Source organism: Eikenella glucosivorans (assembly GCF_016025525.2).
GTDB classification, from domain to species: domain Bacteria; phylum Pseudomonadota; class Gammaproteobacteria; order Burkholderiales; family Neisseriaceae; genus Eikenella; species Eikenella glucosivorans.
Genome location: NZ_JACSGR010000003.1, coordinates 1 through 221,807 on the forward strand (window position 1 = coordinate 1; position 221,807 = coordinate 221,807).

At 58.7% G+C, this 221,807-nt stretch carries 234 protein-coding genes, 2 tRNA genes, 1 pseudogene and 2 riboswitches (1 of these 239 running past the window's edge); of the genes and pseudogenes, 130 read left to right on the forward strand and 107 right to left on the reverse strand.

Annotation, left to right across the window (positions count from 1 at the left end; translation table 11 throughout):
• Together H9Q10_RS04000 and H9Q10_RS12225 are read right to left on the reverse strand one after the other, a co-directional pair.
• A partial coding sequence (locus tag H9Q10_RS04000) for a bactofilin family protein (RefSeq protein ID WP_197902752.1) occupies positions 1–411 on the reverse strand: 411 nt, incomplete at its 3' end.
• 44 nt (positions 412–455) lie between these two features.
• Entirely contained in the window at positions 456–1,334 is an 879-nt protein-coding gene (locus H9Q10_RS12225; RefSeq protein WP_197902753.1) for a M23 family metallopeptidase, read from the reverse strand.
• Between the two features lie 250 nt (positions 1,335–1,584).
• Here H9Q10_RS12225 and H9Q10_RS04010 point away from each other — a divergent pair, with 250 nt between their 5' ends.
• The 5 genes from H9Q10_RS04010 (at position 1,585) to H9Q10_RS04030 (ending at position 7,944) form a co-directional block, all read left to right on the forward strand.
• A complete protein-coding gene (locus H9Q10_RS04010) occupies positions 1,585–2,211 on the forward strand; it encodes a hypothetical protein (protein WP_197902754.1) in 627 nt (208 codons plus the stop codon).
• Positions 2,212–2,343: 132 nt separating this feature from the next.
• Positions 2,344–5,826: a chromosome segregation protein SMC gene (gene smc, locus H9Q10_RS04015; protein WP_197902755.1), complete on the forward strand. Its 3,483-nt coding sequence runs from the start codon at positions 2,344–2,346 to the stop codon at positions 5,824–5,826.
• Between the two features lie 138 nt (positions 5,827–5,964).
• Positions 5,965–6,888, forward strand: coding sequence for a LysR family transcriptional regulator (locus tag H9Q10_RS04020; RefSeq protein ID WP_197902756.1), 924 nt, complete (start codon positions 5,965–5,967; stop codon positions 6,886–6,888).
• A gap of 210 nt (positions 6,889–7,098) precedes the next feature.
• Positions 7,099–7,431, forward strand: coding sequence for a hypothetical protein (locus tag H9Q10_RS04025; RefSeq protein WP_197902757.1), 333 nt, complete (start codon positions 7,099–7,101; stop codon positions 7,429–7,431).
• A 183-nt stretch (positions 7,432–7,614) separates the two neighbouring features.
• Positions 7,615–7,944, forward strand: coding sequence for a hypothetical protein (locus H9Q10_RS04030; RefSeq protein ID WP_197902758.1), 330 nt, complete (start codon positions 7,615–7,617; stop codon positions 7,942–7,944).
• Positions 7,945–8,037: 93 nt separating this feature from the next.
• Here the strand turns inward: H9Q10_RS04030 and H9Q10_RS04035 are convergent, their stop codons facing one another.
• Positions 8,038–8,445, reverse strand: a complete 408-nt coding sequence (locus tag H9Q10_RS04035; protein ID WP_238480130.1) for a DoxX family protein — start codon at positions 8,443–8,445, stop codon at positions 8,038–8,040.
• Between the two features lie 105 nt (positions 8,446–8,550).
• On the opposite strand from H9Q10_RS04035, the gene H9Q10_RS04040 reads away from it, so the two are divergent.
• A complete protein-coding gene (locus tag H9Q10_RS04040; protein WP_197902759.1) occupies positions 8,551–9,441 on the forward strand; it encodes a LysR family transcriptional regulator in 891 nt (296 codons plus the stop codon).
• A 136-nt stretch (positions 9,442–9,577) separates the two neighbouring features.
• Here H9Q10_RS04040 and H9Q10_RS04045 read toward each other — a convergent pair whose 3' ends face one another.
• The 3 genes from H9Q10_RS04045 to H9Q10_RS04055 all read right to left on the reverse strand — a co-directional run bounded on the left by H9Q10_RS04045 (position 9,578) and on the right by H9Q10_RS04055 (position 11,791).
• A complete protein-coding gene (locus tag H9Q10_RS04045; RefSeq protein ID WP_197902760.1) occupies positions 9,578–10,024 on the reverse strand; it encodes an SMI1/KNR4 family protein in 447 nt (148 codons plus the stop codon).
• 231 nt (positions 10,025–10,255) lie between these two features.
• Positions 10,256–11,476 carry a multidrug effflux MFS transporter gene (locus H9Q10_RS04050; RefSeq protein WP_238480131.1) on the reverse strand — a complete coding sequence of 407 codons (1,221 nt, stop codon included), beginning with the start codon at positions 11,474–11,476 and terminating at the stop codon, positions 10,256–10,258.
• A 42-nt stretch (positions 11,477–11,518) separates the two neighbouring features.
• Positions 11,519–11,791, reverse strand: coding sequence for a hypothetical protein (locus tag H9Q10_RS04055; RefSeq protein WP_197902761.1), 273 nt, complete (start codon positions 11,789–11,791; stop codon positions 11,519–11,521).
• Positions 11,792–11,846: 55 nt separating this feature from the next.
• On the opposite strand from H9Q10_RS04055, the gene H9Q10_RS04060 reads away from it, so the two are divergent.
• The 5 genes from H9Q10_RS04060 to H9Q10_RS04080 all read left to right on the forward strand — a co-directional run bounded on the left by H9Q10_RS04060 (position 11,847) and on the right by H9Q10_RS04080 (position 14,336).
• Entirely contained in the window at positions 11,847–12,113 is a 267-nt protein-coding gene (locus H9Q10_RS04060; RefSeq protein ID WP_197902762.1) for a hypothetical protein, read from the forward strand.
• Positions 12,110–12,604 (forward strand): GNAT family N-acetyltransferase, encoded by a 495-nt coding sequence (locus H9Q10_RS04065; RefSeq protein ID WP_197902763.1) that lies wholly within the window; start codon positions 12,110–12,112, stop codon positions 12,602–12,604. The genes H9Q10_RS04060 and H9Q10_RS04065 overlap by 4 nt, the downstream gene beginning before the upstream one ends.
• A gap of 29 nt (positions 12,605–12,633) precedes the next feature.
• Positions 12,634–13,095, forward strand: a complete 462-nt coding sequence (locus H9Q10_RS04070) for a hypothetical protein (RefSeq protein WP_197902764.1) — start codon at positions 12,634–12,636, stop codon at positions 13,093–13,095.
• Between the two features lie 24 nt (positions 13,096–13,119).
• Positions 13,120–13,614 carry a hypothetical protein gene (locus tag H9Q10_RS04075; RefSeq protein WP_218042249.1) on the forward strand — a complete coding sequence of 165 codons (495 nt, stop codon included), beginning with the start codon at positions 13,120–13,122 and terminating at the stop codon, positions 13,612–13,614.
• Positions 13,615–13,775: 161 nt separating this feature from the next.
• Complete coding sequence (locus tag H9Q10_RS04080; protein WP_197902765.1) at positions 13,776–14,336, forward strand: RICIN domain-containing protein; 561 nt, start codon at positions 13,776–13,778, stop codon at positions 14,334–14,336.
• 82 nt (positions 14,337–14,418) lie between these two features.
• Here H9Q10_RS04080 and H9Q10_RS04085 read toward each other — a convergent pair whose 3' ends face one another.
• Positions 14,419–15,267: a hypothetical protein gene (locus H9Q10_RS04085; protein WP_197902766.1), complete on the reverse strand. Its 849-nt coding sequence runs from the start codon at positions 15,265–15,267 to the stop codon at positions 14,419–14,421.
• 53 nt (positions 15,268–15,320) lie between these two features.
• Entirely contained in the window at positions 15,321–15,665 is a 345-nt protein-coding gene (locus H9Q10_RS04090; RefSeq protein WP_197902767.1) for a hypothetical protein, read from the reverse strand.
• A 255-nt stretch (positions 15,666–15,920) separates the two neighbouring features.
• Here H9Q10_RS04090 and ppk1 point away from each other — a divergent pair, with 255 nt between their 5' ends.
• Positions 15,921–17,981, forward strand: a complete 2,061-nt coding sequence (ppk1, locus tag H9Q10_RS04095; protein ID WP_197902768.1) for a polyphosphate kinase 1 — start codon at positions 15,921–15,923, stop codon at positions 17,979–17,981.
• 216 nt (positions 17,982–18,197) lie between these two features.
• On the forward strand, positions 18,198–18,482 hold the full coding sequence (locus H9Q10_RS04100) for a hypothetical protein (RefSeq protein WP_238480132.1): 285 nt from the start codon (positions 18,198–18,200) through the stop codon (positions 18,480–18,482).
• 75 nt (positions 18,483–18,557) lie between these two features.
• On the opposite strand, the gene H9Q10_RS04105 is transcribed toward H9Q10_RS04100, so the two are convergent.
• Positions 18,558–19,079 (reverse strand): RDD family protein, encoded by a 522-nt coding sequence (locus H9Q10_RS04105; protein WP_197902769.1) that lies wholly within the window; start codon positions 19,077–19,079, stop codon positions 18,558–18,560.
• Between the two features lie 87 nt (positions 19,080–19,166).
• A complete protein-coding gene (gene miaA, locus H9Q10_RS04110) occupies positions 19,167–20,114 on the reverse strand; it encodes a tRNA (adenosine(37)-N6)-dimethylallyltransferase MiaA (RefSeq protein ID WP_197902770.1) in 948 nt (315 codons plus the stop codon).
• Positions 20,115–20,491: 377 nt separating this feature from the next.
• On the opposite strand from miaA, the gene H9Q10_RS04115 reads away from it, so the two are divergent.
• On the forward strand, positions 20,492–21,382 hold the full coding sequence (locus tag H9Q10_RS04115) for an NAD(+)/NADH kinase (RefSeq protein ID WP_197902771.1): 891 nt from the start codon (positions 20,492–20,494) through the stop codon (positions 21,380–21,382).
• A gap of 230 nt (positions 21,383–21,612) precedes the next feature.
• Here H9Q10_RS04115 and tsaA read toward each other — a convergent pair whose 3' ends face one another.
• Positions 21,613–22,284, reverse strand: coding sequence for a tRNA (N6-threonylcarbamoyladenosine(37)-N6)-methyltransferase TrmO (gene tsaA / locus H9Q10_RS04120; protein WP_420841834.1), 672 nt, complete (start codon positions 22,282–22,284; stop codon positions 21,613–21,615).
• A 783-nt stretch (positions 22,285–23,067) separates the two neighbouring features.
• Between tsaA and H9Q10_RS04125 the strand changes: the two genes are divergently transcribed.
• Both H9Q10_RS04125 and H9Q10_RS12110 read left to right on the forward strand, forming a co-directional pair.
• Entirely contained in the window at positions 23,068–23,556 is a 489-nt protein-coding gene (locus H9Q10_RS04125; RefSeq protein WP_238480133.1) for a pilin, read from the forward strand.
• A 72-nt stretch (positions 23,557–23,628) separates the two neighbouring features.
• Positions 23,629–24,108: a pilin gene (locus H9Q10_RS12110; RefSeq protein ID WP_274381491.1), complete on the forward strand. Its 480-nt coding sequence runs from the start codon at positions 23,629–23,631 to the stop codon at positions 24,106–24,108.
• Positions 24,109–24,205: 97 nt separating this feature from the next.
• On the opposite strand, the gene mnmG is transcribed toward H9Q10_RS12110, so the two are convergent.
• Positions 24,206–26,101, reverse strand: a complete 1,896-nt coding sequence (gene mnmG / locus H9Q10_RS04135; RefSeq protein ID WP_197902773.1) for a tRNA uridine-5-carboxymethylaminomethyl(34) synthesis enzyme MnmG — start codon at positions 26,099–26,101, stop codon at positions 24,206–24,208.
• Between the two features lie 426 nt (positions 26,102–26,527).
• Here mnmG and uvrA point away from each other — a divergent pair, with 426 nt between their 5' ends.
• Genes uvrA through H9Q10_RS04150 form a run of 3 tightly spaced genes read left to right on the forward strand, consistent with a single transcriptional unit; the run spans position 26,528 to position 30,433 of the window.
• A complete protein-coding gene (gene uvrA / locus H9Q10_RS04140) occupies positions 26,528–29,395 on the forward strand; it encodes an excinuclease ABC subunit UvrA (RefSeq protein WP_197902774.1) in 2,868 nt (955 codons plus the stop codon).
• Between the two features lie 38 nt (positions 29,396–29,433).
• Positions 29,434–29,982: a hypothetical protein gene (locus tag H9Q10_RS04145; RefSeq protein ID WP_197902775.1), complete on the forward strand. Its 549-nt coding sequence runs from the start codon at positions 29,434–29,436 to the stop codon at positions 29,980–29,982.
• Between the two features lie 22 nt (positions 29,983–30,004).
• Positions 30,005–30,433 (forward strand): hypothetical protein, encoded by a 429-nt coding sequence (locus H9Q10_RS04150; protein WP_197902776.1) that lies wholly within the window; start codon positions 30,005–30,007, stop codon positions 30,431–30,433.
• A gap of 184 nt (positions 30,434–30,617) precedes the next feature.
• Here the strand turns inward: H9Q10_RS04150 and H9Q10_RS04155 are convergent, their stop codons facing one another.
• The gene (locus H9Q10_RS04155) at positions 30,618–30,821 is read right to left on the reverse strand and encodes a hypothetical protein (RefSeq protein ID WP_197902777.1); all 204 of its coding nucleotides are present in this window, start codon (positions 30,819–30,821) and stop codon (positions 30,618–30,620) included.
• 22 nt (positions 30,822–30,843) lie between these two features.
• On the opposite strand from H9Q10_RS04155, the gene H9Q10_RS04160 reads away from it, so the two are divergent.
• A complete protein-coding gene (locus H9Q10_RS04160; RefSeq protein ID WP_197902778.1) occupies positions 30,844–31,257 on the forward strand; it encodes an REP-associated tyrosine transposase in 414 nt (137 codons plus the stop codon).
• 348 nt (positions 31,258–31,605) lie between these two features.
• Here H9Q10_RS04160 and H9Q10_RS04165 read toward each other — a convergent pair whose 3' ends face one another.
• The 9 genes from H9Q10_RS04165 to recJ all read right to left on the reverse strand — a co-directional run bounded on the left by H9Q10_RS04165 (position 31,606) and on the right by recJ (position 42,096).
• Positions 31,606–32,643, reverse strand: coding sequence for an ACP S-malonyltransferase (locus tag H9Q10_RS04165; RefSeq protein ID WP_197902779.1), 1,038 nt, complete (start codon positions 32,641–32,643; stop codon positions 31,606–31,608).
• A 663-nt stretch (positions 32,644–33,306) separates the two neighbouring features.
• Positions 33,307–34,599, reverse strand: coding sequence for a 23S rRNA (uracil(1939)-C(5))-methyltransferase RlmD (gene rlmD, locus H9Q10_RS04170; RefSeq protein WP_197902780.1), 1,293 nt, complete (start codon positions 34,597–34,599; stop codon positions 33,307–33,309).
• Between the two features lie 182 nt (positions 34,600–34,781).
• Complete coding sequence (yacG, locus tag H9Q10_RS04175; RefSeq protein ID WP_197902781.1) at positions 34,782–34,964, reverse strand: DNA gyrase inhibitor YacG; 183 nt, start codon at positions 34,962–34,964, stop codon at positions 34,782–34,784.
• Entirely contained in the window at positions 34,961–35,737 is a 777-nt protein-coding gene (gene zapD, locus H9Q10_RS04180) for a cell division protein ZapD (protein ID WP_197902782.1), read from the reverse strand. Before zapD ends, yacG begins: the two co-directional genes overlap by 4 nt.
• Positions 35,738–35,740: 3 nt before the next feature.
• Positions 35,741–36,346: a dephospho-CoA kinase gene (gene coaE / locus H9Q10_RS04185; RefSeq protein ID WP_197902989.1), complete on the reverse strand. Its 606-nt coding sequence runs from the start codon at positions 36,344–36,346 to the stop codon at positions 35,741–35,743.
• A 1-nt stretch (position 36,347) separates the two neighbouring features.
• Positions 36,348–37,205, reverse strand: coding sequence for a prepilin peptidase (locus tag H9Q10_RS04190; protein ID WP_197902783.1), 858 nt, complete (start codon positions 37,203–37,205; stop codon positions 36,348–36,350).
• A gap of 83 nt (positions 37,206–37,288) precedes the next feature.
• Positions 37,289–38,521: a type II secretion system F family protein gene (locus H9Q10_RS04195; protein ID WP_197902784.1), complete on the reverse strand. Its 1,233-nt coding sequence runs from the start codon at positions 38,519–38,521 to the stop codon at positions 37,289–37,291.
• Positions 38,522–38,549: 28 nt separating this feature from the next.
• Complete coding sequence (pilB, locus tag H9Q10_RS04200; protein ID WP_197902785.1) at positions 38,550–40,226, reverse strand: type IV-A pilus assembly ATPase PilB; 1,677 nt, start codon at positions 40,224–40,226, stop codon at positions 38,550–38,552.
• A 172-nt stretch (positions 40,227–40,398) separates the two neighbouring features.
• The gene (recJ, locus tag H9Q10_RS04205; protein WP_197902786.1) at positions 40,399–42,096 is read right to left on the reverse strand and encodes a single-stranded-DNA-specific exonuclease RecJ; all 1,698 of its coding nucleotides are present in this window, start codon (positions 42,094–42,096) and stop codon (positions 40,399–40,401) included.
• Positions 42,097–42,312: 216 nt separating this feature from the next.
• Between recJ and H9Q10_RS04210 the strand changes: the two genes are divergently transcribed.
• From H9Q10_RS04210 to fumC, 3 genes are all read left to right on the forward strand, one after another.
• Positions 42,313–42,388, forward strand: a tRNA-Val gene (locus tag H9Q10_RS04210).
• A gap of 13 nt (positions 42,389–42,401) precedes the next feature.
• Positions 42,402–42,478: transfer RNA gene (locus H9Q10_RS04215), tRNA-Asp, on the forward strand.
• A gap of 169 nt (positions 42,479–42,647) precedes the next feature.
• The gene (gene fumC, locus H9Q10_RS04220) at positions 42,648–44,042 is read left to right on the forward strand and encodes a class II fumarate hydratase (protein WP_197902787.1); all 1,395 of its coding nucleotides are present in this window, start codon (positions 42,648–42,650) and stop codon (positions 44,040–44,042) included.
• A gap of 251 nt (positions 44,043–44,293) precedes the next feature.
• Here fumC and lpxA read toward each other — a convergent pair whose 3' ends face one another.
• The 9 genes from lpxA to H9Q10_RS04265 all read right to left on the reverse strand — a co-directional run bounded on the left by lpxA (position 44,294) and on the right by H9Q10_RS04265 (position 54,871).
• The gene (gene lpxA / locus H9Q10_RS04225; RefSeq protein WP_197902788.1) at positions 44,294–45,070 is read right to left on the reverse strand and encodes an acyl-ACP--UDP-N-acetylglucosamine O-acyltransferase; all 777 of its coding nucleotides are present in this window, start codon (positions 45,068–45,070) and stop codon (positions 44,294–44,296) included.
• A gap of 163 nt (positions 45,071–45,233) precedes the next feature.
• Positions 45,234–45,698, reverse strand: coding sequence for a 3-hydroxyacyl-ACP dehydratase FabZ (gene fabZ, locus H9Q10_RS04230; protein ID WP_197902789.1), 465 nt, complete (start codon positions 45,696–45,698; stop codon positions 45,234–45,236).
• 1 nt (position 45,699) lies between these two features.
• Positions 45,700–46,728 carry a UDP-3-O-(3-hydroxymyristoyl)glucosamine N-acyltransferase gene (gene lpxD / locus H9Q10_RS04235; protein ID WP_197902790.1) on the reverse strand — a complete coding sequence of 343 codons (1,029 nt, stop codon included), beginning with the start codon at positions 46,726–46,728 and terminating at the stop codon, positions 45,700–45,702.
• A gap of 185 nt (positions 46,729–46,913) precedes the next feature.
• Positions 46,914–47,378, reverse strand: a complete 465-nt coding sequence (locus tag H9Q10_RS04240) for an OmpH/Skp family outer membrane protein (RefSeq protein WP_420841836.1) — start codon at positions 47,376–47,378, stop codon at positions 46,914–46,916.
• 49 nt (positions 47,379–47,427) lie between these two features.
• Positions 47,428–49,827 (reverse strand): outer membrane protein assembly factor BamA, encoded by a 2,400-nt coding sequence (gene bamA / locus H9Q10_RS04245; RefSeq protein ID WP_197902792.1) that lies wholly within the window; start codon positions 49,825–49,827, stop codon positions 47,428–47,430.
• A 3-nt stretch (positions 49,828–49,830) separates the two neighbouring features.
• Positions 49,831–51,183 carry an RIP metalloprotease RseP gene (rseP, locus tag H9Q10_RS04250; RefSeq protein WP_197902793.1) on the reverse strand — a complete coding sequence of 451 codons (1,353 nt, stop codon included), beginning with the start codon at positions 51,181–51,183 and terminating at the stop codon, positions 49,831–49,833.
• Positions 51,184–51,331: 148 nt separating this feature from the next.
• Positions 51,332–52,510 carry a 1-deoxy-D-xylulose-5-phosphate reductoisomerase gene (ispC, locus tag H9Q10_RS04255; protein ID WP_197902794.1) on the reverse strand — a complete coding sequence of 393 codons (1,179 nt, stop codon included), beginning with the start codon at positions 52,508–52,510 and terminating at the stop codon, positions 51,332–51,334.
• Positions 52,511–52,852: 342 nt separating this feature from the next.
• On the reverse strand, positions 52,853–54,274 hold the full coding sequence (gene cysS / locus H9Q10_RS04260) for a cysteine--tRNA ligase (RefSeq protein ID WP_197902795.1): 1,422 nt from the start codon (positions 54,272–54,274) through the stop codon (positions 52,853–52,855).
• Positions 54,275–54,364: 90 nt separating this feature from the next.
• A complete protein-coding gene (locus H9Q10_RS04265; RefSeq protein ID WP_197902796.1) occupies positions 54,365–54,871 on the reverse strand; it encodes a hypothetical protein in 507 nt (168 codons plus the stop codon).
• Between the two features lie 228 nt (positions 54,872–55,099).
• Between H9Q10_RS04265 and H9Q10_RS04270 the strand changes: the two genes are divergently transcribed.
• From H9Q10_RS04270 to H9Q10_RS12115, 5 genes are all read left to right on the forward strand, one after another.
• Positions 55,100–55,759: a YiaD family glycine zipper/OmpA-like lipoprotein gene (locus tag H9Q10_RS04270; protein ID WP_197902797.1), complete on the forward strand. Its 660-nt coding sequence runs from the start codon at positions 55,100–55,102 to the stop codon at positions 55,757–55,759.
• Positions 55,760–56,280: 521 nt separating this feature from the next.
• Positions 56,281–57,669: an MATE family efflux transporter gene (locus H9Q10_RS04275; RefSeq protein ID WP_197902798.1), complete on the forward strand. Its 1,389-nt coding sequence runs from the start codon at positions 56,281–56,283 to the stop codon at positions 57,667–57,669.
• A complete protein-coding gene (gene murB, locus H9Q10_RS04280; RefSeq protein ID WP_197902799.1) occupies positions 57,662–58,690 on the forward strand; it encodes a UDP-N-acetylmuramate dehydrogenase in 1,029 nt (342 codons plus the stop codon). The genes H9Q10_RS04275 and murB overlap by 8 nt, the downstream gene beginning before the upstream one ends.
• Positions 58,691–59,021: 331 nt before the next feature.
• The gene (locus tag H9Q10_RS04285; protein WP_197902800.1) at positions 59,022–59,666 is read left to right on the forward strand and encodes a TetR/AcrR family transcriptional regulator; all 645 of its coding nucleotides are present in this window, start codon (positions 59,022–59,024) and stop codon (positions 59,664–59,666) included.
• A gap of 380 nt (positions 59,667–60,046) precedes the next feature.
• Positions 60,047–60,742 carry an OmpA family protein gene (locus H9Q10_RS12115; RefSeq protein WP_238480134.1) on the forward strand — a complete coding sequence of 232 codons (696 nt, stop codon included), beginning with the start codon at positions 60,047–60,049 and terminating at the stop codon, positions 60,740–60,742.
• A gap of 135 nt (positions 60,743–60,877) precedes the next feature.
• Here H9Q10_RS12115 and H9Q10_RS04295 read toward each other — a convergent pair whose 3' ends face one another.
• The 6 genes from H9Q10_RS04295 to ppsA form a co-directional block, all read right to left on the reverse strand.
• Positions 60,878–61,390, reverse strand: coding sequence for a hypothetical protein (locus H9Q10_RS04295; protein WP_197902801.1), 513 nt, complete (start codon positions 61,388–61,390; stop codon positions 60,878–60,880).
• Positions 61,391–61,532: 142 nt separating this feature from the next.
• Positions 61,533–63,596 carry a methionine--tRNA ligase gene (gene metG, locus H9Q10_RS04300; protein ID WP_197902991.1) on the reverse strand — a complete coding sequence of 688 codons (2,064 nt, stop codon included), beginning with the start codon at positions 63,594–63,596 and terminating at the stop codon, positions 61,533–61,535.
• Between the two features lie 284 nt (positions 63,597–63,880).
• Positions 63,881–64,306, reverse strand: coding sequence for a GNAT family N-acetyltransferase (locus H9Q10_RS04305; RefSeq protein WP_197902802.1), 426 nt, complete (start codon positions 64,304–64,306; stop codon positions 63,881–63,883).
• Positions 64,307–64,545: 239 nt separating this feature from the next.
• A complete protein-coding gene (locus H9Q10_RS04310; protein WP_197902803.1) occupies positions 64,546–65,628 on the reverse strand; it encodes a TerC/Alx family metal homeostasis membrane protein in 1,083 nt (360 codons plus the stop codon).
• 192 nt (positions 65,629–65,820) lie between these two features.
• Entirely contained in the window at positions 65,821–66,264 is a 444-nt protein-coding gene (locus tag H9Q10_RS04315; protein ID WP_197902804.1) for a hypothetical protein, read from the reverse strand.
• 319 nt (positions 66,265–66,583) lie between these two features.
• Positions 66,584–68,977, reverse strand: a complete 2,394-nt coding sequence (gene ppsA / locus H9Q10_RS04320; protein WP_197902805.1) for a phosphoenolpyruvate synthase — start codon at positions 68,975–68,977, stop codon at positions 66,584–66,586.
• 162 nt (positions 68,978–69,139) lie between these two features.
• Between ppsA and ppsR the strand changes: the two genes are divergently transcribed.
• The 12 genes from ppsR (at position 69,140) to pncC (ending at position 83,918) form a co-directional block, all read left to right on the forward strand.
• Positions 69,140–69,964, forward strand: a complete 825-nt coding sequence (ppsR, locus tag H9Q10_RS04325; RefSeq protein ID WP_197902806.1) for a posphoenolpyruvate synthetase regulatory kinase/phosphorylase PpsR — start codon at positions 69,140–69,142, stop codon at positions 69,962–69,964.
• A 302-nt stretch (positions 69,965–70,266) separates the two neighbouring features.
• Complete coding sequence (locus H9Q10_RS04330; RefSeq protein WP_197902807.1) at positions 70,267–71,862, forward strand: ArnT family glycosyltransferase; 1,596 nt, start codon at positions 70,267–70,269, stop codon at positions 71,860–71,862.
• Positions 71,863–71,938: 76 nt separating this feature from the next.
• Positions 71,939–72,352 carry a hypothetical protein gene (locus H9Q10_RS04335; protein WP_197902808.1) on the forward strand — a complete coding sequence of 138 codons (414 nt, stop codon included), beginning with the start codon at positions 71,939–71,941 and terminating at the stop codon, positions 72,350–72,352.
• A 68-nt stretch (positions 72,353–72,420) separates the two neighbouring features.
• A complete protein-coding gene (locus H9Q10_RS04340; protein ID WP_197902809.1) occupies positions 72,421–72,777 on the forward strand; it encodes a hypothetical protein in 357 nt (118 codons plus the stop codon).
• Between the two features lie 139 nt (positions 72,778–72,916).
• Positions 72,917–73,630 (forward strand): bifunctional 2-polyprenyl-6-hydroxyphenol methylase/3-demethylubiquinol 3-O-methyltransferase UbiG, encoded by a 714-nt coding sequence (gene ubiG, locus H9Q10_RS04345; RefSeq protein WP_197902810.1) that lies wholly within the window; start codon positions 72,917–72,919, stop codon positions 73,628–73,630.
• A gap of 34 nt (positions 73,631–73,664) precedes the next feature.
• Positions 73,665–74,324 (forward strand): hypothetical protein, encoded by a 660-nt coding sequence (locus tag H9Q10_RS04350; RefSeq protein WP_197902811.1) that lies wholly within the window; start codon positions 73,665–73,667, stop codon positions 74,322–74,324.
• A gap of 111 nt (positions 74,325–74,435) precedes the next feature.
• Positions 74,436–75,242 (forward strand): MBL fold metallo-hydrolase, encoded by an 807-nt coding sequence (locus H9Q10_RS04355; RefSeq protein ID WP_197902812.1) that lies wholly within the window; start codon positions 74,436–74,438, stop codon positions 75,240–75,242.
• 304 nt (positions 75,243–75,546) lie between these two features.
• On the forward strand, positions 75,547–76,812 hold the full coding sequence (locus H9Q10_RS04360) for a F390 synthetase-related protein (RefSeq protein WP_197902813.1): 1,266 nt from the start codon (positions 75,547–75,549) through the stop codon (positions 76,810–76,812).
• 293 nt (positions 76,813–77,105) lie between these two features.
• Positions 77,106–81,200 carry a pilus assembly protein gene (locus H9Q10_RS04365; RefSeq protein WP_197902814.1) on the forward strand — a complete coding sequence of 1,365 codons (4,095 nt, stop codon included), beginning with the start codon at positions 77,106–77,108 and terminating at the stop codon, positions 81,198–81,200.
• Between the two features lie 279 nt (positions 81,201–81,479).
• Positions 81,480–82,928 (forward strand): mechanosensitive ion channel family protein, encoded by a 1,449-nt coding sequence (locus tag H9Q10_RS04370; RefSeq protein WP_197902815.1) that lies wholly within the window; start codon positions 81,480–81,482, stop codon positions 82,926–82,928.
• Positions 82,925–83,431 carry a dihydroneopterin triphosphate diphosphatase gene (gene nudB, locus H9Q10_RS04375; protein WP_197902816.1) on the forward strand — a complete coding sequence of 169 codons (507 nt, stop codon included), beginning with the start codon at positions 82,925–82,927 and terminating at the stop codon, positions 83,429–83,431. Before H9Q10_RS04370 ends, nudB begins: the two co-directional genes overlap by 4 nt.
• Positions 83,432–83,444: 13 nt before the next feature.
• Positions 83,445–83,918 (forward strand): nicotinamide-nucleotide amidase, encoded by a 474-nt coding sequence (pncC, locus tag H9Q10_RS04380; RefSeq protein WP_197902817.1) that lies wholly within the window; start codon positions 83,445–83,447, stop codon positions 83,916–83,918.
• 330 nt (positions 83,919–84,248) lie between these two features.
• Here pncC and H9Q10_RS04385 read toward each other — a convergent pair whose 3' ends face one another.
• A complete protein-coding gene (locus H9Q10_RS04385; RefSeq protein WP_420841837.1) occupies positions 84,249–84,917 on the reverse strand; it encodes a TIGR02117 family protein in 669 nt (222 codons plus the stop codon).
• Here H9Q10_RS04385 and H9Q10_RS12330 point away from each other — a divergent pair.
• The gene (locus H9Q10_RS12330) at positions 84,898–84,966 is read left to right on the forward strand and encodes a hypothetical protein (RefSeq protein WP_420841838.1); all 69 of its coding nucleotides are present in this window, start codon (positions 84,898–84,900) and stop codon (positions 84,964–84,966) included. The two genes, H9Q10_RS04385 and H9Q10_RS12330, sit on opposite strands and share 20 nt — an antisense overlap.
• A gap of 81 nt (positions 84,967–85,047) precedes the next feature.
• Here the strand turns inward: H9Q10_RS12330 and H9Q10_RS04390 are convergent, their stop codons facing one another.
• The 4 genes from H9Q10_RS04390 to H9Q10_RS04405 all read right to left on the reverse strand — a co-directional run bounded on the left by H9Q10_RS04390 (position 85,048) and on the right by H9Q10_RS04405 (position 88,784).
• A complete protein-coding gene (locus H9Q10_RS04390; RefSeq protein WP_197902819.1) occupies positions 85,048–86,004 on the reverse strand; it encodes a tRNA dihydrouridine synthase in 957 nt (318 codons plus the stop codon).
• A 277-nt stretch (positions 86,005–86,281) separates the two neighbouring features.
• Entirely contained in the window at positions 86,282–86,839 is a 558-nt protein-coding gene (locus tag H9Q10_RS04395; RefSeq protein ID WP_238480135.1) for a hypothetical protein, read from the reverse strand.
• Positions 86,840–86,941: 102 nt separating this feature from the next.
• Positions 86,942–87,607: a hypothetical protein gene (locus H9Q10_RS04400; RefSeq protein ID WP_197902820.1), complete on the reverse strand. Its 666-nt coding sequence runs from the start codon at positions 87,605–87,607 to the stop codon at positions 86,942–86,944.
• The gene (locus H9Q10_RS04405) at positions 87,594–88,784 is read right to left on the reverse strand and encodes a hypothetical protein (protein WP_197902821.1); all 1,191 of its coding nucleotides are present in this window, start codon (positions 88,782–88,784) and stop codon (positions 87,594–87,596) included. Before H9Q10_RS04405 ends, H9Q10_RS04400 begins: the two co-directional genes overlap by 14 nt.
• Positions 88,785–89,249: 465 nt before the next feature.
• Between H9Q10_RS04405 and nrdG the strand changes: the two genes are divergently transcribed.
• The 6 genes from nrdG (at position 89,250) to rpsO (ending at position 95,063) form a co-directional block, all read left to right on the forward strand.
• The gene (gene nrdG, locus H9Q10_RS04410) at positions 89,250–89,804 is read left to right on the forward strand and encodes an anaerobic ribonucleoside-triphosphate reductase activating protein (RefSeq protein WP_197902822.1); all 555 of its coding nucleotides are present in this window, start codon (positions 89,250–89,252) and stop codon (positions 89,802–89,804) included.
• A gap of 46 nt (positions 89,805–89,850) precedes the next feature.
• A complete protein-coding gene (gene nrdD, locus H9Q10_RS04415; RefSeq protein ID WP_197902823.1) occupies positions 89,851–91,659 on the forward strand; it encodes an anaerobic ribonucleoside-triphosphate reductase in 1,809 nt (602 codons plus the stop codon).
• A 301-nt stretch (positions 91,660–91,960) separates the two neighbouring features.
• The gene (locus tag H9Q10_RS04420; RefSeq protein ID WP_238480136.1) at positions 91,961–93,001 is read left to right on the forward strand and encodes a PTS sugar transporter subunit IIC; all 1,041 of its coding nucleotides are present in this window, start codon (positions 91,961–91,963) and stop codon (positions 92,999–93,001) included.
• An 80-nt stretch (positions 93,002–93,081) separates the two neighbouring features.
• Complete coding sequence (locus H9Q10_RS04425; RefSeq protein ID WP_197902824.1) at positions 93,082–93,570, forward strand: hypothetical protein; 489 nt, start codon at positions 93,082–93,084, stop codon at positions 93,568–93,570.
• Between the two features lie 107 nt (positions 93,571–93,677).
• On the forward strand, positions 93,678–94,454 hold the full coding sequence (locus H9Q10_RS04430) for a TrmH family RNA methyltransferase (protein ID WP_197902825.1): 777 nt from the start codon (positions 93,678–93,680) through the stop codon (positions 94,452–94,454).
• Positions 94,455–94,793: 339 nt separating this feature from the next.
• Complete coding sequence (gene rpsO, locus H9Q10_RS04435) at positions 94,794–95,063, forward strand: 30S ribosomal protein S15 (protein ID WP_003823508.1); 270 nt, start codon at positions 94,794–94,796, stop codon at positions 95,061–95,063.
• A 209-nt stretch (positions 95,064–95,272) separates the two neighbouring features.
• On the opposite strand, the gene H9Q10_RS04440 is transcribed toward rpsO, so the two are convergent.
• From H9Q10_RS04440 to gmk, 4 genes are all read right to left on the reverse strand, one after another.
• On the reverse strand, positions 95,273–95,551 hold the full coding sequence (locus H9Q10_RS04440; RefSeq protein ID WP_197902826.1) for a DUF3079 domain-containing protein: 279 nt from the start codon (positions 95,549–95,551) through the stop codon (positions 95,273–95,275).
• A 123-nt stretch (positions 95,552–95,674) separates the two neighbouring features.
• On the reverse strand, positions 95,675–98,203 hold the full coding sequence (locus H9Q10_RS04445; RefSeq protein WP_238480137.1) for a RelA/SpoT family protein: 2,529 nt from the start codon (positions 98,201–98,203) through the stop codon (positions 95,675–95,677).
• Positions 98,204–98,215: 12 nt separating this feature from the next.
• Complete coding sequence (gene rpoZ / locus H9Q10_RS04450; protein ID WP_197902827.1) at positions 98,216–98,422, reverse strand: DNA-directed RNA polymerase subunit omega; 207 nt, start codon at positions 98,420–98,422, stop codon at positions 98,216–98,218.
• 84 nt (positions 98,423–98,506) lie between these two features.
• Positions 98,507–99,124, reverse strand: a complete 618-nt coding sequence (gene gmk / locus H9Q10_RS04455; protein ID WP_197902828.1) for a guanylate kinase — start codon at positions 99,122–99,124, stop codon at positions 98,507–98,509.
• A 222-nt stretch (positions 99,125–99,346) separates the two neighbouring features.
• Between gmk and H9Q10_RS04460 the strand changes: the two genes are divergently transcribed.
• Positions 99,347–100,978, forward strand: coding sequence for a CTP synthase (locus tag H9Q10_RS04460; RefSeq protein ID WP_197902829.1), 1,632 nt, complete (start codon positions 99,347–99,349; stop codon positions 100,976–100,978).
• A gap of 101 nt (positions 100,979–101,079) precedes the next feature.
• Here the strand turns inward: H9Q10_RS04460 and H9Q10_RS04465 are convergent, their stop codons facing one another.
• From H9Q10_RS04465 to H9Q10_RS04505, 9 genes are all read right to left on the reverse strand, one after another.
• On the reverse strand, positions 101,080–101,505 hold the full coding sequence (locus H9Q10_RS04465) for a hypothetical protein (RefSeq protein WP_197902830.1): 426 nt from the start codon (positions 101,503–101,505) through the stop codon (positions 101,080–101,082).
• A 145-nt stretch (positions 101,506–101,650) separates the two neighbouring features.
• Positions 101,651–102,919: an NRAMP family divalent metal transporter gene (locus tag H9Q10_RS04470; protein WP_197902831.1), complete on the reverse strand. Its 1,269-nt coding sequence runs from the start codon at positions 102,917–102,919 to the stop codon at positions 101,651–101,653.
• Positions 102,920–103,120: 201 nt separating this feature from the next.
• A complete protein-coding gene (locus H9Q10_RS04475) occupies positions 103,121–104,110 on the reverse strand; it encodes a phosphatidate cytidylyltransferase (protein WP_197902832.1) in 990 nt (329 codons plus the stop codon).
• Positions 104,107–104,805, reverse strand: coding sequence for a lysophospholipid acyltransferase family protein (locus H9Q10_RS04480; RefSeq protein WP_197902833.1), 699 nt, complete (start codon positions 104,803–104,805; stop codon positions 104,107–104,109). The genes H9Q10_RS04475 and H9Q10_RS04480 overlap by 4 nt, the downstream gene beginning before the upstream one ends.
• A 194-nt stretch (positions 104,806–104,999) precedes the next feature.
• On the reverse strand, positions 105,000–105,380 hold the full coding sequence (locus H9Q10_RS04485) for a hypothetical protein (protein ID WP_197902834.1): 381 nt from the start codon (positions 105,378–105,380) through the stop codon (positions 105,000–105,002).
• 182 nt (positions 105,381–105,562) lie between these two features.
• Complete coding sequence (locus tag H9Q10_RS04490) at positions 105,563–106,987, reverse strand: phosphatase PAP2/dual specificity phosphatase family protein (protein WP_197902835.1); 1,425 nt, start codon at positions 106,985–106,987, stop codon at positions 105,563–105,565.
• Positions 106,988–107,292: 305 nt separating this feature from the next.
• On the reverse strand, positions 107,293–109,035 hold the full coding sequence (locus tag H9Q10_RS04495) for a bifunctional alpha/beta hydrolase/class I SAM-dependent methyltransferase (RefSeq protein WP_197902836.1): 1,743 nt from the start codon (positions 109,033–109,035) through the stop codon (positions 107,293–107,295).
• 80 nt (positions 109,036–109,115) lie between these two features.
• Positions 109,116–109,739, reverse strand: a complete 624-nt coding sequence (locus tag H9Q10_RS04500; RefSeq protein ID WP_197902837.1) for a DUF2238 domain-containing protein — start codon at positions 109,737–109,739, stop codon at positions 109,116–109,118.
• A 58-nt stretch (positions 109,740–109,797) separates the two neighbouring features.
• Positions 109,798–110,397, reverse strand: coding sequence for a CDP-alcohol phosphatidyltransferase family protein (locus tag H9Q10_RS04505; protein WP_197902838.1), 600 nt, complete (start codon positions 110,395–110,397; stop codon positions 109,798–109,800).
• Positions 110,398–110,664: 267 nt separating this feature from the next.
• Here H9Q10_RS04505 and H9Q10_RS04510 point away from each other — a divergent pair, with 267 nt between their 5' ends.
• Positions 110,665–111,030 (forward strand): diacylglyceryl transferase, encoded by a 366-nt coding sequence (locus H9Q10_RS04510; RefSeq protein ID WP_197902839.1) that lies wholly within the window; start codon positions 110,665–110,667, stop codon positions 111,028–111,030.
• Positions 111,031–111,331: 301 nt separating this feature from the next.
• Here the strand turns inward: H9Q10_RS04510 and secF are convergent, their stop codons facing one another.
• The 5 genes from secF to H9Q10_RS04535 form a co-directional block, all read right to left on the reverse strand.
• Positions 111,332–112,273: a protein translocase subunit SecF gene (gene secF, locus H9Q10_RS04515; protein ID WP_197902840.1), complete on the reverse strand. Its 942-nt coding sequence runs from the start codon at positions 112,271–112,273 to the stop codon at positions 111,332–111,334.
• Position 112,274: 1 nt separating this feature from the next.
• Positions 112,275–114,104, reverse strand: a complete 1,830-nt coding sequence (gene secD, locus H9Q10_RS04520; protein WP_197902841.1) for a protein translocase subunit SecD — start codon at positions 114,102–114,104, stop codon at positions 112,275–112,277.
• 67 nt (positions 114,105–114,171) lie between these two features.
• Positions 114,172–114,471, reverse strand: a complete 300-nt coding sequence (gene yajC, locus H9Q10_RS04525) for a preprotein translocase subunit YajC (RefSeq protein WP_197902842.1) — start codon at positions 114,469–114,471, stop codon at positions 114,172–114,174.
• 270 nt (positions 114,472–114,741) lie between these two features.
• A complete protein-coding gene (locus H9Q10_RS04530) occupies positions 114,742–115,476 on the reverse strand; it encodes a UDP-2,3-diacylglucosamine diphosphatase (protein WP_197902843.1) in 735 nt (244 codons plus the stop codon).
• A 3-nt stretch (positions 115,477–115,479) separates the two neighbouring features.
• The gene (locus H9Q10_RS04535; protein ID WP_197902844.1) at positions 115,480–115,830 is read right to left on the reverse strand and encodes an arsenate reductase; all 351 of its coding nucleotides are present in this window, start codon (positions 115,828–115,830) and stop codon (positions 115,480–115,482) included.
• A 118-nt stretch (positions 115,831–115,948) separates the two neighbouring features.
• Here H9Q10_RS04535 and H9Q10_RS04540 point away from each other — a divergent pair, with 118 nt between their 5' ends.
• Complete coding sequence (locus tag H9Q10_RS04540; RefSeq protein ID WP_197902845.1) at positions 115,949–116,566, forward strand: hypothetical protein; 618 nt, start codon at positions 115,949–115,951, stop codon at positions 116,564–116,566.
• 140 nt (positions 116,567–116,706) lie between these two features.
• Here H9Q10_RS04540 and H9Q10_RS04545 read toward each other — a convergent pair whose 3' ends face one another.
• From H9Q10_RS04545 to H9Q10_RS04605, 13 genes are all read right to left on the reverse strand, one after another.
• A complete protein-coding gene (locus H9Q10_RS04545; RefSeq protein WP_197902846.1) occupies positions 116,707–117,903 on the reverse strand; it encodes a multidrug effflux MFS transporter in 1,197 nt (398 codons plus the stop codon).
• Between the two features lie 239 nt (positions 117,904–118,142).
• Positions 118,143–118,535, reverse strand: coding sequence for a nuclear transport factor 2 family protein (locus H9Q10_RS04550; protein ID WP_197902847.1), 393 nt, complete (start codon positions 118,533–118,535; stop codon positions 118,143–118,145).
• 149 nt (positions 118,536–118,684) lie between these two features.
• On the reverse strand, positions 118,685–119,002 hold the full coding sequence (locus H9Q10_RS04555; RefSeq protein WP_197902848.1) for a DMT family transporter: 318 nt from the start codon (positions 119,000–119,002) through the stop codon (positions 118,685–118,687).
• 5 nt (positions 119,003–119,007) lie between these two features.
• The gene (locus H9Q10_RS04560) at positions 119,008–119,433 is read right to left on the reverse strand and encodes a MarR family winged helix-turn-helix transcriptional regulator (RefSeq protein ID WP_197902849.1); all 426 of its coding nucleotides are present in this window, start codon (positions 119,431–119,433) and stop codon (positions 119,008–119,010) included.
• A gap of 168 nt (positions 119,434–119,601) precedes the next feature.
• Positions 119,602–119,931: an EF-hand domain-containing protein gene (locus H9Q10_RS04565; protein ID WP_197902850.1), complete on the reverse strand. Its 330-nt coding sequence runs from the start codon at positions 119,929–119,931 to the stop codon at positions 119,602–119,604.
• Between the two features lie 148 nt (positions 119,932–120,079).
• Positions 120,080–121,183: an alpha/beta hydrolase gene (locus H9Q10_RS04570; protein WP_197902851.1), complete on the reverse strand. Its 1,104-nt coding sequence runs from the start codon at positions 121,181–121,183 to the stop codon at positions 120,080–120,082.
• A 193-nt stretch (positions 121,184–121,376) separates the two neighbouring features.
• Entirely contained in the window at positions 121,377–121,817 is a 441-nt protein-coding gene (locus H9Q10_RS04575; protein ID WP_197902852.1) for a nuclear transport factor 2 family protein, read from the reverse strand.
• Between the two features lie 206 nt (positions 121,818–122,023).
• Positions 122,024–122,491, reverse strand: a complete 468-nt coding sequence (locus tag H9Q10_RS12125) for a GNAT family N-acetyltransferase (protein ID WP_197902853.1) — start codon at positions 122,489–122,491, stop codon at positions 122,024–122,026.
• A 156-nt stretch (positions 122,492–122,647) separates the two neighbouring features.
• Entirely contained in the window at positions 122,648–124,507 is a 1,860-nt protein-coding gene (locus H9Q10_RS04585; RefSeq protein ID WP_197902854.1) for a CocE/NonD family hydrolase, read from the reverse strand.
• Positions 124,508–124,653: 146 nt separating this feature from the next.
• Positions 124,654–125,130 (reverse strand): nuclear transport factor 2 family protein, encoded by a 477-nt coding sequence (locus tag H9Q10_RS04590; RefSeq protein ID WP_197902855.1) that lies wholly within the window; start codon positions 125,128–125,130, stop codon positions 124,654–124,656.
• A gap of 108 nt (positions 125,131–125,238) precedes the next feature.
• Positions 125,239–126,036 (reverse strand): NADPH-dependent F420 reductase, encoded by a 798-nt coding sequence (locus H9Q10_RS04595; RefSeq protein WP_197902994.1) that lies wholly within the window; start codon positions 126,034–126,036, stop codon positions 125,239–125,241.
• Between the two features lie 292 nt (positions 126,037–126,328).
• Positions 126,329–126,700, reverse strand: coding sequence for a YybH family protein (locus H9Q10_RS04600; protein WP_197902856.1), 372 nt, complete (start codon positions 126,698–126,700; stop codon positions 126,329–126,331).
• Between the two features lie 330 nt (positions 126,701–127,030).
• Complete coding sequence (locus H9Q10_RS04605) at positions 127,031–127,939, reverse strand: LysR family transcriptional regulator (RefSeq protein WP_197902857.1); 909 nt, start codon at positions 127,937–127,939, stop codon at positions 127,031–127,033.
• 105 nt (positions 127,940–128,044) lie between these two features.
• Between H9Q10_RS04605 and H9Q10_RS04610 the strand changes: the two genes are divergently transcribed.
• Positions 128,045–128,485 carry a carboxymuconolactone decarboxylase family protein gene (locus tag H9Q10_RS04610; RefSeq protein ID WP_197902858.1) on the forward strand — a complete coding sequence of 147 codons (441 nt, stop codon included), beginning with the start codon at positions 128,045–128,047 and terminating at the stop codon, positions 128,483–128,485.
• 71 nt (positions 128,486–128,556) lie between these two features.
• Positions 128,557–129,201 (forward strand): FMN-dependent NADH-azoreductase, encoded by a 645-nt coding sequence (locus H9Q10_RS04615; RefSeq protein WP_197902859.1) that lies wholly within the window; start codon positions 128,557–128,559, stop codon positions 129,199–129,201.
• A gap of 271 nt (positions 129,202–129,472) precedes the next feature.
• Here the strand turns inward: H9Q10_RS04615 and H9Q10_RS04620 are convergent, their stop codons facing one another.
• From H9Q10_RS04620 to H9Q10_RS04640, 5 genes are all read right to left on the reverse strand, one after another.
• Positions 129,473–130,756: an NTP/NDP exchange transporter gene (locus H9Q10_RS04620; RefSeq protein ID WP_197902860.1), complete on the reverse strand. Its 1,284-nt coding sequence runs from the start codon at positions 130,754–130,756 to the stop codon at positions 129,473–129,475.
• 423 nt (positions 130,757–131,179) lie between these two features.
• Positions 131,180–133,090 carry a CocE/NonD family hydrolase gene (locus H9Q10_RS04625; protein WP_197902861.1) on the reverse strand — a complete coding sequence of 637 codons (1,911 nt, stop codon included), beginning with the start codon at positions 133,088–133,090 and terminating at the stop codon, positions 131,180–131,182.
• Between the two features lie 190 nt (positions 133,091–133,280).
• Positions 133,281–134,258: an aldo/keto reductase gene (locus tag H9Q10_RS04630; RefSeq protein ID WP_197902862.1), complete on the reverse strand. Its 978-nt coding sequence runs from the start codon at positions 134,256–134,258 to the stop codon at positions 133,281–133,283.
• Positions 134,259–134,461: 203 nt separating this feature from the next.
• Positions 134,462–135,055: a flavodoxin gene (locus tag H9Q10_RS04635; protein ID WP_197902863.1), complete on the reverse strand. Its 594-nt coding sequence runs from the start codon at positions 135,053–135,055 to the stop codon at positions 134,462–134,464.
• Positions 135,056–135,106: 51 nt separating this feature from the next.
• Positions 135,107–136,087 carry an aldo/keto reductase gene (locus H9Q10_RS04640; protein ID WP_197902864.1) on the reverse strand — a complete coding sequence of 327 codons (981 nt, stop codon included), beginning with the start codon at positions 136,085–136,087 and terminating at the stop codon, positions 135,107–135,109.
• 130 nt (positions 136,088–136,217) lie between these two features.
• Here H9Q10_RS04640 and H9Q10_RS04645 point away from each other — a divergent pair, with 130 nt between their 5' ends.
• The 3 genes from H9Q10_RS04645 to H9Q10_RS04655 all read left to right on the forward strand — a co-directional run bounded on the left by H9Q10_RS04645 (position 136,218) and on the right by H9Q10_RS04655 (position 138,372).
• On the forward strand, positions 136,218–136,463 hold the full coding sequence (locus H9Q10_RS04645) for a hypothetical protein (RefSeq protein ID WP_197902865.1): 246 nt from the start codon (positions 136,218–136,220) through the stop codon (positions 136,461–136,463).
• A gap of 50 nt (positions 136,464–136,513) precedes the next feature.
• The gene (locus H9Q10_RS04650; protein ID WP_197902866.1) at positions 136,514–137,851 is read left to right on the forward strand and encodes a sodium-dependent transporter; all 1,338 of its coding nucleotides are present in this window, start codon (positions 136,514–136,516) and stop codon (positions 137,849–137,851) included.
• Positions 137,852–137,937: 86 nt separating this feature from the next.
• Positions 137,938–138,372: a hypothetical protein gene (locus H9Q10_RS04655; RefSeq protein WP_197902867.1), complete on the forward strand. Its 435-nt coding sequence runs from the start codon at positions 137,938–137,940 to the stop codon at positions 138,370–138,372.
• A 103-nt stretch (positions 138,373–138,475) separates the two neighbouring features.
• On the opposite strand, the gene H9Q10_RS04660 is transcribed toward H9Q10_RS04655, so the two are convergent.
• Genes H9Q10_RS04660 through H9Q10_RS04675 form a run of 4 tightly spaced genes read right to left on the reverse strand, consistent with a single transcriptional unit; the run spans position 138,476 to position 140,358 of the window.
• A complete protein-coding gene (locus H9Q10_RS04660) occupies positions 138,476–138,691 on the reverse strand; it encodes a hypothetical protein (RefSeq protein WP_197902868.1) in 216 nt (71 codons plus the stop codon).
• A 38-nt stretch (positions 138,692–138,729) separates the two neighbouring features.
• A complete protein-coding gene (locus H9Q10_RS04665) occupies positions 138,730–139,632 on the reverse strand; it encodes a LysR family transcriptional regulator (protein WP_197902869.1) in 903 nt (300 codons plus the stop codon).
• A gap of 6 nt (positions 139,633–139,638) precedes the next feature.
• Positions 139,639–139,941 (reverse strand): hypothetical protein, encoded by a 303-nt coding sequence (locus H9Q10_RS04670; protein ID WP_197902870.1) that lies wholly within the window; start codon positions 139,939–139,941, stop codon positions 139,639–139,641.
• 3 nt (positions 139,942–139,944) lie between these two features.
• Complete coding sequence (locus H9Q10_RS04675; protein ID WP_197902871.1) at positions 139,945–140,358, reverse strand: DUF2251 domain-containing protein; 414 nt, start codon at positions 140,356–140,358, stop codon at positions 139,945–139,947.
• A 132-nt stretch (positions 140,359–140,490) separates the two neighbouring features.
• Between H9Q10_RS04675 and H9Q10_RS04680 the strand changes: the two genes are divergently transcribed.
• Positions 140,491–141,150, forward strand: coding sequence for an NAD(P)-dependent oxidoreductase (locus H9Q10_RS04680; protein ID WP_197902872.1), 660 nt, complete (start codon positions 140,491–140,493; stop codon positions 141,148–141,150).
• A gap of 71 nt (positions 141,151–141,221) precedes the next feature.
• Here the strand turns inward: H9Q10_RS04680 and H9Q10_RS04685 are convergent, their stop codons facing one another.
• The 6 genes from H9Q10_RS04685 to H9Q10_RS04710 all read right to left on the reverse strand — a co-directional run bounded on the left by H9Q10_RS04685 (position 141,222) and on the right by H9Q10_RS04710 (position 146,821).
• Positions 141,222–141,752, reverse strand: a complete 531-nt coding sequence (locus H9Q10_RS04685) for a hypothetical protein (protein ID WP_197902873.1) — start codon at positions 141,750–141,752, stop codon at positions 141,222–141,224.
• Between the two features lie 67 nt (positions 141,753–141,819).
• Complete coding sequence (locus tag H9Q10_RS04690) at positions 141,820–142,488, reverse strand: hypothetical protein (protein WP_197902874.1); 669 nt, start codon at positions 142,486–142,488, stop codon at positions 141,820–141,822.
• Positions 142,489–142,506: 18 nt separating this feature from the next.
• Positions 142,507–142,866, reverse strand: coding sequence for a hypothetical protein (locus H9Q10_RS04695; RefSeq protein ID WP_197902875.1), 360 nt, complete (start codon positions 142,864–142,866; stop codon positions 142,507–142,509).
• Between the two features lie 179 nt (positions 142,867–143,045).
• On the reverse strand, positions 143,046–144,143 hold the full coding sequence (locus H9Q10_RS04700; protein WP_197902876.1) for a 5-methyltetrahydropteroyltriglutamate--homocysteine S-methyltransferase: 1,098 nt from the start codon (positions 144,141–144,143) through the stop codon (positions 143,046–143,048).
• A 204-nt stretch (positions 144,144–144,347) separates the two neighbouring features.
• Positions 144,348–146,513 (reverse strand): heavy metal translocating P-type ATPase, encoded by a 2,166-nt coding sequence (locus tag H9Q10_RS04705; protein WP_197902877.1) that lies wholly within the window; start codon positions 146,511–146,513, stop codon positions 144,348–144,350.
• A gap of 98 nt (positions 146,514–146,611) precedes the next feature.
• Positions 146,612–146,821, reverse strand: a complete 210-nt coding sequence (locus H9Q10_RS04710; protein WP_197902878.1) for a heavy-metal-associated domain-containing protein — start codon at positions 146,819–146,821, stop codon at positions 146,612–146,614.
• A gap of 108 nt (positions 146,822–146,929) precedes the next feature.
• On the opposite strand from H9Q10_RS04710, the gene H9Q10_RS04715 reads away from it, so the two are divergent.
• Entirely contained in the window at positions 146,930–147,322 is a 393-nt protein-coding gene (locus H9Q10_RS04715; protein WP_197902879.1) for a Cu(I)-responsive transcriptional regulator, read from the forward strand.
• A gap of 54 nt (positions 147,323–147,376) precedes the next feature.
• Here the strand turns inward: H9Q10_RS04715 and H9Q10_RS04720 are convergent, their stop codons facing one another.
• Both H9Q10_RS04720 and H9Q10_RS04725 read right to left on the reverse strand, forming a co-directional pair.
• A complete protein-coding gene (locus tag H9Q10_RS04720; protein ID WP_197902880.1) occupies positions 147,377–147,796 on the reverse strand; it encodes an SRPBCC family protein in 420 nt (139 codons plus the stop codon).
• Positions 147,797–147,967: 171 nt separating this feature from the next.
• Positions 147,968–148,459 carry a GNAT family N-acetyltransferase gene (locus tag H9Q10_RS04725; protein ID WP_197902881.1) on the reverse strand — a complete coding sequence of 164 codons (492 nt, stop codon included), beginning with the start codon at positions 148,457–148,459 and terminating at the stop codon, positions 147,968–147,970.
• 169 nt (positions 148,460–148,628) lie between these two features.
• Here H9Q10_RS04725 and H9Q10_RS04730 point away from each other — a divergent pair, with 169 nt between their 5' ends.
• On the forward strand, positions 148,629–149,081 hold the full coding sequence (locus H9Q10_RS04730) for an Lrp/AsnC family transcriptional regulator (protein WP_197902882.1): 453 nt from the start codon (positions 148,629–148,631) through the stop codon (positions 149,079–149,081).
• 80 nt (positions 149,082–149,161) lie between these two features.
• On the opposite strand, the gene H9Q10_RS04735 is transcribed toward H9Q10_RS04730, so the two are convergent.
• From H9Q10_RS04735 to H9Q10_RS04755, 5 genes are all read right to left on the reverse strand, one after another.
• Positions 149,162–149,707 carry an ankyrin repeat domain-containing protein gene (locus tag H9Q10_RS04735; protein ID WP_197902883.1) on the reverse strand — a complete coding sequence of 182 codons (546 nt, stop codon included), beginning with the start codon at positions 149,705–149,707 and terminating at the stop codon, positions 149,162–149,164.
• A gap of 59 nt (positions 149,708–149,766) precedes the next feature.
• Positions 149,767–151,302, reverse strand: coding sequence for an efflux transporter outer membrane subunit (locus H9Q10_RS04740; RefSeq protein ID WP_197902884.1), 1,536 nt, complete (start codon positions 151,300–151,302; stop codon positions 149,767–149,769).
• Positions 151,303–151,398: 96 nt separating this feature from the next.
• On the reverse strand, positions 151,399–152,526 hold the full coding sequence (locus tag H9Q10_RS04745) for an ABC transporter permease (protein ID WP_197902885.1): 1,128 nt from the start codon (positions 152,524–152,526) through the stop codon (positions 151,399–151,401).
• Position 152,527: 1 nt separating this feature from the next.
• Positions 152,528–155,476, reverse strand: a complete 2,949-nt coding sequence (gene rbbA / locus H9Q10_RS04750) for a ribosome-associated ATPase/putative transporter RbbA (RefSeq protein WP_197902886.1) — start codon at positions 155,474–155,476, stop codon at positions 152,528–152,530.
• A gap of 9 nt (positions 155,477–155,485) precedes the next feature.
• Complete coding sequence (locus H9Q10_RS04755) at positions 155,486–156,466, reverse strand: HlyD family secretion protein (RefSeq protein ID WP_238480138.1); 981 nt, start codon at positions 156,464–156,466, stop codon at positions 155,486–155,488.
• A 178-nt stretch (positions 156,467–156,644) separates the two neighbouring features.
• Here H9Q10_RS04755 and H9Q10_RS04760 point away from each other — a divergent pair, with 178 nt between their 5' ends.
• Positions 156,645–157,220, forward strand: coding sequence for a TetR/AcrR family transcriptional regulator (locus H9Q10_RS04760; protein ID WP_197902887.1), 576 nt, complete (start codon positions 156,645–156,647; stop codon positions 157,218–157,220).
• Between the two features lie 210 nt (positions 157,221–157,430).
• On the opposite strand, the gene gloB is transcribed toward H9Q10_RS04760, so the two are convergent.
• Positions 157,431–158,180, reverse strand: coding sequence for a hydroxyacylglutathione hydrolase (gene gloB / locus H9Q10_RS04765; protein ID WP_197902888.1), 750 nt, complete (start codon positions 158,178–158,180; stop codon positions 157,431–157,433).
• A gap of 402 nt (positions 158,181–158,582) precedes the next feature.
• On the opposite strand from gloB, the gene H9Q10_RS04770 reads away from it, so the two are divergent.
• Positions 158,583–158,807: a hypothetical protein gene (locus H9Q10_RS04770; RefSeq protein WP_197902889.1), complete on the forward strand. Its 225-nt coding sequence runs from the start codon at positions 158,583–158,585 to the stop codon at positions 158,805–158,807.
• Here H9Q10_RS04770 and H9Q10_RS04775 read toward each other — a convergent pair.
• A complete protein-coding gene (locus H9Q10_RS04775) occupies positions 158,804–159,655 on the reverse strand; it encodes a LexA family transcriptional regulator (RefSeq protein WP_197902890.1) in 852 nt (283 codons plus the stop codon). The genes H9Q10_RS04770 and H9Q10_RS04775 overlap by 4 nt on opposite strands.
• A 193-nt stretch (positions 159,656–159,848) precedes the next feature.
• On the opposite strand from H9Q10_RS04775, the gene H9Q10_RS04780 reads away from it, so the two are divergent.
• The 54 genes from H9Q10_RS04780 (at position 159,849) to H9Q10_RS05045 (ending at position 198,709) form a co-directional block, all read left to right on the forward strand.
• Positions 159,849–160,127: a helix-turn-helix domain-containing protein gene (locus H9Q10_RS04780; protein ID WP_049258891.1), complete on the forward strand. Its 279-nt coding sequence runs from the start codon at positions 159,849–159,851 to the stop codon at positions 160,125–160,127.
• Positions 160,128–160,350: 223 nt separating this feature from the next.
• Positions 160,351–160,827: a hypothetical protein gene (locus tag H9Q10_RS04785; protein ID WP_197902891.1), complete on the forward strand. Its 477-nt coding sequence runs from the start codon at positions 160,351–160,353 to the stop codon at positions 160,825–160,827.
• Positions 160,820–162,880 (forward strand): Mu transposase C-terminal domain-containing protein, encoded by a 2,061-nt coding sequence (locus tag H9Q10_RS04790; protein ID WP_238480139.1) that lies wholly within the window; start codon positions 160,820–160,822, stop codon positions 162,878–162,880. Before H9Q10_RS04785 ends, H9Q10_RS04790 begins: the two co-directional genes overlap by 8 nt.
• Positions 162,881–162,954: 74 nt before the next feature.
• A complete protein-coding gene (locus H9Q10_RS04795; protein ID WP_197902892.1) occupies positions 162,955–163,842 on the forward strand; it encodes an AAA family ATPase in 888 nt (295 codons plus the stop codon).
• Between the two features lies 1 nt (position 163,843).
• Positions 163,844–164,020 (forward strand): hypothetical protein, encoded by a 177-nt coding sequence (locus H9Q10_RS04800; protein ID WP_153715181.1) that lies wholly within the window; start codon positions 163,844–163,846, stop codon positions 164,018–164,020.
• Positions 164,021–164,071: 51 nt separating this feature from the next.
• A complete protein-coding gene (locus H9Q10_RS04805) occupies positions 164,072–164,371 on the forward strand; it encodes a hypothetical protein (RefSeq protein WP_197902893.1) in 300 nt (99 codons plus the stop codon).
• Positions 164,372–164,525: 154 nt separating this feature from the next.
• Positions 164,526–165,245, forward strand: coding sequence for a hypothetical protein (locus H9Q10_RS04810; protein ID WP_197902894.1), 720 nt, complete (start codon positions 164,526–164,528; stop codon positions 165,243–165,245).
• Between the two features lies 1 nt (position 165,246).
• Entirely contained in the window at positions 165,247–165,777 is a 531-nt protein-coding gene (locus H9Q10_RS04815) for a hypothetical protein (RefSeq protein WP_197902895.1), read from the forward strand.
• A 1-nt stretch (position 165,778) separates the two neighbouring features.
• The gene (locus H9Q10_RS04820) at positions 165,779–166,462 is read left to right on the forward strand and encodes a DUF2786 domain-containing protein (RefSeq protein WP_197902896.1); all 684 of its coding nucleotides are present in this window, start codon (positions 165,779–165,781) and stop codon (positions 166,460–166,462) included.
• A 29-nt stretch (positions 166,463–166,491) separates the two neighbouring features.
• Positions 166,492–166,800 (forward strand): hypothetical protein, encoded by a 309-nt coding sequence (locus H9Q10_RS04825; RefSeq protein ID WP_197902897.1) that lies wholly within the window; start codon positions 166,492–166,494, stop codon positions 166,798–166,800.
• Positions 166,797–167,282 carry a hypothetical protein gene (locus H9Q10_RS04830; protein WP_197902898.1) on the forward strand — a complete coding sequence of 162 codons (486 nt, stop codon included), beginning with the start codon at positions 166,797–166,799 and terminating at the stop codon, positions 167,280–167,282. The genes H9Q10_RS04825 and H9Q10_RS04830 overlap by 4 nt, the downstream gene beginning before the upstream one ends.
• A gap of 5 nt (positions 167,283–167,287) precedes the next feature.
• Positions 167,288–167,689 carry a hypothetical protein gene (locus H9Q10_RS04835; RefSeq protein WP_064104673.1) on the forward strand — a complete coding sequence of 134 codons (402 nt, stop codon included), beginning with the start codon at positions 167,288–167,290 and terminating at the stop codon, positions 167,687–167,689.
• Between the two features lie 2 nt (positions 167,690–167,691).
• The gene (locus H9Q10_RS04840; protein WP_064104672.1) at positions 167,692–168,231 is read left to right on the forward strand and encodes a host-nuclease inhibitor Gam family protein; all 540 of its coding nucleotides are present in this window, start codon (positions 167,692–167,694) and stop codon (positions 168,229–168,231) included.
• A gap of 1 nt (position 168,232) precedes the next feature.
• Positions 168,233–168,454, forward strand: coding sequence for a hypothetical protein (locus H9Q10_RS04845; protein WP_197902899.1), 222 nt, complete (start codon positions 168,233–168,235; stop codon positions 168,452–168,454).
• Between the two features lie 12 nt (positions 168,455–168,466).
• Positions 168,467–168,781 carry a hypothetical protein gene (locus tag H9Q10_RS04850; protein WP_197902900.1) on the forward strand — a complete coding sequence of 105 codons (315 nt, stop codon included), beginning with the start codon at positions 168,467–168,469 and terminating at the stop codon, positions 168,779–168,781.
• Entirely contained in the window at positions 168,771–169,655 is an 885-nt protein-coding gene (locus H9Q10_RS04855; RefSeq protein WP_197902901.1) for a recombination-associated protein RdgC, read from the forward strand. Before H9Q10_RS04850 ends, H9Q10_RS04855 begins: the two co-directional genes overlap by 11 nt.
• A 61-nt stretch (positions 169,656–169,716) precedes the next feature.
• Positions 169,717–169,857 carry a hypothetical protein gene (locus H9Q10_RS04860; protein WP_153715171.1) on the forward strand — a complete coding sequence of 47 codons (141 nt, stop codon included), beginning with the start codon at positions 169,717–169,719 and terminating at the stop codon, positions 169,855–169,857.
• 3 nt (positions 169,858–169,860) lie between these two features.
• On the forward strand, positions 169,861–170,133 hold the full coding sequence (locus H9Q10_RS04865) for an HU family DNA-binding protein (RefSeq protein ID WP_153715170.1): 273 nt from the start codon (positions 169,861–169,863) through the stop codon (positions 170,131–170,133).
• A gap of 125 nt (positions 170,134–170,258) precedes the next feature.
• The gene (locus tag H9Q10_RS04870; RefSeq protein ID WP_205229549.1) at positions 170,259–170,459 is read left to right on the forward strand and encodes a hypothetical protein; all 201 of its coding nucleotides are present in this window, start codon (positions 170,259–170,261) and stop codon (positions 170,457–170,459) included.
• Between the two features lie 336 nt (positions 170,460–170,795).
• Positions 170,796–171,002: a hypothetical protein gene (locus H9Q10_RS04875; RefSeq protein ID WP_197902902.1), complete on the forward strand. Its 207-nt coding sequence runs from the start codon at positions 170,796–170,798 to the stop codon at positions 171,000–171,002.
• A 114-nt stretch (positions 171,003–171,116) separates the two neighbouring features.
• The gene (locus tag H9Q10_RS04880; RefSeq protein WP_197902903.1) at positions 171,117–171,533 is read left to right on the forward strand and encodes a gp16 family protein; all 417 of its coding nucleotides are present in this window, start codon (positions 171,117–171,119) and stop codon (positions 171,531–171,533) included.
• Positions 171,530–172,015, forward strand: a complete 486-nt coding sequence (locus tag H9Q10_RS04885) for a Mor transcription activator family protein (protein ID WP_049258871.1) — start codon at positions 171,530–171,532, stop codon at positions 172,013–172,015. Before H9Q10_RS04880 ends, H9Q10_RS04885 begins: the two co-directional genes overlap by 4 nt.
• A 146-nt stretch (positions 172,016–172,161) precedes the next feature.
• Positions 172,162–172,692: an N-acetylmuramoyl-L-alanine amidase gene (locus H9Q10_RS04890; protein ID WP_153715166.1), complete on the forward strand. Its 531-nt coding sequence runs from the start codon at positions 172,162–172,164 to the stop codon at positions 172,690–172,692.
• Positions 172,689–172,910 (forward strand): hypothetical protein, encoded by a 222-nt coding sequence (locus tag H9Q10_RS04895; protein WP_153717420.1) that lies wholly within the window; start codon positions 172,689–172,691, stop codon positions 172,908–172,910. Before H9Q10_RS04890 ends, H9Q10_RS04895 begins: the two co-directional genes overlap by 4 nt.
• On the forward strand, positions 172,907–173,296 hold the full coding sequence (locus H9Q10_RS04900) for a hypothetical protein (RefSeq protein WP_197902904.1): 390 nt from the start codon (positions 172,907–172,909) through the stop codon (positions 173,294–173,296). The genes H9Q10_RS04895 and H9Q10_RS04900 overlap by 4 nt, the downstream gene beginning before the upstream one ends.
• On the forward strand, positions 173,289–173,555 hold the full coding sequence (locus H9Q10_RS04905) for a hypothetical protein (RefSeq protein WP_197902905.1): 267 nt from the start codon (positions 173,289–173,291) through the stop codon (positions 173,553–173,555). Before H9Q10_RS04900 ends, H9Q10_RS04905 begins: the two co-directional genes overlap by 8 nt.
• Positions 173,530–173,973, forward strand: coding sequence for a hypothetical protein (locus tag H9Q10_RS04910; RefSeq protein ID WP_197902906.1), 444 nt, complete (start codon positions 173,530–173,532; stop codon positions 173,971–173,973). The genes H9Q10_RS04905 and H9Q10_RS04910 overlap by 26 nt, the downstream gene beginning before the upstream one ends.
• A gap of 1 nt (position 173,974) precedes the next feature.
• Complete coding sequence (locus tag H9Q10_RS04915) at positions 173,975–174,175, forward strand: hypothetical protein (protein WP_153717436.1); 201 nt, start codon at positions 173,975–173,977, stop codon at positions 174,173–174,175.
• On the forward strand, positions 174,168–174,527 hold the full coding sequence (locus H9Q10_RS04920; protein WP_155733261.1) for a hypothetical protein: 360 nt from the start codon (positions 174,168–174,170) through the stop codon (positions 174,525–174,527). The genes H9Q10_RS04915 and H9Q10_RS04920 overlap by 8 nt, the downstream gene beginning before the upstream one ends.
• On the forward strand, positions 174,514–174,795 hold the full coding sequence (locus tag H9Q10_RS04925) for a hypothetical protein (protein ID WP_064087996.1): 282 nt from the start codon (positions 174,514–174,516) through the stop codon (positions 174,793–174,795). The genes H9Q10_RS04920 and H9Q10_RS04925 overlap by 14 nt, the downstream gene beginning before the upstream one ends.
• A complete protein-coding gene (locus tag H9Q10_RS04930) occupies positions 174,792–175,001 on the forward strand; it encodes a hypothetical protein (RefSeq protein WP_064087997.1) in 210 nt (69 codons plus the stop codon). Before H9Q10_RS04925 ends, H9Q10_RS04930 begins: the two co-directional genes overlap by 4 nt.
• Before the next feature lie 3 nt (positions 175,002–175,004).
• Positions 175,005–175,505 (forward strand): DUF1804 family protein, encoded by a 501-nt coding sequence (locus H9Q10_RS04935; RefSeq protein ID WP_153715161.1) that lies wholly within the window; start codon positions 175,005–175,007, stop codon positions 175,503–175,505.
• Between the two features lie 29 nt (positions 175,506–175,534).
• On the forward strand, positions 175,535–177,166 hold the full coding sequence (terL, locus tag H9Q10_RS04940) for a phage terminase large subunit (RefSeq protein ID WP_197902997.1): 1,632 nt from the start codon (positions 175,535–175,537) through the stop codon (positions 177,164–177,166).
• A gap of 9 nt (positions 177,167–177,175) precedes the next feature.
• Entirely contained in the window at positions 177,176–177,394 is a 219-nt protein-coding gene (locus H9Q10_RS04945; protein WP_064104659.1) for a hypothetical protein, read from the forward strand.
• Positions 177,382–178,839, forward strand: a complete 1,458-nt coding sequence (locus tag H9Q10_RS04950; protein WP_197902907.1) for a phage portal protein family protein — start codon at positions 177,382–177,384, stop codon at positions 178,837–178,839. Before H9Q10_RS04945 ends, H9Q10_RS04950 begins: the two co-directional genes overlap by 13 nt.
• Positions 178,832–180,520: a phage minor head protein gene (locus tag H9Q10_RS04955; protein WP_197902908.1), complete on the forward strand. Its 1,689-nt coding sequence runs from the start codon at positions 178,832–178,834 to the stop codon at positions 180,518–180,520. The genes H9Q10_RS04950 and H9Q10_RS04955 overlap by 8 nt, the downstream gene beginning before the upstream one ends.
• On the forward strand, positions 180,504–180,692 hold the full coding sequence (locus H9Q10_RS04960; RefSeq protein WP_197902909.1) for a hypothetical protein: 189 nt from the start codon (positions 180,504–180,506) through the stop codon (positions 180,690–180,692). The genes H9Q10_RS04955 and H9Q10_RS04960 overlap by 17 nt, the downstream gene beginning before the upstream one ends.
• 307 nt (positions 180,693–180,999) lie before the next feature.
• Entirely contained in the window at positions 181,000–181,932 is a 933-nt protein-coding gene (locus H9Q10_RS04965) for a hypothetical protein (RefSeq protein WP_197902910.1), read from the forward strand.
• The gene (locus tag H9Q10_RS04970) at positions 181,925–182,260 is read left to right on the forward strand and encodes an oxaloacetate decarboxylase alpha chain (RefSeq protein ID WP_197902911.1); all 336 of its coding nucleotides are present in this window, start codon (positions 181,925–181,927) and stop codon (positions 182,258–182,260) included. Before H9Q10_RS04965 ends, H9Q10_RS04970 begins: the two co-directional genes overlap by 8 nt.
• A gap of 89 nt (positions 182,261–182,349) precedes the next feature.
• Complete coding sequence (locus H9Q10_RS04975; RefSeq protein ID WP_197902912.1) at positions 182,350–183,339, forward strand: major capsid protein; 990 nt, start codon at positions 182,350–182,352, stop codon at positions 183,337–183,339.
• A gap of 13 nt (positions 183,340–183,352) precedes the next feature.
• Positions 183,353–183,772: a gp436 family protein gene (locus tag H9Q10_RS04980; RefSeq protein WP_193390857.1), complete on the forward strand. Its 420-nt coding sequence runs from the start codon at positions 183,353–183,355 to the stop codon at positions 183,770–183,772.
• Positions 183,763–184,212 (forward strand): phage virion morphogenesis protein, encoded by a 450-nt coding sequence (locus tag H9Q10_RS04985; protein ID WP_197902913.1) that lies wholly within the window; start codon positions 183,763–183,765, stop codon positions 184,210–184,212. The genes H9Q10_RS04980 and H9Q10_RS04985 overlap by 10 nt, the downstream gene beginning before the upstream one ends.
• On the forward strand, positions 184,212–184,682 hold the full coding sequence (locus H9Q10_RS04990; RefSeq protein ID WP_197902914.1) for a phage tail terminator protein: 471 nt from the start codon (positions 184,212–184,214) through the stop codon (positions 184,680–184,682). Before H9Q10_RS04985 ends, H9Q10_RS04990 begins: the two co-directional genes overlap by 1 nt.
• A 33-nt stretch (positions 184,683–184,715) precedes the next feature.
• Positions 184,716–185,471, forward strand: a complete 756-nt coding sequence (locus tag H9Q10_RS04995) for a phage tail tube protein (RefSeq protein ID WP_064086531.1) — start codon at positions 184,716–184,718, stop codon at positions 185,469–185,471.
• A 152-nt stretch (positions 185,472–185,623) separates the two neighbouring features.
• Positions 185,624–189,439: a tape measure protein gene (locus tag H9Q10_RS05000; protein ID WP_197902915.1), complete on the forward strand. Its 3,816-nt coding sequence runs from the start codon at positions 185,624–185,626 to the stop codon at positions 189,437–189,439.
• A complete protein-coding gene (locus tag H9Q10_RS05005; protein ID WP_197902916.1) occupies positions 189,440–189,844 on the forward strand; it encodes a hypothetical protein in 405 nt (134 codons plus the stop codon).
• Positions 189,845–189,951: 107 nt separating this feature from the next.
• A complete protein-coding gene (locus H9Q10_RS05010) occupies positions 189,952–193,449 on the forward strand; it encodes a hypothetical protein (RefSeq protein WP_197902917.1) in 3,498 nt (1,165 codons plus the stop codon).
• Between the two features lie 29 nt (positions 193,450–193,478).
• On the forward strand, positions 193,479–194,405 hold the full coding sequence (locus tag H9Q10_RS05015; RefSeq protein WP_197902918.1) for a hypothetical protein: 927 nt from the start codon (positions 193,479–193,481) through the stop codon (positions 194,403–194,405).
• Between the two features lies 1 nt (position 194,406).
• Complete coding sequence (locus H9Q10_RS05020) at positions 194,407–194,775, forward strand: hypothetical protein (RefSeq protein ID WP_049258849.1); 369 nt, start codon at positions 194,407–194,409, stop codon at positions 194,773–194,775.
• A 9-nt stretch (positions 194,776–194,784) separates the two neighbouring features.
• Positions 194,785–196,620, forward strand: a complete 1,836-nt coding sequence (locus H9Q10_RS05025) for a hypothetical protein (protein WP_197902919.1) — start codon at positions 194,785–194,787, stop codon at positions 196,618–196,620.
• A gap of 10 nt (positions 196,621–196,630) precedes the next feature.
• Positions 196,631–196,858, forward strand: a complete 228-nt coding sequence (locus H9Q10_RS05030; protein WP_064105960.1) for a hypothetical protein — start codon at positions 196,631–196,633, stop codon at positions 196,856–196,858.
• Between the two features lie 333 nt (positions 196,859–197,191).
• On the forward strand, positions 197,192–197,314 hold the full coding sequence (locus H9Q10_RS12335) for a Com family DNA-binding transcriptional regulator (RefSeq protein ID WP_196761657.1): 123 nt from the start codon (positions 197,192–197,194) through the stop codon (positions 197,312–197,314).
• 64 nt (positions 197,315–197,378) lie between these two features.
• On the forward strand, positions 197,379–198,206 hold the full coding sequence (locus H9Q10_RS05040) for a DNA adenine methylase (RefSeq protein WP_197902920.1): 828 nt from the start codon (positions 197,379–197,381) through the stop codon (positions 198,204–198,206).
• A 68-nt stretch (positions 198,207–198,274) separates the two neighbouring features.
• Positions 198,275–198,709: a phosphatase PAP2 family protein gene (locus H9Q10_RS05045; RefSeq protein WP_274381494.1), complete on the forward strand. Its 435-nt coding sequence runs from the start codon at positions 198,275–198,277 to the stop codon at positions 198,707–198,709.
• 486 nt (positions 198,710–199,195) lie between these two features.
• Here the strand turns inward: H9Q10_RS05045 and H9Q10_RS05050 are convergent, their stop codons facing one another.
• Positions 199,196–200,239 carry a porin gene (locus H9Q10_RS05050; RefSeq protein WP_197902921.1) on the reverse strand — a complete coding sequence of 348 codons (1,044 nt, stop codon included), beginning with the start codon at positions 200,237–200,239 and terminating at the stop codon, positions 199,196–199,198.
• Between the two features lie 375 nt (positions 200,240–200,614).
• On the opposite strand from H9Q10_RS05050, the gene H9Q10_RS05055 reads away from it, so the two are divergent.
• Together H9Q10_RS05055 and H9Q10_RS05060 are read left to right on the forward strand one after the other, a co-directional pair.
• Positions 200,615–201,589, forward strand: coding sequence for a PhoH family protein (locus H9Q10_RS05055; protein ID WP_197902922.1), 975 nt, complete (start codon positions 200,615–200,617; stop codon positions 201,587–201,589).
• Positions 201,590–201,750: 161 nt separating this feature from the next.
• Positions 201,751–202,341, forward strand: a complete 591-nt coding sequence (locus tag H9Q10_RS05060; RefSeq protein WP_197902923.1) for an LURP-one-related/scramblase family protein — start codon at positions 201,751–201,753, stop codon at positions 202,339–202,341.
• Positions 202,342–202,444: 103 nt separating this feature from the next.
• Here the strand turns inward: H9Q10_RS05060 and gcvH are convergent, their stop codons facing one another.
• The 3 genes from gcvH to gcvT all read right to left on the reverse strand — a co-directional run bounded on the left by gcvH (position 202,445) and on the right by gcvT (position 205,056).
• Entirely contained in the window at positions 202,445–202,831 is a 387-nt protein-coding gene (gene gcvH, locus H9Q10_RS05065; protein ID WP_197902924.1) for a glycine cleavage system protein GcvH, read from the reverse strand.
• 192 nt (positions 202,832–203,023) lie between these two features.
• Positions 203,024–203,920, reverse strand: a complete 897-nt coding sequence (locus H9Q10_RS05070; protein ID WP_197902925.1) for a hypothetical protein — start codon at positions 203,918–203,920, stop codon at positions 203,024–203,026.
• A 35-nt stretch (positions 203,921–203,955) separates the two neighbouring features.
• Positions 203,956–205,056 (reverse strand): glycine cleavage system aminomethyltransferase GcvT, encoded by a 1,101-nt coding sequence (gene gcvT / locus H9Q10_RS05075; protein ID WP_197902926.1) that lies wholly within the window; start codon positions 205,054–205,056, stop codon positions 203,956–203,958.
• 32 nt (positions 205,057–205,088) lie between these two features.
• Positions 205,089–205,182: riboswitch (glycine riboswitch) on the reverse strand.
• 45 nt (positions 205,183–205,227) lie between these two features.
• Positions 205,228–205,319: riboswitch (glycine riboswitch) on the reverse strand.
• A gap of 372 nt (positions 205,320–205,691) precedes the next feature.
• On the opposite strand from gcvT, the gene H9Q10_RS05080 reads away from it, so the two are divergent.
• On the forward strand, positions 205,692–206,180 hold the full coding sequence (locus tag H9Q10_RS05080) for an Lrp/AsnC family transcriptional regulator (protein WP_197902927.1): 489 nt from the start codon (positions 205,692–205,694) through the stop codon (positions 206,178–206,180).
• Between the two features lie 201 nt (positions 206,181–206,381).
• Positions 206,382–206,741: a YbaN family protein gene (locus H9Q10_RS05085; RefSeq protein WP_197902998.1), complete on the forward strand. Its 360-nt coding sequence runs from the start codon at positions 206,382–206,384 to the stop codon at positions 206,739–206,741.
• A 98-nt stretch (positions 206,742–206,839) separates the two neighbouring features.
• On the opposite strand, the gene H9Q10_RS05090 is transcribed toward H9Q10_RS05085, so the two are convergent.
• Positions 206,840–207,445, reverse strand: a complete 606-nt coding sequence (locus H9Q10_RS05090; RefSeq protein WP_197902928.1) for a nitroreductase family protein — start codon at positions 207,443–207,445, stop codon at positions 206,840–206,842.
• Positions 207,446–207,774: 329 nt separating this feature from the next.
• On the opposite strand from H9Q10_RS05090, the gene H9Q10_RS05095 reads away from it, so the two are divergent.
• Positions 207,775–209,010 (forward strand): DUF1294 domain-containing protein, encoded by a 1,236-nt coding sequence (locus H9Q10_RS05095; protein WP_238480141.1) that lies wholly within the window; start codon positions 207,775–207,777, stop codon positions 209,008–209,010.
• 46 nt (positions 209,011–209,056) lie between these two features.
• Positions 209,057–209,606 (forward strand): annotated as a pseudogene (locus H9Q10_RS05100) (DNA-3-methyladenine glycosylase I).
• 327 nt (positions 209,607–209,933) lie between these two features.
• On the opposite strand, the gene H9Q10_RS05105 reads toward H9Q10_RS05100, so the two are convergent.
• Positions 209,934–210,494 carry a hypothetical protein gene (locus H9Q10_RS05105; RefSeq protein WP_197902929.1) on the reverse strand — a complete coding sequence of 187 codons (561 nt, stop codon included), beginning with the start codon at positions 210,492–210,494 and terminating at the stop codon, positions 209,934–209,936.
• Positions 210,495–210,567: 73 nt separating this feature from the next.
• On the reverse strand, positions 210,568–211,527 hold the full coding sequence (locus H9Q10_RS05110; RefSeq protein ID WP_197902930.1) for a LysR family transcriptional regulator: 960 nt from the start codon (positions 211,525–211,527) through the stop codon (positions 210,568–210,570).
• A 364-nt stretch (positions 211,528–211,891) separates the two neighbouring features.
• On the opposite strand from H9Q10_RS05110, the gene H9Q10_RS05115 reads away from it, so the two are divergent.
• The 3 genes from H9Q10_RS05115 to H9Q10_RS05125 are packed head-to-tail and all read left to right on the forward strand — an operon-like array spanning position 211,892 to position 214,139.
• Positions 211,892–212,728 (forward strand): NmrA family NAD(P)-binding protein, encoded by an 837-nt coding sequence (locus tag H9Q10_RS05115; protein ID WP_197902931.1) that lies wholly within the window; start codon positions 211,892–211,894, stop codon positions 212,726–212,728.
• A gap of 46 nt (positions 212,729–212,774) precedes the next feature.
• On the forward strand, positions 212,775–213,347 hold the full coding sequence (locus H9Q10_RS05120) for a hypothetical protein (RefSeq protein ID WP_197902932.1): 573 nt from the start codon (positions 212,775–212,777) through the stop codon (positions 213,345–213,347).
• 42 nt (positions 213,348–213,389) lie between these two features.
• Complete coding sequence (locus H9Q10_RS05125; RefSeq protein WP_197902933.1) at positions 213,390–214,139, forward strand: SDR family oxidoreductase; 750 nt, start codon at positions 213,390–213,392, stop codon at positions 214,137–214,139.
• A gap of 89 nt (positions 214,140–214,228) precedes the next feature.
• Here the strand turns inward: H9Q10_RS05125 and H9Q10_RS05130 are convergent, their stop codons facing one another.
• Entirely contained in the window at positions 214,229–214,705 is a 477-nt protein-coding gene (locus H9Q10_RS05130; protein WP_197902934.1) for a hypothetical protein, read from the reverse strand.
• 45 nt (positions 214,706–214,750) lie between these two features.
• Positions 214,751–215,656: a LysR family transcriptional regulator gene (locus H9Q10_RS05135; protein ID WP_197902935.1), complete on the reverse strand. Its 906-nt coding sequence runs from the start codon at positions 215,654–215,656 to the stop codon at positions 214,751–214,753.
• A gap of 168 nt (positions 215,657–215,824) precedes the next feature.
• On the opposite strand from H9Q10_RS05135, the gene H9Q10_RS05140 reads away from it, so the two are divergent.
• Positions 215,825–216,937 (forward strand): MBL fold metallo-hydrolase, encoded by a 1,113-nt coding sequence (locus H9Q10_RS05140; protein WP_197902936.1) that lies wholly within the window; start codon positions 215,825–215,827, stop codon positions 216,935–216,937.
• Between the two features lie 134 nt (positions 216,938–217,071).
• On the opposite strand, the gene H9Q10_RS05145 is transcribed toward H9Q10_RS05140, so the two are convergent.
• Positions 217,072–217,557 carry a cupin domain-containing protein gene (locus H9Q10_RS05145; RefSeq protein ID WP_197903000.1) on the reverse strand — a complete coding sequence of 162 codons (486 nt, stop codon included), beginning with the start codon at positions 217,555–217,557 and terminating at the stop codon, positions 217,072–217,074.
• A 614-nt stretch (positions 217,558–218,171) separates the two neighbouring features.
• Between H9Q10_RS05145 and infC the strand changes: the two genes are divergently transcribed.
• From infC to H9Q10_RS05175, 6 genes are all read left to right on the forward strand, one after another.
• Positions 218,172–218,693, forward strand: coding sequence for a translation initiation factor IF-3 (gene infC / locus H9Q10_RS05150; protein WP_082890789.1), 522 nt, complete (start codon positions 218,172–218,174; stop codon positions 218,691–218,693).
• 150 nt (positions 218,694–218,843) lie between these two features.
• Complete coding sequence (gene rpmI / locus H9Q10_RS05155; protein ID WP_067594504.1) at positions 218,844–219,041, forward strand: 50S ribosomal protein L35; 198 nt, start codon at positions 218,844–218,846, stop codon at positions 219,039–219,041.
• A gap of 13 nt (positions 219,042–219,054) precedes the next feature.
• Positions 219,055–219,411: a 50S ribosomal protein L20 gene (rplT, locus tag H9Q10_RS05160; protein WP_197902937.1), complete on the forward strand. Its 357-nt coding sequence runs from the start codon at positions 219,055–219,057 to the stop codon at positions 219,409–219,411.
• 289 nt (positions 219,412–219,700) lie between these two features.
• Positions 219,701–220,471: an SDR family oxidoreductase gene (locus H9Q10_RS05165; protein WP_197902938.1), complete on the forward strand. Its 771-nt coding sequence runs from the start codon at positions 219,701–219,703 to the stop codon at positions 220,469–220,471.
• On the forward strand, positions 220,468–220,956 hold the full coding sequence (locus H9Q10_RS05170) for a Fur family transcriptional regulator (protein ID WP_197902939.1): 489 nt from the start codon (positions 220,468–220,470) through the stop codon (positions 220,954–220,956). The genes H9Q10_RS05165 and H9Q10_RS05170 overlap by 4 nt, the downstream gene beginning before the upstream one ends.
• Positions 220,944–221,807, forward strand: partial view of a CobW family GTP-binding protein gene (locus tag H9Q10_RS05175; protein WP_197902940.1) — the 5' portion only. 66 nt of this gene lie beyond the right edge of the window; the window shows 864 of its 930 coding nt (coding positions 1–864); it begins with the start codon at positions 220,944–220,946; its stop codon lies off the right edge, out of view. Before H9Q10_RS05170 ends, H9Q10_RS05175 begins: the two co-directional genes overlap by 13 nt.

The following is a 221,807-nucleotide window of genomic DNA, read 5'->3' on the forward strand; positions in this document are numbered from 1 at the left end:
GGCTTTCTCGGGGCTGCCGGCCGGCGGCAGGGTGGCATTGCCAGCGTTGCGGTCCATGCGGATGTCCCCAGTGTAAACAGCGCCGTCTTCCACTTGCAGAGATTGGGTGCGGATGTTGCCGGTTACCCGAGCATTCGGCTTCAGGTGCAGTTTTTTCACTTCAATCAAACCCTCGGTTTTGCCGAACACCACCAATTCGCTGCCGCGGATATCTCCATTGACTGAGCCTTTATCGCCAATGATAACGGTGCCACCTGCCTGCACGTTGCCTTGAATTTGGCCTTCAATTTTTACAGACTGCTGGCTTAGGATATCACCCTGAATCCGGCATTGGGCGCCGATGATGGTATCGATGGCGCTGGGTGTGCTGCTGCCAACGGGCTGGGAACGGTCTTTTTTGTCTTTGAACATGGTTATTTCTCCGAGGATTTGCTTGCGGGGGAAGCCGCGCGGGGTTACTTGGCGAGGCTGAGGAAGGTTGCCGGATCGTGCGGCTCGTTGTTTAGGCGCACCTCGTAGTGCAGGTGCGGGCCGGTGGAGCGGCCGGTGGAGCCGAGCTTGCCGATTAGCTCGCCGGCTTTAACGGTTTGGCCGGTTTGCACATCGATGTGCGACAAATGGCCATACACCGTGCTGTAGCCGTAGCCGTGGCGCACTTTCACCACTTGGCCGTAGCCGTTCATGGTGCCGGCGAATTCTACTGTGCCGTTGGCGGTTACGCGCACGGGGTCGCCGATGTTACCGCGGAAATCCAAGCCGTGATGGAACTCGCTGCCGCGCCCGCTGAAGGGGTTGTGCCGCGGGCCGAAGCCGGAAGAAAGCCCGCCTTGAGCGGGGCGGCCGAGCGGCATGCTGCGGGCGGCTTTCAGCAGTTGTTCAATGATTTGGCTGAATTCCGGCGTGTCGGCCGGCGGCAGGATGCTGGCCGGGCCGCCTGCTTGGCTGATAGGCTTGCCTTCTTCCGATTGGGGTGCGGGCGGGGCGGGAAGGTTGGCGCCGCGCTGGCGCAGATAATCCCGCAATTCGGCCACGGCTTTTTCGGATTGGGCGAGCTGGTTCAGCTTGGCGGATACTTCGGCAGAACGGGCTTCTTTCAAATCTTCTATCTGCTGGGTAAGCTGCTGGGTTTGTGCTTGCTGTTGGGCGAATTGGCGATAGTTTTGGTAGTAGTGCCAGCCCAAGGCGAGCAGGCCGGCCAGCAGCAGCATGCTGAGGGCGGAAAGGCCGATAATGGCGGGTTTGATGGCGCGCAGCGATGACTCTTTGATGACGAAGGTTTCGGTATACTGCTCGTCCAATACCATTACAGTAACGAGTTTATTTTGCTTATCCATTGATTTAAATAGTAAATGAGTTATTACTCAAGACGGGGCATTGTATTACAAAATGCTATCGTTTGGCAAAAACAAATCTATCGTTTGCCAAATGGCGCTGCCAATCTGTTGGCAGCCGAGGGCGGTTGCTCTTTTCGGGCTTTGCTTTTCGACTTCGTTGAAGCTTGCGCTTTTGCTTTGCTCGTTTTCAGGTAGCCTGTGGGCAGGGCAGGCGGTGTTACAATCGGCCATCGCACACGGGTGGGGCAGAATGAGCAAATTTACTCAATGGATGAGGCAAACAAGGAGGGAGCAACGGCGGCTGGATCAGGCGTTGGCACGGGCGGTGTTCACCCTGCCCGCAATGTGGCTGATTCTTCTGCTGGCGGCAGCGGGCGTGGGCATGGGCGCTTTGGTGGCGTCGGCAGAGAGCCATAAACGCTGGCAGCATTTAAATACGCCGGTGTTGTATGCGCGGCATAGCGGCGGCGAGTTAATCCGTCGCCAATGGTACGATGATGACGACCATCTGCATATCACCGGCACCATCCGCACGGCAGAGGGCAAACAGCTCAATCTGGATTGCCGCAACCCGGCTGATTTGCTCTGCCAATATGATGAAGAGCTGTGGCAGCGGGAAGAACGCTTGCCGGTGCGGCGCGCGGTGCAGGCCGGGTGGCTGAACTACCGCGTGATCACCGAGTTGGATTACAGCAAAGACGGCATCGCGCGCCAATACCGTGCCGAGCTCAGCCCGCAGCAGGAAGCCGAGCAATGGCGACGTTACGCGCGGGGCTGGCAACGCGCCGCGCTCACCGCGTGGGGGATGTGGCTGTGGCTGAGCGTTGAGTGGTATCGGCGGGCACGGCGGCAGCGTTTGCGCCGCCGGCAGCAGTAAAAGGTTACCTGAAAAATAAAGCGCCACCGCAAGGCGGGTTTCTGCAAAGTCAGGCAACGGGCAGGTTTTTTCAGGTAGCCTGCCCCACCCGCTTCCGATAAAATACCGCGTTCCGTTTTTTCCACACCCTTCATGCGTTTAACCCACATCAAACTGGCCGGCTTCAAATCCTTCACCGACTCCACCACCATCCACGTGCCCGGCCGGCTCGTGGCCGTGATCGGGCCCAACGGCTGCGGCAAATCCAACGTCATCGACGCCGTGCGCTGGGTGCTGGGCGAAGCCTCCGCCAAACAGCTGCGCGGCGAAAGCATGCAAGACATCATCTTCAACGGCGCCGCCACCCGCCGCCCCGCCCCCCGCGCCTCCGTGGAGCTCGTGTTCAGCAACGCCGACGGTAGTCTGCAGGGCGCATGGGGGCAATACGGCGAAATCAGCATCCGCCGCCAGCTCACCCGCCAAGGCGAATCTAGCTACTACATCAACGGCCAGCAAGTGCGCCGCCGCGACATCACCGACCTCTTCCTCGGCACCGGCGTGGGCGCGCGCGGCTACGCCGTGATCGAACAGGGCATGATTGCCCGCATCATCGAAGCCCGCCCCGAAGAATTGCGCGCCCACATCGAAGAAGCCGCCGGCGTATCCAAATACAAAGAACGCCGCCGCGAAACCGAAAACCGCCTGCAAGACACCCGCGAACACCTCCAGCGCCTCGGTGATCTGCAAGCCGAGCTTACCCGCCAAGTGGAGAAACTCCAGCGCCAGGCCGCCGCCGCCGAACGCTACCGCAGCCTCACCGCCGAACTCAACCACGCCCAAAACCAATACGACTTCCAGCAATGGCGCCACACCCTCGCCGCCGCCGACCAGTCCGCCGCCGAGCATCAACGCGCCCGCACCCGCCAAGACGAGCTCGCCCGGCAAAACCAGGCCCTCGGCGACGCCGTGCATATGCTGCGCCAAACCGAGCAAGACCAGCAGGCCGAGCAATACCGGCTCAACCAGCAACACGCCCTCCTGCGCGAGCAAAGCGCCCGCCTCGAAGAACAAATCCGCTCCCGGCAAAGCCAGCGCCAGCGCCTCGAGCGCGAGCAAGCCAACGCCCAAACCGCCATACAAAAAATCGACAGCGAACACGCCGAGCTCCGGCAGCAACACGCCGCCGCCGCACAAGCCGCCGCCGAACACCAGGCACAGTTCGAGCTCCTCGCCGCCGAAGCCGATACCCTCGAAGAGCAATTGCCCGCGCTCGAAAATGCCGGCCGCCAAGCCGCCGAACAGCAGCAAAGCCGCCGCGACGAAGCAGCCCGCTTGCGCCGCGAGCTTGCCCTCAAACAGCAGCAGCTGCAACACAGCCGGCAAAACATCGGCCGGCTGCAAGAGCGCCACGGCCGCCTGCAGCAGGAAGCCGCCGCCCTCGCATCCGCCGACAGCGCCGCGCCCGCTGCCGTCCAGGCGCACACCGAAGCCCTCGCCGGGCAATACCAGCGCGGCGAGCAGCAGCTGCAACAGTTAGAAGAACAAACAGGCTACCTGAAAACCGCCCTGCAAGCCGCCCGCGAACGCGAGCAGGAACACGAGCACCGCATCCTCGCCGCCCAAGCCGAGCAGAAAACCCTCGCCGCCCTCCTGGCCGAACAGTCCGGCCACGACTTCTGGCAGGGCAGCAGCCAAGCCGAGGCCCCCGCCCTGTGGCAGCACATCCGCGTGCCCTCGGAATGGCAGGGCGCGCTGGCTGCCGTGCTCGGCGAGCGGCTCAACGCCCGCGCGCTGCCTGCCGATTTCCAGCCGCCCTCGCCGCTGCCCGAAGCCGCCGCCGCCTGGTTCAGCCGCGAAGCCCATGCCCACCGCGGCGCCAGCCCCGCCCAAGCCCTGATCCACCAAATCCAGGCCGAGCCGCCTTTTCAGGTAGCCCTCACCCATTGGCTCGAAGGCATCCTGTGCGCCCCCGATCTAGACTACGCACTCGCCCACCGCAGCCGCCTCGAGCCCGGCCAAGAGTGGCTCACCCCGCAAGGCCACCGCATCGACCGCCTCGGCGTGCTGCTGCACCATGAAGCCAATGCCGGCCGCCAAATGCGCCACCAAACCCGCCACGACCAGCTCGCCGCCCAGCTGGCCGAATGGCAGCCGAAATTTCAGGTAGCCCAAACCGAAGCCCGCAAGCTGGCCCGGCAGCAGGCCGAAGCCGAAGCCGCGCTGCGCCAGGCGCAAAGCGAACAGCGCCGCCTTACCGCCGAGCTGGCTGCTGCCCGCCAGCAGGCCGGCGAGCAGATCGCCCGTGCCACCCAAGAGCGCCAGCGCCGCGAACACATCGCCCAAGAACAGGCGCAATTGGCGCAGGAAATCGAAGAGCTCGGCATAGCCGCCGAACTCTTGGCCGAAGAAAACGCCGCGCTGGAAGAAAGCCTGCCCGAGCTGGAAGAAAGCAGCCGCGAGCAGGCCGAACACAGCCGGCAGGCGCAGCAAGCCCTGCGCCAAGCACAGCAGGCCGTGCTCGAAGCCGCACGCCGCCGCAACGCCGCCGAAATCGAAGCCCAACGGCAGCAACAGCAGCTGCAATATTTAAACAGCCGCATGGCCGCGCTGGCGCAGCAGAAAGCCGACTGGCAGCAGCGGCAGCACGAGCTCGCCCTCACCTACGCCGAAGACAGCGAAGACGAACAGCGCCTCCAGCTGGAAGCGCTTACCGAATCCGCCTTCGCGCTGGAAGAACAAATGCAGGCCGCCGCCGCCCGGCTGGCCGCCACCCAAGAGCAGGGGCGCGAGCAATACGCCCGCCAGCAGGCGCTGGCCGCCGAGCTGCCCCAATGGCAGGCCGCCGCCCAAACCGCCCTGCTGCAACAGCAGGAAGCCCTGCTCAACGCCAAACACTTCCACGACAATTTATTAGGCCGGCAAGCCGACTTGGCCGCGCTCGAAGCCGAGCAGCAGGCAGGCTACCTGAAAACCGACTGGCCGCAGCAAATCGACAGCCTCAGCCGCCGTATCCAAGCCCTCGGCGCCGTGAACCTCGCCGCGCTCGAAGAGCTGGCCGAAGCCCGCGAGCGCGACGGCTACTACCAAAACCAGCGCCAAGACCTGCAATCCGCCATCGCGCTTTTAGAAGAAGCCATCGCCCAAATCGACGGCGAAACCAAGCAGCGCTTCCAAGCCACCTTCAACGCGGTAAACCAAAAAGTGCAAACCTTTTTCCCCACTCTGTTCGGCGGCGGCGAAGCCTCCCTGCACATGGTGGGCGACGATTTGCTCAGCGCCGGCGTATCCATCATGGCCCGCCCACCCGGCAAGAAAAACAGCACCATCCACCTTCTCAGCGGCGGCGAAAAAGCCCTCACCGCCATGAGCCTCGTGTTTGCCCTGTTCAGCCTCAATCCCGCCCCCTTCTGCCTGCTCGACGAAGTGGACGCCCCGCTGGACGACGCCAACACCGGCCGCTTCTGCCGGCTGGTGAAAGAAATGTCCGCGCAGACCCAGTTCCTGTATATTTCGCACAACCGCCTCACCATGGAAATGGCCGAGCAGCTCATCGGCGTCACCATGCAGGAAAAAGGCGTGTCCCGCATCGTGGCGGTGGACATCAAACAGGCGCTGGAAATGGCGGAAACCGATTGAGCGCAAATTTTCAGGTAGCCTCCGCACACGGCAGCGGAGCAGGGGCGAACAGAGTGCAAATGGCAAAAGGCTACCTGAAACTAAAAATGCAAACACAACGCCGGCACAATACCGGCTTAGCAAAAGGCTACCTGAAAAATGGAATCCATCATCGAACTGCGCCACCTCAAAACCCTGCTCGCGCTGGCCGAAACCGGCAGCGTGTCGCTGGCGGCCAAGCGCGTGTTCCTCACCCAATCCGCCCTGTCGCACCAAATCCGCGCACTGGAAAACTACTACGCCACGCCGCTGTTCGAGCGCAAATCCAGCCCGCTGCGCTTCACCCCCGCCGGCGAGCGCCTGCTCCAGCTGGCGCGCGAAATCGTGCCGCAGGTGGCCGCTGCCGAGCGCGACATGGCGCAGATTGCCGGCGGCGGCAGCGGCGAATTGCGGCTGGCGGTGGAATGCCACACCTGTTTCGACTGGCTGATGCCCGCCATGAGCGATTTCCGCCCGCTGTGGCCCAAGGTAGAGCTGGATATCGTGTCCGGCTTTCAGGCCGACCCGGTGGGGCTTTTGTTGCAACACCGCGCCGACCTCGCCATCGTATCCGAAGCCGTGCCGCAGGCGGGTATCCGCTACCAGCCGCTGTTTGCCTACGAAATGGTGGGCATCTGCGCGCAAGACCACCCCCTGGCCGCCAAGCCCGTGTGGCAGGCTCAGGATTTCGCCAATGAAACGCTGATTACCTACCCCGTGCCCGACGACATGCTCGACCTGCTGCGCAAAATCCTGCTGCCCGCTGGCATCAACCCGCCGCGCCGCCACAGCGAGCTCACCATCGCCATCATCCAGCTGGTGGCCAGCCGGCGCGGTGTGGCCGCCCTGCCTTATTGGGCAGTAATCCCCTACTTGGAAAAGGGCTACATCGCCGCGCGCACCATCGGCAGCCCGCCGCTCACCAGCGAGCTCTACGCCGGCATGCGCAGCGACGACGCGCACAAAAGCTACCTCGATAATTTCTGCCAAATCGTGCGCGAGCGCGGCTTTGCCGATTTGCCCGGGCTGAGCGTGCTGGAATAGCGGCGCGGGCGTTTTGTGATAGGGAGAGCTGGCTGCAACCTTATCCCCTCTCCCACGGGAGAGGGTGGGCAAACCGAAGGTTTGCATTCGGATGGAGGAAGGCTACCTGAAAATGAGGGGAACGAATGCGGCCAAACCATGCTTTGATTGTGCTCGGGCATGATTTTCAGGTAGCCTTTACCCCAAATCCACACACACCGAGAGCCAACCATGTCCCCCGAACAGCAAAACGACATCCTCAGCATCAACCAAGTGCAGCTCCTCCTAGCGGAAAAACGCACCGCGCTGGCGGTGATGCGCACCGGCATCGCCGTGCTGGCGCTGCCGCTTTCCATTTTCAGCGTGCTGATTGCCACTTCCCGCTGGTACAACGTGATGGAAGTGTGGCCGCTGCTGATTTTGGTGCTGGGCATCAACTTGGGGCTGGTGGTGTTTGCCGTGTATCTGATTGCCCGTTCCATGTACCGCATGCGCCAATACGACCGCCTGATTGCGGAGATCAAATACAGCCACGCCTCGTTGCGGCCGCTGATTAAGTCTTAGCCGGTTTCGGCCGCGCGGCAATGTAAGGTTTAGCTGCGCAGAAACGCTGCAAAACTCGTTTCAGCTTCGCAGAATTTCTGCAAAGCTCATTTTAGCTTCGCAGAAATTCGCGAGGCTCATTTTAGCTTCGCAGAAATTCGTTTCACTCATTTTCAGGTAGCCTCGCACAGAAAGGGAAAAAGAATGGAACCCGTGGAATTACAAGATATTCCCAACGAAGTATTTCTGGAAGACATCCAAGACCTCACGCAGGCCTTCCCGCGCGAGTTTCCCCACCTGTTTCAGCAAATCAAAGATTACTTGGGCATCGCCGAAAAACACATCTACATCACCGATTTCGTGGAAGACCAAAATCAAGAAGACAGTTTCTACGGCTATTTCTTCGATGCGCTCAACAGAAAAATCTATCACTATGCCTTTGAAGGCGAGAAAACAGCGTTCCATGAAGCAGATATGGCCGCACTCACGATGCGGGACACTTTCAGCATCAAAGTGCTGCATCTTCTGGCATAGCGGGCAAACAAAAAGAGTAGGGCGGCAAACCCCACTCTTTATTTTTCAGGTAGCCTATCTAACGCTTGGGGCTACCTGAAAAATTCTGCATCCTTAGCCCTGCCGCTTCTTCGCCAGCAGCGCATCCAGCGACCATTTGCCGCCGCCCGCCGCCGCCAGATACAGGAACACGAAGCTATACAGCGCCGCCGCCTCGCCGCCGTTCATAAACGGCACCAGCGCATGGCCGCCCTCCGCCACGTGGCCGATAAAGTAAGCCACCGCCATCTGGCCGGAAAGGATAAACGCCGCCGGCCGCGTGAGCAAACCGAGCAGGATCAGCAAGCCGCCGCCCAATTCCAGCATCCCGGCCACGCCGTAGAGCGAGAAGAGTTGCAGCCCGTCAAACATTTCCACATGCGGCAGGCCGAGCAGCTTGGCCGAACCGTGCAGCATAAACATATAGCCCGCGGCCATCCGCAAAACAGACAACACCATACTGCGGCAGTTTTCCCAATTCATGATTTTTCCTCTTGATGTGTATCGAATGAACGGGCGCAGTATAATCATTTCCCAAAAGCGCAACCACAGCCGGATAAACAACACAGTTTTTCCCAAAGAGAAAACATGGATACCCTACTCAGCATGAAAGTGTTTTGCCAAGTGGTGCACAGCGGCAGCTTCACCCGCGCCACCGAGCAGCTCGATATTTCCGTGCCCATGGCCAGCAAACACGTGGCCCACCTCGAACGCAGCCTCAACGCCCGCCTGCTCTACCGCAACAACCGCCGCCTCAGCCTCACCGAGCAGGGCGAAGCCTACTACCGCGACTGCCTCGCCGCGCTCGACATGCTCGAGCAGGCCGCCGCCCGCGCCGCCGGCAGCACCGCCCGCCCGCAAGGCCGCCTGCGTGTGAGCATTCCCGTGTGGTTTGCCAACCCGGTGTTTGCCGGCTGGATGAGCGAATACCGGCAGCGCTACCCCGAAGTCTCCCTCCAGCTCACGCTCACCAACCACAGCGTGAACCTCGACGGCGACGGCGAAGACATCGCCCTGCGCCTCTCCAAACAGCCCGCGGAAAACCTGATTGCCCGCACGCTGGCCGAAATCGAGTTTTACCTCGTGGCCGCCCCCGCCTATCTCGCCGCACACGGCACGCCCGCCGCCCCGCAGGATTTGGCCGCGCACCAAGCCATCCTGCCCAGCTACACCGACGTATCCAGCCTGCCGCTGCGCCGCGCCGGAGAAACGCATACCGCCGAGCTGCAGGCCGCCGTGTACAGCAACAACACGCAGATGATCTACCAAATGGTGTGCGCCGGCGCCGGCGTGGGCTACCTGCCCGAATGGCTGCTGCGCGCCGACCTCCAAACCGGCCGCCTGCGCCGCCTGCTGCCGGATTACCAAACTGCGCCGATGCCGTTTTACGCGGTTTACACCCAGCGCAAACTCTTGAGTGCCAAGGTGCGCAGTTTTATTGATTTTATGGTGGAGAAGGCGGGGATGGAGGCTGGCTGAAAAATAGCGCGGCGGAATAAAAAGGCTACCTGAAAACCGGTGTTGGATTTTCAGGTAGCCTTTTATACGGTTCGGCAGCCTGCCGGGTACACATACCCAATCTATGACTTTTGGTTTTCAGGTAGCCTTTGGGCGTTTAAGCTGCGCTGCTGGCATGGCGCAGGAAGGCTTCGAGGCTTTCGGCTTCTCGGGTGCAAGCGCCGCTGTCGTGGTCGGGCAGCCATACTGCGCCGTTGTGCAGCACGAAATAGTTGCCGCTGCCGTCGCCGGCGAAGGCGATGCCCTGTTGCAGCAGGCCTTCTGGCAGGGAGGGGCTGTCGGCAAAGTATTGGCGCAACCATTGCGTGTTTTCGATCACTTGCGGCAGGCTGTCAATTTCGATGCCGAGGTCGCAGCCGCCGCCGAAGCGCAGCAGCAGGGCGCGGTACAGGCTGGGGAACGTGGTGCCGAGCAGTTGTTCGGCGGCGGCAATCTCGGCTTCGGTAACAGGGCTGCCTGAGAGGAGCTCGTCTGCCAAGCCGCCTTGTTCGGCGTATGCGGTGCGGATGTGGGCTTCGAGTTGGCTGAGGAAGGTTTGGGGCATGGGTTTCCTTGGGGAGGGTGTAGGGTGTCGGGGCTACTTGAAAAAACAGGAGGCTGGAAACCGGCTTTGTTTGGAGCCTGTTTAAACTGTGTTGCAGCTGCGTTCTAGCGAAATCCGCTTCGCGCATTTTAGCTCCGCAGAAACTCCCTTTGCTCGTTTTCAAGTAGCCTTTGGGCGGGAGGGCAGGCTACCTGAAAAATAATAAAGAGGAATGGCGGCCGGCCTTTGCTTTCAGCGCGCTGCCCTGTCCAGCCACACCCGCCGCGAGAGGGTGAACAGCAGCGTGATGCCGCACAGGGTGGAGGCCAGCATCATGGCGGGCATGATGCGCGCGCTGCCGTCGTGCAGCTGGGTGGTGAGGAAGCCCATGGCGGCGGCAATCAGCACCTGGCTGGAAATCAGCACGCCGTTGGCGCTGCCGCCCTCGGCCTTGAAATAGCCCATGAAGCAGGCCTGCGTGTTGGCCACAATCAGCCCCTGCGTGCCCACCGACACCATCACCAAGGGCGCCAGCAGCCACAGCGGCGGCCGGGCCAAACCCTGCGTGAGCAGCACCATCAGAAGGTTGGCGCAGAGCTGCACCGCAATGCCGATGAGCAGGATATTGGCCGGATTGCTGCCGCTTTTCAGCCGCCAGGCCGTGATGCGGTTGAAGAACACCATGGTGACGATATTCAGGCCGAACACCAGCGTGTAGAGGCCGTTGCCCAAGCCGTAGAACTTCATATACAGCGAAGGCGATTCGGTGAGGAATGCGAACATCGAAGAAAAGCTGAAGGCCTGCAAAAACAGAAAACCCAGCGACTGCGGCTTGGCAAACACGCTGCGGTAGCCCGTGAAGATGATCGAGAGCGGCGAGCCGGCCGGCCGTGCCGCCGGGCGCGTGGCCGGCAGGAAACGCCATTGCAGCAGCCACACCGCGCCCGCATAGGCCGACAAAAACACAAACACCGCCCGCCAGCCGCCGAGGGCCTGCATCAGCCAGCCCACCATCGGCGCCAGAATCGGCGCCGCCATCATGATCACCCCGATCAGCGCAAACATCTGCGCCGCCCGCCGCCCCTCATAGTGGTCGCGCACAATCGCCCCGCCGCTCACCGCCACCATGCCCGCACCGAAAGCCTGCACCATCCGCAGCAGCATCAGCTGCGGCAGCGTTTGCAGCGCAATCAGCCCCGAGCTAGCCAGAATATATAAGCCCAGCCCCAAGAGCACCACCGGCCGCCGCCCCTTAAAGTCTGATAACACCCCGCCCAGCAGCACCCCCGCCGACTGCCCCACCAGGAAAATGCTCAGGCTCTGCTGGATATCGGTTTCGCGTACGCCCAAGCTGGCCGCCATCGCCGGCACGGCGGGCAGATAGGCATCAATGGAAAACGGCATCACCGCGGCCATGGCGGCCAGGAGCAGCGCCATTTGCGTGTCGGAAAGGCGGGGGGAATCGGAGGTCATCGGGGGAGCAATATCGGAGGGAAGAGGGAAAATCCGGGAAATTCAGCGCACAAAGTAATACGCCACATAGCCGCCGAAGGCCAGCAGCGGCAAGAGCTGCCACAACGCGCGGCGCTTGGCCGGCACATCCTGCCGCAAATGCGCCGACACCAGCGCAAACAGCACATATTTCAGCAGGAACACGCCGGCGCAGCTCATCACCACGCCATTGAGCAGATAGCCCGTGGCATCGGTCGCCGGATTCAGCGCAAACCATAGCGCCAGCAGCAGCGGCACCAGGCAGACGGCCAGCCAGCTTCGTAGGGAGGGAGACATAAATATTCCTTTTTGATGGGTGGTGTGGCGGCGGCAGGAGGCTACCTGAAAATGTATGGGTTACCTGAAAAAAGGCTACCTGAAAAAGGCAAACATCTTTATTTTGCATCGCGGTAATCGTTGCCTTCGCTTTGCGAAGCCTTCGATTTTTCAGGTAGCCTATTATATCCCCGATTGCCACCCAAGCAGAATGCGCCGCCGCATCGCGTATGCGATAGCCGCAATTTATCGAGCGCGCGCCGCCGCTGCCGCCCGAATGGTTATTCTATTGGGCAGGCTATATAATCCCGCCAGTTTCACCGCACAAGCCCGCCCGCCATGAGCCTCATCACCCACCTGCGTCCGGCACGCATTCAAGACTGCGAACATATCTACAACGCCCACCAATACGCCGTGCGCTACACCTGCGCCCGCAACTACAGCGAAGAAGTGCTGCAAGCCTGGCTCGCCCTGCTCAGCCCCGACAGCTACCTCGACACCCTCGGCGACGAGCGCAAGCGCCTGTGGGTAATCGAATTCAGGCAGCACATCCAAGGCTTCTTCCAAATCAACCTGCAAGAATCCCAGCTCGATGCGCTGTATGTGCACCCCTTCGTGCAGCGCCAAGGCCTCGGCACCGCCCTGCTCGGCCGCGCCGAAGAGCTGGCCTACCAAAGCGGCCTGGGCATGCTCAAGCTCTACGCCTCGCTCAATTCCGAGCCCTTCTACCTGCTCAACGGCTACCAGCCCCTGGGCGAAGCCGTGCTGCCGCTCAACCCGCAGGTGGGCATCGAATGCCGCCTTATGCGCAAGCTGCTCACCGACTGCCGCTGAAACACCCGCCCCCCAACAGAGGAACCCAAATGAAGAAAACCGCCTTCGCCGCCTTATTCGGCAGCCTTTTGCTTGCCGGCTGCCTATCCGTCCCCCAGCCCACCGTGCTGCACATGAGCGAACTGCGCAACAAAGATTTCGGCCGCTATCCCGGCAATTACCAGCAAATCATCCGGCGCCACCTCGCGCAAAACCTGATCGACCCCGAATCCGCGCGCATCGGCAGCTTTACCCCGCCGCGCAAATACCTGCGCATCGATGAAACCCGGCTGACCGCCAGCGGGCTTGATTTCCGCGCCTATTATGCCGCCTGCGTGCGCGTGAATTCCAAAAACCGCTACGGCGGCTACACCGGCTGGCAGGAGCACGTATATTTCATCCGCAACGGCGAAATCATGCTCGGCGGCGATCCGTTTCACGTAAAATGCGGCAGCACGGAAGACTTCATCCTTTCCGTATCGCCTCTGGCCAACGTGAAAATCGAACCTTAAATCACCACATCAAAAGGAAACCACATGCAAAAGCCCCTTCTCGCCGCCCTCATCGGCAGCACCCTGCTCGCCGGCTGCTACAGCCTGCCCACGCCCACCGCCATCACCATGGAGCAAATCCGCAGCTACGACGGCTACGGCAGCTACCCGCGCAACTACGAGCAGCTCATCAAACGCCACCTGCGCCAAACCCTGGTTGATCCCAACTCCCTGATGCTGGACGGCATTTCCCGCCCGCTCAAATTCGTGCGCTTTGAGCGCCGAAGCCTCCCCGTGAAAACCCACACCCCCATCCGCACCATCAGCGGCTATGTGGTGTGCGCCCGCTTCAACGCCAAAAACCGCTACGGCGGCTACACCGGCTGGCAAGAGCAGCCCTACCTCATCCGCGACGGCAAAGTGTATGACAACGTGTTCGGCACCGAATGCGTGAGCCGCGAAGAGCCCGTGGTGTCCGTGGAAGCCGGCTCATATATCAAAGTGTTTGAAAACGGGAAAGAAATCAGGGTAAACCCCTAAGCGCCTTGAGGCTACCTGAAAATCTGTTTGCCGGTTTCACTTCGTTGAAGCTCACGTTTTAGCTTCGCAGAAATTCGTTTCACTCGTTTTAGCTCCGCAGAAACTCGCTTCGCTCGTTTTCAGGTAGCCCGAACCCCATTCAGCCTATTGAAAGCGCCGCCATGAAAATCCCGCCAATTTTGCTCGCCCTGTTCGCCCTGCCTGCCTGCACCTATCTCGACGGCCCAGGCGGGCGCTTCTTTTCGCTCGATCTGCCGGTGGAAAGCACCCACACCGTCAGCCGCACCGTGCGCGTGGATGCCGCCCCCGGCACCACCGTGATCATGAGCGAAAGCTCCCCGCTCGATGGCTACTACCGCCCCGCGCTGAATCCTAACGGCGGCCGCACCCTGCTGCGCCAAGCCGCAAGCAACGATTGCCTCAGCCTCGAGCGCGGCAGCGTGCCCGCCTATCTGGTGAGCCGGGCCTGCCACGGCCGCACCAACCAGCAGTTTATGTTTAACGGCCCGCGTTTGAGCGTGAACGGGCTGTGCCTGGAAGCCATGGGCGGCGTCGGCAGCCCGGTGGCCGCCGCAGCCTGCCACCACGGCCAAAGCCAGCACTGGATCGCCGAGGGCGACCACATCCGCAGCGCCGCCAACGGCTTGTGCCTGGAGGGCAGCGGCGGCGCGGTGCGCCTGCAATATTGCAACAACGGCATGGGGCAGCGGTTTTATCGCTGAAACTTGGTTTGTCGCAGGCAAGGGAAAGGCTACCTGAAAATGTGCGCGCACGATTTTCAGGTAGCCTTTTTGTTACAGGAAATTATTCGCCGGATTGTGTTTGCCTGCCCAATGAGTTCCACAAGTTTTTGCTGTGGGCGCTCATCAGGCAGGTGCTGAAGAAAAGGGCGCACAGGAATAGATAGCTATGGCGGGTGCGGGTGATGGTTTGCTCGTAGGAGCGCTGAAAATAGGCACTATTGATGGCTTTCCCTTCGGATGATTGGATTTCGGTAACGAGATTCACAAATTGACCGTGGTAAAAGACGGGTTGGAATTTCAAATGGAAGGATTGGCCGTAAAAATCGTTCCAATATTTGCTGAAGGCATCTTTTAAATCCTGAGTGCAATGTTCTGCGCCGAAAATGCCGCCGCAGCTCATGGTAATGCGGATGCCGTTGTCTTGAACAATGTCGAAGTCACTTCTGGGCGGGTTGCCGGGGGCTGCTGTTTTGGCTGGCCCGGGGGTTTTTCTCCTATGGGGTTCGGGTGTGGCTATCCCGCGTTCGTTATAGTAAAAGGTAGCATTATCAGGCCAATTTGGTTTGCCGGACAGGGTTTGCACATTATCCGCGTTGAAACGGATAGGCATAATACTTTTGGTTTGCGAGGAAAAAAGATATGCGGCATAAATTGCCGTTAAAAATATGAATGAAGAAAACAATAATCTGGATTTAACGGAGAAGTTGCCAAGTCTGGCTCGGCCTTTGCCGAAGATGATATTGATGATGCTGAAGATAATGGCTACATCAATGATGAATAGGGAGTGCAACCCGATGAGAAGCTGGGTAGTGGCGAATAGGTTGGAGAAGAAGAGGAAATAGAGGAAGCCGGCAATGTGCAATAGACACATTGCCAAGGTTGCTATGCCGATAACTTTCTTCTTTTTCATATTTTTATTTATATGGGAAATATTGGCATTATGGAGCTAAAGGGAGAGCGTTCTCAACGCCGGTGTTCGATAGAAATATTGCCGCGAATCGGCACGGCGGGGCGCCAGTTGCCGGTGCAGATGGTGGAGCCGGCGGTGGTTTGGCAGCTGCGGTGTTCGGTGTAGCCGATGCCGCCGCGGCTGTATTGCTCGGTGGTTTGGATTTGGCCGCCGCCGTATTGGCTGCCGCCGTTGTAGAAGTAGTAGCTGCGGCTGGGGTAGTAGGCGGGGGCGTCTTCCGGCCAGGTGGAGTAGTAGCCGGAATAGGGGTTGATTTGCAGGTTGATCTGGGTGTGGGTTTCGGCTGCGGCGGCGCCGCTGAAAAGGGCGGCGCAGATGAGGAGCAGGGTGGGGCGCATGATGGTCTCCCGAAGGTGGAAAAGTGGTGCTGCCAAGCGGCGGCGGGAGTGCTATAGTTGAACCGTTCCTTCCCGCGGGCGGCGGGATATGCCGTTTTGCCTGAGTTGGAAGGATAATTGCTATATTAATCACAGCCTGCCGGCACAAGTTTGCCCGGCGGTGTGTTGATTATATAACTGTTTGCCGGGAAACGGTTTATGCTTTACACAGCGTTTCCCTTTCCCGATAACGCCAAATATTTTTCAGGTAGCCCTATGCCCCAGAAGCCCCCCATCCTTTGCCGCGAACTGAGCCTTTTGGCTTTCAACCGCCGCGTGCTGGCGCAGGCGCGCGATCCGCAAGTGCCGCTGTTGGAGCGGCTGCGTTTCCTGTGCATCGTTTCTTCCAATTTAGACGAATTTTTCGAAGTGCGCATGGCGTGGCTGAAAAAGGAAAACCAGCTCAACCCGCACACCCTACTGGATAACGGCACCACGCCCGCCGAAACCATGGCCGCAGCCGCGGCCGAAGCCAAAAAGCTGATTCAGGAGCAATACGAGCTGTTCAATAAAGAGCTGATTCCCGCGCTGCGCGAAGAAGGCATTGATTTCTACCCGCGCCGCCAGTGGACGGCCGAGCAGCGCGCCTGGATTGAGAGCTACTTCGACCGCGAGCTTTTGCCCATCCTCACCCCGCTGGGGCTCGACCCTTCCCACCCCTTTCCGCGCCTGCTCAATAAATCGCTCAACTTCGCCGTGGAGCTCTCCGGCAAAGACGCCTTCGGCCGCGCTTCCGGCATGGCCGTGGTGCAGGCGCCGCGCATTTTGCCGCGCGTGGTGAGGCTACCTGAAAACTTAAGCGGCGGCGGCGAAGGCTTCGTGCTGCTTTCCTCCATTTTGCACGCCTATGTGCACAAGCTTTTTCCCGGCATGGCCGTGGAAGGCTGCTACCAATTCCGCCTCACGCGCAACAGCGAGCTCACGGTGGACGAAGAAGACGTTACCAACCTGCGCGCCGCCGTGCAAACCGAGCTGCGCGGGCGGCAGTATGGCGACGAAGTGCGGCTGGAAGTGGCCGACAACTGCCCGCCGCAGGTGGCCGAATTCCTGCTGGCACAATGCAACCTCAGCCAAAACGAGCTCTACCAAGTGGTCGGCCCCGTGAACCTGGTGCGCCTGATGGCCGTGCCCGATATGGTGGACCGCCCCGATTTGAAGTTTCCGCCCTTCTCCCCCGGCCTGCCCAAAGGCATCCGCAAAGACCAGCCGATGACCGAAGTGCTCAAGCGGCAAGACGTGCTGCTGCACCACCCCTACCAATCCATCGCTCCCACCGTGCGCTTCATCCAAGAAGCCGCCGCCGACCCGGATGTGGTGGCCATCAAGATGACGATTTACCGCACCGGCACCCATTCCGACCTCGCCCGCGCCCTGATTGCCGCCGCCAACGCCGGCAAGCAGGTAACCGTGGTGGTGGAGCTGATGGCGCGGTTCGACGAAGAAAACAATGTAAACTGGGCCAACCGCCTAGAGAGCGCCGGCGCGCACGTGGTGTATGGCGTGTTCGGCTACAAAGTGCACGCCAAAATGGCGCTCGTAATCCGCCGCGAAGGAGGCGGCCTCAAGCGCTATGCCCACCTCGGCACCGGCAACTACCACCAAGGCACCTCCCGCATCTACACCGATTTCGGCCTGCTCACCGCCGATGAGGCCATCACCGCCGACGTGAACGCCATCTTTATGGAAATCACCGGCCTCGGGCAGCCCACTCGGCTCAACAAGCTCTACCAGAGCCCCTTCACCCTCAGCGACATGCTGCACGAGCGCATCGCCGCCGAAACCGCCGAAGCCCGCGCCGGCCGCCCCGCCCGCATCATCGCCAAGATGAATTCGCTCATCGAGCCCGGCATCATCCGCGCCCTGTATGAAGCCAGCCAGGCCGGCGTGCAGATTGATTTGATCGTGCGCGGCATGTGCACCCTGCGCCCCGGCGTGCCCGGCCTTTCCGAAAACATCCGCGTGCGCTCCCTCATCGGCCGCCTGCTCGAGCACGCCCGCGTGTTTTATTTCCATAGCGGCGGCCGCGAAGACCTCTTCATTTCCAGCGCCGACTGGATGGGGCGCAACTTCTTCCGCCGCATAGAAACCTGCACCCCGGTGGAAAACACCGCCCTGAAAGAGCGCATCGTGCGCGAAGCCCTCACCCTCGCCCTCTCTGACAACCGCAAAGCCTGGCTGATGCAGCCCGACGGCAGCTACCTCCGCGCCGCGCCGCAGGCCGGCGAAGCTGCGCTTGATGCGCAGGAAACCCTGCTCAACGAATACCGGCGCAAATAGCGCGGGATGTAAAAAGGCTACCTGAAAAATGTTGCCAAACTTTTCAGGTAGCCTTTTGATTGTTTCGCACGTTGGCCAATGTGCCGGTGCTGATTGGCGGCTTGGCAACATCGGGGCGGCGCAAGGCCGAGCGAAATGGCGGCGGGGAAAGCCGACGGTTATAATCCGCGCACAAATTTTCTGCGAAAACGTCTTGATCTTAACAGGAGCCAAACCATGAAAATATCCCGTTCCCAATCTTCGCGCTACGAAGCGCCGCAGCATGCCGACGACGGCGAATACGGCGTGCCGGTGGTGAGCATCGGCGATTGGATGCTGACCTTTGTTATCTTGATGATTCCGCTGGTGAATCTGGTGATGGTTGTGGTGTGGGCCATCGGTGCGGGCGGCACCAATCCGAGCAAGGCGAATTTCTTTCGGGCCTATCTTTTGCTGTGTGCGATCGTGGTTGTCTTGGCCTTCGGCATCATGGCTATTGTCGGGTATTCGCTTAACCAGTAATGCGGCTTGGGAATAAAGGCTACCTGAAAAATGTTGCCAAACTTTTCAGGTAGCCTTTTCTTTGCCTGCGCGGCGTTATTTCTTGGTTTCCGGCGCGGCTTCGGCGAGCACGGTGCCGGCGAGGTAGTCGTATAGGAACTGGCGGGAGGGGTGGATGAGGGCGAAGCCGAAGGGCAGTATCCACCAGGCCAGGGCGAGGCCGGCGAGGGTTTGGGGCGGCAGGGGGGTGAGCTGGCGCAGGATGCCGAAGGAGGCGAGCGGCAGCAGCAGGAGCAGGGTGGCGGCCCAGAGGAAGCGCAGGCGCAGCCGAGGCAGGGTGGGGCGGCTGCCGGCGGGGGTTTGCAGCCGGAGGCGCCACACTTTCATGGGCAGGGTTTGGCCGCGCGGGCTGTGCCAGCAGAGGCGGAAGTAGCCCCACCATATGGCGAGGATGATGAGCGCCACGGCGGTTTCGGCGGCAAGCGGCACGGTGTGCAGCGCCATGTTGGCGGCGGCGGCGGGGATGAAGGCGATGCAGGTTACGGCGGCGAGCAGTAGGGCTTCGTAGCCGAGGGCGGCGAGGCGGCGGGGGAGGGAGGCGGGCGTGGGCGGGGTCATGTGCGGTGTGGGCGGGTTAAATTGAATTTCGATACCAGGCGGCAAGTATAGGGAGTACGGCAGGGCGCGGCAATGTGGGGGCGGATGTTAAGGTAGCCTGCCATAGAAGGAATGGATAGTTTGGGCGTGCTGGCTGAGGCTACCTGAAAACGGGTCGAGCACGAGGTCGGCGGGGAGCTTGCGCAGCCAGGTGAGCTGGCGTTTGGCGAGCTGGCGGGTGGCGGCGATGCCTTGGGCGATGAAGGTGTCGCGGTCGGTATCACCGCCGAGGTGTGCCCAGGCTTGGCGGTAGCCCACGCAGCGCATGGCGGGATACTCGGGCGTGAGCTGGGGGTATTGGTTTTGCAGTTGGCGCACTTCTTGGAGGAAGCCTTGTTCGAGCATGGTGTGGAAGCGCTGTTCGATATTGCGGTGCAGGCGTTCGCGTTGGGCGGGGATGAGGGCGATGCTGTGCAGGTTGAGCGGCGGGGCGGCCTGCTGCTCGGCGAGGTGCTGGCTGAGTGGGCGGCCGGTGAGCAGCCACACTTCGAGGGCGCGTTCGATGCGCTGGCTGTCGGTGGGCTGGAGGCGGGCGGCGGTGGCGGGGTCGGCTTGTTGCAATTGGGCGTAGAGATGGGGCAGGCCGTGTTGTTGTTTTTGCTCTTGCAGCCGGCGGCGGATGGCGGGATCGGCAGCGGGCAGGCTGTTGAGGCCGCGGGTGAGGGCGTGGTAGTACATCATGGTGCCGCCCACGATGAGGGGCAGGTGGCCGCGTTCGCGGATTTGGCGGCACAGGCGCAGGCAGTCGGTGAGGAAGTCGGCCACGCTGTAGTTTTGCGGGGGGTCGATGATGTCGATGAGGTGGTGCGGCACGGCGGCGCGCTCGGCGGGGGTGGGCTTGGCGGTGCCGATGTCCATGCCGCGGTAGATCAGGGCGGAATCGAGGCTGATGATTTCCAGCGGGATGCGGCCGGCCAGCTCGAGGGCGAGCGCGGTTTTGCCGGCGGCGGTGGGGCCGAGCAGGGCGAGTGCGGAAGGCGGTGGCTGGACGGGCATGAGGCTACCTGAAAATGAGGATGGGCGAAAACGAGGTTTCCGAAGGAGGCCGAGTTTCTGCGGAGCTAAAATGGAGTTTCGTTTTCGGCTATTGCAACGCGGCTTTGCTTTATTTTCAGGTAGCCTGTTGCCACACGGAAGGCTACCTGAAAATGAGCGAAGCGAATTTTTGCGAAGCTAAAACGAGTGAAGCGCGTTTCTGCGGAGCCAAAACGCGGCTGCAACGAAGTTCAAACCCGGATGAAACGGGCAGGGCATTCTAGCAGCGCAGTGGGGAAACATAAACAGCAGATCATGTCCGCGCACTGGCCGCACTTTCAGGCTACCTGAAAATCGGGTAGAGTTCGCCTTAACGCAAATTCCCATTCCCTCCCCGTATGAAGCCCAGCCAATTCCGCCGCATCGGCATCGTTACCCGCCCCCACACCCCGCATTTGGGCGAAACCCTGTGCGAGCTGGCCGCCTATTTCCTGGCAAACGGGCTGGAAGTTTTGCTGGACGAAGAATGCGGCAACGGCCTGCTGGCGCCCGATTTGGCCGCGCGCTGCCGGCGCGTGGGCAAAGAAAACATGGGCGAATGCTGCGATGTGGTGCTGGTGCTCGGCGGCGACGGTACCTTCCTTTCCGTGGCGCGCCAGCTCGCGCCGCACCGCATTCCCATGATGGGCGTGCACCTCGGCCATCTCGGCTTCCTCACCCAAGTGCCGCGCCAGAGCATGATTGAAGACATCTCCCGCATGCTCGCCGGCCAATATCTGCCCGAAGAGCGCATCATGCTCGAATGCAGCGTGCAGCGCGACAACGAGCCCGGCAGCACCGCCCTGGCGCTGAACGAAGTGGCCATCAGCCGCGGTGGTGTGGGGCAGATGATTGAATTTGAAGTGTTTATCAACCAAGAATTTGTGTACACCCAGCGCTCCGACGGCCTCATCGTTTCCACTCCCACCGGCTCCACCGCCTATGCCCTTGCCGCCGGCGGGCCCATCCTGCAATCCACCCTGCGCGCGCTCACCCTCGTGCCCATCTGCCCGCAATCCATGACCAACCGCCCCGTGGTGGTGCCCGACAGCTGCGAAATCGAAATCCTCATCACCAAAGCCGACAGCGCCCGCGTGCACTTCGACGGCCAATCCCAGCTCGAGCTGCACAGCATGAACCGCCTCACCATCCGCCGCTACCGCAACACCCTGCGCGTGCTCCACCCCACCGATTACCAGTATTACAAAACCCTGCGCCAGAAGCTGCACTGGGGCGAACAGCTGGTGTAGCGGCTGTTCGAAGCCAACAAAGGCTACCTGAAAATTTCAGGTAGCCTTTGTTGCTCAGGTATTTGTATCTAACAAAACATCAAACAAATAATACCGGCTAAGTGTAGCTGCCGATAACATCAAGCAAACATCGGATGGGAAGTCCGCCGTTACAAAATAAAGAATTTTGCCAAGCTCTCAGGCTACCTGAAAAATAGCGCGCACATTTTTCAGGTAGCCTTCCCCTTTGCTCAAATCTCTTCCACCCCTTCCACCACCGCCGTCTCCCTCTCAATCCGAAACGCCACCTCCCAGCTCCCCACCGCCATCTTATACACCCGCAGCGGCGCATCCTGATAAGCCGGGCGCGGGTCTTGCGCAATGCTCTGCTCCACCAGCAGGCGCATTTCTTGCGGCAGCCCCTCCGCCCCCGCACCTTCCGCCCACACCACCCGCAGCGGCACCGGCGGCGCCGGCGCAAAGCCCGCCGCCGCATCCGGCTTCGCCTCCACAAACGGCAGATACGGCTTGATATCCAACACCGGCGTGCCATCCAGCAAATCCGCTCCGCCGCACCACAGCCGCACCCCGCCCTCCGTGTCAATCCGCTCCAGCTTCAGCAGCGAAAGCCCCAGCGGATTCGGCCGGAATGGGCTGCGCGTGGCAAACACCCCCATCTTCCGGTTGCCACCCAAACGCGGCGGGCGCACCAGCGGCTGCCAGCCCGCCCCCGCCACCCCGTGAAACACAAACTGCACCCATACATGGCTAAACCGCTCCAGCCCGCGCACACAATCCGCCGAAAACCCCGGCAGCAGCTCAATGCACACCCCCGCCGCCGGCACCAGCCCCGGCTGGCGCGGCACCCCAAACTTCTGCTTATAAGGCGAGCGCACAAAACCCACCGCCTGCAAAGAATACATATCACACATCGTCACACTCTATATATAGACACAGCACAGCCAAAAGGCTACCTGAAAACGAGGTTTCGGCAAAGCCGAAGCCGAGTTTCAGCGAAGCTAAAACTTGCATAGGCAAAGCCGAAGCCGAGTTTCAGCGAAGCTAAAACTTTGCGAGGCAAAGCCGAAGCCGAGTTTCAGCGAAGCTAAAACTTTGCGAGGCAAAGCCGAAGCCGAGTTTCAGCGCAGCTAAAACTTGCATAGGCAAAGCCGAAGCCGAGTTTCAGCGCAGCTAAAACTTGCATAGGCAAAGCCGGAACATCATTTTCAGGTAGCCACATCAGGCAGAGGCTACCTGAAAAGCCCTTCCCGCCAGTATAAAAGGAGCGGTAAGCCAAAAGCCCGCCTTCCCGCCCCAAAAACCATTTTCCCGCCGCCATACCCCAAAGCCCGCGCAAATTGGCAGGCCGGAAACCCCTAAAACGGCAAACTATGCAAAAAGCAGGGCCAAAAACTGACGATAAATGTCAGTTTTCCCGTTTTGGCAGCGGCAGCCAAGGAAAGTTTGGACAATCTGGTAAGGCTGGAATTTTATATAATATCAATATAAATCAGTATTTTAATAATAAATCGTGCTGAAAATTTCAAATTGTGGCACAGCCGTTGCTTTATCTTATCTCGTGGCAACGGCATAACAAGCCTAGCCGAAATCGAAGTTCTGTAAGTTGTCTCCTTTCTTTTGGTTGAAGTTTCCGGGTCGCAAGATTCGGGTTTATGTAAGTTCCATTTTTTAACAAGGAAAATGTCATGTTGAAACAAGTACAAAAAGGTTTTACTCTGATTGAGTTGATGATCGTAATCGCCATTATCGGTATTTTGGCTGCTATCGCCCTGCCGCTGTACCAAGACTACATCTCTAAATCTCAGGTAACCCGTGCATACGGCGAATTGGCCGGCACCAAAACCGCTATCGAAGCTGCCCTGTTTGAAGGTCGTGAACCTGTGCTGGCTGCTGACGCTGATACTGGTGCTGGTATTAAACCCCCGAAAGAATGGGTAGGTATGTTGGATAATCCGACTTCTAACCTGTTGTCTGCCGCCAAGATTACTCTTGGCCAGAAGGCTGGTGAGGTTACCTTCACTGGTACAATGGGTGAAAACGCCAATACCAGCGTTGCTGGAGCTATTATTACTCTGAGTCGTACCGCTGGTGGTGAGTGGACTTGTACTGTGAATGGTACTGCCGCCTCTGGTTGGAAAACCAAATTTGTTCCCAGCGGTTGCACTAGCGCTTAATATTGTTAAGCCATAGCGAAAACAGCCACCTTAGGGTGGCTGTTCTGATATCAACAAACTGCGGTGATAACTATGTATAAGCAAAAAGGCTTTACTCTGATTGAGCTGATGATTGTGATTGCCATCATCGGCATTTTGGCTGCCATTGCTCTGCCGCTGTATCAAGACCATATGGCCAAAGCTCAGATTACCCGCGTGTTTTATGAGTTGGGCAGCACCAAAACGGCGGTGGAATCTATTTTGGCGCACGGCGGCATTCCCACTGTGAATCCGGCGCAGGATGGTGCCATACAAAATGGCAAAAGGTTGGAGTTTTTAGGTTTGGATAAGAATCCAAATTCCAATTTGATTTTTACAGCTTCCATTGGGCTGAATAATAACCAGTTTGAGCGGGTAAATGCTACTTTCGGCCGCAATGCCTTGCCGCAAATCCAGGGGGCGGTTATCAGCTTGGTGCGGAATAATAATGGCGAATGGACGTGTGAAATAGACAATTCGCAGGCTTCTTATTGGCCCGCCAAATACACTCCTGCAACTTGTGTGCTGATTTAGCCAAGTATTTTGAAAAAGCTGCCAAATAGAGGCAGCTTTTTTCTGGTTTGCGTATTTTTCAGGTAGCCTTTGAGGCTACCTGAAAATTTTTGAGCGCTCACTTCGCCCCCTTAAACCCCCGCTTCAAATGCACCATCAGCAAGGCCACCGCCGCAGGCGTAACCCCCGAAATCCTGCTCGCCTGCCCCACGGTTTCGGGCTTGTGCTGGTTGAGCTTCTGCTGCACTTCGGCAGACAGGCCTTTCACTTTGCCGTAATCGATATTTTCAGGCAGCCTTAACGTCTCAATATCCCGCCTGCTGTCGATTTCTTCGTTTTGGCGGTCGATATAGCCTTGGTATTTCACTTGGATTTCCACTTGTTCCACCACGTTTTCAGGCAGCCTGCACTCTGGTTCTGCATCGGGCAGCGTCATCAGCGCGGCGTAATCCAGATTGGGGCGGCGCAGCAGGTCGTGCAGGTTGGCTTCGCGGGAAAGTTTCTGCCCGAACACGCGGATTTGTTCGTTTTCAGGTAGCCTTTGTGGCGTGTACCACGTGGTTTTCAAACGCTGGATTTCGCGTTCCACGGCTTCGCGTTTTTCGTTGAACATGCGCCATTGTGCTTCGCCGACGAGTCCGATTTTGTGGCCGTCTTCGGTCAGGCGCATGTCGGCGTTGTCTTCGCGCAGTTGCAGGCGGTATTCGGCGCGGCTGGTGAACATGCGGTAGGGTTCGTTCACACCTTTGGTGATGAGGTCGTCCACCAATACGCCGAGATACGCCTGTTCGCGGCGCAGCAGCAGCGGCTCGCGTTCGCGCACATACTGCACGGCGTTCGCGCCTGCCAGCAGGCCTTGTGCGGCGGCTTCTTCGTAGCCCGTTGTGCCGTTGATCTGTCCGGCAAAGAATAAGCCTTGGATGGTTTTGGTTTCGAGGCTGGCTTTGAGGTTGCGCGGATCGAAATAGTCGTATTCGATGGCGTAGCCGGGGCGCAGGATGTGTGCGTTTTCCAGACCTTTCATGCTGCGGACGAGGGCGAGTTGGATGTCGAATGGCAGGCTGGTGGAGATGCCGTTGGGGTAGTATTCGTGCGTGGTCAGGCCTTCGGGTTCGAGGAAAATCTGGTGGCTGTCTTTGTCGGCGAAGCGGTTGATTTTGTCTTCGATAGACGGGCAATAACGCGGCCCCACGCTTTCGATTTTGCCGGTAAACATGGGGCTGCGGTCGAAACCGCTGCGGATAATCTCATGTGTTTTCAAATTGGTATGCGTAATCCAGCAGGACACTTGGCGCGGGTGCATGTCGGCATTGCCGCGCACGGACATGACGGGAACGGGCGTGTCGCCGGGCTGCTCGGTGAGCTGGGAGAAATCAATGGTGCGTCCGTCGATGCGCGGCGGCGTGCCGGTTTTCAGACGGCCTTGCGGCAGGTTCAGCTCTTTCAGGCAGCCTGAAAGCGATTGGGCGGCGGGGTCGCCGGCGCGGCCGCCTGCGTAGTTTTCCATGCCGATGTGGATTTTGCCGGCGAGAAACGTGCCGGCGGTGAGCACCACGGCGCGGGCTTGGAAGGTCAGCCCCATTTGGGTGGACACGCCGGAGACGCGTCCGCCGCTGAGCGTGATGTCGGTAACCGCCTGTTGGAACAATTCCAGATTTTCCTGGTTTTCCAGCATTTCGCGGATGGCGGCTTTGTAGAGCAGGCGGTCGGCCTGCGCGCGCGTGGCGCGTACTGCCGCGCCTTTGCTGGCGTTCAGGCGGCGGAACTGGATGCCGGACATATCGGCAGCCAAGGCCATCGCACCGCCCAGCGCATCGACCTCGCGCACCAAATGCCCTTTGCCGATGCCGCCGATGGAAGGATTGCACGACATTTGTCCGAGCGTTTCGATGTTGTGGGTGAGCAAAAGCGTCTGCGCGCCCATGCGGGCGGCGGCGAGCGCGGCTTCCGTGCCGGCGTGGCCGCCGCCGACAACGATGACGTCGTAGGTTTTGGGGTAGGTGATGGTGGGCATGGTGTGTGGGGGATAACGAAAATCAAGCGATTATACGCGGTTTTGCCGCGGCATGAGGCTACCTGAAAGCGTGCGCTTCAACGAAGTGAAATTTTCAGGTAGCCTCAATGGGGAGGGAGAGTGTGCGCGAAGGGTCTGTTTGGCGGTATGTCGGATGATTTTTCAGGTAGCCCCTAGCCCGGTAGAGGCTACCTGAAAAAATCGGTGTTGTGGGTTTGGACTTCGTGGAAACTTCTTTTCGCTCGTTTTAGTTCCGCAGAAACGCGCTTCGCTCGTTTTAGCTTCGCAGAAACTCGCTTTGCTCGTTTTCACTCCGTTGAAGCGCACATTTTCAGGTAGCCCTTACCAACGGGCGGCACAGGGCAAGAGGCTACCTGAAAGTGCTACAATACGCAGTTTCTTTTTATTGGATTTCCCGGCTTTATCATGTGCAAACACCACCATCAAAACCCCAGCCATTCCCCCCGCGACAACGACACCATCCGCATTCGCGGCGCGCGCACGCACAATCTGAAAAACATCGATTTGGACATTCCGCGCCACAAGCTCGTCGTGGTAACGGGGCTATCGGGCAGCGGCAAGTCGTCGCTGGCGTTCGACACGCTGTATGCCGAAGGGCAGCGGCGTTACGTCGAGAGCCTGTCGGCCTATGCGCGCCAGTTTTTGCAGATGATGGACAAGCCCGATGTCGATTTGATTGAAGGCCTGTCGCCCGCGATTTCCATCGAGCAGAAGTCCACCAGCCACAACCCGCGTTCCACGGTCGGCACGGTTACGGAAATCCATGATTACCTTCGCCTTTTGTACGCCCGAGTCGGTACGCCCTACTGCCCCGAACACCATCTGCCGCTGTCGAGCCAGACCGTATCGCAGATGGTCGATGCCGTGTTGAAACTGCCGGAAGACACGCGCGTAATGATACTTGCGCCGGCGGTGCGCGAGCGCAAGGGCGAGTTTGTCGAGTTTTTTGCCGACTTGCAGGCGCAGGGTTTTGCGCGGGTGCGCGTCGATGGCGAGGTGTACCAGTTGGACGAAGTGCCGAAGCTGGAAAAAAACATCAAACACAATATCGACGTCGTCATCGACCGCGTGAAAGTGAAGGCGGACATCAAGCAGCGGCTGGCGGAAAGTTTTGAAACCGCATTGCGCCACGGCAACGAGCGCGCGCTGGCGATGGAAATGGACAGCGGCGAAGAACATTGGTTTTCCGCGCGTTTCGCCTGCCCAGTGTGTTCGTACAGCCTACCCGAATTGGAGCCGCGCCTCTTTTCGTTCAACAACCCGATGGGTTCCTGCCCGACTTGCGACGGCTTGGGCAACACCAATTTCTTCGACCCCGAAAAAGTGGTCGCCCATCCCGAATTGTCGCTGGCAACGGGCGCGATTGACGGCTGGGACAAGCGCAACCAGTTCTATTTTCAAATGATTCAGTCGCTGGCGCGGCATTACGGTTTCGATGTGCAGGCTGCTTGGGAAACGCTACCTGAAAAAGTCAAAAAAGTCATCCTGCACGGCTCGGGCAAAGAAGTCATTGATTTCACCTACCTGTCCGAACGCGGCACCACCTTCAACCGCAGCCACGCCTTTGAAGGCATCATCCCCAACCTCGAACGCCGCTACCGCGAAACCGACAGCGAAACCGTGCGCGAAAAACTGCGCGAATACCAAAACCACCGCGCCTGCCCGAGCTGCGGCGGCGCGCGTTTGCGTAAAGAAGCGCGTTATGTCTATGTGAGCGGTGAACCCTTGCACGAAGTTTCCGCCTGGCCGCTCACCAAAACCCACCAATTCTTTGAAACCCTCGATTTGGACGGCAACAAAAAACACATCGCCGAAAAAATCCTCAAAGAAATTACCGAGCGTCTCGGCTTTTTGATTAACGTCGGGCTGGATTACCTGAATCTCTCCCGTTCCGCCGAAACCCTTTCCGGCGGCGAAGCCCAGCGCATCCGCCTGGCCAGCCAAATCGGTTCGGGCTTGACCGGCGTCATGTATGTCCTCGACGAACCCTCCATCGGCCTGCACCAGCGCGACAACGACCGCCTGCTCGCCACCCTCAAACGCCTGCGCGACTTGGGCAACAGCGTTATCGTGGTCGAACACGACGAAGACGCCATCCGCGAAGCCGATTTCGTTGTCGATATGGGACCCGGCGCAGGCGAACACGGCGGCAGCGTGCTGATTGCCGACACGCCCGAAAACGTCGCCAAATGCGAAAATTCCGTGACCGGACAATACCTCAGCGGCAAAAAATCCATCTCCGTGCCGTCTGAAAGAACCCCCGTCAATCCCGAGCGTATGCTCATCCTCAAAGGCGCGCGCGGCAACAACCTCAAAAACGTTACCCTCGAACTGCCGCTCGGCTTGATTACCTGCATTACCGGCGTATCCGGCAGCGGCAAATCCACCCTGATTAACGACACCCTCGCCAAAATCACCGCCCGCGAGCTCAACCGCGCCCAAGAAGAACCTGCCCCGTATGACGACATTCAAGGCCTCGAACACCTCGACAAAGTCATCAACGTCGATCAATCCCCCATCGGCAGAACCCCGCGCTCCAATCCCGCTACCTATACCGGCCTCTTTACCCCCATCCGCGAACTCTTCGCCGGCGTACCCCTTTCGCGCGAACGCGGCTACAACGTCGGCAGATTCTCCTTCAACGTCAAAGGCGGCCGCTGCGAAGCCTGCCAAGGCGACGGCGTGATTAAAGTCGAAATGCACTTCCTGCCCGACGTGTACGTCCCCTGCGAAGTCTGCCACGGCAAACGCTACAACCGCGAAACTCTCGAAGTCCAATACAAAGGCAAAAACATCAGCGAAGTGCTGGACATGACCGTCGAAGAAGCCCGCGAATTTTTCGACGCCGTCCCCACCGTATCGCGCAAACTGCAAACCCTCATGGACGTAGGCCTCGGCTACATCCGCCTCGGCCAGTCCGCCACCACCCTCTCCGGCGGCGAGGCCCAACGCGTCAAACTCGCCCTCGAACTCTCCAAACGCGACACCGGCAGAACGCTCTACATCCTAGACGAACCCACCACCGGCCTGCACTTCGCCGACATCGCCTTATTGTTGGAAGTCATAGGCCGTCTGAAAGGCAAAGGCAACTCGATTGTGATTATCGAACATAATCTGGACGTGATTAAAACGGCGGATTGGATTGTGGATTTGGGACCGGAAGGGGGAGATGGGGGTGGTACAATTGTGGCGGAGGGGGTGCCGGAGGAGGTTATAGAGATAAGGGGGAGTTATACGGGAAGGTATTTGGCAGATATGATTAATAAATGTTAAAATTTAAATAGATAATAGCATATTAAATCGGATTAGTTATGCAAGATCGCATTATTAAAAATATTTTTAGCCTAAGTGGTTTATCTATATCTATTGGTGTGCTTGGATTTATTTCTGGGATAGTACAATTATTTATTGATATAAGTGCACTTATTTCAGTTAAATGGATTTTGCTTTGTTTGTTACTCTTGATTAGTATTATTTTAATTTTATTGAAAGTTGTTTATGATTTAGTTGTGGAAAATATATCTATTTCAGATAGGCTTAAAGAAAACAATCTTATCGAAACACCTATACGATTTGTTGCAGACAATCCAAAAGGAGATATTTTTCTAGTTAGAAAAAATAAGAACTTTACCAACAATATGGTTGTTTCAGGATATTTAAAAAATAATGAATTAGATAATTTACTATTTATGGGATATGTATATGTTATACAGGATAAATTTACTCAAATAAAAATTGTTAGGTGGTTTGATGAACCAGATATTTTTGATGACGAAAAAAATATTAGGTTAGGAATAATCTCATCAATTGAAATTAGAGCTACCATTCCTCTTGAATTCATATTCGAGGAGAGGGAATAATCATTATGTTAAAGGATATGATATGAGTACAAGATATTTTGCCCAAGTTGTTCAGGTTCAGGATAAACTAACTGTCATTATTAATGCAGGAGAAAATAAGGGTGTTAAAACTGGTCAAAAGTTTTTAATTGTGGGACTAGGTCAAGAAGTTTATGACCCTGATACAAAAGAATCTTTGGGGGCTTTGGAAATAGTTCGCGGCAAAGCAGAAGTGATTCATGTGCAAGAAAAAATGGCAACTCTAAAATCAATAGATTGGTTAAGAAATCCCGATATTAGAGAAATAACTAAGGTTAGAAAAACGCTAGATTCAGCAAGTATGGTTTCTGCTTTTTCTCGTGTTTTAGGAAACATTCCTAATGAAACCATAACAGAGTCAATAAAACCACAAGAGCCAAGCTTAAAGCCGTTAAACGGTGTTGATGTAGGAGATAAAGTTATCGCATTATGATCCAGCACCCGTAGCAACTGTGTTCCCCCACCCCGTCGGGCAGCAAGCCGTAGCCTGTATACCAGCGACCGCGTGCGTGGCTATGCCACACACCCTACCTGTGAATTACACGGAACTTCAAAGCCAACGCGTAGGGTGTGTGCGGAACGCACGCACGCGGTTGTTTGATTCATGCTTTGCCGTTTCAAATCTTCAGACGGCCTCCAATGCCGTCTGAAAACTCCAACATCGACAAAATCAACGAACAAAACAACCAATCATTCTTTCCCAAACCCATAAACCAAACGGAAACCCCATGGCGCGTTATCGCAGAAACTTCATTGCCGGCGGCACATTCTTTTTCACCGTCAAACTCGCCGACCCGAAATCGCACCTGCTTGTCGAACATATCGACTTCGCGTGCGGCCTATATGGATGTACAAAAACAATATCCCTTTGAAACCGTCGCCGTATGCGTGCTACCGAACCATATCCACGCCATTTGGACGCTGCCGCCCGACGATGCGGATTATTCCCTGTGCTGGCGGCTGATTAAAACCAAATTATCCGCACATTTTCCCCGTGCCGAAAACCTGTCCGCCAGCAAACAGCGGCAACACGAACGCGGCATTTGGCAACGGCGTTTTTACGAACACGCCGTGCGCGATGCAACGGATTTGCAGCGTTGCGCGGACTATATTCATTTCAACCCCGTCAAACATGGATTGTGCGGCAATGTCCGCGATTGGGCATTTTCGTCGTTTCAACGCTATGTACGGGACGGGTTTTTGCCGTCTGATTGGAGCGGAACGCAAGAAACAGCGGTGATGAGTTTTGGGGAGTGAATGCCATCATAAAACTACTGACCGTGTGTGTGGCTGCACCTCACACCCTACCCGTGAATCACATGAAACTGTAAAACCAACGCGTAGGGTGTGTGCAGTACGCACGCACGCGGTTATTTAATTCATGGTTTGCCGTTTCAAACATTAACTCCATTGAGACTAATGCTTTCAGACGGCATCAGAGGCCGTCTGAAAAATCGACAGCCTTGACTATAGATACGGCCTTCCCACCAATAAAGGCTACCTGAAAGCGTGAGTTTTAACGAAGTTAAAACCCACTTCGTCCGTTTTCAGGTAGCCTTTTCTTAACTTGGCGGCAGCCGCAGTTTCAAAAATCAGAAATCTCCGTTATCCGCCAAACAACGCCGCCTTACCTTCCGCGCCGGAAACATCCAGCACTTCAATTCCTTTTCCGTCCAGCACGGCCTGCGTCAGCATGGCCACGCCGCCGGAGGGGCCGATTTCCAAAATCCGCCGCACGCCCAGCGCAACCATGCTGCGGCATTCGGCCACCCAGTTCACCGGATCCATCAGGATATTGTGCGCGATGCCGCGCGCCTGTTCCGCATCCAAACCGCAGGCGGCCGCCCATTCGGTCGCTTGCGATACGGCGGGCAGCATAGCGGGGTGGTGGAAACCGACTTCCACGTCCAGCCGCCACAGCAGGTTTTCGGGCGTTTGGCCGTTGGCGTCTTTCACCGTGTCCGATAATACATCACACACGCGCGCCACCGATTCGGGCTTGCCGCTGACGACGAAACCGTCCGCGCTGTTCTGCAAGCCGATGCACGGGCGGTCGGCCGGATGCGCTTCATCTTCGGGATACAGTTCGTCGATTACGGCGGCAATCTGTTTGCGGCTCACGCCCTGCACCATCACCATCGGATGATTGCCGCCGTGCAGGTACATGCCGGTTTTGCGCCCTTGCAGCGTGGCGGCCGCGCCGACCAGTTCGGCCAGAGCCAGCAGTTGGGCGGCATGCTGCGGCTCGCGCACCAGATAGCGGCCGAGTATGCCCTGAGAATGCCCGATCACGCCCGCCGCTTTGCCGCTGTCCAGCCCGCGCGCTTCCAGCGTGTGCAGGTTGGCGATTTGTGCAAGGAAAATACCGGGCGCGCTCACGGCGGCACGCACCAGATTGATGCCGTCCGCGCCGTGTTCCGCCCATTTTATCGGTTCGAAACCCTGCGGGCGGGCTGTGGCAAGCTGCCCTGCCACGGGGGTGAGGATTTGAGCGGCGGCGGTGGTGATTTCGTTAGCCTTGCCCAGCGCGCCTTCTGCCAAAGTTTCGCGCAGGGTGCTGATCCAATCGAAGCCCTGCCCGGAAAAGCAGAGGGCGAAGGGTTGGCTGTGCAGTTGTTCAAGTAGGCGTTTTTGTTCAGTCATGATGTTCGCTCCCGTAAGTGGTGGATTTCAGACGACCTATACCGTCCGCAAGATGCCAATTGTTGCCGGCGAATAAACTGCTTAGAGTGACTATACTGATTGTGGCGGCGGGGGATGCTGTGTTAGGTCAAATATCGGGCGGTTTGCGGGGAAGGTGGGTGCGGATGCTTTGGGCTTTGCCGCAGGGCGGATGGCGGCTGTCGGAAGGCGAGGGTTTGGCGAGGCTAAAGATTGGTTTCGCGGGAGCGGATATTTTTAGCTTCGCAGAAACTTACTTCGTTCGTTTTAACTTCGTTGAAGCTCATGTTTTCAGGTAGCCTTTATGGCTTGAAGCGCTTTGGATGGAGATTGTAGATAACGAGAGGCTACCTGAAAACGGGATTGGGCGAAGCCAAGTGGCGTTTTTGCGAAGCTAAAAGCCAAGTGGCGTTTTTGCGAAGCTAAAAAGTGGGCGTTAATGAAGGCGAGCAGATATTCGGGCGCTGCTCAAGGTTGAGTTGCTGCGGAGCTAAAAATGCCTGCCTGTTTTAACTGCGTTGCAGCTGATGCGTTCAGGCAGCCTTTATTTTGAAGTCGTGTGGCTGGGGAATGTTTGGATAAGCAGAAAAGGCTACCTGAAAAATGGAAGCATATTTTCAGGTAGCCTTTCGGTTTGCGGGCGGGCTATTCCAGCTCGAAGCAGCCGACGGTTTCAACGTGGGCGGTTTGCGGGAACATGTTGACGATGCCGGCGCTGCGGAAGCGGTAGCCTTTGCCCACGAGCACGGCGGCGTCGCGGGCGAAGGTGGCGGGGTTGCAGGATACATAGACGATGCGGCGGGGCAGATAGGGCGGGTGCAGGGCTTGGACGAGGGCGTAGGCGCCGCTGCGGGGCGGGTCGAGCAGGATTTTGTTGAAGCGGCCCCAGGCGGCGACGGTGTGCTCGGTGGTTTGAAAGAGGTCGGCGCTGTGGAATCGGGTACGCTCGGTGAGTTGGTTGAGACGGGCGTTTTGCGCGGCGCGTTCGGTGAGCGCGGGGGAGCCTTCGATGCCGGTAACGTGTGCGCCGGCGGCGGCGATGGGCAGGCTGAAGTTGCCGAGGCCGCAGAAGAGGTCGGCGATGCGTTCGCCGGGCCGGGGCTGCAACAGCTGCATGGCGCGGGAAACGAGCAGGGCGTTGGCGGCGGGGTTGACTTGGGTAAAGTCGCCGGGGCGGTAGGGCAGGGTGAGCCGGTATTCGGGCAGGCTGTAGCTGAGCTGGGGGCTTTCGGGGAGGAGGGGGCGGGTGGGCTGCTGCGGGGTTTGCAGCCAGATGTGCCAGTTGGCGGGGAGGCTTTGTGCGGCTTGGATGAGATGGGCGCGGGCGGCTTGGGGCAGGCGCTCGGTGAGCAGGGTGAGGGCGTTGGCGTGGGGGCTGTGGTGCAGCTCAATGCTGCGGATGGGGGCGTGCAGGCGGTTTAGCTGTTGCAGCAGGGTGCGGATGTTGTCTAGCTGGGCGGCGAGCTGGGGGGTGAGGATGGGGCAGCTGCGGATGTTGATAATGCGGTGGCTGTTGCGGCCTTGGAAGCCGAGGAGGGTTTGGCCTTGGCTGTGGCAGGCGCTGAGGCGGGCGCGGTGGCGGTAGCCCCAGGCTTGGCCGTAGATGGGGGGCAGGAGGTATTGGGGGCGGACTTTGCCGAGGCGTTGGAGTTGTTCTTCGAGGATGCGTTGTTTGTAGGCGACTTGGGCGTTGCTGTGGGCGTGTTGGAGGGTACAGCCGCCGCATTGGCTGTAGTGGGGGCAGGCGGGGGCGGTGCGGTAGGGGGAGGGGGTGAGGATGCGGGTGGCTTGGGCTTCGTCGTGGTGTTTTTTGCTGCGGGTGATGCGGTAGGCGACGGTTTCTTGGGGCAGGGCGCCGGTGATGAAGGTGGTTTTGCCGCCGATGCGGGCGACGCCGCGGCCTTCGTGGTCGATGCTGTGGATGGTGGCGGTGTTCATGGTGTGGGGCCGGGGATGGATGAGGCTACCTGAAAAATGTGGGGCGGATTTTTGGCTTCGTGGAAATTCGCTTTGCTTGTTTTAGCTTCGCAGAAATTCGTTTCACTCATTTTCAGGTAGCCTTTGGGCGGCGGAGTTGGTTTTGTGGGGGCTAAGTTTGCATTTTCAGGTAGCCTTTGCGCCTATTCGTGATCGCCGGGGGAGCTGGGGGATTCTTCTTGGCTGGGGAGGCGGTAGCTTTCGTCGGCCCAGGTGCCGAGGTCGATCATTTTGCAGCGCTGGCTGCAAAAGGGGCGGTGGGGGCTGGCTTCGCTCCATTCTACGGGGCGGCGGCAGGTGGGGCAGGGTACGGTGCGGGGGCTCATGGTTTGTCGGTGATGGGGTCGAAGCTGCACATTTTGAGGGTGAAGGGGATGTTGTCTTCGAGCTGTTTGCCGCGGGGGCTGTCTTGGGTGGCTTGGGTGAAGCGGATGTGGGTGAAGTATTTGTTGGCGGAAATTTCAGGTAGCGTTTGGCAGGATTGGGCAACGTCGACAACGAGCATGTGGATGTTGTTGCCGAGCTTGGCGTTTTGGTAGTTGCCGAGCACGGCGCAGCAGTCGAGGCTGTAGCTGTTGCGGCGCAGGATGCGCAGGAGCAGGCTGATGGCTTCGCTGGTGGGGGTGAGGGAGCGGATCCAGCAGTTGAGGTCGGCGAGGCGCTGCTCGTGGGGCAGTTGCAGCCAGTAGTGGTAGGAGGGGAGGTCGAAGGGGCTGGTGCCGCCGGATACGAGCATGCGCTGTTTCACGCCCATGAGCCATTCGTTTTCGCGCAGGTGTTGGCCGAATTTCTGCTGCACTTCTTGCAGGTTTTGGGTGGCTTGGTAGAGGGCTTCCTGCTCGGGGGTGGCGTCGTATTGTTCGCGTTCGGATTGGGAAATCTGCTGGCGCTGGCGCTCGAGCTCTTGCAGGATGTCGAGCTTGAGCTCGGCGCGGGCGGCGCAATCCATGATTTCGAACAGGGTGCCGAGGGCGGCGTGGTGTGCCCAGGCGGATTGTTGGTCGCGGGTGGTGTAGAAGCGGGAGAAGAGGTGTTCGAGGCGCAGGAAGTTGCGCACGCGTTCGGAGAGGGGGTGTTCGAAGGTGATGAGGTCGGACATGGTTCAGCTTCTGAAAATTTGTTGGTAGATAAGATGCTGGTGCGCCACGGCGGCGCTGAGCTCGGGCAGGCCGGCTTCGTTGCAGATGATGTCGTCGGCAATGCGGCGCCGCTCTTGGCGGCTGGCTTGGGTGGCCAGAATGCCGGCAATCATATCACGGGAGAGGCCGCTGCGTTCGGCGGTGCGGCGGATTTGCGTTTCTTCACTGCAGTCGATGAGGAGGATGCGCTGGATAAGGCTTTGGAAAACAGGTTGTTCGGTGAGTAAGGGGATTTCGATGATGCCGTAGGCGGCTTGGGGGGATTGCTGCTGGCGGGCGCGGATGTCGGCAAGGATTAGGGGGTGTAGGATGCTTTCGAGTTTGGCTTTGGCTGGCGGGGATTGAAACACGAGTTCGCGCAGGGCGGCGCGCTTGAGGCTACCTGAAAAATCGAATACATCTTGGCCGAAGGCGGCACGGATGGCAGGAAGGGCGGCTCCGCCGTCTGCAGTGAGGGCGCGGGAAACGGCGTCGGCATCAATCAGCGGCACGCCGTGTTGGGCAAACAGGCGGGCGGCGGCGGATTTGCCGCTGCCGATGCCGCCGGTGAGTCCCACCCAGGCAGTCATGTCAGACAAACCCGGATTTGTGCAGCCACCATTGGATGCCTTGCAGGATATAGCTGTTGCCGGCGAAAACCAGCCAGCCGGCAATGGCCAGCGCGGGGCCGAAGGCGATGGGCTGGCCTTTGGCCACGCGCATCACCAGTGCGGCCACCAGCCCCACCAGCGCGGCCACGAATACGATCACGGGCAGGGTGCTCACGCCGAGCCAGGCGCCGAGTGCGGCCAGCAGTTTGAAGTCGCCGTAGCCCATGCCTTCTTTGCCGGTGATGAGTTTGAACAGGTGGAACAGCAGCCACAGGCTCAGGTAGCCGGCCACCGCGCCGAGCAGGGCCGAGGATAGGGGGACGAAACCGACCTGCCAGTTGAACAGAAGGCCGAGCCAAACCAGGGGCAGGGTGAGCTGGTCGGGCAGCAGCTGGGTGTCGGCATCGATGAAGGTGAGTGCAACCAGGATGGCGGTGAACACGAGGCCGCCGAGGGTGAGATAGGTGTCGCCGTAGCGCCAGGCCACGATGCCGAACAGGATACCGGTGAGCAGCTCAACGGCGGGATAGCGCCAGCCGATGGGGGTGTGGCAGCTGTGGCAGCGGCCGCGCAGCAAGAGGAAGCTGATGATGGGGATGTTCTGCCACGGTTTCACCGGGCTGCCGCATTTGGGGCAGCGCGAGGGTGGTGTGCTGAGGTTGAACGGTTTCTGGTCTTCTTCGTCCAGCGGCAGATTGAGATGCTGTTTGGCGGCGATTTGCCATTGTTTTTCCAGCATTACCGGCAGGCGGTAAATCACCACGTTGAGAAAACTGCCCACCAGCAGCCCGAGCAGGGCGGCAAAGGGGATATACAGACTGGGTTCGAGATTGGTCATAGGGTTTGAAAGTGTGTTTTCAGGTAGCCTGCCGAGGGGAGGCTACCTGAAAAATCAAGAATGGATAGATAGTGTGATTTAGATTAACCAATCGCATTACCCAAATTAAACAGGGGCAAGTACATAGCGATCAAGATCACACCAACAATACTACCCAGTACCACCATAATGATGGGTTCCATCAGAGAGGATAATGTAGCTACAGCCATATCAACCTCTTCTTCATAGAATTCGGCGGCTTTATTCAGCATATCATCCAAAGAACCGGATTCTTCGCCGATAGAAGCCATTTGCAACACCATGTTGGGGAAAAGGTTTGTTGAATTCATGGCACTAGTTAGGGAGGTACCTTGGTTGACTTGGTTGCGAATACTTCTGGTCGCTTCTTCATAAATAATATTGCCGGAAGCACCACCTACAGAGTCAAGGGCTTCAACCAAGGGAACACCGGCAGTAAACAAGGTGGCGGTAGTGCGCGCCCAGCGGGCAATGGTACCTTTTTCTACAATGTTGCCGAAAATAGGTAGTTTCAGCAGCATAGCATCTATCCGTTTTTGTAGTGCAGGGGAACGCTTATGCCATTGTATAAATCCTGCGACAGCAGCAATCATGGCAATAATAACCAACCATCCCCATTCAACCATAAAGTCGGAGATACCCATCATAAACTGAGTAAGAGCAGGCATTTCAGCGTTCATGCCATCATATACCTTTTTAAACTCAGGCAATACAAACATCATCATGATGATGACCAAAACAATGGCCACCACCACTACTGCGATTGGATAAGTTAGGGCGCTTTTGATTTTTTTCTTGATGGCCTGAGTTTTTTCTTTATATACAGCCAGTTTGTCTAGCAAAGTCTCTAAAACACCACCTGCTTCACCCGCATCCACCAAGTTGCAATAAAAATCATCAAAATACTTGGGGTGCTTACGGAAAGCATTAGCCATGGAAGTACCTTGTTCAATATCGTTGCGTACTTCCATTAAAAGCTTGGTCATGGAGGCGTTTGAATGGCCTTTTGCCACAATGTCAAATGCCTGCATCACTGGTAGACCGGCTTTCATCATGGTGGCCAACTGGCGGGTAAACACGGTGATGTCAGCCTGAGTGATTTTTTTCTCGCGAACTTTTTTCTTTTTGCTCAAGCTAATGACTTTAATGCGGCGGCGGGCCAGTTTGGCGCGGGCATCCTGCTCGTCTTTGGCCACTACTTCGCCGCGCACCATCTGCTCGGTTTCCATGTGGCGGCCTTCAAACTCAAAACTCAGCCCGGTTTGTTTTTTTTTGGATTTTGTATTTCTTACAGCCATGATGATTCCCTTTTAAATTAAAACTGATTTAGTCGTTGGTGGTGGCAAGAATTTCTTCCAATGTGGTGATGCCCTGCATTGCTTTCAAAATACCTGCCCGGCGCAAATCAACCAATCCGTCGGCATAAGCTTGTTCGGCAATATCCACTTCGGTGCCATTGTTGATGATGATTTTTTGCATGGCATCGGTCACCGGCATGATTTCATACACACCGGCACGGCCTTTGAAACCTTTGCCTTTGCAGCGGTCACAGCCTACTTGACGGTAGAGCTGCCAATCGTCTTTTTTCAAGTCTTCTTCGGTGAAGCCGACTTTCAGCAAGGCTTCGGCCGGCGGGCGCTCAATCGGCTGTTTGCAGGTGCACAAACGGCGAACCAAGCGCTGGGCCATAATCAGATTAACCGAGCTGGCAATATTAAATGGCGCCACGCCCATATTCAGCATACGCGATAAGGTAGCCGGGGCATTGTTGGTGTGCAGGGTTGAGAATACCATGTGGCCGGTTTGGGCGGCTTTAATGGCGATATCGGCGGTTTCCAAGTCGCGAATCTCACCCACCATGATGATGTCCGGATCCTGGCGCAGGAAAGCCTTCAGTGCCGCAGAGAAAGTCAAACCTTGTTTGTCGTTCACGTTTACCTGGTTGATACCAGGCAAGTTGATCTCAGCCGGGTCTTCGGCGGTGGAAATATTAACGCTGTCGGTATTCAGAATGTTTAGGCAGGTATAAAGCGATACGGTTTTACCGGAACCGGTTGGGCCGGTTACCAGCACCATGCCGTAGGGCCGGTGAATGGCTTCCAGTAGCAACTCTTTTTGGAATGGCTCGAAACCCAGCTGGTTGATATTCAGTGAAGCCGCATCCGAGTTCAAAATACGCATCACGATTTTTTCGCCGAACAGGGTCGGCAGCGTATTCACACGGAAATCGATCGGTTTTTGGTTTTTATTGAATTGGATTTGGATACGACCGTCTTGCGGCACACGTTTTTCGGAAATGTCCATTTTCGACATAACCTTGATACGCGAAGCAATCTGTCCACGAATGTTCAATGGGGGTTGTACCACTTCGCGCAATTGGCCATCGGTACGGAAACGGATACGCGCCATTTCTTCGTAGAACTCGAAATGGATATCTGATGCGCCGGTGTTTAGTGCATCGGACAATACTTTGTGAATAAACTTAGCAATCGGACCGTCTTCTTCTTCGTCATCCACCATCATGGGGGTAGGAGCTGCTATACCGGCTGTGTCAGAAGAAATTTCATCCAAGATGGAAGTAGAAGTTTGGCTGGCAAATTCTAACAGGCCATCCAGTTGCTCATCGTTAATCAGTACCAAATCGACCATCAGGCCGCTGGGAAAAATCAGCTTTTGGTATGTTTGCAACAAAGTGGGGTCGGATACCCCTAAAAACAGTTTTTGGCCGCGTTTGAATAAAGGGACGCAGCGATGCTCGGTCATTTGCGCATCGTTGAGCACATCCTGCACCATCATGGAACGGGAATAAAGCGACAAATCCAAGATGGGGTAGTGGAACAGCTTGGCCAACAGTTCTGCTAGCGCGGCCTGCTTGATGATGCCGGCTTCAGCTAATAAAGGAATAATATTTTTGTTTTGATTGACTTTTTCTCGGTATTTCTCAATCTGATCCTGCTCGATGAGTTTGTTTTGAAACAGGATGCGCAATAGTCCGACGCTCATATGGTTGCCTGAGTAAAGTAGAACGGATTCGAAAAAATCGGCGAGTTGTTTGCTGTTAGATTGCTGCCGACAATGCCCACATTTTAGCAATAATGCTTTTACATATTATAGTTAAGATGTGATTATAAGTTAAATCACGGTAAGAATATACCGTTTGCGCGTTCAGCCGGGGCTAGATGGCTTCCCAATGTTCGATGTGCAGCTGCAATTCGCATTGGTTGCGCCACTGGTTGGCCACCGGGCGGTACACGGTGCGGATTTTGGCCGGTAGCTCGTCGGTACAGCGGAAAAACATGGCCTCCACCACCCGCCCGCCGCAGTTCAGGCCGGCTTTTTTGTGCCCGTTGCCTACGATGCGCTGCCACAATACTTCGAACTGGTTGTGGAAGCTGGGAGGTTGGAAGCCGTGCCCCCATACTTGCCGGGACAGGGTTTCCGCTGTTTGCAGCGAGAGTTCGTTCGGGTTGAGGCTGCCGTCGGTGAGGAAGGTGCGGGTAAGCGCGTCTTGGTCTAACACCTCGGCCAGCAGGGTTTCAAAGGCTACCTGAAAATCTGGGAAGGCCTGTTCGCGAATGCTGAGGCCGGCTGCCATGGCGTGCCCGCCGAATTGCAGGATAAGGTCGGGATGGCGTTTGGACAGTAAGTCGATGGCATCGCGCAGGTGCAGGCCGGGGATCGAGCGGCCGGAGCCGCGCAGCTCGCCGTTGCCTGCGGGGGCGAATACGATGGCCGGGCGGTGGAAACGGTCTTTGAGCCGGCCGGCCACGATGCCGATGACACCCTGATGCCAACCGGAATGGAAGGCGGTGATGCCCAAGCTGTTGCCGATAATGATCTGGTCGGCCAGCGCCACGGCTTCTTGCAGCATGGATTGCTCGATGTCTTGGCGCGCACGGTTGAGTTCGTTGAGCTGTTCGGCCAGCGCGGCGGCTTCACCGGGGTCGTCGGCCAGGAGGCAGGCGATGCCGATGTCCATTTTTTCCAGCCGACCGGCGGCGTTGATGCGCGGGCCGATGGCGAAGCCCAAGTCGAAAGGTTTGGCTTCCCGCATATCGCGTTTGGCTACCTGAAAAAGCGATCGGATGCCGATTCGGGTTTTGCCGGCACGCATGCGCTTGATGCCCTGTGTAACCAAAATGCGGTTGTTGTGATCCAGCGTCACCACATCGGCCACGGTGCCCAATGCGACCAAGTCGAGCAAGTCGGCCAGATTGGGCTCAGGCAGCCTACCGGGGGCAAACCATTGTTGTGCACGCAAATGCGCGCGCAAGGCCATCAACACATAGAAAATCACGCCTACGCCGGCTAGGTTTTTGCTGGCAAAATCGCAGCCGGGCTGGTTGGGATTGACGATGATGCAGTCGGGCAATTCGTCGGACGGCAGGTGGTGGTCGGTAATGATCACGTCCATACTCAGCTCTTTGGCGCGCACCACGCCTGCCGCGCTGGACATACCGTTATCCACGGTGAGTAGCAGCTGTGTGCCGCGTTGGGCGGCCAAGTCGGCCAAGAGCGGAGTCAGCCCGTAGCCGTGTTTAAAACGGTTCGGCACCAAAAAATCAACGTGTGCCCCCATGCGGCGCAACCCCAAGACCCCGACCGAGCAGGCAGTGGCGCCGTCCACATCATAATCGGCAATAATCAGGATGCGTTCTTGCCGGCGGATGGCCTGCATCAAACGGTTGGTGGCGGCGTCGATGTTTTTCAGCGATTGGAACGGCAACAGGCTGGCCAAATCGGTGTGCAGTTCGTTTGGGGAGTGGACGTTGCGGGAGGCGAATAAACGGGCGAGCAGCGGTGGCGTGCCGGCATCCAGCAAAAGTTGTTCTGCTTGGGTGTCGGGTTGGCGTGTGCGGATAAGGGCGGTCATAAAAAGGGATGGTGCTAAATTCAAGCAGTTCATTATACCGCAAATGACAACTTGGGATGGTTGGCCGGATGGTTGTGGCTGAAAGTGGATAAAAGTTTTTTATGTTTTAAAACATGAATGTGGGAAGATCTGGCTAAAATTTTTCCTGCCGAGGCTTGCGCTTGGATGGATTATTTGGTTTAATGCGCACCTTCTTAGTGCAGTGCACAAGAACACGGGTGATTAGCTCAGTTGGTAGAGCGTCTGCCTTACAAGCAGAATGTCGGCGGTTCGACTCCGTCATCACCCACCATTTTTTTGCGCGCGCGGTGGTAGCTCAGTTGGTTAGAGTACCGGCCTGTCACGCCGGTGGTCGCGGGTTCGAGTCCCGTCCACCGCGCCACACAAAACAAAGCCCTTCTGCTGAAAAGCAGGAGGGCTTTAACATTTCCTGCCAGCCGTGTAAAAACAAATTGATTTTGTGGTATATTCGTCCGGTTTATCAGGGTTGTGGAAAAAAGCCGTTTTCTTCCGAATAACCCGAGTTTTCAACCAACTTCAGGAGCTGTGTAATGGAATTCCGTATTGAAAAAGATACCATGGGCGAAGTGCAGGTGCCGGCCGGGCGCTATTGGGGCGCGCAGACCGAGCGTTCGCGCAACAACTTCAAAATCGGCCCGGCTGCCTCCATGCCGCAGGAAATTATTGAAGCGTTTGCTTATTTGAAGAAAGCTGCCGCCTTTGCCAATGCCGATTTGGGCGTACTGCCGGGGGAGAAGCGCGATTTGATTGCCGCCGCCTGTGATGAAATTCTGGCACACAAATTGGATGAGGAATTCCCGCTGGTGATCTGGCAGACCGGTTCCGGCACGCAGTCCAATATGAATTTGAACGAAGTGATTTCCAACCGCGCCCATGTGCTCAACGGCGGCAAGCTGGGCGAGAAGAGCATCATCCACCCGAATGACGACGTGAACAAATCGCAGTCATCCAACGATACCTATCCCACCGCCATGCACATCGCTGCCTACCAGAAAGTGGTGCGGCACACCCTGCCCGCGGTAAAGCGCCTGCAGCAGACTTTTGCCGCCAAAGCCGCCGAGTTTGCGCAGGTGGTGAAAATCGGGCGCACGCATTTGATGGATGCCACCCCGCTGACTTTGGGGCAGGAATTTTCCGCCTATGCCGCACAGCTCGCCTTCGGCATCCGTGCGCTGGAAAACACCCTGCCGCATCTGGCCGAGCTCGCCTTGGGCGGCACCGCCGTCGGCACCGGCCTGAACACGCCCAAGGGCTACGATGTTCAGGTAGCCTCCTACATCGCCAAGTTTACTGGCCTGCCTTTCGTGACCGCGCCGAACAAATTCGAAGCGCTGGCCGCGCACGACGCCTTCGTGGAAACCCACGGCGCGCTCAAGCAGCTGGCCGTGTCGCTGTATAAAATTGCCAACGACATCCGCCTGCTGGCTTCCGGCCCGCGTTCCGGCATCGGCGAAATCCTGATTCCCGAAAACGAGCCCGGCTCCTCCATCATGCCCGGTAAGGTGAACCCGACCCAATGCGAGGCGCTGACCATGGTGTGCGCCCAAGTGTTGGGCAACGACACCGCTATTTCTTTTGCCGGCACGCAGGGGCATTTCCAGCTCAATGTGTTCAAACCGGTGATGGCGGCCAATTTCCTGCAATCGGCGCAGCTCTTGGCCGACGCCTGCATTTCGTTTGACGAGCACTGTGCCGCCGGCATCGAGCCGAACCTGCCGCGCATCCAGATGCAGCTCGACAATTCGCTGATGCTGGTCACCGCGCTGAACACCAAAATCGGCTACGAAAACGCCGCCAAAATCGCTAAAGCGGCGCACAAAAACGGCACCACGCTGCGCGAAGAGGCGGTGAAATCCGGCCTGCTCACGGCCGAACAGTTCGACGAATGGGTGCGCCCGGCCGATATGGTGGGCAGCCTGAAGTGAGCCTGATATCGGATTGACGCGGCATGGTGCCGCCAAACAAGCGCATGCTGGAAACGGTATGCGCTTTTGTGTTGGCTGGGGAAAGAGGCTACCTGAAAAATGGCGGGGGTGTTTTCAGGTAGCCTTCTGAGTAGCTTGGAGCGAATGTTTCATGCGGTATGGCTTCTGCGATTTTCTGTGGGCGACAAAAAGGCTACCTGAAAAATTCCTGCTGAGGTTTTCAGGTAGCCTTTTGCTTGTTTGCCGACAATTTAACGGATGATGCTGCGGCGGGAGTCGGCGAGAAAGTCGTTGAGGATGGCCAGCTCGGGGGCACCGGCGGCGGCTTCGGCGATTTGGCGGCGGGCTTCTTCGAGCGGCAGGCCTTGCCGGTAGAGGGTTTTGTAGGCGTTTTTCACGTTGGCGATCTGCTCGGGGGAAAAGCCGTTGCGGCGCATGCCTTCGCTGTTGATGCCGGCGGGCTCGGCGCGGTAGCCGGCGGCCATGAAATAGGGCGGCACGTCTTTGTGTACGCCGGCGGCAAAGGCGGTCATGGCGTAGGGGCCGATTTGGCAGAATTGGAACACGAGGGTGTAGCCGCCGAGTACGACGTAGTCGCCGATGGTTACGTGGCCGGCAAGGGAGGCGTTGTTGGCGAAGATGGTGTGGCTGCCGATCACGCAGTCGTGGGCGAGGTGGCAGTAGGCCATGATCCAGTTGTCGTCGCCGATGCGGGTTTCGCCGATGCCGGTAACGGTGCCGAGGTTGAAGGTGGTGAATTCGCGGATGGTGTTGCCGTTGCCGATGACGAGGCGGGTGGGCTCGCCCTGGTATTTTTTGTCTTGCGGGATTTCGCCGAGGCTGGCGAATTGGAAGATGCGGTTGTGCTCGCCGATGGTGGTGTGGCCGTTGATGACGACGTGCGGGCCGATTTCGGTGCCGGTGCCGATTTGCACGTTGGGCCCGATCACGCTGTAAGCGCCGACTTTGACGCTGCTGTCGAGCTGGGCTTGGGGGTCGATAATCGCGGTGGGGTGGATTAGGGACATGGGTTTTCCTTGATGGGGCGGCGGGCGGGGAGGCTACCTGAAAATGCGGCCGGAAGGCCGCCGCAAGGCTGAAGCGGGGGCTCCGGAGGGGCAGGCGGGATTCCTGCCTGCCCGCCGATACGGCAGCCGCCGAAGCGGCAGAGGCTACCTGAAAAATACGGGCTTATCTGTCCACCGCGCGTTTGGCACACATGATCACGGCTTCGGCGGCCACTTGGCCGTCCACGGTAGCGGTGGCTTTGAATTTGCCGATGTCGCGCTTGTGGGTGATCACGTCCAGGTGGATTTGCAGCTGGTCGCCGGGCACGACTTGGCGTTTGAAGCGGGCGCTGTCGATGCCGACGAAGAAGTAGATTTCGTTTTCCTGGCGTTCGCCGCGGCTGAGGATGGCGAGCACGCCGGCGGCCTGCGCCATGGCTTCAATCACCAACACGCCGGGCATCACGGGGAAATCGGGGAAGTGGCCTTCAAAAAACGGCTCGTTAATGGAAACGTTTTTGATGGCGGTAAGGCTTTTTTCTTTTTCAAAGCCGATCACGCGGTCGAGCAGGAGGAAGGGATAGCGGTGCGGCAGCAGGCGTTGCAGGGTGCGCACGTCTAGCGGCAGTTCGATGGATTCTAATTGCATTTTATTGTTCCTTAAGGGTTTTAACTGTGTTTTCCAAATCTTTCACGCGGCGGTGCAGCTCATTCAGGTGGCGCAGGTGCACGGCGTTTTTCACCCAATCGCGGTGGGTTTGCAGCGGGTAGGAGCTGGCGTAGTAGTTCGGCTCGCTGATGGAGGCGGCCACCAGGGTGCCGCCGCCGATAAAGGTTTTGTCGGCCACTTTGATGTGCCCGACAAACATGGCGGCACCGCCGATTTGGCAGTAGGCGCCGATGTGGGTGCTGCCGGCGATGCCCACGCAGGCGGCAATGGCGGTGTGCGCACCGATGTGCACATTGTGGGCGATTTGCACCAGGTTGTCGATTTTGGCGCCTTCGGCAATCACGGTGCTTTCGATGGCGCCGCGGTCGATGGTGGTGTTGGCGCCGATTTCCACGTCGTTGCCGATGGTCACACTGCCCACCTGCGGGATTTTGTACCAATGGTCTTGCGCCCAGGCGTTGCCAAAGCCGTCGGCGCCGATGACGGTGCCGGAGTGGATTTCCACGCGGTCGCCGAGGGAGCAGCCGGCATACACGGTCACATTCGGATGCAGGACGACCTGCCTGCCCAGCACACAGTCGGCCTCCACCACGCAGTTGGCCAGGATGCGGCAGCCTTCGCCCAACACGGTGCGCTCGCCGATGTAGGCGTTGGCGCCGATTTCGCAGCTGGCGGGCACGACGGCGCTGGCTTCCACCACGGCACTGGGGTGGATGCCGGGTTTGGGCAAGGGCGCGGGGTGGAACAGGCGGGCGGTTTGAGCGAAATAGAGCTGTGGGTTATCGCACACAATGAGGTTGCGGCCGGGCAGTTTATCGGCCAGCTTGCCGTGCACAATCAGGGCGCCGGCTTGGCTGGCGAGGGCTTCGGGCAGGTGTTTGGCGTGAGCCACGAAGCTGATGCTGTCGGCCTGCGCGGCATGCAGCGGCGCGATGCGGCTGACGGTGATGTCTTGCCCTGCGATATGGCCGCCCAGTGCGGCGGTGAGGTCGGAAAGCTGTTTCTGCATTTTCAGGTAGCCTGTGTGGCTGGGTGGTGTTTACCCTGAAGCTGGGTTTCGGTTTGGCAAATGTATTTTCAGGTAGCCCTTAAGTGCGGGAATGGTTTCCCTTTTGCCAAAACCGGTGTTTGGGCTGGCTTAGGAAGCCGCCACAACGGTTTTAACGGCGTTGGCGCTGCATTTTCAGGTAGCCTTTATTGGCTGTTGAGGGCGCGGATGACTTCGTCGGTGATGTCGAAACGGCTGTTCACGAAGATGGCGTCCTGGATGATCAGGTCGTAGCCGTCGCGGCGCGCCAAGTCGGTGATGACGCGGTTGGCGGTTTGCTGCAGGGCGGCGAATTCTTCGTTGCGGCGCAGGTTGTATTCTTCGGTGAGCTGGGCGGCCTGACGGCGCAGGTTGCGGTCGAGCTCGATCAGCTGCTGCTCGGTGCGGCGGCGTTCGGCGGTGCTCAGGCGGCCTTGGTCGAGGCGGGTTTTGAGGGCGATGCCTTGGTCGCGCAGCCGTTGCAGGGCTTGCTGGCGGCTGCCGAACTCGCTTTGCAGCGTGGTTTGGATGCGCTGCGCCTGGGTGGATTCCTGATACACGCGTTCGGTATCGATGAAGCCGAGCTTCTGCACGCCGTCAGCGGCGGCCGGCAGCGCCAGCAGGGCCGCCATGGCTGCTGCTGCGATGCGGGGGAGGGTGATCTTCATCGTCATGCCTGCCTTAGAAAGTGGTGCCCAGCTGGAACTGGAAGCGCTGGATTTGGTCGTTATCCTCTTTTTTCAGCGGGTGGGCGAAACTGAATTTCATCGGGCCCAGCGGCGAAATCCAGGTGAGCGCCGCGCCCACGGAATAGCGCAATTCGTTGCTGAAGGTGGAGCGGTGGTCTTGGCTGTAGTAGCCGTTGGTGCCGTTCGGTTTGGAGGGGCTATAGGCATCGGGGGTGTAGGTTTTGCCGTCCCACACGCTGCCGGCGTCGGCAAACAGGCTCAGGCGCACGGAGCGCTGGTCTTTCACACCGGGGAAGGGGAAGAGCAGCTCGGCGGAAGCGTAGGCTTTATAGGTGCCGCCGTAATTGACGACGTTTCTGCCGCCGCTGTAGTTTTCATACACTTTCGGGCCGAGCGAGCCGCTTTCATAACCGCGCACGGAACCCAGACCGCCACCATAGAAGTTGTTGAAGAAGGGCACGGTGGAGGTGCCGCCGAATTTGCCGGCATAGCCCACTTCACCACCGAGCATCAGGGTGAAGCTCTTGCTTAAGGGGAAGAACCAGCGCTGGTCGTGGGTGAGGATGTAGTATTGCAGGTCGCCGCCGGGCAGGCCGAGGTCGGCGTTTACGCTGGTGGTGTAGCCGCGGGTCGGCCACAGGGCGTCGTCGGTTTTGTTGCGGCCCCAGCCGATGTTGCCTTTGAGCAGCCAGTTTTTCTCGCCGTGCTCTTGGATGAACTGGCGGTAGCGGTAGGGCTGGTTTGCTTCGTCGCCGTGCAGCTTCACGGTGAGGTGTTCCACACCGAGGCCGAAGTTCACGCGGTCGTATTCGGTAACCGGCACGCCCATGCGCGCGCCCACGCCGATGCGGGTGGTTTCGTAGTTGTTCGAGCCGATACTGCTGGAGCTGGATTTGTAGGGCATGAAGCCACGATAGTAGATGTCGTAGCCCAAGCTCACGCCGTCGGGGGTGAAATAGGGGTCGGTAAACGACAGCGAAGCGGTATTTTGCGTTTTGCCGCGCGCGATGCGGAAGTTGGCGGATTTACCGGTGCCGAACAGGTTGTCCTGCGCTATGCCGGCGGAGAGCACCAGGCCGGTATCCTGTACCCAGCCGGCAGCCACTTCCACCGAGCCGGTGGAGCGCTCTTTCAGGGATACGTCGATGTCTACCTGGTCGGGCGTGTCGGGCAGCGGGCGGGTTTCCACTTTCACGTCGTCGAAATAGCCCAATAGCTGGATGCGGTCTTTGGAACGGTTGATTTTGGCCGAGTCGTAGGGAGCGGCTTCGGTTTGGCGCATTTCACGGCGGATGACCGCATCGCGGGTTTTGTTGTTGCCGGAAATATGAATTTGGTTCACATAGTATTTGCGGCCGGGGTTCACCGTGAGTACGAAATCCACGGTGTGGTTGGCCTGGTCGGGCTGCGGCTGCACGCCCACTTGCGCCAGCGCATAGCCGGCCTGGCCCATGCGGTCTTGGATGGCCTGCAGGCTGTCCACCATCTGCGAGCGGTTGTAGCGTTTGCCTTCGCGCATTTTCAGCAGGGCTTCCAAATCTTCGCGCGGCACTTCGCGGGAGTCGCCTTCGATGCGCACTTTTCCCCAGCGGTAGCGTTCGCCTTCATGCACCTTAATCCATAGGGTTTGCCTGGTGCGGTTGTCGTTGTAGCGCACGTCGGCATCTTCCACGCGGCCTTCGAAGAAGCCTTCGTTTTGGTAGAAATCGGTGATGGCTTGCAGGTCTTTGCGGAATTGTTCGTCGGAGAAGCGGTCGTCTTTGGAGAGCCAGCTGAGCATGCCGTGGCGGTCGAGCTTCATCTGGTGGCGCAGGGTGCGGTTGGAGAAATGCCGGTTGCCTTCGAAATCGATTTCTTGAATGCGGGTGGTGGCGCCTTCGTCGATTTTCAGCGTGATGTCCACGCGGTTGCGCGACAGGCGGGTTACTTCCGGCGTAACGGTGGCGGAGAGTTTGCCTTGGTTGGCGTATTCCTGCTGCAAGCCGGCCACGGCTTGGTTCAGGATGGCTTGGTTAAACGGCTGCGACTGCCCCAGACCGAAGCTGTCGAGGTTTTTCTTGATGGCGTCGCTGGGCAGGGTTTTGCCGCCGGTTACGGTGAGGGTGTTGATGATGGGGCGTTCCACCACGGTGAGTAAAACTTGGTTGCCCATGGTTTCCACGCGCACGTCGTCGAACAGGCCGGTGGCATACAGGTTTTTGATGATCTGTTCGCCTTCGCCGTCGTTGAAGGTGCTGCCCACTTTCACCGGCAGGTAGCCCAACACGGTGGAGGGGTCGGTGCGCTGCAGGCCCTCGATGCGGATGTCTTGGATGGTAAACGGTGCGGCGGCCAGCGCCCAGGAAGACAATCCGGCTGCAAACAAGGCGAAAGAAAGGTTGTTCAGTTTCATGCTTTATCCCAGTAATCGGGTGATATCGTTGAAAAAGGCCACCAGCATCAGCATCAGCATCAGGGAGAGGCCGAAACGCAGCCCCCACATTTGCGCGTTGGCGCTGACGGGCTTGCCGCGAATCCATTCGGCGGCATAATACATTAAATGGCCGCCGTCTAAAACAGGAATCGGCAGCAAGTTCAAAATCCCCAGGCTGATGCTGACCACGGCCAGAAACTCCAGATAATCCTGAATACCGGAGGCAGCGGTTTTGCCGGCATAGTCGGCGATGGTGAGCGGGCCGGAGATGTGGCTGATGGAAGCCTGGCCGGTGAGCAGGCGGGCAAACAGGCGGCCGGTGAGCGCGGTGTAGGTGCCCACGCGCTCTATGCCCATTTCGGCGGCACGCGGCCAGGAGGGGTGGTAGCGGTAGGTGGCGAGCGACATCCAGCGCTGGTCGGTTTCGGAATCGAAGCCGGCAAAACCGTAGCGCTCGCCGTTGCGGTCTTCGCGGCTGTCGGGGCGCAGGGCTACCTGAAAAGGTTTGCCGCTGCGCAGGATGTCTACGGTGAGCTTGTCTTGCGGATGCTGGCGGATGGCGGTGGTCAGCTGTGGCCAGGTGTGCACGATCTGTCCGTCGATGGCCACCACGCGGTCGCCTTTGCGCAGGCCGGCGCGATCGGCGGGCGATCCGCGCTGGATGGTGGCGAGGATGGTGGTTTTGCGCAGGGCGGTGAGGCCGAAGTAGCCGCCGCGCCGTGCCACTTCTTTGGCTTCGGGCGTGCCGGCGGCGTCGATGGTGCGCACGGTTTCTTGGCCGTTGGCCTGGCGCACGGCTACCTGAATTTTGCCTGCATCCAAATTCAAAATGATTTCCGACTGTGCATCGCCCCAGTTGGCCACGGCTTTGCCGTTTACGGCCTGGATGGTGTCGCCCGGGGCGAAGCCGGATTTTTCGGCCAGCGATTCGGGCGCCACCATGCCCACCATCGGCCGCACTTCCTGCACGCCGAAGTAGCCGAAGGAGAAGGTGTAGAGCAGCACGGCCAGCGCCAGATTGGTGAGCGGGCCGGCGGCCACTACCAACATGCGTTTGAAAGGATGCTGTTTGTCGAAGGCGTAGGGCAGGTCGGCTTCGGCCACGTCGCCTTCGCGCGTATCGACCATTTTCACATAGCCGCCCAGCGGAATCGGCGCCAAACACCATTCGATGTTGCGCCAGCGTTTGTTGAAAAACGGTTTGCCGAAGCCCACGGAAAAACGCAGCACCTTGATGCCGCACCAGCGCGCCACCAGCAGGTGCCCCAGCTCGTGCAGGCTGACCAAAATCATGATGGCCACGATAAACGCGCCAACGGTATAGAGAAAAGACAAAAGCACTCCTTGCCGTCCGGCTTGCTGCTTGAGGCTACCTGAAAAATTTGTTTTCAGATTTCAGGTAGCCTGATGATGTGCCGGAGAATACGGGAAACGCCGTATTGTAATGGAAACAGGCTGTTTGGACAAAGCATCGGGCAAAGTGTCAGCCCAGCCGCTCCACATAGTCCGCCGCCGCCCGCCGTGCGTCGGCATCCCAGGCCAACAACCCTTCCAGGCTTTGATGGCTACCTGAAATATCCTGTTCCAGCGTGTGCCGCACCACCGGCGCGATGTCGGTGAAGCGGATGCGGCCGTCTAAAAAGGCAGCCACGGCGATTTCGTTGGCGGCGTTGAGCACGCAGGGCACGCCGCCGCCGGCCTGCATGGCTTGGTAGGCCAGCTCGAGGCAGGGGAAGCGGCGGTAGTCGGGCGCTTCGAAGGTGAGCGCGGCGAGGCTGGCGAAATCCAGCGGCGCGGTGCCGGAGGCGATGCGCTCGGGCAGGCCGAGGCAGTGGGCGATGGGCGTGCGCATATCGGGCGTGCCCAGCTGCGCCAGCACCGAGCCGTCGGTGTAGCGCACCATGCTGTGCACCACGCTTTGCGGGTGGATCACGGTTTCCAGCTTTTCCGGCGGGCAGCCGAACAGCCAGTGCGCCTCAATCAGCTCAAGGCCTTTGTTCATCATGGTGGCGCTGTCTACGGAGATTTTGCGCCCCATCTGCCAGTTGGGGTGTTTGACCGCTTGGGCGGGGGTGATGGCGGGGAAGTGGGCCAGGTCGGTGTGCAGGAAGGGGCCGCCGGAAGCGGTGAGGATGATGGATTCGACGCCGTTGTGTTTCAGGTAGCCTTTGTTGGGCGGGAGGACTTGGTAGATGGCGTTGTGTTCGCTGTCCACGGGCAGGATACGCGCGCCGGCTTGGGCAGCGGTTTGCATGAAGAGGCTGCCGGAAACGACGAGCGTTTCTTTGTTGGCCAAATAGATGGTTTTGCCGGCGCGGGCGGCGGCGAGGGTGGATGGCAGGCCGGCGGCACCGACGATGGCGGCCATCACGCCGTGCGTTTCGGGCGCGGCGGCGATATCGATGAGGGCTTGCGCGCCGTGCAGCACTTCGGTTGGGCAGCCGGCGGCGGCGAGGCGCGCGCGCAGTTCGGCGGCCTGGGCTTCGCTGGCGGTTACGGCGTATTGCGGGCGGAAGGCGAGGCACTGTTCGGCCAGCTTGGCGGTTTGGCGGTGGCCGCTGAGGGCGAAGATGCGGAAACGTTCGGGATGGCGGGCAACGACGTCGAGCGTGCTGCTGCCGATGCTGCCGGTGCTGCCGAGGATGGTGAGGGATTGGGTCATGGCGGGGTGGTGGCGGTGTGTTGGCTGTTTTCGGCTGCGCTGAAACTTGCTTTGCTTGTTTTGGCTGCGTTTTAGCTTCGCAGAAAATCCGGTTCCTTTGGAAACTGCGTTTTAACTTCGTTGAAGCTGATGCTTTCAGGTAGCCTGTTTGTGTGGATAGTAGTGGCTTGGGGCTGCTTAAAGCGGTTTGGCAAATGGGGAACTATACTGCTTTTTGCCGGCGCTTGCCATTGTGCGGAAAGGGGGCGGAAAAGGCTACCTGAAAAATTCAGCTTCGCGGAAATTCGTCTTCCTGCGGAAACTTTATTTTCAGGTAGCCTGTTGCTGTGGGCGCGGCCGGGCTTAATCGCGCGTCCAGGTGGTGCCGCCGGCGCCGTCGCGCAGGGTGATGCCTTGGGCGGCGAGCAGGTCGCGGATGCGGTCGGATTCGGCCCAGTTTTTATCAGCGCGGGCTTGCTGGCGCTGGGCGATGAGGGCTTCGATTTCTTCGTTGCCCAAGCCGCCTGCCGCCGTGCCGCCTTGCAGGAATTCGGTGGGGCTGCGCTGGAGGAGGCCGATGGTGCCGGCCAGGGCTTGGAGGCAGCCGGAAAGCTCGGCGGACTGGGTTTTGTTGGCTTCGCCGGCCAGCTCGAACAATACGGCCACGGCCTGCACGGTGTCGAAGTCGTCGTTCATGGCGGCGAAGAAGCGGCGGGTGTAGCCGTTGGCTTCCGGGGCTACCTGAAAACTTGTTGGCGGCACGTTGGCGAGGGTGTTGTAGAGGCGGGTGAGGGCGTTTTTGGCATCATCCAAGTGCGCGTCGGAGTAGTTCAGCGGGCTGCGGTAGTGGGCGCGCAGGATGAAGAAGCGTACGACTTCGGGGTCGTATTGTTTCAATACTTCGCGGATGGTGAAGAAATTGCCCAGCGATTTGGACATTTTTTCGCCATCGACGCGGATGAAGCCGTTGTGCAGCCAGTATTTGACATGGCTGGCGATGCTTTGGCCGTGGTGGGTGTGCGCGTGTTCGTGCCCGCAGACATGGCCGCTGGCGCCGACGCTTTGGGCGATTTCGTTTTCGTGGTGGGGAAACTGCAAGTCCGCGCCGCCGCCGTGGATGTCAAACGTGTCGCCGAACAGGTTGTCGCTCATGGCGGAGCATTCGATGTGCCAGCCCGGGCGGCCTTGCCCCCACGGGCTTTCCCACGCCGGTTCGCCTGCTTTGGCGGCTTTCCACAGCACAAAATCCAGCGGATCGCGTTTGAACCCGTCCACTTCCACGCGTTCGCCCGCGCGCAAATCGTCCAGCGATTTGCCCGACAGTTGCCCATATGCGGGAAACTCGCGCACGGCGTAGTAAACGTCGCCGTTGGCGGCGGGATAGGCTTTGCCGTTTTGAATCAGGGTTTCAATCATGGCGATCATCTGCGGGATATTTTCCGTCGCCTTCGGCTCGATGTCGGGACGCAATACGCCCAGCGCGTCGGCATCTTCGTGCATGGCCTGAATGAAACGCGCGGTCAACTCGCCTATGGTCTCGCCGTTTTCGGCGGCACGGGCGATGATTTTGTCGTCGATGTCGGTGATGTTGCGCACATAAGTGAGCGGATAGCCGCATTCGCGCAGCCAACGGGCAATCATGTCGAACACGACCATCACGCGGGCGTGACCCAAGTGGCAGTAGTCGTAAACAGTCATGCCGCAGACGTACATGCGCACGTTTTCAGGGTCGATGGGGGAAAAGGGTTCTTTTTGGCGGGTGAGGGTGTTGTAGAGGGATAGCATGGTTGGATGTGATTGAGTTAATTGGGTTAAATGGTGAGGGGAAGGCTACCTGAAAACAACGGCTTCAATGGCGGCTTGGTGCGGCTAATATTATTCTTGCCCGGCATCGGCGGGGCAGTTTTTACCTTGGTAGTCATACCACTGGTTAATGTGGGTTTGGTAGGTGGAGTTGCGTTCGGTGTCGGTGAAGGTGGTTGAGAAATATACGCTGGGGCGGCCTTGCGGGTCGTTTTTCAGCGCCATGCCCACGGTGTAGGCATCGAGGCCGGGCTTGGCTTGGGCGGGGTTGAGCAGGGTGTACACGCGGCCTTGGGCGGTTTGGCGTTCTGCAAAACGGCCTTGCGGGTAGAGGCCGGTGGTGCGACGGCGGATTTGCTCTTGCAGCCAGGCTTGGCTGTCGGCGGGAATGCAGACATTGCGCTCGGCATGGATGGAAGGCGAACGCGGGAGCGGGATGGCGTCGGGCTCGTCGGCGGGGCGGTAATTGCCGGAGTCGTTGCCCCGATATAGGTAGAAGCCGGCGGGGAGGGTGTCGGCGGCCTGGGCGGCGGCGGAGAGGCCGAGGAAGAGCAAAACGGCGTGCGGCAGGGATTTCATTTTCAGGTAGCCTTGGCTTGTGTGGGTTTGCTGTGAGGAAGGGCATTGTAGCCGAAAGCCCTGTTGGCAGCCACATGGCGGGCTGATGAATGTAAACAAATATCTGGAAAGTTTGCTAAACGGTAAATCTTGCGGCGGCGGCTTTTGTTTGTGCGGCGGCTCGCCTATAGTGGCTGCCGTGATTCCCCGTTTGTTTTCGCTGAAATCCGTTAGAAAAGGAAACCGATTATGATGAAACGTCTGACTGTTTTAACCCTGGCCGCCTCCTTTGCCCTGAGCGGCTGTGTGACCGACCCGGTTACCGGGCAGCAAACTATTTCCAAAACCGCGCTCTACGGCCTGGGCGGCGCGGCGGCCTGCGGCGCCATCGGTGCACTCACCCACGGCAGCAAAGGCGCGCGCAATGCGGCTTTGGGCTGCGGCGTGGTGGGGGCTGGTGTGGGCGGCTATATGGATATTCAGGAGCGCCGCCTGCGCCAGGAATTGGCCAACACGCCGGTGGAAGTGGAACGCCAAGGCGACCAAATCAAGCTGACCATGCCCAGCGGCGTTACCTTTGCCACCAACAGCTCCGCGCTTAGCCCGAACGCCGTGAGCTCGCTCAACACTGTGGCCGACGTGCTGACCCAGTATCCGGAAACCACCATCACTGTGGCCGGCCACACCGACAACACCGGCAACGACCGCATCAACAACCCGCTCTCGCAACAGCGCGCGCAATCCGTGGCCGGCTACCTGAACGGCCGCGGCGTGGCCGCCAACCGCATCAGCACCGTGGGCTACGGCTCGCGTTCGCCGATTGCCGACAACTCCACCGAAGTGGGCCGCGCGCAGAACCGCCGCGTGGAAATTCTGATCAACCCGACTTCGCAGGCGCGCCGGCAGTAAGCCGCAGCTTGTCGCAACGGCCTGAAACGGCACGGCGGAGCAGTTCTGCCGTGCCGTTTTGCATGAAATACGGGAAAGGCTACCTGAAAATTTTCAGGTAGCCTTTGCTTTAATGGGAGGCTGTTTTCAGGCAGCCTCAAACCAAACTTTTCAGGTAGCCCGCTAGGCAGTTGGGGCTACCTGAAAAGCTATGTGCCGCCTGAAAACGAAGCCGGATGCTTCGCAATGCAAAAGGCGTGCGGCGGCATGGCGGGCGGATTTTCAGGTAGCCTGATGCAATCCCTGTTTGGCGCGGGGGAGATGATTCACGTTTGATTGATTTTGTCCACCCGCGGGCGGCAGGCAAACAACACCTTTATATAAATGCCGCCGTGGGGCGGAGTATTGGCATTTTTGTTTGCCAATCATGGGGATTTGGCGATTTAGTGTGATTGGGAAGTAGGGGCAGGAGTGTTGCGTTACTACAACTTATGTTGCGTTTCTGCTAAAATACCGCCCGTGTTCCACTCTTTCATTTGATTATGCTGCTCGACTTAAACCGTTATTCCCCCGCCGTTTTCCGCAAAGAAGCCCGCCAGTTGGGCTCCTTGGCGATGCCCATGCTGCTGGCTCAGATTGCCCAGGTGGGGGTGGGGTTTGTGGATACGGTGATGGCGGGCGGCGCGGGCAAGCCGGATTTGGCCGCCGTGGCCTTGGGCAGCAGCGCCTTCGTTACGGTGTTCATCACCTTCCTGGGCATCATGACCGCGCTCAACCCGATGATTTCCCAGGCGCACGGCGCGGGCGAAACCGAGCAGGTGGGCGAACTGGGGCGGCAGGGCATGTGGTATGGCCTGATGCTGGGCTTGGTGGGCATGGTGATACTGTGGCTGATGGTGAAGCCGATCAACCATTATCTGGATTTGAGCCCGGAAGTGGAGCGGCAGTTCACGCAATATGTAGGCTTCGTGGCCTTGTCGATGCCGGCGGCCATGGTGCACCGCGCGCTGCACGCCTTCGCCTCCAGCCTGGGCAAGCCGAAACCGATTATGTGGATGAGCTGGATCACGCTGTTTATGAATATCCCGCTCAACCATGTGTTTGTGTACGGCGATTTCGGTATGCCGGCCCTAGGCGGCGCGGGCTGCGGCCTGGCCAGCGCGCTGGTGTTCTGGTTTAACGCCGCCGCCTTGTGGGCATACATTGCCAAACAGAAATATTTCCAGCGCTTCGGCCTGCTTTCGCGCTTCACCAGGCCGGATGCCAAAATCCTGCGCCAAATCACTAAATTGGGCGTGCCGATCGGCTTGTCTTTCTTCTTGGAAGTGAGCCTGTTTACCGTGATGATGATGCTGATCGCCCGCCTGCCCGGCAATGCCGAAGACCACGTGGCCGCTCAGCAGGTGGTGAACAGCATCACCAGCCTGATTTACGTGATTCCGCAGGGCATCGGCGCGGCGGTAACCGTGCGCGTGGGCTTTTCCATCGGCGCCGACCGTTATTTCCAGGCACGTTATGCCGCAGGTGTGGCGCTGGCTTCCGGCGCGGTGCTGTCGATTGTTACCGCGGTGCTTACCGTGTTGTTCCGCTATCCGATTATGCGGATTTATACCGACGACGCGGCCGTGATCCAGCTGGGCGCCACCATTTTGCTGTTTGCCGCCGCCTTCCAGCTGGCTGACGCCATCCAAAGCATCTCTTCCTACGCCCTGCGCGGCTATAAGGTAACCAAACTGCCGATGGTGATCCACGCCATCGCGTTTTGGGTGGTCGGCCTCGGGCTGGGCTGCCTCTTGGCATTCGGCACGGGCATGGGGATTTACGGCTTCTGGGCGGCGCTGGTGTTGTCGCTGATGTGTGCGGCGGTGGCCTTGCTGTGGTGTTTGGAAGGAGTGAGCGAAGAAATGCTGGAGCATCAAGACGATGATTAAACTGCTGCACGATGCCGATTTGAGCAGGTTGAACACTTTCGGCCTCCCTGCGCGCGCCTCTGCCCTGTGCGAACTGGAAAGCGCCCAAAGGCTACCTGAAATCCTGCGTCTGCCGGAATACCGCCGCGACAGCGTGCTGTGGCTCGGCGGCGGCAGCAATGTGCTCTTTATGCAGGATTACGATGGGCTGGTGGTGCGCATGGCCAACAAAGGCATCGGCGCGCCTGAGCCGGCGGGCGGCGGCAAAGTGCGGCTCACCGCGCAGGCCGGCGAAAACTGGCACGATTTCGTGCAGCACACCATCGCGCTGGGCTTGAGCGGCTTGGAAAACCTGAGCCTGATTCCCGGCACGGTGGGCGCCGCGCCGGTGCAGAACATCGGCGCTTACGGAGTGGAAGCCAAAGACCGCATCGAAGCCGTGCAGGCTTGGGATTTGGATGCCGGCCGGCCGGTGCGCTTCGATAATGCCGCCTGCCGCTTCGCCTACCGCAACAGCCTGTTCAAGCAATCCGGCGGGCGCTATGTGATTACGGCGGTAACGTTCGCGCTGGATACCGCGTTCCAGCCCAAGCTGCATTATGGCGACGTGCAGAGCGAAGCCGAAGCCGTGGCCGCCGGCGCGCCGCTCACCGCCGCCATCGTGGCCGAAGCCGTGTGCCGCATCCGCCGGCGCAAGCTGCCCGACCCGGCGCAAACCGGCAGCTGCGGCAGTTTCTATCAAAACCCGATCGTGCCGGCGGAGCAGGCCGCTGCGCTGAAACGGCGGCATCCCGCGGTGCCGGTGTATCCGCAGCCAAACGGCCGGGCCAAACTCGCCGCCGGCTGGCTGATCGACCAATGCGGCTTGAAAGGCCACCGCGAAGGCCATGCCGCCGTGCACCAAAAGCAGGCGCTGGTGTTGGTCAACCTCGGCGGGGCGAGCGCGGAGGATGTGCGCCGCCTCTCCGAGCATGTGCGCGGCTGCGTGTTCCAACGTTTCGGCGTGCGGCTGGAGCCCGAGCCGGTGTGGCTGGGCAGTTGATGAAAGTTGATGAAAAACGATGTGCCCTATTTTCAGGTAGCCTGAAGCCGTTTGGAGAAGGCTACCTGAAAAATTATTGCCGCATTTTATGGTGCTGCTTTTTTCAGGTAGCCTTTATATCTTTGCCAATCCGATAGTTTGGCGCTAAGGCCAGCCGCCTGCCCAAGCCGAAGATTGGGCAATTATTCCCGCCTTTTATGCGGGCATAAAGTTGCCGCCACTATACCGATGAGGGCAGAGACGGCTATAATCGCGGCGGCAGGCAGCATCGTTGCCGCTTTTTGCAAACAGGCTGCCGGACAGGAAGAAGCATAGCGATGGAGACACGAGCATGACCAAGAAAAACGGCAAACCCAGCACCTACGACCGCGTGGTGGACATCAGCCTCAAGCTCTTCAACGAAGAAGGCGAGCGCAAAATCAGCACCAACCACATCGCCCAAGCCCTGGGCATCAGCCCCGGCAACCTCTACTACCACTTCAGAAACAAAGACGAAATCATCGTCCAGCTCTTCCAGCGCTACAGCAGCAAGCTGCTCGACTACATCCAGCAAACCCCCCTGCCCGACAACATGGCCAAAATGGGCGACTACATGAGCGGCGTATACGACATCCTCTGGGAATACCGCTTTTTATTCAGCGATGTCAACACCATGCTCACCCGCAGCAAACAGCTTCTGGGCGAGCACAACGAATTCACCCACATCAAAATCTCCCCACTGCTCGTGCGGATATTCACCGATTTGCGCGCCAAAGGCATCCTCGACGCCGACGACGAAGCCCTGCGCGAGCTCGGCCTAAACGTATGGCTGCTCACCAAATACTGGTTTGATTTCGACAACTCCCAGCACATCGGCAATTGGAACGAAGGCGCCAAACGCCGCGGCATCTACCAAACCATGAGCCTGGTGCGCGGCTTCGTGGCCAAAGAGCACTACCAAAACTACTGCGAGCTGATGGCGCAATACCGCTCGTGAACTGCGCAGGCAATGCGGCACGGCGGCAGGAAGAAATTCCAGCCGCCGTTTGCCATTGGAGGCTGCCTGAAAAATTCAGGTAGCCCAACCTTCAGCTACAGAACAAACCAAAGGCTATCTGAAAACTATTTTTCGGTTTTCAGGTAGCCTTTTGAGCTTTCATGCAGCCGATGCGGCAGGGCGGAAGGCTACCTGAAAATATCCCGGAGAAGTTGGGTGCGCTTTGCTGGCAATCGATTTTCCGCCAGCCTGTTTTGCGGTACTATCTGCCTGTTTCCGCGCCGGATTGGCCGGTTGGCAAAGGCTTGTTGGCGGTGCGGAGATGCCGGCTTGCTGTGGCGGCCGTTTCGTTTGACTTCCATCCGATAGGAGTGAACACCATGAATTTGAAAACTTTGTCTGTTGTTTTGGCGGCCCTGTTTGCCGTGTCTGCCTGCGGCGGCCAGCAATCCGGCGCGGCGCAGGATGCCTCTGCCGCGAGCCAGGCTTCGGCCGTGTCTGATGCGGCTGCGGTGTCGGAGGCTTCCGCTGCCGCCGTTTCCGATGCGGCTGCTTCGACGGCTTCCGAAGGCGTGGTCGTTTCCCAGCCGCAGGGCGCGGCCCCTACCGGCTTGAGCAGCCTGTCGGACAGCGGCATGAAGGAATCCGCCCGCAATATGGCGCAGGGCGATACGCTCGCCACCCGCGAAACCGCGCAGGGCACGGCAGTGAATTTGTCGTCTGACGTGCTGTTTGATTTCGGCCAGGCCGGGCTGAAACCGGAAGCGGATGCCGCGCTGGAAAAAGTGGCGGCGATGATTAACGAGCGCGGCGCGGCGGCGAAGGTTACCATCGTGGGCTACACCGACGCCAAAGGCAGCGCGGAATACAACCGCCGCCTGTCGGTGAGCCGCGCGCAGTCGGTGAAAGACTGGCTGGTGCGCCACGGCGTGAAACAGGCGATTGCGGTGGAAGGCAAAGGCGCGGCCGATCCGGTGGCGCCCAATGCCAAGCCCGACGGTTCGGACAACCCGGAAGGCCGTGCGCAAAACCGCCGCGTGGAAATTTTGATTGCTTCGGGCGAAGCGGGCAAATAAGGCTTCGGCTGCCGGAACAAAAGGCTACCTGAAAACGAGCGCAGCGAGTTTCTGCGAAGCTAAAACGCAACGCAGCGAAGTTTCTGCGAAGCTAAATTTTCAGGTAGCCTTTTCGCTTGAAGAGGCAAGGGGGAGCTATTGCCCTTCCGCCTGCCGGATATAGGCATCCACCCGGGCGCGGCGCGCGGCTTCTTCGGCACGGGTTTGGCGCAGCAGCTCGGTGGCGGTGAGGCCGCGTTTGGGTGCTTCTTCGGCGGCGTATTCGGGCATTTTTTCATCAGCAAAGGCTTCTATTTGGCGACGCAGGCGGGCGCGTTCGGCGCGGCTGTCGGCGCACTGTTTGCCCAAATCGCTGTTTGCGGGGCTGGTGGCATTGGCGGCACGCTCTTGCTGAAGGTCGTGGCTTGTCTGTTGGCGGCATTGATCCACTTTGGGGTGGCTGAACAGCAATACCATGGATAATTCGTTGAAATACTCGGCTGCTTCCGAGTTGCCGCGGTAGCACAGGCTGCCGTTAGCCAAGGTATTGACATCTTTATGCAATTGTTCACACCCTGTATGAAAAACAGCCGGGGAGGCTGGCTGGTGTTGTGCGGCGGCGGGAGCGGACAGGGCGGCGAGTAGGAGGAGGGTGGGGATTTGGCGCATGGGATTCCTTGGGTTTTGTGAAAACAGAGCTTACTTGAAACAGGAATAGACATTTTCAGGTAGCCTAGGTGAGGCTACCTGAAAAAAGCGGGGCTGCCGGAAGCTTGTTCCGCCGGCGTAGAAAGGCGGTTGGCTTTACGGTTTAACCGACTTTGTCGCCCGGTTGCGCGCCGGCATCGACGTCTAAGAGCTTCAGTTTGCCCTCGGCGGTGGCGGCGCTCAGAATCATGCCTTCGGATACGCCGAATTTCGCCATTTTGCGCGGGGCGAAGTTGGCGACGGCGATGACCATGCGGCCGTTCAATTCGGTAGGGTTCGGGTAGGAGGCGGCGATGCCGGAGAAGATGATGCGTTTTTCAAAACCGAAATCGAGGTCGAATTTCAAGAGTTTGGTGCTGCCCTCGACGGCTTCGCAGTTCAACACTTTGGCGACGCGCATGTCGATTTTCATGAAGTCGTCGAAGCTCGCCTGTTCGGCGACTTTTTCGTATTTGCTCTCTTCGGCGGCAGGCGCGGCTGCGGCGGCGATGCTTTGTTTGTTGGCTTCGATCAGGTCGTCCACTTGTTTTTGCTCCACTCGTTGCATTAAATGTTCGTATTTGTTGATGGCGTGTTCGCCCAGTGTTTCGCGCGTATTCGCCCAAGTGAGGGCTTCCAAATTCAAGAATTTGGCGGCGTTGGCGGCGGTTTGCGGCAACACGGGGGCGAGGTAGGCGGTCAGCATGGCGAAGGCATTGATGAGTTCGCTGCATACTTCGTGCAGGCGGTTTTCCATGCCTTCCTGTTTGGCGAGTTCCCAAGGTTTGTTGGCATCGACGTATTCGTTTACGGCGTCTGCCAAGGCCATGATGTCGCGCAGGGCGCGGGCGTATTCGCGGTTTTCGTACTGCTCGGCGATGTTGTCGCTTTCGGCGGCAAGTTTATTCAGCAACCGGCTGCCTGAAACGTCTTTCAGACGACCTTCAAAGCGTTTGGCAATGAAACCTGACGCGCGGGCGGCGATGTTGACGTATTTGCCGACCAGATCGCTGTTGACGCGCGAGATGAAGTCTTGCAGGTTCAAGTCGATGTCTTCGATTTTGCTGTTGAGTTTGGCGGCGATATAGTAGCGCATCCATTCGGGGTTCAGGCCTTGTTCCAAATAGGATTTGGCGGTGATGAACGTGCCGCGCGACTTGGACATTTTTTGGCCGTCAACTGTCAGGAAACCGTGTGCATAGACGCCGCTGGGGGCGCGGTGGCCGGAAAAGTGCAGCATGGCGGGCCAGAACAGGGCATGGAAATAGAGGATGTCTTTGCCGATGAAATGGTACAGCTCGGTTTGGCTGTCGGCTTTGAAATATTCGTCAAAGTCGATGCCGATGTGGTCGCACAGGTTTTGGAACGACGCCATATAGCCGACGGGCGCGTCCAGCCAGACGTAGAAATATTTGCCCGGCGCGTCGGGGATTTCAAAGCCGAAATAGGGCGCGTCGCGGGAGATGTCCCAGTCGGACAGCGAGGTTTCTTCGCCTTCGCCCAGCCATTCCTTCATTTTGTTGAGGGCTTCGGGTTGCAGGTGGGGCTTGCCGTCGTGCGGATTGCTGCCGCCCGTCCACGCTTTGAGGAAGTCGGCACATTCGCCGAGCTTGAAGAAGAAGTGTTCGGATTCGCGCAATTCGGGTTTCGCGCCCGATACGGCGGAATACGGATTGATCAGTTCGGTCGGGGAATAGGTCGTGCCGCAGACTTCGCAGTTGTCGCCGTATTGGTCTTGGCTGTGGCATTTGGGGCATTCGCCTTTGACGAAGCGGTCGGGCAGGAACATTTGTTTTTCAGGGTCGTAAAGCTGCTCGATGACGCGGCTTTCGATTTTGCCGTTGGCTTTGAGGGCGCGGTAGATGCGCTCGGAATGGGCTTTGTTTTCGGGGGAATGGGTGCTGTAATAATTGTCGTAGCCGATGTGGAAACCGGTGAAATCCGCCAAATGCTCTTCGCGCACTTTGGCAATCATGTCTTCGGGCGCAACGCCTTGTTTTTGCGCGGCGAGCATGACGGGCGTGCCGTGGGTGTCGTCGGCGCAGCAGTAGTGGCATTCGTGGCCGCGCAGTTTTTGGAAGCGCACCCAGACGTCGGTTTGGATGTGTTCGACCATGTGGCCGAGGTGGATGCTGCCGTTGGCGTAGGGCAGCGCGGAGGTTACGAGGATTTTGCGGGGTTTGCTCATGGTCATGGTTCGGCGGCTTTTCGGAGAGTGAAAAATAGGGCGGTATTATGCCACAAACGGGCTGCGGCCCGCATGGGTGAGGCCGGCCGGGGGCATGTTTGAACGCCGGGAAGGCTTCTTCGGGCGGCAAGGGGGAAGTTTTCAGGTAGCCTCAAGATGGCGGATGAGGCTACCTGAAAATTTTGTTGGCGCCGCCGTTTGGTTTTTGACTGTGCGGGTGCGGCGGTTGAACTTATGTTGCAGCCCGCGCTTTCAAGCGTCGGGAAAGGGGCGGGCGGCGGGGCTTACAGGGTTTTGCTCATGAAATATACGGTAGTGCCGGGCGGGCAGTCGGGCAGTTCGGCAAAGATACGGTAGCCGTTTTTCAGGTAGAAATCTTTGGCTTGGAAGCGCCAGGTTTCCAGGCGGATGCCGGTGAGCCCCCGGTGGCGGGCAAAGGTTTCGGCTTGGCCGAGCAGGCGGCTGCCCAGGCCTTGCCGGCGGTAGGCTGCGCCAACATAAAGCAGGTCCAGCGCATACCAGTTGTAGGCCACCGCGCCGATGATGCCGCCGGCCAGGGTGCCGCCGTCGAACGCGAGGAAGTCGGCCTGTTCGGGCGCGGTATCGGGGTGGGCGGCGAGCCAGGGGCTGTGTGCCTGGTTGTAGGCTTTCAGCCGGGAGAGGATGGTTTGCCGGTGTTCGGCGCTGTTGCAGGCTTGGATGGTGATCATTCGGTTGGCTGGGGAAGTATTTTGGCTGCGCTGAAGCCAGCGTTTTAGCTTCGCAGAAACTCACTTCGTTCGTTTTCAGGTAGCCTTTGCACGGAAGATGAGGCTACCTGAAAAATGCCGATTGACTTTTGGCTTTGTAGAATCGCAGCCTTGCTTCGCAAGGCATCGGGCTGCTGCGCGGAAGCCGGCGTTTTGATTTTAACTTTGTTGAAGCTCGTGTTTTCAGGCAGCTTCTGCGTTTAAGGCTGCTTATCGCCCGCTTCGGATTCGGGCTTTTCGGGGAACACGAAAGATGCGCCCACGCCCAGCGCCAGCACCACCAGCACCACCACGAGCGAAGCATTGGGCGAAATCTCATAGCCGTGGTGGAACAAGTGCTCGGAGGCGGAGAGGGCGAGCTTTACGGCAATGAAAAACAGCAGCGCCACCACGGCCTTTTCCAAGTGCACCAGCCGCCCGCGCAAGGCTTCGAGTACGAAATACATGGTGCGCAGGCCGAGGATGGCAAACATCATGGCGCTATACACAATCAGCGGCTCTTTAGACACGGCAATCACCGCTGGCACACTGTCGAAGGCAAACATCACGTCGGAAAGCTCGATGATGGCCAGGCACAAAAACAGCGGCGTGGCCACCAGCGCGCCTTTTTTCACCGGCTGCGGGTGGTTTTGCTCCGGGTGTTTCAGGTCTTCGCCGGCCGGTTCGAGGTGCACGTCGGGGTGTTGGCGGCGCGCTTCGGCGAGCTCGTGGCCGCGCAGGAAAAAGTTGTGCCCGTGGAGGCGCGGCCACACCGGGAGGAAGCGGTGCACCCAGCGGTAGGCCAGGTGTTCGGAGTAGTCTTCGTTGGCCTCGGCTTCGTCGTCGCGGCGCAGCATCATCACCGCCGTCCAGCCCACAATCAGCGCAAACAGGATTTCCACATACGGGCCCAGCGCCAAGAGGCCGGTGCCGATGGCCACGAAAATCAGGCGGAACACAATCGCGCCGATGATGCCCCAATACAGCACTCGGTGGCGCAGCCCCTCGGGGATGTTGAACCAGGAAAACACCGCCATGATCACAAACAGGTTATCCACCGACAGCACTTTTTCCAGCGCATAGCCGGTGAGGAACAGGCTGGCCGTCTCGCTGCCGTGGTGCACCCACAGATAGCCGCCGAACGCCAGCGACACCAGCACCCAAAACACCGACCACAGCGCGGCGCTTTTGAGCGACATGGGCTTGTCGCTGCGGTGGGCAAACAAATCGATGGCAATCGCGCCCACCGATAAAACGATGAAAACGGCAACGGTTTCCAGCGGGAAGCCTAAATGGGTGGTCATGGGGGAATCCTTATGGTGGTGGTGTGTGATGGAGGCTACCTGAAAAACACAGGCAGGTTTGGGCGGGAAGCAGGCTACCTGAAAACGGTTTATATAGTGGATGAACAAAAATCAGGACAAGGCGACGAAGCCGCAGGCAGTACAGGTAGTATGGCAAGGCGAGGCAACGCGGTACTGGTTTTTGTTCATCCACTATACCTGCACAAACATTTTGTAATACTCCACCTCGCTGCGCGCAAACACAATCACTTGCCGGCCTTCTCCTTTGGGGAGTTTCTTGCCGCCCATGCCGCCGATGCATATGCCTAAATCGGGGATGGTGAGGTAGTATTTGTCTTCCATGTAATCGTATTGCGTTTTCCAGGCGGCGATGCTCTCTTCGGAGAATACGGGCAGGCCGTTTAGCGTGGGGTGGGTGTGCTTGTTGCAGACGATGGATTTGAGCTGCCTGCCGTCATGCCGGTAGATCAGCTTGCAGGCGGAGCGGTATTCGGTGGTTTGGCGCATGATGTTGTCGATCAGGATGCGGCCGGCTTCGCCCCATTCTCGGTTGATGCTGTCGAAAGTGGCGTCCAAACGGAAAATCTCCGAGCCGGTGTTGACCGATTCGAAGGGGGTGATGATGAAGTTATTCATATCGGGCGGCCTTTCGGGGGAGTGGGCGGGGCGGAAGCTGCCTGCCAGAGGCTACCTGAAAACGCGAACTTCAATGAAGTTAAAACGCGGCAAAGCGGGGGTGCTGCCAAGCCGGAATTTCAGGTAGCCTTTCGCAGGGCGGCATTGTAATTCAAGCCGCGGGCGGCGGCAGCAAAATTTGCATAATGCTGCAAAAGGCAGAACGGTTTGCCTGCCGTGCGTGAGGGCGGGGCGTAATTGAGGCTACCTGAAAAAAGCAGCGCGGATTTCTGCGAAGCTGAATTTTCAGGTAGCCTTTGCTACAGCCTGCCGGCCGGGCTTACTGCTTGGGCGACAGCTCTTTGGAGAGGTAGAGCCAGGTTTCGATCACCGTGTCCGGGTTGAGCGAAATGGTTTCGATGCCCTGCTCAACCAGCCATTTGGCGAAGTCGGGGTGGTCGGAGGGGCCTTGGCCGCAGATGCCGATGTATTTGTTCAGCTTGCGGCAGGCTTTGATGGCCAGGTGCAGCATCACTTTCACCGCCGGGTCGCGCTCGTCAAAGGTGCCGGCAATCGGGCCGCCGCTGTCGCGGTCCACGCCGATGGTGAGCTGGGTCATGTCGTTGGAGCCGATGGAGAAACCGTCGAAGTATTTCAGATACTGTTCGGCCAGCACGGCGTTGGTGGGCAGTTCGCACATCATGATCAGGCGCAGGCCGTTTTTGCCGCGCTCGAGGCCGTTTTCCTTCAGCAGGCGGATCACGGCTTCGGCTTCGTTCAGGGTGCGCACGAAGGGAATCATGATTTCCACGTTGGTGAGGCCCATTTCGTCGCGCACGTGTTTGAGCGCTTTGCATTCGAGGGCGAAGCAGTCTTTGAAATCGGGCGAAACGTAGCGGGCGGCGCCGCGGTAGCCGAGCATGGGGTTTTCTTCGTGCGGCTCATACAGGTTGCCGCCGAGCAGGTTGGCATACTCGTTGGATTTGAAGTCGGAGGTGCGCACGATCACTTTTTTCGGATACACGGAGGCGGCCAGGGTGGCGATGCCTTCGGCCAGCTTGTCGATGTAGAAATCCACCGGGGAGGCGTAGCCGGAAATGCGGTCGGTGATTTGGGCTTGCAGCTCGGCGTCTTGGCGGTCGAATTCGAGCAGCGCGCGCGGGTGGATGCCGATTTGGCGGTTGATGATGAATTCCATGCGCGCCAGGCCGATGCCTTCGCTGGGCAGGCTGGAGAAGCCGAAGGAAAGCTCGGGGTTGCCCACGTTCATCATGATTTTTACCGGCGAGGCGGGCATGTTGTCGAGCGCCAGGTCGATGATTTCCACTTTCAGGAGGCCTTCGTAAATCAGGCCGGTGTCGCCTTCGGCGCAGGATACGGTCACGCTCTGGCCGCTGCTGAGCACTTCGGTGGCATCGCCGCAGCCCACTACCGCCGGAATGCCCAGCTCGCGGGCGATGATGGCGGCGTGGCAGGTGCGGCCGCCGCGGTTGGTGACGATGGCGGAGGCGCGCTTCATCACCGGTTCCCAATCCGGGTCGGTCATGTCGGTTACCAACACGTCGCCGGGCTGCACTTGGTCCATCTCGGCGGCGGTTTTGATCAGGCGCACGGTGCCTTGGCCGATTTTCTGGCCGATGGCGCGGCCTTCGCACAATACGGCGGATTTTTCTTCGATGCGGTAGCGGCGCAGGGTGCTGTTGCGCTCTTCCTGCGATTTCACGGTTTCGGGGCGGGCTTGCAGGATGTAGAGCTTGCCGTCCAGGCCGTCGCGGCCCCATTCGATGTCCATCGGGCGGCCGTAGTGCTCTTCGATGATCAGCGCGTATTTGGCCAGCTCGGTGATTTCTTCGTCGCTGATGGAGAAGCGTTTGCGCTCGGCTTCGTCCACGTCCACCACCTGCACGGATTTGCCGGTTTCGGCAGTGTCGGAGAAGATCATCTTAATCAGCTTGGAGCCCATGGTTTTGCGCAGGATGGCGGGGCGGCCTTGGCGCAGGATGGGCTTGTGCACATAGAATTCGTCGGGGTTGACCGCGCCCTGCACCACGGTTTCGCCCAAGCCGTAGGAGGCGGTAACGAACACCACTTGGTCGAAGCCGGATTCGGTGTCGATGGTAAACATCACGCCGGAGGCGCCGCTGTCGGAGCGCACCATGCGCTGCACGCCGGCAGACAAGGCCACCACGTCGTGTGCGAAGCCTTTGTGTACGCGGTAGGAGATGGCGCGGTCGTTGTAGAGCGAGGCGAACACGTGGTGCATGGCTTCTTTCACGTTGTCCAGGCCCTGGATGTTGAGGAAGGTTTCCTGCTGTCCGGCAAAGGAGGCATCCGGCAAGTCTTCGGCGGTGGCAGAGGAGCGCACGGCCACGGAGATTTGGTCGGTGCCGGCGTCGGCCACCAGTTTGTCCCACGCGGCTTTGATATCGGCTTCCAGCTCGGCGGGGAAGGGCGTTTCCAGAATCCACTGGCGGATTTGCGCGCCCACGCGGGCCAGCTCGGCCACGTCGTCCACATCCAAGGCGGCCAGGGCGGCGGAAATGCGCTCGTTCAGCCCGTTGTGCGAGAGGAAGGCGCGGTAGGCTTCGGCCGTGGTGGCAAAGCCGCCGGGCACGCGCACGCCTTTTTCAGCCAGCTGGCTGATCATTTCGCCCAGGGAGGCGTTTTTGCCGCCCACCTGCTCCACGTCGGTCATACGCAGATTTTCAAACCAGATTACATTGTTGCCAGACATGTTCTATTCCGTCCTATATAGGTGATTGAGGGAAAGCGGGGCTATTTTAGCCGCTGGCCGTGCTTCTGTCATGCCCCGGGCGCGGGAAGCTGCTAGAATACGGCGCTTGTTTCATTCATCCGTCTGACCTGTATCAAAGGCTACCTGAAAGGAATCCACACCATGCCGCCCTGCACCCGCCACGCCATTTTCATCTCCGACCGCACCGGCCTCACCGCCGAAGGCATGGGCGACGCCCTGCTCAACCAGTTCGACAACATCGAATTTAAACGCTTCACCTACCCCTTCATCGACACCCCCGAAAAAGCCGAACGCATCGTGGCCGAAGTCAACAAAATCGCCGAAGGCTGCAACCTGCGCCCCATCATCTTCACCAGTATCGTAAACGAAGACATCCGCCACATCATCCGCAACTGCAACGGCCTGCACCTGAGCTTTTTCGACGCCTTCATCAACAAGCTCGAAGAAGAGCTCGGCACCCAAGCCGTGCTGCAAGTGGGGCGCACCCACGGCATACAAGACACCGAGCGCTACGACGCCCGCATGGAAGCCGTGAACTTCTCCCTCAACCACGACGACGGCGTATCCGCCAAAGACCTGGCCGATGCCGACGTGATCCTCATGGGCGTATCCCGCAGCGGCAAAACCCCCACCTGCCTCTACCTCGCCCTGCAATACGGCATCCGCGCCGCCAACTACCCCCTCACCCCCGACGATTTGGACAGCACCGACCTGCCGCGCATGGTCAAGCCCTACAAAGCCAAAATCTTCGGCCTCACCATCGATCCCGCCCGACTGCACCACATCCGCACCGAGCGCCGCCCCAATTCCCAATACGCCAGCCCCGAAAACTGCCGGCGCGAAGTGCACGAAGCCGAATCTATGTTCCGCCAGCACAGCATCCCCCACACCAGCACCACCCACAAATCCGTGGAAGAGCTCGCCGCCGGCATCATGCAGGCCTGCAAACTGCAACGGCGCACCTAAGCCCGCGTTGGCGCCACAACCGAAAAGGCTACCTGAAAATAAGGCGAACTATTTTTCAGGTAGCCTTTAATGTGGCCCAACCTATCGCAAACAAGCACAACAAAAGGCTACCTGAAAACGAAGTCTTGGCGAAGCCAAGGCTGAGTTTCTGCGAAGCTAAAACCACGTTTCCGCAGGAAGCTGAGTTTCGGCGCAGCTAAAACCCTATTTCAGTTTTCAGGTAGCCTCCTTATCCTGCGCCCCTGCCGTCGCGGGCGGTTTGCTATACAATAGCGCCCAATCCGAATTCCGCTGGAAATCCCATGCTGACCTATGTTCCGCCCGAGCAACGTTCCGCCCCGCCCACCTATGAGCGGCCCTGGCTTTTGCTGCTGCTGGCTTTCGTTTGGCTGTGGCCGGGCGTGTTTGCCCACGATTTGTGGCAAGACGAGCCGCAGGTGTATGCCGTGATCCGGCAGGCGGTGGAAGGCGGACAGTGGTGGCTGCCGCTGGATGGGGATGTGTTGCATTGGGATGTGCCGCCTTTGTATGTGTGGCTCTCGGTGCTGTTTTTGAAACTGTTCGGGCGCCTGCCGCCGTATGAGGCGGTGCGCATGGTGAACGCGGCGCTCGCGGCAGTGTCGATGGCGGCCGTGGGCGGCGCGGGGCGGATGCTTTTGGGGCGGCGCAACGGGCGCACGGCGGTGCTGGTGCTCATCGGCTGCCCGGGCTTGCTGATGATGAGCCATTTCATCGGCGGGCAGATCGTTGCCCTGTGCGGCTTGAGCCTAAGTTTTTACGCGCTGGCGATGGCGCGGCAGAAAACGGTGAAGGCGATTGTGCTCACGCTCTTGGGCTGGACGGTGCTCTCGATTTCCGGCAGCCTGGTGCCGCTCATCGGCGTGATGCTCACCACGGCGCTGTTGCCGCTGGACAAGCATTGGCACAACAAGCGCTTCTGGCTCACGCTCCTGGCCGCCGCCGGGCTCACGCTGCCCCTGCTGTTTGTGTGGCCGCTGGTGCTCAACGGCTTGTCGCCCGAAGCTTTCCTGCAATGGTGGCGGCATCATGCGCTCGCGCCCTTCGGCGGCTTCGGCGGGCTGGATTTCAGTTTTTCCGCCGGCTATTACTTGAAAAACCTGCTTTGGTTCGCCTTTCCCGCCTGGCCGCTGGCTTTGTGGACGCTCTACCGCCAGCGCCGACTGCCGCGCCACGGCTGGAACAGCCTGTGCCTGATTTGGCTGGCTGTGTTCAGCCTTATGCTGGCCGCCTCACCGCAGCGCACCGAAGACAACCTGCTGGTGTTGCTGCCGCCCCTGGTGCTGGCGGCAGCGGCGCAGGCCGACCAATTGCGGCGTGGCGCGGCGGCGTTTTTCAACTGGTTCGGCATCATGACTTTCGGCTCGCTGGCGTTGTTTGTGTGGCTCGGCTTTTTCGCCATGAATTTCGGCTGGCCGGCCAAGTTGGCCGAGCGGGCGGCTTATTTCAGTCCGTATTACCAGCGGGATATCGATTATTTTCCGGTGATTGTGGCGGTGCTGTTCACGCCGGTGTGGCTGCTGGCCATCACGCGCAAATACGTGCGCGGGCGGCAGGCGGTTACCAACTGGGCGGCGGGGCTCACGCTGTGCTGGTCGCTCATCCTCACGCTGTTCCTGCCTTGGCTGGATGCGGCCAAAAGCTACCGCCCGGTGGTGGAGCGGCTGGAGATGGCGCTGCCCGCCGATGCCTGCGTGTCCGCGCGTCACCCGCTGGTGCGCCGCGCCTGGCAGGAATACAGCCGCTACCCGCTGGGCGAGGATTGCCGCTTCGTGGCCACCCTGCGCCGCGATGCCGTGCCAAATGCCGCCGAGCTCTCTGTGGCCGCCCGCCCGCGCGAGAAGCACGAGGCCTTTGTGTTGTGGCAGCGGGCGGAATAATTCAAAGGCTACCTGAAAACCTTGGCAGCATTTTCAGGTAGCCTGCTCCACTGCTGCCACCAATCAGGAAAACATCATGCGCAAACTCAACACCAAACTGCTTTTGGCTGCCATTGCGCTGCCCGCCCTTACCGGCTGCGCCGCATCATCATCTGCCCCGCAGAGCCAGCCGCAAACCGCCGCCCGGCCTGCCGCGCAAGCAGACCGCCAGCAATGCGAGGCCTATCTGCTCGACGGCTTCAAACTCTCCACCTTCATCACCGGCGAATGCCAAACCGACGCGGCAAGCACCGCGCGTTACCGCGCCGCCGTGGAAAACGTGCGCCGGCGCTTTGTGGACGGCAACTGCCCCAGCGTGGTCAAACGCGAAGAATTGCGCGCCATTACGCGTGCCGACATCAACCGCGTTCCCGGCCGCACCGAGCAGCAATACTGCGCTGCCATCAAAACCGAAATGCCCACCATCGAACAGCGCTATCGCAGCCGCTAATGCCGAAGGCTACCTGAAATTTCAGGTAGCCCCCAATCCAACCGAAACCACAAGATAAGGAAACCCAAATGAAAGCCCGTCATCTCGCCCTGTTCGCCGCCGCCTTCCTGCCCGCGCTGGTGCAGGCCGCCCCCGCCCAAGCCAGCAAACAGCAATGCCAAGGCTACCTGAAAGACAGCTTCGAAATCGTTACCTATGCCTCCGTCTGCCAGCCCTCGGCCGAACAAGACGAGCGCTACAAAGCCGCCTTCGACGCCGCCATATCCCGGCTCGAACAAGAAGGCTGCGAGCGGGTGCTGGGCAAAGAAGAAGCCCGCAGCTTCCTGAGCCGCCAAACCGAAGGCAAAGAGCCGCAACAATACTGCGCCGCCATCAAAAATTCCGTACAGCGCAGCCTGCAACGCTACGGCAGCGGCAGCCGCTAAACCCGTATTTCAACTGCGTTGAAGCTGCCTTTTTCAGGTAGCCTTTAGCCGGAAACAGGCTACCTGAAAACGGCAGCTCCGGCGCAGCTAGAAATGCAGTGCCGTTTCCGTCCAGCCGAACCCCTGTCAGGAGAACCGCATGACCCAAACCCCAAACGTTGATGCCGCCGAAATCGACAAATTCAGCCGCCTCGCCGCCCAATGGTGGGATCCCGATGGCGAGTTCAAATCCCTGCACGACATCAACCCCCTGCGCCTCGGCTTCATCCGCGAACACAGCGGCGGCCTCGCCGGCAAAAGCGTGCTGGACGTGGGCTGCGGCGGCGGCATCCTCAGCGAAGCCCTCGCCCGCGAAGCCGCGCAGGCGCTCGGCATCGACATGGCCGAAAAATCCCTTCAGGTAGCCCAAGCCCACGCCGAACAGCAAGGGCTGGCCAACCTGCAATACCGCTGCGTCAGCGTGGAAGCGCTCGCCACCGAGCAGCCCGCCGCCTACGATGTGGTCACCTGCATGGAAATGCTCGAGCACGTGCCCGACCCCGCCTCCGTGATTGCCGCCTGCGCCCGGCTCGCCAAGCCCGGTGGCGCCGTGTTTTTCTCCACCCTCAGCCGCACCGCTAAATCCTATGCCCAAGCCATCGTGGCCGCTGAATATGTGCTAGGCCTGGTGGCCAAAGGCACGCACGACTGGCAGCGCTTCATCAATCCCGCCGACCTCGCCCGCCTCTGCCGCCAGGCCGGGCTGAGCGTGGCGGCCGCCAGCGGCCTCACCTACAACCCGCTCACCCGCCGCTACCGCCTCTGCCGGCAAACCGATGTGAACTATATGATTGCCTGCCGCGCGGCGGGTTAAACGGGCAAATGTCGCTGCATAAGGGATAATCGTGATGCGCAAAATCAAAATTGCTTTGTTGTTGTTTGTGCTGGCCGCGTTGGGCGGGTGCGAAGTGAAAATCAGCGGAGGCTGGACGGATTCCGCACCTGCCGAACAAAGCAATGCGCCGGCCGCACCGTCTGCACCCATCCTGCAAAATGTGGAAGTGGGTAAAACTACGTTGGAGCAGGCGAGGGCGCTGTATCCGGATTTGCAGCGGCTCAACGGTGGCTACATGAGTTTCGGCAACCGGATTCTTACCGATGATTCCGGCGCGATTGAAGTGTATCAGCGCGAAATCCGCGGCAATATCCCGCAGCACGTTTTGGTATTCGATGGCGATAGTAAAGTGCTGCAAATGGTGGCGCTGTTTCGTGCGGATAAAGATGTTGCCCCGTTTGTACGCGAGCTGGAAATCATCGGTTTTGCGCCGTATCCGCAGCTCACGGAGCAGGAGTTTGCCATTTTAAACAGCGGGATGTTTGTTACCGCCGAGGAGCGGCAGAAAGTTATAGACGAAGAAGGCTGGCAGCAATTCAAGCGCGGCGATTTGTTTGCCCTTATCGTTCCTGCCGAGGTGAACAACGGCATCGCCGGGCTGACCGTGACCAATCTCGCCTACGAACCCACACACCGCGCAAAATGGCAGCGCCAGCAGGCCGCACAACGCTAATCGCGCAGTATGCCGCCCAATTTTTCAGGTAGCCTTCCTTCACTTAGAGGCTACCTGAAAAATAAACAGCCGTTATCCAACACATTCACGTTCAGCCAAGCATCCAAAAACATGGCCAAAATCCATTTCTTCAGCGCCGGATACTGCACCCACCCCGCCTGCGTGGCGGTGCGCGGGGCGGGCTGGCGCGCCTGCCAGTTTCCCGCACGGGTGTTCCTGCTCGAGGCGCGCGGCCGCTTTTGGCTGTGGGACACGGGCTATGCCAACCATTTTTTCGATGCCGCGCGCGGCGTGTACCGGCTCTACCGCTGGGTCACGCCCGTGTATTTTTCGTCCGAACAGGGCATGGCGGCGCAGTTGGCCGCCCAAGGGCTGCGCGTCCGCGATTTGAGCGGCATCATCCTCTCGCATTTCCACGGCGACCATATCGCCGGCCTGAAAGATTTCCCCGCTGTGCCGCTGATTGCCTCGGGCGAAGGCTGGGCGAAAATCCGCCGTCTGCGCGGCCTACCCGCCTTGCTCAAAGGCTTCCTGCCCGATTTGATGCCGCAGGATGTAGAAAGCCGCCTGCTGGCCGCCGAAGCCTTTGCCGTGCAGAGGCTGCCTGAAAACTTGAAACCGTTTGAACGCGGCTGGGCGCTGCCGGAGAGCGGCGGCGAAATCGTGCTGCTGCCGCTTCCCGGCCATGCCGCCGGCCATTTGGGTGCCTTCGTGCACACCGAGCGCGGCTGGGTGCTGCTGGCCGCCGATGCCGCCTGGTCGCAGCGCAATTTCCGCGCAAACCGCCCGCCCGCCGCTGTGAGCCGCCTGATTATGGACGATGCCGCCGCCTTCCAAAACACTTTAAACCAGCTCGCCGCGCTCAGCCCGCAAATCCCCGTGTACCTCAGCCACGAATTTGAACAAGAGGCTACCTGAAAGCGCCATGGCAACACAGTTCAAATGCAGCTTGGCGGCATTTCTGCTCGGCCCGCATGGCGGCGGAAAATTTAGCTTCGCAGAAACTCACTGCGTTCGTTTTCAGGTAGCCTCCCTGCGCAAAAGGCTACCTGAAAAAGTATTGCCATGCAGTTAAACTGATTGAAAGCAAACCAACTATTCTGTTTTCAGGCCACCCCAACGCCATGAGGCTACCTGAAAACGAGCGTAGCGAGTTTCGCCAAAACGAGCGTAGCGAGTTTCTGCGAAGCTAAAAATCCCAACCCATCCCGAAAGCCTACTCATGCGCCTGCTCCCTTTGCTCGCCGCCTACCACCGCGCCCACCGCCTGCGTTTCACCAGCCGCCAGGCTTTGGAATGCTACCAACAGCAACAGCTGCAACGCTTCTTCGAGCGCACCCTCAGCCGCAGCCCCTATTTCTCAGGCTACCTGAAAAAGCCGTTCACTGAATGGCCGCAGATGGATAAGGCGCTGATGATGCAGGAGTTCAGCCGTATGAACACCGCCGGGCTGAACCGAGACGAAGCCATGGTGCTGGTCTTGCGCGCCGAGCAGAGCCGTGATTTTTCGCCCACCATCAACGGCATCAGCATCGGCCTGTCTTCCGGCACGTCGGGCATGCGCGGGCTGTTTGCCGTGTCGCCGCGCGAACAGGCGGTGTGGGCGGGCATTATGTTGGCCAAAATGCTGCCGAACGGCCTCTTGAGCGGCGAGCGGGTGGCGCTGTTTCTGCGTGCTGGCAGTAATCTTTATCAGGCGGTGAGAACGCCCTGCCTGTCGTTTGCCTATTACGATTTGTTCCGCCCGTTTGCCGATTTGCTGGCCGAGGCCGAACGCCAGCAGCCCAGCATTGTGGTGGCACCGGCGCAGGTGTTAGCGGCCTTGGCGGCGGCAGTGCGGGCAGGGCGGTTGAAGCTGGCGCCGAAAAAGGTGGTGTCGGCAGCGGAAGTGTTAGGTGCGGCGGAGCGCGAGTTTATCCAAAGCGTGTTCCCCAATCTGCACGAGGTGTATCAGGCCACTGAAGGTTTTCTCGCCGCCACCTGTGCGCACGGGCGGCTGCATCTGAACGAAGAATTTGTCTGTTTCGAGCGCGAATGGCTGGACGATGAACGCTTCGTGCCCGTTATCACCGATTTCACGCGCCAAACACAGCCCATCGTGCGCTACCGGCTGAACGACGTGCTGGCCGTGAGCCGCGAGCCCTGCCCCTGCGGCAGCGCCTGCACCGTATTGAGCCGCATCGAAGGCCGCTGCGACGATGCGCTTGTGTTCGGGCAGAAAACCTTGTTTGCCGATGCCGTGTCGCGCGCCATCGCCCAAATCCTGCCGTGGAATGTCGATTACCGCCTCACCCAAGAACGGCACATCCTGACCCTGCAGGCCGCTCTTCCCGCCGAACAGTGGCAAGCGTTCACCGCCCACCTCAACGCTTTTTTCGCCGCCCAAGGCGTGCCCGCAGCCGGGCTGGAATGGCGGCTGGACGCACGCGCACCGGAGCAGGATTTCACCAAAAAGCGTCGGCGGATTGTGTGTGTGGAAGGGAAGTAAGGCTGAAAATCTGGAATTTGGCGAGCCAATCACCCACTAAACAGGGGGAGAACAAAAAAAGCTGTGGGAAGAAGCTTTTTGCTGCTTGGAAGTGGATGGGTAAGAAATATTGAAGGCACACGGTGCGTATGGCAGCAAAATTGCTTGCTACAGGGATACCTGTCTTGGTTTTTCTTTGTGGGAAAACGAGTTATAATAGAAACTGCCAGATAAAGTAAATTCTATTGCTTTTCTTGCGGCTATAGAATTTACCAATGATAGGAAAGCGTTACTTATCTACCCAAAGCAATGGAATGACAGAAATGAAAACTCCTAATCTACAAAAACATTTCAAGCCAACCATATTGGCGGCGGCCATTTTCGGCTTCAGCTTCACCGCTCAAGCGGCAATTGTGCCCATCAGCAATATTCCTCTATCGGGCGTAACCATCAAGCACGGCCCGAACATCACCCTGACGCCATCCGTAGAGCACCCGACAGCCGGTGCAGCCTATTCCAATAACGAATTTATGGATGGCCAGTATCCTACCTTGGTGATTGGTAGCAAGCAGGCTGAACGGCAAAATCAATGGAAGCGCTATTATCTCGGTTATTTCGATAATACCAAGTGCTATACATTTAAAGAATATGGCAGCACTAGCGGGTATTTTGAGGTTTCTTCCAGAGCCAGCACTGATGCTGCTGGTAACGTGGGTTTGTGCTCCGGTAATACTGACGAATATAGTGGCAACTTCCTGAACTGGCTCACCATGTCTGCCGTGGATATTTTCCGTTCCTCACTGACTGGCGGTAACCGGGCGCGCGGCATGGGTAATGCTCCAGCTAACTATGAGGCTGGCGATACCACAAGCAGCACATTCCTGCGCCGAGCCTATGTGAAACCGAACTCACAAAACGGTGGTCAGGGCTATCGTTTGCGCTTAAGAGGGATTGATATCGGTACTTCGCCGAGCCAGAGCGACTTCATGTTCCTGAAAAGGATTATTCCTGCCAGTATGGTGGATTCTTTTGCCACTACTTCAGATGTGCCCGGCTTGCCTAGGGCGTTGGGTTTCCGTTACTACGCTTCGCCTATCGCCGGCAAAGCTTCTTTACAGCTGCCTCAGCAGCAGTCCCACGTAGCAGCTTCTGAGAAAATCGGCACGCCGGGCAAGATATTCTTTGTGAATGAAAGCTTCTTTGTTACGCCGGTGCGCATGAACCGTGATGGCGCGCTGATGTATCAAGACCGTACATTAATTAATCCCAATATTGCACCGGGGGCTACAAAGTCTATCGTGCAAACTGCATACAACGCCTCTCAAGGCAAACCTAATCTGACAAACTTCTGGTTGCCGGTGGTGGTAAAGGCTTGTGATCCGGGTACGCTGGGCGTGTCTAGCTTGCCATCTAACTGCCGCCAATACGGCAGCGTGTATAAACCGGAAGGTTTGATGCAGAAATATGGCCGTGGCTCCGGGCCGGATAGCCGCCCTGCTCGCTTCTCTGTGTTCAGCTATCAGTTGAACTACACGAATGATGTGAGCGGCGGCGTGTTGCGTACCCGTATGAAATATCTTGATCGTGAGCAGAATCAAGGTTCTGTGGTTTATGGTAAAGAATGGGATGAAAGAACCGGTGTGTTGGCGGTAAATCCAGATAGTTATGATGCCGGACAGACCGGTGTGACCAATAGCGGCGCCATCAACTACATCAATAAATTTGGTGATGCCGGCAACTATAAAGGCCTTGATACTTCAGCCGAGCTGTTCTATACCGCTCAGCGTTATTTGCGCCATAAAGGTATGCCTGCTTATTATGAACAAACTCAGCGGAACTACGCTAGGAATCATCCGGACGCGGCTGACGGTTTCCCGCTGATCTACAATTGGGATGACCCGCTCACTCGCGGCTTGGCTTCTCCCAATGAGGCGCAATGTCGCTCCAATACCATGATTCTGATTGGTGATACTTTTACCCACGACGAGAAAGACTTGCCCAATTTTGGCTCGAAAAGCGGGGTAAGAGATGACGATGAGGTTAAGACAGAAGCGATTTTGAAGAGTATTTTGGATCAAGAGCGATTCAAAGGTTTGGATGGGGAACACTCATGGAATATGTCTCGCGGTTCATATGCGGGCCGTACTGGCAGTGGCTATGAAAACGATTACTCTCCGGCAGGTCTCGTTGCCTTGGCTTATTGGGGCAGAACGCAGGACATTCGCAAAGATATTCCGGGTGATCAGCATATCAACACCTTTACCATCGACGTATTGGAAACGGGTTTTGGTCGATTTGAGAAAGATAACTCAGCTTCTCTCGGTAATACTTATTATTGGGCAGCCAAATATGGTGGTTTCAACTATGCGCCCAATGCTAAAAATCCTGTTGTAATGCCAAATAATGATCGTGCTAGCTGGACTGCCGATGCACCAGGAGTCAGCAGCTCTCCGGTGCTATTCCCCGATGGGATGCCGAGGAACTTCGCTTTGGGTAATAGCCCGGAAAATATGACCAAAGCTTTAGAGGAGGCATTCGACAAAGCTAATGAGTATACCGATCCTTCGCAAGCATTTGTGGGGGTAACCGAGCATGAGAATGAAACGCTGAAAATTAACAACTCACTCGGTTTACAGTCTTCTTATAATGTAGATAAATTATCTGGGGATGTGATTGCACAGAGAATTGGTGCCCAAGGTAACGGACTCACTTTTACCCCGGCATGGCGTGCCGCGGCAAAATTGGAAGTATTCCATACTGCAACAGGTTGGGCTTCTCGCAGGTTGTTTACTGAAAGTACAAACGGTAGTCCTGTACCGTTTACTACTGGGAATGCGGGTAATTTCTCGAGTGGCATGAATGCTGGGGCGTCTGCTAACAGCCTGATTGAGTACACACTGGGGAATCCGAGCTTGGAAGGTTCTGCTTGGCGCAAACGTGAAAGAGGCTTGCTAGGCACCATTGTCAATTCCGGTGTGCAACCTATCTTACCGCCGCAGCAGAAACCTAATGGTTGTGAGTACACCAATAAGAATATTACTGTTCGCCCAAACTTTTATGCTACTGCCTCCAATGCGGGTGTGCTGCATATTTTGGATCAGAATGGTGGTGAGGTGATGGGCTATATTCCGTCTACAGCGTTGCCAAAACTGTATAGTTTGTCTTTGCGTACAGACAACCCGCAGCATCAGTATTTGAACGATGGTACGCCGGTTACAGGCGAAGTTTGCTTCGGCAACACAGCAAAATCTATTGTGGTGGGCTCGGCCGGTCGTGGTGGTGCTTCGGTATACGCCTTGGATGTTACTGATTTGAGCAATCCCAGCGCTTCTAATGTGTTATGGGAATTCTCAAATGCCGATGATTCCGATTTGGGATTAACCGTTGGCAAGCCGACTATTGCCAAAGATAAAGACAACAACCCGATTGTGATCTTTAGCAGCGGCGTAAACAGTAATTCCAATAGTGGCTATCTGTATATTTTGCGTGCTGATAACCGAGGTGCTTGGCAGCTCAATCGCAACTACTGGAAAGTACCGCTGGGTCAGGAAGGTGTAGGTGAGCCTACAATCTATGACCAAAATGGTGACAATATCCCGGAAGCTGTGTTTGTTGGCGACTTGAGCGGCAAAATGTGGCGCGTGAATTATGATGCGACCAGTAGCACTTGGGCTAAGGCTTATAACAATCAGCCCTTGTACACGCCCAGCGGCACAGGCTCACCGATTACTGCTGCTCCGACTATCGTGCAAACCGGCGGTCACCTGTATGTAATTGTGGGTACTGGTCAATATTTCTCGCTTAATGATGTGGCGCCTGGCGTGCAGAACTATGCGTTAGGTCTCTTCGCTGAACAAGGACCTATTAGCGATAATGATTTGTTGGGCCAGAGCTTTGGTAGTAGTGAAGACGTTGATGCTATTTATTCAACCAACAAAAACCTGCAGCAGAAACTTTATCAGGTTAGCCAGAATGCCTTGCAGAGTAACCATAAAGGTTGGCGTTTAACACTGCTCCCAGGTCAGGCCATTGTGTCTCAACCTGGTATAAGAGCTAACCGTGTGGCTACTTTTACGGCAGTCCGCAGTCTGCCGAATAGTACGGATGTGTGTCAGGCAAATGGTGCCACGGCATTGATTGCAGTGAATCTGCAGAATGGTGGTCAGTATAATTTGCCGGCATTCGATACCAACAAAGACGGCCGCTTTGATGGTGCCGATAAATTGGGCGGTATGCTGGAAGTAGGCGGTATCATGGCTCCGATCGGTGTTGCCAAAGAAGCTGTGATTAATGGTCAAAGAAGCATTCAGAATATCTTGGCCGGTGATACAGGCAACATGGGTGTCCCGATGAATACTTTTGAACATGCCCTTATCCGCCGTATCTCTTGGCGTGAGATTTTCGACTAATCTCTATCTGCCAAATGCAAAGCCGTCTGAAATTTCAGACGGCTTTTTTCTTGCCTGCTAGATATAAATGCTCAAGTGCCGTTGTTTAAAGCCATGCCAATATGCTAGTACACGCCCTAAAGGCTACCTGAAAATGTCAGCTTCGGCGAAGTTAAAGCATGGCGCAGCAAGATTTGTATGCAAGAAAATCCCCCTAATCCCAAATCTGCCACGAAAAACTTTACCCCCTTGCTATAATCACAACCCACCACACACCACCCGCTAAGAAACGGATTCCCCATGCTCCCTCTGCTTACTGCCGCCGACAACGCCGAATGGCTCGATAACCTCGGCGAAAGCGGCAAATCGCATCTGCTCGCCCTGTTTTCGCGCGAAGAGTTCGGGTTGAACCAGTTGCTCGGCAGCCTTTCCGGCACGCGCGGCTGGCTGGATTTTGCGCTGGCCGTCGGCATTTTGCTCGGCATGTATTTCCTGGCCGGCAAGCTGCTGGCCAAGTTGCCGGATGACGATGGACAAACCTACTTGTTGCGCCATATCTGGCGGCGCACCTGCTGGCCGCTGCTGATGCTGCTGGCCGGCGCGGCGGCCTTGGTGGCGTGGTATGGGCTGTTGGGTGCCACGGCGGTGTGGCTGCGGCTTCTGGTGATGGCGGCGCGTTGGATGCTGCTGATTCGGGTGGTGCTGGCGGTGTTTCATTCGGCCATTCCGTCCAACCGGTTTTCCGCGCGGATGGAGTCTTCGCTGGCCGCCGCGCTGTGGGGGGCTTTCCTGCTGTGGGCTTCCGGCATCGATGATTTGATTATTTCCTGGCTGCGCGGCCTGCAATTCTCGGTGGGCTCGGCGCGGCTCTCGCTCTATACGGTGCTCACCGGCCTGCTGTGGGTGGGCGTGATGGTGGTGGGTGCGATGTGGCTGTCGCGCTATATCGACACGCGCCTGAAGGGCAGCAAGCGGCTCGATCCAAACCTGCAAATCGTGCTTTCCAAGCTGGCGCGCACCATTCTGCTGATTTTGTCGGTGCTGATTGCGCTGCCGCTGGTGGGGATTGATTTAACCGTGCTTTCCGTGTTCGGTGGGGCGCTGGGCGTGGGCTTGGGCTTCGGTTTGCAGAAGATTGCCAGCAATTACGTGTCGGGCTTCATCATTTTGGGCGACCGCTCGGTGCGCCCCGGCGACCGGCTCACGGTAAACGGCTTCACCGGCTACGTCACGCAAATCACCGCCCGTTTCGTGGTGTTGCGCAGCAGCAGCGGGCAGGAAGCGCTGATTCCGAACGAAACCTTCATCACTTCCACAGTGGTCAACGAATCCTACACCGGCAAATCCCTGTGGCAGAGCCTGGATGTTCAGGTAGCCTACCACACCGATTTGGCGCAGGCCTTGCAGATTTTGCAGGAAGCCGCCGCCGCACAGGAGCGGGTGAAAACCGACCCGCCGCCCAAGGCCTATCTGCTTGAGTTTGCCGATAACGGTGTCAATTTGCGCCTCGGCTTCTGGGTGCGCGACCCGGAAAACGGCTTTCTCGGCCTCAGTTCCGCCATCCTGCTCACCGTGTGGCAGCGCTTCAACGAAGTCGGCATCGAATTCCCCTTCCCGCAGCGCGAAGTACGCATCCTGAACCAAGACCTTTCGCCCGATGCCGCCGCCCTGCTCAAAGCCGGCTACCGCGCGCAGGGCGATACCGCCTCCGACGAAGTGGGCGACAACGGCGGGGAGCAGCCGCAATGAACCGCCCCGCCTACAAACGCCCCGAATCCGTGCTGGTGGTGCTGCACGACGGCTGCGGCCAAGCCCTCCTGCTCGAGCGCGTGTCCCCGCCCGGCTTCTGGCAATCCGTAACCGGCAGCCTCGAAGCAGGCGAAACCCCCTTTAGCACCGCCCTGCGCGAAGTGGCCGAAGAAACCGGCATCCGCCTCGCCCCCGCACAGCTTGCCGACTGGCACACCCAAAACGAATACGAAATCTACCCGCATTGGCGCCACCGCTACGCCCCGGGCATCACCCGCAACATCGAGCACGTTTTCTCCGCCGTGATTCCCCATCGCCCCGTGCGCACCGCCCCTGCCGAACACCGTGCCCAGCGCTGGCTGCCGCTGGCCCAGGCCGCCGAGCTCGTGTTTTCCCCGTCCAACCGCGAAGCACTGTTGCGCCTGGCCGCCGAAACCGAAGGCAGGCTACCTGAAAAATTGACGGCATCCCCCGCTTTAAGCCATGATACGGCCAACAAATAAACGAGCGATTACCATGGATACCCTGCTGCAAGAAGTTACCCAAAAGCTGGCCGAACGCGGCGAAACCATCACCTGTGCCGAATCCTGCACCGGCGGCCTGCTGGCTGCCGCGCTCACCCGCCTGCCCGGCAGCTCCGCCTGGTTTGAAACCGGCTTCGTCACCTACAGCAACCACGCCAAACAGCAGCTGCTGAACGTGAACGCCGCCACCCTCAGCCATTACGGCGCCGTGAGCGAAGAAACCGTGCGCGAAATGGCCCTGGGCGCGCTCATCGCCACCAAAGCCGACTACGCGCTGAGCATTTCCGGCATCGCCGGCCCCGACGGCGGCAGCGAAGGCAAACCCGTGGGCACCGTTTGGTTCGGCCTGGCCACCAAGCAGCGCATTTGGGCGAAGGAGCAGCGCTTCCAAGGCGACCGCGAAGCCGTGCGCGCTCAGGCGGTGCGCTTTGCGCTGATGCTGATGAAGCGGTATCTGGAGCGTTAGTTTCCCCGCTGAAGAACATCGAAGAAAGGCTACCTGAAAATGCTGCACGGCATTTTCAGGTAGCCTTTCTTGTGTTAGCGGCGGCTTGTTACGCCAATAAGTTATATGGCCAAGGTATTGCATTTTCCACGGCGTTGTCCTGCTATGCCGCATTGTTTGAGCGGTCTGCGGCTTGCTGTCTGCATGCTAGCCCTTTGCTGTTCACGTAGATTGGGTTTCATGCTGTCGGGCAGTTTTCAGGTAGCCTCCAATGCGGACGGTGAGGCTGGCTGGAAATGGTGCGATGCAATTTCTGGCCGGCCTGTTCTTGTGGGCGTATGGCGGGGCGGGCTACGGGATGCCGGCGGGGCGGGGAGGATGGTGCAGGAAGATGCCTTGTTCGGTGATGGTCCAGAGGGCGGCGTCGGCGCCCATGGTTTTGAGGGCGCTGTTGGTCCAGGTGTTGCAGGTGTAGAAGAGGTTGTAGCTGCCGGTGGCTTCGTAGAAGGCGTCGTGACCGCCGTAGACCATGTGGGTGGGGATGGGGCGGGTGCGGCCGTTTTGCCATTGCAGGCTTTGGTGGATGTAGGCAACGAGGCGGCGGTATTGGGGGCGGCTGATGCGGATGGGGGCGCAGCGGGTGCAGTCTTCTAGGCTGTGCAGGTAGGTGGCGTGGATGGCGTTGCTGGAGAGGCCGGCAGCGGCACGGAAGGCGGTACGGGGGCTGAGATCGGCCCAGGTGTGGGTGTTGAGGTAGAAGTTTTTGTCGCCGAGGCCGATGGCGAGCCAGGGGGCGTATTCTTGGCTGCGGGTGTGCTCAGCGGGGAAAACGGCTCGCCAGTCGGCTTCGCTGTTGGCGGTGGGGACGACGATGTCGGTGTGCACGCCGTTGGAGAGGAGCCAGACGGTGATTTCGGGCTCGCCTTCTGTGCGGCCGGGGCTTTTGATGTGGGGCAGCAGCCAAACGGCGGCGCCGTAGAGCAGGAGCAGGGCGGCGAGGATGAGGAGGCTGCGGCGGATGAGGCGGCGGAGGGCGGGCATGACGGATGGTGGGCTTGGGGCTACCTGAAAAATTTGTTTTGTAGAAGTGCTGCTGTGGTTTAACTGCGGCGTGGTTTGGTTTTGGCGGTGTTTTCAGGTAGCCTGGTTGTTAGTCGGCTGGGTAGTTTTCCAATAGGTGTTCGACATCGGCGGGGGCGGTGAGGGTGCGCAGCCGGGCGAAGAGCTGTTCGGCTTGGGGGTGGTGGGGTTTCATCATGCCGAGCCATTGCTTGAGGCGGGCGACGGGGTAGGGGGTGTCGCCGGCTGCTTGGCGGCAGAGCTGGAAGAATTGGCGCATCCAAACGAGGTAGTCGGCGAAGGGGGCGGGCTGGGGCGGCAGGCCTTGGTTGTGGCGGGCGATTTGGCGGCCGAGGTCGGGGGTGATGACGGCGCCGCGCCCGATCATAACGCTGTGGCAGCCGCTGCTTTGGCGGATGGCGAGGTAGTCGGCCAGACTGAACACGTCGCCGTTGGCAATCACGGGGATGGAGACGGCTTGGCGGATGCGGGCGATTTGCGGCCAGTGTGCGGGCGGGCGGTAGCCTTGGGTTTTGGTGCGGGCGTGCACGGCCAGTGCGGCGGCCCCGCCTTGGGCGATGGCTTGGGCGCATTCGATGGCGAGGTAGTCGCTGTCGTAGCCGAGGCGCATTTTGGCGGTGAGGGGGATGTTTTCAGGCAGCCTTTGGCGCACGGTGGAGACGATTTGGCGGATGCGTTCGGGCTCGCGCAGGAGGATGGCGCCGCCTTGGTGTTTGTTGACGGTGGGGGCGGGGCAGCCGAAGTTGAGGTCGATTTTGCGGGCGCCGGCGGCGGCTGCGGCGCAGGCGTTGGCGGCCATGTTTTCCGGGTCGCTGCCGAGCAGCTGGAGGGTGCAGGGTGTGCCGGCGGGGGTGCGGCAGCCGTGGTCGATTTCGGGCATGTGCCGCCGCCAGGTGGCGCGGGAGTGGAGGGTGTGGGTGATGCGCACGAATTCGGTGACGCATTCGCTGTAGCCGCCGATGCGGGTGAGCAGGTGGCGCATGACGGGGTCGAGCAGGCCTTGCATGGGGGCGAGGATGAGGTTCATGAGGCTGGGGTGGTGTGCAAAACGGGGATTTTACCGCGTGGGCTTGTTTGGCTGTGTATTTTTTCAGGTAGCCTGCTGGGAGAGCGGGTTGGCGGGGGATGATGGGGCCTGTGGTTTGCTGCGTTGGCTTCTGCTGCGGGCGTGGGATGGGTTTGGGCTGGCCGCAAAATTTTCAGGTAGCCTATTGCGGGAAGGGGCTACCTGAAAATGCGGGCTTCAATGAAATTAGAATGCGGCGCAACGAGCAGCGGCCAGGCTGCAAATAGCCGCCTGGGAGCTATAGGATGGGTTTGCTGCCTTCAAACACTTGGATGCTGTAGGCGCATTGGTCGGCGGAGCAGTGGGGCATGGTGAGGGTGAGGGTGTAGTTGCCGCTTTGGCGGGCGTGCCAGCCGAACATGGGGGCGTCGTGCGGGTCGGTGTTGGCGGCGATGGTGCGGCCGTCGAGCAGCAGGGCGAGGTCGATGTCGGTGCAGTGGCGGTCGCAGTCGGCGAAGAAGGTGTAGTGTTTGCCGGCGCGCAGTTTGATTTGCTGGGGTTTGGCGCTGCCTTGGGAGAGGCGGCCTTGGAATATTTCGTGTTGCCTGGCTTGGCGGTCTTCTTTGCGTACGGCTTCGCGGTTCATGCGTTGGGCTTGGGGCAGCCAGCTGCCGGCGTGGGCAGGGAGGGCGAGAAGCAGGAGGATGGGCAGGAGGATAGCGGGGCGGAGCATGGTGGGCGGAGGGTGGAATAAAGTGTGCAGGCTACCTGAAAGCAGGGCTGGATGGGATTGATAATAGCTATGGCTGGTGGTGGGTTTGGCAAAACCTAGGGATTGTTTGTTGCATATTGGCAAAAAACGCTAATTGTTTGGCTTTGTTTTGCATGTTGTTGCTGAGAGGGAAGGGAAAAACCGCCTGCAAGGGGGAGCTTGCGGGCGGTTTGGCCGTTTGAGGGTTTAGCGGGCGCGGCGGCGGGGTTGGGGTTGTTCGCGGGTAAAGGTGTTGTACACGCGGCGGTTGCCTTCGAAAGCGTGGATGGAGGCTTTGCAGCCGCTGCTGTCGGCGCAGTTTTTCATGCTCAGCACGATGCGGTAGCTGCCGCTGCGGGGAGCTTGGTAGGTGAAGAGGGGCTGGTCGTCGGGCAGGTTGTCGCCGGCCACGCGGGCGTTGCGGCTGTTGCGCAGCTCCATGTCGAGGTTGCGGCAGCCTTCGTCGCAGTCGCCGTAGAAGGTGTAGAACTTGCCGGCTTGCAGGTTGAATGTTTGGGTGTGGCTGCGGCCGGTGGTGAGGGTGGTTTCTTGCAGGGAAAGCTCTTTGGCGCTTGGGTCGGCCTGATTGAGCACGACTTCGCGGTTTACGGCGTGGGCTTGCTCGAGGATGGAGCGGGTGGCCGGTTGCTCAACCGGTTGTTCGATCTGCTGGGGCTGATGCTCGGGTGCGGCATCTGCGCTGGCGGCAGGCGGGGTGCTGCTGGAGCAGGCGGCCAGGGTGGCGGCGAGGGCGGCGAGGGCGAAATATTGTTTCATCGTTGTTTTCCTTTGGTTTGGTTGGGAAAGGTACTGCGGATAGGGGCTACCTGAAAAAATATTTTCAGGTAGCCTCAAAGGTTTATTGGCGGTCATACACCATTTTGCTGCCTTCGAAGATGTGGATGCTGGCGGCGCAGGTGCTGCTGCTGCATTCTTTCATGGGCAGGGTAACGCTGTAGCTGCCGCTGCGGGGGGCGCGGTAGCTGAACAGGGGCACGCTGTCGTGCAATACGTCTTGTTTCACGATGCGGCCGTTGAGGCGCAGGGTGAGGTCGATGTCGGAGCATTGTTCGTCGCAGTCGCCGAAGAAGGTATAGACTTTGCCGGCGGTGAGGTTGAGCTGCTCGGTGTAACTTTGGCCTCGGGCCAGGCTCCGCTGGCGCAGGAGGAATACGCGGGCTTCGGGGTCGCGGTTATGCACGGCTTCTACGTTGGTGCGCTGGGCGCGCAGCAGGGAGGGGTCGGTGTTGCTGCTGCTTTCGAAGACTTGGGCGGAATAGGCGCAGGTGTCGGCGTCGCAGTCTTCCATGCTGATTTTGAGCTGGCGGCGGCTGCCGGTTTCGACTTTGAAGCGCAACGCGGGCACGTCGTCGCTGTCGGTGTCGGCGTCGATGGCGATGCCGTCGGAGAGCAGGGTGAGGTCGAGGTCTTCGCAGTTCTCATCGCAGTTGCCGAAAACGGTGTAATACTTGCCGGGGGTGAGCTCGAGATCGACGCTGCGGCTTTGGCCGTCGGCCAGGCTGCCGCTGATGAGGGGCAGCTCGCGGCTGTCTTTGTCGAGCTCCCGTGTTTGTTCGCGGTTGCGTTGTTGGGCGGCGGGCAGGGTGCCGGCGCTGTCGCTGTTGCTCACTTTGCCGCCGGCAAACACCTGCACCATGGATCGGCAGCGGTTGCGGTTGCAGTCTTTCATTTCGGTGTTGAGCTCCACGCGGCCGTCGCGCTCGGCCTGCCAAGTGAAGCGGGCGCCGTCGCCGCGCGCTTTGCGGAACAGGGTGCTGCGGCCTTGGGTGATGCTGAAGCCGATATTGTTGCAGTTGGCGGCGCAGTCGGCAAACACGGTATAAACCTGCCCGGCTTTCACATCGAGCGGGGTGGTGTTGCTCTGGCCTTGTTCGATGCGCACGGTGCGCTCAAATAGCAGGCTGGCGGCAGGGTCTTCGCCTTTGATGATTTCGCTGTGGCGCAAAGCCTGATCGGCGAGATAGCCGTCGGCGGCGAAGGCGGGGAGGGAAAGGGCGGCCAAAATCGGCAGCAGGGCGAGTTTGTTCATGGAGAAACCTTTCAGGAAATGAAATGTGTGCTTACGCAAAAGCGTGCGGTATTATGCCTAATTGCGTTAAGTTTTCCAATGGGTTTGGGTGGCAACACGGGCAAACGCTTGGCTTATGAGGCTACCTGAAAAAGAATTTTCAGGTAGCCTTTATCTTGTGGTACGGCGGTGCTTCGGCAATCCGGCACACGTTTGCGTCAAATCAAAACCTATGGCGTTGGCAGGATTGTTTCAGAAGGAAACAATCGCTTAGGACAACGCCACCGAAAGCACCTCAAATCTTGGGTTACACAAAAATCCGACCACAGAACAGTTGCCGGTTTCATCTGATAATCGCTCTCATCTTAACTCGATTTAACGGCAAAACCGCTTGCGTTTTTCCGGCCAAAGCACGACAATCCACCACAACATATAGTGTTTGAGGAAAATTTAAGCACTATATGTTGTATTTTTAAGGATAGGTCTATGGAAACGCTGAAATTTACCCGGGAGCAGGTGGTGTGGCAGGAAGTGCCGGGCGAAGTGTCGCTGGCGTTTCTGTTTTCCGGCTGCCCGCTGCGCTGCAAAGGCTGCCACAGCGCCGATAGCTGGAAAGGCAGTTTGGGTACGGAATTAACGCTTGAATACCTGCAAAGCCGCCTGGCGCGCTATCGCGGCCTGATTAGCTGCGTGCTGTTTATGGGCGGCGAGTGGCTACCTGAAAAACTGCTGCCGCTCTTGCAAGCCGTGCGCGAAGCCGGCCTGCACAGCTGCCTCTACACCGGCCTGGAGCAAGACGAGCTGGAACGCGCCTCCATCGCCATCATCCCGCAGCTCACCTATCTCAAAACCGGCCGCTGGAAAATGGAGCTCGGCGGCCTCGACAGCCCCGACACCAACCAGCGCTTTATTGATTTACGCACCGGCGAAGTGCTCAACCATTTGTTTATCGACGAGCAGGCCGCGCCCCGCCGCCCCGTTATCCCCTTGGTGCAACGCCCGCCGCTGGCCGCCCAAGGCGCCCATCCCCAGCCGGCTTAGCCGGCAATTTTCACCCATCCAACCATAAAAAATCAGGAGAGTAAACATGATCCGGCTGGATTCCGAGCAGCTCAACGGCAAACTGCAATTCATGCACGACTACATCAACGCGCACAACGCGGCCGACGGCTCCAAATTGGACGCCAACGCCAACGTGACGCAGAAAAACATCGCCACGATGGAAGCCGAGCTGATGAAAGACTTCTTCGTGCAGATCAACCGCGCCCAGGTGTCGCGCAAAATCGCCGAGATCTTCGACCAATCCGTTGCCGACGAATACATCCGCCAAATCGAAGCGCACGAAATCTATGTGCACGATGAAACCAGCCTGAAGCCCTATTGCGTATCCGCCACGCTCTATCCCTTCCTGCTCGACGGCCTGACCAAGCTCGGCGGCGAATCCAAAGCGCCGCAGCATTTGGCTTCGTTCTGCGGCTCGTTTATCAATCTTGTGTTCGCCATCAGCGCGCAGTTTGCCGGGGCGGTGGCGACTGTGGAATTCTTAACCTATTTCGACTATTTCGCCCGCAAAGACTACGGCGACGACTATCTGGAAACCCATGCCAAAGAAATCGCCAACCATATGCAGCAGGTCGTGTACAGCATCAACCAGCCCGCTGCCGCACGCGGCTATCAGAGCGTATTCTGGAATATTTCCGTTTATGATCAATACTATTTCGATGCGATGTTCGGCGATTTCGTGTTCCCCGATTTCTCCAAACCCGTTTGGGACAGCGTGGCAAAGCTGCAAAACTTCTTCCTCAAATGGTTCAACCGAGAGCGCACCAAAGCCGTTTTGACTTTCCCCGTCGTTACCGCTGCCATGCTGACCGACCAAGGCAAATGCAAAGACACCGTGTTCGCCGACGAAATGGCGAAAGAATTGGCGGAAGGCAATTCCTTCTTCGTCTATCTTTCCGACAACCCCGATTCGCTGGCCTCCTGCTGCCGCCTGCGCAATGCCATTGAAGACCGCACGTTCAGCTACACCCTCGGCGCGGGCGGCGTGGCGACCGGTTCCATCAACGTCATCACCCTCAATATGAACCGCTTGGAACAGGATGGGCGCGACCTCGCCGCCGAAGTGGCCAAAATCCACAAATACCAATACGCCTACCGCAAGCTGATGGAAGAATACCAGGCCGCTGGCATGCTGCCCGTTTACGATGCAGGCTTCATCACGCTGGACAAACAGTTCCTCACCATCGGCATCAACGGCATGGCGGAAGCCGCCGAATCACAAGGCATCCAAGTCGGCTACAACGAAGACTACGTCAGCTTTGTCCAAGGTCGTCTGAAAACCATCTTTGAAGCCAACCAAGCCGCCAGTAAACATTACGGCGTGAAGTTCAACACCGAATTCGTCCCCGCCGAAAACCTCGGCGTGAAAAACGCCAAATGGGACAAAGCCGACGGCTACAAAGTCAGCCGCGACTGCTACAACTCCTATTTCTACGTTGTCGAAGACGAAGAAATCAACGCGCTCGATAAATTCCTGTTGCACGGCAAAGAAATGGTGGACTGGCTCGACGGCGGCTCCGCGCTGCACCTGAATCTGGACGAGGCCCTGCCCGAATCCGGCTACCGCTCTCTGTTGGACATCGCCGCGCAAACCGGCTGCAACTACTTCTGCGTGAACGTGCGCATCACCATCTGCAACGAATGCGGCCACATCGACAAACGTACCTTACACGCCTGCTCCGCCTGCGGCAGCCACGACATCGACTACGGCACCCGCGTCATCGGCTACCTGAAACGCGTCTCCGCTTTCTCAAGCGGACGGCGCAAAGAACACGCGCTCAGGCATTACCACCGTGAGGCGCAGCAGAAGCAGAAGTGGCGCAAAGTGGCCTAGAAAAAGGGTTTGGCCGGGCGGCTATTCCTCCATCCGCCGCCCGGCCGGCATTTTCAGGTAGCCTTTTCCCTCCCTTCGGGCTACCTGAAATCATCGTCAGGCACGCCGGATTTTTCCGGCGTGTTTTTTTACTGATTGGAAAGGAAGGCAGGCCGAATGAGGCTACCTGAAAAAATTTCCGGCTTCAGGCAGATTTTGATTTTCAGGTAGCCTTGATGGCGGGGCTGCCTCATTTGACGTGCTTTTGCCGGCGGCGTTATATTGCCCGGCAACATAACAGCTTTGATGCGGAGGGGAGAATATGGATAAGCTCACAGCCAAATCCTTCATGATGAACCTGCTCAACGGCTCGGCCTTGGGCATTGTGGTGGCGCTCGTGCCGGGCGCGCTGCTGGGCGAGCTGGTGAAGGCGCTCACGCCGTATTGCGAGCCGCTCTCGGTGCTCACGCAGATGATCGGCGCCACCAATGGCATGGTCGGCATTGCCGTGGGCGTGGCCATCGGCTATATGTTTAAGTTCACGCCGATTGAATCGGTTTCGGTGGGGTTAGCCACGATGATTGCCGGCGGGGCGGTGCGCTTTGCGGAAAGCGGCATCCAAATCAAGGGCACGGGCGATATTTTCACCATGGTGTTCACCGCCGGCATCGCGGCGGGCTTGATTTTGCTGCTGAGAAGCCGGGTGCGCGGCTATGCGATTTTGGTGATTCCGACGGTGTGCCTGTTTGCGGCGGGCACGCTGGGGCGGCTGGCTTTCCCGTATTTCATCGCCTTTTCGCAGCTCTTGGGCGCCTGGATCGCGCACCTGCTCACGCTGGAGCAGACGCTGATGGCGGTGCTGATTGCGGTGGCGTTTGCCTGCCTGATTGTGTCGCCGGTGTCGTCGGTGGGGATTGCCACGGCGATTCATCTGGCGGGGGTGGGCTCGGGTGCGGCCAATTTGGGCATTTGCGCCTGCGCGTTTTCGCTGGCGGTGGCGGGGCGGCGGGTGAACCCTTTGGGCACGTGCGCGGCGCATTTCGTGGGCTCGCCCAAGCTTTCCATGCCCAATATCGTGGCTAAACCGAAGCTTTTGCTGCCGATTGTGCTCAATGCGGCGCTGGCGGGCATACTGGCTTCGCTGTTCCACATTCAGGGCACGGAATTCAGCGCGGGTTTCGGCATCAGCGGCCTTATCGGCCCGGTGAACCATTTGAAGCTGGCGGGCTGGGGCGCGGGGCAGCTGGCCGTGTCGCTGCTGGTGTTTGTGGTGGTGCCGGTGGCCGGGGCGTTTGCGGCGGATTGGCTGTTTGTGAGCAGGCTCAAATGGATTGCGCCGGAAGACTATCGGATTGATGTGTAGCGGATGAGGCTACCTGAAAACGGGAAAAGCTGTTTTTAGGTAGCCTTGGCTATCGGCTTGGATGGAATGCGGGAGGAAGGATGGGCGGCGGTTTCGATATTGCCTATGAATTGCACGATGCGGGCTGGGCCGGCGTGAGCGTGGCGTATGGCGGGCAAAACTTCAAGCAGGCGGTTTCCTACCTGCACGATTCGCTCGGCGATTTGGCCGCTTTGGGCGTGGCGCTGCAAAATGGCGGGCGCATCACCGAGCAGAAAGTTCTGTTTCTCGACGAGCCGGGCGAGCTGGCGCTGCTGGCGTATGCGGCAGAAGGCAGCCCCGATGCCGAGCTGCTGCTTTTGCATTCCGCCGATTGGTTTTTCAGCTTCGGCTTTACCGCCCAAGGGCAGGAAACCCTGTGGCGGGGGCGGATGCCGCGCCATGAGCTGGCCGGGAAAATCCACCGGATTCTGCACCATCTTTATTGCCACATCGGCGAAGCAGAATACCTGCGGCGCTGGGGCGAACACCCGTTTCCGCGCGAAAGCTATCTGAAATTGCACGAGCAGCTGAAGCGGGCGCTTGAATAAGCCCTTCGGCCAAGAGGCTACCTGAAAACGGAAAAAACAGTTTTCAGGTAGCCTCTTCGTTTTCACGCATGCCTAAGCCCGATTTGAATCGGCTATAATCCGCCGCCATGAACACCATCGAATCCGCCCAAAACCCCGCGCTCAAACATCTGGCCAAGCTGCTGCGCAGCGCGCGCGCACGCCGTGAACAGCAACAGGCCGTGCTGGAAGGCGCGCATTTGTTGGCCGCCTATTTGCAGGCCGGCGGAGAGGTGCTGCAAGCCTATGTGCCGGCGGGGAAAATGCAGCAGCCGGAAACCGCGCGGCTGCTGGCGCAGCTGCCGCCCGGGCGCGTGGTGCAAACGGCGGGCGCGGCCCTGCAGAAAATCACCAGCCTCACCGATGCCGAGGAAATCACCGCGCTGATCGCCCTGCCGCCGAGCGCGCCGTTTGACGGGCAGGCCGACTGCGTGGTGCTGGAGCGCATCCAAGACCCGGGCAATATCGGCACGATCTTGCGCAGCGCGGCGGCGGCGGGCGTGGGGCAGGTGGTGTTGTCGGCGGATTGCTCCGATGTGTGGTCGCCCAAGGTGCTGCGTGCGGGCATGGGGGCACATTTTGCGCTGCGCCTGCACACGGCGGCGGATTTGGCGGCGTGGCGCGCGCAATGCCGCGTGCCGCTCTTGGCCACGGCGCTGCACCGCGACAGCGTGAGCCTGTATGATTGCGACTTGCGCGCGCCGGCTGCCTGGCTGTTCGGCAACGAAGGCGCGGGCGCGAGCGAAACCATGCTGGCGCTGGCCAGCCGCTGCGTGCACATCCCGATGACGCCGCACACCGAATCGCTGAATGTGGCGATGGCGGCGACGGTGTGTTTGTTTGAGCAGATGCGGCAGCGGTTGTAATGTGATGGGAAGTACTAAAAGGCTACCTGAAAATTTTAGCTTTGCAGAAACTGCGCTGCGTTTTAACTCTGTTGAAGCTTGCGCTTTCGCTTCGCAGAAACTCAGCTTGGGCTGCGCACAGGCATCGTTTTAATTTGGTTGAAGCTGCGCTTTCGGTAGCCTTTTGGTTGCGCGGCGGTGTCAGATTGGTGCAGGTTTGCGCGTTTGGCTGTTTTCGGCGGCGGTTTTGTGTCATAATCCGCGCCCTGCCTGGCTGGAAAGCCGGGCATCAGGAGTTGGCGCGGGTTTTCCGGCTCGGCCAGCTTGTCCGCCGCAAGGCATATTTTTTGGAGTTTTATTATGGCACTGACCGTAGAACAAAAAGCGCAAATCATCAAAGATTTCCAGCGCAAAGAAGGCGACACCGGCTCTTCCGAGGTGCAAATCGCCCTTCTGACTTTCCGCATCAACGATTTGGCTCCGCACTTTAAAGCCAACCCGAAAGATTTCCACAGCCGCCGCGGCCTGCTGAAAATGGTGAGCGCCCGCCGCCGCCTGCTGGCCTATCTGCGCAATACCGATGTGGACACCTACCGCGATGTGATTACCCGCCTGAACCTGCGTAAGTAATCTGTTGCCCAAGTGAAAACCGTGCCGCCGGATGTGTTCCGGCGGCACGGTTTTTGGTTTTCAGGTAGCCTTTCGGATGTGGCTGCCTGAAAGTGGAAAGGGCGTAATAAATAGATAAATCTGCGGATTGCTGCTCTTCCTGCGGGAGTGTGGCAGGTAGCCTGTTAAGTTTCAGGTAGCCTTTATTGGGGCTACCTGAAATTTTTGGGCTAATGCTGTTTGAGGGGCAGTTTGATATGGGGTTTGGCGGGTTTGGACGGGGTTTCGGGGGCGGGCGCGGGTTTGAGGCCGAGTTCGATTTGTTGGGCTTCGCTGAGGAGGTTGCTCCAGTCGCCGGTTTTGTACCAGTCGGGGCCGTCGGTTTCAATGGGGTGTTGGATGCGTTCGCAGCCGTTGCCGCATTGCAGGTCGGCGGCGGGGCAGTATTTGTCGCAGCCCCAGCAGATGCGTTCGGGATGTTTGGGGTGGATGGGGAATTTTTTTGCCATGATGGTGTGCTGGGTATCGTTGTTTGTTTTATCTGGCGGCTTTGTGTTTTGCCGTAAGAGCCTGCTTTGGGGTTTTCAGGTAGCCTGATATGGGGCTACCTGAAAATCCGGATGGGCGGGCCTTCACAGGCGCCGTACTTGGCGCACTTGGGGGATGGTGTGCAGGGCGTGGATGATTTTGCCCAGCTGGTCGTGGTCGGCCACTTGGAGGTTGAAGCGGAATTCGATGAAGCCGTCGCTGTTTTCCTGGGCGGAGGAGAGGGTGTCGACGGATTCGATGTCGGCGCCGTGGCCGGATACGGCTTGCGCCATGGCGGCGAGCAGGCCGTGGGCGCGTTTGGCGGATACGGTGAGGCTGGCGGGGTAGGTTTTCTTTTGTTCGATGCCATCCCAGTTGGCGTCTAGCTGCTGCTCGGGCGGGGCTTTGAGGGTGTTTGGGCAGCTGTCGCGGTGGATGATGAGGCCGTGGTCTTTCACCAGGAGGGCTTTGATGCTGTCGCCGGGGAGGGGGCGGCAGCAGGGGGCGAGCTGGATGCGGCCGCTGTCGCTGCTGCCCACGCTGATGGGGGCGATTTTCACGCTGCTGCTGTTGGGCTGTTTGCCGGCGATCTCGGCGATGTGCATGGCCACGGAGACGGGGGCGAGCCGGCCCATACCCACGTCGTAGAGGATGTCTTCGAAGCTGGTGTTTTTGCGGCTGAGGTCGTCGAGGTAGCTTTGTTTGAGGTCTTCGGAGAGGAGCAAATCTTGCGGCAGGAGGCCGGTGAGGGCGCGATGGAGGAGCTGTTCGCCGAGGCGCACGGCGTCGCTGCGGTCGATGTGTTTGAGCTTATTGCGGATGGCGCTGCGGGCGCGGCCGGAGATAACGAAATTGAGCCAGGCGGGATTGGGGCGGGCGATGTTGGAGGTGATGATTTCCACGCTGTCGCCGGTGCGCAGGCGGGTACGCAGGGGCACCATGGTGTTGTTTACGCGGGCGGCGATGCAGCGGTGGCCGATGTCGGTGTGCACGGCGTAGGCGAAATCCACGGGGGTGGCGCCTTCGGGCAGCACAAGGATTTTGCCTTTGGGGGTGAACACATACACTTCGCGCGGGAACAAATCGACTTTAACGTGCTCGAGGAATTCGATGGCGTTGTCGCCCTGGGCTTGGAAGTCGAGGATGTTTTGCAGCCATTGGTGGGTGCGCTGGGCGGCGGGGTCGTTTTCGGCGTTTTTGTAGAGCAGGTGGCTGGCCACGCCTTCTTCGGCCACTTTGTCCATCTCGCGGGTGCGGATCTGCACTTCTATCGGCAGGCCGAAGGGGCCGACGAGGGTGGTGTGTAGGCTTTGGTAGCCGTTGGCTTTTGGGATGGCGATGTAGTCTTTGATGTGGCCGGGCTTGGGCTTGTAGAGGCTGTGCAGTGCGCCGAGGGCGGCATAGCAGGCGGGGATGTTGTTCACAATCACGCGGAAGCCGTAGATGTCCATCACTTCGGAGAAACGCAGGTTTTTTTCCTGCATTTTCTTGTAGATGCTGTAGAGGTTTTTCTCTTTGCCGCGGATTTTGGCTTCGATGTTGGCGCTCACCAGGCGCTGGCTGAATGCGCTCAGCACTTTGCCCACCACGTCGCGGCGGTTGCGGCGGCTGGCTTCGCGGGCGCGCTCGAGCACGGCGTAGCGGTTGGGCAGCAGGTATTTGAAGGAGAGGTCTTGCAGTTCGCGGTAGGCGTGGTTCAACCCGATGCGGTTGGCGAGCTGGGCGTAGATTTCCAGTGTTTCGCGGGCGATGCGGCGCCGGCTGTCGGGCTTTTTGGCGTCCAGCGTGCGCATGTTGTGCAGGCGGTCGGAAAGCTTGACGATGATGACGCGGATGTCTTTAGTCATCGCCATGATGAGCTTGCGGAAGCTTTCGGCCTGGTGCTCGGCCTGGCTGTCGTATTCGAGTTTTTCCAGCTTGGAGAGGCCGTCCACCATGTCGGCGATGGCTTGGCCGAATTCGGCGGCGAGCTCTTCTTTGCTGGTGCCGGTGTCTTCGAGCACGTCGTGCAGCACGCCGGCGCACAGGCCTTGGGCGTCGATGTGCCATTCGGCCAGCTGCTGGGCGACGGCCATGGGGTGGGTGATGTAGGGCACGCCGCTGTTGCGGAATTGGTTTTGGTGGGCGCGGATGCCGAAATCGCAGGCGCGGTTGAGCAGGGCTTGCTCTTCGGGTTTCAGGTAGCCTGCGGCGCGCAGCAGGGTTTGGCGGCTGCGCTCGATGATGAGGTGGTAAACTTCGTTGATTTGCCGGCGGCAGCGGTTGAGCTGGGCTTCGCGGCCTTCGCTGCCGGTGGTGTCGAGATGCCGGATGATTTCAGTGCACACGTCGCCGAACTGGGGCTGGAGCCGCGCGAGGTCGGCCTGGGTGCCGAGATCTTCCATGGCGGTTTGGATCAGCACGGCGCACAGGGCGTGCACGCGCTGTTTCTCTTCGGCCAGTGCGGTGGCGAGCTCGAAGGCGCGGGTGAGCTTGCCGGTGTGCCCCTGCTGCTCGGCGGTTTGGTATGCGTAGGCGCAGGCGGCTTCCAACAGCGCCCAGCGCTCCATCTTTTTCAGGTAGCCTGTTTGGGCAAACAGGGCTTCCCGCAAGGCGGAGACGTGGGGATCGTAACCGATGCTGGCGGCAATCATGGCGGCTCGGGCTTACTTGTTGCGCGAGAGGATTTCTTCGCCGATTTGGCCGGCGGCGATTTCGCGCAGGGCGGTGACGGTGGGCTTGTTGTTGCGGACGTCGTCTACCAGGGGCATGGAGCCGTTGGCGAGCTGGCGGGCGCGGTAGGCGGCGGCCAGGGTGAGGTTGAAGTGGTTGGGGATGCGGCCGACGCAGTCTTCTACGGTAATACGTGCCATGGTGTGTTCCTTGTGTTGTGTTGATGAAAAAGGATAAAGAGTTTTCAGGTAGCCTCTTTAGGCGGATAGGCTACCTGAAAAATATCAGGCGTTTTCGCCGCTGCCCGCGAGCAATTGGTGCACAACGGGCTCTTGGTTTTCGCGGCGGAAGCGCTGGGATTTGATGATGTGCAGCAGGGCGTTTTCGGCGGCCACGAGGTCGTCGTTCACCACGAGGTAGTCGAACAGGGCGGCCTGCTCGATTTCGCTGCGGGCTTCGGCCAGCCGCCGGGCAATCACTTCGGGCGTGTCGGCGGCGCGCTGGCGCAGGCGTTGCTCCAAGGTGTGCAGCGAGGGCGGGGCGATGAAGATGCTGTGCGCCTGCGGCAGCTGGCGGCGGATTTGCTCGGCGCCTTGGGTGTCGATTTCGAGGATGACGTCTACCCCTTGGCGGGTGAGGCCTTCCAGGCTTTGGGTGCTGGTGCCGTAGTAGTTGCCATACACTCGGGCGTATTCCACAAATTGGCTGTCTTCTATCATGCGCTCGAATTCGGGCACGCTCACGAAGTGGTAGTGCTTGCCGTTTTCCTCGCCGCGGCGCGGGGCGCGGGTGGTATGCGACACGGACACGCGGATGTCGGCGTGGTGCTGGAGCAGCCGGGAAATCAGCGTGGTTTTACCGGTGCCGGAGGCGGCGGAGATAACGAAAATATTGCCTTGCATGGTGTGGGGAATATTGGAATGAGAACTCGGGCGTATTATCGCATAGCGTTCAGTGCTTTGAAAGGGCGCGGGCCGGGCTTGGCCGGCGGCGGAACGGGGTTTTCAGGCAGCCTTATCCGGGCGCGGGCGGGCCGGAGGCTACCTGAAAACCCGCAGCTCCCTGCGCTTTTGCTTTTGCGGGAAACGGGGTAAAATCGCACTTTCCAAAACGGGCATTGCATCATGACCAAATTTATTTTCGTAACCGGCGGCGTGGTATCTTCATTGGGTAAAGGTATCGCCGCCGCTTCTATTGCGGCCATCCTCGAATCGCGCGGGCTGAAGGTAACCATGCTCAAGCTGGATCCCTACATCAACGTGGATCCGGGCACCATGAGCCCCTTCCAGCACGGCGAAGTGTTCGTAACCGAAGACGGCGCCGAAACCGACCTCGACCTCGGCCACTACGAACGCTTCATCAACACCACGCTCACCCGCGCCAACAGCTTCAGCGCCGGGCAGGTGTATGAAAACGTGATCGCCAAAGAGCGGCGCGGCGACTATCTGGGCGGTACCGTGCAGGTGATCCCGCACATTACCGACGAAATCAAACGCCGCATCCACGAAGGCGCGGGCGATGCGCAAGTGGCGCTGGTGGAAATCGGCGGCACGGTGGGCGACATCGAATCGCTGCCCTTCTTGGAAGCCATCCGCCAGATGCGCAGCCAGCTCGGCCGTGCCAACACCCTGTTTGTGCACCTTTCCTATGTGCCCTACATCGCCGCCGCCGGCGAAATCAAAACCAAGCCCACCCAGCATTCCGTGAAAGAGCTGCGCGAAATCGGCATCCAGCCCGACGTGCTCATCTGCCGCATGGACAGGCCGCTGCCCGAAGAAGAGCGGCGCAAAATCGCCCTGTTCTGCAACGTGGAAGAGCGCGCCGTGATCGGCTGCTACGACGCCGACAGCATCTACAAAATCCCCGAAATGCTGCACGGGCAGAACATCGACGACGCCATTTGCGAGCAGCTCCAGCTCAATGTGCAGCAGGCCGACCTCACCGAATGGCGCAAAATCGTGTATGCCATCGAGCATCCGAAGCACACCGCCAACATCGCCATGGTGGGCAAATACGTGGACCTCACCGAATCCTACAAATCGCTCAGCGAGGCCCTGAAGCACGCCGGCATCCACACCGAAACCGAAGTGCGCATCACCTATATCGACAGCGAGAACATCGAAAAGGAAGGCACTGGCTGCCTGAAAAACTTCGATGCCATCCTCGTGCCCGGCGGCTTCGGCGTGCGCGGCGTGGAAGGCAAGATTGCCGCCGCCCGCTATGCCCGCGAACACAAAGTGCCCTATTTGGGCATCTGCCTCGGCATGCAGATTGCACTGATCGAGTTCGCCCGCCACCAGGCCGGCATGGCCGGCGCCAACTCCACCGAATTTGATTTGAAAACCCCCTATCCCGTGGTGGCGCTGATCGACGAATGGCAAACCGCCGACGGCGCGGTGGAAACGCGCAACGAGCACACCGGCTTGGGCGGCACCATGCGCCTGGGCGCGCAGGAGGTGGAGCTTGTGCCCGGTAGCCTGGCCGCCACCGTGTACGGCAGCACCCGCATCAAAGAACGCCACCGCCACCGCTACGAGGTAAACAACCATTTCGTGCCCGCGCTGGAGCAGGCCGGCCTGGTGGTGAGCGGCGTATCCAGCGGGCGCGAACGCCTGGTGGAAACCATGGAGCTGCCGCAGGGCGAGCACCCCTGGTTCTTCGCCAGCCAGTTCCACCCGGAATTTACTTCCACTCCACGCAAAGGGCACCCGCTGTTTACTTCGTTTATCAAGGCGGCCTTGCAGCATAAGGAATAGGCGCGTGTGTGATTGAATAAAGGCTACCTGAAAACGCAATTCGGATTTTCAGGTAGCCTCAAATATGGGCTGGTTATGCTGCGAGTTTGGCGGCACTGGGCTTAGTTTTGGAGGTCGTTGCAGCTAATCCGCTGTTCGCCGGTGGACTCCCAATGGTAGTCCACCACCATGTCGTTGGCGTCGGTGTAGTAGGTTTGGTAGAGGTTGCGGCCGTAGCAGACGTCGGCGTAATAGGTAGTTTGGCCGGTGAGCATGCCGGGGTTTTGTTGGGTGCCGAGGTTTTGGCGGCCGGCGTAGCGGGTGCGGTAGTATTGGTAGGTGTAGGCGTAGCGGTTGTTGCCCACTTTGCGGCGTCCGGCATTGGGGCGGCCGCCGTGTTCGCGGAACACTTCGTTGATGTGCTGGCCGACGTGGCGCTGCATGGTGTCGTCGAGGGTGGCGCAGCCGGCCATCAGGAAAACGGCGGCGGCAATCAGGCCGAAGCGCGGCAGATTTTTAACTCGCGGGGGAGGGAGTGCTGTATGCATGTTTTGCTCCTTGCTGTTTGAAATTACAAGGAATAATACAGGCGGTAGGATGGGTTGGCAAGCAAAAGGCTACCTGAAAAATTAGCTTCGGTTTAACTGCGTTGAAGCTGCATTTTCAGGTAGCCTTTTACTTGGCGGCTGATGTTTATTTGAGGGAATCCAACAGGCCGCTCAAATCCAGCAGGAAGAGCAGGGTGAAGCCGGTAAGGTAGATCAGGCCGATGATGGCGAGGAAGTTCATGCCGGCGGTGAGCTTGTGGCGTTTGTCGCCTTTCACCAGGCGGTAGTTCAGCCAGGCAAACACGGGGGCGGCGAGGAAGGCGGTGATCATGGCGAATTTGAGCAGCTCGGCCATGGCGCTGTTGAACCAGAAAATCACGGCCAGGCCGGAGCCGGCCACCCAGATATTCCAGGCGAAAAGCTCGATGTTGCCGGTTTTGTCGCGGCCGCGCAGCAGGCGGATGGGCTCGGCAATGGCGCGGGCGTAGCCGTCTACCACGGTGATGGTGGTGCCGTACATGCAGGCGAAGGCGATGAAGGCCACCAGCGGGCGCGACCAGTCGCCGATGGTAACGGCATACATATTGATCAGCTGGTTCACGTATTTGCCGCCCGCCATCTGCACTTCTTCGCCGTTGCCGTATTGTACATAGGCACCCAGGGCGAGGAACACCACGGCCAACACGGCGCTGGTGATGAAGCCGACGTTGAAGTCGAAAATGCCGTCGCGGTAGCTGGAGGGGTTGAGGCGCTGTTTTTCGGTTACCCACAGCGAATTGATGGCGGAAATTTCAATCGGCGCGGGCATCCAGCCCATCAGCGCGATCAGGAAGCCCAAGCCTGCCAGCGTCCACGGCGTGGGTTCGACAAAGCCGGGCTTCATCTGCATACCGCGCGACATGGCGATGGCGGCGGCGGCCACGGTGGCGATGGTGAGGCTCACGATGATGATTTTGGAAACGTTGTCCAAAGCCTTGTAGCGGCCGCTGGCAAGGATAATCAGGCAAGAAAGCATCACCAGCGCGGCGATGGCGCCCGTGTCCAGCGTGAGCGAGGGAATCGCCATTTTCACGATGGCGGCGGTGACCACGGCCACTGCGCCGGCGTTGATGGTGGCCGAGGCCACGCACAAAATCAGGAACACCCACAGGTAAACAGGGCTTTTCTCGGCATAGCCTTCAATCAGGCTTTTGCCCATGTCCAGCGTGTAGTGCGCGCTGAAGCGGAAGAAGGGGTATTTGAACAGGTTGGTGAGGATGATGATCAGCGCCAGCTGCCAGCCGTAGAGCGCGCCGGCCTGGGTGGAGGCGATGAGGTGCGAGCCGCCCACTGCGGCTGAAGCCATCATGATGCCGGGGCCCAGCGCGTTGATTTTACTTTTCCAAGTGGAAGCGTGTGTATGTTGTTCAGACATTATCTTCTCCGCCCGTTGGGGCGGCCTTCACAAAAAAAGGGCGCATTTTAACGTAAATCAAAATGCGCGCCGATAAAGTTTCAGCTATTTTGTGTGTTATTTTTACAAAATAATGGAAATTTAAATGGAAATAATTAATTTATTGGCATGATATTTTATCAAACGGGTTTCAGGTAGCCTGCTATCGCTTTTTGCCCATTGTCAGCCGTGCCAAAAATAACGGACGATGTGGAAGAAAATCGGCGCGGCGAAGCAGATGGAATCGACGCGGTCGAGCATGCCGCCGTGGCCGCGTATCATATTGCCCCAGTCTTTGACGCCGTAGTCGCGTTTGATGGCGGACATTACCAGCCCGCCGAAGAAACCCATCAGACAAATGATGAAGCCGATCAGGGCGGCTTGGAAATGAGTGAACGGGGTAATCGGCGACATCAGCGCGGCGAGGGCTGTGGCGGACAAAATGCCGCCGACCGTACCGGATACGGTTTTGGACGGGGACAGCGATGGCATGATTTTGGCACCGCCGACGAGCTTGCCCCAAACGTATTGCAATACGTCGGAAGCCTGTACCACGCCGATGAGGAAAATCAGCAGCAGAATGTTGCCGCTGCTGTCGAAGCCGTCCAAGTTGAGAAACATCAGTGCGGGAACATGGGAGAGACAGAAAATGCAGATCATCGCCATCCATTGCGTCTTGGCGGCACGTTCGAGGAAATGGGCGGTCTGCCCGCTCAGGCTGGCGACGATCGGCAGTATCAGGAAGCCATAGACGGGGATAAAGATGCTGAACATGCCGTACCATTCGTCAAACACGAAATAGTATTGCACCGGCAGAAGCAGGTAAAAGCAGACGACCATGCTGTAATAATCGCTGCGGCGCCGGTAAACGAGGGTCATGAATTCGCGCAGGGCGGCGAAGGAAATCAGGAAAAACAGCACCACCGTGCCGGTTTTGCCGAACCAGAACGCCGCCAGCAGCACCAGCGTCATCAGCCACCAGGCGTAGATGCGGGCGTTGAGGTTGGCGATGGTGGCGTTGTCGGCGCCGTGTCGGCGTTTGAGCCATTGGCCGATTACGCTGGCGAAGAGCAAGACGGCAAATACGCCGGTAAAGATATAGCCCGCCTGCGGAGTCAGGTGTGCGGCGGCTTGTTCGCTAACGACTTGGGCGGATGTGTTGACGAAGCTCACGATGCTGCTCCTTTATTTTGATGGATCTCACTGCGCCCGTTCTCAGGTGTATTTTCAGACGACCTCAATGCCAGCAGGGCTTCGCGGCTGCGGTTTAAGAAACTTTCTTTATCTTCGTTTTCGCGCAGGGTCAGCGCTTCGCCGATGTGGACTTCGCACAAAAGCGGTACGGGCAATACCTTGCCTTTGGGCAGGACGCGGTTGATGTTGTCTATCCATATCGGTACGAACTCGGTGTCGGGCCTGCTTTTCGCCAAGTGATAAATGCCTGATTTGAAAGGCAGCAGGATTTCGTTGTCGTCGGTATTGCGCGTGCCTTCGGGGAAGATGATCAGCGAGTCGCCCGCTTCGAGCGCACGGTGCATTTGTTCGGTAATGGCCTGCGGATTGTCGCTGTGGCGCGGAATCAGAAGCGCGTTGAAGACGTTCTGGATGATGAAGCGTTTGAGTCTGCCGGTCAGCCAATAGTCCGAACCGGCAACGGGACGCGTGGACAAGCGCCAGCGGCGCGGCAGGGAAATCCATACCAACACGAAATCGCCGTGGCTGCCGTGGTTGGCGTAATACACTTTCTGCTGCGGGTTGAAAGCCAGCTCGCGCGGGCTTTTGGGGCGCACGCCGGTCAGGAATGATACCGACAGGCACAAGGCTTGGTCGGTCAGCCAGGCAAGTTGTTTTTTAAGAATATTTTTCATCAAAATTTCCTAAGATGTCGGATAGCGCGTTCCTGATGTCCAACCGCGGATGGTCAGGTCAGACGGGCTGATGTTATGACGGAATCCGGTCAATCCGTTGCAAAACCCCGTCTTTCAAGATTGTAGAAATCGGTTTGATTCGGGCGGCAGGATGCGGTCAAATCGGTGCAGCCCTGTATGCCGAGACAGGGGATTCAGAGGACTTGTATCAGGAAGACGACGGATTGGACGGCGGACAGGTACAGGCTTTTGCGCCACCATGCCAGCGCACCGGCTATCCTGCGCGGCATGGAAAGGTCATCTGAAATACGCCGCAAACCGGTTTGCCGCAAGGTTTGGTCGAAGGCTTCGGGCGTATAGCGGCCTTCGGCAAAATCTTGAAACACGCGGCGGTCGAAGCCGATGCGGATGTGGCAATACAGCAACGCCGCCGCCAAAACAAGCTGCACCGCCGCCCACGCCCCGCCCTGTTGTGCGGACAGGGCAAGCAGCAATGCATTGAACGCAGCGGTATAGCGGGCAGTAGCAAGCAGGCGGGCGGCAATCAGGCTGTCGGTTGTCGGTGTGGTGTTCATGTTTTGCCTTTTTATAGTGGATTAACAAAAATCAGGACAAGGCGACGAAACAGCAGACAGTACAAACAGTACGGAACCGATTGACCGGGTGCTTCAGCACCTTAGAAAATCGTTCGCTTTGAGTTCAGGCAGGGCAACGCTGTACCAGTTTTTGTTAATCTACTATATTTCCGCAAAACTTTTCAGGTAGCCTGTTTCAGACGACCTGCCGCCGCTTCTGCCGCTTTTACCGTTTCCTTGGGCAATACCGCCTGCGGCCGCGCCTGTTTCAGTTCCGCCACGGCCTGCGCCAAATCGCGGCAACCGCCGTAGGCCATGAGCCAAGTGAGGACGACTGCCGCGCTTCGCCCGTAACCCAGCGCGCAGCAGACCAAAACCTTGCCGTATTGCAGGCGCAATACTTCCATTGCCCGCGCCGCCTGTACTAAATCGCTTGCAGACGGAGAAACCATATCCAGCAGCGGCAGGCGGCGGTATCCGCCTTGATAACGGGGACAGGGGTATTCGGCGCATACGTCCAAGACGGCAGGAAGGTCGTCTGAAATTGCTGACACACTGCCGATCCATACCTCCTCGCGCACCCTTGCCGTCTTCGCCTTGCCGCGCAGCCAATAAGCCATGTTCAGCCGCACGCCCGCCAGATAAGGCAGCAGCAAAACCGTTGCCGCCGCCGACAATCTGCCGTTTTCCTGTTTTTGGAGAACCGCCGCGTTGCCTGACGCATAAGCGAAAGCGACCAGCAATAAAGATACGCCCGCCCACAAAGTCCACAGCCATGCGCCGCCGCAGAGTGCAGGCAGAACCGTCAGCAGCGCGCCTGCAAAATACAGCGCAGAAATTTTGATTGCGCGTGAACGTGTTGCGGATAAGGTTTCAATATCGTAGAAACACATTTCGTCTGTTTTGGCGCAACTCGCTTCACTCGTTTGGGCGAAACTCTCTGCGCTCGTTTTGGCGAAACTCTCTGCGCTCGTTTTCAGACGACCTTGCGTGTCCCCAAACCGTCCCAAAGGCGTTTTCCCCTGTTGCGGCACCGCCCACAGCACCAGCCAGCCCAGCAGCGCGCCGGTCGGTACGTCGATAAAATGGTGCTGGTAAGTCGTCAACACCGACAAAGCAATCAGGCTCTGCCACAGCAAAAGCGGCAGGCGGATTTTGGGAAACCGCGTCCAATAAAACGCGCCGACAATCACCGCCAACGCGATATGCAAAGACGGCGCCTGGTTATACGGCAAATCGAATGCCGCCAGCGAATCGAACAGCCAGCCCGACAGCCCGTCGGCAGGCGGCTTGGGCCAGCCGAAACGCAGCGGGAACAGCACGAAACAGACAGTCGCCACAATTTGCGCCGCCACCAGCCGCAGAATATAGCGGTTTTGTTCGCGCACATCGCGGCAAAGAAAAAATGCCGCCGCATACATCAGGTTCAGCGACCAATACGGCACAATAGTCCAAGCCCAAAACGGAATGCCGGCCTCCCATGCAAAAGCGATTTCGGGAACATAGTCCAAAGCCGCCGCGTAACGGTTGGACAGGCCGTAGCTGGTGTAGAACAGCGCACCGACCAAAACGAGCTTGAAGAATGAGGTTTTCAGGGTGGGTTTCATGATGCGGCTTGGCGCTTGCTTGCACTCTCTCGTACGAGGGAAGGGATGGGATTTGGGCAGCCATTATTTTTCAGGTAGCCTCTGCTCAAAAGCGTGCGGGCGTAAGGCTACCTGAAAAAGGATGGGCTACCTGAAAAGCAGGCGGCAAGCCGGTTTAAGCCGCATGGTTTTGCTTCGCAGAAACTCGCTGCGCTCGTTTTAACTCCGTTGAAGCTCACGCTTTAGCTTCGCAGAAACTCAGCCGTGCTCCGCAAGACATCGTTTTAACTTCGTTGAAGCTCACGCTTTCAGGTAGCCTTTCCGCCTTATTTCTTCACGGCCAGGCTGACGGTGAAAATGCCGTCTTCGTCTATCCACTGGCGGATTTTCTCGAAACCGGCTTTTCCCACCAGCTGATCCATTTCCTGCTGGCTGCGGCGGCGCATGACCCAATTCGGGCTGCCCGCTTTGTGGCTGGTCAGCGCGCGGGCGATCATTTCGAGCTGCGGGTGCCACGGCTGGCCGGTGTAAATCAGGTAGCCGCCGGTTTCAATGGCGTCGCCGAATCCGTAGAGCGAGTTCAGAATCAAATCGTTGTCGGGGAACAGTTCGTGCAGGCCGGAAACGATGCCCAGCGTGGGGCGCGGCTGCAAGTCCTGATAATTGGCGCGGTCGTAGGCATTGACTTCATCGAAAGATACCGTGCCTTGCAGGCCGCGTTCGGCAATCAGTTTGCGCCCGGCTTCAACATTAATCGGGCTGTAATCGCGCAGGCGCACGGAGTCGGGTAACGCGTCGGCAGTCAGCGCATCCAATACATACCTGCCGTGGCCGGAGGCGATGTCGAGGACGTGCAGGGGTTTGCCCGCTTCGCGCAGTTTGGAAAAGGCCGTCTGAATCGCCTTGCCGATATTGGTTTTGCGTTGGCGGATGCCGCGCCAGCCGATAGCGTTGAGATAATGTTTGTCTACCGCGACTCCGAAGGCGTTGCTGCCCTGCGGTTGGTTACGATAGACGTAATCGAGCGTGCTGCCGGAATCGTAGCCGGTTTCTTTGCCGATCTTCAGGCCTTCGCTCCAACGCGCGCCGAGATCGAGAGAAGCGCGGTAAACCGCCCAGAACGCGCCGCGCGGTGAATAGAGGGGTAGAGGCGTGGCCAACTCGTCGGCTTCGCGTCGGCTCTCGCTGTGCAAATGGGCTTGGGTCAGATCGACTGGATATAAAGGCTGATTAAACCGTTCGCGGATGAAGCGGCGCATTTCGATAAATGCGGTTTCGCGGTTTTGTTCGCCCAATGTGTCGTGATAGAAGCCGGGCAGGATGTGGCGTTCTTTGATGCGGCTGCCCAAGCGGTTGTAGAAATCGTGTTGCGGCTTGTGGTGGACGACCCAGTCGCTGCCGGAAATCAAAAGCTGCACGGGCGTGGTAATCGCCTGCGCGTCGGCGACCACGCGTTCGGCGGCTTCGTACAGGCCGAGCAGGATGCGCACGGAAATGGCACGGGCAATCAGCGGGTCATTGTCGTAGCTGGTTTGGCGTTCTTTATTGTGGGTCAGGTAATGGGCTTTGACGTAGCTGTTGACAAAGAAATTGCCGCGCCATTTTTGCATGATTTTCAGGCCGGTGCGGGCGAAGGGGACGTAGAGTTTGACTTTGAATGCAGGTGATGCCAATACGGCGCAGCGGATTTTCGGCGCGTAATCGTGCAGCCAGGCGGAAACCAAGACCGCGCCGACGCTTTGCGCGATGACGCAGATATTTTCGGGCCGGATGCCGTATTCGCTTTGGATGTGGCGGATGAAGTCGTCCACGTCGGCGATGGAAGTGCCGATACTGGGGCTGTCGCCGCGTTCGCCCGGACTGTGGCCGTGGCCGCGCGCGTCCCAGGCGAAATAGGCGAAATCGTCAAAACCAAGTTCGTCGGCGACAAACATCATCCGTCCGGAATGCTCGTGTCCGCGATGGAACAGGACGATGGCTTTGTCCGCCGACCCGTCGGCGGCAGGGCGGTAGCGATAGAAAAGTTCGGTTCCGTCTTGAGTGGCGAAATGTTTTTGCATTTCTTGCATGGATCGTACTCCTTGGTGAAATACATCATAAAGAGGCTACCTGAAAATGGGTTGGATGGATTTCAGGTAGCCTTTAATGGTTAAGAAGAATTGCCTAAACGCTTGTCGGGGCGGGCGAATAGGAAGATGCCCAGCGAAGTGAGCGCGCCCAGTGTATCGGCGAGCATGTCTTTTTGTGCGTCCCAAATATCGCCTTGCGAACCGAGCACTTCCAATCCCGCTTCGCCGCCGTCGATGACGGCATACTGCCACTCGATGATTTCGTAGGCAGCCGCCACGCTCATGATGAAGAACAGGGAGAAAAACAGGGCGAGCGCGGGGCGGCAGAGTTTGCGGCGCAGCAGCCATTCTGCCATCGGATAGGCATAGAAGCCGATGATGTAGTGGCCGACGCGGTCGAAGTGGTTGCGGTTTTCGCCCAAAAGCGGCGCGAGCAGGCGGTTTGCCCAGTCGAAGGGCACATCGGCAAAGGTGTAATGTGCGCCGACGGTGTGCATAACCAGCCAAAAGCTCATGAAAATATAAGCCAAATTGCTGAAACGGAAGCGGCGGTAAGTGGCGACGAGTGCGACGAAGACGGTGGAAACGGGGAGGATTTCGGCATACCAAACGGTGCGGTCGGACGGGTTGATGCCCGACCAGACGATGAGTGCGGCAATGAAAACGGCAAGCAGCAGCGGGATGAGGGGGAAGGGTTTCTGCATGGTAATGGATGTTGTGAGTGGTAAATGTTTATCTGTTTTTCAGGTAGCCTTCAAGTTTTCAGGTAGCCTTCAAGCCATTGGCGATGCGTTTGTAGCAGGTGTAAGCCAGTGCGGCGCAGGCGAGCCACATGATGACGTAGAACACCGCATGGAAACTGCCCGCCACTGCGTACCAGACCGCCAATACACCGATAAAGAACGCGCGGTCGCTCTTGCCGAACGGACCGTCGTAGCGTCGGCCGTTGCCGTGTACCTGACCCAGTACGCCGCAAAATTCCGTCATCGCCGCCAGCCAGACAAACAGGGCGATTTGTGCGCCGCCAAACGGGGCGATAAAGGCAAAAGGCAGATACAGCGCGGCATCGGCGGCGACATCGGTGATTTCGTTCAGATAGCCGCCCAATGCCGACTTCTGCCCGAACTCGCGCGCCAGCATTCCGTCCACTGCGTTCAGTGCCATACGGACAAACAGCCACACGGGCAGCAGCCAAAACAGAGCGGGAATCTGCGCGCCGAACGACAGCAGCAGGCCGACTGCAAAGGATACCGCGCAGGCAAACAGCGTTACCTGATTGGCGGTAATGCCTTTTTGGTAAAGACGTCGTACCAGCGGGCGCAGCAGGTTTTGGAATTTGGGTTTGAGGGCGTAGATGCTCATAGCGGGGCGGTTTGGCGGGGTAACGGCGGCATTATAGTGAAAAAATGAATAATCGGATGCGTTTGTGCGCTGAAATCCGGAGGGGAGAGGGCGGTTTTGATGCGCGGGGCAAACAAAGGCGTGGCCGGCGTTATTTAGGAATTGTCAATAAATTGTAGGAAAGGGTAAAATAGGCAGGATAAATTTAACGCAAAAGTCGGCCGGGCTGCCGGAACCGATGTTTTTAGCAAACAGATATTTAGACAGCACCGCTGGAAAGGGAAAATTATGTTGATGGCATTTGTTTTGGGGTTTTGGTGTATTTGGATGGGCGAGCGCGAGCCGAGCGTGGCGCTGGAAGGCCTGTTCTTCACCATCATGGCGATTGTGGCCAACAGCTTTATGCATTGGACGATGCCGGAGCCGGATACCGTGTGGGCACTGCAATGGGGCTTGGTGTGGGCTTGGGCTATATTGATGATGTTTCTGGTGGATAAATTTGGCGAGAACGGCTTGATTCGGCTGGTGATTGCCTTGGCGGCCGGCGGCGGTTATTTCTGGCTGGAACGGAACGGCTGCGGTTTGGCAGCGGGCTGGCTGGGCACCGAGGCGGAATGCGTGAAAAGCGTGGCCAATGCGGCGCAGTTCCGCTAAGGCGGGTGTTGAAGGCTGAAGGCAAATAAAATCTGAGTTGGTAAAGGCTACCTGAAAACAAGCTTTGCAGAATGCGGGGCTTTTTTCAGGTAGCCTTTTTGTGTGCTATGGGAAGGGGGTGGCAGTTTTCGGTTTGATGCTGCTTGAAAAGGGTCGGTTTGCCGGCAAGCGGTGGAGGGGCTACCTGAAAAATACTGTCAGGCAGCCTTTTATGTTTCTCGGGATGGCCGTTGATGTACAAACAAAAAACAACACAGGGTTTTCAGGTAGCCCCTGTGTTGTTTCGTTTGCATGGTTGTGTTTACACCACGGCTTCTTCTTTCTGTTTCTGTGGCTTGTGGATATTCTCGCGGGTGAGGCCGAAGAACAGCAGCAGGGGGCTGGCCACCAGCACGGAGGAATAAATGCCGAACACGATGCCGATGGTGAGCGCGATGGAGAAGCCGTGCAGCGCGGTGCCGCCGAAAACCAGCATGGAAATCACCATGGCTTCGGTGGAGCCATGGGTGATCATGGTGCGGCTCATGGTGGCGGTGATGGCGTTGTCGATCACTTGCGGGATGGTTTTGCCGCGCATGGCGGGTTTGTGGATGTTTTCGCGGATGCGGTCGAACACCACCACGGATTCGTTCACCGAATAGCCGAGCACGGCCAGGATGCCGGCCAGCACGGTGAGCGAAAATTCCCATTGAAACAGGGCGAAGCAGCCGAGAATCACCACCACGTCGTGCATATTGGCGATGATGGCGGACACGGCAAAACGCCATTCGAAGCGCATGGAGAGGTAGATGATGATGCCGGCCACCACCATGCCTAAGGCGAGCAGGCCGTGGGTAACCAGCTCTTCGCCCACCTGCGGGCCGATGAATTCCACTTTGCGCAGGCTGGCGTCGGCATGGTCTTGGCGCAGCAGCTCCAGCACGCGGTTGGAGAGCTGGGCAGAGGTCATGTCTTGCCGGTTGGGCAGGCGGATCATGAGCTGTTTGTTGGTGCCCAAGGTCTGCACTTGGGCTTCGCCCATGTTGAGCGCGCTTAAACGGTCGCGCACCTGGTTCGGGTCGGCGCCCTGCTGGCTGTATTGCACTTCGATCACGGTGCCGCCGGTGAATTCAACCGAATAGTTCAGCCCTTTGGTAAATAGGAAGATAACGGCGGCGATGAAGGTGAGCAGCGAAATCAGGGTAGTGATTTTGCCGTAGCTCATAAACGGGATGTCGTGTTTCAAACGGTGGAAAAAATCCATCTCAGTGCTCCTTGGCCGGCACGGTGATGCCGATGGACAGGTTGCTCAGTTTGCGGCGGCGGCCATACCACAGGTTGACGAAGGTACGGGATACCACCACCGAAGAATACATGGAAGTGAGGATGCCGATACAGTGCACCACGGCAAACCCGCGTACTGCGCCGGAGCCGAAAATCAGCAGGGCGATGCCGGCAATCAGCGAGGTGATGTTGGAATCCACGATGGTGTCCCAAGCGTGGTGGTAGCCTTCGCTAATGGCCTGCTGTGCGGAAATGCCGTCGCGCAGCTCTTCGCGGATACGCTCGTTAATCAGCACGTTGGAGTCGATGGCCATGCCGAGCGTGAGCGCGATGGCGGCGATGCCGGGCAGGGTTAAGGTGGCCTGCATCAGCGACAGGATGGCAATCAGGAACAGCAGGTTGGCGGTGAGCGCCAGCACGGAGAAGATGCCGAACAGGCGGTAATAAATCACCATGAATCCGGCCACGGCGAGGAAGCCCCACAGCGTGGAATGGAAGCCTTTCTGGATATTTTCCTTACCCATAGACGGGCCGATGGTGCGCTCTTCGATGATTTCCATCGGTGCGGCCAGCGAGCCTGCGCGCAGCAGCAGCGCGGTATCGCTGGCTTCGGCGGTGTTCATGCTACCTGAAATCTGCACGTTGCCGCCGGGAATCGGCTCGTTGATCACCGGCGCGGTGACCACTTCTGCCTTGCCTTGGTCGATCAGGATCATGGCGGTGCGGCGGCCGACGTTGTTGCGGGTGAGGTCGGCAAAGATGGACGTGCCGGCGTTGTCGAGTTTGAGGTTTACGGAAGGTTTGCCGTCTTGGGTGAAGCCGGGCTGGGCGTCGTTGATGTTGTCGCCGGTGAATTCCACCTGCTTGCTCACCAGGATCTGGCCGCCGTCGGCGCTGGGCAGCACTTCGTAGCCGGGCGGGATGTTGCCGGCAGCTGCCTGCTGCTCCAGTGCTGGGTCGTCGGCCACCATGCGCACTTCCAGCGTGGCGGTGCGGCCAATGATGTCTTTGGCCTTGGCGGTATCCTGCACGCCGGGCAGCTGCACCACGATGCGGTCAGGGCCAGCCTGCTGGATAATCGGCTCGGCCACGCCCAATTCATTCACGCGGTTGTGCAGGGTGGTGATGTTCTGCTTCACGGCGGCACTGCGGATTTGCTCCTGTGTGCTTTCCGGCAGGCTCACAATCAGGTTGTTGCCGTCGGCGCGCAGCTCGGCGTCGTTGGAGAGTTCCTTCAGTTTGGGCAGCGCGGCCTGCAGGGTGGCGGCGTCTTGGAAGGGGATAACCAGGGTGTCGCCGTTGCGGCGCATGCTGCCGGTACGGATTTTGTCGCGGCGCAGCTGGCGGCGGAAATCGCCGGCGATGCGGTCGAAGGTTTTATCGATGGCTGCGTGCATGTCCACTCGCATGGTGAAGTGTACGCCGCCGCGCAGGTCGAGGCCGAGGAACATCGGTTTGGCGCCAAGCTTGCTCATCCATTCGGGGGTATTGGCGATGAGGTTGAGGGCGATGATGTAGTTGTCGCCCAGTTTGTGTTCGATGGCGTCGCGGGCTTTGCTCTGCACTTCTTCGTTGGGCAGGCGCACGCGCAGGCTGCCGTCGGCGATAAACATGCCGTTGTGCGGGATGTTTGCCTCTTTCAGCGCCTGCTCCACGGCCTGCTCGGTGGTTTGGTCGATGGCGACGGACTGGCGGTTGGTGGATACCTGCACCGCCGGGGTTTCGCCGTAGAGGTTGGGCAGGGCGTACACGGCCGACACGATGACGGTGAGCGCCACCAGCAGGTATTTCCAAAGCGGATAACGGTTCATAACGGGCTTTCAGAAACGGAAAACGCGCAGCGTGGCCGGAAGGCTGCTGCGCCGCGGGGGAGGGGGTTTAGTTGTCCAGCTTTTTGAGGATGGCGTCGCGGTGGAATTCAATGACGGTGTCGGGGGAAACTTCCAGGCCGATGATGTCGTCGCCGATTTTCCATACTTTGCCGAGCATGCCGGAGTTGGTCATCACTTTGTCGCCTTTTTTCAGTTCGGTGAGCATTTGGCGGCGGCGTTTTTCTTCCCGCTGCTTGGGGCGGATGATCATGAGGTAGAGCATGCCCATCAGCAGGAGCAGCGGCAGAACGTTCTTGACGAAGTCGGCGGAGGTGGTTACGCCGTCGGCAATAATGAATTGGAACATGGGGTAAAACTCCAAAAAGAAACAAAGGAAACGAAAGGCCGCCATTGTAAACGCCCCGTGGGGTTTTTCCAACCCGTTAGGCGGATTTTTAGCGGGGAAACAGTGCGCCTGTTTTAACTTTTTTGAGGCTCGCGTTTTCAGGTAGCCTCAAGCTTAGGAAGTAAGGCTACCTGAAAACCTGCGGTGCCCGAAATGCGGGTTTTGTGGCGGCGGGCAATGCCGGATGATGCTTGCTGTGGGGCTACCTGAAATTTTTCAGGTAGCCTCGGTTTAATCCAGCGCAAAATGCCGCGTGCCCACGCCTTCGGGAGCAACGACGAGGCAGCCGCCTTCTTTGCCATACCAGTCTTGCAGCACGAAGCGGGTGAAGCTTTGGCCGTTGGGCAGGGTATGGCGGTGGGCGGCGGGGCGGTGGGTGTGGCCGTGGATGAGGTCGGTGCCGGGGTATTGCGCCATGAGGGCGAGCACGGCTTCTTCGGTGACGTCGGAGATGGCGCTTTTGCCGTTTTCGGCTTTGCCCTGTTCGCTCATCTGGCGGATTTGTTGGGCAAGCAGGCGGCGTTCGGCCAGAGGTTTGGCGAGCACGGCGGCCTGCCATTGGGGGTGGCGCGATTGGGCGCGGAACTGCATATAGGGCAGGTCGGCGGTGCAGAGTTCGTCGCCGTGGGTGAGCAGGTAGGGGCGGCCGTAGAGGGTGAGGGCGTGCTGCTCGGGCAAGAGGGCCATGCCGCTGCGGCGGGCGAAGTCTGGCCCGAGCAGGAAGTCGCGGTTGCCGTGGGCGAAATAGAGGGGGGTGTGCTGGGCGAAAGTATGCAGCTCGGCGGCGATGCGGTCGGTGAAGGGGTTGCGGTCGTCGTCGCCGATCCAGGCGTCGAACAGGTCGCCGAGGATGTAGAGGGCGTCGGCGCTGCCCTGCCATTGGTGCAGCTGGCGCAGGAAAAGCTCGGTAAGCTTGGGGGCTTGTTCGGAGAGGTGCAGGTCGGCGATAAAGATGGTGTGCGGCATGGTTCAGGCGAAGATTTCGGAATAGAGTTCGGGGGAAAAGCCGACGTGGATGCGGCCTTGGTATTCGAGTACGGGGCGTTTGATCACGGAGGGCTGCGCCTGCATCAGGGCGATGGCGCCTTCGCGGCTGCCGGCGGCTGCCTGCACGGCGGGATCGAGCTTGCGCCAGGTGGTGCCGCGGCGGTTGACGAGGGTGTCGGCGCCCACGGCATCGAGCCAGCGGGCGAGCTGCCCGGCTTCGGGGGCGGTGGTTTTGAAGTTGATGAAGGTGTAGGGCACTTGCCTTTCGTCCAGCCAGGCGCGGGCTTTTTTGACGGTGCTGCAGTTGGGGATGCCGTATAGGGTGGCGGTCATTTTGTGTATAATCCTTGCTGGTTGGAATCGTGTGGCCGTCATTGTACGGGCTGCGTATTTTTTTGTCATGAGGCGGCGAAACTTGGCCGCACGGGCGATTCGGATGATTGGAGCAAGCATGAACAAATGGATGGTAACGGCCTTAGCGGCTGTCGGCCTGCTGGCCGGCTGCGGCGGGCAGGAAGCGGGCAAGGGCGCGTTTCAGGATGCGGTGGAGCGCTATGTGGGGCAACACGAAGCCTGCCTGCCGGTGGCGTTGGACACCGACGGCAGTGCGCCCGTGTGGGCGGGGGCGGAACGGATTGCCTTGCCGCTGCGCGATGCCGAGGGCGAGAAAATCAACGAGGCGGCGTTCAAGCAGCTGCGCGCGCTGGAAGAGGCCGGCCTGTATGAGCGGCTGAAAACCGAAAACGGCGACGATGTGCCGGTATTCGCGCTTACCGCCGAAGGGCGCGGGCACGTGCGCATGAGCCCGATTGCCCCGCTGCTGTGCATCGGGCATGAGCGCGTGGCCAAGGTGCGCTACTACACCGAGCCGGCCACCACCGCCGACGGGCTCACTGTGTCGCGCGTGGTGTATGAGGCCAGGCTGGAGCCCTCGCGCTGGGGCAAACGCCTGCTGCGCCACGGCCGCGACGATTGGCGGCAGCGCCTGCCGCTGGAGCGCGAGGAACAGGCCACGCTGGTGAAAACCAACGACGGCTGGCGCGATTTGCGCGAACTGCCCCCGCAGTAAGCCGTTTGGCCGATGGAAATATATAAGGCTACCTGAAAAACGAATTTCCGTTTTTCAGGTAGCCTTTTCTGTTGGAACGCGGATAGCCCGTTTGCATTGTTGCCTACCCGCCGGGTTTTCAGGTAGCCGTATCTCCGGCTTCAGGCTACCTGAAAACCATCCGGCTTGCGCTGCCTGCCCGGCCAGGCCATTACCGCGCTCAAGCCCACGAACACCGCAATCACCCAAGCCATCGCGCTTGGCGTGCCGTCGGAAAACGCCGCCAAGAGCAGCGTGGACACAATGCCGCTGCCGTATTGCAGCGAGCCGATGAGCGCGGCGGCGGAGCCTGCGGATTTGCTGTCCACGCTGGCTAGCGCGGCGGCGTTGGCGCAGGCGGCGATGATGCCGTTCATGGAGAACACGGCGAACACGGGCAGGGCGATGCCCCAAATGCCGCCGATTTTTAAAAATGCAGCAGCAGCAACCAAGAGGGCGGCCGCGGCGGCTATCAAGGTTGCCCCACGCAGCAGTTGCGGCAGTGCAAATTTGCCGACCAGGCGGCGGTTGAGCGCGCTCATCGCCATCACGCCCACAATGTTCGCGCCGAACCAAAAGCCGTAATATTCGGGCGCAACGTGGAAATAGTCGATATAAACCTTGGGCGAGCCGGTGATAAAGGCATAGGCGGCGACGTAGAAAAAGGTCACGCACAAGGTGTAGCGCATAAAAACGCGGTTGGCGAGCAAATCTTTATAGCCTGCAAACGCTGCCCACACCGAGCCTTCCGCCCGACGGCGCGGCGGTAGGCTTTCCGGCAGCCTGAACACGGCAAAAAACATCAGCGCGCCGATGGCCGTCAGCAGCCAAAAATGCGCGTGCCACGAGGCGATTTTTACCAGCAACCCGCCGATTAAGGGGCCGACGATGGGTGCGGCGGCCATAATCATCATCAGCGTGGACAAAAGCTGCGCCGCCTGCGTGCTGCCGAACAAATCGCGCACCATCGCGCGGCTGAGCATGGGCGCGACACACGCCCCAAACGCCTGAAACACCCGCCAAAACACCACCGCTTCAAGCGATTCCGACAGCGCACAGCCAACCGAGCCGACCACAAACAGCAGCATACCGATGAGCAGCGGCACTTTGCGCCCGATACGGTCGCTAATCGGCCCCCACACCAGCTGCGCCAGCGCAAAACCAACCAAAAAACCCGTCACCGTCAGCTCCGCATCGCCGTTCAAGTCGCGCGACATCTCCGGCAGCGCGGGCAGGTAAATGTCCACCGACAACGAGGTAAACGCCATCAGCGCGCTGAGAATCAGCAGGAATTCGAGGGTGTATTTTTTCACGGGCATGGCGGTTTCCCTAAACGGATTGGCAATGAGGCGATGGTTGCAAAAGCGGCGGCGGATGATTAGACAGGGGAAACGGCATGCCCTAATGAGCGGAATTCATGAAAAGGTTACCTGAAAACGGAGCCTCCATGCAGCCGAAAACTGCCGCGCCAGGCTAGCCTTCCGGCCTACGGAACGCCGCCGTGTTTAACTGCATTGAAGCTCCGCTTTCGGTCAGCCTCGGGAGGGATGGGAAAGCGCTATGCCGCCTGCGTTTGGCCGATGAAATCATGCTCGCGGAAAATCTGCCAGCGGCCTTGCCCGTTGCGGCGCAGCATCAGGTTGAACACGGTGTTTTGCTCGCGCTCTCCCATGCCCATGCGGCGGGCGGCAATCACATAGCCGATGCCGTCCTGCACCTGCACGGCGTGGTAGCGCACTTCGGAGGTAACGGGCGGCAGGCCGGCATCGCGGCCGTCGCGGAAGAATTTCATCTGCTGCTCGTAGCCGTATTGCAGCACGCCGCCGTCGGGCTGGATAAACAGCATTTGCAGGTCGGGGGCGTAGCTTTGGGTGAGGATGTCCAAATCGAAGGTTGCGCCGGCATCGAGGATTTTGCGCACGGCGGCAAGGAGCTCTTGATCAAACGGCATGGTGGTGTCCTTTCGGAGGATGGGAAAGTGGGCAGGCTACCTGAAAGCGAAGCCGCAACGCAAGTGAAAAGAATGGTTGCGGCTTCGTTTTCAGGTAGCCTTTTGCCTGGAAGCCGTGCCTTAGGCGGGGCATTGCCTGCCAAACCCTGTCAGCCCGTCAGCTTCATCACCACCACGCCCGACACAATCAGCAGCGCGCCCGCCCAGCGGCCGACGGTGGACGCATCGCCCAGAAACATCACGCCGACCACAAACGCACCGATGGCGCCGATGCCCGTCCACACCGCATAGGCCGTGCCCATCGGGATGCTTTTCTGCGCCAGAAACAGCAGGAAGCCGCTGGCGGCCATGCAGGCCATCGCCGCCAAAATCCCCGGCCAACGCCAGCCTTCCTGCTGCGCCAGCTTCAAGCCCAAAGGCCAGCCGATTTCCATCAGCCCCGCGCCAATCAGATAAACCCAAGCCATTTTTCCTACCCCTGTGCGATAACCTGCGCGGTGATTCGGTTCAGCCGCTGCAAGTGGTTGATGAAATTTTCCATTTCCGCCGCGCCAACCTGCCCGATAACGGCGGTTTCGATGGCTTTGAGCCTATCCACAATTGGCTCGGCGGCGGCCCGGCCCTGCGTGGTGAAATGCAGGAGTTTCTCCCGCTTGTCGCCGTCGGCCTGCTCGAAATCCAGCCAGCCTTTGTCTTTCAACTGGCGGCATACGGAAAACACCGTCTGCTTGGGCAGCCCCCAGCGTTCGCCAATCATCTTCTGCGTGCAGCCTTCGTAGCACGATACGCCGTAGAGCACCGCCAGCATGTTGTAGCTGATGCCTTGGGCGCGCGCCCATTGGTCGTAGAGCGAAATGTTTTGCGACAGCAGGCTGTTGATTTCGTCGATTTGGTTCATAACAAGTCCGAATCCTTACTGAATGGCGGCGTTGTAGTTATGATCCAGACTAATTGCAAGCGGTTTTTGCCGTTAATAAGGGCTTGGAAAATAGAAAGGGCAGCCTGAAACGGTTTCAGGCTGCCTGCGGTGCGGCTGCTGTTGATGGCTGTTTGGGCCGGCTATCGTTTACTCTGCGGCGGCGGGCGGGGTGTTGAACTGCCGCTGCCACTCGGCGCAGGGGTGCTCGATGTAGTCGAAGCGGCCGGAGAGCTCGCTGTGGCTCAGTTTGCCGTTGCGGTCGGCATCCAGCAGGCGGAAGGCGGCGCGGGTGCCGGTTTGGCCTTCGGCGGCGAGGTTGGCGGGCAGCTTGGCGCGGCGCCATTCGCTGCGGCTCAATACGCCGTCGCCGTTTCTGTCGTTGGCGGCCACAAAGGCGGCTTCGGGCGACAGGGCTTTGCAGGCGAGGGCGGGGGCGGCGGTGCCGAGCAGGGAGGCGAGAAGGAGGAGTGTTTTCATGGGGATGGTGTGTAACAACGGAAAGGCGGCATGGTAACACATCGGGCTGCGGGATGGGCCGGGGCGGGAAAAGGCTACCTGAAAACTGGAAACCCTGTTGCCGTTATGTTTTCAGGTAGCCTTAATAAAGTGCAGGCTGCTTTTCAGATTATTTGTCCAACCCCTTCTCCTGCAACCATTGCTCCATAATATCCGCCAACTGCTCGTTGTTCTTCTCGCCCATCAGGAAGTGCGAGTTGCCGCGGATGCCGCGTTCGGGCAGGTGGATGAGCGTGGCGTCGCCGCCGTGGCGGTTGATGGCGGCGACGAATTGTTTGGCCATTTCAAATTCCGTGCCCCATTTGTCTTCGCCCACGTTTTGCGAGCCGAGTTTGATGTAGTCGCCGTAAATCAGCACGATGGGGATGCGGGTCAGCTTCATGAAGTCGTTCATCGGCACGCCGATGGCGGACGCGCTCAAATGCTCGAAGCGGGCTTTGGTGATGCGCGGCATTTCGCCCTCGGGGAAGACAAACGGCGTGCCGCCCGGTTCCCAGGCCACGATGGCTTTCACGTTGGGCGTGCGCAAAGCGGCGCGCCAGCCGATGGTGCCGCCCATGGAGTGCGTGACCAAAATCGCGCCGTCTTTCTGCCGGTTCACCAGCTTGGCCAGCACGTCGGCGTTCAGGTCGTTATCCAGGGGGCCGCTGCCGATGGTCCAGCTTTGCTGGAAGGCGGTGTAGGCGGCTTCGCCTTGGGGGAACTGGGCGTTGGCTACGGGTTTGCCGCTGCGGTCGTAATGCCCCATGCGCGAGAGTATCCACAGGGTTTTATCGCCGTACATCGGGTTGGATGCCCACGGGGTGTCGGGGGTTACGCCTTGGGTGGAGAGGTTGGATTTGCCGCTGCGGGGCTGGTCGAGCAGATAGACGCTGTATCCTTTGCGGACAAACAGGGTGTCGAAACCTTCGCGGCCGTCCACGGTGCTTTCCCAGGTGCGGGAGGACTGCGCGCCGCCGTGCTGGAACACCAGCGGCAGGCGTTTGGCGTTTACGGGGGTTTGGTATTTGACGTAGGCGAAGTCGCCGTAGGCGCGCTGGCCGTCGGGGGAAGTGAAGTTTTCCTGCTTGAACGTGCCCTCGTGGCTGACATAGCTGCCGCCGACGGAGAAGCTGCCCTGTTCGGCGATGGAGATGGGGGCTTTGCTTTGGGCGGACACGCCGGCGGCGGCGAACATCAGCGCGGCGGCAAGCAGGGTGGGTTTGAGTTTCATGGTTGGGGGATTCCTTTGGAATGGTTTGAATGAAAGGCTGCCTGAAAACGGCGGTGCGGTTTTTCAGGTAGCCTTTGCGTAGGTCGGGCATTGATGCCCGACGCGGTTCGGCGGGATTGTCGGGCATAAATGCCCGACCTACGGGTTTCAGGCTGCCTTTCATGCCGTTTCAGGCAGCCTGCACGTTTGTCCGTCAAACCGTGCCCAGTTCGCGGCTGTCGCTCACCATAAAGTTGGCGATGCGGCGTTTGATGAGCCATTGGCCGCCCACTTTGGCGTAGCTGTCGTTGTAGCGCACATAGTGGTTGTGGATGAGGGTTTTGCCGTCTTTTTCTTCGGTGAGCACCACGTGGCAGTAGTTAATCGCGTCCGCGCCGGTTTCGGTGAGGTTGGAGACGGTGAATTGACCGTTGATGTGGTACACCGCTTTGAAATTCGCCAAGAAATTGGTGAACACGTTGACGATTTCGTCGCGGCTGGTCATATCGGCAAACAGTTGGCCGCCGATGTAGGTGGTAACGTGCGCGTCTTCGGTAAACAGCGGGCCCTGTTCGGCGACTTTTTTCTCGTCGGCCAGGTTGGAGAAGGTATCGACCAGTTCTTTCAGGGCTTGTTTTTCAATCAGTGCGTTCATGTGGGTTTCCTTATGTTGAAAAAATAACGGGTTGCCGACTCAAATGCGAATCAGTGGGGCGGATTATACGGGGCGGGGGCGGCAAGATAAACGGGGTTGGATCGGATAACCCCGTGAGCAAAATTCATGAATCGGGGCGGGGCGGAAGAGCAGCCTGCACTTCTGTGCGTGTCGGAAGTGCGGGCTGTTTTTTTTCGTGCGCGGCGTTAGCGTATCGGCGCGTCGCCGCCTGCCGCGTGCAGGCGCATATACAGCAGCGGGTAGGGGCGGCCCTGTTCGTCGGCGGCCGTGCGCTTATAGGTGCGAAAGCCCGCGTGTGTGTAAAAGCCGGCAGCCTGCGGGTTTTGCTCGTTCACGGTGAGTTCGCGCACGCCGTATGCGCGGATGCCGTGCGCCAGCAGGGTTTTGCCTATGCCTTGGCCGCGCCGTTCGGGCGACACGAACAGCATTTCCAGCCGCCCGCCTGCCGCGCCCATGAAGGCCAGCGGCCGCCCGCCTTCCCACGCCACGGTCAGATGCGGCACGGCGGCCAGAGCCTGCGGCACATAGGGCCGGATGGCGGCGATTTCGGCGGGGGAGAGGAAATGGTGTGTCGCGTGCACCGAGGCTTCCCACAGGGCCAGCAGGGATGCGGTGAGTTCGGGGTCGGGTTGGGGGTGTTCGGTGATGTCCACGGGATTTTCCTTGCTATTGAGATTGGAGGGAGGCTGCCTGAAAAAGGTTTTGCGGTTTGGGGGCTTTGCGGAAACTCCGCTTCCTTTGGGAAGCTCCGTTTGCAGGCTGCTTTGCTTTTTCAGGTAGCCTTTCGGTTTTCAGGCTGCCTCAAAGGATTACCATTGCAGCGGCAAGGTGTGTTTGCCTTCGGGGTCGAATTTGCGGGTGTTTTCGCTCCACGCGGTCGGGGTGCGGCCGGAGGCGGCGGTGGGCTGCGCCATGTAGGGCAGTTGCGGCAGGTGGATGGAAGTCGGGGTGTTGCCGCCAAACAGGAGGGTGTATTGCCCGCCGGGGACGGTTTTCTGCTGCGGCGCGGTCAGGCCGCAGGGTTCGGCGGAGAAGCCGATGGGTTTGCCGTTGTCGCAAATATTGCTCGGGCTTTGCGTGGTCAGCTCCAAACGCAGTTTGTGGTTCAGCTGCAAGCCGTATTGGATGGGTTCGAGCGCCATATCAAAGCGTTGGGTGCGGCGGGGCGTGAGATAGATGTCGCGGTCCAGCTTCGGCCATGCCCAGATGATTTTGCCGCCCGCGTCCTTCCAAGTGGCGCGGTTATCCAGCCGGCTCAGGCTGCCGAGCATGGCGCCTTTGGTGATTTCGGTGGTTTGGCCGTCGGGCGCGACGTCGTACAGGTGGGCGAGCAGCACCAGATTGGTGTTGGACGATTGGGCGTACACCTGCATGGAAATCGGGCCGGACAGGGTCATGCCTTGCGCGGCGGGCGCGGTTTCAAAACGCAGGCGGCCGTTGGGCGCGTCGGGCGCGGCGTAGTCCAAACGGTTTGTGCCTTGTGCGGCGGCTCGGGCGGAGAGGCTGCCGTCCGCATTCAAGTGCCAAGTAGTGTAGTTTTGCACGGCGGGATAGGCGGACAGGTTAATCCAGCGGTTGCTGCCCGCTTCTTGCAGGTGCAGCGGCGTGGCGGTGTCGGCCAGGCCGGTGTCCGCACCTTTGAGCCAGGTGTCGAACCATTGCTGGTACACGCCGATGTCCACGCCCGCGCCGTGTACCCAATCGCCGATGATGAGCTGGTAGCGCGGCGAGGCTTTTTGGCCGGGCTTCATCGGCAGGTTAATGTTGCGGCGGGCGACGGCGTTTTGGAAAGCGGTGTAGCCGCGTATCGCGCCGGTTTCGTTCAAATCCTGCCAGCCGCCCCACATCAGCACGGGAATGCCGTTCGCCACGATTTTTTCGGTCAACGCCAAGGGAATGCGGTCGTGCCAATACGCGCCGTCATAGGCTTCGGCCTTGCCCGCGAAGAAATTTTGTCCGAACGCGGTGAAATAGCGTCCCGCCGCTTCGTTGCCGCCCATCGAACCTGCGGCGGCGCGGCCGGGATAAGTGCCCACCAGCACCGTGGGCAGGCCGTTGTTCGACCAGGCTTGGCGGTATTGCGCGCCCGGCCCGATGCAGGCGGACAACACGGCTTTGAGCGGCGAATTTCTGCCCGCATACGCCGCGCCGTTGTACGACAGCGCGCCCGGATAAGAGCAGCCGAACATCCCCACTTTACCGTTGCCGCCTTCCAGTTTCGCCGCCCAGTCGATCAAGGCTTTGGCGTCCAAACCGTCTTGGCGCGAAAACTGCTGCAACTCGCCCGTCGATTTGCCCGAACCGCGCGGATGCACCAAAGCCACGATGTAGCCGCGTTCCGCCAGATACGCGTAAGGCAGGCGTTCCTGCTCGCCCTCGCCTTCATACGGCGTAAACTCAATCAGCACGGGAAACTTGGCATTTGCGCGTTTGCCGCCCGCAAGCTCGGTCGGATAGGCGATTTTGGCTTCCAGCCGCACGCCGTCGGGCATGGTCACGAACACGTCTTTGACAATCTGCGCGCCATACTGTGCCGCACCGGGCGTCCAGCCTTTGCCGCCGGGATAGACATTTTGCGCGGCAGGCGGGGCAGTTTGCGCGACGGCGGGCGCGGTGAAACAGGCGGCCGATACGGCGGCGGCAAGGGTGTTGCGGAGGATGGGGTTCATGGGAGGTTCGCTTTCTGTTCGGGTTGTTTGAGTTGGAAGGAAATGAGTATAGTGAACAATCGGTTATCAGGCTACCTGAAAACGCGGGCTTCAATGGGGATTAAAACGCAGCGCAGCGGGGCTGAAATTTTCAGGTAGCCTCTGTCTCAAAACGTGGTGGCGACGGCCTTTTCAATCAGCCAGCCATGGCCTTGCTTTGCCAGCGTAATGTCCAGTTGCAGCGGCCATCTGCCCTGCATGCCCCAGATATTGGCCGTGTTCCATGCCTGCCCGATAATGCGGGCGCGGTTGCCGTTGATGGTGGGGCGGACGGATACTTCGTCGATTTTTTGGTAGCGCATTTGGCCGCTGCGGATGTGTTCCAGCCATTCGGCGCGGGGCTGGACGTAGCCCGTCATGTGGGTGAGCGTGAAGCCGGGCGCGAGCATTTTGTCTAGCGTGGCGGTGTCGGCGGCGGCCATGGCGCGGTTGAAGTTGCGGTAAACGGCGGCGAGCTGCGCCTGTTCGGCGGTTTGGGTGTGGTTTTGCGGGTTCACGGAGATGCCTTTCGGGGCGGGCACGGCGGCTGCGGGCAGGGTGCAGAGCAGCGCGGCGGCGATGAGGACGGATAGGGTGCGGGGCATGGGTTTCCTAGTTGGGGCTACCTGAAAAAGTCTTGCTTGGGAAAAGGCTACCTGAAACGGTACTGCCACGCAGCCGGAATATTTTCAGGTAGCCTTTCGTTTGGCTTGTTACACCCCCAAAATCCGCCGCATTTCCGCTTCGCCGGTATGGTTGCGGAAGGCGGGCGTGCCGCGCTGGAATTTGGCGGAATTGGCCAGGCCGCCGACCGACACGGGCGCGCAGTGGGCATCGCGCACCAGCCGCGCCGCCATGTCCAGCGCGTCGCGGTGGTCGGAGGCGATGGGCACGGCCAGCGGGTTGCGGCCGCCGCGTTCGTAAGACGCTTCGATTTGGGTCGCATCCACGCAACTGAACGCGCGGGCATAGTGCGAGCCGGCCAAGAGTTTGCTGATGGCCACGCCCACGTTGCCGTTGCCCAACTGGCGCACCAGCGGTTCGGTTTCGTTGCCGTTGCTCGCGTCCAACACGATTTTGCCGTTGATTTCACCGGCCAAATCTTTGCCAAGCTGTTGCAGCGCGCCAAACGGCACGGCAAACAGCAGCACGTCGCCGAACGCGGCGGCTTCCTTCACCGTGCCGACTTTGGCGCGGCTGCCCAAGCCCTGCACGTCGCGGCGCACCTTGTCCAAATCGCGGGCGGAGAACATCACCTCGTGCCCCGCCTTCACCCAGATGCGGCCGACCGTGCCGCCCAGCCAACCCGCGCCGATGATGCCGATTTTCAGCGGCCTGCCCGACTGCGGCGCACTGCCGGATGAAGACGAACCGGACGGGCGGGACGCGGGATTCGCGCCGCCGTTTTGCCGGTTGCCCGAAGGCGCGGCCTGCCCGCAGGCGGGAATGGCGGCGACGGCGGCCGCAGCGGCGGCCAGATTAAGGAAATGTCTGCGGTTGATGGGTTTCATGTTTTGCTCCTTGAAAAGCGGTGGGATGACGGGGCATGATACGGCACGGCGGCGGGCGGATAAACGGGGTTTTGCCGAATGGGGTTGTGAGCGGGATTCATGAATTGGGGCTACCTGAAAATACAAGCTCCAATGAAGTTGAAAAAACAAAGCAGCCTGCACTTGGTTTTCAAAGGTGCAGGCTGCTTTTCGTTTGATTTTGCCGGCGGTTTGTTTCTACTTCGTTGAAGCCGCGCTTTCAGGCAGCCCTGTCCGCCTGCCGCCCGAAAGCGGCGGCGCGGGAAACGGCGCGTTACTCCTTCCGGCCGGTGATGACCATGTGTTCGCGGAACAGCCGCCATTGCCCGTCGGCTTCTTTGCGCAGCATCATGGTAGAGACGGTTTCGTCCCGCCCGTCCGCGCCGCTACGGGTGGTCACCACATAGCCGGTGCCGTTTTGGATTTCCGCCGTATCGTAACGGACGTTTTCTTCGGGATAGGTATCCATGGCGATGGAAAAGGCCACGGCCTGCTGGTGGTCGAAGCGGAGCATGCTGCCGTCGGGATGCAGGATGAGGATTTGCAGGTCGGGTGTGCAGATGGCGGCCACTTCATCGGGGTTGCGGGTGTGCCAGGCGCGGTAGAGACGGCGGACGGTGTCGGTGAGGGTTTGGATGTCGCTCATGTCGGTTTCCTTTATGTGGTGGATGTCGGCGCGGGGGCAGCCTGAAACGGGCTGGCGCGCGGGCGGGGGCCGCAAAGGCCTTTCGTGCGGATTGTAGCAGAGTCATCCGGTTTTGATACGGTGGGATGGCGGGGCAAAGGCTACCTGAAAAATCAAAAAGCAGCCTGCACTTTTCTTTTCCCAAAGTGCAGGCTGCTTTCCCCTGTCGGGCTACCTGAAAAATTCCATTGCACAGAAACGCGTGGGGCGCTTTCAGGCTGCCTTTATTCCGCCCGCGCCGCTTTTCCGTTTCCTTATAGACGCTGCTTTCAGGCTGCTTCCCCGTCCCGTTCAAATCCGCCAATCCCCGCTTTCGGCAAACAATTCCTCCAGCCATGCCTGAAATACTTTGACCCGTTTGGGCGTGTAGCGCGACTGGGGATAGACGAAACTTAAGAGCATGCTTTGCAGGGGGCGGTCGGGCAGGATTTCGGTGAGGCGGTTTTCGCGGATATGGGCGGCGGCGACGGCTTTGGGTACGAAGCCTACGCCTTGCCCCGCCAGCAGCGCGACGTAGTAGGTTTGCGCGTTGTTGTAGGTGATGTCGGGGGTTTGGGCGAAAACGGGCTGGTCGCTTTGGGTGAACGCAAGGTTGGCAAGTTTGCCGGTGGCGGCGAATTTGAAGGCAAGGTAGCGGTGTTGCGCGAGGTCTTCGGGTTTGGCCGGTGCGGGGCGGTTTGCCAGATAGGCGGGGGCGGCGCACAGGCAAAAGGGCATGGCACCGATGACTTTGCCGACCAGCGTTTCGTCCGCCAGCACGCCGCCGCGTATGGCGCAGTCCACGCCGTCGCGTACCAAATCGACCACGCGCTCGCTGCTGCCGATTTCCATCTTCAACTGCGGATGGCGCGCCGAAAAATCCATCAGTTTGGGCACAATCAGATAATCCGCCACAGGCGAAGGCATTTCCACGCGCAAAAGCCCGCCTGCCGCGCCGCCCTGCTGCATTTCGCCGTGGATTTCGTCGATTTCTTCCAAAAGCGGCAGGATGTGGCGGTAGTAGTCCAGCCCGTCGGCGGTGGGGGCGACTTTGCGCGTGGTGCGGTGCAAAAGCCGCGCGCCCAGATGGTTTTCCAAAGCCTGAATCTGCCCCGACAGCGTGGTTGCGGCGCAGTCTAAGGCGTCGGCGGCGTTTTTAAAGCTGCCTGTTTCGACAATGCGGCAAAACGCACGCATCGCTTCCAATTTATCCAGTGCCATTATGCGAAACTCCGTATAAAGAAAACGATTTTACCCGATATATCCGCATAATAAGTCCACCTATAATGCACACATCGTTTAACCGCATTGAAAAAGGTGTACAAAATGAGCAACCGAATCAACTACTACCAAGCCGCCCCCGAAGCCATGAAAGCCATGATGGGTCTGGAAAAAGCCGCCCAAGCGGGCAGCCTGCCCGCCTCTTTGCGCGAACTGGTACGCATCCGCGCTTCGCAAATCAACGGCTGCGCCTACTGCATCGACCTGCACACCAAAGACGCGCTCAAAGGCGGCGAAGACGCGCGCCGTATTTTCGCCCTCAATGCCTGGCGCGAAACCCCGTTTTTCGACGAACGCGAACGCGCCGCGCTGTTGTGGACGGAAACCCTGACCCTGCTTGCCCAAAAAGGCGCACCCGACGACATCTACCGCCAAGTGGCCGCTGTATTTGACGAACGCGAACTGACCGAGCTGACGTTTGAAATCGCCGCCATCAACGCTTGGAACCGCTTCGGCGTCGGCTTTGCCGTGCAGCCTGAAAAATAAGCCGGCCTGCCGCCCATCCGCGAAAAAGGCCGCCTGAAACCCGTTTTGCTTCATAAAAACAAGGAAATCCCATGAAAATCCTGCAAATCCTGTCCCACCCCGATTTTGCCAACCCCAAACGCGCCGCCAACCGGCTTGCGGCAGCAGGCGAAGCCGCTTTGGCGCAGTTCGGCAACGCGCAAATCGACACCGTCAATCTGTACGACCCCGCCCTGCCCCTGCCGCGCATCAACGCCGACACGCTCAACATCCGCGACCCCGAGCAGATGCCGGCCGCGCAAAAGGCAGACTTGGCCGCGCAAAAAGCCCTGTTGAAACAATGGAAAGAAGCCGACTGCATCTTTATCTATTCGCCCATCCACAATTTCAACATACCGTCCAAACTCAAAGACTATTTCGACAATATCCTGATTGTCGGCGAAACGTTCGGCTTTACCGAGCAGGGCTATGTCGGGCTGATGTCGGACAAAACCAAAGTAACCGCCGTTTTGACCAGCGGCAGCGATTTTTCCACCGATTTCCGCTATCAGGCCATCGACGTCGCGCCCCTGTTTTTGCGTGCCGCGCTGCACACCGTCGGCATCCACAACATGACATTGATTCGCGCCCAAGGCTTGGACATCATCGGCAACGACAAACAGGCACTGATTGACCGCGCCCAAGCCGAGCTGGAAGCGCATATTGCCGTTCTGATGCGCGGCCGGACGGCGGCCTGAGCCACCGCAAGAGGCGGCGCGGAAACCCATGCTGCCGATGCCTGCGTTTTCAGGCTGCCTGAAAGCGCGGGCTTCAACGAAGTGAAAAACCAACAAGCAGCCTGCACTGTTGTAAACAAGGTGCAGGCTGCTTTTCCCCTATCGGGCTACCTGAAAGAGCAAGCTTCAACGAAGTTAAAAACGATATTTTGCGGAGCAAGGCTGAGTTTCTGTGAAGCCAAATGCAGGCTTCAACGAAGTGAAAACCAACGGGCTTTCAGACTGCCTATATTCACGCCCCCCGCGCCCGTTTCCCCAGCCACAGCGCAATCGCCAGCCACGCGGCGCACAGCGGCACGGCCGCCCACGACACGGCGGAAATGCCCAGCCCCGCCGCCCCGAGTGCCGCGTAGCCCCAGCCGCCGAGCTGGTCGCCCGCGCGGTACACCACCGTGTCGATAAAGTTTTTCGCCTTGTAGCGGTCTTCGCGGGAAAGGCGGGTGAACAGCACTTCGCGCGAGGGGCGGGCGAAGGCGAAGTTGCCCACGCGGCGGGCGACCTGCAACACCACGAACACGGCCACGGTGGGGAAGGCGGCCAGCGCGGCAAACCCGGCCAGGCTCATGAGCGGCAGCACGGCCAGCACGGCGGTGATGCCCAATTTCTGCGTCAGCCGCCCGGTGAGGAAGAGCTGGCACAGCAGCGTGAGCGCGTTCACCCACAAATCGATATTGGCGAAAAAGGCGGTGCGCTCGGCGCGGCTCGCAAAATTGGCATTGACGATGGCGGCCTGGTTGAAATACAGCAGCGTGGAGGTAACCGTGTAGAGCAGGATGAAGGCGGAAATGCCGAGCAGATACGGCGATTTAAGCGTGTGCGTCAGCCCCGCCCAAATGCCGCCGCCGATTTCGTTTTCAGGTAGCCTTTGGGTTTGGCTAGGTGTGTTATCAGACGGGCGTGCCAGCCGTTTGGCCGCCTGCACGGCGGTTTCCAAAAACACGGCGGCGAGCAGCAGCAGCGCGTACGGCCCTGCCGCGCCGGAGAGCGCGGACACCAGCGCGGAGCCGAGCAACCCGCCCGCCGTTGCCCCCGCCGCCAGCAGCCCGAACAGGCGCGTGCCCTGTTCTGTGTCGAACACGTCCGCCATCAGCGACCAGAACACCGACACCACGAACAGGTTGAACACGGATACCCAAATGAAAAACGCCCGCCCCGTCCACACCGCCACGCTGCCCCAATACATCAGCGCGGCAAAGGCCAGCAGGTTGAGCATGAAAAAGCGGTAGGCGGCGGCGATGAAGCGTTCGCGCGGCAGGCGGCGCACCAGCGCGGCATACAGCGGCGAGAGCAGCAGCATGGCCGCCAGCGTGCCGGCAAACAGCCACGGCAGCTTCTCCACTCCGCCCGCCGCGCCCAGCTCATCACGGATGGGGCGCAGCACATAATAGGCCAGAAACAGCGACACCACATACAGCGCGGCCAGCAGCAGCGGACGGCCTTCGCCGGGGCGGACGTTCAGCATTTGCCGCAGGCGCGCGGACAGGTTGGCAGACAGGTTGGCAGACGGGGCGGGCATGGGGGATTCCTTTCGGTTCGGGTATTCGGGAATACGGATTGCGCCAAGGATACGCGGCACGGGGCGGGGGATAAACGGGGGTTTGCTTTATGGGGTGATGAGCGGGGTTCATGAAAGGGCGGGCAAGGCGGGAGGCTGTTGTTGTTCGTTTTTCAGGTAGCCTTTTTTCAGGTAGCCTTTGTCCGACAGCCTTTCCAATCCGAAAAGGCTGTTTGAACGCGTCAGCTTCAACGAAGTTAAAATGAGCGAAGCGAATTCCTGCGAATATCAAAACAAAACAGCCTGAAACCTGTGTAAAGGTAGGCTGTTTTGCTGTTTCTGCTCCGGGAAGTTCGTGTTTTAGCTTTGCAGAAACGCACTCCGGTTGTGTTAACTTCGTTGAAGCTGCGCTTTCAGGTAGCCTGTTACCGTATCAGCCAATGTTTACCATACCAAGGGGTGGGTAATGGAACTGTCCGTCGGCAGCAGGTTGTCGATGGCGGAGGTATTGTCCGCGCGTTCGCCGGTTTCCAAACGGCGCGAGCCTTCGTTCCACGGCAGGGCGAGTTTGCCGGCGCGCACGGCAGGCTGCGCCTGATAGGCAAGCTGCGGCAGATTGACGGCAGACGGGGTGTTGCCACCGTATAGCACGGTGTAAACGCCGCCGGGGACGGTTGCCTGCTGCGGTTGGGTCAGGCGGCAGGGTTCGCTGTCGTTTTTCGGCGGCATTTTGTCGGCGGGGCAAAGCTCGGCAGGCGTTTGGCTGCTCAATTCAAAACGCAGGCGGTGTCCGGGCTGCACGCCCCATTGGCGCGGGGCAAGAGCGATATCGAAGCGGTAGGTTTCGCCGGGGGTCAGATAGCGGTCGCGTTTGAATGACTGCCATGCCCAGGTAATGTTGCCGTTGCTGTCGCGCCAAGTGCGGCTGTTGTCCAACGCGCGCTGGCTGCCAACCAGGGCGCCGCGCGAGACAAGCTGTTCGCTGCCGTCGGGGGCAACGTCATACAGGCGGGCAATCAGTACCATATTGCGGTTGCTCGATTGGGCGTAAACGGTGGCGGTCATCGCGCCGGAAAGGGTCGCGCCGTCTTTTAAGGCTTCGGTGGTGTAGCTGAGTTTGCCGTCGGCATCGCTCGGTTGGGCATAACGCAGAGTGGCCTGCCCCTGCGGGGCTTTGCCTGTGCTCAGGCTGCCGTTTGCGCCCAAATGCCAAACGGTGGCGCGCTCGGTTTGCGGATAGCCTTTGAGGTTTACCCAGCGGTTGCTGCCCATTTCAAAGACGTGCAGCGGGGTTTGGGTGCGTTGCAGGCCGGTATTCTGCCCTTTGACCCAAGTGTCCAGCCATTGCAGGTGCAGCCCCATGTCCATGCCTTGGCCGTGTTCCCAGCCGCCCATCACCAGTTGCCATTTCGGCGACACGGGCTGGTTGGCGGTCATCGGTGCGAAGGCGGGGCGTTTGGCGTAGGCGTTTTGCAGGGCGAGATAGGCGCGCACGGTGCCGGTTTCCACCACGTCTTTCCAGCCGGCGTTCAACAGCACGGGGACGTCGTTGGCAACGATTTTTTCCGCCAGCGCCGCCGTGCCACGTTCGCCCCAATATCTGCCTTGGTAAGCGGCATCGCGTCCGGCAATCACATCTTGGGTGAAGGTTTGGAAAAAGCGGCGCACGGCGGGCGTGTCGCCGACAAGCTGCGTGCCCAGCCCTTCAAACTGCCAGAAGCTCATGGTGGGCATGCCGCCGTTGAGCCACGATTGGCGCGGCATATTTTCCATACCCGAACACGATGCCAGCACCGCTTTGAGCGGCGAGTTTTTGCCCGCATAGGCAGCATCGGTCAGCGCAATCGCACCCGGCCACGAGCAGCCGTGGATGGCGACCTTGCCATCGGAGCCATCGGTTTTTGCCGCCCACTGAATCAGGTTCGCGCCGTCACGTCCTTCACGCGGCGACAAAAACTGCACTTCGCCGCCCGACGCGCCTGTGCCGCGCGCCCGCACGAAGACCGAGATGTAGCCGTGTTTGGCGAAAAAGTCGTTCACCGTCAGCGGCACGGCGAAGCGGGCATAGGGCATATGCTCAATCAGCACGGGGAAACGCCCTTCGGCGCGCCTGCCCGTTTGCAAATCGGCGGGATAGGCGATGGTGGCGGCCAATTCCACGCCGTCATCCATCGGGATTTTGACGTTATCGACGATAACCGCGCCGTAACGCTCCGCCGGCACGTGCCAGCCCTGCCCGCCCGGGTATTCGACCGATGATGCGGCGACGGGGGCGGCAGTTTGCGCCGCAGCGGGAAGGGTTGGAAAGCCGGTCAGCAGTGCGGCAGACAGCAGGGATAGTTTTCTGATTTTCATGCAAATTGCTCCTTTTCTTGATTGGGAATGGACAGCAGGCATTGTACGCACTCTCCAATTTGGGATTAACCCATTTGGACTGCAAATGGTTATGAACGCTATTCACAAATAAAGGCTACCTGAAAAATATCCGCCCGCAGAAAACTGCTGCGCTTTTTTCAGGTAGCCTTATCCTTATCCCGCGCGGGTTTTAAAACGTGGAAAACCGCTGCTGCTTGTCCAACGCGCGGATTTGCGCCATTTCGTCGTCGCTCAGGCTGAAATCAAAAATGTCGATGTTTTCGCGGATGTGGCGCGGGTTGGACGAGCCGGGGATGGCGACGTTGCCGTCCTGCAAGTGCCAGCGCAGGATGATTTGCGCGGGGGTTTTGCCGTGCGCGCGGGCGATGGCGGCGATGACGGGGTCGGCAAACAGGGTCTGCGTGCCGCCGCGCCCGTAGCGGTCGCGCCCGCCCAGCGGATACCAGGCTTCCAGCACCGTGCCGTGGCGGTCGAACAGCGGTTTCAGGCTGCGCCATTGGTTGTAGGGGTGGGTTTCGTTCTGCACCACGGCAGGCGGGATGCTGGCCACGCGCAGGATGTCGGCGAACTCTTTTTCATAATAGTTGGACAGGCCGATGGAGCGGATTTTGCCGGCGGCCACGGCAGCTTCCATGGCTTTGTAGGCTTCCGCGTCGTGCGGGGCGGGATGGTGCAGCAGCACGAGGTCAATGTAGTCGGTATCCAGCCGTTTGAGCATGACGTCGATTTCGGCGGCGGCGTTGGGGAAGTCTGCCGTCCACAGCTTGGTGGTGAGGAAAATCTGGTCGCGCGGGATGCCGGATTTTCGGATGGCGCGGCCGACGGCGGCTTCGTTGCCGTAGATGTGGGCGGTGTCAATCAGGCGGTAGCCGTCTTTGAGCGCGGCCAGCACCGAGGCTTCGGCTTTTTCGTTGTCCAGCATAAACACGCCGATGCCGACGATGGGCATATCGTAGCCGCTGTTGAGCCGCACGCTGCGTTTGGCCAAATCAAATTGCGGGGCTTGCGCGGCAGGTTGGGCGGCGGAAGCGGTGGGCGGCGCGGATGGGGCGGAAGTGGGTGCCGGTGCGTTGGCACGGGGCGCACCGTTGCAGGCGGTGGCGAGCGCGGCCAGCACGGCGGCGGCGAGATAGGGTTTCCTGTTCATGGAGGTCTCCTTGGGGGCGTTGGATGATGGATGGGATGATAACGGGGTTCGAGCGGGCGGGGAAATCGGGAAAACGGATGGGGGGTATTGCGGGGGCGATGGGGCTGCTTGAAACGGGGTTTTGCTTGGCAGAATTCCCGCCTGCTTCGCAGGACACCGTTTTAGCGGAAACTGCATTGCCTTTTCAGGTAGCCTTTCGGCTTTCAGGCAGCCTGCCCCAGCCGCCGCAGCCATTCGCGCACTTCGCGTTCTACCGCCGCGCGGCGTTCCCCTTTAATCGCCAGCAGGATGCCCCTGCGTTCGTAACCGCCTTCGGTGCTGAATCCGGCTAGGATGCGGCTGTGCGGGGCGAGGCGTTGGAGCGTTTGGAAGCCGTCGCCCGCGCCCCAGCCTGCGTGGGTGTTGAACGGAATGACGGTTTTGCCGTGCAGGTCGGCCTGCCGCAAAAAGGTCTGCACGGGCGGCGGCATCTGCATGGCCCAGGTCGGCCAGCCCAGATAGATGCGGTCATACGCAGCCAGGTTGGGCAGGCGGGCAATCGGGTGTGCGCCGCCCTGTTCCAGCTCTTTGGCGGCGGCATCGACGTTCGCCTGATAGTTGCGCGGATACGGCGGCTTGGGTTCGATGGTGAACAGATTGCCGCCGGTTTGCGCGGCGATGATTTCGGCAACGGCACGTGTATTCCCGCTGCGACTCAAATAGGCCACCAGCGGGCGGGAAGCGCGGGCGTGGGCGGGGCGGGAAGTCATGGTCATTGCTCCTGCAGCGAGCAGGGCGAGTAATTCGCGGCGGTTCATCGGTTTCCCTTTCGGGCGGGTTTTTCAGGTAGCCTTTTCAGGCTGCCCGTATCAGCGGTTCACCATTTTTTGCGACGCTTCGGTATAACGGTGTCCGACGATTTCGATACGGCGCAGGGCTTCGTCGAGTTCGGACAAGTCGGCGGCAGTCAGCGTGATGTCGGCGGCGGCGAGGTTTTCTTCGAGGCGGTGCATTTTGGTCGTGCCGGGGATGGGGGCAATCCACGGTTTTTGTGCCAATACCCAAGCCAACGCGATTTGTGCCTTGGTTGCGCCGTGGCGGCGGGCAACGGCGTCAATCACGTCCAGCAGCGCGGCGTTTTGCTTCATCGCATCTTCCTGAAAACGCGGCAGGTTTTTTCGGAAATCGCCGTCGGAAATCTGGCTGCCCGCCGTAATCGCGCCGGTCAGGAAACCCTTGCCCAGCGGGCTGAACGGCACAAAGCCGATACCCAGTTCCGACAACACGGGGAAAATCTCCGCTTCCGGCTCGCGCCACCACAGCGAATATTCGCTTTGCAGGGCGGAAACGGGCTGCACGGCGTGGGCGCGGCGGATGGATTCCGCACCTGCTTCGGAAAGCCCGAAATATTTGACTTTTCCTTCGGCAATCAAATTCTTAACCGCGCCTGCCACTTCTTCCATCGGCACGGCGGGATCGACGCGGTGTTGGTACAGCAGGTCGATATAGTCGGTATTCAGGCGCGAGAGCGACTGATCGACCACGGCGCGGATGCGTTCGGGGCGGCTGTCCAGCCCTTCGGCGACGATGCCGTTTTTAAAACCGAATTTGGTGGCGACCACGACCTGTTCGCGAAACGGTGCAACCGCCTTGCCGACCAGCCGCTCGTTCGCTTCGCCGTAGGCTTCGGCAGTATCGAAAAAGCGCACGCCCAAATCGAAGGCGCGGCGGATGAGGGCAATACCGTCGGCTTCGGAGATGGCGGTATCGTAGCCGAAAGTCATGCTCATGCAGCCGAGTCCGATGGCGGAAACGGCAAGACCTTGGCGGCCGAGTTGGCGGGTTTGCATGGGGAACTCCTTATGGTTGCTCAGTGGATGGAGGCATGGTAGCGACAAGTGCATGATAGATAAACTGGGTTTGTTTGATAGGGGCTATGAGCCAAACTCATGAAAGAGGCTACCTGAAAACCGGCGGCGCTTGCCTGCCGGTATTTTTCAGGTAGCCTTTTGGCCAAAGGCGATTGGACGATCGGGCAATAAGCCGCTTGATTGGCAGGTTCTTTTGCTTTTATTAGCAATAAAATTTCTATTTATAAAATTATTCGGCATGAAATTTCAATATCAGGCTGGAATGGCGGCCTGTCGCGCCAAGCGGCAGGGGATTTGGGCAGGAAAACTGCGTAATCGCGTGCCCGGCGGGGCAGGGCGGCTTGCCGTGCGCTAAATTTTGTTAAAATCGCGCCTTTGTTGAATTGCCTTATCCTTAATACTGCTATGAAAACTCCTGCTTCCTGGTCGTCCAAAATCGGTTTTATCCTGTCTGCGGCGGGCTCCGCCATCGGCTTGGGCGCGATTTGGAAATTCCCCTACACCGCCGGCACCAACGGCGGCGCGGTGTTTTTCCTGATGTTTCTGATTTTTACCGTGTTGGTGGCACTGCCGGTGCAGCTGGCCGAGTTTTATATCGGGCGGCGCAGCGGCAAAAATGCGGTGGATGCGTTTAAAACGCTGGCACCCAACAGCCTGTGGCCTTGGATCGGGCGCATGGGCGTGTTTGCCTGCTTTATTTTGCTGTCGTTTTACAGCGTGGTGGGCGGCTGGGTGCTGAATTATGTGGTGCACGCGTTTGACGGCAGCATTCACGCAGGCTCGGATTTCAACGCGCTGTTCGGCCAAACGATTTCCAGCCCGGCGGGGTCGGTTGCCTACCAGGGGCTGTTTATGCTGATGACGGTGTGGGTAGTGAAAAGCGGGATTTCCACCGGCATCGAAAAGGCTAATAAATATATGATGCCGGCGCTGTTCCTGCTGTTTGTGCTCTTGGCGGTGCGCTCGCTCACGCTGCCGGGCTCGATGGCGGGCGTTTCTTTCTTGCTCAAGCCGGATTGGTCGCACTTCACGCCGCAAACCATGCTCACGGCGCTGGGGCAGGCCTTCTTCGCGCTCAGCCTGGGCGTGTCCACCATGATTACCTATGCCGCCTATCTGGATAAAAAACAGGATTTGTTCCGCTCGGGCAACAGCATCATGTGGATGAACCTGCTGGTGTCTTTGCTGGCCGGCTTGGTGATTTTCCCCGCCGTGTTTGCTTTCGGCTTTGAGCCGGGGCAGGGGCCGGGACTGATTTTCGTGGTGCTGCCGGCGGTGTTTATGAAGCTGCCGATGGGCAATCTGCTGTTTGCGGTGTTTATGCTCTTGGTGGTGTTCGCCACGCTCACTTCGGCTTTCTCCATGCTGGAAACGGTGATTGCCGCCGTGATCCGCGAAGACGAGGGCAAACGCGCCAAAACCACCTGGATCATCGGCACGGCCATCTTCATCGTGGGCATCCCTTCGGCGCTGTCTTTCGGCGTGCTCTCGGATTGGACGCTGTTCGGCAAAACCCTGTTTGACCTGTGGGATTACATGATTACCGCGCTGATTATGCCCATCAGCTCGCTGCTGGTGGCCATATTCGTGGGCTGGGTGCGGCAGAAGAGCGATGTGTTCGGGCACATGCGTGAGGGCAGCAGTGTGCCGCAGGCGGTGATTGCGCTGTGGCTGGCCGCGCTGCGCTTTTTGGCGCCGGTGGCGATTTTGCTGGTGTTTGCCAACACGCTGGGTTGGCTGTAGATGGCATGCGGGTTTTCAGGTAGCCTGCCGCTGCTTTGAGGCTACCTGAAAAAAGAAGGGTTGATTTCCCCCTAGTTTAGGAGAGCATGATGAAAAAATTGGCCTGTTTGCTGCTGTTGGGCTTGGGCTGCCTGCCCGCCTATGCGCTGGATGCGCAAGACCAGGGCGACTATGTGATTCTGCACAGCCAAACCCAGCAGCCCACCGCCATGCAGATGCGCTTTTATTTGCAGGGGCGGCAGTGGATGATGGATGGCCGCCGGCTGCCGGAAACCCGCTGGGCGCCGGTGTGCCGCGGCACGGGCGAATGCCGGCTGGTGGACGCTTCGGCGCGCGATATGGCGCAGTGGAAAGCCACGCTGCCCGCATCTTGGCAGGCGCACCGCTTCAGCTGTGTTAAAAACCAGGCGTTGGGCTTCTGCCACGTGGAAGACCGCAATCACTCCGGCCGCCGCGCCTATTGGATGTTTGCGCTGGTGAACGGCTATCCGCAGGCGATGATGGTGAACCGTTTGCGCTAAGCCGATAGGCTGTATGGGAAGGCTACCTGAAAATGCTTCGGCATTTTTCAGGTAGCCTTTCTGTTGGTTGGCGTTCATCGGCTTGCGTCGGGTTGAATCTGACCTATTTCGCTAGGATTTCCACCAATGCGCTGTGGATTAAGCCGAATTCCTGCCATGAACATTCGGCTGCGGCTTTTTCGTGGTTCAAATCGGCTGCTTGCATATTTCCCTTGATCCGATAGAAAGATTCGGCTGGATACGGGGATGGTCTAAAGGCGCGCGCAATTTCAGGTAGCCTTGGCGTTGTGCTGGCGGCTACCTGAAAAATATCGCCCATCCCGCGCTGCCGTTGCTGGCCGTGCCAAAGCTGATTTTTCAGGTAGCCTCTGCGGCGGCGGGCGGTTCGGCGAAGCTTTCCTGCAATATCCGAAGCACGGCGGCGATGCGGGCGGATTGGATGCGGTGCGGGGTAACGGCGTAGAGGGCAACGGCGGGCAGCCGCCATTCGGGCAGCACGATTTGAAGGCTGCCGCTTTGCACGGCGTCGGCGGCTTCGCCTTGGATGATGAGGGCGAGGCCGAGGCCGGCTTCGCACAGGGGGCGCACGGCGGCGATTTGGTTGCAGCGCAGGCCGCTGCTGATGCTGAGCGGGCGGCGTTCGCGGCCGCAGGCGAGCTCGAGCTGCGGCGGCTGGTGGTACACCCAGCGGTGGGCGGCGAGGTCGGCGGGCTGGGCGATGGGCGGGGCGGTTTTCAGGTAGTCGGGGGCGGCGCAGATGCGCCACGGCCATTCGGCGAGCTTGCGGGCGATGAGCTCGGGGGCGTCGAGCGCGTGTTCGCCGCCGCGCAGGGCGATGTCGATACCGCCTTCGCGCAGGTCGGCGAGGGCTTCACCCAGCTGAAGATCGATTTGCAGGGCGGGGTGCTCGCGGGAGAGGCGCAGCAGGGCGCGGCGGAAGGCGGCGGCGTTGGCCAGGCCGGTGGGCGCGGCGAGGCGCACGCTGCCGGCGATGTCGGTTTTGAGGCCGGAGAGGGCGAGCCGGGTGTCGCGCACGGTGGCGAGCAGGCGGCGGCAGTGTTCGCCCAAGACCTGGCCGGCATCGGTGGGGGCGAGGCGGCGGGTGCTGCGGTGCAACAGCTTCACGCCGTGCAGTTTTTCCAGCCGGCTGATGTGCTGGCTCACGGCAGACGGGGTCATGCCCAGCGCCTGGGCGGCGGCATTCATGCTGCCGTGTTCGAGTACGGCAGCGAAAGCGAGGAGGGGTTTGAGGTCGTCCATAACAGTTTATTTAAACAAGTTTTTTGTCTTCACCGTATAAGCGCTGCCTTCAAATACGCGTATTTCAAACTCGAGCCGTGTGCATATGCTTTCCAAGGGGCGGCGTTTTTTGGCGCTGAGCGTGAGGCTGTCTTGCTCTACGGCGAGCTCGACATTTTTGATGTTTTCCTCCCGCATGATGCGGCGGATGATTTTGGCCAGCTCGTGGCCGGTTTGGGCGTGTTGCGAGAAAAAGCAGTGTTCGTGGCCGCCTAAACTGGCAAACGACAGGCTGAAACGGTTGCCTGCTTGAACAATTTGATTGTGCATGATTTATGCGCCCAGCAGCCGGTCGAGCAGCTCGTTGGTGAGCAGGCGGTTGGGCTCGCGCAGCCAGCTGCCGTAGGGCTCGGGGAAGGCGTTGCGGCAGTAGCCGGCGTGGGCGGTAAAGTCGAACACGGCGTGGATGTAGCCGTTGATGTCGAGTGCGGCGAGGCCGAGGTCTTCGCTCCACAGGATGCTGACTTCGGAAGGGATATGGCGGTCGGCCACGTCTTCCGCGTTGTAGATGTGCAGCGCGTCGAGGATGCCTTCTTCCTGGTGCACGGCATAGAAATAGCCGGTGCCGCAGTCGTCTTCAAACACCACGCCGTAGGGGCTTTGTTGGAAAAAGGATTCCAACACCAGCTCTTGGCCGGGGGTGAAGGCTTGCGGCTCGCGGCCGAGGTACAGGGTTTTTTGCGCCATGGGGAGCTCCGATTGTTTAGTCCAGCTTCACAGAGTAAACAGTTTGCGGCGGATTATCAAGCGGCCGGCGTTTCCCTATAATGCGCTCCATCGTGATTTGATTGGTTTTATCCATTATTTAAGGAGCTTGATATGAAATTCGCTGTGATTGGTGCCACCGGATATGTGGGCAACGCTGTGGTGCGCGAGCTGGCCTCGCGCGGGCATGAGGTAACTGCGTTTGCGCGCAACACGGGCAAGGTGTTTGCCGCCCCGAACGTGAAAGCGGTGCAGGCCGATGTGCTGGCTGCCGATTTTGCCGAGCGACTGGCCGGCTTCGATGCGGTGGTGAGTGCGTTCAACCCGGGCTGGGCCAACCCGAACATCGGCCGCGATTTCACCGCCGGCTATGTGACGATTCTGGCGGCGGCCAAAGCGGCGAAGGTGCCTTATCTTTTGGCCGTGGGCGGCGCGGGCAGCCTGTTTGTGGCGCCCGGCGTGCAGCTGATCGACACGCCCGTGTTCCCGAAAGAGATTTTCGACGGGGCAAATGCGGCGCGCAACCTGCTGCGCGATTTGCAGGCCGAACACGCCGATGTGAACTGGGCGATGGTGTCCCCGCCGGCCTGCCTCGGCGCCGACGGCGGCTTCAGCGAGGAGCGCACCGGCCAATACCGCCTGGGCGGCAACGAGCTTTTGATGGCGGGCGATGCGCCGGCGGGCATCAGCGTGGCCGATTTGGCGATTGCGATTGCGGATGATGTGGAGAAAAAGGCGCATTTGCACCAGCGCTTTACCGTGGCATCGGTGTAAACGCGGCGGGATGATGGAAGGCTACCTGAAATTTTTCAGGTAGCCTTTTTTGTGCGGGAGAGGGCGGGCGTTTATTGCCCGTGTTTTTCGTGCAGCTTGCGGATTTCGTTTTGGAGCCATTCGTGCCAGTCGGGGCGCAGGCGGCGGAGGGCTTCGCTCCAATAAAGGCAGTCCCGGGCGATGCCGCGCGCGGCTGGGGTGCCGTGGGCGAACATTCGGACAACGAAGGGTTCGAGCGTTTCCGCACTGTGCCGCATGCCGCCGTGGTCGCCATAGGTGCGGCAGGTTTCGGGGTGGAGCACGTCGAGCAGGGTTTCGACTTCGGGCTGGAGGGCGAGCCATGAGCCGTTGTCGTCGTCGAGGAGGAGCACGTCGTGCAGCCACCATTTGATGTTTTCTAAGCCTTGAAAGCGTGTGTCGTGCCAGAGCAGGCGCAGGGTGGCGAGTTGGGCTTCGGTTTCCAGCGTGCCTTGCGGATTGTGGTGGTCGAACAGCCAAACGAGTTCGTAGAGGGCGCGGTTGCGTTTTTTCTCGGGCAGGGTGAGCAGGATGTCGCGCACTTGCTCGGGTGTGTGCCATTGGGAGAGGGGGAGTTGGGTCATGGGGCGGAGTGTATCTTTAGGTGTGTCGGGCGCGGCAATGCCGGGTTGGGGCGTTTTCAGGTAGCCTTTAATGGTGGGGGACGAATAGGCTGCCGTTGAAGCGGTAGCGGAGGCGGTGTTGGGTGGGGGTGTGCGTGTGGGGGCTGATGTGGGGCTGGCTGATGGTGTGACTGCCGGGGTCGTAGAAGAAGTAGTTGTTGGCGTGGCGGCCGCTGTAGCGGAAATGCAGGCGGTGGGTGGGCTCGGCATCGGGGGCGGTGTGGATGAGGGGCAGGGGCTGGAATTGTTCGGCGACGAAGTGGAACAGGTGGAGGGATTTTTCGGTGTGTTCGCCATCGCTGTGTTCGGCGAGGAGGACATAGACGCTGCCGTAGGGGGCGAGGCGGGCGGTGTGCAGGCGTTCGATTCGGCCTGCGGGAATGAGGTCGGGGTGGATTTGGCTGCGGCCGCCGGGGCTGCGGGATTGGAGCAGGGTGCGGCGGCTGCCCTGGTGTGCCCAGGAGAAGCTGCGCAGGCGGCCGTCTTGGCTGGTGTGGAGGGTGAGGCCGGCGGCGCGGGCTTTGGGGAAGCGGCAGGCCCAGGATTCGGGGTGTTGCAGGTAGGCGGCAAGCTGGGGGGCGGGGTCGCGGGCCGCGGCGAGATCGGCGGCGGTGCGGGCGTCGGCTTGGGCGGCGCGGCGGGCGCGCAGGGGGGTGCCGAGGAGGGTTTGCAGGGCGATGAGAGCGTGGCGGAGCATGGCGGGGTTTGGTTTGGGCTAGACGATGCCGTCTTCGCGGTTGTATTCGATCATGTCGTTCACGGCTTGGGCGAGCCATACCCAGCAGTCGGGGAATTCTCGGCGCTGCTCCCAGCCGGGGCCGGCGAAGTCGTGGATGAGCTGGACTTTGCCGCCTTTGCCGATTTCGAAGCAGGCAATGTCGTCGCAGTCGTCCCTTCGGGCAAAGGGAATCAGTTTTCTTGTTGGGTAACGGTTTTGCAACCCGTCATAACGGATTTTTGCGCGTTCGGCATCCAACAAATACCAAATATCGAAATCGACTAAATTCAGCTCGATCATTTTTTTAAATGATTCAGGATATTGGAAGGCGGGGATGTTGAGCATATAGCTTTTCATGGGAGTGCTCCTTATGCTGAGGCTACCTGAAAATCAGGATGGCGGGAAAGTGCTTATTGTTTTTCAGGTAGCCTTCGGCACGGCGAAATGTGGTTTCAACGGAGTTGCGGCCCGGCAAAATATCCGTATCGGCGCGGCGCAAAAAACAGCAGGGGCAAACCTGCTGTTTTGCTTGGCAATCAGTCTTCGCCCCACACTTCTTTGGCGATTTCTTCCACCAGCCGCACTTTCGCCCACTGCTGCGCTTCGGTCATGATGTTGCCCTCTTCGGTGGAGGCGAAACCGCATTGCGGGCTCAAGGCCAACTGTTCCAGCGGCACGATTTGCGCGGCTTCGGCAATGCGCGCCTTCACAGCGGCTTTGTCTTCCAGCTCGGGGAATTTGGAGGTGATCAAACCCAGCACGATGCGGCCTTTGTGCGAATTGTCGTTGAAATATTTCAGGGGCTCGAAGCCGCCGCTGCGCTCGTTGTCGTATTCGAGGAAATAGCCGTCATAAGCCGTTTTGCCGAACAAATCGGGCGCCACGGGGTCATACGCGCCGCTCAAAAGGTAAGACGATTTGTAGTTGCCGCGACAAACGTGGGTGGTGATGGTCATGCCGGCGGGTTTGTCGGCCAAAATGGCCTGCACGTTTTCCAGCGCGTAGCGTTTGCTGTCTTCAAAATCGAAATCGGGCTTGCCGTAGTTGTTGCACAGCGTGCCCCAATACACGTCGTCGATTTGCAGGTAGCGGCAGCCGGCGTCGTAGAAGGCGCGGATGGCGTCTTTATAGGTTTGGCGCACGTCTTCGGCGAAGGCCTGTTTGCTTGCATACACGCCGGTGTCCCAAATAAAGGGGTACATCAGTTGGTTGGGGCTGGGGATGGTGTATTTCACGATGCCGCGCCCGCCCACGATTTCGGCCAGCGATTGATAGTGCCGGATAAACGGATGCTCAGGATTCCACGATACTTTGCCGTTGCAGCGGGTGTTGTATTTGCGGACTTCGGTGCCTTTGAAAGCGTAGGCCTGCTCGGGGACAAAGCCTTCGATGCCGTTGAGGTTTTCGAGGAAGTCGATGTGCCACCAGGAGCGGCGGAATTCGCCGTCGGTGATGACTTGGATACCGGCGTCGAGCTGCTCTTGCACCAGTTTGGCGATTTCTTGGTCTTCCACGCGGGTGAGCGCTTCGCGGCTGATTTTGCCTGCGGCAAAATCAGCGCGGGCCTGTTTGAGCGCAGCGGTGCGCAGATAGCTGCCGACGGTGTCGGCGTGCAGGGGGAGGATTTTGCTCATGGGATGTCCTTTATGCTGAGAGGGAAGGTGTAATGCTAACGGCTGGCGGCGGGGTTGTGCAAACGGAGAATGGGCTTTTATTGCGCAAAAACTTGGATTTCAGCGGAACTTGTTTCAGGTAGCCTTTGCGGGAAGGGAAAGGCTACCTGAAAAATCGAGCGGCATAAAACCGTTGCAGATTTTCAGGTAGCCTCTTACTTCGCCTCAATCAATCTTCACCCGTTTCAACCTCAAAGCATTGCCCAACACGGAAACCGAGCTGGCTGCCATGGCCGCGCCTGCAATGACGGGGCTGAGGAAGCCGAAGGCGGCGAGCGGAATGCCCAAGATGTTGTAGAAGAAGGCGAAAAACAGGTTTTGCTTGATGTTTTTCAGCGTTGCCTGAGACACCAGCAGGGCATCGACCAATTGATTGACCGAATGCTGCATCAGGGTGGCGGAGGCGGTGTGTTCGGCGACGTCCGCGCCGCCTTTCATGGCGAAGCTGACGTTGGCGGCGGCAAGCGCGGGGGCGTCGTTGATGCCGTCGCCGACCATGGCTACGGTTTTGCCGGCGGCTTTGAGTTTCTGCACTTCGGCGGCTTTGTCGCGCGGACTCATGTTGCCGAAGGCGTGGGCGATGCCCAGTTGTGCGGCGATGTAGCCGACCGTGCCTGGGTTGTCGCCGCTCATAATATAAACATCAATGTTGTGTTTTTTCAGACGGCCTATGGCTTCGACGGCATCGGCTTTGAGTGTGTCGGCAAGGGCGAACGCGCCGATCGGTTTGTCGTTGACGGCGACGGCGACGATGCTGGCGATGTGCCAAACGTCGTCTGAAAGGTTTTCAGGTAGCCTTAAACCGACGTAATCGGGTTTGCCCGCTTTGACCGAACCTATGCCTTCGATTTCGGCGGCAATGCCTGCGCCGACTGCGGTTTGCGCATCTTGTGCGGCGGGGATGTCCAAACCGCGCGCGCGGGCGGCATCGACGATGGCCCGGGCGAGCGGGTGGGTGGCGGTCTGTTCGACGGCGGCGGCGATGCGGTACAAAGCGTCTTCGTCAAAACCGCCTTGGGGCGCAAGCCAAACGGCGGCGACTTGCGGTTTGCCTTCGGTCAGCGTGCCGGTTTTGTCCAAGACGACGGTATCGACGTGGGCGGATTCTTCCATAGACGCGGCGTCTTTAAACCAGATGCCGTGTTTCACCGCCTTGCCCATGCCGACCATAATCGCGGCGGGCGTGGCCAAACCGAGCGCACACGGGCAGGCGATGACCAAGACGGCGACGGCGTGCATCAGCGCGACCGTCCAATCGCCTTTGACCAGCCAAGTGCCGACAAAGGTCAAAAGCGCGATGCCGACCACAGTCGGGACGAACACGGCCGCCGCTTTGTCCGCCACGCGCGCAATCGGTGCTTTGCTGCCCTGCGCTTCGGAAAGCGCGTTCATCATGTCGCCGAGCAGGGTTTGGCTGCCCAATTGGGTGGCGCGGTACACCACGCTGCCGTCAGTCATCAGCGCGCCCGCCAGCACTTTGCCGCCCGCTTTTTTCTCTTCCGGATTGGATTCGCCGGTCAGGTGGCTTTCATCCGCCCAGCCGCTGCCGCTCTCCACGATGCCGTCGGCGGCAATGCGTTCGCCGTGGTTGGCGCGGATAAGGTCGCCGATTTGCACCTGGTCGATGGGAAGCTGCTTCCATTCGCCGTCGCGCTGCACGTTCACCTGAGTTGGCGTCAGTTTCAGCATCAAAGACAGGCTGTTCAGGCTGGATTTTTTGGTGCGGTGTTCCAAAAATTTGCCCAGCGATACAAAGCCGATGACCATCACGCCCGCTTCAAAATAAACGTGCGACATCCCGCTATGCCCCATCGCGCGGTGGTGGAACAGCATATAGGCGGAATAGAGGTAAATCGACACCGTGCCGATGGTAACCAGCACATCCATATTCGCCAGCCCGCCCTTAATGCTCGCCCACGCGCTTTTGTAAAACGGCACGGCCAGCCAAAGCTGCACCACGCTCGCCAGTGCAAACTGCCACAAAGGCGGCAGCATCCAGTCGTGCCGACCGACCATCATCCCTGCCATACCGATTAAAAACGGGACATTGATGGCAAACAGCAGCCACAGCCGCCAGCCGATATGTGCAGCTTCTTCAGGCTGCGGCAGCGCATCGGTTTTTTCCTTCGCGCCGTAACCCGTTTTCTCGATGATTTTGGCGATGTCGGCGACGGAAGTTTTGCTGTCGTCAAACGTAACCTGCGCCTCCTCGCTGGCGAAGTTCACCCCCGCCGATTCGACAAAATCTTTCTTGTTCAATACCTTCTCGATACGCGAAGCACAAGCCTGACAGGTCATGCCTTCGATTTGGAAGCGGACTTTTTGTTGCATGGTTTTTCCTCTTGTGCGGGAGGCTACCTGAAAAATGGTTGGGCTGTTTTAACTTGGATGAAGCTAGGTTTTTTCAGGTAGCCTGAGGTTCGGCAGGCTTACACAGCCGCATCGTAGCCGCCGTCTTCCACGGCTTCAATCAGCGCGGCGGCATTGGTTTTCGCCGGGTCGAATTCGATAACGGCGTTTTTCTTTTCCAGGTTCACTTCGGCTTTGGCCACGCCTTCGGTGTTTTCCAAAATGCGGGTTACGCTTTTCACGCAGCCGCCGCAGGTCATGCCGCCGATGTTTAAAGTGATGGTTTGCATAGGGATTTCCTTTCTGTTTTCAGGTAGCCATAAATAATGGGGGGCGGGCTTGTTTTCCCGCCGTGTGCCGCCACTATAAAGCTTCACCCCGAGTAAAGGTCAAGCCTTATGATGAACATCAGCCAGGCCGCTGCCGAAAGCGGCCTTTCCGCCAAGCAAATCCGCGATTATGAAAAGCACGGCCTGCTCGCCCCTGCCGAGCGCAGCGAAGCGGGCTACCGCCGCTACGGCCAGGACGACCTCGCCCGCCTGCGCTTTATCCGCCACGCGCGCGAAGTGGGCTTTTCGCTGCCGCAAATCGGCCGCCTGCTGCATTTGCAAGACAACCCGCAGCGCACCAGCCGCGAAGTGAAGGCGCTTGCCGCGCAGCACATCGCCGAGCTGGAAGCGCAAATCGGCAAACTGCAAAACATGGTGGCCGAGCTGCAACGCTGGCACGATGCCTGCGCGGGCAGCGATTGCCCGGAATGCGCGATTTTGTCGGGATTGGGGGAGGATTAGGCCGCGCGTGCGGAAGGGGAAAAGGCTACCTGAAAAATGGTTTTCAGGTAGCCTTTATTGGGCTTCGGGCGGTGTTTGCTGCAGTTTGCGGCATAAGTCGCGGCAGTATTTTTGCTGCTGCCGGCGCAGGTAGAGTTTCACCAGCCAGCGCGGCAGCCGTTTTTTCAGAGTAAGGGATTCGGTGAAATCCAGCTCGGTGCGGCCGTTGGCCAGCGCGGTGAAGCGGCCGACCCAGTGGCCGGAAAAGGTGTCGTTTTCCATATCGAAGGCCCACAGGTGCGGCGGCCGGGATTGGGTAACGGTAAACAGGGTGCCGGCGCCGGAGTGGCCGTATTCGCGGAATTGGGTGGCGCTGAGCGGCTCGATTTTCTGCACGTCGCTGCGCCAGGCGTAGTCGGTGAGGGAGGTAACGGTGCGCCACACGGTTTGGATGTCGGCGGGAACGGTGCGGCGGATTCGGGATTGGATGGGCATGGTGGCGGCTCGCTTCGTTTGTATTTGGCGGTATTGCTGTGGATGTCTAATTTTGCCAGATGGCTTACCGGATTCTACTGCTCGATAAACTGGATATAAACCGGATAAAGTGAGGCTACCTGAAAAATGGTTTTCAGGTAGCCTTTTTCGATGGGCTAGCCGGTTGTTTGATTACAGTTCCGCAACCAGGTTATACCAAGTTTCCCCGGCGTGCTGAGAGTCGGAGATGCCTTCGTTCTGGAAGCCGTGTTTTTCGTAGAAGGGGATCAGGTTTTCCAGGCAGGTGAGGGTGATGCCTTCGCGTTGGGCGGCACGGCATTGGCGGATGAGCTGTTGCAACAGCTGCCCGGCAATGCCTGCTTTGCGGCATTCGGGGGCGACGGCCAGGCTCAAAATTGCGCAGAATCCGCCTTGGGGCGGGTTGGCACGGGATTTCTTGAACAGCTCGTCGTGGATATAGCGGGCGTTTACCACGGGCCCGACGACATAGCCGAGCACTTCGCCTGCTGAGTTGCGGGCTACGATAAAGCTGTCGTTGATCAAATCGATCCGTTCGCGCATGGCGGCTTCGCTAGCGGCTTCTTCGGGCGTGAAGCCTGCCTGTTCGATCTGCATGATGCGGGGGAGGTCTGTTTGGGTCGGGTGGCCGAAGCTTAACTGCATTTTCTTTCCTTTATGTTGGATGAGGGTGGTTTTGTGCATTCCTGTCTGCAAGGCGGTTTGTGGCGCATCCGAATCAGGACGTTGCAATGGCGCTATTGTAGCCAAATCCGCTTAGAAAGAATTTGCTTAATTTGCTATGATTGAGTTTATTTTTGAAAGATTTTCTCGGATGGATAGGATAGATAAGAAAATTCTTGCCTGTTTGCAGGAAAACGGGAGGATTTCTCTCACTGATTTGGCAGAAAAGGCCGGCATCAGCCTGTCTCCCTGCCAGCGACGGGTGCGGCTGTTGGAACAGGACGGGGTAATCCGGGGCTATCAGGCCTGCCTCGCCCCGCAAAAGCTCGGTTTGGGGTTTGCGGCCATTGTGTTTGTGTCGCTTAAGAGCGGCGATAATCGAAATATTGTTTTGTTTGAACAGGCTATTGCCGATATGCCGGAAATCACGCAGGCGCAAAGGCTGTTTGGCGATCCGGATTATATGCTGCACATCGTGAGCGAAGATTTGGCAGCCTTCCAGCTGTTTTACGATCAATACCTGACCCACCTGCCGAACGTGGCGCGCCTGAGCTCGACTTTGGTGATGAAGAATGTGGTGGAAAGGGGGCTGCCGATTAGGTAGGGGAAGGTGAAGGATGAGGCTACCTGAAAATTCAGCACAGCGGAGTTTCTGCGAAGCGAAAATTTTCAGGTAGCCTCTCTCTAAGCATATTGTTCCATTAGTTCTATAATTTCTTTAAAACCGTCCCGTTCGGAACGATAGTGCTTGGTAAAAGCCAGCAGTTCCATCCCGCTATTGGCATTGGGGTAGTGCACATCCCCACCGTTTTCCAGCATTTTTTTCAACACATCCAGCCGATGCGGCATGGCGCCCATCATGCCCAAGGGAATCACATTGTCTTCATTGGGGATGTTGGGGTTGGCGCCCGCTTCCAATAGAGCCAGGGCGGCATCGCCGTTCTCAGCCAGCATAGCGTAATGCAGCGGGGTCATGCCGTAGCAGTCTTGGGCGTTCACCTCTACGCCTCTCTCTAAATAAAAATAAACAGTGGGCAAAGGGGCGGGGCTATATGAATTAATATTTATCCTATGTAGGAAATTCCAGTGTGCGGAAGGAGTAATGTAAAGTGGATCAAACTTCCCTGTACGTTCCATTTCTTCCAAGAACAATATGTTCCCATCCCCATTTGCACCAACAATTTGTTCATCAATAGTTTCAGGCGGGAGTTGAGTTATTCTGTTTTTCATTGTTGTCTATTCTCATATATCTGTATTGAGGCTACCTGAAAATTTTCAGGTAGCCTATTTTACTGTTTTGCGGCGGTTTCTGTTGCAACAGGCGGGCTGGTTTCCTGTTGCCAGCCGCTGCCGATGGCTTTGTAGAGGTTGAGCAGGTTGAGGCCGGCTGCGAGCCGGTTGTCGAGGAGGCGCTGGCTGTGGTCGATGGCGGCGAGCTGGGATTGCAGGGCGGTGTCGAGGGTTTTGCGGCCGTAGCGGAAGAGCTGGCGGTCGTCGCGCACTTGGCGTTGGGCGGTGCGCTCGGCCTGCTGGAGCTGCTGCTGTTGCTCGGCGAGGGCATGTTGGGCCTGGTAGGCGTTGTCGACGTCGGCGAGGGCTTGCAGCAGGGTTTGGTCGTATTGGATGAGGGCGGATTGCAATCGGGCGTCGGCGGCTTGGATGTTGGCGCGGATGCGGCCGGCGGTGAAGAGGGGGAGCTGCACGCCGATGCTGAAGAGGCCGCCGTTGCTGCTGCGGGCGCGGTTGAGGGGGGCGAGGTCGCTGTTGAGCTCGATGCGGCCGGTTTGCCAGAGGAATTGGATGTTGAAGCGGGGGAGGAGGTCGGCTTTGGCGCTGGCGAGCAGGGCACTGCGGGCTTGCACTTCGGCGGCGCGGGCGCGGATGTCGGGGCGCTGGTTGAGCAGTTCGGCGGGCTGGATGCCTTGGGGCGGGGCGGGCAGGTGCTGCAGGGGGGCGGCTCGGCGCATGGCTTCGCTATCGAGGCGGAAGCTTTGCGGGGTTTGGCCGGTGAGCACGGCGATGCTGCGCTGTTCGGCGTCGAACTGGGCTTGCAGGGTGCTTTGGCGGGCTTCTAGGGCTTGGATTTGGGCGGCGATGGCGTTGGTGTCGTGGGCGGTGGCGTGGCCGGCTTGGAAGCGGCCGGCGATGTAGCGTGCCAGTTCGCCGAGGGTGGCGAGCTGTTGGGCGATGAGGGTTTGCTGCTGCTGGATGTGGGCGGCGCGCAGGTAGTGTTCGGCGATTTGGGCGCTGATGATGAGGCGGCTGCCGTGGAGCTGCTCTTGGGCGCCGAGGGCGGCGGCGCGGGCGGCATCGGCATCGCTGCTTTTTTGGCCGAAGATGTCGGGCTCCCAGGCGGCGCTGAAGCCGGCGGAGGCGAGGTGGCCGCCGTTGCCGAGGTAGGGGTCGCGGTGGTGGTTGCGGTAGCCGTAGGCGTTGGCGGCGAGGCCGGCGCTGGGGCGGAGGTCGGCTTCGGCTAGGCGGGCGGTGGCGCGGGCTTCTTGGAGTCGGCTCTGGGCGAGGGCGATGCTGTGGTTGTGTTGCAGGCCTTGTTCGATGAGGCGGGCGAGCTGGGGGTCGGGCCATTGCTGCCACCAGCGGGCGAGGTTGGGGGCGGGGTTGGATTGGCCGGTGTGCTGGAAGTGTTCGGGCAGCGCGATGGCGGATTGGCGGTCGATCTGGGTGGCGGTGCAGGCGGTGAGGAGGAGGGCGAGGGCGATGGGGAGGAGTTTGGATGCGGGCATGGTGTTTTCCTTGGGGTGGGCTACCTGAAAAGTGGTGAGGATTTTCAGGTAGCCTTTGGGGCTATGGTTTGGTTTGCCGGGCATGAATGCCCGACCTACGGGCTACCTAAAACTACGGGCTATCCGTATGAGGCTACCTGAAAAATGAAGCATGATTTTTCAGGTAGCCTTTTTGTTCCGCTAATTCTGCTGCGCCAGCATCCGGCGGAAGCGGACGATGGCCAGGGTGGTGAAGAGTGCGCCGGAAACGGCGGTAACCAGCACGCTGCGGCGGATGACGCTCCAGCCGGCGCCGCGGAAGATGATTTCTTTGCTGATGGCAGAGAAGTGGGTCATCGGCGAGAGCTCGGAAACCGTGCGCACGGCGGGCGGCAGGTTTTCGATGGGCGAGGTGCTGCCGGAGAGCAGGAACACGGCGATATACACAATAATGCACAGCAGGCTGAACTGCGGCATGGTGGGCGCCTGGGTGGCCAGCAGCACGCCCAGCCCGGCCACGGAAAAGAGGTACACCGCCTGGCAGGCGATAAACAGCAGCAGCGAGCCGTGGATCGGCACGCCCACCACACGGTGCATCACCAAGAGCAGCGAGAGGGTGGAGGAAACGAGGATGATCAGCCCGTTGGCCAGAATCTTGGCCATCACAATCTCGCTCGCGCCCACCGGCATCACCAATAAATGCTCGATCGTGCCGTGCTCTCGCTCGCGGATAACAGCCGCGCCCACCAAGAGGATGGTGAGCAGGGTGGCGTTGCCCACCAGCTGGTTGAGCGGCATAAACCAATCGCTGCGCAGGTTTTCGTTGAACAACACATTCATCACCGGCTCGAAAGGCGCGGCTGCGGTGGCATTGGGCTGGCCCAGATAAGCGCCCACTTCGCGGTTCACAATCTGGCGGATGTAGCCGGAGCCCACCCCGGCCTGCGACATGGCGGTGGCGTCCACCAGCAATTGCAGCTGCGGGCGTTTGCCGGCCAAAAGGTCGGCAGTGTAGTTGGGCGGGATGGCGAGGATGAAGCTGTATTCGCCCAAATCCATGGCGCGGTCGATTTGGCCGCTGTCGATGTCGGCCACATGCTTGAATTGCGGCGCGAGCATGGCATCGCGGATGCGGTAGGTGAGCGCGCTGCGGTCTTGGTCGTACACTGCCACCGCCGCATCTTTCATTTCCACCGTCATGTTTTTCGACACGGAATACACGGAAAAGGTAAACATAAACACCAACAGCCCGAAGAGCGCATAATCGGTGAAGAAGCTGCGGATTTCCTTGCCGCCCAAATACCACACGTTTTTCAACCACTGGCGCATGTTATTTCTCCTGTTTTTTCAGTAACAGCCCGGCGGCGAGCCAATAGACGGCGAAAAACAGCAAGAGCATGCCGCACAGCGTGTCCACATCGCGCCAGCCCAGGCCTTTGGTGATGGTGCCCAGGCTGATGGTTTGAAACCAGCTGCTTGGAAACAGCTGCCCCATCCAGTAGCCCGTGCCGTTTAGGGTAGAAGTGGGATAGAGCATGCCGGAAAAGTTCATCGCCGGAATCATTGCCAGAATCGCCGCAGCAAAAATCGCCGCCACCTGCGTGCGCACGAAGGTGGACACCAAGAGCCCGAAGCCGGTGGAGGCGAGCACGAAACACAGCACTCCCGCCGTGAGCGCGGCAAACGAGCCCTTCAGCGGCACGCCCAGCCCGAACACCACCACACCGAGCAAAATCAGATAGCTCAAGAGCGAGAGCAGCACATAGGGCAGCTGCTTGCCCAAAAGGTATTGGAAGGGCGAGGCGGGCGAGCTGTATAGGTTCATGATGGAGCCGATTTCCTTTTCGCGCACCACAGAGAGCGCGGTGAGCATGGCGGGGATCATCATCAGCGAGAGCATCAGGAAGCCGGGCGTGAGCGCGTTGATGCTTTTGAAGGTGGGGTTGTAGATGAAGCGGGTTTGCACTTCGGTGGGCGCGGCGGGGCGGATGCCGTGTTGGCGGTAGAGCTCGGTGCCGTATTGGCTGAGGATGCCTTGCGCGTAGCCGATGATGTTTTCGCCCACGAAGGGCCAGGAGCCGTCCACATAGAAGGCGAGCTGGGGGCGGCGTTGCAGCATCAGGTCTTTGCCGAAGCCGGGCGGGATTTCCATCACCATGCGGGCGCGGCCGGCGGTGAGGGTGGTGTCGATGTCGGCGCGGGAGCCGAGGCTGGCGGTTTGGCGGAAGTAGGCTGAGCCGTCGAACTGTTGCGCCAGCTCGCGGCTGTATCGGCTTTGGTCTTGGTCGAGCACGGCGAAGTCCATTTCGTTTACGTCGAAGGATACGCCGAGGCTGCCGGCCAGCAGGTAAACGAGCGGGCCGATGAGGGCAAACATGAGGCGGATGCGGTCGCGCAGCAGCTCTTTGCCTTCGCGCCGGGTGAAGGTGAATACGGCGGCGAGCCAGTAGCGTAGGCCGGAATGGGCGGCGGGGGTTTTGCTGTGCAGAAACGCGCTGCGTTCGTTTTTGCTGTGCAGAAACTCGCTGCGTTCGTTTTTGCTGTGCAGAAACTCGCTGCGTTCGTTTTGGCGAAACTCGCTATGCTCGTTTTCAGGTAGCCTTGCTTGGGCGGTTGGGGCTGCGGATGCCTCTTCAGATTTTTCAGGTAGCCTTTCGTTTTGGCGAAATTCGCTACGCTCATTTTGGCGAAACTCACTTCGTTCGTTTTGGCGAAACTCGCTATGCTCATTTTCAGGTAGCCTTTGCTGTTCGGCGGCTTCGTCTTGCTCCAGATAGCGGATGAAGGCTTCTTCCAGGGTGTCGGCGTGCTGGCGGCGGCGCAGTTCGTCGGGTGCGCCCACGGCCAGCACGCGGCCTCGGTGCATCAGCGAGATGCGGTCGCAGCGGGCGGCTTCGTTCATGAAGTGGGTGGACACGAAAATGGTCACGCGTTCTTCCCGCGCCATGCGGAACAAATACTGCCAAAACATATCGCGCGCGGCGGGATCGACGCCGGAGGTTGGCTCGTCGAGTATCAACACCTGCGGGCGGTGCAGGCAGGCGGCGGCCAGCTGCAGGCGCTGGCGCACGCCCAAGGGCAGGGCGGCTGGGATGGCGTCGGCCAAATCGGCCAGTTCGAATTGCTGCAGCACGGCGGCGATGGCGGCTTCGCTTTTGCTGCCGAGCTGGTAGAGCTGGGCGTGCAGCACCAGGTTTTGCCGCACGGAGAGCTCTTCATACAGCGAAAACGCCTGCGACATATAGCCCACACGTTGCCGCACGGCGGCGCTGCCGGCATCGATGGGTTCGCCCAGAAGCGTGGCTTCGCCTTCGCTAGCGTCGAGCAAGCCGGTGAGCATTTTCATGGTGGTGCTTTTGCCGCAGCCGTTGGAGCCGAGAAAGCCGAAAATTTCGCCTTGGCGGATGCGGAAGCTCACTTTGTCCACCGCGGTGAAATCGCCGAAGCGTTTGCTGAGGTTTTCGGCTTCGATGGCGGGCGGCAGGGAATCGTCGGGGATGAAGGGCGGCAGTTGGCTGTCGTCCCAATGGGTTTGCTTGTTTTCAGGTAGCAGCCGGATATAGGCCTGCTCCAGCGTGGTGCAGCCGCTTTGCGCGAGGATGGCCTGTGTGCGGCCGTTTACTAGGATGTTGCCGTCGTCCATGGCCAGCAGCTGCTCAAACTGCTCGGCTTCGTCGATGTAGGCGGTGGCCACCAGCACGGTCATGCCCGGGTTTTCGGCGCGCAGTTCGCGCACCAGCTCCCAAAATTGCCGGCGCGAGAGCGGATCCACGCCGGTGGTGGGTTCGTCTAAAATCAGCAGCTTGGGGTTGTGCACCAGCGCGCAGCACAGGCTGAGCTTCTGCTTCATGCCGCCGGAAAGCTTGCCGGCGGCGCGGGAGGCGAAAGGCGCCAGGCCGGTGGATTGCATCAGGCGAGCGATGCGCTGCTGGCGCTGCTGTTTGTTCAGGCCGAACAGGCGGGCGTGGAAATCGATGTTTTCATACACCGAAAGCGTGGGGTAGAGGTTTTTGCCCAAGCCCTGCGGCATGAAGGCGATGTGCGGCAACATCTCTTCGCGCTCGGCCTTGTGCGCCAGGTTGTGTCCGAGCACGCGCACTTCGCCGCTTTGGATGGTGCGCACGCCGGCAATCAGCGAGAGCAGGGTGGATTTGCCCACGCCGTCCGGCCCGATCAGGCCCACGGTGCTGCCGCTTTCGATGGCGAGCGACACGCCTTTGAGCGCCTGCCGTTTGCGGTAGGCGTGGGAAACGCTGCTCAGCTCGATGGCGTTCTGCATGGCCTTATCCTATTGCGGCAGGCGGGTGCGCAGCCCGGCCGGCCAGGGCTGCTTGGCATCGGTGCGCACATAGCCGGTGGCCGTCATGCCGCCTTTCAGGTAGCCCTGGTATTTGGCTGCCACGTCGGCGGGGATTTGCAGCTTCACCCGAAACATCAGCTTGGTGCGTTCTTCGGCGGTTTCCACGAATTTGGGCGTAAACTGCGCTTCGGCAGAAACATAGGTCACCGTGGCGGGGAACACCGCGTCCAGCCCGTCCATTTTGATACGTGCCTCGCTGCCCAGCGGGATTTGGTTCACCGTGGGTGCGGGCAGAAACAGGCTGATGCTGGCGTCGTTCAGGTTCAACAGGCTCACCACTTTGCCGCCGGCAGGCAGCACGTTGCCCGGCTCGGCCAGCCGGTATTCCACCCGTCCGGCCTGCGGCGCGCGCACCGACAAATCGCCGATCACGGAAGACACCTGTGCCATCTTGGCCTGTGCCTGCCCCACCCCGGCCTGCGCCTCGTTGCGGGCGGCCTGCGCGGCCTGCACGGCGGCACGGGCGGCATCGCGCTGCGCCAGGCGTGTGTTGAGCTCGGCTTGGGAGATTAAATTGTCGCGGAACAGCTGGCGGGCGTTGTCGGCTTCCATCTGCGCGGTTTTCAGCTGCTGCTGCTGGGCGTCCACCTGCGCCTGGGCGCGGCGCACGGTTTGCTCCAGCTGCGCCTTGCCGGCCTGCGCTTCGGAAAGCTGCGCCTGCGCGGTGTCGGAAGAAAGCCGCGCCAGCACGGTATCCGCCTCCACATACTGCCCTTCCTGCACCAGCATTTCCTCCACCCGACCGGCATACAGGCTGGCCACGTCCATGCGGGCAAATTCCAGCCGGCCGTTGGCGTGGGCGATGCCCGCCAACGGGTCGGACGCGCTGTATTGGCGGAACACGAGTATGCCGATGCCGGCGATCGCGGCCAGCGGCAGCAGGAGCAACAGGCGTTTGGGCAGTTTCATGGCGGATACCTCACAGGAATGCGTGAACTGGGAACAATTCTAAAGGCACGGCCGGGCGCTGCAAACCGTTAAAAAGCGATGCCGTGTGCCACTAAGCATACGAAAATGCTAAAACAGTTGCTTAAGCGCACGGGAAACCGCAAAATAACATCGCCGCAACCCGTCAGCCAGGCCCATCATGACCGAACACGCAGACTACACCGACCCGCGCATCATCAAAACCCACCGCGCCATCCGCGAAGCATTCATCGATCTGCTGCACGAAAAGCCCTTCGCCCAAATCGCTGTGCAGGATATTCTCGATCGCGCCCCAGTAAACCGTTCCACCTTCTACAAATACTACTCCGGCAAAAGCGATCTGGCCGGCAAAATGATTGCCGACTTCAAAGCCGAATACGGCGCCCTCTTGCGCACCCGTTTCCAAGTGGGCAGCTTCGACGCGTTTTTAAACGTGATGCCCGAAGCCTCCTACTGGATACACAGCCGCCGCCGGCTCATCCTCGCGCTGTGGAAAGTCGATACCCGCCGCCACCACCTCTACCGCGACATGCACGGCTTAATCAAACAGCAGTTCCTCCGTTTTGCCCGCACCCGCCCCGGCGCCGCCCCCGATAAAGATTGGGACTACCAGGCCGATATGCTCGCCACCATCATATTGGGCAGCATGAACTATTTCTTCAGCCGAGACCTCCCCCTGCGCCTGCCTGAAATTCGCCAGGCATGGGCGGAAATGAGCAAGTTGTTGTTGGCGTGAGCACGTGCGCCCGCGATAGTGCAGGCCCGTATGAATGGTGCGCAAGCTCGCGCTTTTTCAGGTAGCCTTTGCAGTGGCGGAGAAAGGCTACCTGAAAAAAAGATACTGCCTGCGTGCGGTGATTTTTCGACTGCCCAATTCATCCGCCGCATTAAAACAGGCTACCTGAAAAATTTCAGGTAGCCTGTTTGGCGTTGGGGCAAACGGGATTTAGAAACGGTTTTTCAATTCGCGCAGGGCGGCGAATACTTGTTCTTCGTTGGCGAGGGTTTGGCCGGAGAGTTCGGCGGCGCGGGCGGCTACCTGAAAATCGGCGGTGCGCAGGAAGGGGTTGATTTGCCGCTCGTGGGCGAGGGATACGGGCAGGGTGGGAATATTTGCGGCAGCTTGCAGGCTGCGGGCGATGGCGGGGTTGTGCAGCTCGATGTGTGCGGCGAAGCGCAGGTTGGCGGCGGTGTATTCGTGGGCGGGGTAGAACAGGGTGTGTTCGGGCAGCCGGTTGAAGCGTTGCAGGGAGGCGAAGAGCTGCCCGATGGTGCCGGTGAACACGCGGCCGCAGCCGGCGGAGAAGAGGGTGTCGCCGCAGAATACGTGCAGCTGGTCGTTATCTTGCAGCAGGTAGCTGAGGTGGCTGTCAGTGTGGCCGGGGGTGTGCCACACGCGCACTTGGCCTTGCCAGAGGGGCCAGTGGCTGCCTTCGCCTGCCGTTTCGGTGGCTTCGGGGATGTCGCGGTTGCCGTATACGGCGCAGTCGGGGAAGTGGCGGCGCAGTTCGGCGAGGCCGCCGGTGTGGTCGTCGTGGTGGTGGGTGACCCAGATTTGGCGCAGGCTGAGGTTATGGTTTTTCAGGTAGCCTAACACGGGCGCGGCTTCGCCGGGGTCGATGCACACGGCTTCGCTGCCTTGGTGCAGCAGCCAGATGTAGTTGTCGGCGAGGGCGGGGATGGGGAGGATTTGCATGGGTTGTTTTGAATGAAGGGTGCTGGATATGCGGGGATTTTAAGCGACGATGGCGGTTGCTGGGAAGTGCGGGGGTGAATGAATTGACAAATAAGGGGCGGGTTGCGAGAATGCCCGCCTTTACGGCATTTTACAAAGGATCAGGCGGCTGATGTCTACTGTGGATTATGTGGTTAATCTGGTGCTGAGCGCGATTTTGATTGTGGGGGGCGTATCAGTTTTATTTTTTCACCCAGCGCCATCCGCTGCGCGAGGCGAAGGTGATTGCTTCGCGGCTGGATGAGAAGATTCCGTTTGTGGCGTGGTGGTCGTGGGTGTATAGCTTTCTGTATTATCCGGCGATTCTGTATTTGAATTGGCTGATGGCGGATTCTCGCCAGTTTGTGATGACGGACTGGGGGAGTGATATATTTTGCATCGGAAGGTAGGAAACAAAAAAATGGCCGCAATCCTTTAATGACGGGGATTACGGCCATTTCCTTGTCCGGAAACCGTGGCGCTTTATTTTTCCAAAAACTGGTCAAAAATGGGCAGAATTTTGGTGCAGAATGGTCAGGGAATGGATGGAAGTGGGCAAAAAAGCGGAAAAAATGGGCTGGATTTAACCGGGTGTTAAACGCCGGTTAAAGGGCACGACCTAGCCATACCACCTTGCCGATGATGCTGACACTGTTATCACTGCTATCGCCATTTTGCAGGGGTACTTCAAATGGGTCATATTCAGGGTTCGCGCTGGTAATTCGTAGGGCATGCGGTAAGCGCTGTACCCGTTTTACAAAGATCTCGTTACCGATCCGGAGGGCATACAGGCCGTCACTAGCCTCAGTGCGGCTGTGGTCGACGAGGATGGCATCTTTGTCGTTGAGGACACCGGCCATGCTGTCACCCTTAACCATAACTACAGATAAGTTATTAAAATCTGTTGTAACAAATGCTTCCAACCAGTCGCGCCGGAAAGCTAAGGTAGATTTTGGCGGTATATCATCTGCCCATGCACCATGCCCGGCTGATAAAGCCACGTCATATAACGGGATAAATACAAACTCATCTATATCAACAGGCCTGCCTTGTACGTCAAAGGCACAACCTTCTCCGGTCGACTCTCCACGTTCGGCTTTTCTAATATTGTTCAATGTATTTTTCGTTTCAGCCAGCCGCTGTTGCAGCAGCCGGCGGCCTTCGTCTTGCTCGGAAACGTTATAGGATGCCTGAGGTTCTTTTAAGCGGTTAGCACCTGAGGCAAACATAGGACCTTGCCCGGTTGCAAGCCAATTGACCTCTACCCCAGCAGCTTGTGATAGACGCACTAGATTGCTTCTAGAAGGGTCAGCTTGTCCTGTAATCCAGCGTTTAATTGTTGCACTCGTTACGCCAACCTTTCTAGCAGCCTCGGCTTGTTTACCTCTACCAAGCATCTCTACAGTTATAGAAATTCGCTCGGTGAACGCCTCTAAATCATCGTAAAAGTTACCCATTTAAGTTTTACCCTTTCGTAAAAGAAAGAATAACCGTAAAACAAAAACTAATTGATGTATAAAATCAACTAATTATAAAAATAACGAACTCTTATTAAAGAAATCGTAACTTTTACGCTTGTTATTTCTATCTTTTACGATATAATACCTACATCGAGGCAGTTCCCCAACTGACAAAACATAGGTATTCAAAATGAAAAAAAATATAGCTGAAAAAGTAGCTCCGGAATCTTTGGATTGGCATCGTGCAGACATCATCGCTGCATTAAAAAAACAGGGTTGGTCTATCCGCGCACTGGCCGCACAAGTCAATGTGCACCCGACCACGCTTTACAGTGCCCTAGTCAAACCTTATCCGAAAAGCGAACAGGTCATTGCCGATGCCCTAGGCATGAGGCCTGAACAAATTTGGCCGCAACGGTATGCGGCTCGCAATTTCCAGCCGGTGCTACACCGTACAGTTAATGCTTAAACGCATTGTACGGAACAAAAACGGAAAAATCACGCACTTAAATTCCCAAAATGAGGGTTCGAGCCATGAGAAAACTAAACAAAATGGAACTAACGGCATTGTCTAACTGCAGGAAAACGCTGTTAAAACAGCTTGGAATACCAAAAATTTACTATACCGATAACGGTAACGGACAAAAAAGTAGTTTTTGCAAATAAGACAGTCAGAGTTAGTAGGCAGCACCATGAGAAACAGCAAAAAACAGTCCAAAGCCACCTCGCTCGACCATGCCATCGAGCTGGCCAAGCACCATGCTAAAGAGCGCAGGCTGCCATCCAAGGTAATGGCCGACCTGATGGGCGTGGAGCTCAAAACGTACTACCGCTGGCTGCTCGAAAACACCATGCCACTTAACCGGATAGCCCAGTTTGAGGCTTTAACTGGCAGCCGATACATCAGCGAGTACTTGAGCGTGCTGCATGGCGACCGGGTAGTCATTGAAATCCCACGCGGCCGCAAAGGCTCTACCGCTGATATTGCCAAAGTACAGAGCCAAACAGCGGAAGCCATCGCCCTATTGGCTAAATGGCACGAAGACGGCAGCGGTGTGGATGAGACCATCGAAGCCCTGACCGGTGTACTGGCCTTGCTCGCCTACCACCGCGAAAACGTCAAAAAGGCAGAGACCCCGGAGCTAGGGTTTGGAGACGATGATGAGTGAGTATCTAAATGCCGCTGAGCTGGCCTCTTTACAGATTCGCGGGTTGCCAGGTACTGCGAAAAACATCATTGAGAAAGCCAAGCGCGAATCTTGGCCTTGCCGCAGACGATTCGGGAAAGGCGGTGGTTTTGAGTACCAAGTAGCCGCCCTGCCGCAGGGAATCCAAGACGCCATCGCTGAAAAACACCTGATGGGGATGCTGGCCAAGTCCACGGCCAAGCCCCCTGTGCAGAAGAAAAAGCAATCTAAGCCAGCTGTTCTGCGCCCATCCCAAGCCGGCTTGCCTTTGGACACTGTTATTAAAGGCTACAACCAAAAACAGATAGCCTGTGCCCATGCCCGAATGTCTTTGGTGGCCGAAGTACTGCATATCCACCGTACGAGCGGTATGCCGGTGCATAAAGCCGTGGCGCTGATGGTAGAACAGATTGAGTTGGGCGCGCTAAACGAAGCCATGATGAAACTGGTGCCGATTGCCAACAACAAAAGCGGTGGAGCCTCAAAAATCGGGCAACGCTCGCTGGCCGGATGGGTGGCAGCCTATAAGAAGGCAGGCAGCCCGAACGAGCGGCTGGTGGCACTGGCTCCGGGCAAGGGTAAACAGGAGCTGCCGATTGAGGCACATATCTGGCTGGGCGACTTTTTGGCGATCCACTGCCGCCCGCAAAACCCGCCGCTGGCACACAGTTATCAGGATTTTGCCGAGTGGTACGGCAACCAGCCCGCCCCGGCCTATACCCTGCCAAGTTATGACGCCGTGAAGCGCGTGTGGAACAAATTGCCTGAAATCATGCGCCAGCGCGGTCGTAAAACGGGCCCAGCCTACACCAAAATCCTGCCGCACGAGAAGCGCGATTGGGATGTATTGGAGCCGAACGATGTGTGGATCGGCGACGGCCACTCATTTAAGGCCAAAGTACAGCACCCGGTGCACGGCAGCCCGTTTAAGCCGGAGGTAACGGTGGTCTTGGATGGCTGCACACGCATGGTTATGGGCTTTTCGGTAAGTTTTGCCGAGTCCTGTATCGCGGTTTGCGACGCCTTGCGCATCGGCATGAAGCACTTTGGTTTGCCGCTGATCTACTACTCCGACAACGGTGCTGGGCAGACGGGTAAAACCATCGACCACGAGATAACCGGTATCGCCGCAAGGCTCGCCATCCACCATGTAACCGGTATCCCGAGCCACCCGCAGGGGCGCGGCATCATCGAACGGTGGTGGAAAGACAACTTGGTACGGTTGGCACGCAGTTACGACACATTTGTCGGCACCGGGATGGATGAAACCACCAAAAACACAGTGTACCGCAAGCTGGAATCGGCCATCAAAGCCGAGCGCAAGGGCAAGGAGCTGACCACCGAGCAGCGCCGCTACCGGCAGAAACTGCCCACTTGGAATCAGTTTATCGCCGATGTGGCCGCCACCATCGACAGATATAACAAGCGGCCGCACTCCGAACTGCCGAAAAAGGCCGACGGCCAGCGCTACAGCCCCGCCGAATACCGCCAACACCGCATCGCGCTGATGGTAAAAGACGACCTGCACATCGAAATGTTGAGTCATGAGGAGCTGGATACGCTGTTCAGGCCGGAAGTGGAGCGCACGGTACGCAACGGTTGGCTGGATATGCTGAATTTCCAATATTTCAGCAATGCTCTAGATGTCCACCACGGCAAAAAGGTGCGGGTGTCCTACGATTTGGACGATGCCTCGAGCGTGAAGGTGTACGACATGGACGGCCAATACATTTGCCGCGCCGAGCTTAACGGCAACAAGCATCCCGCCTTTGATATGGATTCGGTACGCGCCATCAAGGACAAGCAACGCGCCGACAACCGCAAAAAACGCAGGCAAAACCAAATCGCCGAAATCGAAGCCGAACGGCGTGGGGTGTTGGATGCCAGGGCAAGCATCAAGGCGTTGGCATCGACACCGGCGGAGGAGCTCCCGGCAGAAATGCCCGAGGTGTTGGAGGTGGAATACGAAGAAATCCCCGCCACCGGTACAGACGGCACAAGCCGCAGGAAAAAAGACGGATTTAGGTATTTTTAACGCTAAAACGACCCGATTACAGGGCATTTAACAGGGGTTTAAACATGAGTTACGCAGAGAAATTACAGAATCACATGAACCGCTACAAGGTATCGCAGAACCAAGTAGCCAAGAGCCTAGGCAAATCCAAGGCCATGATCAACCAATACCTGCAGGGCAAGTATCCCGGCAATGTTGAGGAACTGGACGAAATCGTCGCCGCCTACCTGAAACGCGAAGCCAAACGCCTGAAAAATCCGAAACTGGCAGAAAAAATCCTCAACACCGATACCGTACATACCATTACAGACCTGCTCTCTACCGCCTACGAAGAATGCCAAAACGGCGTGATTTACGGCCGCGCCGGTTTGGGCAAAACCACCGCCCTGCGCGTGTTTGCCAAGCAGAATCCGGAAGTGGTGCTGATTGAAACGCTCACCACCTATACGCCGAACGTGCTGCTCAAAAATATCGCCAAAAAAATCGGCGTAGAACTGCGCGGCAGTACCAATGACATCAACGAAGCGGTGATTAAAAAGCTGCAAAGCAGCGGTCGCCTGCTGATTGTGGACGAAGCCGAGAACCTGTCCACCCGCTCGCTGGAGCTGCTGCGCCGCCTGCACGATTTGGCTGGTATCGGTTTAGTGCTGGTGGGCACGCCCCGCCTGTTATCCAATCTGAAAGGCCGCCACGGCGAGCTGGAGCAGCTGTATAGCCGCGTTACCCTGCACTGGGACTTGGGCGACAGCGTGCCGCGCGAGGAATTGGACGCCATTGCCCGCGCCACCCTGCCGGAGTTGGCCGACAAAGCCAAGCTGCGCGGCAAGATTATCGACAAGGCAGGCGGCAGCCCGCGCCGGTTGTTCAAAATCCTCTCCAATATGTACCGCATGAGCTACCTGAATGCCCGTGACGACGGCGAAATCCTGCCGCTGGACGAAGCCCTGCTGGAGCGGGTGGAGATGGTGCTGATCAGGAGCTGATATGGCTACCCGTAGATGGCAACGGCTCAAAACCTGCCGCGTCTGCCGCCGCCTCAAGTACCTGCGCAATTACCGCTACATCGGCAGCGGCAGGGAGCGACACAAGGAGCGGGCGGACAGCTGGTCGGACGTGTGCAGGGAGTGCGAAAACGAGGCTAAGGCTTTGAAGGCACAATAATTTTTTTGCCTTACGTTTTGGATAAGTGATTGTAATTAAAGGATTTTAGAAATGTTTGCAGATGTGATGGAAGTAAAACTGCGCCAGTGGCTGATTGCGGTAGCCGCCGCCATAGCCTACAGCGGACTGGCCGCCTCCTGCGCCCCGCAGCCCGTGCCGGCCGTGAGTGCCAGAGCTGCCGCCGTGCAGGAAGCTGCCGCCCGCAGCGCCGCCCTGCAAAGGCAGGTGGAACGCGAAGCGGTGCAACAAGAAGCGGCCTACAGCCGCATGAGCGACCGAGAGCGGATACGCGGCATCGTGTATGAGCCCGCCCCCGACAGACTACCTGAAAACGAAAGGACAAAACCATGATTAGGCGACCGATTAGACGACGCGGCTACAACTTGAGCGACGAGGAATTTAAGGCGCGATTGACGGAGCAGCGGATATTGCAGCGAAAGGCTAGGCAGGCACAACAAACACAGCTCAAACAGACGGGCTACCGGAAGAAACAGAGGAGATAAGCATGGGTCAGCAGGAAAAACTCGAAAACAAAATGGCGATTTGCCAAGCAATGGACGGCCAGCCGCCGCTACGGATTGAGCGGCTCGCCCAGTTGAGCGGCGTATCCGGCCGGGACTTGACCGATGCGCTGGTTGAACTGGAAGGGGTCGGTGCCGTTGTCTCCACCCCCAAAGGCGGCAAGATGGTTTACAGCCTGGCATCTGCCAAGCCAGTGTCGGACAAAAAACCTACCGGGAAAAATGAAAAAGAGATGCGCGAAAACGTGCTGCGCTACTTTAAAGGCCGCCCGGGGCAGGATGTAAGCACCCGCAGCATCAATGCAATGCTCGGCAGTTATCAGGCAGGCACCAGTGTATTGAACAAACTGAAAGAAGACGGCCTGATTGAGCGCTCCGGACACGGGATATGGCGGCTGGTTGGCGGGCTACCTGAAAATCAGGACGGCGGGCAATCTGTGACACCTCAAACGGTTGTATTGGCTGAAATGGCCACTGAGCCTGCCGTACAGCCGCAGCCGAAAGAAGACGATACCGTAGTTTTAACCGCAGCCAATGCCGACGAGAAGCCCAGCGACGAGCACGACATCAAAATCGGCGGCTTTAGCGACGGTAGTTTCAGCATCGACAAGGGCAACGGCCTATGGAAGATGCAGTTGAGCCGCGGGCAAATGCTGAAAGTGGTGGGGTTTGTGGAAAAGTTTATCGCGATGGAAGGGGTGTGAAATGAAGGAACGTCCGATTTTATTTAGCGGCCCGATGGTGCGGGCGATTTTGGCCGGCCGCAAAACGCAGACCCGGCGCATCGTTAAGCCACAGTCTGCCGTGCTGACCGACCAAATGGCACGCGGTTTCGGAGTACGCCCGCCCGCCGTTGAAAACGCCGCCGTCATCCCTTGCCCTTACGGCCAAGCAGGCGACCGCTTGTGGGTACGTGAAACATGGGCGCTGCACCCGGAAACAGGCAGCCTGCTCTACAAGGCCGATGATGCCGCACCAAACAACATCAAATGGAAGCCATCCATCCACCTGCCACGCAAACATAGTCGCATCCTGCTTGAGGTGGTCGACACCGGGGTGGAGCGCCTGAAATCCATCAGCCGGGAGGATGCGCAGGCGGAGGGTACAGATAACAACCCGGGGACGAATTGCCCCATCGACAAATTTTTCAACTACTGGTGCTACCTGAACGGCTTTGATTCTTGGGATGCAAACCCGTGGGTTTGGGTGGTTAAGTTTAAGAAATTAGAGGTTTGAAATGGACAAGCAAAAAGTATTGGAAAAAATCAAGAAATGCCTGGCACTGGGCGAATCGGCCAACGAACACGAGGCGGCGCAGGCCATCCGGCAGGCACAGATACTCATGAAAAAGTACGGCATCAGCGAAATGGAAGTGGAGCTGTCTGCCGTAACCGAAAAAGGCGTACCGGTCGCTGCAACACTGCCGACTTGGCATCAGATATTGATTTCCCAGTGTGCCAAGGCGTTCGGGGTGAAAAGTTACCAGCACACGCAGTGGGGTTTGGCCGAAGCACGGTTTTTCGGCATCGGCATCAAGCCGGAGCTGGCCGCCTACGCTTACGAGGTATTGCTACGCCAACTGAAAAAAGAGCGGCGCGAATACATCAAAAACGAGCTTAAAGCGGTACGCCTGTCGCGTAACAAGACTGCCCGCGCCGACCAATTTTGCACGGGTTGGGTATATGCCGTTGCGCAGAAGGTCAAAGAGTTTGCCACCGAGCCGGAAGAAAAAGACATGCTCGAACGCTACCAAAAACAGTTCGGCGAAATGGGGCAGGCCAAAAAACGTGACGTGCACGGTGGCTCGAAAGCCAGCAGAGAGCAGGATTTGGCTGCCGGAGTAAGAAAAGGCCGCGAGGCGCAGCTGTACCACGCGATGGACGGCGGCGAAGAGCGGAAGCAGTTAGGTTTAAACGGATAAAGGAGCAAGAAATGGCAAGGAAATTTAACGTGGGTGACATCGTGCGATTTAAACCCACTGGGCAGATTGGGGTGGTCGACAAGATAGATGACCGATTGATGCAGGTCGATTTTTTCGCAGAGGGCGAATATGGATATAGCCCACCATCCTTTGAGGATTGTTACGAGCTGCTCCGTGCCGCAGTACCCAACCCTGACAGCGCCCGGCTGGATTGGATGATTTTACGCGACTACCCGGACGACATGGGCACCGAAGACAGGGTGTTTGCCCTGCAAGCCGAGCGCGACAACATCGATACCTTTTTGCGGCTGGATGCCGAACAGGGAGCGGCAGCATGAAAACCCGTTGCCCGTGCTGCGGCGCGGAAAACTCCCTCGATGGGCTGATTGCCCACGAGCAGGCGCGGCAGAGCTTGTGGACGCTGGCCAATATCGGCGGGCCGATGACCCAAGGGCTGGTGCAGTACCTCGGCCTGTTCCGCCCGAGCAAATCCTCGCTCTCTCAAGCTCGCATGTACTCGCTGATGTCCGAGTTGATACCCGACATCCGGGCTGGCGAAATCCGCCGCAACGGCCAAGTCCATCCCGCCCCGGTGGCTGCCTGGACATACGCCTTTAATGAGGTGCTGACTGCCCGCGACAGCGGCCGCCTAAAAACACCGCTCAAATCGCATGGGTATCTGTACGAGATTATCGCTGGTTGGGTAGGCAATACACCTGTCGAGGCTGTCCCTGCTGTACCAGCCCAGCCAGCCCAACAACAGGCCGCACCCAGCAGCACTCTTCAGGCAGCGGCGGCCGGCGAAAAGTTTAAGCGGTAATCCAAATGATGACCAGAGAAGTAAACAATGCCTTGGTGTCCGGCCTGCAGCACATGTTTGCGATGCGATTGCCGGGGCATCCGCCGCTCGATGCCGCCGACGGGACATATCAGGCATGGATTGCAGCCTTTAACTCATTGCCGATTGCCTGGGATGACCGGCGCGACCCGCAGCGAATCGAGCAGGCATTCGGCACCCTGTGGGCAAACATAGACCGCTGGCCGACCCCGAAAATGTTGATTGCCTGTATCCCGCCCGTGCCACCCCCGCCGCAGCTGGAAGCCCCTAAGAAGGTGTGGACGGAAGAGGAAATAGCCAAAAACAAAAAGCGTGTGGCCGCCGCGCTTGCCATGCTGGCCGACAAGATGATTGAACAAAACCAGTTTTTTGACGAAGAAAGGAAGTAAAAATGGCAGTAAAAACCAAAAAAACCCGACTGAAACAAGCCGCCCAAGTGGCTGCACAGAGCAAAGACGACGTGGTGGCCTACATCCGCGAAATCGGCGACCTCACCCGCGACCGCGAACGCCTTGCCGCCGCTATGAACGACGGCATTGCCGAATTGCAGGAAAAGTACGCCAACGATGCCGCCCCGCTCAACGAGCGCATCGAAGCCCTGCAAGACAGCGTGCAGCTGTGGTGTGAGGCTAACCGGCTGTCCATTACTGACGGCGGCAAGGTTAAGTTTGCCGACTTTGTAACCGGCACCGTGAAATGGCGTGTGAACCCGCCCAAAGTGAGCGTGTCCGGCGTGGATGCCGTTATCGCCCTGCTGGAAGCCGACCCCGACCGCTCACGCTTTTTGCGCGTGAAACGCGAGGTAAACAAAGAGGCCATCCTCAACGAACAGGAGCTGTTTGCTGATGGTCAGGTGCCTGGAATCAAACTGGTGCTAGGCAAAGAGTTTTTTGTCATCGAACCGCACGATCAAGTGCTGGAGGGGGTGTGAGATGGATGACCGCGCAGACCGCCTAGAAAGCCTGTTAGTGGCATGGAAGGAAGCGGCAGAATCCGCCAACACACTTAGAGTCCTCAATGCTTGTCAAGAAAGATTACTGGAAGCGCGGCGACAGCTTGAGTTAGCTGGCGAATACTACCGAAAAGGCCGCTTGTTGTTTATCGGTTCGGCTGCGTGGTTTGCAATCAGTGCCGCAATTTGGTTTGTCATGTAGGAGTTTGAAAAAATGAAGAAATATCTATTGGTAGAAATGCCAGATTTTTCGGTTTGGCGCGTGCCCACCCAAATCATTGCCGATGCCCGAACCGATTATTACGCCGAGCGCTGCGGCGAAGACCGCGAGAAGGTCAAAGCTGAAACCGAGCGGCTGTTTACCACGCATGAATTTGAAATCGAAGACTGGGCAGCCAACAACATGGATTGGGACGAAGTGAAAGCCCATGCCGTACAGGTCAAAGCCGGAGAGGTGGATTACCAAGAAGGCTGGGTAAACGGCAACAAATGTGTAACCGACAATGAGGAGCAAAAAGATGTGGTTTAAGCAATGCCAAGCCTACAGGCTACCTGAAACCCCGGATGCGGCCGTTTTAGCCGCCGCATTGGACGAACACCGCTTTGTGCCACCCTGCGGGCTGGATTGGTTTACCGACGGTTTTGCCGTGCCGCAGCCGTTTGGCGACGAGCTGGTATTTGCCGCAGACAAAACGCTCGGCATCTCCCTGAAACGTGAAGAACGGGTGCTGCCGGGTGCGGTCATCAAAACTGCTCTCGATGGAAAAATTGCCAAAATCGAAGCGGAGGAAGCACGCAACGTTGGCCGCAAGGAAAGGCAGGAGCTGAAAGAGCAGATTATTGACGAGCTGCTGCCGCGGGCCTTTACCCGCGCCAGCCGCACTGATGCAGTCTTGGTTGGCGGCTACTTGCTGATTAACCAGACCGGCAACAAAGCCGAAAACCTGTTGGGCCATCTGCGTGAAGCCTTGGGCGGGCTGCGGGCACAGCCCACCGTTACCCGCCGCTCCGTATCCGAGCTGATGACCCAATGGCTGCTGCGCGGCGAGGCCGACGGGCAGTTTGAGCTGGACGACTACGTAGCCTTGGTGGGCGCGGGCGATATGGGCGCGGAAATACGCATCAAGCGCGAAGACGTAACCGCCGAAGAAGTGGTGCAGCATGTGAAATGCGGCAAACGTGTGGTCGAACTTGGCTTGGTATGGCGCGAGAGCGTGGTGCTGGTGCTGACGCAGGATTTGACCTTTAAGCGTATCGGCTACCTAGACCATTTGCGGGAAGATACCCAAAGCCAAGGCGACAGTAGCGCCGATGTGGTGGCCGCATCGCAAATCATCATGGCTCACGCGCTGACCAGTATGCTGGACGAGCTGATTATTATGCTTGGCGGCTTGCAGGATTAGGCTGCCTGAAAAATCGAACCCGCGCGGCACGGTTTGCCGCTTTTAAACAGGAGTTAAACCCATGTTAGATGAAGCAGAAAAAGTGTTGGTTGCCGACTTTATCAGCGAAAACTGGCAATTGTTTGTAGATAGGGCTGCCGAATCAGGCTATAGTGAAGCGGAAGCCGAATATATCTACGCCAAACTTGAACGAGGAGTGTAAACCATGAATAAACAGGATTTAATCAAAGACATCGCCGAGCGTGGCGAATTTACCAAGGCCGATGCTGATGCCGCCCTGAAGGCGGTGCAGGGTGCCATCGCCGCCGCATTGACCCGCGGCGATAAAATCACCCTGCCGGGGTTCGGCACGTTTAAGGTGGTGGAGACCGCTGCCCGCACTGGTCGCAATCCGCAGACCGGCGAGCCGGTGGAAATCCCGGCTAAGCGCAAAATCAAGTTTAATCCGACCCAAGCGCTTAAGGACTTGGTGCAATAAGGGACAGCAAGACAAAACAGGCTACCTGAGAAAGGCAGCCTGTTTTTTTGCGCACTGAACTGTATCTCAATCCATGTCATGAAGCAGTTCAGTATACTGGCAACATGTTTTATTGGGAGTGTTTTATGAACTGGTTATTGTTTTTTCAGGTGCTTATCCCTATAAGTCAGTTGGTATTAACCTGCGTTTTGACGAGAGAAATTAACAGGGTGCGTCGTTTAGGGAACGACTTAGTGGAGATGTTCAACAACAAATCCGTTGTGGTAACAACATTCTCCACCGAAAGCGAAAAACGCTCCGGCTCTGACTGGAAGCCGACGGTTTGAGCAGGTATCATCCAGTCCAACTGAAGTGATGTTGCATCCCTTTTTGACAGGCTAACGTCTGCACCAGTTATTACCGGATTGCCATCGGAGATTAGCTTGATACTATTTACTGTGTAACTGTTGTATCTGAGCGATCCGAACCATATCCGAACGAGATACGTCCCAATGTCGTCTATTGGATTTACAGTCCAATAAATGGGCGGTTGCCGTGAATGCCACCAGTCATACAACATTAAAATGGCGGTAATCGCCGTAGAAATGCCGGCTAGGGCAGTAAAAAAGAGCATCATGACGATAAGGTAAGGGTTAAAAAACCTGAATTTTATGGAGCTGCTAATGATTTCACAAGCACGCCTCGCCGCCGACTACGCCGCCTTTGCCGAACAACATGGCAGGGAGCCGACCCTGCTCAAATGCAGCCAGGCTGCCTACATTGGCACCGTACTGCCCGAGTGCCACACCGATTTTGAGACCGGTGCGGACATTCGCTATCAAAACGCCGTGGTCGTGGTGGCCGATGTGGACGGCTGGATTTTCGAGTAAATACGGGCTTCCCCGATAACCCCCTGCACAGTTGCAGGGGTTTTTTGTTGTTTTTGTTGCTCATCTTACTGATTTGTGTATCTTACTGACATTAAGTGTTGAAGGAGTGCAGAAATGGCAGAAGACACCCGCAGAAGGCTGATTGCCAAAATCCATATTATGCAGGCCGAGCAGGGCTTGGACGATACCGCCTACCGCATGATGCTGGAGCGCATCACCGGCAAGCGCTCGTGCGCCAAGATGTCGCTGCAGGAGCTGGCTAAGGTGGCCGACGAGATGCAGCGCAAAGCTCGCAGCACCTCCCGTGCCGGGCGCTACCCGCACCGCCGCAGCTCTGCTGATCCGATGATGCGCAAAATCGGCGCATTGCTCGCCGAGCTGGACAAGTCTTGGAACTACGCTCACGGCATGGCCAAGCGCATGTTTGGGGTGGATCAGGTGCAGTGGCTGACCAACGACCACATGCGCCGCCTGGTGGCCGCCCTGCAAATCTATGCCGACAAACGCAAAGCGGAAAGGAGGAGCGCATGAGGCAGATTGAGTTTTCCGAGGATGATTTCAGAGACGTGCAGCACCTGATTCCCGAAGCGTTTTGGGCGGTGGTGCGGGTTGTGGGTGTCTCCAATGCTTGGGACTTGGTACGCCATTGGGGCGGCACCTTTTTCCCGGTCGGGCAAAACCGCCGCGGCGCGGGCAAGAAACTGCATGCCGTGCTGGTGGAAATCGTCGGTACCGAGGAATTGGCGCAGCAGTTGGAAACCATGTATCTGGCCGAGCGTGGTTTTTACGTGCCCAAGTGCGAAGATGCCTTCCGTGAGATGCGCGACCGCGCCATCCGCCGCGATTTCGACCGCCTGACCGGGCAGGAACTTTACCCGATGAAAGCCTATTTGGCGGTACGCAACCTGGCCTTGGATTACGGCCTAACCGAGCGGCGTGTGTGGGAAATCATGAAAAACACCGATATCGCCCCGCCAAAATCCACCGCGCAAGCCAGCCTGTTTGCTGCCTGATTGATTGACACGCGCCTGACTTTGCCCGCCTTACGGCGGGCTTTTTTTGCGCACTGAAGCAGGGCAAGCCACCCCCGCCGACGCGCCAAAGCATACTGTAGACCGCTAATAAATCTTTGCCGATTAACTGTTTGAGAAGGATAGATATGTCAGTGATTACAGTAACCGCCGGACACAGCAACAAAGACCCCGGCGCGGTAAACGGCCTGTTTAGGGAAGCCGATATTGCGCAGGAAATGCGCAATATGGTGGCGCTCTACCTGCGCCAAAAAGACATTGCCGTTAAAACCGACGGCGAGGGCAAGGGCAACCTGCCGTTACCCGCCGCCATCAAGCTGATTAGCGGCAGTAAAGCCGCGGTGGAGTTTCATTGCAATGCTTTTCCGAAACCGACGGCAGGCGGCTGCGAAGCCTTATCCCAGCCCAAAGACCGCGCCTTGAGCCAACGCTTGTGCAAAGCGGTGTCCGATGTGATGGGCATCCCCACGCGCGGCACGGACGGCGGCTGGAAAAACGAGGGCAGCGGCCAGCACAGCCGTTTAGGCTACGTGCGCAACGGCGGCATCATCTTGGAGCTGTTTTTTATCAGCAACCCCGCTGAATTGGCGGTTTGGCAGGATAAAAAATGGCTGGTAGCCAAAGCCGTGGCCGAAGTGTTGGCGGAGGTGGCGAAATGAGCGGCATCCGCAAAGCCATGAGCGGCATCGAAAAAACCTTGATTGCACTGGCACTGGGCAGCCTGCCTGCCGGCAACAGTCTGTACAACCTGCCGCGCCCGCGCGCTGTGCAGTTCGACGGTATCCCGCCTGCCCGCTGGCACCACACCGGCACGGCGGCGGTCAAACGTGCCGCCCGCAAGGCACGCAACCTGAAACAAAGAAAGGCAAGAAGATGAAAATCAACCTGAAAAAAGACAATTACGTGGTTTTTGACAAAACGGAAACCCTGAAATCCAACATTATCCGCCAGGCATGCACCGGCCTGATGCTGGCATTTTGCGTGTACATCAGCCGGGGCTCAAATTGGTGGACGTTTGTCAGCGGCCTGCTTTTCCTGAGTTGGCTTTGCGGGATGGCTTACAAATGGGCAGACGCACGGGAAACTAAGTTCGGTTCTTGGACGGAATTTAAGGCTTGGGTAGACCGGCAGGCCGCCGCGGAATCTGCGCAGCAGGAAGGCAACGAATTTACGCCGATGTCTGAAGCCACCTTTGCCGAAACACCGCGCACCTATGTGCAAAAACAGGCCGCCGCCGAAGCGCAAGAGGCGACCCATGAATAAATTTTGCAGCTGGCTGGCCGGTATGTTTACCAACCCCGCCACCGGCCAGGCATCCCACACCAAGATTTGGGCTAATGTGGCATTCGGCTCCATGACCTACAAGTTTCTAACGGCCACCGAGCCGGTGGAGTGGATGTGGTGGTGCTTCGGGGTTGTGGTCGGCGGTTATGCCCTAGGCAAGCGCGGCCTTTCCATCATCCCGCAGGTGGCCGCCATCAGAAAAGAGGAAGCAAATGATCCCGATGATGCTGCTGAATAAACCGTTTTTAACCGGCTGTTACAACCTGTTTAAACGGCTGTTGCCGATACTTGCCCTGCTCGCATTGGCTGCAATGAGCTACCGCGCAGGCTATCAAAACCGCGACACCAAAGCCGTGGCGGAAGCTGCCAAGGTAGCGGCGGAGTACAAGGAGGCGCAGCTCAAGGCCGAACAGGCCTACAGCGCCCAAGTGGCCGCCGTGGCCGCCGAAAAACAACGCTGGTTTGATTACGCCCAGGAACAAACGGTCAAGTTGGCCGCTGCCAACCGCCGCCTGGATAGCAAAACCACCCATATCAAACAGGAGATACCCCATGCGATTGCACGCGACCAAAAGAGCACTGGCGGCTGCCATAGCGGCCTTGGCGCTGACGGCCTGCGGCTCTACCGCCAAGCCCTCGGCTACGCCGCCGATTAAAGTGGTCGAAAAGCCCACCCTGCCGCCTGCTCCGGCGGAACTGTTGGCAGAGTACGAACGCCCAGCGCCGCCCGCTTCAGGTAGCCCCGAGGCACTGCTCAACCACGCCGCCGAGTACGGCGCATGGTGCGGCAAGCGCGATGCGCAGGCCTCCGGCTGGCAGCAGTGGTACCGCAACGGACAAGGGGCGCATCGTGAGTAGATACCGCGAATTGGTGCAACACCGCTTGGCGGTGTGCCACGCCGGTATGGAGATGCGGCTTGCCCGTGCCCGCGAGCAGGAGCCGTTTGTACTGGCGGTGGAGCGCAAGTTGTCGGCCGGCAGCTGGGACTATCGTATGGGGATGACGCCTAATTTCGGCGTGGTGTTTACCGTGCTGCCCAGTCGCATCCCGCTCAAAGAGCAGTATCAGGCGGTCAAGGCCGCGCTGGCCGAATGCGGAGACGTGGAATTTGATGTGCAGGACAAGCGCCCGTGCCTGCATGTGAGCAGCCGCACCGATGAGGGCATCGATTGCTGCGTGGTATTTGATGGAGACGATGATGGCCGCTGAATTTTTAACCATCGATTATGTGTTTCAGGGTGCCGTCGGCATCGTGATGACGGTGCTGTGGCGCTACATCGGCAAAGTGGACGGCAAATTTGATGCCGTCCAGACCGACAACCTAGCCCTGCGCGAACGCCTGCACGAGGTGGAAAAAGCCTATCAAACCAAGCTCGAAGCCCGCGAACACAAGGGCGAAGTGCTGGAATTACTGCGCGAAATCAAAAGCGACCTCAAAGAGGTCAACGACAAACTGGACCGAAAGGCCGACAAATGACCCACCCCTACCAAGACCCGGTGTTGGCGAAACTGGAAGAAATCAGCGCCAAACAGGAACTCACCATCCAAATGCAGGAAGAAATGAACCGCCGCATGGATGACATCCACCGCGATTGCCGCCGCACGTCAGCGGTAACCGGTGCCGTATCCGGCGGCATTACCGCCGTCACCATCCAATTCCTGCGCGCCAAATTCGGAATTTAAGCTATGGCCAGACCCCAAGAAACCCGCGACAAGGTACGCCGCCTGTATGTGTTCGACCAACTTAGTCTTGAGTTGGCCGCGCTGCAGGCCGATGTGCCCGTGGCCACTGCGCGCAAATGGAAGCAGGCCGACAAAGCCAAGGGCGACGATTGGGACAAGGTCAAGGCCGCCCACGTGATGGCATCCGGCGGGGCGGAGGAAGTGAGCCGCGCCATCTTTACCGGCCTGCTGCTGCAATATCAAAAGGTGGTCGAAGAAATCAATCTCAAAGAGGACATGGATGCCGAGAACAAGGTAGAGACCCTGACCAAGTTAGCCGATGCCTTTAATAAATCCGTTTCCGCCAGCGCCAAAGTGCTGCCCGAAACCAACCGCTTAGCAGTGGCGATGGAAACCGTACGTGCATTCGGCGAGTTCGTGCGCGAAAAACGCCCGGCAGTGGCGATGGATTTTATCGAGCTGATTGAGGAGTTCGCACCCGAAGTAGAGCGGCGTTTTGCCTGAAGGAATGAGTGATGAAACCGCAATTTAACATGAAGGCCAAGGATTTTCACAAGGAATTGGCCGAGTACGCCGCTCAACTGCGCCGCATGATTGAGGCGGAGGTGGACGGCTTTTCGACCAAGACTGAAGACATTTTGGCGCGCCGTAAGGCGGTGTCTGATCCGAAGAGCGGCTTTGAGTATTTTGTCACCCATTATTTCCCGCACTATATCCAGCACAAAACCAAATCCGAGCTACACGAATACCTGTTCGAGCTGCTGCCTGCGGTGGCAGCCAACCCGGAGCGTTGCTCGGAGGCTATTGCTGCGCCGCGCGGCGAAGCTAAATCTACCATTGTGACCCAGCTCTATACCTTGTGGCGCATCGTTACCGGACAGACCAAATTTGCCGTTATCGTGATGGACAGCATTGACCAGTCCTACCCCATGTTGGAGACCATCAAGGCCGAGCTGGAGTTTAACCCGCGCATCGCCACCGATTTCCCGGCCGCCGCCGGGCAGGGGCGGGTGTGGCAGGCCGGTACGGTTATTACCGCTAATAACGTCAAAGTGCAGGTGGCCGGTAGCGGCAAACGCTTGCGCGGTATGCGCCACGGCCCCTACCGCCCCGACCTCTGTATCCTCGACGATATTGAAAACGACGAGCAGGTGCAAAACCCCGAGCAGCGCAAGAAGCTGCTGTCTTGGCTGCAAAAAACCATCACCCCGTTAGGCGGGGTGGGCAAGAAGTACGACATCATCTACATCGGCACCATCCTGCATTACGACAGCGTACTGGCACAGACCCTGCGCAATAAGTTCTGGCACGGCCGCATTTTTAAGGCTATCAAAACATGGCCGGAACGCATGGATTTGTGGGAGGAGTGGGAAATCCGCTGGAAAACCCACGGCCGCGATGAGGCGATGGCATTTTACCGCGCCCATCAGGCCGAGATGGAGGCCGGGGCGCAGACCTCGTGGGCGGCGCGCGACATCCTTGATTTGATGATCGAGCGCGCCAAAATCGGCAGCCAGGCGTTTGCCTGCGAATATCAAAACGACCCGGCCAGCGGCGAGGATTCGCCCTTTGCCGACTTGGTCGACCACTGCTACTACCTAGACAAAGACTTGCCGCCGGACGTGGTGTACTACGGCGCGGTCGACCCGTCTTTGGGTAAGAGCAGCCGCAGCCGCGACCCGTCGGCTATCTTGGTCGGTGCATACCAGCAAAGCACCGGCACATTGTTTGTGCAGGTAGCCAATATCCGCCGCCGTGTGCCCGACCTGATTATCGAGCAGGTGATCGCCCTGCAAAAAGAGTACCACTGCCAAGTGTGGGCGGTGGAGACCGTGCAATTCCAAGAGTTTTTTAAAGACGAACTGGTCAAACGCTCCGCCCGTGCCGGCTACACCGTGCCCGCGCGCGGCATCAAGCCCAACAGCGACAAAGCGCTGCGTATCGAGAGCCTGCAGCCGCACATGGCCAACGGCCTGATTAAGTTTCGGCAGGAGCAGCGCGAGCTGATTGAGCAGCTACGGCATTTCCCGGATGCGGAACACGATGACGGCCCCGATGCACTGCATATGCTGTGGATGGTGGCCACCACCGGCAACCGCAGCAATGCGGCGCAGGTGATTCATCTGCCGCAATACGGCGACGAGTCGTGGGCGGACGGATGGTAGGAGGATGTTATGGATCAGCTGCTGCGCGACAAAATTCTGCAACACATGCTCTACCGTAAAGAGTGTACCGCCATGCTGATTTGCCACGGGCTGGGCTACAGCTTGGAGCGCTATTCGGCGGTGCGCGCTACCTTGGACGCCATGTTGACCGCCGGAGAAATCGAATACAACGCCGCCCGCCTGACGTGGCGGCTACCGAATGAAGGGAGAGGGCAGTGTTTGGCCTGATTAAATCACAACGCATTAAAACCACGGTAAAAGTCCTGACCGACGCCACCGAAGGCGGCCTGGACGAGCTGATCGCCAGCTGCGAGAGCAACAGCCAGCTGCTGGCCCGGTTGGGCATCAGCCGCCAGCAGGCCTTGCAGGCGGTTATCTCCGATGATGAGGTGGAGGCTTGTTGCGAAGACCTGCGCGCCGCCATGCTGGCGCGGCCGTGGAGGATATATGGCGAGGGTTTGTCCGACGAAGACCGCGACCGCCTGTGGCGCGTCGTGCGCCGTTATCTGCCGGTGTTGTCCGAGGTGGTACTGACAGCCAAATTGAGCGGTTACGGTGTGGCGCGTTATGTGTATCTGCGTGAAGAAGACGGCTTTTTAAGCATTGACCGGGTGAGCAACAAGGGCGATGAACTGGACAGATATACCCCGCGTTATGACGGCACGTTGCTGTACAAAGGCGACAGCGGCGACGAGCTGGTAGACACCCGTGTACTGCATTTGCTGCTGACCAACCGCGCCACCACGCGCAACCCCGCAGGCGAGATGGCGGCGGCAAGGCTCTATCCCGCCGTATCGCTGCGCAGCCGTGGTTTTGTGTACGCCGCACAGTTTATCAAGCGCTACGCCCAGCCTTATCTGGTCGGCAAAATTAATGCCGACGGCAGCAACGACCGCCATCGGAGCTTTACCGACAAGCTGTTCACCATGCTTTCCGGCGGCGCGATGTCGGTAGACCGCGAAGACAGCGTGGAGATGCTGCAAAACAGCGCCGACGGCCAAGCCTTCAAACGCTTAGAAAACCTTGCCAATGCCCGCATCCAGAAAGTGCTGCTTGGTAAGGTGCGCACTGCCGACCTCGAAACCGGCAGCCGCGCCGCCCAGGAAACCGAAGAGAAGGCGCGCGGCGACCGCATCGACTCTTATCTCGGCCTGCTCGAGCAGGCGGCGCAGCATCTGGTGGACGCGCTAGTTATGGTCAATGCCGTGTACGGCAAAACCATTAACGCACCGAAAGGCGTGTGGTTTGAATTTAATCGGCAGGTGCAGGTAGATGTACAGCGCGCCGAGCGCGACAAGCAGTATTTAGATAGTGGCCGCCTGCGCCTGACCGAAGATTACTACAAGGATATCTTGGGTTTCGAGCCCGGGCATTTCGAGCTGGTCGACCCCGCACCGCAAATCGGCCAGCCTACCGCCGCCAAACTGGCCGTGCGCTTGAGCGCGCCGCAGCTGCCAGCGCCGGATACGGTGGAGCACACCATCATGCGCCCCAAAGTTGATGCCATCCTATCCGCCTTGGCCGAGAGCAAGGATTACGCCGCGTTTGAAGAGCGACTGTCCGGCTTGGATTTGGATGAGGCTGACAACCTGCTCATCCAGCGGCTGGTGGCCGACGGCGTGCGCTCGTGGAGCGACGGTGCGGACAGCCACATGGGAGTGACCGATGAGTGACCCGGTATTTAACCCGACGGGCCTAATTGACCGCGCCGCCTTGGAGTTCCTGCACAGCAAAAAACTACTGCCTGGCTTCAGCCACTACGATGTGTGGCTGTACCAGCACGCGGTGGCGTTTACCGTGGCTAAGATGATGGATGCCGATATGCTCGCCGAGGTCAAAGATGCCGTTGAAACCGCACAGCGCAACGGTACCTCGTTTGAGGTGTTTAAACAGCGTTTAAAACCCTATTTGATGAGCCGCGGCTGGTGGGGCGAGCAAGTGATGACCGACCCCGTGGATGGGGTGGCCAAATTGGTACAGTTGGGCAGCACCCGCCGCCTGCGTGTGATTTTTCAGACCAATATGGCCACCGCCTTCGCGGCCGGGCAATGGGCGCGCATTCAAAGCAACCAAAAGGCCTTGCCCTACCTGCGCTACAACAAGAGCGCCGCCGGGCAGCCGCGCGACAGCCACCGCCGCTACTACGGTTTGGTGTTGCCGGTGGAGCACCCGATATGGAAGCAGATTTTCCCGCCCAACGGCTACGGCTGCCAGTGCAGCGTGAGCCAGCTATCCCGCAAACAGGCCGAGCGCGAAGGTATCAGCGGTGAGCCGGATGTGGATATGGTTGAGTTTACCAACCCGCGCACCGGGCAAACGGTACTGATCCCTGCCGACATCACGCCCAGCTTCGCGCATAACCACGGCGACCGCTTGGGCGCACTACAGGCGCTGATGGCGGATAAACACGGTAAGGCCGCCTTAGCAAAACTGATTGAGGCTGCTGATGACCATGTAGCCGAACGGTTGGAGCGCCCCAATTTCTTCGGTGCTCCCCCACCATTGACCGTGTTGTCTGATGCCGGGCTGCCCGATCCGCAGGGCTTTGTGTACCAATATGCCGGGCGCGGGCACCAAATCGGCGTGTTGCCGGTCGGGAAGGCCGGGTCGGTTGAATGGGTGGAACAGGATGGGCAGCATTACCTTCTTGAATATACGAAGGCAGGCGTCCAAATCAATCCTATTTCAGACAAAGAACTCATCAAGTTTAAAACAAATGAGATAAAAAGCTTGAGCAGCCCGTTAATGTCAGCTGAAGACCAGAAGGATTGGAAAAGTAAAGTCGCCTCTTTCCGGCGTGCAAACTTCGGTACAACCGATTTGGCTGATAGACATGCTATTTTTCTTTACACTACCAGTAACGGATATCGTTTGGTAAATAACCAATTAATTCATAGCAAGGGCGACCTTTCCAGGTTGACCCCGTCAGCTCTACAGCTTGTCCGTGCTTTGGATTTTGCTTTAAGCCAAGCGCCTACCTATCAGGGGGAGACGGTACGGTATTTGAAACAAAGAGGCATGCCTGATGCTGAAGCCTTCTTGAAAGCACACCAACCGGGCGGCTTGGTGCGATACAGCAACTTCACCAGCTCTAGCAAAACGGAGGGTTCTTTCCCCAAAGGCGACGTAACAATTACCATTAAAGGCCGTAGCGGGGTGGATGTCAGCCGGCTGTCACGATTCTCTACCGAGAATGAGGTTTTATTACCACGCCAAGCCGTTTATCGTGTAATTTCGCATACACAAGAAAATGACCATCACTATATTACTGTTGAGGAAGTGGCAGAAACGGTGCATAATAAAACAAAGATTGTGCAACTTAGCCTAGGAGACGGCCATGTCTATCATGCGTAAAGATGAGGCGGTTTGGGAGTCCCTTAAAAATCCTGAAGCATTCAACCGCTGGCTGGCTGATTTGGAAGAGCCGTTATTACAACAAGCCAGCCGGATGACTGTTGGCGAAAAACTTCGTGCTATGAGAGCCTCCGAAGCAAGCGACACAAGCACAGAAGACGAAGCTGCTTAAAATACCAATTCAAGCCCGCCTGCAACTGGCGGGTTTGTCATCTCTGAACCATCCGGTTCTCTCTCACGATCCCACTCATTTCGCTCAAACTGTATTCGCAGTCTGAGACTCAATCTCCAAAATCGCCATTAACCGACCATTAACCGACCTAGGATTGCGACAAACGCGCCGCCTATACCCTAGCCTACCATAAGCCGTCAAAACGCTTTAAATCGCGTTTTTGGCGGCTTTGTAATTTCAAGCCTAAATCTTAGGCACTGAACCGTGGCAAGCCGCCCCTGCCCATGTGCGCAGGCACAATGCGGCAATGGATACCAAAACCCCACTCACTATCAAATTATCCGCCGGCATCGATACCGAGTTTTTGCAGCCGACCGCAGACCAGCCGCGCCGCTTTAAGGGCGTGGCCAACTCCGGCCGTGCATTTGGCAACGGCTCTTATCAGATGGCGGTTGATTTCGCCAACCTGACCTACAAGCCCAAAACTGCCGTACTGGTGGAGCACAACGGCCACATGGTGGCCGGTGTCTGCACCTTGAGCGTGACCGCCGAAGGCCTGATTGCCGAAGGCGAGCTGCTGGACAACGAGTACGGCAACATGGTGGCCGATGCCTCCGACCGCGAATTCCCTTGGGAAATGTCTGCGTACGTGCAGGCCGCGCGCTACGAGGAGTTGGCCGCCGGTGCCAAGCTGTCGGTCAACGGACACGAGGTGGCCGGGCCCGCGCTGATTATGCGCGACTGCACCATCCGCGAAGTGTCGTTTACGCCCGTCGGTGTGGACGGCAACACATCCGCCGTGGCTTTGAGCAACGGCAAGCCATTTGATTACACCCCCAACCAACCCCAGGAGTTGAGCATGAATGCTGAAGAGCAAAAGGCGTTTGACGAACTCAAACAGGAAGTCGAAACCCTGAAACAGGAAAACGCCGATTTGAAAAAGTCCAAACGTAAGGCGCAGGTAAACGCCAAGTTGTCCGCCGCCGGCTTTGCCGAAAAAGCGGACGGTGAGGGCTTCGTAGGTGTATCCGCCGCCACCTATACCGCGCTGCTGTCTGCCGGTGACGATGATTTGGCCGCAATGGTGGCCGATCTGCATACGCCACAGGCCGAAGGCAAGCAAACCCCGCCTGCCGCGCTGTTGTCGGATACCAAGCCGCCTGCCGAGCAGGACGCCCCCGACGGCGTGAAACTGTCCGTCGCCACCAGCAAAGGCTCTTTTGGAGGCCAATATGTCTGAAAAAACCAATCCGCAAACCCTGGGCCCGGTTACCGGCTCTTTCCTGAAATACGAAGCTACCCCGATGACCCGCGCGAGTGTGCCCGCTACCAAAGGCACCAAGATGGGCACGTTTGTCGAATACCCGCTGCGCGGCAAGAAACTGTTGGCATTAACCAACGAAGAGGACGGCAAAGTGCAGGTGCAGCCGCATAACTGCGTAATTGACCTGACTCTGGTCAAAGAGACCGATGTCAATGCCGCAGCCTCCACCGGCGGCAACCTCGAAGGCCTGCAGAAAGACGGCGACCCCTACGGCATCGTCTACCAAGGCACTCCGGCTAAATAAGGCTGCCTGAAAAAGGCTGTCTGAAATGCGCACGGCGGCGCTGTATCCGCTGCCTGCGCCCCACTATCCATTAAGCAAAGGAATATCCCATGCCATTGTCCGATAACAGCAAGTTCGGCATCAAAGCGCTGACTCAAGCCGTCAATACTATTGAGCCGGTACCCACCCAAATCCGCGATTTAGGCATTTTTACCCCGCAATACCTCACCACCACCTATGTGGATGTGGAAAACCGCAATGGCGTATTGCAACTGGTGCAGAGCAAAGAGCGCGGCGTAGCCGGTGCGCCGGTGTCCGATAAAACCCGTACCGTCCGCACATTCCGCATTCCGCACCTGCCGGTAAACGACGTGGTGCGCGCCGACGACGTGCAAAACGTGCGCGCTTTCGGCGGTACGCAGGCGAAAACCGTGCAAGAAAAGGTAACCGACAAGCTGGCTGATGCCAAAAACAACCTCGAAATGACCCGCGAACACCTGATGCTGGGTGCCTTGTGCGGCAAGATTTTGGATGCCGACGGCAGCGAGCTGTACAACATCTACAACGAGTTCGGCCTGACCCGTAAAACCTACGACTGGGCTTTGGATACCAATACCACCGAAGTAGGCGCAGTTATCGACAAAACGCTGGCCGAGCAGCGCGCTAAACTCAAAGGTGCCTATGTGACGGGCTGGGTGGCTCTTTGTGGCATTGATTTCTTGGCCGCCCTGAAATACCACGAATCCATCAAGCACATGTACGAGCGTTACCGCGACGGCGCCGCCTATCGCGAAGGCAACGGCATCAACCCCATCGAGTTCGAACACAACGGCATCAAGTTTATCCACTACACCGGCGACTTTGGCAATAAGGCGGCCAAAATCAAACCGGAAGAGGCCATCCTGCTACCGGTTGGCAACAAGCTCTATGCCGAGTTCTTCGCGCCTGGCGATATGAATGAGACCGTAAACACCAAGGCTCTGCCGTACTACGCCACCCGCGAAAAACTGCGCCACGATTTGGGCTGGAGCCTGCGCGCCCAATCCAACCCGCTGCCGCTGGTATTGCGCCCCGAGCTGGTGGCTACACTGACCGTTTAAGGCTACCTGAAAAATGAGCAGCATCATTACCCGACAAGACCTCATCGACCGCTTCGGCGAGGGCGAATTGGTGGTTTTGACCGACCGTGAAGGCAGGGGCGTTATCGATGACGAGGTGCTCAACCGCGCCATCGAAGACGCCGAAGCCGAAACGGCGGCCTACATCCAAGCCGCCGGGCTGGTGCTGCCCTCGCCGCCCAAGGTGCTGGTGATCAAAGTGTGCGACATCGCCCGCTACTACTTGCACGACAACGGCGAAACACAGGTGGTTTTAGACCGCTACAAGCAGGCGATTGCCTGGTTGCGTGATGTGGTACGCAATCCGCGCCTGCTCGACCCTGATGCAGTGGTGGCTGATGCCAAGCCATCGGCTTGTGCCGTCCGTCCCAATGTGCCCGAAGACAACTGGGAGATTGCACCCAGATGCAGATGATAATCCAAACCGACCTGCCGCCCTTAGCCAGGCAGCTGACCCGGCTGGCGGGACGGTTGCAGGATTTGACCCCGGTTATGTCGTCCATCGGCGGTTTGGTGGAGGGTAGCACCCGCCGCCGCATTGCCGAGGAAAAAACTACGCCGGAAGGCGACCCTTGGAAGCCGCTGTCTGCCCGTACCATCGCGGCCAAAACCAGCCGCAGCGGCAAAACGCGCGGCGGTATTTTGGTAGACCGTGGCAACCTGCTCAAGAGCATTACCCACGAGGCGGCGGCCGACAGTGTGATTATCGGCTCGGTCATGCTCTACGCCCGCTGGCTGCAGGAAGGTACGCAGCGGATGGAAGCCCGCCCGTTTTTGGGTTTGTCCGATAAGGACTACCGCGATATTGACGAGCTGTTGGCCGATTGGCTCAACGGCCTGATTGAGGAGGCGTAATGGCCGATTTGCCAATGCACAGCAACCTGCTGGCGGTGTACCCGCGCATATTGGAGCGCATGAAAACCGTACCCGGCGTGAAGTCGGTACGCGAGGTGGGCGACCTCAACCACCTGCTCAATACTGCCGACAAGCGCCGCATGGCGGCTGCGGTGGACGGCGCGGTGTATGTGGTATTCGGCGGCAACAGCCCCGACGATTCCGCCGGCGGCGGGCGCATGATGAAGGAAACCCTGTACTTTACTTTTGTCCTGTGCCGCCATAACCCGGGCGAAAAACCCATCCTGTATGAGGCCGGGCAAACACTGGCCGCTATCCAGCAGGCGTTTCAGGGGTGGGATGCCGGGCGCGAATATGTGGCCGGGCCGTTTCAGCGTACCGCTTCGCCCGCTATCGAATACAACGACAAGTTTGTGTTTTTCCCGATCAGCTTTACCGTGCCCGTGGTGCTGCGCGCCAAGGCCGATTAACCCCCGTTTAACCCACGTTTAAAGGAGCAATAAATGTCCCGTTTACAAGACGACGGCCTGATTGTCGAAGGCACTGTGATGGCGCGCAACCGCCGCCTGCCCGATACCGGCTTTTTGCCCATCGGCAACGTTACCGCCCTCAAACTCAAGACCGAGAGCGAAAAGAAAACCCGTACCAGCAAGCAGAAAGGCAGCTACGGACAGGCGCTGGATACCATCACCATTAAAAAACCGACCACCGTGTCCTTTACCCTGGATACTTTCGACAAGACCAATTTGGCAATGGTGCTGATGGGTGCCGACAGCGTAGTGGATGCCTCTGCGGTCAAAACCACCGACCAGCCGGTCACCGTTACCAAAAAAGGCATTTGGATCAGCCTCGGCCACGCCAACCTCGACCCGACCAAGGTTATTGTCAAAAACGCCGCCGGCACCAAGGTGGACGAAGCCGACTACGAACTCAACGCCAATATCGGCCTGGTACTGGTCAAAGAGTCTTGCACCACCGTGCAGGACGGCGAAGAGGTCAAAATTACCCACACCACTAAGGCGGGTGGCGGTTTCCACATTGATGCCGACAAGGTGAGCGACTGGGATTTGGAAATCATGGTCGACACCACCAACCGTGTGAACGGCAAAGAGGGCAAGCTGCACATCCCGTCTGCCGTGATTGCCTCCGATTCCGAGCTGGATTGGTTTGCCGACGACTTTAACAGCGCCAGCTTTTCCGGCAACACGGTGCTGGTGGCCGGTTATCCATCCTCCTACAGCTACAGCGAATTTAACTAACCTCTATCCCTACCTCTGCAATACTCCGAGACTTCGGCGGCCTTCCCGGCCGCCTTTTTTTACGGGCGCCATAGGTGCTGAAGCGCTTACCGCCACCCGTAGGCTACCTGAAACCCATACTGCGCCATCATGGCGACAAGTGCGAGCAAAAAATGGCAAAACAGATCGAAGCAGGCTTAAAAATCAAGGCTGGCGTGGAAGGTGCGGAAACCCTGCGCCAATTGGCCGATGAAATCGAAGCGATGGGCGGCGACACCGCCCAGCTGCGCGAACAGAGTAAATCTTTGGGCGAGGCGTGGCAGCGGGTGGCGGCGCAACAGGCATTGATTGCCCGTTTCCGCGAGCTCAAAACCGAATCGCGCGGTTTGGCTGACGAGCTGGCCGCTACGCAGGCAAACATCAATACGCTGGCGCAACGGATGCAGGCCGACCCGTCGGCGGCATTACGCCGACAGTTTGATGCGGCCACGCAAAAGGCCGCGCGGCTCAAGGATAAACAATCGGAGTTGCAGCAGAGTTTGCAAAGGGTGCGCAACGAGATGCGCGCCGCCGAGCTGCCAACCCGTAACCTGCACCAAGAGCAGGCGCGCTTGGGTGAGGCTGCCAAAGCCGCCGAAGCCAAACTGCACGGATTAACTGTCGAGGCGCAGCGCCTCAAGTCGACGGCTGCCGCCCGCGTACGGCTGGGATTGGATGTGGACGACCGGGTACGCCGCGAGATTACCGCCACCACCGCCGCCTACCGTACCCTGCGCAGCAGCGGCACCCTGACCAAGCAGCAGCTCGCCCGCGCCACCGAGCTGTACAAGGCCCGGCTGCGCGAACTCAAGGCCGAACTGGATGGTGTGCCGGGCAAGATGAGTCCGATTGCCTCCTCGCTCAAAGGCCTAGGCACGGCCGGGCTGGCCGCCGCCGGGGTTGGTGGCGGGCTGTACGCAGTCAAAGAGGGCGTACAGGCGATTTTGGATAAGACTCAAGAGTTCCAGCAAATCCGCAAGCGCCTGGACTACGCTTTCGGCGGTGCCGAAGAGGGCGGCAAGCAGCTGGATTTTGTGCGCGGCGTGGTCGAGCGCCTGGGCTTGGATATGGTCAGCGCCGCCAACGGCTACGCCCAGCTGGCCGCCGCCACCAAAGACCTCAACATCAGCCATGCGCAAACCCAGCAGATTTTCAGCGGCGTGGCCAATGCCGTCGCCGCCATGAACTTGTCGGCAGACGAAGCCAACGGCGTGTTCCTTGCCTTGTCGCAAATCGCCGGCAAGGGCAAAGTCAGCATGGAAGAGCTGCGCGGCCAGTTGGGTGAGCGGCTCTCTCCGGCAATGGCGATTGCCGCCAAATCAATGGGCGTCACCACCGCCGAGCTGGAAAAAATGGTCGAATCCGGCATCAGTGCCGAAGAGTTCCTGCCCAAATTCGGCGCGGCCTTGGAGCAGGCGTTTGCCGCCGATGCCGCCCGCAATGTGGAAACGCTCAACGGCCAAATCAACCTGCTTAAAAACCGCTTCGCCGAGCTGCTCAACGGCTTCGGCGAAGGCGGCGTGGCCGAAGCCGCTATTGCGGTGCTGCAAGACGTCGGCGAAATGCTGGACTGGTTGGAAGAGCGCATCAACGGCATGGATGCCACCGTATCCGGCGGCCTGAAAGACACCTTTGTTTCCGCCTACGATGCCATCAAAGAGGGCGCGGTCGCCGTCTATGATTTATTAGACACCGTGCTGGATGTCATCAACAGCATCGGCGGCGGTATCTCTACCTTGGCCGGTAACAGTGCCGAGGATTTCGACTTTATCAAAGGCCTAATCAACAGCGTCAATATCGCCTTGGGTATCCTGCGCGACGGCATCAGCGGCATCGGTATCGGTATCGACCTGATGGCGGGGGCGGCAATTCAGGGCGCGGCCTTAATCAGCGAGGCCCTGTCCAAAATCACTACCGGTGACGTGTCCGAACAGTACAAACGCGCCGCCGAAGAGATGACCGCCGCCGCCGAAAAACACTATGCCGCAGCCGAACAGGCGGCGATGGAGTTTGAGTCCAAGACCGCCGAAGCCATCCGCAAGGGTGCGGAAACCGAACAAGACCGCTATCAGCGGCTGGAGCAAGAGGCGCGGGCAGCTTACCAATCCGCCGCCGATGCTGCCATCCAAGCCTCTGCCGAAGCGCAGGCGGCGCAGGATAAGGCTAATGCCGCCATCGGCACCGCTGCCGAGCAGATGGCAACCAAACAGGCGCAGGAAGCCAACCGTGCCGCCGGGGCAGCCGCCGCGGCCGCGCAGAAGGCGGAAGACGAATGGCTAAAAGCCTTTGTGAATATCGGTGGCGAAACCGAAGTGGCGGCCAAAATCACCGCACCGCTGCGCGATGCCGGTTTGGCTGCGCAAACCACCGCACAGGATGTCGGCCAAGTATCCAAAGCCTTAGCCGATGCCAAAGGCGCGGCCAGCGGCTTGGGTTTGGATTTGCGTGCCGCGATGAGCGAGCCGACTCCGGCCATGCAGTCGATGCTCGGCAATTTGGACAAACTGCGCGGCGGCTGGCAGGAGATGCAGGAGAGCGGCATCAATGCCGCCTCACTGGTGCGCCAGGCGATGGCCGGTATGCTCAAGACTGCTGCTAACGAAGCCGACTTGCAGGCGGTCAAGCAGCAGTTCGCCCGACTCGGCCAAGAGGGGCGGCTCTCCATGCAGGAGGTCGAACAGGGCATCATCGATGCCGACCTGCGTTTGCAGGAGCTCAAAGGTACGGTTGACCCCGTAACTGCTGCCTTTAAGCGCTTGGGTATCCAAACCAAGGAGTCGCTCACACTGGCCGCGCGCAATATGCAGTCCGCCTTTGAGACGGCCAAGGCCAGCGGCCAAGCCAGCACCGAAACGCTCAACAACGCCTTCAAGCGCGCCGCCGATGCCGCACTGGCTTCCGGCGACGCGCAGATGGCGGCTTGGGTGCGCAGCAATGCCGCCCTCTACGGCTACCGCTTGGAGATGGACAACACCGGCAAGACTTCGCTTCAGCTGGCGCAGACGGTGGAGTCGTCTGCCAACCGCCAAACCTCGGCCATCAACCGCAGCGCCGCTGCGGCCAAACAACAGTCCGAGGCCATGAGCAGCACCGCCCAAGCGGCACAACAGGCTTCAGGCGGCCTTAAAACCTACAAGGCGGTTACTTTTGACATCCTGTCCGCCAACCTGCACACCGCCGAATCGGCGCAGAAGTTGCGCGATGCGCTCAAAGAGGTACGCGGCGCGGCCATCCAGCCGTTTGCCGGTGCCAATGCCGCATGGCGGCAGCGCATTGCCATGATCAAAGATTACGAGCAGTCGCTGCGTGGTGCCAAGGCGATGACCGAACAGCTCAACGCCAAGGTCGAGGCGGGCACGGTTACCTTGGAGGATTTGTCGGTGGCCACCGGCCATGCTGCCGGTGAGTTTGCCAAACTGGACAACACCACCCTGTCCGGGCTCAACAGCGCCATCGACAAGGCGCGTGACAAGATACAGGCTTTGCAGGACGAGGCAGCATCCACCCGTGCCGCGCTCGAAGCCGAGCTGGCCGAACTCTCCGGCGACACCTCCAAAAAGGCCGAACTGGAACAGGAAAACAAATTACGCGAGCTCAACCTCAAACTGGCGGAGGCCGAGCGCGCGCAAAACAGCAAGGCGGTGGCCGAATACCGCCAGGCGGTGGAATTGCAGGAGCGCCTGTATCAGGCCAAACAGCAACAGGCCGAGGCCGAGCGCATCCGCAAGGCCGAAGAGGCGGCAGCCAAAGAAGAGGCCAAAGCTGCGCCTGCCGCGCCGGTGCAGCAGCAGGTGTTACAGATCGGCGAAGCCCGCGTGTCGCTCGACGGTACGCAGGAAGCGGCACGGCAGCTGGCCGATGCCCTGCGCGGCCGCGACGACGTGCTGGTGGATAAAACCATAAAAACCCTGTTGCAACGGCTGCAGGACGAAATCAAAAGGAGCCAATAAATGAGTACGTGGAAATTAGTACGCCAAGATAACGGTGCGGCGGTAGAGCTGCCGCAGGATATGCGCTGGACGGATGAGTTCGAGTGGTCGGCGGTGGCGCAGATTGCGCCCGTGTACAGCTTGGGCGGCGCGGTGCTGGTGCAGCAGGGGCTCAAACTGGCCGGCCGACCCATCAGCTTAGAGGGGGAGTGGGTATGGCACGGGCTCACCACCCTACGCACCCTGCGCGAGTGGTCGGACGTCCCCGGCCTGCAGCTGACCCTGCATCATTATGACGGCCGCACGTTTAACGTGATTTTCCGGTTGCACGACAAAGTATTCGGCCAGGCCGAGCCGGTGCATTACGCCACCCCCGAGGCCGAGGACGACCGCTACACCTTCGGCATTCTGCTGATGACGGTTTAACCCTGATTTAAACCCGGGTTAAATTGCGTGCTGAAACGCTTACCGACACCCCTTCGAGGGGTGTTTTTTATCATTCAGGCTACCTGTAAACCATCCCGATTTATGCCATGCCGCAAACTACCCGCCTCACCCAGCAAGACCTCAAAATCTACCCGTCCGAACGCCTGACCGACACCCCGGACGGCGGCGGCCTGATGCGCGGCACGCCGCTCACCGGCGCGGATAACGAGCTGTTCTCCCCGGTGTCCGATGTCGACCGCACTTTAGGCAGCGTGGATGCGCGCCTGATTTACCCCGGCGTATTGCGCAACGATGCCGAGCCCTTGTACGGCGCGCATTTCATCATTTCGCAGCCGCCGAAGGCCGACAACGTCTCCTATCTGTGCGCCCGCGCCGGGCATTACGGTGAGGAGCGGCAGGAAATCATGCCGCGTATCGAGGCCTACAGCGTGCCGACGATTGAGGGCCCGATGACCCTGATGGGCAACCAGCTGCGCGGCAGCCGCATAGTGCAGGCCTACCAACGCCCCGAGCAGACCCTGCCCGTGGTCGGCCAACGCTACTGCCTCAAATCCGCCACCGCCCAGCAATATATGCGTGTGATGGACGTGCAGCACGAGGTACGCACCTTTGAGACCCCCGAGGGCAAAGAGTTCCAGCGCCGCGTGGTCAAAATGGAGATTTCCGATGCGTTGGTTCACGATTTCCCGGGCGTGGCCTATCCGTCGCCCACTTACGCCAACCCGCCCTCCCAACTGCTGGAAACGCAGGTGGCCGATACCGCCAGCTATTATGGCGTGCGCCCGCTGGCCGCACCGATTACCGCCCAATCCGGCATGATTCAGGTCGACCAAATCTACGAAAAGCTGGTGCCGACCTCCATCATCGAGACCGCTTTTGCCGACCAGTTCCCCACCGGGGCGGGGGTGTGGATTCCGACCGCCCCGCGCCGCCGTATGGCGCAGATTGCCGGCAGCTACAGCGGCGACATCTATCTGGAGTCATCCGTACAGCCAGGCACGGTGGAGCTGCCCGGTTACACCGACGACGGCCAAGGCCACCTGAAAAAAGACAACAGTGGCGACGTGTTGGCGGTGGACTACGAAAAAGGCGTGATCCGCGCCGCCAGCGGCTTTGATTTGGAGGTGCTGGCCGTACCTGCCGCCCGCTACAGTGCGGCCAACTATACCGCCATCATCAACGTGGACGACACCAATCAGGGTACGGAGTGGGCGCCATTGCTGCGTCCCAAACCCGCCCCCGGTGCGACTGCCGTGTCCTTTATCAGCGGCGGCAACTGGTACACCCTGACCGATAGCGGCGATTATGTGCTGCGCGATGCCGACGGCACCGTGCGCGGCCGGGTCGAGCGCAGCGGATCGGTGTTGATTTCACTGCCTGCGCAGCCTGATGTGGACAGCAAAATTGTAGTCGCCTGGTCGCCCTTGGATGCTTTTAAAGCTATTGACGGGCAGGAGCCCGGCAACACCGTTACCCTGCCGCCGATGCAGCCCACCAGCCGCCTCACCGACAACAGCCTGCAAAACATCAAGCCCGGCACCCTGCGCCTGGGTTGGAGCCATAACGGCAGTAAGAGCGCTACCGACAGCAATGGCGCGTTGAGCGGCGACGTGCAGGGCGCGGTGGATTATGCGCAGGGCATCATCACCCTGCAAAACGCCCCCAATGCCGCCTACAGCGTAACCGCTGATGTTTACACCGAGCAGCGTACGGTCAAGCAGATGGCGCTCACCACCAATGCCGATTTGGTCGGCGGTACCATCGGCCCCTGTCAGGCCGGCACGGTGCTGATTGAGGTAACCGCCACGTTTTCCGAGAGCGAGAGCAAGTCTTATTGGGACTGGTCGGCAGTAAACGGCTTCGGCCAGTCCGCCCGCCGTGGTACGCGCACCCATTCCAGCCGCCGTGCCTACGCCCACGCTATCTCCGATGACGGTAACGGCGGCTTGGTGCTCTACGGCAAAAAGCTGCCCGGCGCTACCATCAACTACGTTTCCGGTACGTTTAGCATTCCACTGGCCGCGCTGGCACGCGATGCACGGCATATCCGCTACCAAGACCACCAAATCGACAACAAGGCCACACCCATCAGTATCAGCGTAGTGGACGACGGCGGGCCGCAGCGCAAATACAGCGCATCGGTTTCTGCCGCCACCGTGTCCTACATCGCCGCCGGTGCGGCCACCCGGCGTCTGACCCTGACCTTGTCCAACAACAGCCAGGCAGCCAATGTGCTGCAAAACAAGCCGTGGCCGCGCCAATGCCTGCTCAACTCATGGGTATTCCGCCTGGGCAGCACCCGCTTAATCGAGCGCGACGGCACCCTGTACAAAAACATCGACCCCAAAACCGGCAACGGCGAGGCGGTAGGTTATTTGGATGCCTTAAGCGGCGAGTTGGTATTTAAGGATGCCGGCGCTTCCGGCGATGTGGTTATCGAGGCGGGTGTGTACAGCCTGGCCGATATGCGGCTCAAGCAGTATTACGGCCGCACCCCCGCCGCCCCGGTCAAACCGCAGAGCTTTACCGTGTACGCCGAGGCTGCCGGCCACACCCGCACCGGCACTTCACAGGCCGACGAGAGCATCACCGGCGAGATTACCGGCCACATCGACACCGAGACCGGGTTTTTCCGGGTGGTGTGCGCCGAGGTGTTCGCCCCAGAAAGCCTGCGCTTTAACGTGGTATCGCAGTCCTATATCCCGTTGGACAGCAGCATCATCGGTATCGATGCGGTACGCCTGCCGCCGGACGGCAAAGTGCCGATTTTTAGGCGCGGCGACATGATTGTGATCGGCAACAAGCGCAGCCATGACTTGGGCAGTGCGCATTCCGCCGGCCAAACCGTATCGCTCGGCCGTGCCGACATCGATCGCGCCAGCGTGGTGGATGCCGCCGGGGTGCATGTGGATGCGGGCAAGTACGACATCGACCTGCGCCAGGGCAAACTGACGTGGGCCGACCCGCTGGATTTGAGCGGCCACACCATGCCGCTCACCGCCCACACCGCGCAAGAGGAAGAAAACCGCGTGGTCAATGTGGATATTTCAGGCCGCCTCAAGTTGCAGTTTCAGGTGGCCCGCGCCTACCCCAAAGAGGGCACTTATGTGTCTTCCGCCTTGGTGGCCGGCGACCTGCTCGTACGCCATACCGCGCCGTTCGCCATGCAGTCTTGGGGCAGGAAATGGTTGGATAGGGCAGACAGCGACCCGATTCTGGCCAAACTCAACGTCAAGGACTACCCGATTAAGCTGGTGAGCGCGGGCGCGATTACCGAGCGCTGGCTCATCTTGTTCGACAGCGACAGCCAGTTTAAATTGTACGGCGAGCATTTGGGCTTGGTATTGCAGGGCGACACCCTCAACGACCTCGCCCCCGCCAACCCCGCCACCGGCAAACCGTATTTTACCCTGCCCAAATTTGCCTTCGGTGGCGGCTGGATGGCCGGCAACTGTGTGCGCTTCAACACTTTCGGCACGCCGTGGCCGATTTGGATATTGCGTGCCGTACAGCCGTCGCCTACTGCACAAAAAACCAAGGACGGCTTCACCGGCTGCCTGCGCGGCAACACCGTCGATATTTGATTTAACCAGTATTTAACAGGAGTTTAACCATGATTCAAACCGAGCTTAAACCGGTGAGCGTGTACCGCAGTACCGATACCAATGCGCCGCAGCTGACCAATGCTGCCGGCAGCCTGAAAACCGTACTCAAGGCCTGCCTGGTTGAGGGGTATGGCAGTCAAGCCTCCCTAGGTTGGGAAATGAAAGCAGAAGATACGACTTCGGCCGTATTCCGCAGTAAAGACCCCAAAGCGAGCAATACGGCATTACAAATCAAAAATACCGGCACCAGTTATGCCGATCCGGCCATGCTGGTTGAGCCGGTTGGTTTGGATCAGGCGAAAAAAGTAATCGCGGACACCAGTAAGAGATTCCAATATTGGCGCAGCCCGTTAAGCAGTAACCGCTGGATGTTGATCGGACACGGTAGGGCTTTTGCCTTACTGGTCAAAGGTTCTGTCAAGTCGCGACTTCTTTGGTTCGGCGATTTTCCCAGCCTGGCTGCGGGTGATACCGGCAATTGTGCCATGTTTTATACCAGCGACGGTACCAGCCTCCAGATGTCTAACAGCAGCTATATGGCTCCCCGGGTTTTAGGTGCGAATGGCTCTACCGGGAGCACTTCCTTTACGTTGGCCAAATCGTTTAACGGGGTGGCCATGGGTGTTGCCGCAATCATGAGCTCGCTGTGTGCTACTTTTCAGAGGCAGGATTTCCCGGATCTAATTACCAACGGTTTGTCCATTAGCGAATGCTACCTTAACGAAAGGATAGACAACGGAGAGACTAAAATTCCTCTACGAGGTTTGCTGCCCGGGTGTTATTGGTGTGCCAATAATTTAAGTGCGGTAGAGGAATGGACTGATATGGGTAATTTTGTCGGCAGTGATGACCACTTTATCAACTGTGGTATATCCGATGTAAATAACGACTCCGGTAATATCATACTCATCAACACTACCGCTTGGCGCGCCTGACATGAATCTGTTAATCCCGTCCGGACTGCGGATTTATTCCCCGCCGCGTCATCCGCAGCCGCTGCGCCTAATCATCCCGTCCGGCCAGTTGTTTAAAGATACCGTCAACGGCGGCACCGGTTACTTTGCCGGCACCGCCGGCGGCATCGTTACCGTAGACGGCCGCCCGGCTTCGCGTCGTGTGCTGTGCCTGCGCCGCGACAATTTCCGGCTGGTACGCGATACCTGGTCAAAAGAGGACGGCACCTATCTGCTCTCGCATCTCGACCCCAAACTCGACTACATCGTGATGGCGGTAGACCATGAGGCACGCTGGGAGCCGGTGGCATGGGATTGGGTTAAACCAGCCGACAGCGCCCCCTCACCCTAATCCGAGCAAATGACCGACAAACACACCTCCGCCACGCTGCCGTTGCCGTTTAATCTGGCAATCAAAGCGCAGCCGGGTGACAAGCTGCCGCTGGCCTTCGTGCGCAAGCTCGGCACATTGTCACCCGGGCCTACCCCGCCGCCCAAACCGGACGATCCCAAAACACGCCGTGTGCCGGTGGCCGCCGATTGGCGCTGGCACACCGATGCCGTGGCCGACGAGGCACATTGCCTGCGCTGGCAGGGGCGGCCGCATGGTGTCGCCCTGCCGTATTCCGCCCGCTACGGCACGCTCTCCGGCGTGGTGTCCTGTTTGTCCCTGTCGGTCGAGACCCTGCGCGGCCTGCAGGCCTGCCGCCGTGTCGGCATCAGCCAAGCCCCGGTGCTGGCCGGTTGCGGTGCAAACCGCAGCAGTGCCCCGCAACGGCTGGCGCATTGCCGCAGTGTGCCGTTCGGTATCTCGCCGCCCTTGGTGTGGTGCAGTCCGGTGGTGATTCCCGCCGCCCGCCCGCGCTACGGCTGCCGCTACGTCCATCACCGGCCCGCCCGCCTTCAGGCAGCCTGCACCAAGCTGTACGGCCTGCCGCGTACGCAGGAGATGTGCCGCTATTTCCCCACCACCCCGGCACGCCGCCCGCCCGGCCAGTTTTACCCGCAGCCGCTGCCCGACCCGCCGCCTACGCCGCGCCTGCCGCGTGCCTGCGGCCCCGTGCCGCCCGGCGACAAGCTGCAGCTCAATTTCCTGCGCCGCCATGTGCGCCACCATCCTACGATGCTGCCGCTGCCCTTCGCCTGCGGCTATACCTCGTCCATTCCCATCCTGACAGGATACGTTATGCACATCCAAGTAACCGCCGAGGCAGACGGCAAGCCCATCCAAGCCCTCTCCGCCCGCCTGCGCACCGACACCGGCAGCTTCTGCTGGCAGGGCAGCGTGACCCTGTACCCCGATGATTTCGCCGCCCTGAAAATGGACGAGCGCGAGCGCGGTAAAGAAGCCATTATCACGCTGACCATCAACGGCGAGCCGTTTGCCTTTATGGCCGAGGATTACAGCGACAACCGCGAGTTCGGCCGCCGTACCTATACCGTCAGCGGCCGCAGCGTGACCGCCCGCCTGGCCGCCGACTACGCCAAAACCAAGAGCGGCGTGGTGCAGAGCCGCCTGTATGCCCGCCAGCTGGCCACCGAGCAGCTGCAATTCCTGCCCTATACGCTGACCTTTTGGGATATTCCGGATTGGCTGATACCGGGCGGCAGTTATTCCATTGGCGACAAAACCCCGATGGACGTATTGCGCGACATCGCCTCCGCCGCCGGCGGCTTTGTCGAGAGCCATCCCAGCCGCGCCCAGCTCTCCCTGCGCCCCCGCTGGAAAACCCCCGCCTGGCAGCTGGATGTGCCGGTGGCCGATGTAACCGTACCCGACAGCGTGATTGTGTCCGTCAGCGGGCAAAAGCGCATCCAGCCGCGCTACGAGCGGGTGTTGGTTTGGGCAGACCATGCCAACGGCGTGGGTGCCGACGTGTACCGCAACAATGCCGACCGCAGTGCCGAAGCTCCCTCACTCATCCACCCGCTCTACACCGACCTGCCCGTGTGTCGAGCCGCCGGCACGGCCGCCTTGAGCGACAGCGGCACGCACAAGACAGAGACCGTCAAATTGCCGCTCTCCGACGAGTACAGCCTGCCGCGCGCCAAACTGGGGCAGATTTGGCAGTTCAACGAGCCCACAGGCCGCTGGCGCGGTGTGGTGCAGGGTGTGGATTTGGAGGTATCGCGCGACAGCAACGGCGCGATTGCCCTGTGGCAGACCCTCACCATCGACCGCTATTTGGACAAATAAGGCTACCAAAATGAACCTGAAAAATACCTTTGAAGCCCTGTTTGGCAGACAGGAAACCGGCATTGCCACCATCACCGGCGAGCGCGGCGGCGGCAGCTATGCCGCCACTACGCAGGGCGGCGCCGAAGTGGTGCTTACCGGCAGCGCCACCGTGGGCAAAAAGGTGTTTTACGATGCCAAGAGCGGTCGCATCCTCGGCGAAGCGCCGGCGCACCGCGTAACCGATATTGTGCTGTAGGTCGTCCGAAGATAGTGGGGAATAGCCAATTAGGTGTTTTTACCCCTAATTAAACTTAATCCGCCTGAACGGGACATCCCGCCAGGCGGATTTATTTGGTGCTGAACCCGCGCCGTACACCTTGCAGGGGGAGAAAAGATAGACTGCCGATACGTTTCAGGCTGCCTGAAACGCGCAACAAAAAACCGCCCGGAAGGGCGGAGTAGGACGGCGAAGTGCACGGGTGCTTGCGACACCCGCACACCACAGCCACGCAGAGCGAGCCTGCATGACCCAAGGCCGCCACCTCTAGAGGCGGGCGGATTCTACCAGTTTTTGCAAGGATTCTGCACCATGATTTATCGCGAGCTGCGTTGCCGGTTGTGCAACAAAAAGCTGGGCAACGCCGCAGGCACTTACCGCTTGGCGGTCAAATGCCCGCGCTGCAAGCATCTCAACGAGTTCAAAGCCCATTAACAACCAATGAGCACCATCGAGTGCCTACCACGGAGTGCCGCCGAGCGCCCACGGAGACACTCTGATGTACGCTAAAGCACCGCTGCCTTTTACCGGGCAGAAACGTAACTTTCTAAAACTGTTTAAACGGGTGTTAAACGACCACATCCCCGGCGATGGGGAAGGTTGGACAATCTTAGACGCCTTCGGCGGCAGCGGCCTTTTGTCGCATACCGCCAAACAATGCAAACCGGTTGCCCGCGTTATCTATAATGACTACGACGGCTACAGCGAGCGCCTGCAACACATTCCCGACATCAACCGTCTGCGCCGCCTGCTTGCCGGTATCTTGGAGCCCGTGCCGCGCAGCAAACTGGTACCGCCAGCAATTAAGGCTGCCATCGTGGCCGCCATCCGCAGCTTCGGCGGCTATATCGACCTCGACTGCTTGGTTTCATGGTTGCTGTTCAGCGGCAACACCGCCGCCGACTTGGATGAGCTATGCCGCAAAACCATGTACAACTGCATCAGCCTCAGCGACTACCCCGAGGCACAAGACTACCTGCAAGGCGTGGAGATAGTCAGCCAATCCTATCGTGAGCTGCTACCGCAGCATATTGGCAACCCGCGCACGTTATTGGTACTCGACCCGCCCTACGTCTGCACCCAGCAGGGCAACTACCGCAAGGCAGCCTACTTCGGCATGGTCGAGTTCCTGCGCCTGATGGCAATGGTAAGGCCGCCTTTCATATTCTTTTCGAGCACGCGTAGCGAGCTGCCCGCCTATCTCGACCTTGTAGCCGAGCTGCGCCTGCCCGGTTGGGAGCGTTTTTCAGGCTGCCAAACCGTCACTGTGGGCAGCACCATCAACCACAGCTCACGGTACGATGACCACCTGATTTATAAGTTCTGACGGCGGGCTTAAACAGGCATGCGAAACCCCCGCTTAACAGGTCGTTAAACGGGGGTTAAAAATAGGCTATGCAAAGTTTTCCGCCACGGGTAAGCTATGCAAAGTTTTCCGCCCTTCTATGCAAAGTTTCGCGCTTTTCTATTACGGCTTTTAGTTTTTTGATTCTGCTGTTTGCGCAGATGTTGTTTTTCTGGCTGTGGCCGGTGTCCACGCCGCCGCACTGGCGCAGTATCAATACGGGTAAAACGGCTTCGGAGAAGTTTCTGCTGTTTGTGCAGAAGTTCGACCAATCCACCAACTGCTTTCCGAGCATGCATGTTTCGGTGGCGATGCTCACGGCGATGCATGCCTATCCGAGTATGGGCGCGGCGGCGTTTGCCTTCCCGCTGCTGATTGCGCTTTCCTGCCTGTTTACCAAGCAGCATTATCTGATTGATTTGCCGGCGGGTGCGTTTTTGGGCTGGCTGGTGTTTAAGCTGTATGGATGGCTGATGTTGGCTTAGGGTAAGGAATATAAGCAACAGGCTACCTGAAAATGCTGTGCGGAAGATTGGCAGGGCGTTTTCAGGTAGCCTGTTTGTGGTTTGAGAAGGTTGAATCATGCGGTGGGCGGCCAACATGCCGGACGCAAACTTATAGTTGAAGCGTTTATTTCTTCATGCTTGGCAGAGGGGGCCTCAGATGATGTAGAAATATAGTAAGGCGATCTAAATCTATCGCCGAGTATTGCCCTCTCTGAGGATATATTGCATGAGGTATTGAATTAAAGGGGATGCATTAAAACCTGCCGGCGGTTGCTTAAAGCAGTAGAACAGCCGGGCAGCTTACTGCAAAGTTTCGCCTCCGGCTACCTGAAAATTTGGCCGACAATCGTGAACCGATGGTTGCAAAAAAGAGATAGAGAGCTTCGAGACTAAAAAGACAACAATAGAAAAAGGCTTGCCGAAGCAAGCCTTTTTATAGGGTTACTAGACTAAGCTAACCACAAATTAGAATTTGTGTACCAAGCCAGTACCAACACCCCAAGAGTTTACATTGTCAGCGTTGGAGTTGGCTTTGTCACGCAACCAGCCTACAGATACCAAGCCGGTAGTGCGGCGAGAGAAGGCGTAGTCAGCACCAACGATGGCTTGCAGGTAACGAGCACCATCGGTCTGTACATCGTTGCTGTCGCCACGACCGTAGGCTACAGAGATCTTCGGAGTAATAGAACCAAAGGTGTAGGCAGCAGAGATCTGAGCCTCTTTGGTTTTACCACCGTTGACGGTGTCATGAGCAATGTCATAAGCATCGGCAGCATCATTAGTAAAGATGGGGTTTACGTTTTTGCCGTATTGGAAAGCACCGGCAACGTACAGGTTGTTGGCATCATAACCAGCAGACAGGTTGTGAACATGGCTGTCTTTCAGGCCATCAGTACCAGTGGTAGACTTGCGGGCGTATTCAGCAGCGTAGCGAACAAAGAAGCCGCTGTTTTTGTAGCCCAAGCCCAAACCGAATACAGGTTTGCCGTCATTGGTACGATCGCCGTGTACGTTAGTACCCGGAGCCATCTGGAATGAGAAGTCGAAGCCACTGAAGTCAGGAGACTGGTAGTTCAAGCTGGTACGACGTTGACCGAAACGGGTGTAGCGAGACAGACCCAAGGTTTCGCTGTTGTATTCCCAGTTGTCTTGGTCATCCAAAGAAGCTTTCAGAGGAGTAACTACACGACCAACTTTAACGGTACCGAAGCCACCTTCCAAACCAATGAAGCTGTCACGGTTGTTAACAAAGCTACCGCCATTCAGGCTGGCGTTAGACTCAACCTGCCAAATAGCTTTCAGGTTACCACCCAGGTCTTCAGAACCTTTGAAGCCGATGTAGCTACCGTAGTCCACTACGCCCCAAGCGTTTCTTTCGCTCTTCAGCTGAGCAGAAGTGCCTTCGCGAGTGAATTCAACACCGCCACGGATTTTACCGTACAGAATCACTTCTGCAGAAGCGGCAACCGGCAAGGAAACCAATGCTAATGCAATCAGGGTTTTTTTCATGCTGCATTCCTTTATCTATGTCTAAACTAAAAATACACACTTAAAAAAGAAACTTGTCTTTCTTTCTAAGCTCTCACGCAATCGCCGCATTAGCGATTTCATGGCTGCAATATAATTGTTCGGCGCCAAAAAAACAAATCCAATTGCGGGCAAAAGGGCGGATAGGGGCGAAAGTGTATGCTTCATGCAACAATGTATCGCCGAGGCGGCAACAGATTCCGGCTTCGCCGCGCTTGCTGTTTTCAGGTAGCCTTTTATGCCACAAAAAGGGATTTGCCCCAGCGCCGGATACGGCCTATCATCTTATAAATTATATTATTACGGCCGGCAGGGCAGAGCGTTGCCCGGCGGCCTTCACCGAAGACTAAAAAGCTTATGAGCCATACTGTACACCTGAAATTTGAAGATATTGATAACGCCGTGCTGCAGCGGTTGTGCGGCCCTTTGGAGGAAAACCTGGAAATGCTGGGCAAGGCACTGGCGGTGGAAATCGGGCGGCGCTTTGCCGAATTCACCTTTATCGGCGCGAATGCCCACGCTGCGCGGCAGGCATTGCTGAAGCTGGCGGATATTGCCGAGCAGCGCGATTTGGATAACGGCGACATCCAGCTGGCGGCGGTGGAAGCCAAAACCGCCGATGCGGAGTTTGCTCCGCGGAGCGAGCTGGGGCACCAATATTTCCTGCAAACGCGGCGCGGCAAGCTGGGCGGGCGCACCCCGCGCCAAAACGGCTACATCCGCGCGCTTTTAAACCACGACATCGTGTTCGGCCTCGGCCCGGCGGGCACAGGCAAGACTTATCTGGCCGTGGCGGCGGCGGTGGACGCGATGGGCAAGCATGAGGTGGAGCGCATTGTGCTGGTGCGCCCTGCGGTGGAGGCGGGCGAAAAACTCGGCTTCCTGCCCGGTGATTTGGCGCAGAAGGTGGATCCCTATCTGCGCCCGCTGTACGACGCGCTGTATGACTTGATGGGCTTCGACCGCGTAACCAAACTGCTGGAAAAAGGTACGATTGAGATTGCGCCGCTGGCCTATATGCGCGGACGCACGCTCAACGGCGCCTATGTGATTCTGGACGAGGCGCAGAACACCACGCCCGAGCAGATGAAGATGTTCCTAACGCGCATCGGCTTCGGCGCCAAGGCGGCGATCACCGGCGACATCAGCCAGATCGACCTGCCGCGCAACATCAAATCCGGCCTGAAAGACGCGCGCGAAAAGCTGCAAGGCATCGAAGGCATTTATTTCCACACCTTCACCAGCGAAGACGTGGTGCGGCATCCTTTGGTGCAGAAAATCGTGGATGCCTACGATGCGGCGGACGCGGCGCGTGAGGCGGCGGAAAGCTAGGCTGGGTTTCGCCTAGAAGAAATCCGGCTTTGCTTTGCAATATATTGTTGTCATTGCGTTGAAGCTCGCGCTTTCAGGTGGCCGCAAGCCGGGTTGAGGCTACCTGAAAATGGTCGGGTTGGTTTTTCAGGTAGCCTCACTTTATATATAGGAAGGATACGATGCAGCATTTCCAATTCCCTTTGCAGTTTTATTTTAAGATTTTCACGCCGTCCAACGATTTCAGCGTGCTGGACGAGGGCGGGCAGGAGATTGCCTACACGCGGCAGAAGATTTTCAAGCTGAAGGAAGAGGTGGAGATTTTCCGCAGCGCAGATCGGCGCGAGCGGCTGTACCGCATTTGCGCCGACCGCATTATCGATTTCAACGCCTGTTATCGGATTTTCGGCGAAAACGGTGCGGAGCTGGGCTCGGTGCGGCGCGACGGGATGCGCTCGCTGTGGCGCGTGCGCTATCGGATTTTTGGCGCAGATGGGCAGCCGCTCTACCAAATCCAGGAGAAAAACCCGTGGATCGCGTTTTGGGACGGGCTGGTGGGCGAGATTCCGCTCATCGGCGCGTTTAGCGGCTATTTCCTGAACCCGAGCTATGAGATTACCGATGCGGCCGGGCAGCAGGTGTACCTGCTGAAAAAAGAGCCTTCGCTGGTGGGACGGCGTTTCAGCTTAAGCAAAACGGGCACGGCGGTGCACGATGAATTGGTGGTGCTGTCGCTGATGATGTTGATGTTGCTGGAGCGCTCGAACGGCTAGGGTTGGCGGAAGGCTTTTTATTGCAAACCTGTCTGCCAAGGGAAAAGGCTACCTGAAAACCGGATTGGGTTTTCAGGTAGCCTTTTGTTTCAGCGCGGGCGGTTTAGCCGATTTCGGCGGCGTATTGCTCGGCGTTCATCAGGCCGTCTAAGTCGGCGGGGTTGGCGGGCTTGATGCGGAAGAACCAGCCTTCGCCGTAGGGATCGCTGTTTACGGTTTCGGGGGCGTCGGGCAGGCCTTCGTTAACAGCCACCACTTCGCCGGCGATGGGGGAATACACATCAGACGCGGCTTTCACGGATTCCAGCGCGCCGGCTTGGTCTTCGGCGGCCAGGGTGGCGCCCACTTCGGGCAGCTCGACGAATACGATTTCGCCCAGCAGCTCTTGTGCGTGGTCGGTTACGCCGACGGTTACGGTGCCATCGGCTTCGGGGCGCAGCCATTCGTGGCTGGCGACATATTTGAGTTCGGCGGGGATGTTGTTGCTCATGGTTTTTCTCCGTAGTTAGGGGTGGGAATGGTTAGGGTCATTCACATTATACAGGTTTTGCCTGTATGGGGTTTGCGCTGGCGCAAGGCTACCTGAAAAATCGGGCGGCTTGCGCGGGGCAATTTGTTGTTGTGTGTGTGAATAGGGTGGTTTCAGGCTGTTTGATGGTATGGCGGTGTTTTCAGGTAGCCTTTATTTTCCTCCTTCTTGGAGCTGCAAGGCGCGTTCGAGGGCTTGGCGGCGTTCGGCGGGCCAGCCAGCGGTATGCTGATCTACCAGTGCTTTAATTTGCGGCTGCTGCTGCATATTGGAAGCAAGCGACCAGCGGGCGGCGCCGTAGGTGATGATGTTTTCGGTATCTTGTTGGGTGGGGTTGGCCGGTTTCTCGTCGAGCAGCTTGGCGTTGTCGGCCACATAATCGACGATGCGGTATACGTATTCGGGCTGACCGGTAGCGTAGAAGCTTGCCCAGTGGATATCGAGGCTTGCCGGCGCGATGTTCAGGCTTAAGAAGCTTTCTGCGGTGGGGATGGGTGTAGCCAATACTTCCCGGTACTCGGGAGGCAGCTCAAGTTGGCTGAGGCACTTGCCGCTATCCGGTGTGCCGGAGAGCTTGAATATCAGGATGAGCAGGTTATTGGGGTGTTGTTGCCGCAATTCTTGGCACCAAGCCATGGTTTGATCCGGATGTGTTGCTAGGATTTGTGCAGCCCAAACGGAGAAGTTGTTGAATGGGCCGGGTTTGGCTCCAGGCGCAGTCATCATCGGGTCGTTCAGACCCTGATGGATGATGGCCAGCGCGCGTTTTAAGCCGGGATCTGGCGTTTGATAGTACACGGGCACGGCATCTTTCCAAGAGCCTTCCAGTGCAACGGGTGCGGAGGTGGTTGGCGCCTCGTGAGCAGGAGCAGGCTGTGTTTCGGCAACGGAAGCGGCAGCAGTCGGTGCGGTTGATCTGTTGTCCTGCGGCGAGCAGGCGGCCAGGCCGAATACGACGGCGGACAATAATGAAATCAGCAGGGTTTGGCGCATGATGGAGAGCCTTTGCAAGATAGCGGAATCGGTTTTCAGGTAGCCCGATGGCGGCATTAGGCTACCTGAAAACTTTCTACACGGCCTGCGGTTTAATCAAACTGCTTCTGGCCGTTGCGCACGAAGGGCAGCTTCAGCACGCGCACTTCCACTTCGCGGCCGCGGATAACGGCTTTGGCGGTGCTGCCTTCAAAGGCTTTGGGCACGCGCGCGATGGCGATGGACTGCTTGAGGCTGGGCGAGAACACGCCGCTGGTGGTGATACCTTTGCCGGCGTCGGTGATCACTTCCATGTGTTCGCGCAGCACGCCGCCTTTGGCCAGCAGCAGGCCGACCTGTTTCACGCTCACGCCTTTTTCCTTCAGCGCCAGGAGCGGGACCTTGCCCACGAAATCGCGGTTTTCGTCTTTCAAGTCCACCGTCCAGGCCATGCCGGCTTCGAGCGGGCTCACGTCGTCGTCCATATCGTTGCCGTAGAGGTTCATGCCGGCTTCCATGCGCAGGGTGTCGCGCGCACCGAGGCCGCAGGGTTTCACGCCGGCCTGCTGCAGGGCTTTGAAGAAGGCCACGGCTTCGCCGGCAGGCAGGATCACTTCCACGCCGTCTTCGCCGGTGTAGCCGGTGCGGGCGACAAACCAATCATGGCCCAAATCGGCGCCTTGGAAGGGCTTGAGGCCGTTTACGGTGCTGGCCCATTCGGGTTTCACGGTGAGCAGCTTGGCGATGGCTTTTGGGCCTTGCACGGCAAGCATGGCCAGGTCGTAGCGCGGGGTGAGCTTGATGCCGAATTCGGCGCCGATTTTCTGGAATTGGGCAGAGTCTTTTTCGCGGGTGGCGCCGTTGGACACGATACGGTATTGCGTTTCGGCTTCGTTGCCGCGATACACGATCAGGTCGTCGATAACGCCGCCTTTGTCGTTGAGCATGGCGGAGTAGAGCGCTTTGCCCACGAAGCCGAGCTTGGCCACGTCGTTGGCCAGCAGCTTGCGGAAGAAGGCCTTGGCTTGGTCGCCGGATACGTCGGTCACCAGCATGTGCGACACGTCGAACATGCCGGCGTCGGTGCGCACGGCTTCGTGTTCGGCGATTTGCGAGCCGTAGTGGATGGGCAGCTCCCAGCCGGCGAAATCGACCAGCTTGGCGCCGGCATCTTTATGGGCTTGATGGAAGGGGGTGGTTTTGATTGCAGACATGATTCGGAGTCTCCGTTGGCAGTAATGGGGAAGCCTCCCTATCTGTCCGGGGTACCTGAGATTTTCGGCAGGTAATGCCTTATATCCTTCGGTGGGCAGTGAATGCCGCTCTCCAGATGAGGCCGTTTCAGGTAGCCCGCGCGGGCAGGCAGGGGAAACGATTAGATATGAAACGGGCTTGCAGTCCTTTTACCTGAGCGATTTAAGGGGTTTTGCGCCTTCGGTGCCGTTGTTGTATTAACGGTCTCTCCTGCAAACGCCTTGATTATCGCTTGAAAACGGTGGTTTGAGCAAGATTTTCGGATGTTGTCAAGCATAAATTGATGGTTGGAATAGCAATTCTAGCGGGAAAGGCGTAGACTGAAACCCATAGAAAGCGAACGGTTATTTGAGATCGGAGCCGGAGGTGTCCGGCCAAACCGGCTTCGGAAATGCCCAAACAACTGGCAGTCAAGGCGGTATATTCCGTTATGTGTAGTAAATATGGCGGATTATTCCAACACAAATACAATATAATATGCACGAACTTTCGTGCGTACAGCACAGGCCGGCCACAAGCCGGCCTATTATAACGTCGGCTGTTGGCTTGAGCCGACACACATACTGACCCTGAAAGTATGATTGGATACCGAATCATGACAACTACTGTTTCGCTCGACAAAATCGACCTCAAAATCCTCCAGGCTCTGCAACACAACGGGAGGCTGAGCAACGTGGAGCTGTCTGAGCGCGTTGCGCTTTCCCCTTCGCCCTGCCTCCGGCGCTTAAAGCAGCTGGAATCCACCGGCATCATCCGCGGCTATGCCGCCTTGGTGCACCCCTCCACCGTGGCGCTCGGCCTGCAAGTGTTTATCCGAGTGTCGGTGGATAAGGCCAACCACCTGCGCGACGGCTTTGCCGACTCTGTGCGCAACTGGCCGCAGGTGTTGCGCTGCTTCGCGCTCACCGGCGAAACCGACTATATGCTGCACGCCTTCTTCTCCGATATGGAAAGTTTCTCCCATTTCATCCTGAACACGCTCTTGGCGCATCCGGGCGTGGTGGACGCACGCTCCAGCTTTGTGTTGCAGGAAGTGAAAAATTCCACCGTGCTGCCGCTGGATCACTTGCAAACCGCCGAGTAAGCTTGGCTGGGGAAATGTTTTCAGGTAGCCTGCATACTTTGTGCAGGCTACCTGAAAATTTTTTGGCGGGGCGGAATGAATCAAGCGGAGATGGCGGATAAGGCGGTTTGGCTGGCGGCGGCGTTGGCGGCGCTCGGGCTGCTGGCGGGCGTGTTGTGGATAAGGCGGCGGCGTTTGAGCGGGCGCGGCTCCTGGCTGCCGCTGTGGTGGCCGCTGGTGTGGCTGGCGGGCTGGCTCGCCTTGCTTTTGGGCATCATCGGCATTTTCCTGCCGGGCTTGCCCACCGTGCCTTTTGTGTTGCTGGCGGCGGGCTGTTGGTCGCGCACTTCGCCGCGTTTCCACCGCTGGCTGCGTACGCACCGCTATTTCGGCCCGATGGTGCGCAATTGGGAGCGCAACCGGGCGATTCCGCTCAAAGGCAAGGTGTTGTCGTCGCTGATGATGGGCTGCTCGTGTGTGTGGATGCTGTACCGTTTTCCGGAGCGCTGGTGGGCGGGCGCGGGGATGGCGGCGGTGTGTTTGGCGGTGGCGCTGTGGATGTGGCGGCTGCCAAGCGAGTGAAGCGACGGGGATAGGATAAAGGCTACCTGAAAATGCAGCGCAGCGGAGTTGCTGCGAAGCTGAAATTTTCAGGTAGCCTTTTTGTGTGGTGAGGGTGTTTACAGCCCGTACACTTTGAAGCGTTCGGCCAGCGGGGCAAACTGTTTCTCGCCGGCGGGCGCGGCGATGCCGCCGAACACGAGCTGGGCGCGCAGCGTCCAATCGGCGGGGATTTGCCATTGTTCGGCCACGGCGGCGTCGATTAGCGGGTTGTAGTGTTGCAGGTTGGCGCCGATGCCGGCGGCGGCGAAGGTGGTCCACACGGCGTATTGGTGCATGGCGTTGCCGTGGTCAGCCCACACGGGGAAGTTGGCGGCGTAGGCGGGGAAGCGCTCCTGCAGGCCGCGCACCACGGATTGGTCTTCAAAGAAGAGCACGGTGCCGGCTGCGGCGGCGAAGGCGGCCAGTTTTTGCTCGGTGGGGGCAAACTGCTCGGCAGGCACGATTTGGCGCAGGGCTTTTTCGGTGAGGTGCCAGAGCTTTTCGTGCTCGGCGCCGAACAGCACCACCACGCGGGTGGATTGGGAATTGAAGGAGGAAGGCGTGTGCAGCACGGCGTGCTCTACGATGGCGGCGGCTTCTTCGGCCGGCAGCGGCAGGGTTTTGTTGAGCGCGTATACGGAACGGCGGGCGCGGGCGGCTTCCTGCAGGGTTTGATGGGTCATGATGTTTCCTTCTGATGAGGGTGGATAATGGGGCGCAGTATAACGCGCCGGGCGGATGAGGGGTTAGCCGTGCGGGGAAAGGCGGTGTTTCCGGATAAGAAAACGGCGGGCAAAGGCTACCTGAAAACGGACTAAGCTTTTTCAGGTAGCCTCAATCAATATTGGGCGGAAGCTGAATAATTTATAACACACTGTATTAACATAAAATTATATCTCCTCAAAAACCGATTTCCCCTCCCGGGCGGGCCATCCGCAGGCTTGCCGGGTTCGGATGCCGGAGACTACCTGAAAATTTGCAACAGCCGGAAACCCAGAAAGGCTGGCCGAAAATGTTTATCTGCTTGGCAGGCACCCGCTTTTCAGGTAGCCTTTCCCTTTTTCCCAAGCCCGTTCCCTTGGCCACCATGAACACAGAAAACGAACTGCAAAACGCCCCCGCCGCCATCGAAGAAACGGCAGCCGCAAACCAAGCCGCGCCCACTGCCGAAGCGCCCAATCCCACCGCGCCAAACGATGCCGAAACCGCCGTGGCCGCGCCGCCATCCAACCCAACCCATGCCGAAGCGGAAAACGATGACGACGAAGACGGCGCCGGGCCGGGGCGCAAATGGCGCGAAGGGCGGATTGTGGACGCCGCCGTGCGCGTGTGGGATGCCGCCGCGCGCACCGGCATTGCCGACGTGGTGAGCAACAGCGAAGACGAACCGCCGATCAGCGTGTTTTTGGTGGGCGACCTCTTTGCCGCCACCGACCTCTCCCCGCAGCCGGGCGACGTGTTGCGCGGCGTGTTGCAGAGCCACCCCTTCGGCGGCCACTGGCTGCTCGACAGCGCCGAAAACGCCGCCACTTCCAGCCTGCAACGGCGCAGCCCGGAAGAAGAGGAAGCGCTGTTTAAAGAGCGCAAACAGGCCAAACGGCAAGACAAATTGGTCAACGGCGAAACTTATGTGGGCAAAGTGGTGCGCTGGCGCGACGAAGAGCAGGCGGGCTACATCAAGGTAAAGTCCATCAAAGCGCGCGTGTTTTTCCCGCAGTCGGCCTTCGTGTTCCGCGACAAACGCCCGGCCAAACACCAGCAGGTGAGCTTCGTGTTGGGGCGGCGGCGCGGCGAATGGGTGGCCACCCGCGTGATCCCGCAGGGCTACGAGCTGGGCTGGGCCGACCGCGAAAGCACGCCCTCCGGCACGGTGTTGGGCGGCGGCTTCAGCGAAACCCTGCTCGGCAGCGCGTTTATCCTGCTCTATTTGGCCGCCGTATCGTTTATTTCCTTGCCGCTGGCCTCGGCTTACCTGCTGGCCAGTTGCCTGCTGCTCATCCTCTACCGCACCGACAAGCGCAGCGCGCAAAACGGCCGCGCCCGCGTGCCCGATGCCGTGCTGCACCTCTTGGCCGTGCTCGGCGGCTGGCCGGGCGGCCTGATGGCGCAGATGCGCTACCAACACCACACCGCCAACATTCATTTTGTGCGCACCTTTTGGTTCAGCGTGGCGCTCAACGCCATCGGCAGCTATCTGGTGCTGGTGTATCTGATCAACCTGCCCGCCTTCGCTTTCCTGAAAAACTGAAGCCAAATCCGAAGCTTTGCAAACACCTCAAACGGTTGCGACAGAAATGGACTACTGCTCCTTCGCCCACAGCCTGCCCAACGACGGCAGCAACCCCAACAAACACTACCACGACCGGCTCTACGGCTTCCCCATTGAAGACGACAACGAGCTCTTCGGCCGCCTGCTGCTGGAAATCAACCAGGCCGGCTTAAGCTGGACGCTGATCCTGCAAACGCGCCGAAGGCATCCGCGCCGCCTATGCCGGCTTCGACATTGCCGCCGTGGCCGATTTCGGCGAAGCCGAGCGCGCACGCCTGCTGGCCGACCCGCGCATCATCCGCAACCGCCTCAAAATCAACGCCGCCATCCACAACGCGCAGCAAATTTTGCGCCTGCAACAAGAATCCGGCTCCTTCAAAAACTGGCTCGACCGCCACCATCCGCAAGACTTGCCCGCTTGGGTGAAGCTCTTCCGCCGCACCTTCAAATTCACCGGCCCCGAAATCGTGCGCGAATTCCTCGTGAGCACCGGCTACCTGAAAGGCGCCCACCGCGACGACTGCCCCGTTGCCGCCCAAGTGGCGGCAGCCAACCCGCCTTGGCGGATGGAGTAGGGCGGATGGAAAGGCTACCTGAAAACGAGCAGAGCGAGTTTCTACGAAGTTAAAACGAGCAGAGCGAGTTTCTACGAAGTTAAAACGAGCAGAGCGAGTTTCTACGAAGTGAAAACGGGCTTCGCGGTTTTCTGCGAAGCTAAAATTTTGGCGGGGCAGAAACTTTGTTGCCGCTGCGTTTTAGCTGCATGGAAGTTTATGTTTTCAGGTAGCCTTTAAGCCAAGAGGCTACCTGAAAATTTTGACGGCACAAAAACAGTAACAGGCTACCTGAAAGTTTAGCTTTGCATAAACCCGCGAAGCTAAATTTTTCAGGTAGCCTTTTGTTTACACGGATGAGCCGAGCTGGCGGACGGCGGCGTTGATTTCCTGCGCGGCTTGGTAGATGGGGTAGCGGGCGAGGTTGGGGAAGTCCGGGCGGTGGTATGCGTTCCAATAGCTGATGATGCGGCGCTGCTGGGTTTGCCAGTAGCGGGGGTTGGCGGCGCAGAGGCGGGCGAAGGCGGCGGGGTTGAGGCGGAACAGGCGCACGGCATCTTCCTGAATGGGCAGGATGTATTCGCCGAGCAGGGTGAGGGCGAAGGGCAGCACGAAGTCGGCCTGCCCGGCGCGCACTAGCCGGCGGAATGCGGCTTGGCGCACGAAGCCGTTGTGGTGGCGGCTGTGCAGGCAGTCGGCGATGAGTTGGGCGGTGTGGTCTGCTTGGGTGGCGTGCGGCTGCGGGGCGGGATGGTAGAGGCGGTAGGGGAGTTGCAGGGTTTCGCCGTGCAGGCAAACAGTGCGGCAGGGGGCGCCAGACGGCTCGATTTGCAGGCGGCGGACGACTTCGGCGGCGCTGTCGCGCAGGGCGGAGGGAAAGGCGGCGGTGAGCGGGATGGGGTTCATCATGTGGATTGGCTGGGCTGGAGGCTACCTGAAAAATATGGGGTTGGAGTCGGTACTTGCTTGGCTAAAGAAAGGCTTATGGGCTGGCGGGGGCGGATGATTTCGGGCTTGCCGTCGCTGAAGGCTGCTTGATCACCCCCTGTTGCGCAAACATCCCCATCAACCTCTCCACCACCACCCTCACCTTCTTCGGTTGCTCGCGATTAAGCATCACCAGATAAAACGGGGCTTGGGCGGTTTGCCAGTCGGGCAATAAATGCACCAGCGTGCCGTTTGCCAAGGCTTGTTCCACTTCGATTTTGACGCGGGTGTTCACGCCGAGGTGGGCGGTCATCAGGTGGAAGGCGGCGAGGCTGTTGTTGCAGCGGGTGCGGGCGTTGGGGGTGATCCAGCGTTGTTCGCCGGTTTTACGATGTGTGAACTGCAAGGGCGCGGGGTTGCCTTGGTCGTTTAGGGCGCAAATCCACGGCAACGCCTGCAAATCGTCCGGGGTTTTGACGGGCGGCTGTTCGGCGAGAAATTCGGGCGTGGCGCAGGGAAGAAGTTCGATGTCGGTCAACTTTTTGGCAATCAGCTGCGGGTTGTCCAAGGCGTGTGCGCCGCCACGCAGTGCCAGGTCGATTTTGCCCTGATACAAATCCACCAGATTTTCGGCGAAATCCAGCTCGATATTGAGCTTGGGATAATCCTGTTCCAGCGCGCGGATGGCGTTCACGACGGGCGAATTGACCACGGCGGAAAATACGGCGATGCGCACCGTGCCTGCCAGCTCGTCTTTTTGTGCGGCAGCGGCCTGCATGGCTTCGTCCGCGCCCGCCAGCATTTTCAGGCAGCCTTGGTAAAACTGTTCGCCCGCTTCGGTCAGCCCGATGCGGCGGGTGGTGCGGTTGAGCAGTTTGATGTCCAACGCTTTTTCCAGCTTGCTGACCGCGAGGCTGACGGTGGAAACGGTTAAGCCCAATTTATCGGCGGTGCGCTGCATGGACTGCTGTTTGACCACTTCGGCGAAAATCGCCATCGCTCTGAAATCCTGCATTTTTTCTCCTTGTATTGTCGTCTGAAAGCATGGCCATCCGCCACAAAAATGGTGAACCGGCAAGCCCTCCCTACGATTGCCTCCCTGTCGGTTCACTCGGGTAGGTCGGCATTGCTATGCCGACTTTGACTTTCAGACGACCTTCTTTTTGACATATGGACGTAAAAAGCGTCGGCATGGCAATGCCGACCTACCGTTGGCGTTTTGGGTTTATATTTTAATTTTATCAAAAAGTGTTTTCAAGATTACCCTGTTTTTCTTAGATAATGAATTACCTATAATGAACTCATCAAATCAGCAGGCAGTCGTAAAAACAATCTTAAAACCGACCGCACTTTCAAAAATTTATAGAAGGAAAATCCAAATGGCAGAACAAATTTTAGTCTTATCGGCCACCGGCAACGTGGGCAAATTCGTGGTGCAAGCCTTATTGAACAAAGGCGTGAGCGTGAAAGCGGCGAGCCGTCGCGGAGAAAATATCGGCGCAGCGCAAGGCGTGAAATTTGACTTTGACGATGAAAGCACTTGGAATGCGGCGCTGGAAAACGTGTCGGCGGCGTATGTGATGTTGCCGATGGGTTACGCCAACCAAGACAAGCTCAACGCGTTATTGAAATTGATGTTGGAAAAAGGCATCAAACCCGTGCTGCAAACCGCTACCGAGCATTTCGACAGCCCCGAAAATCCGAATTTCCACACCGAAAAACGGTTGGAACAATCGGGCAAACCTTATGTGATTTTGCGCCCCACTTGGTTTATGGACAATTTCAACATCTTGTGGCGCGCGGATTTGCAAAAAGGCGTGCTGACCCTGCCGCTGCACACCGGCAAATCGGCATTGATTGACGTGCGCGACATCGCCGACTGCGCGGTAGCGGCATTAACTAGTGATAAATTCAACGGCAAAGCCTTTAATTTGACGGGCGGAGAGCTGAAAACCTACGCGGAAATGGTCGAAATTTTAGCCGAACATTCGGGGCTGCCTCTGCGTTTTGACAGCGTGACGCCCGAGCAATACGCCGCCAAGCTCAAAGCCGACGGCTTCCCCGATGCAGGCATTCCGTATTTCTTAAAAGTGCTTGCCGACGTGGAAAACGGCTCGGCGTCCATCATCACCGACGACGTGCAAACCCTGACCGGCCATGCGCCGCGCACCCTTGCCGATTTTGCCAAAGACAATGCGGACAAGTGGCGGGCTTAACAGGCTACCTGAAAATATTGACCTCATTGAGTTTAGGAGAAAAATCATGAAAACCCTCGCAAAAACCCTTGTATTGACCGCCGCCATAGCAGGCCTTACCGCCTGTACCACCGCGCAAACCCCTTCCGCCCCTGCTGCCGCACAAAGCGAAACCCGCACCGGCGTCGTGAACGACAAAGCCTACACCCGCAGTTCCAACGGCGCGAAAGCGTACCAAGGCAAGGCGCAGGACATCATGGGCTATATCAGCATCGACATCAGCGACCGTAAAAATTTAAAACCCATCGGCAAAATCGGGCGGATTGACGAACAGGGCAACCTCAGCTTGAGCGTGCCGAAAGACGTTTCAGACGACCTCTTGTTCGTGACCAACGAAACCCCGACCGGCAAAATGGCGGAAACCGTGGCAGGCGGCGTGCTGATTACCAAGCCGAACCTGCAAATCTGGAAAGCGGACAATGACGTGATGGTGCTGACCTATTTGAGCCGCGACTACCGCTATGTGCTGGACGGCGTGGATTACGGCATGTTCCGCAAAGGCTGGAACTACGCGCCCATGAACGGACACAAAGCGCAAACCGATTACGGCGATTACAAATGGGTCTTGATGGATGAGTAATTTTTCAGACGACCTTTTAACCCGATTTTTTAGGAGAAAACCATGAACTACATTCAAAACAAAGTCATCATTATCACCGGCGCCTCCGCCGGCATGGGCAAAGCGGCGGCACAGCAGCTTGCGGCGCAAGGCGGCAAAGTGGTGCTGGCGGCGCGCGACGAAGCCAAATTGCGGGCGGCGGTGGCGGAAATCAAAGCCAACGGCGGCGAAGCGCAGTATTTCGTGTGCGATGTCAGCCGCGCCGAACAGGTGCAGGCGTTGGCGGATTTTGCCTTGCAGACCTACGGGCAAATCGACGTGCTGGTGAACAACGCAGGCTATATGCCCGGCTCCTTCCTCGTCAAAAACAACACCGCCGAATGGAACAAAACCATCGACATCAACATTAAAGGCGTGTTGTACGGCGTGGGCGCGGTACTGGGGCAAATGCGCAAACAGGGGCGCGGGCAGATTATCAACGTCGCCTCGGTCGCCGCTTACGAAACCCCGACGCCGGGCGCGGTGGTGTATTGCGCCACCAAACACGCCGTGCGCGCCCTGACCGACGGCCTGCGCGCCGAAGAAGCCATGATGAAAAGCCCCGTGCGCATCAGCTGCATGTCGCCCGGTGCAATCGACACCGACCTCAAACACGACGTTACCGACCCCGATTTGCGCGAGTTCGTGTTGAAATCCTACGAAGAAATGCCTTCGCTGTCGCCCGACGACATGGCCTACGGCATCGTTGCCGCCATCAACACGCCGGATAATATTGAAGTGGGCGAGATTGTGGTGCGGCCGACGGGGGGCTAGACCATCGGTATCATCCGGAGCCGTCTTGTTTTTCAGGTAGCCGCTCATTCGGGAGGCTACCTGAAAAATGCGGGGGTTGGATTTATGTTTTATTGTGCTAAGAAAGCGGTCATTTGTTGATGGATGGATTTGATGATTTGTATGGAGCCGGGCTCGCTATCGATGGGGTCTGTGTTGACATCGTCGATTAAATACCAATGTTTGCCGATATAAGCGAAATCTAGGAAGGGGTTGTTGGGGTTTAAAAATTCGCCAATGATGCTGCCGTTGAAATTGCAACAGCGTATATTGCAGCGGCAAATGTCGGCTAGGCTTTTGGCAAAAGAAAAATAGAAGAAATCGGGAGATTGGCTGTTTGGCACGACGGAGAGTATTAGGCTGAGATGCGCTGCCCAGTCGTTATCATCCATAGGGTGATTGTCCCACACGGCGTAGCTCCCTTCGCTGTCTGCCTGTTGCCAGTCGTCCCATGTTTGTAGGCCGTGGATGCCGTATTGATGAAGTGCTTGAGTAATTTGTTGTTGGGAGGGGTAGCGGGAGAGGATAAGGTCGATGTCGATAAACATGGGATTTACGTTTAATGTTTTGGTTATGATGGGGTCGGGTAGTTTTCAGGTAGCCCCTCGCTGCACCGCCCCTTCCAACACGCCGCGCATCCATTGCTGGACCACATCGAAATGCGAGCGCTCGTGCCACAGCAGCAGTTTGTCGTAGCCGGGCGAGGCGAAGGGCAGGGGCAGGGTGGCGAGGCGGTCGCCGTGCTGCACCAGGCGCGAGGGCACCACGGCGAGCAGGTCGCTCTGGCGCAGCAGGTCGGGAATCAGGGCGAAGTTTTGCACGGAAAGGGCAACGCGGCGGCTTTTGCCCAGCTTGGCCAGCTCGCGGTCGGTGGCGCCGGTGAAGCTGCCGCCGTAAAACGAGCCGAGCACGAAGGTTTGGCGGCAAAAGGTGTCGAGCGTCCATTCCTGCTGCAATACGGGATGCCCTTCGCGCAGGGCGCAGATGAAGTTTTCGTGGTAGAGCTTTTTGTAGCGCAGGCGGTCGGGTGCGGCAACGTGGGCGGCGATGGCGGCGTCGAGCTCGCCTTTGGCGAGTTTGTCTTCCATTTCTTCGCGGCGCAGGTTGAAAAAGGCCACGCGGGCGTTTGGCGCGAGGGTTTGCAGCTTGGCGGCAAAGGGGATGCCCACAGAATGGAAGCTGTTGTCGATGGTGCCGATTTTGAACACAGCCTCCAGCTCGGCGGGCACGAATTCGGCCGGCTGCACTAAGGTTTCAATCTCGCCGATGATGCGCGCAAGCGGCTCGGCCAAGGCGGCGGCGCGGTTGGTGGGCATCATGCCTTGCGCGGTGCGCACCAGAATCGGGTCGTCGAAATATTGCCGCAGGCGGGCGAGCATGCCGCTCACGGCGGGCTGGGAGAGCGAGAGGCGGGCGGCAGCACGGGTAACGTTGCGCTCTTCGAGCAGGGCGTGCAGGGCTTTGAGCAGGTTGAGGTCGAGGTTGTTGAGGTGGCTCATGGCTGGAAATTGAAAAAGAAGATAGCAGGTATATTATTTTATAATTTTGTTTATTGGAAAGACAGGGTTATGATGGGCAGAATGCTGCAAAATAGTTTGTGCTTCCGGCACAAACCGTTATACTGCCGCCCCCTTTGAATTTCCCACCCCGCTGGAGAACGGCTGCTTATGTTGAAGCGCTTGATATTGAAATCGCTGACTTATCTGATTATTTTAGCCGTGGTGCTTGCCGCCGGCGGTTTTGCCTTTTATAAATTCCATCCCGTGTTCGGCGGCCAGCCCGACGAAGCGAGCATGGCGAGAATCCGCGCGTCTAAGGCGTTCAACGGCAAAGAGTTTGAAAACCTCGAGCCCACGCCGATGATGACTTCCGACGAATCGCCGTCTATCTTTGCCTGGGCCTGGCAGATGATGAACCCGCCGCCGGGCAAACACCCGGCCAAACCCCTGCCCACCGTGGCCTTGGATAAATCACGGCTCACCGACGGCAGCGTGGCCTGGTTCGGCCATTCCACCATATTATTCCGCACCGGCGGGCAAACCTTCATCACCGACCCCGTGTTCTACAATGCCTCGCCCGTGCCCTTCACCGGCAAACCCTTCGCCATGAGTCACACCCCGACCGTGGGCGAGTTGCCCGAAATCGATGTCGTCCTGATTTCGCACGACCATTACGACCACTTGGACTACCGGGCCATCCGCGAAATCAACGCCAAGGCCAAACGCTTCATCGTCCCCCTCGGCGTGAAGGCGCACCTGCAACGCTGGGGCGTGCCCGACAGCAAAATCACCGAAATGGACTGGGAAGAACAGACCCGCGTCGGCAATATCGACATTACCTACGTCCCCGCCCGCCATTTTAGCGGCCGCACCTTCGAGCGCAACACCACCCTGTGGGGCGGCTACGTGGTCAAATCGCCCGACCTCTCCATCTATTACAGCGCCGACAGCGGCTACGGCAAACACTTTGCCGACATCATCGCCAAACACGGCCCGTTTGATTTCGCCATGATTGAAAACGGCGCATACGACAAAGGCTGGGCACTCATCCACGAAACCCCCGAACAAGCCGCCAGCGCCGTGGCCGATATTGGCGCGCCGCTGGTGATGCCGATCCATTGGGGCAAATTCGATTTGGCCAACCACCCATGGAAAGACCCCATCGAACGCTTCACCCGCGCCGCCGCCGAACGCCGCCTGCGGGTGGCCACCCCGCGCATCGGCCAAGTGTTTCAAATCAGCAACCCGCCGCAGGAAAAATGGTGGGAAGGCTTGGAATAAAGCCAAAGGCTACCTGAAAAATACCGCTTCTATGAAGCCGGAGATTTTCAGGTAGCCTCTTTGCATGACCAATAAACACACACAAAACACGGGCAGCCCAATCAAACCGGCTGCCCGTTTGCCTTAATCGGCGCTTATTGCGCGGCCGGCGCGCTCGGCAGCTGGCCGATGAAGTTGATGAAGCGCATGGGGCGGCGGCCGGTATTTTTCAGCGCATGCGACTGGCCGGGGCGGGCCATGGTGATGTCGCCGGCGGATACCGGGGTTTCCTTGCCGTTGGAATCGGTGAACACGCCGCGGCCTTCCACAATCAGATACACGTCTTCATTATTGGCGTGTTTGTGCAGGCCCACAGAGGCGCCGGGCGGCAGGGTCATCCAGCCGATTTCGCGGATGGCATCTTGCTCGCCGGTTTGGTGGCGGGTGTAGGCGAAGCGGCCGAGCAGCTGGCCTTGGCCGCCGGCGGCTTGGTCACGGTCCCAGCGTTGCAGCTCGGAGAATTTGTATACCTGAACGCTGCGGTCTACCGGGGTTTTGCTCGGCTCGTTGATGTCGCGCGCCCAGGCGCCGGAGCCGGCCAGCAAGGCAACGGCGGCAAGGGATAAGGCTACTTTTTTCATCATGCACTCCTTAAGGGTTGGTTGGAAAGAAAGGGGAACGGCAAATTCGGCGGAATGCTATGCGTTTTGCCGAAACGGGGTCAAGACGACGGCGCGGCGGGCGGGGCATTATCTGGCGCTTATTTGATGTAGGCCAAAACGGTGTGAATATGGAAGCTGCGTTTTCAGGTAGCCCTCATGCGGCAGAAGGCTACCTGAAACGCGGCTTCAATGCAGTGAAAATAAACAGGGCGGGCGTTTGCGCAGGCAAAACGCGGGTTGCGGCAGAGTGGGAAGCGGCAAGCCGGCCCTTACTTAGTTTGGATGCGGTAGCCCGCCGTGGGAGAAAGCCATAACAATCCGACTGTTGGCGGGAAGTGTCGTTTTTGCGCGGCGGGATACAGGTTTTTGGCGTATTGCGGGCGAAACTTGCTATAATCGCGGGCGCATTGCGGCGGCTTGCTTTTTTATTGCTGCCAATTAAATGCATTAAAACACATCAGGCTGCCTTTGAGGCTACCTGAAAATTTCCGGAGCAGCCGGCGCTCCGTCCGATACGCCGGCACAGCGGCGCGCCACCGGCATTATCAGCCCAAGCACGGCGCGCCAACCCAATTAATCCTGATAGGAGATTCATCATCGCACAAGAACGCGAAGCACGCATCAACGGCGAAATCAGCGCCAAAGAAGTGCGTTTAATCAGCGGCACGGGCGAGCAGCTCGGCATCGTAACCGTGAAAGAAGCCCTGGCCATGGCCGAAGAGCAAGACGTGGATTTGGTGGAGATTTCCCCCACCGCCAAGCCCCCCGTCTGCAAACTGATGGACTACGGCAAATACAAATACGAGCAATCGAAAAAGCGCGACGAAGCCAAGAAAAAGCAAAAGCAGGTGCAGATTAAGGAAATCAAATTCCGCCCCGGCACCGACGAAGGCGACTACCAAATCAAAATGCGCAACGTCAACCGCTTCCTCGCCGACGGCGACAAAGTCAAAATCACCCTGCGCTTCCGCGGCCGCGAAATGGCCCACCAGCACTTGGGCGCGCAGCTTCTGGAGCGCGTGAAGGCCGATTTGGCCGAAGTGGCCGCCGTGGAGCAGTTCCCGAAAATGGAAGGCCGCCAGATGGTGATGATGGTTGCGCCGAAGAAAAAGTAACCGTATAATCCGCCGTTTTCCGCTCCGCCGCACGCGGGAAACGGCTTTGATGTTGTGTGCGGCATAAAACCGTGGTGCCGGGTTGCAAGCGCCGCCTGATTTTCAGGTAGCCTCCCGATGCCTAATTCGATAAACCGATGGAGTTTTCCCATGCCTAAAATGAAAACCAAATCCAGTGCGAAGAAACGCTTCAAAGTGCTGGGCAACGGCGGCGTGAAACGCGCTCATGCGTTCAAACGCCACATCCTCACCAAAAAAACCACTAAGAACAAACGCCAGCTGCGCGGCACCTCTATGGTGAACGAGCGCGACGTGGCTTCCGTTCACAGAATGTTGCCCTACGCATAAAGGAGTCTGAAATATGCCACGCGTAAAACGCGGTGTAACCGCACGTGCCCGTCATAAAAAAGTATTAGCCCTGGCCAAAGGCTACCGCGGCCGCCGTAAAAACGTCTACCGCGTTGCCAAGCAGGCGGTGATGAAGGCAGGCCAATATGCCTACCGCGACCGCCGCCAGCGCAAACGCCAGTTCCGCCAGCTGTGGATTGCCCGTATCAATGCCGGCGCTCGCCAAAACGGCTTGTCTTACAGCAAGTTCATGAATGGCCTGAAACGCGCCGCCATCGAGCTGGACCGCAAAGTGTTGGCCGATTTGGCCGTGTTCGACAAAGCTGCTTTCGCGCAGCTGGTTGAAAAAGCCAAAGCCGCTTTGGCCTAAGCCACGCAAGTAAATAAAGCTCAGCCGGGAAGGTTTCCTTTCCCGGCTGAATTGCGTTCGGCGCGGGTGGAAGGTTTTGTCTTCGCAAAAACTTTGTTGCGTTTTATTGGGTGCCATCAGCGCTTCGTTGGTGCAAAACCCGCTTTGCCCGTTTTCAGGTAGCCCTAGCCTGCAAAAGGCTACCTGAAAACGAGATTTGCGCCAGGAAGGCGGGTTTTGGCGAAGCTAAAAAATAGTGCCCGGCGGTGTTATACTATCGCACCTTTCAACCAATCATAACGGGGGCGATATGAGCATTTTGGTAACCGGCGCATCGGCCGGATTCGGGCGGGCAATCTGCCGCAAGCTGATTGGGGCGGGCTACCGCGTGATCGGCGCGGCGCGGCGGGCCGACAAGCTGGCCGAGTTGCGCACGGAATTGGGCGAAAACTTCCTGCCGCTGACGATGGACGTGGGCGATACGGCCTCGGTGGATGCCGCCTTACAAGGGCTACCTGAAAACTTTGCCCAGATCGATTGCCTAGTGAACAATGCCGGCCTGGCGCTGGGCTTGGATCCGGCTTATCAGGCCGATTTTGCCGACTGGCAGACCATGATCCAAACCAATGTCATCGGCCTTTCCTACCTCACCCGCCAAGTGCTGCCCGGCATGGTGGCGCGGGGCAAGGGCTATGTGATCAACCTCGGCTCGGTGGTCGGCACCTACCCCTACCCGGGCGGCAATGTGTACGGCGCCACCAAGGCCTATGTGCGCCAGTTCAGCCTCAATCTGCGCGCCGATTTGGCCGGCACGGGCGTGCGCGTGAGCAACATCGAGCCGGGCTTGTGTGGCGATACGGAGTTTTCCAACGTGCGCTTCAAGGGCGACGACCAACGCGCCGCCGATTTGTATGCCAACGTGGGCTTCATCCGCCCGGAAGACATCGCCGATACCGTGCTGTGGCTGTACCAGCGGCCGGCGCATATGAATGTGAACAGCATCGAAATCATGCCCGCCGCGCAGAGTTTTGCCGCCTTAACGGTAACGCGCCGGCCCGCAGAAGAAAAGGAATCGCCATGAGCGAGCATACCGCACCCAACCACAAAGCCGCCATCATCGAGCGTGCACGCGCCCAGGGCCTGCAGATCACCGCGCTACGCGAGCAGGTGCTGGACATTGTGTTGCAGCAGGAAGGCGTGATCAAAGCCTATACCGTGCTGGCGCAGATGCAGCAGCGCAGCAAGGGTGTGGTGGCGCCGCCCACCGCCTACCGCGCGTTGGATTTTTGGGCGGAGCACGGCGTGCTGCACAAAGTGGCGGCAGTGAACGGCTATGTGCTGTGCAGCCACGCCCGCCACGATTGCGACGAGCACTGCCACAGCCCCGACGAACAAAGCCGCCACCACAGCGCCTTTATCTTGGTGTGCACCGAATGCGGCGCCACCGACGAGCAAACGCTGAGCCGGGAATGGCGCGCATTGCGGGCGGGCGTGGCGGCGCGCGGGTTTAAACTCAAAGAGGAACACGTTGTTTTAACAGGAATATGCAAAGAATGTCAGCAATAAAGAAAGCAAAAGTGCATTTGGTGTCCGGCTTTTTGGGCACCGGCAAAACCACCGCCCTGCGCCACCTGATGGAGCAGAAAAACCCCGATGAAAAATGGGTGATCGTGGTGAACGAGTTTGGCGAAATCGGCATCGACGGCGCCGTGTTGAGCGACAACGGCATCCCCGTGGCCGAGATTGCCGGCGGCTGCCTGTGCTGCGTGGCCGGCGCGCAGATGGGCACCACCATCAACCGCATGGTGAGCGGCAACAAGCCCGACCGCATCATCATCGAAGCCAGCGGCCTGGCGCACGCCGCCAGCGTGATCGACGAGCTGCGTGCCAAGCCCTTCGACCAAATGCTGGATATCGGCGCCGTGTTCACGCTGGTGGACCCGCGCCAGTTTGTGAACCCGGAATACGCCAACCAGCCGCTCTACCGCGATCAGGTGAGCGTGGCCGACGTGCTGGTGGCCAACAAGGTGGATATGTGTTCGCCCGAAGAGCTGGCCGAGTTCCGCCGCCGCGCCGCCAAGCTGTTCCCGCCCAAGGCGGCAGTGGTGGAAACGCAGGATGCCTATTTGGATATCGCGCTGCTGGAAACCCCGGTGGCGGAAAAAAGCCGCTATCGCATCAAGGAGCTGGCCGACAACACCATGGGCTTCCAATCGCAGGGCTATACCTTCCCCGCCGACAGTAGCTTCGACGGCGAAAAGCTTACCAAGTTTTTCAACGATCTGCCCAAGCTGTGCGACGGCCTGGTGCGTGCCAAGGGCGTGTTTAAGGTGCTGGGCAGCTGGGTGTGGCTCAATTGGAGCGAGGGGCAGTGGGGCGCCAACCAGGTGGCGTGGCGGCGCGACAGCCGCTTTGAA

Coding starts and splice junctions, on each gene's coding strand:
- H9Q10_RS12225 (WP_197902753.1), bottom strand. CDS start 1,334: ATGGATAAGCAAAATAAACTCGTTACTGTAATGGTATTGGACGAGCAG.
- H9Q10_RS04010 (WP_197902754.1), top strand. CDS start 1,585: ATGAGCAAATTTACTCAATGGATGAGGCAAACAAGGAGGGAGCAACGG.
- smc (WP_197902755.1), top strand. CDS start 2,344: ATGCGTTTAACCCACATCAAACTGGCCGGCTTCAAATCCTTCACCGAC.
- H9Q10_RS04020 (WP_197902756.1), top strand. CDS start 5,965: ATGGAATCCATCATCGAACTGCGCCACCTCAAAACCCTGCTCGCGCTG.
- H9Q10_RS04025 (WP_197902757.1), top strand. CDS start 7,099: ATGTCCCCCGAACAGCAAAACGACATCCTCAGCATCAACCAAGTGCAG.
- H9Q10_RS04030 (WP_197902758.1), top strand. CDS start 7,615: ATGGAACCCGTGGAATTACAAGATATTCCCAACGAAGTATTTCTGGAA.
- H9Q10_RS04035 (WP_238480130.1), bottom strand. CDS start 8,445: ATGAATTGGGAAAACTGCCGCAGTATGGTGTTGTCTGTTTTGCGGATG.
- H9Q10_RS04040 (WP_197902759.1), top strand. CDS start 8,551: ATGGATACCCTACTCAGCATGAAAGTGTTTTGCCAAGTGGTGCACAGC.
- H9Q10_RS04045 (WP_197902760.1), bottom strand. CDS start 10,024: ATGCCCCAAACCTTCCTCAGCCAACTCGAAGCCCACATCCGCACCGCA.
- H9Q10_RS04050 (WP_238480131.1), bottom strand. CDS start 11,476: ATGACCTCCGATTCCCCCCGCCTTTCCGACACGCAAATGGCGCTGCTC.
- H9Q10_RS04055 (WP_197902761.1), bottom strand. CDS start 11,791: ATGTCTCCCTCCCTACGAAGCTGGCTGGCCGTCTGCCTGGTGCCGCTG.
- H9Q10_RS04060 (WP_197902762.1), top strand. CDS start 11,847: ATGGGTTACCTGAAAAAAGGCTACCTGAAAAAGGCAAACATCTTTATT.
- H9Q10_RS04065 (WP_197902763.1), top strand. CDS start 12,110: ATGAGCCTCATCACCCACCTGCGTCCGGCACGCATTCAAGACTGCGAA.
- H9Q10_RS04070 (WP_197902764.1), top strand. CDS start 12,634: ATGAAGAAAACCGCCTTCGCCGCCTTATTCGGCAGCCTTTTGCTTGCC.
- H9Q10_RS04075 (WP_218042249.1), top strand. CDS start 13,120: ATGCAAAAGCCCCTTCTCGCCGCCCTCATCGGCAGCACCCTGCTCGCC.
- H9Q10_RS04080 (WP_197902765.1), top strand. CDS start 13,776: ATGAAAATCCCGCCAATTTTGCTCGCCCTGTTCGCCCTGCCTGCCTGC.
- H9Q10_RS04085 (WP_197902766.1), bottom strand. CDS start 15,267: ATGAAAAAGAAGAAAGTTATCGGCATAGCAACCTTGGCAATGTGTCTA.
- H9Q10_RS04090 (WP_197902767.1), bottom strand. CDS start 15,665: ATGCGCCCCACCCTGCTCCTCATCTGCGCCGCCCTTTTCAGCGGCGCC.
- ppk1 (WP_197902768.1), top strand. CDS start 15,921: ATGCCCCAGAAGCCCCCCATCCTTTGCCGCGAACTGAGCCTTTTGGCT.
- H9Q10_RS04100 (WP_238480132.1), top strand. CDS start 18,198: ATGAAAATATCCCGTTCCCAATCTTCGCGCTACGAAGCGCCGCAGCAT.
- H9Q10_RS04105 (WP_197902769.1), bottom strand. CDS start 19,079: ATGACCCCGCCCACGCCCGCCTCCCTCCCCCGCCGCCTCGCCGCCCTC.
- miaA (WP_197902770.1), bottom strand. CDS start 20,114: ATGCCCGTCCAGCCACCGCCTTCCGCACTCGCCCTGCTCGGCCCCACC.
- H9Q10_RS04115 (WP_197902771.1), top strand. CDS start 20,492: ATGAAGCCCAGCCAATTCCGCCGCATCGGCATCGTTACCCGCCCCCAC.
- tsaA (WP_420841834.1), bottom strand. CDS start 22,284: ATGTATTCTTTGCAGGCGGTGGGTTTTGTGCGCTCGCCTTATAAGCAG.
- H9Q10_RS04125 (WP_238480133.1), top strand. CDS start 23,068: ATGTTGAAACAAGTACAAAAAGGTTTTACTCTGATTGAGTTGATGATC.
- H9Q10_RS12110 (WP_274381491.1), top strand. CDS start 23,629: ATGTATAAGCAAAAAGGCTTTACTCTGATTGAGCTGATGATTGTGATT.
- mnmG (WP_197902773.1), bottom strand. CDS start 26,101: ATGCCCACCATCACCTACCCCAAAACCTACGACGTCATCGTTGTCGGC.
- uvrA (WP_197902774.1), top strand. CDS start 26,528: ATGTGCAAACACCACCATCAAAACCCCAGCCATTCCCCCCGCGACAAC.
- H9Q10_RS04145 (WP_197902775.1), top strand. CDS start 29,434: ATGCAAGATCGCATTATTAAAAATATTTTTAGCCTAAGTGGTTTATCT.
- H9Q10_RS04150 (WP_197902776.1), top strand. CDS start 30,005: ATGAGTACAAGATATTTTGCCCAAGTTGTTCAGGTTCAGGATAAACTA.
- H9Q10_RS04155 (WP_197902777.1), bottom strand. CDS start 30,821: ATGTTCGACAAGCAGGTGCGATTTCGGGTCGGCGAGTTTGACGGTGAA.
- H9Q10_RS04160 (WP_197902778.1), top strand. CDS start 30,844: ATGGATGTACAAAAACAATATCCCTTTGAAACCGTCGCCGTATGCGTG.
- H9Q10_RS04165 (WP_197902779.1), bottom strand. CDS start 32,643: ATGACTGAACAAAAACGCCTACTTGAACAACTGCACAGCCAACCCTTC.
- rlmD (WP_197902780.1), bottom strand. CDS start 34,599: ATGAACACCGCCACCATCCACAGCATCGACCACGAAGGCCGCGGCGTC.
- yacG (WP_197902781.1), bottom strand. CDS start 34,964: ATGAGCCCCCGCACCGTACCCTGCCCCACCTGCCGCCGCCCCGTAGAA.
- zapD (WP_197902782.1), bottom strand. CDS start 35,737: ATGTCCGACCTCATCACCTTCGAACACCCCCTCTCCGAACGCGTGCGC.
- coaE (WP_197902989.1), bottom strand. CDS start 36,346: ATGACTGCCTGGGTGGGACTCACCGGCGGCATCGGCAGCGGCAAATCC.
- H9Q10_RS04190 (WP_197902783.1), bottom strand. CDS start 37,205: ATGACCAATCTCGAACCCAGTCTGTATATCCCCTTTGCCGCCCTGCTC.
- H9Q10_RS04195 (WP_197902784.1), bottom strand. CDS start 38,521: ATGGCTGTAAGAAATACAAAATCCAAAAAAAAACAAACCGGGCTGAGT.
- pilB (WP_197902785.1), bottom strand. CDS start 40,226: ATGAGCGTCGGACTATTGCGCATCCTGTTTCAAAACAAACTCATCGAG.
- recJ (WP_197902786.1), bottom strand. CDS start 42,096: ATGACCGCCCTTATCCGCACACGCCAACCCGACACCCAAGCAGAACAA.
- fumC (WP_197902787.1), top strand. CDS start 42,648: ATGGAATTCCGTATTGAAAAAGATACCATGGGCGAAGTGCAGGTGCCG.
- lpxA (WP_197902788.1), bottom strand. CDS start 45,070: ATGTCCCTAATCCACCCCACCGCGATTATCGACCCCCAAGCCCAGCTC.
- fabZ (WP_197902789.1), bottom strand. CDS start 45,698: ATGCAATTAGAATCCATCGAACTGCCGCTAGACGTGCGCACCCTGCAA.
- lpxD (WP_197902790.1), bottom strand. CDS start 46,728: ATGCAGAAACAGCTTTCCGACCTCACCGCCGCACTGGGCGGCCATATC.
- H9Q10_RS04240 (WP_420841836.1), bottom strand. CDS start 47,378: ATGGCGGCCCTGCTGGCGCTGCCGGCCGCCGCTGACGGCGTGCAGAAG.
- bamA (WP_197902792.1), bottom strand. CDS start 49,827: ATGAAACTGAACAACCTTTCTTTCGCCTTGTTTGCAGCCGGATTGTCT.
- ispC (WP_197902794.1), bottom strand. CDS start 52,510: ATGACCCAATCCCTCACCATCCTCGGCAGCACCGGCAGCATCGGCAGC.
- cysS (WP_197902795.1), bottom strand. CDS start 54,274: ATGCTATCCCTCTACAACACCCTCACCCGCCAAAAAGAACCCTTTTCC.
- H9Q10_RS04265 (WP_197902796.1), bottom strand. CDS start 54,871: ATGAAATCCCTGCCGCACGCCGTTTTGCTCTTCCTCGGCCTCTCCGCC.
- H9Q10_RS04270 (WP_197902797.1), top strand. CDS start 55,100: ATGATGAAACGTCTGACTGTTTTAACCCTGGCCGCCTCCTTTGCCCTG.
- H9Q10_RS04275 (WP_197902798.1), top strand. CDS start 56,281: ATGCTGCTCGACTTAAACCGTTATTCCCCCGCCGTTTTCCGCAAAGAA.
- murB (WP_197902799.1), top strand. CDS start 57,662: ATGATTAAACTGCTGCACGATGCCGATTTGAGCAGGTTGAACACTTTC.
- H9Q10_RS04285 (WP_197902800.1), top strand. CDS start 59,022: ATGACCAAGAAAAACGGCAAACCCAGCACCTACGACCGCGTGGTGGAC.
- H9Q10_RS12115 (WP_238480134.1), top strand. CDS start 60,047: ATGAATTTGAAAACTTTGTCTGTTGTTTTGGCGGCCCTGTTTGCCGTG.
- H9Q10_RS04295 (WP_197902801.1), bottom strand. CDS start 61,390: ATGCGCCAAATCCCCACCCTCCTCCTACTCGCCGCCCTGTCCGCTCCC.
- metG (WP_197902991.1), bottom strand. CDS start 63,596: ATGAGCAAACCCCGCAAAATCCTCGTAACCTCCGCGCTGCCCTACGCC.
- H9Q10_RS04305 (WP_197902802.1), bottom strand. CDS start 64,306: ATGATCACCATCCAAGCCTGCAACAGCGCCGAACACCGGCAAACCATC.
- H9Q10_RS04310 (WP_197902803.1), bottom strand. CDS start 65,628: ATGACCACCCATTTAGGCTTCCCGCTGGAAACCGTTGCCGTTTTCATC.
- H9Q10_RS04315 (WP_197902804.1), bottom strand. CDS start 66,264: ATGAATAACTTCATCATCACCCCCTTCGAATCGGTCAACACCGGCTCG.
- ppsA (WP_197902805.1), bottom strand. CDS start 68,977: ATGTCTGGCAACAATGTAATCTGGTTTGAAAATCTGCGTATGACCGAC.
- ppsR (WP_197902806.1), top strand. CDS start 69,140: ATGCCGCCCTGCACCCGCCACGCCATTTTCATCTCCGACCGCACCGGC.
- H9Q10_RS04330 (WP_197902807.1), top strand. CDS start 70,267: ATGCTGACCTATGTTCCGCCCGAGCAACGTTCCGCCCCGCCCACCTAT.
- H9Q10_RS04335 (WP_197902808.1), top strand. CDS start 71,939: ATGCGCAAACTCAACACCAAACTGCTTTTGGCTGCCATTGCGCTGCCC.
- H9Q10_RS04340 (WP_197902809.1), top strand. CDS start 72,421: ATGAAAGCCCGTCATCTCGCCCTGTTCGCCGCCGCCTTCCTGCCCGCG.
- ubiG (WP_197902810.1), top strand. CDS start 72,917: ATGACCCAAACCCCAAACGTTGATGCCGCCGAAATCGACAAATTCAGC.
- H9Q10_RS04350 (WP_197902811.1), top strand. CDS start 73,665: ATGCGCAAAATCAAAATTGCTTTGTTGTTGTTTGTGCTGGCCGCGTTG.
- H9Q10_RS04355 (WP_197902812.1), top strand. CDS start 74,436: ATGGCCAAAATCCATTTCTTCAGCGCCGGATACTGCACCCACCCCGCC.
- H9Q10_RS04360 (WP_197902813.1), top strand. CDS start 75,547: ATGCGCCTGCTCCCTTTGCTCGCCGCCTACCACCGCGCCCACCGCCTG.
- H9Q10_RS04365 (WP_197902814.1), top strand. CDS start 77,106: ATGACAGAAATGAAAACTCCTAATCTACAAAAACATTTCAAGCCAACC.
- H9Q10_RS04370 (WP_197902815.1), top strand. CDS start 81,480: ATGCTCCCTCTGCTTACTGCCGCCGACAACGCCGAATGGCTCGATAAC.
- nudB (WP_197902816.1), top strand. CDS start 82,925: ATGAACCGCCCCGCCTACAAACGCCCCGAATCCGTGCTGGTGGTGCTG.
- pncC (WP_197902817.1), top strand. CDS start 83,445: ATGGATACCCTGCTGCAAGAAGTTACCCAAAAGCTGGCCGAACGCGGC.
- H9Q10_RS04390 (WP_197902819.1), bottom strand. CDS start 86,004: ATGAACCTCATCCTCGCCCCCATGCAAGGCCTGCTCGACCCCGTCATG.
- H9Q10_RS04400 (WP_197902820.1), bottom strand. CDS start 87,607: ATGACCGCCAATAAACCTTTGAGGCTACCTGAAAATATTTTTTCAGGT.
- H9Q10_RS04405 (WP_197902821.1), bottom strand. CDS start 88,784: ATGAACAAACTCGCCCTGCTGCCGATTTTGGCCGCCCTTTCCCTCCCC.
- nrdG (WP_197902822.1), top strand. CDS start 89,250: ATGGAAACGCTGAAATTTACCCGGGAGCAGGTGGTGTGGCAGGAAGTG.
- nrdD (WP_197902823.1), top strand. CDS start 89,851: ATGATCCGGCTGGATTCCGAGCAGCTCAACGGCAAACTGCAATTCATG.
- H9Q10_RS04420 (WP_238480136.1), top strand. CDS start 91,961: ATGGATAAGCTCACAGCCAAATCCTTCATGATGAACCTGCTCAACGGC.
- H9Q10_RS04425 (WP_197902824.1), top strand. CDS start 93,082: ATGGGCGGCGGTTTCGATATTGCCTATGAATTGCACGATGCGGGCTGG.
- H9Q10_RS04430 (WP_197902825.1), top strand. CDS start 93,678: ATGAACACCATCGAATCCGCCCAAAACCCCGCGCTCAAACATCTGGCC.
- rpsO (WP_003823508.1), top strand. CDS start 94,794: ATGGCACTGACCGTAGAACAAAAAGCGCAAATCATCAAAGATTTCCAG.
- H9Q10_RS04440 (WP_197902826.1), bottom strand. CDS start 95,551: ATGGCAAAAAAATTCCCCATCCACCCCAAACATCCCGAACGCATCTGC.
- H9Q10_RS04445 (WP_238480137.1), bottom strand. CDS start 98,203: ATGATTGCCGCCAGCATCGGTTACGATCCCCACGTCTCCGCCTTGCGG.
- rpoZ (WP_197902827.1), bottom strand. CDS start 98,422: ATGGCACGTATTACCGTAGAAGACTGCGTCGGCCGCATCCCCAACCAC.
- gmk (WP_197902828.1), bottom strand. CDS start 99,124: ATGCAAGGCAATATTTTCGTTATCTCCGCCGCCTCCGGCACCGGTAAA.
- H9Q10_RS04460 (WP_197902829.1), top strand. CDS start 99,347: ATGACCAAATTTATTTTCGTAACCGGCGGCGTGGTATCTTCATTGGGT.
- H9Q10_RS04465 (WP_197902830.1), bottom strand. CDS start 101,505: ATGCATACAGCACTCCCTCCCCCGCGAGTTAAAAATCTGCCGCGCTTC.
- H9Q10_RS04470 (WP_197902831.1), bottom strand. CDS start 102,919: ATGTCTGAACAACATACACACGCTTCCACTTGGAAAAGTAAAATCAAC.
- H9Q10_RS04480 (WP_197902833.1), bottom strand. CDS start 104,805: ATGAAAAATATTCTTAAAAAACAACTTGCCTGGCTGACCGACCAAGCC.
- H9Q10_RS04485 (WP_197902834.1), bottom strand. CDS start 105,380: ATGAACACCACACCGACAACCGACAGCCTGATTGCCGCCCGCCTGCTT.
- H9Q10_RS04490 (WP_197902835.1), bottom strand. CDS start 106,987: ATGAAACCCACCCTGAAAACCTCATTCTTCAAGCTCGTTTTGGTCGGT.
- H9Q10_RS04495 (WP_197902836.1), bottom strand. CDS start 109,035: ATGCAAGAAATGCAAAAACATTTCGCCACTCAAGACGGAACCGAACTT.
- H9Q10_RS04500 (WP_197902837.1), bottom strand. CDS start 109,739: ATGCAGAAACCCTTCCCCCTCATCCCGCTGCTGCTTGCCGTTTTCATT.
- H9Q10_RS04505 (WP_197902838.1), bottom strand. CDS start 110,397: ATGAGCATCTACGCCCTCAAACCCAAATTCCAAAACCTGCTGCGCCCG.
- H9Q10_RS04510 (WP_197902839.1), top strand. CDS start 110,665: ATGTTGATGGCATTTGTTTTGGGGTTTTGGTGTATTTGGATGGGCGAG.
- secF (WP_197902840.1), bottom strand. CDS start 112,273: ATGGATTTTTTCCACCGTTTGAAACACGACATCCCGTTTATGAGCTAC.
- secD (WP_197902841.1), bottom strand. CDS start 114,104: ATGAACCGTTATCCGCTTTGGAAATACCTGCTGGTGGCGCTCACCGTC.
- yajC (WP_197902842.1), bottom strand. CDS start 114,471: ATGTTCCAATTCATTATTGCCGACGGCGTAACCACCTCCGCCGACTTC.
- H9Q10_RS04530 (WP_197902843.1), bottom strand. CDS start 115,476: ATGCCGCACACCATCTTTATCGCCGACCTGCACCTCTCCGAACAAGCC.
- H9Q10_RS04535 (WP_197902844.1), bottom strand. CDS start 115,830: ATGACCGCCACCCTATACGGCATCCCCAACTGCAGCACCGTCAAAAAA.
- H9Q10_RS04540 (WP_197902845.1), top strand. CDS start 115,949: ATGAACAAATGGATGGTAACGGCCTTAGCGGCTGTCGGCCTGCTGGCC.
- H9Q10_RS04545 (WP_197902846.1), bottom strand. CDS start 117,903: ATGCCCGTGAAAAAATACACCCTCGAATTCCTGCTGATTCTCAGCGCG.
- H9Q10_RS04550 (WP_197902847.1), bottom strand. CDS start 118,535: ATGCCGTTTGATCAAGAGCTCCTTGCCGCCGTGCGCAAAATCCTCGAT.
- H9Q10_RS04555 (WP_197902848.1), bottom strand. CDS start 119,002: ATGGCTTGGGTTTATCTGATTGGCGCGGGGCTGATGGAAATCGGCTGG.
- H9Q10_RS04560 (WP_197902849.1), bottom strand. CDS start 119,433: ATGAACCAAATCGACGAAATCAACAGCCTGCTGTCGCAAAACATTTCG.
- H9Q10_RS04565 (WP_197902850.1), bottom strand. CDS start 119,931: ATGAAAACACTCCTCCTTCTCGCCTCCCTGCTCGGCACCGCCGCCCCC.
- H9Q10_RS04570 (WP_197902851.1), bottom strand. CDS start 121,183: ATGAAACTCAAACCCACCCTGCTTGCCGCCGCGCTGATGTTCGCCGCC.
- H9Q10_RS04575 (WP_197902852.1), bottom strand. CDS start 121,817: ATGAACGCACTGATTGAAAAACAAGCCCTGAAAGAACTGGTCGATACC.
- H9Q10_RS04585 (WP_197902854.1), bottom strand. CDS start 124,507: ATGAACCCCATCCTCCGCAACACCCTTGCCGCCGCCGTATCGGCCGCC.
- H9Q10_RS04590 (WP_197902855.1), bottom strand. CDS start 125,130: ATGCCCCGCACCCTATCCGTCCTCATCGCCGCCGCGCTGCTCTGCACC.
- H9Q10_RS04595 (WP_197902994.1), bottom strand. CDS start 126,036: ATGAAACCCATCAACCGCAGACATTTCCTTAATCTGGCCGCCGCTGCG.
- H9Q10_RS04600 (WP_197902856.1), bottom strand. CDS start 126,700: ATGAGCGACATCCAAACCCTCACCGACACCGTCCGCCGTCTCTACCGC.
- H9Q10_RS04605 (WP_197902857.1), bottom strand. CDS start 127,939: ATGGCACTGGATAAATTGGAAGCGATGCGTGCGTTTTGCCGCATTGTC.
- H9Q10_RS04610 (WP_197902858.1), top strand. CDS start 128,045: ATGAGCAACCGAATCAACTACTACCAAGCCGCCCCCGAAGCCATGAAA.
- H9Q10_RS04615 (WP_197902859.1), top strand. CDS start 128,557: ATGAAAATCCTGCAAATCCTGTCCCACCCCGATTTTGCCAACCCCAAA.
- H9Q10_RS04620 (WP_197902860.1), bottom strand. CDS start 130,756: ATGCCCGCCCCGTCTGCCAACCTGTCTGCCAACCTGTCCGCGCGCCTG.
- H9Q10_RS04625 (WP_197902861.1), bottom strand. CDS start 133,090: ATGAAAATCAGAAAACTATCCCTGCTGTCTGCCGCACTGCTGACCGGC.
- H9Q10_RS04630 (WP_197902862.1), bottom strand. CDS start 134,258: ATGAACAGGAAACCCTATCTCGCCGCCGCCGTGCTGGCCGCGCTCGCC.
- H9Q10_RS04635 (WP_197902863.1), bottom strand. CDS start 135,055: ATGAACCGCCGCGAATTACTCGCCCTGCTCGCTGCAGGAGCAATGACC.
- H9Q10_RS04640 (WP_197902864.1), bottom strand. CDS start 136,087: ATGCAAACCCGCCAACTCGGCCGCCAAGGTCTTGCCGTTTCCGCCATC.
- H9Q10_RS04650 (WP_197902866.1), top strand. CDS start 136,514: ATGAAAACTCCTGCTTCCTGGTCGTCCAAAATCGGTTTTATCCTGTCT.
- H9Q10_RS04655 (WP_197902867.1), top strand. CDS start 137,938: ATGATGAAAAAATTGGCCTGTTTGCTGCTGTTGGGCTTGGGCTGCCTG.
- H9Q10_RS04660 (WP_197902868.1), bottom strand. CDS start 138,691: ATGGGCGATATTTTTCAGGTAGCCGCCAGCACAACGCCAAGGCTACCT.
- H9Q10_RS04665 (WP_197902869.1), bottom strand. CDS start 139,632: ATGGACGACCTCAAACCCCTCCTCGCTTTCGCTGCCGTACTCGAACAC.
- H9Q10_RS04670 (WP_197902870.1), bottom strand. CDS start 139,941: ATGCACAATCAAATTGTTCAAGCAGGCAACCGTTTCAGCCTGTCGTTT.
- H9Q10_RS04675 (WP_197902871.1), bottom strand. CDS start 140,358: ATGGCGCAAAAAACCCTGTACCTCGGCCGCGAGCCGCAAGCCTTCACC.
- H9Q10_RS04680 (WP_197902872.1), top strand. CDS start 140,491: ATGAAATTCGCTGTGATTGGTGCCACCGGATATGTGGGCAACGCTGTG.
- H9Q10_RS04685 (WP_197902873.1), bottom strand. CDS start 141,752: ATGACCCAACTCCCCCTCTCCCAATGGCACACACCCGAGCAAGTGCGC.
- H9Q10_RS04690 (WP_197902874.1), bottom strand. CDS start 142,488: ATGCTCCGCCACGCTCTCATCGCCCTGCAAACCCTCCTCGGCACCCCC.
- H9Q10_RS04695 (WP_197902875.1), bottom strand. CDS start 142,866: ATGAAAAGCTATATGCTCAACATCCCCGCCTTCCAATATCCTGAATCA.
- H9Q10_RS04700 (WP_197902876.1), bottom strand. CDS start 144,143: ATGAGCAAAATCCTCCCCCTGCACGCCGACACCGTCGGCAGCTATCTG.
- H9Q10_RS04705 (WP_197902877.1), bottom strand. CDS start 146,513: ATGCAACAAAAAGTCCGCTTCCAAATCGAAGGCATGACCTGTCAGGCT.
- H9Q10_RS04710 (WP_197902878.1), bottom strand. CDS start 146,821: ATGCAAACCATCACTTTAAACATCGGCGGCATGACCTGCGGCGGCTGC.
- H9Q10_RS04715 (WP_197902879.1), top strand. CDS start 146,930: ATGATGAACATCAGCCAGGCCGCTGCCGAAAGCGGCCTTTCCGCCAAG.
- H9Q10_RS04720 (WP_197902880.1), bottom strand. CDS start 147,796: ATGCCCATCCAATCCCGAATCCGCCGCACCGTTCCCGCCGACATCCAA.
- H9Q10_RS04725 (WP_197902881.1), bottom strand. CDS start 148,459: ATGCAGTTAAGCTTCGGCCACCCGACCCAAACAGACCTCCCCCGCATC.
- H9Q10_RS04730 (WP_197902882.1), top strand. CDS start 148,629: ATGGATAGGATAGATAAGAAAATTCTTGCCTGTTTGCAGGAAAACGGG.
- H9Q10_RS04735 (WP_197902883.1), bottom strand. CDS start 149,707: ATGAAAAACAGAATAACTCAACTCCCGCCTGAAACTATTGATGAACAA.
- H9Q10_RS04740 (WP_197902884.1), bottom strand. CDS start 151,302: ATGCCCGGCAAACCAAACCATAGCCCCAAAGGCTACCTGAAAATCCTC.
- H9Q10_RS04745 (WP_197902885.1), bottom strand. CDS start 152,526: ATGCGCCAGTGGTTGAAAAACGTGTGGTATTTGGGCGGCAAGGAAATC.
- rbbA (WP_197902886.1), bottom strand. CDS start 155,476: ATGCAGAACGCCATCGAGCTGAGCAGCGTTTCCCACGCCTACCGCAAA.
- H9Q10_RS04755 (WP_238480138.1), bottom strand. CDS start 156,466: ATGAAACTGCCCAAACGCCTGTTGCTCCTGCTGCCGCTGGCCGCGATC.
- H9Q10_RS04760 (WP_197902887.1), top strand. CDS start 156,645: ATGACCGAACACGCAGACTACACCGACCCGCGCATCATCAAAACCCAC.
- gloB (WP_197902888.1), bottom strand. CDS start 158,180: ATGCAAATCCTCCCCATCCCCGCCCTCGCCGACAACTACATCTGGCTG.
- H9Q10_RS04775 (WP_197902890.1), bottom strand. CDS start 159,655: ATGGGTAACTTTTACGATGATTTAGAGGCGTTCACCGAGCGAATTTCT.
- H9Q10_RS04780 (WP_049258891.1), top strand. CDS start 159,849: ATGAAAAAAAATATAGCTGAAAAAGTAGCTCCGGAATCTTTGGATTGG.
- H9Q10_RS04785 (WP_197902891.1), top strand. CDS start 160,351: ATGAGAAACAGCAAAAAACAGTCCAAAGCCACCTCGCTCGACCATGCC.
- H9Q10_RS04790 (WP_238480139.1), top strand. CDS start 160,820: ATGAGTGAGTATCTAAATGCCGCTGAGCTGGCCTCTTTACAGATTCGC.
- H9Q10_RS04795 (WP_197902892.1), top strand. CDS start 162,955: ATGAACCGCTACAAGGTATCGCAGAACCAAGTAGCCAAGAGCCTAGGC.
- H9Q10_RS04800 (WP_153715181.1), top strand. CDS start 163,844: ATGGCTACCCGTAGATGGCAACGGCTCAAAACCTGCCGCGTCTGCCGC.
- H9Q10_RS04805 (WP_197902893.1), top strand. CDS start 164,072: ATGTTTGCAGATGTGATGGAAGTAAAACTGCGCCAGTGGCTGATTGCG.
- H9Q10_RS04810 (WP_197902894.1), top strand. CDS start 164,526: ATGGGTCAGCAGGAAAAACTCGAAAACAAAATGGCGATTTGCCAAGCA.
- H9Q10_RS04815 (WP_197902895.1), top strand. CDS start 165,247: ATGAAGGAACGTCCGATTTTATTTAGCGGCCCGATGGTGCGGGCGATT.
- H9Q10_RS04820 (WP_197902896.1), top strand. CDS start 165,779: ATGGACAAGCAAAAAGTATTGGAAAAAATCAAGAAATGCCTGGCACTG.
- H9Q10_RS04830 (WP_197902898.1), top strand. CDS start 166,797: ATGAAAACCCGTTGCCCGTGCTGCGGCGCGGAAAACTCCCTCGATGGG.
- H9Q10_RS04835 (WP_064104673.1), top strand. CDS start 167,288: ATGATGACCAGAGAAGTAAACAATGCCTTGGTGTCCGGCCTGCAGCAC.
- H9Q10_RS04840 (WP_064104672.1), top strand. CDS start 167,692: ATGGCAGTAAAAACCAAAAAAACCCGACTGAAACAAGCCGCCCAAGTG.
- H9Q10_RS04845 (WP_197902899.1), top strand. CDS start 168,233: ATGGATGACCGCGCAGACCGCCTAGAAAGCCTGTTAGTGGCATGGAAG.
- H9Q10_RS04850 (WP_197902900.1), top strand. CDS start 168,467: ATGAAGAAATATCTATTGGTAGAAATGCCAGATTTTTCGGTTTGGCGC.
- H9Q10_RS04855 (WP_197902901.1), top strand. CDS start 168,771: ATGTGGTTTAAGCAATGCCAAGCCTACAGGCTACCTGAAACCCCGGAT.
- H9Q10_RS04860 (WP_153715171.1), top strand. CDS start 169,717: ATGTTAGATGAAGCAGAAAAAGTGTTGGTTGCCGACTTTATCAGCGAA.
- H9Q10_RS04865 (WP_153715170.1), top strand. CDS start 169,861: ATGAATAAACAGGATTTAATCAAAGACATCGCCGAGCGTGGCGAATTT.
- H9Q10_RS04870 (WP_205229549.1), top strand. CDS start 170,259: ATGAACTGGTTATTGTTTTTTCAGGTGCTTATCCCTATAAGTCAGTTG.
- H9Q10_RS04875 (WP_197902902.1), top strand. CDS start 170,796: ATGATTTCACAAGCACGCCTCGCCGCCGACTACGCCGCCTTTGCCGAA.
- H9Q10_RS04880 (WP_197902903.1), top strand. CDS start 171,117: ATGGCAGAAGACACCCGCAGAAGGCTGATTGCCAAAATCCATATTATG.
- H9Q10_RS04885 (WP_049258871.1), top strand. CDS start 171,530: ATGAGGCAGATTGAGTTTTCCGAGGATGATTTCAGAGACGTGCAGCAC.
- H9Q10_RS04890 (WP_153715166.1), top strand. CDS start 172,162: ATGTCAGTGATTACAGTAACCGCCGGACACAGCAACAAAGACCCCGGC.
- H9Q10_RS04895 (WP_153717420.1), top strand. CDS start 172,689: ATGAGCGGCATCCGCAAAGCCATGAGCGGCATCGAAAAAACCTTGATT.
- H9Q10_RS04900 (WP_197902904.1), top strand. CDS start 172,907: ATGAAAATCAACCTGAAAAAAGACAATTACGTGGTTTTTGACAAAACG.
- H9Q10_RS04905 (WP_197902905.1), top strand. CDS start 173,289: ATGAATAAATTTTGCAGCTGGCTGGCCGGTATGTTTACCAACCCCGCC.
- H9Q10_RS04910 (WP_197902906.1), top strand. CDS start 173,530: ATGATCCCGATGATGCTGCTGAATAAACCGTTTTTAACCGGCTGTTAC.
- H9Q10_RS04925 (WP_064087996.1), top strand. CDS start 174,514: ATGATGGCCGCTGAATTTTTAACCATCGATTATGTGTTTCAGGGTGCC.
- H9Q10_RS04930 (WP_064087997.1), top strand. CDS start 174,792: ATGACCCACCCCTACCAAGACCCGGTGTTGGCGAAACTGGAAGAAATC.
- H9Q10_RS04935 (WP_153715161.1), top strand. CDS start 175,005: ATGGCCAGACCCCAAGAAACCCGCGACAAGGTACGCCGCCTGTATGTG.
- terL (WP_197902997.1), top strand. CDS start 175,535: ATGAAGGCCAAGGATTTTCACAAGGAATTGGCCGAGTACGCCGCTCAA.
- H9Q10_RS04945 (WP_064104659.1), top strand. CDS start 177,176: ATGGATCAGCTGCTGCGCGACAAAATTCTGCAACACATGCTCTACCGT.
- H9Q10_RS04955 (WP_197902908.1), top strand. CDS start 178,832: ATGAGTGACCCGGTATTTAACCCGACGGGCCTAATTGACCGCGCCGCC.
- H9Q10_RS04960 (WP_197902909.1), top strand. CDS start 180,504: ATGTCTATCATGCGTAAAGATGAGGCGGTTTGGGAGTCCCTTAAAAAT.
- H9Q10_RS04965 (WP_197902910.1), top strand. CDS start 181,000: ATGGATACCAAAACCCCACTCACTATCAAATTATCCGCCGGCATCGAT.
- H9Q10_RS04970 (WP_197902911.1), top strand. CDS start 181,925: ATGTCTGAAAAAACCAATCCGCAAACCCTGGGCCCGGTTACCGGCTCT.
- H9Q10_RS04975 (WP_197902912.1), top strand. CDS start 182,350: ATGCCATTGTCCGATAACAGCAAGTTCGGCATCAAAGCGCTGACTCAA.
- H9Q10_RS04980 (WP_193390857.1), top strand. CDS start 183,353: ATGAGCAGCATCATTACCCGACAAGACCTCATCGACCGCTTCGGCGAG.
- H9Q10_RS04985 (WP_197902913.1), top strand. CDS start 183,763: ATGCAGATGATAATCCAAACCGACCTGCCGCCCTTAGCCAGGCAGCTG.
- H9Q10_RS04990 (WP_197902914.1), top strand. CDS start 184,212: ATGGCCGATTTGCCAATGCACAGCAACCTGCTGGCGGTGTACCCGCGC.
- H9Q10_RS04995 (WP_064086531.1), top strand. CDS start 184,716: ATGTCCCGTTTACAAGACGACGGCCTGATTGTCGAAGGCACTGTGATG.
- H9Q10_RS05000 (WP_197902915.1), top strand. CDS start 185,624: ATGGCAAAACAGATCGAAGCAGGCTTAAAAATCAAGGCTGGCGTGGAA.
- H9Q10_RS05005 (WP_197902916.1), top strand. CDS start 189,440: ATGAGTACGTGGAAATTAGTACGCCAAGATAACGGTGCGGCGGTAGAG.
- H9Q10_RS05010 (WP_197902917.1), top strand. CDS start 189,952: ATGCCGCAAACTACCCGCCTCACCCAGCAAGACCTCAAAATCTACCCG.
- H9Q10_RS05015 (WP_197902918.1), top strand. CDS start 193,479: ATGATTCAAACCGAGCTTAAACCGGTGAGCGTGTACCGCAGTACCGAT.
- H9Q10_RS05020 (WP_049258849.1), top strand. CDS start 194,407: ATGAATCTGTTAATCCCGTCCGGACTGCGGATTTATTCCCCGCCGCGT.
- H9Q10_RS05025 (WP_197902919.1), top strand. CDS start 194,785: ATGACCGACAAACACACCTCCGCCACGCTGCCGTTGCCGTTTAATCTG.
- H9Q10_RS05030 (WP_064105960.1), top strand. CDS start 196,631: ATGAACCTGAAAAATACCTTTGAAGCCCTGTTTGGCAGACAGGAAACC.
- H9Q10_RS12335 (WP_196761657.1), top strand. CDS start 197,192: ATGATTTATCGCGAGCTGCGTTGCCGGTTGTGCAACAAAAAGCTGGGC.
- H9Q10_RS05040 (WP_197902920.1), top strand. CDS start 197,379: ATGTACGCTAAAGCACCGCTGCCTTTTACCGGGCAGAAACGTAACTTT.
- H9Q10_RS05045 (WP_274381494.1), top strand. CDS start 198,275: ATGCAAAGTTTTCCGCCACGGGTAAGCTATGCAAAGTTTTCCGCCCTT.
- H9Q10_RS05050 (WP_197902921.1), bottom strand. CDS start 200,239: ATGAAAAAAACCCTGATTGCATTAGCATTGGTTTCCTTGCCGGTTGCC.
- H9Q10_RS05055 (WP_197902922.1), top strand. CDS start 200,615: ATGAGCCATACTGTACACCTGAAATTTGAAGATATTGATAACGCCGTG.
- H9Q10_RS05060 (WP_197902923.1), top strand. CDS start 201,751: ATGCAGCATTTCCAATTCCCTTTGCAGTTTTATTTTAAGATTTTCACG.
- gcvH (WP_197902924.1), bottom strand. CDS start 202,831: ATGAGCAACAACATCCCCGCCGAACTCAAATATGTCGCCAGCCACGAA.
- H9Q10_RS05070 (WP_197902925.1), bottom strand. CDS start 203,920: ATGCCGCCATCGGGCTACCTGAAAACCGATTCCGCTATCTTGCAAAGG.
- gcvT (WP_197902926.1), bottom strand. CDS start 205,056: ATGTCTGCAATCAAAACCACCCCCTTCCATCAAGCCCATAAAGATGCC.
- H9Q10_RS05080 (WP_197902927.1), top strand. CDS start 205,692: ATGACAACTACTGTTTCGCTCGACAAAATCGACCTCAAAATCCTCCAG.
- H9Q10_RS05090 (WP_197902928.1), bottom strand. CDS start 207,445: ATGACCCATCAAACCCTGCAGGAAGCCGCCCGCGCCCGCCGTTCCGTA.
- H9Q10_RS05095 (WP_238480141.1), top strand. CDS start 207,775: ATGTTTATCTGCTTGGCAGGCACCCGCTTTTCAGGTAGCCTTTCCCTT.
- H9Q10_RS05105 (WP_197902929.1), bottom strand. CDS start 210,494: ATGATGAACCCCATCCCGCTCACCGCCGCCTTTCCCTCCGCCCTGCGC.
- H9Q10_RS05110 (WP_197902930.1), bottom strand. CDS start 211,527: ATGCAGGATTTCAGAGCGATGGCGATTTTCGCCGAAGTGGTCAAACAG.
- H9Q10_RS05115 (WP_197902931.1), top strand. CDS start 211,892: ATGGCAGAACAAATTTTAGTCTTATCGGCCACCGGCAACGTGGGCAAA.
- H9Q10_RS05120 (WP_197902932.1), top strand. CDS start 212,775: ATGAAAACCCTCGCAAAAACCCTTGTATTGACCGCCGCCATAGCAGGC.
- H9Q10_RS05125 (WP_197902933.1), top strand. CDS start 213,390: ATGAACTACATTCAAAACAAAGTCATCATTATCACCGGCGCCTCCGCC.
- H9Q10_RS05130 (WP_197902934.1), bottom strand. CDS start 214,705: ATGTTTATCGACATCGACCTTATCCTCTCCCGCTACCCCTCCCAACAA.
- H9Q10_RS05135 (WP_197902935.1), bottom strand. CDS start 215,656: ATGAGCCACCTCAACAACCTCGACCTCAACCTGCTCAAAGCCCTGCAC.
- H9Q10_RS05140 (WP_197902936.1), top strand. CDS start 215,825: ATGTTGAAGCGCTTGATATTGAAATCGCTGACTTATCTGATTATTTTA.
- H9Q10_RS05145 (WP_197903000.1), bottom strand. CDS start 217,557: ATGAAAAAAGTAGCCTTATCCCTTGCCGCCGTTGCCTTGCTGGCCGGC.
- rpmI (WP_067594504.1), top strand. CDS start 218,844: ATGCCTAAAATGAAAACCAAATCCAGTGCGAAGAAACGCTTCAAAGTG.
- rplT (WP_197902937.1), top strand. CDS start 219,055: ATGCCACGCGTAAAACGCGGTGTAACCGCACGTGCCCGTCATAAAAAA.
- H9Q10_RS05165 (WP_197902938.1), top strand. CDS start 219,701: ATGAGCATTTTGGTAACCGGCGCATCGGCCGGATTCGGGCGGGCAATC.
- H9Q10_RS05170 (WP_197902939.1), top strand. CDS start 220,468: ATGAGCGAGCATACCGCACCCAACCACAAAGCCGCCATCATCGAGCGT.